The organism is Kouleothrix sp. 19917 (assembly GCF_057073505.1).
On record NZ_CP097099.1, the window covers coordinates 5,938,921 to 6,169,606 of the forward strand.

Genomic DNA, 230,686 nt, shown 5'->3' on the forward strand with positions numbered 1-230,686 from the left:
GGCTGCATGGCGCGCAAATGGATCAGGGCGGCGTTGTTGCTCACCCCATCCCACACCGTGCCCCCGTCCCGCGTCAGGTCGGCGAAGGCGTAATCGTTGGGCTCGGTCTTCAGCAGCCAGTACTGCGTCATTTTTCTCCCTCCTTTAGTGGCAGGGTCACGCGAAAGGTGCTGCCCTGCCCGAGCGTGCTTTCGACATTGATCGTGCCGCCGTGCAGCTCAACCAGTTCTTTGACAATATAAAGGCCCATGCCCAGGCCGCTGATCTGCTCGCCGTTGATGTTGCGGGCGCGGTAGAAGCGCTCGTACACGCGCTCGCGTTCGTCTTCGGGGATGCCCATCCCCTCGTCGGCGATAGTTATGACTGCCTGATCATCCACGGCGCGCAGCCGCATGGTGATCATGCCGCCGGCCGGGCTGTATTTGATCGCGTTCTGAACCAGATTGTAAAACACTTGCTCAAGCGCCTGATCGTCGCCATCGATCATCAGCGGCACGGCCGGCAGCTCGGTGGTAAGTGGATGCTGGTCGGTCAGCAGCTCAAGCTGCGAGGCAACGCGCGCCAGCTCGAAGCGCAGATCGATCGGCTCGCGTTTGAGCTTCAGCGAGTCTTCGGCCAGACGATACATACTAATCATGGTGTTTGTCAGCCGGTTGATCCGCTCGCCCTGCACAAGGATGGCCTGAATAATACGCTGGTCGCGCTCGGGGTTGGCGTGGCCGTGATCGAAATGGCGGCGCATCATCTGGCCGTAGCCCAGCAGCGCGGTAATTGGCGTGCGCAGCTCGTGGGCCACGGCGATCAGAAATTCGTCGCGGCTGCGCAGCGTGGCCTCGATCTGGGTGCGCGCCTCCTGCTCCAGCTCAAGCTGGCGGTTGCGCAGCCGCAGCTGCTCGCGCATGTCTTCGGCGCGGCGGCGCTCGGTGAGGTCGCGCGTAACCTTGCCAAAGCCGCGCAGGTTTCCATCGGTGTCGAACAGGGCGGTGATCAGCACATTGGCCCAGAAGCGCGAGCCATCTTTGCGCAGCCGCCAGCCTTCTTCTTCGTAGCGGCCTTCGCGCGTGGCAATTTCCAGCTCGCGGGCGGGCTTGCCAGCGGCGAGGTCTTCGTCCGGGTAGAAGATCGAGAAGTGCTTGCCAATGATTTCGCTGGCGGAATAACCTTTGAGCAGTTGGGCGCCGAGGTTCCAGCTGCCAATATAACCCTGCTGGTCGAGCATGAAAATGGCGTAATCGCGCACGCCGCCCACCAGCATGCGGAAGCGCTCTTCGCTCAGGCGCAGTGCTTCTTCGGCCGCCACGGCCCGGTCGATCAGGCCGCCAATGTCGTCGAGCGCCTTGCGCAGTTCGTGCAGCCGCACCCGCAGCGATTCCGCATCATCTTGCCCGGGGTTGCCTGTGCTCATGCCGTTTCCTCGCTGGCTTGCGCGCCTTCAACCTGCTCCAGGCGCAGCCGTGTAATGCCCAGGCGCAGCTCGTCGCCGGGCGCAATCGCCCGCTCACGCCGCACGCGCTCTTCAGCGCCGCCGGGTGAAGCAACCCATGTGCCGTTTTTACTGGCGTCGCGCACAAGCACCTGATCGCCGTCGCCAACCGTGAAAATCGCGTGATCGGCCGAGATCAGCTCGTCGCCGCCGAGTGTGAGCCGGCGCTCGTGCTGCTGCGGGGCGCGCCGCCGGCCGATCAGGTTTTCGCCTTCCATAAGCTGCAGCAGCCTGGCCGGGCGCGTGCCATTGCTCAGCACGCGCAGCTGGAAGCGCGGCGCGGCCAGCTCGAAGAGAAAGCGCGTGCCGTCGTGCCAGAGCCGGCCGCCAAACAGCTCGCTGGCGATGGCGCGCATGGCCTCGGGGGCGAGCTGTGTGCCCAGGCGCAGCATGCCCGCCACGGCTGGCAATTCGTCGAGCCCCAGCACCTTCAGCTGGCGGCGGTGCTCGCTGATCGTCAGCGAGATATGCGAGTCGGGGTGGGTGATTGGCGCGCAGATCAGCGCGCCGGCCATGCGCTCGAACGGCTGGGCTTCGGGCATGGTGCCAAGCAGCGCCGGCGCGGCATCGTCGAGGCGCTCGCGCACCGCATTGCGCAGGGCATCCACAAGCTGAATCGGCGTGATCCCACCAGCTTCGGCCAGGGGCACGCCACTGTCGCGCATGGCCCAGCGCCCGCCCGGCTGCGCCGCAATCGGCCCGGTGTAGGCGCGCACCGCGCCAACAATGGCGGCGGCTGGCTGGAGCAGCAGCAGGTCGGCGGGCGCGGCACCGGGCGCGGGCGCAAAGTGCAGCAGCAGCATGCTTGGCGTGTCGGTGCGGGCGGCCCCGAGGCGGGCGCGCAGATCGAGCGCCAGCGCGCGCAAAGCCAGGCGTTCCGCACTGGTGTCTGGAATGGTGCCGAGGTAGATCTGGGGATACACTGCGCCTCTCCACAGCTGAACTCAATGCTGTGAGAGTATAGCGGGATGCGGATCGAACGTCAATAGCGCGGGCTATTGGCCTGGCTATGTCAAAGCCCCAAAACTTATCCACAGATTCCGCAGATTACACAGATATAAGGTCTATTATCTGCGTAATCTGCGCAATCTGTGGATAAATCACTCGTTCCTATTTCAATGTTGAAATGGCTCTGCTGTTTGGGAGTAATGGCTCTTTCTACTGATCAAGCACCACCGATTCCAGGCCAAGCTCGGTGCGCAGCGCGCCGATCAGGTCTTCGCTGCAATGCACTTTGTGGCGCGGCTGAAGCAGCACCGTCGTTTCGCCATTCGGGATGTGCAGGATGACGCTGGCGTCGCCTTCGCTCTGGCGCAGCAGCCGGTCCACGCGGTGCATACGCACCACGTCGGCGTCGAGGTCGCCGGTGCGGGGCAGGAACAGCCGCAGCTGCTGCACAAAGGCAGGCACGGGCGGGGGAGCCGCGCCGTTGCCATTGCCGTTCGCGTGGCCGTTGCCGTTGCCATTGCCATTCGCGCCCACTTTCATGCGCGAGCGGATCACGCTTATCGGGCTTTCGAGCGCGGGTGGCTCGCTTGGCGCAGGTGGCTCAGTTGGCGCAGGAGCGGGCGCAGCGCCAAGCGCGCGCGAATCCAGGCCGGCTGGGTGCGGCGCGTCGTCGTGCGGGGCAGCCATAGCTATAGCCTCCTCGATTGCCGGCGGCAGCGCCTCGGCACGGTTTTCCAGGTCCATCTGCGGAGCGATCTCGGGCGCTTCGGCCGGCGCTGCCGCAAGGTCGAGCGTTTCGGCGCTTTCCAGCAGCAGCTGAATGCTTTCGTTGCGCTTGTCGACTTTGGCCATCAGCCGCAGCAGCGCGTCGTCCTGCAGCAGCTCGCGATACTTCTCGAAGCTCTTGGGGAAGACCACCAGCTCGACCGATGATTCGAGGTCTTCCAGCGTGGCAACAAGCATGCTGTCGCCTTTTTTGGTCGCCAGCCGCTTTGTTGCACTAAGCATGCCAACAAAGGTGTGCACCTTGCCCACCAGCTCGTCGCCAAGCTGGCTCAGCGGCGTGATGCCCGTCAGGTCGCGGCCGTCGAGCGCCTTGGCGATCGGGTGGTCGGAAACGTACATGCCCAGCAGTTCTTTTTCCCAGGCCAGTCGCTCTTTGTCGTGCTGCGGCTCGGGGCGAATGATCGGCAGCGGAATGGATTGCACCGACACGCCACCACTGCTGCCGCCGCCGCCAAACAGGTCGAACATGCTGACCTGGCCGGATTCGCGGGCGCGCTGCGCTTCGACGCCAGCGGAAAGCGCCGCATCGAGGATCTGGAGCTTCTGGTGGCGCGTGCCGGGCATCGCATCCATTGCGCCGCACTTGATCAGGCTTTCCAGCACGCGCTTGTTCAGCGCCACGCGGTCGACCCGGTCGCAGAAGTCTTCCAGCCCTTTGAACATGCCGCCATTCTCGCGCGTGCCAATCACGGCGTGCACCGGGCCGCTGCCCACGTTGCGAATAGCCGAAAGGCCGAAACGAATGCCCTGGCGATTCGCGAAGTCGGCGAGGTGGCCGTCGGGCAAATTCTCGATGGTGAAGCCCTCGCTGCTGCGGTTCACATCGGCCGGCAGCACCGCCACGCCCAGGCGGCCACACTCGGCCACGCTCTTCGCCACTTCGCCAATTTCGCCAGCCGCAGCCGTGAGCACCGCCGCCATATACTCGGTCGGGTGGTTGGTTTTGAGCCAGGCGGTCTGGTAGGAAAGCAGGCCGTACAGCGTTGCGTGCGGGCGGTTGAACGAGTAGCCGGCGAAGGGCAGGATCAGCTCCCACAGCTGCGTGGCGATCTCCTGGCTAATGCCCTTCTTGCCACAGCCTTCCTTGAAGCGGATTTCGTTCTCGCCCATCAGCTCTTTGTTCTTCTTGCTGATGGCCTTGATGACGATGTACGCTTCGCCCAGCGTGTAGCCCGCAATCGTCTGGAGCAGCTGCATGATCTGCTCCTGGTAGACGATCACGCCATAGGTGTCTTCCAGAATAGGCTTGAGAATCGGGTGCAGGTATTTAATCGCGTGCGGGTTGTTTTTGTTCTGAATATAGACTGGGATTTGCTCAAGCGGGCCGGGGCGATACAGCGCAACCATGGCGTACAGGTCGTCGACGCGGGTCGGGCGCAGCTGCATCAGGTAGCGGGTCATGCCCGCGCTTTCAAGCTGGAAGACGTTGGTGGTTTCGCCGCGGCCCAGGCTTTCAAAGGTCGCGCGATCTTCCAGCGGGATGTCGGCCAACTCAAGCTTTTTGCCAGTGGTTTGCTGAACGTATTTCAGCGCCTCGGCCACGATCGAGAGGTTTGCAAGGCCCAGGATGTCCATTTTCAGCAGGCCCATCTTGGCCAGGGTCGGGCCTTCGAACGCCGCCATTACGGCGTTTTCGTCCTTCGAGGTGCGCTGCAGCGGCACCATTTCGTCGAGCGGGTTGCGGCTCACCACCACGCCACATGCGTGCGTGCCAACGCTTTTCATGCGGCCTTCGACCTTGCGCGCCCAGTCGATCAGGTTGTGCAGCTCGGGGTTGCCTTCATAGATCTGTTTCAGCTCAGGCACGCGCTCCAGCGCCTGCGCGATCGTGGTGCCAACCGGCAGCGAGGGGATGAGCTTGGCGACGCGATCGACCTCGCTCAGCGGGATGTCGAGCACGCGCGCCATGTCGCGCAGCGCGGCTTTTGCGCCCAGCGTGCCATAGGTAATGATCTGCGCAACGTTCTCGCGGCCATAGGTGCTGGCGATATAGTCGAGAATTTCGCCGCGCCGCGAGTCGGCAAAGTCCGTGTCGATGTCGGGCATCTCAAGGCGCTCGCGCGACAGGAAGCGCTCGAACAGCAGCTTGTTTTTGATCGGGTCGACGTCGGTGATGTAGAGGCAGTACAGCACCAGCGACGCGCCGGCCGAACCGCGCGGCAGCGCGGGAATGCCGTTGGTGCGGGCGAATTTCACATAGTCCCACACAATCAGCATGTAGTCGGGGAAGCCGGTGGCGTTGATCACATCCAGCTCGTAGTCGAGCCGGCGCACATATTCTTCGGTCGGGCTGCCGCCGGTGCGCTTCATCAGGCCTTCTTCGCACACAAATTTCAGGTACGAAGCGGCGTCGTGTCCTTCGGGAATGAAGTTGAGCTGCGGCAGCTGCACGCGCCCGAAGTCCATTTTCAGGTGGCACATGTCGGCGATGCGGCGGGTATTTTCCAGTGGCGCGGTGCCGTAGCGCTTGAAGAGCTGCCACATTTCCTCGCCCGACGTGATGTGGTAGCTGTCGTCCATCTGGTAGTTTTTGGTGCAGAAGTCTTTCATGGTCAGGTTGAAACCCATGGCCATGACATGCTTCTGCGCCTCGAGGTCTTCGCGCCGCACAAAGTGCGTGTCGTTGGTCGCCACCAGCGGGATGCCCAGCTCCTTGCCGATGCGCATCAGCTCGTCGTTGATCGGCTCCAGCTCGGGCGTGTTGCCGTGGAGCTGCAATTCCAGGTAGTAGTTGTCGGGGCCGAACAGGTCGCGGTACCAGGCCGCCACTTCGCGCGCTTCTTTTTTCTGCTGGATGGTCAGGTGCTGAATGACTTCGCCAGCAATGCACGACGAGGTAGCGATTACGCCTTCGTGGTACTTTTCGAGCATGGCGCGGTCGATGCGCGGGCGGGCGAACACGCCACGGCCCATGCCGTCGAGGTGGGCGCGCGAGGTGAGCTTAACCAGGTTGGCGTAGCCGACTTCGTTCTGCGCCAGCAGCAGCATGTGGAAGTAGTTCTTGCCGCCTTTGACCATCGGGTCTTTTGCCGAGCCAGGCGCCATGTAGGCTTCCACGCCAATGATCGGCTTGATGCCAACCTTTTTCGCGGCGGCGTAGAAGTCCATCGCGCCATACATCACGCCGTGGTCGGTCAGCGCAATGCTGTCCATCCCCAGTTCCGCCGCACGCTCGACAATGCCTTTGGTGGTGGCATAGCCGTCGAGCAGGCTGTATTCCGAATGGACATGGAGATGGGTGAAATCGCTCATGCTGTGCTCCGAACAAAGCAGGCCGCCGCCGTAGCGAGAAATAGTTTACACTTCACAAAAACGCCGGCCAAGGCAAAGAGTCTTACCATGCCGCAAAACCATGCTCGCGCATGGCGGGTGTGTCAGCAAATCTCGCACTTTTCCGCACTGTGTGAACATAATGCAGCAGCGGGGTGTTCCTGATCCAACGGCTGTTTTGCATTATAGCACAGTCATGCGATTTCTTGTGGTGGATAACCAGTGAAGAGTGTAAGCCATTCTTGGGGATAACCTGTGTATAATGTGGATGAAATTTTTGTTCTAACGCAGGAGTCAGGTTTCAGAAGACAGAAATCAGAATAGGAAAACTACCGACTAACAGTTTCTTCACCGCAAAAAGCGCAAAGGGCGCAGAGAGCTGAATGTTTACAGGTTGCTCTGATGCCTCCTGCCTCCTGCCTCCTGCCTCCTGCCTCCTGCCGCCTGCCTCCTGCCGCCTGCCTCCTGCCGCCTGCCTCCTGCCTCCTGCCTCCTGCCGCCTGCCTCCTGCCTCCTGCCTCCTGCCTCCTGCCTCCTGCCTCCTGCCTCCTGCCTCCTGCCTCCTGCCTCCTGACTTCTCCGTCCCCTGGCACAGCGCTTGCTCGCTTTCTTCAACAGTGCGATTTGCGCAAAGGAGGCTACGATGTGTGGTGGTATTCGCTTCAAGTACGACGAAACGCTTGAGCCCGCGCTGGCTGAGATGATCAGCCCGGCGCAGCTCGATCAGGCCCGCACGAGCGGCGTGGTCGAGAGCGTGTTCTGGGGCGCGCGCCCAATCCTGCCCGCGATTGTCGACGACAAGCTCCAGCTCTACGACTGGGGCAACCGCGACGACAGCCTCAAGCTGCCGAAGACCGGCTGGCTGCGCATCGAGAGCCTGGAAGCCGGCAAGTGGAACTACCTGCGCCCGCGCGAGGTCGTTATTCCGGCATTCCAGGGCGTGGAAAAAAAGGTCTGGTTTGGCATCGAGCACGGCATTCGCGGCTTTCTTGTCATGCGCGGCGACCAGGCACGCGTGTATATGCTCACGCTGCCGCCCACGCCCGAGTACCGCGCGCTCACCGGCCACGACCGCATGCCCGCGCTGATTGAGCAGGACGCAGTTGTGCCGCTTGTGGGCGCGGCGCAGCAGAAAAGCTTTGGCGCATAGCATACTCATGCTGGCAGTTTCCAGCCGCATAAAAAGTAAAAATACGGTATAATGCACCTAACTACGGGGCTACATCGTAGTTCAAAACAAAGAAGCCCTTCCTCCACGCCCTCACCACCTTCCCGAGGATTGAAGCCAATGCTGAGTGCAATGGTGCGCAGCCTTGAACTGCGCACTTTGTGTTTTGAAGGGGCAATTTTCCTATGATGTCGCAGCATACGCGCGAACAACTGCGCTTTTCTGGTGCAAGCGTACAAACGTCGCACATCGACGATGTGCTTATCACTGATCTGCGCCATGTTATTGCTGCACTCGGTACCGATGGTGGCATGAACAGCCCTTCGATCTACGACACGGCCCAGGTATTGCGTTTCGCGCCGCCGCAGGGCTTGATCTGGCCGGCCCTGGAATGGCTGGCCGAGCAGCAATACCCCGACGGCGGCTGGGGCGACCCGGCGGTGCCACGCGCGCGCGATGTTTCCACGCTTGCCGCCATTCTGGCCTTGCAGAAATATGGTGCCCGCCTGCAAGAGCGCCGCGCCATCCACGCCGGGCTGTCATTTTTGCGTCACCAGGCACCCTACTGGACGCACCTTTCGGATGATCTGCCGGTTGGCGTGGAGCTATTGCTGCCACAACTGCTGCGAGAAGCGTCGGCAGCTGGTTTGCCCGTTCAGGCCGCGCCGTATACGCAGCTCATCGAGCTGGGCGAAAAGCGCCGGAAGATGATCGAGTCGCGCCGCTGGCCGGCCGGCACGCCGCCAGTGCATTCCTGGGAGGCGTGGGGCACAACGCCCTATGCAGCAGAACTTGATGGCAGCGGCGGCGTGGGCCATAGCTCGGCGGCAACTGCGGCCTGGCTCGATGCGGCTCGCGCGAAACCAGAGCTGGCAGCCGAAAGCAAGCGCGCCGAGCGCTACCTGCAATGCGCCGCATCGATGACGGGCGTTGATCTGCCGGGTGTGGTGCCGGGCGTGTGGCCGCTCACGTGGTTTGAGCTGGTATTCAGCCTGTATATGCTCAGCACCGCGAACCTGCTCGATCACCCGGCCCTGCAGGATGTTATCGAGCCGCAAATCAGGGCGTTAAGCCAGGCATTTACGCCACACGGCATTGGCTTTAGCGATTATTTTATGCCCGATGGCGACGACACCGCCGCCGCGCTCGTGATCCTGCACAGCGCCGGCTTTCCCGTGTCGGCCGCGCCGCTGCGCCGCTTCGAGGCGGGCGATCATTTCTGCGCATTCCCCGGCGAGCTGCAGCCCTCGCTGTCGGTGGTGGCGCACGCGGCCCACGCGCTCCAGGCGCTGGGCGAGCCCGCCGATACGGCCTACGCCTATATCGCCCGCCAACAGGAAAGCGATGGGCGCTGGCTGGGCGATAAGTGGCAGAGCGCGTGGTTCTACACCACCAGCCAGGCAATTATTGCGCTGCCCTACGGGCCTTACGAGGATGCAATCAATCGCGCCGTCGAGCAGCTGATCAGCTACCAGTCGCCCGACGGCGGGCTGGGCGGCTACCACGGCTCAACCACCGAAGAAACTGCCTATATGGTGCTGGGCCTGCGCCATCTGCGGCGTCAGGGCGTGCTGTTCGAGGAAGGCATGCTGGCGCTGGCCGCCGCCGAGCGCTGGATGCTCGACAACTACCGACCGTTCCGCCAGCGCGCGCCACAGCTCTGGCTCGACAAAGATGCCTACCGCCCGCCGCGCCTGGTGCGCATCGTCGAGCTGGCCGCAACCCTGCCCGAGCGTTCGTAGGGCCTGCCTGGCTGGCGCTTGCCGAAGGGTAAAAAGAAAGGACGAAGGGCGTATGATAGCCCTTCGTCCTTTTCGTTGGTTTTGGCTCGCGTTATGCGCCCTGCCGCGCGCCGCAGTTCGGGCAGAACATTGCCGAGTTCGGCATCTGGAAGCGGCAGTTTGGGCAGAACTTGTTGCCCGCCACCGGCCCGGCCGCGCCCATTGGCGGCTGCGCTGGCTCGCTGCTGATCGGCACGTTCTGCGCCACGGGCGGCGCAGCTTGCGCGGGTGGCTCAACAAACACGTCCGCCTGCGCGCGCTTCAGCTCTTCTTCCTTCACGGTGATATTGCCTTGCAGGGCATCAAGCGCCTTCAGCAGCTCGCCCAGCGTCGGCGACTGAATCTGCCCGGCGCGGTACAGCTGAATCGCACGGTCGCCAAACTCGATCCGGTTGGCGTCGATCTGCCGCTTCAGGTCGTTGATCTCGCTTTGCAGCTTGGTCGTTCGCTGAAATTTGTCGGCCTCGAACTTTGCGCGGTCGCCTACCTGCGAAATCGTCTTGCTTAAATTATCGAGCAGCCCCATAGCGCCTCCATATAGCACATTGGCACGCCGCATTTGCGCGGCGTCACTGCTGCTTAGACGAGCGCAGCGCCTCGTTTGATGCAGCTATTGTACCAGAGTGCGCCCGAATTCGTTATGCTGGGAGACCAGCTAGAAAAGTCCTAACCACCAAGACACCAGGGCACCAAGAATTTATGACTCTTGGTGCCCTGGTGTCTTGGTGGTTATCTAAAAAATATTGCTGTTAAGCTGTCGGCACCAGCGGCACGCGCCGCCGCCGCCCTTCGCGCAGAAATGCCACCTGCCACGGGCTGCGTCCGTGCAACTCCTGCACCGCCTGGCGCAGCGCATCGACGCTGTCGGTCGTGCGGTCGCCCAGCGCCAGAATCATGTCGCCGCTTTGCAGGCTGGCGCGCGCCGCCGCCCCGCCCGGCGCAACATCCAGCAGCAGCACGCCGCGCTTCTGCTCAAGTGAAAGCGCCCGCTGCACCTCTTCGTCAATCGGCACATCCAGCCCGCTGATGCCTAGCGTGCCACGCGCAATGCTCTCGCGGTGCGCGGCCGTAATCTGCCCAATCGCGTCGAGCACGGCGCTGGCCGGGATGGCGAAACCAAGCCCCTGCGCAAACGGCAGAATCGCGGTGGTGATGCCAACCACGCGCCCCTGCACATCCACCAGCGGCCCGCCCGAGTTGCCCGGGTTGATCGGCGTGTCGGTCTGGATCAGCTCGCCCAGGTTGGTGTTGCGGTCGAGCGGCAGCGAGCGATTGAGTGCGCTCACCACGCCCGCCGTTACGGTGAAATCAAGCCCATACGGGTTGCCAATTGCCAGCACGAGCTGGCCCACGCGCAATGGCGCCGCCCGCAGCTCGGCCACCGGCAGGCCGCCCTGCCCCACGCGCAGCAGCGCCAGGTCGCGCTCGGGCCGCGAACCGATCACGCCTGCTGGCAGCGAGCGACCGTCGGGCAGCGTTACTTTCACACGCGAGGCGCCAGCGACCACGTGCGCATTCGTCACAATCGCGCCGTCGCTGCCATAGATCACGCCCGAGCCAATGCCCTGGCCGCGCCCGCGCCCGTCGCCGCGCCCCGTTTCCACTTTCACAACTGCCGGCCCGGCGCGCTCGGCTGCGCTGCTTATTGCGTGCGAATAGGCATCCATTGCTTCGCGTTCCTGCGCCACTGTACTCATTGCCTTCGCCTTTCTGCCCTCTGCGCCAGCCCAGCGCTCAGGGGAATGTTCTGTTGCAGTAGTATAGCTGCCTGTAATGTCGAAGTCAACGTAATTTTAGTTACACAATTACATTTCTTACAAAACTCTAGCACAAAAAAAGACGCGCAGCATGGTGCTGCACGCCTTTCGGTTTTGGGGAAAAGAAATGCCTACGGCTCGGCCAGCTTGTACCCAACACCACGCACCGTCACAATAATGCGCGGGCGCGATGCCTCGATCTCAACCTTCTCACGCAGGCGGCGCACGCACACATCGACAAGGTTGGTTTCGCCAACGTAGTCGTAGCCCCACACCTCGCGGAACAGCGTTTCACGGTCGAAGACCTGCCCGTAGTTGGCAGCCAGGAAGTACAGCAGCTCGAACTCCATCGGCGTCAGGTTCACGCTCTGCCCGCGCACGCTCACGCGGTGGCGCGGCTCGTCGATCTCCAGCTCGCCCACGCGCACAATCGGCGGCGCGGCGCGGTGCTTGTAGCCTTCCACGCGCCGCAAAATCGACTCGACGCGCGCGATCAGTTCGGCGGTTTTGAAGGGCTTGATGATATAGTCGTCGGCCCCAAGCTCGAAGCCATGCACCACATCCTCGGTGCCGTCGCGCGACGTCAGGATCACAATCGGCACGTCCGAGCGCTCGCGGATGCGCTGGCAGGCTTCAAAGCCATCGACATAGGGCATCATCACGTCGAGGATCACGACATCGAAGCTGCCGCCCTCGAAGGCTTTCAGCGCCTCCAGGCCGTTCTTCACCGCCACAATCTCGTAGCGTGGGTCTTTCAGGGTCACCTGTATAAGGGTGGCAATCGAGGGGTCGTCGTCGGCCACCAGAATGCGGCGGGTGGCGTTGCCTTCGTCCTGAGTGCGATCAGAGGTTCGTCGGATCAGTCGCATAGTTATTATGATTTACGGTTGACGATTTCGGATTTACGATTGCGAGGTTTTGGGCTTTGCAATCGTAAATCGAAAATCATAAATCGTAAATTGACTAGACGGCTTCTTCCAGCCGGCGGCGGTACTCGGTGCGCTCGGGCGCGCGGGGCACCATAATCGGGTGGCCGCGTTTTTCCACCACCTCGGCGTTGATGATACAGCGCCCGATATGCTCTTGCGATGGCACATCGTACATAATATCGATCAACACTTCTTCCACCACGCTGCGCAGCGCCCGCGCGCCCGTGCGCGAGGCCAGCGCCCGCGCGGCAATCGCGTCCAGCGCGTCGGGCGTGATCTCCAGCTCGACATGATCGAGCGCCAGCATTTTCTGGTATTGCTTGACAATCGCGTTGCGCGGCTCGGTCAGGATGCGGATCATGGCGTCTTTGTCGAGCGGTTGCAGCGCAGCCACCACCGGGATTCGCCCAATGAACTCGGGAATAAAGCCGTAGCGCAGCAGGTCGTCGGCGGTGCACTGTGACAGGAGGTATTCCTGGTCGAGCGTGCCTTCCTCGGCTGCGTGCTGGAAGCCCAGCGTGCGCCGCCCGCCAACCCGCCGGCTGATGATCTGGTCGATCCCTTCAAACGCGCCGCCGCAGATAAACAGGACGTGCGAGGTGTCGAAGGCGATGTATTCCTGCTGGGGGTGCTTGCGGCCCGGCAGCGGCGGCACATGCGCCACGCAGCCTTCGAGAATTTTGAGCAGCGCCTGCTGCACGCCCTCGCCCGAAACGTCGCGCGTGATCGAGGGGTTGTCGGCCTTGCGCGCAATTTTGTCGATCTCGTCGATGTAGATGATGCCGGTTTGCGCCCGCTCGACATCGCCATCGGCGGCCTGGATCAGGCGCAGCAGGATGTTCTCGACATCTTCGCCAACATAGCCCGCCTCGGTTAGGGCGGTGGCGTCGGCGATTGCGAACGGCACGTCGAGCACGCGCGCCAGGGTTTGCGCCAGCAGCGTTTTGCCGCTGCCGGTCGGGCCAAGCAGCAGCACATTGCTTTTGCCCAACTCAACTTCGTCGGGCTGGTGCGCCGAGCGCAGACGCTTGTAGTGGTTGTACACCGCCACCGCCAGCACAATCTTGGCGCGATCCTGCCCGATCACATACTGGTCGAGGCGCTCGCGCATGCGGCGCGGCACGGGCAGGCGGTGCGGCCCGGTGGCAATATGGCGCGTGGCCTGGGGCTGCGCTTCGGCTTCCTCAGCAATAATCGCGCTGCACAGGCCAACACACTCGTCGCAGATACACACAGTGCCGGGGCCAGCGATCAGGCGTTGCACCTCTTCCTGGCCCCGGCCACAGAATGAACAGACATACGCCCCGCGTCCGGTATTGCTGCTGCGAGTGCGGGCCATGGTAGCTCCTACATAAAAGGTAGCAGGCAGCAGGCAGAATCAATGCTTTTCTGCCCGCTGCCTACTGCTTGTCCTGGTGCTGGTTAGCGCTTGTCGGCGAGGTTCGCCATATCTTCACGCGTCAGGATTTCGTCAATAATACCGTAGTCTTTGGCCTGCTCGGGCGTCATAAACAGGTCGCGGTCGAAGTCGCGGGCAATGCGCTCAACCGTCTGCCCCGTGTCGCTGGACATGAGCTGGCGACCAAGCTGCTGCATGCGCAAAAGCTCACGCGCCTGGATCTCAACGTCGGGGCCGGAGCCGCGCGCGCCACCAATGGCTGGGTGCATGTGAATGGTTGAGTGCGGCAGGCTGTAGCGCTTACCCTTTGTGCCACCGGCCAGAACAATCGTTGCCATGCTGGCGGCCATGCCCACGCACACCGTCGAGACGCTCGGGCGAATGGCGCGCATGGTGTCGTAGATCGCCAGGCCGGCGTAGATTGAGCCGCCCGGGCTGTTGATATACAGCGAAATATCGCGTTCGGGGTCGTCGTGCTCAAGGAACAACAGCTGTGCAACAATAAGGTTGGCGATCTGGTCGTCAATCGGTGTGCCCAGCAGAATAATGCGTTCCTTCAGCAGGCGCGAAAAAATGTCGAAGGCGCGCTCGCCACGGTTGGTGCTTTCCACCACCATTGGGATCAGCGACTGAGGTTGCGGGGCGATCCACTCAACTTTGTTATTTGATGTCCAGTCCATTGCTGTCACTCCATCCTAGGAGGCAGTGAATGCAGGCGACGCGCTGTTCGGCAACGCCGCCTGTACTCGCTGCGGGTTCACCTACTCATCGGCCACAACATCGGCGGGTTCGGCTGCGGGCTCGGCGGCGGGTGCGGCTTCTTCGGCGGGCGCGGCGGGCGCGGTGCCCGTGGCGATCTCGAACAGCCGCTCGCGCAGCTTCTTATCAATGACCGTGCTGGCAACCGACGCGCGCAACTGCGTGCTGAGCAGCTCGCGGGCGCGGTCGCGCTCGGCTTCGTCATAGGTTTCGATCATGCGGTCCACCTCGGCGTCGACTTCATCTTCGCCGGCGGTGAGCCCCTCGGCCTTGACGATCTCGCGCAGGGCCAAGGTCGTCTTCAGGCGCTCTTCGGCCTCGGGCTTCAGCTCGTCCACGGCGTCGTCGTGCGTCTGGCCGCGATACTGCAGCATTTGCTCAAGGGTGATGCCATAGCGCTCAAGCTCGTGGCCGCGCTGGTGCAGCAACTGGTCGGCTTCCTGCTCGATCAGCGCGTCGGGAATGTCGTACTCGGTCTGCTCGACAAGCTGCTTGAGGTAGGCGTCGATCGCCTCGCGCTCCTGGTTGCTGCGCAGGGTTTCGGCCAGCTCGCCGCGTGTTTTCTCGCGCAGTTCGTCGAGCGTGCTTTCGCTTTCTTCCAGCACCGGCAGCTCGTCCCACTCGGGCAGGATGCGCTCTTGCAGGCGCTTCATCGTGACCTTGAAGGTCACGTCTTTGTCACGCACGCGCTCGTTTTCGTGATCCTCGGGCATGTGCGCAACGATCTCGCGCGTTTCGTCGGGCTCGATGCCGAGCAGGCCCTCGTACAGGCCTGGGATCAGGCGACCTTCTTCAAGCACGACATTGGTTTCGGGCACCTCGGTGCCTTCTTCGCGCTCTTCCAGCGGCTCGCCATCCAGGAAGCTTTCGAGCTGAACGGTCAGCTGGTCGCTCTGCTTGGCGGCGCGTGGCTCTTCCGGCTCGCGCAGCACCACATGCCGCTCGCGCCGCGAGTCCATCGCCTCGGTGAGCATTTCGTCGGTTACTTCTTTGGCTTCGTAGGGCACGCGAATCGCCCGGTAGTCGGGCAGCGTCAGCGAGGGATCAACCGGCACAGTCACGCGGAAGCTGAACGGCGGTTCGTCGAACTGCACCGTTTCGAGGTTGGCGCGGCCCACCGGCTCGATCTTTTCCTGGTCGAGCGCTTCTTTGAATGCTTTATTGACCAGATCTTCCGAGGCTTCTTCGATCAGGGCCGGGCGGCCGAAATAGTTTTCGACAATAAAGCGCGGGGCCTTGCCTTTGCGGAAGCCGGGGATGTTGTACTTTTGAGAAAGCCGCCGCGCCGCGCGGTCGAGCCCTTTCTCAACCTGCTCTTTGTCGAGCTCGATGTCGAGTGCCAGCAGGCTTTTTGGCAATTTTTCAGAGGAAACCTTCACAGGTGCTGCTCCAATGCTGAGTCACCATTTATAAGCGGTGCAATGATACTTCGGCACATTATAGCATGAAGGGGAAGTGCTGCAAAATATTTTCGGCATGCTGCTGCGGCGGCACCTGTAGCCAAGGGCCAAACGGTAGAGCCACAGAGAACACCGGGATCACGGAGCAGCGCAACCAAACTCTGTGCGCTCTGTTGCGTAACTTATGTACTCTTCGCTATTGGGCGACGCCGGTTTGGCCATGTTCGCATCGTTTCTAACAAATCTTTTACCATTACGGCGCGTGCTTGTCATCAAGCTGTCACGTCATGTTGGTACAGTATTCCTGCGGGCGGGAGAGCTGCTCACCACAAGGCTGGCAACAGCGGCGGGGTGGGCAGCCTCCATTTTATTTGCCCGGAAACGCACAATACAGTATCATAGCGCCAGCATCCACCGGCTTCAATAGTAGTCAGAGGGGAGATGGGCCATGCTCGAGGCGATTTTCGCCCCGCAGTCGGTTGCCATCGTTGGCGCCTCACCCGATCCAAGCAAGCTTGGGCATCGCGTTCTTCGGAATGTTGTCGATAACGGCTTCACTGGTCGCGTCATTCCCATCCACCCCACCGCCGATCAGGTTCTCGATCTTCCCGCTTTTCCTTCTATCTCTGCCGTGCCCGACCCGATCGACCTTGCGGTGATTGTGGTGCCAGCGGCGGCGGTGCTGGCCGTGGTGGAAGAATGCGGGCGCAAGGGCGTGCGCGGCCTGGTGGTCATTTCGGCGGGCTTTAAAGAGGTTGGCGGCGCGGGCAAGGAGCTTGAGCGCAAGCTGATTGCGCTGGTGCGCAGCTACAATATGCATATGGTTGGGCCGAACTGCCTGGGCATTATCGACACCACTACCAAGCTCAACGCCTCGTTCGCCGCGCTCATGCCAAACCCCGGCCAGATCGCGTTTATGTCGCAGTCGGGCGCGCTCTGCACCGCCATTCTCGATTGGAGCAAGAGCGAGGGCATTGGCTTTTCGCGCTTTGTCAGCCTGGGCAATAAAGGCGATGTCGACGAAGTTTCGCTCTTGCAGGAATGGGGCGGCGACGACGACAATCGCGTGATCCTGGCCTACTTGGAAGGCATCAACGACGGCGCGGCCTTCATCAAAACCGCCCGCGAAGTCACCCGCGAAACGCCAGTAATCGCGATCAAGAGCGGCACGACGCAGGCCGGCACGCGCGCGATCTCGTCGCACACCGGCTCGCTGGCCGGATCGGAAAATGCCTACGAGGCCGCCTTCAACCAGAGCGGCATTCTGCGCGCGCGTTCAATGGAAGAATTATTCGATTACGCGCTGGCCTTTGCCTACCAGCCACTGATCCCCGGCAAGCGCGTGGCGATTGTCACCAACGCCGGCGGGCCGGGCATTATCGCCACCGACGCGGCCGAGCGCAGTGGGCTGGCGCTGGCACAATTCACGCCCGAAACGATCACGCTGCTCCAGCGCGACCTGCCACCCGCCGCAAGCGTGTTCAACCCGATTGACGTGATTGGCGATGCGCGTTCAGATCGCTATCGCGTGGCGCTCAAGGCCGCGCTGGCCGACCCGAATGTCGATGCGGTGGTGGTGCTGTTCACGCCGCAGGCCGGCAGCGAGCCCGAAGAAACTGCGCGCGTGGTCGCCGAGCTTTCGGCCAACCAGCCCAAGCCAGTCGTCACCAGCTACATGGGCGCGGCCAGCCTCGGCCCGGCGCTCAAGCTGCTGAACGAACATCGCATCCCGAACTACGCTTTCCCCGAGCGCGCAATCGCCGCCCTGCGCGCCATGGCCCGCCAGCGCGAGTGGAGCGAGCATCCCGCCGGCGAATACGTGCGCTACGATGTCGATGGCGAGCGGGTGCGCGAGGTGTTTGCCCGCGTGCGCGCAGCCGGGCGCGTCGAGCTGGGCGAGATCGAGGCGCGCGAGGTGATCGAAGCCTATGGCATGCGCCTGCCGAAGTCGAAGCTGGCGCGCTCGCCCGACGAAGCCGCCGCAATCGGCACCGAGTTCGGCTTCCCGGTGGTGATGAAAATCTCGTCGCCCGATATTCTGCACAAGAGCGACATTGGCGGCGTGAAGGTGGGCGTGCCCGACGCCAGCACCGCCCGCGATATCTATGAGCTGATCGAGTATCGCGCCCGCAAGTACAACCCCGACGCAACGATCTGGGGCGTGCTGGTGCAGGAACAGGTGCGCAAGGGCCGCGAGGTGCTGGTGGGCGTGAACCGCGACCCGCAGTTCGGCCCGCTGGTGGTGTTTGGTCTGGGCGGCATTTATGTCGAGGTGCTGAAGGACGTGGCATTCCGCCTGGCCCCAATCACACGCGAAGAGGCGCACGAGCAAATCCGCGAGATCCGCACCTTCCCGCTCCTGCGGGGCGTGCGCGGCGAGGCGCCGGCCGATCTGGTGGCCGCCGAGGAAATCATCCTGCGCGTGTCGCAGCTTGTCACCGATTTCCCCGAAATTGTGGAGATGGATATCAACCCGCTGGTGATCCACAATCAGGGCGAGGGCGCGATCGTGCTCGACGCCCGTATTATTCTGCAGGGATAATCTGAGTTTTGAATTTTAAGTGTTGAGTTTTGAATTGTTTAGACGCTATCTCAAAATTCAAAACTCAAAACTCAAAACTTAAAACTGAGCGCTTGTGAAGAAGGAGACCGCGATGGCAACCCTCTACGTCGCCTCGACCGAGACCTTTGTCGGCAAAAGCGCCACCTGCGTCGGCTTGCTCGACCGGGCGCGGCGCGATGGGTTTACCGCCGGCTACATGAAGCCGGTGAGCGTCTCGGTCACCCGCACCGAAGACGCGACCATCGACGAAGATGCCGCGTTTATTCGCAAACACTTCGGCCTGACCGACCCGCTCGACAAAATGGCCCCGGTGCTGGTCACGCAGCGCGTGGTCGAGTCGATCATTCGCGGGCAGGGCGTGGATTTCGCGCGCCGCCTGAACGAAGCCTACCTGAGCGTCTCGCGCGACAAAGACATTATGATCCTCGAAGGCGCGAACCACTGGGCCGAAGGCTCGCTGGTCGAACTCTCAGCCGATCAGGTTTCCGACATGCTGCAGGCTCCTGTGCTGCTGATCTCGCGCTACCGCCCTAAAGTCGCGCTCGACGCGATTCTGGCGGTGCAACGCTACCTGGGCGACCGGCTGCTGGGTGTGCTGATCAACGGCGTCGACGAGCCGCAGCTCGATTTCGTACGCACGCGCGTGGTGCCATTCCTCGAAAAGCGCGCCATCCCGGTGTTCGCCACACTCACGCAAGACGCGCAGCTCGCCGGCGTGACGGTGGCCGACCTGCACGAACATCTTGGCGGCCAGCTCATTGGCAACCCGGCCTGGACAAGCAAGCTGATCGAGCACCTGCTGATCGGCGCGATGGGTGCCGACGCCGCGCTGTCGCACTTCCGCCGCCGCACAAACAAAGCCGTGTTCACCGGCGGCGATCGGGTTGATCTGCAGTTGGCCGCGCTCGAAACATCGACCTCGGCGCTGGTGCTCACAGGCAATATTCGCCCTTCGCCCGCCGTACTCGACCGCGCCGAAGATCGCGAAGTGCCGATCATCCTTGTCACCGACGACACGCTCACCACCGTCGAGCGCGCTGAGGGCATTTTCGGCCAGGTCCGTTTCAAGCAGGATGCGAAGATTGCCCGATTCATCAGCCTGCTCGACGAAAACTTCGATTTCGCCCGCCTGTACGACCAGCTCGGGCTGAGCGTCGCGTAGCGGTTTCATCACTAACACCGACGAAGGCGTTACTGAATAACCCAGACATTTCGGCCATAATAAGGCGGTTTGCCCGGCACCTGGAAAAATAGCTGACCGTCCACGCAGGCACCGCCGCCAGCGCGACGCGCTGGCGGCTGGTGTCGCTGTGGTTTCTATACGGCCTGTCCATACCCTAGCAAGGAGATTTTATGTCAAGCATTATCGAAGAAATTGTCGCGCGCGAAATCCTCGACTCGCGCGGCAACCCGACGGTGGAAGTGGACGTATTGCTGGAAAGTGGCGACCTCGGGCGCGCAATCGTGCCGTCAGGCGCATCCACAGGCGCGCACGAAGCGATTGAGCTGCGCGACGGCGACAAGAAGCGTTTTGGCGGCAAAGGCGTGCTGAAAGCGGTCGAGAACGTCAACTCGACAATTGCCGAAGCGCTGGTGGGCCTGGATGCCGCCGATCAGGTTGGCATCGACGCCGAGCTGATCGAGCTTGACGGCACCGACACCAAAAGCAAGATCGGCGCAAACGCGATTCTGGGCGTCTCGCTGGCCTGCGCCAAGGCGGCGGCCGCTGCTACCGGCCTGCCGCTCTATCGCTACCTGGGCGGCGTCAACGCGCACGTGCTGCCTGTTCCGATGATGAACATCATGAATGGCGGCCAGCACGCCACCAACAGCACCGACTTCCAGGAATTTATGGTCATGCCGGTCGGCGCAGAAACCTTCCGCGAAGGCCTGCGCTGGGGCGCGGAAATCTACCAGAGCCTGAAGAAAGTGCTCCACGACCGCGGCCTCACCACCACCGTTGGCGACGAAGGCGGTTTCGCGCCGAGCCTGCCCAGCAACGAAGCGCCGCTCCAGGTCATCATGGAGGCGATTGAAAAGGCTGGCTACAAGCCCGGCGAGCAGATCATGCTGGCGATGGACCCGGCCTGCACCGAGCTGTACAAGGATGGCAAGTACCACCTGGCACGCGAGAATAAAGTGCTTTCCAGCGCCGAAATGGTGGACTACTGGGCCGACATTGCCGCCCGCTATCCGCTGATCTCGCTCGAAGATGGCCTGGCCGAAGACGACTGGGAAGGCTGGTCGATGCTGCGCGCCAAGATTGGCGATCGCGTGCAGCTGGTGGGCGACGACCTGCTGGTGACCAACGTCAAGCGCCTGAAGCGCGCCATCGACGAGCGCGTCGCCAACTCCATCCTGATCAAGCTCAACCAGATCGGCTCGCTCACCGAAACGATGAACGCGATCAGCATGGCCCAGCGCGCCGGCTGGACGGCAATCGTCTCGCACCGCTCGGGCGAAACCGAGGACGTGACGATCGCGGACCTTGTGGTGGCAACCAACGCCGGCCAGATCAAAACCGGCGCGCCCGCCCGCACCGACCGCGTGGCGAAGTACAACCAGCTGCTGCGCATCGAGGAAGAGCTGGGCGACATTGCGCGCTACGCCGGCCGCCAGGCCTTCAACGTCACGCGCTAAACATCACTCGGCTTCCGAACCTGCCGCGCGCCCATGTTTCAAGCCGAAACATGGGCGCGCACTATTCGTCTATACTTTGCATGAACCAATCTCCATCAAATCGTGTCGGCTCAGCGAGCCGTGGCTTGTGGCGCGAAGCCCTTGTGCTTGGCGCGACGCTGGCCTTGAGCGTGCTGCTGGTCGTTCTGGTCGTCTTTGCGCCCGCTTCCTTCCACAACTACGGCTACAACAACCCCGCCGGCCTGCGCAGCTACACGCAGGCGATTGCTGAGTATGTTGCAAACCTGCTCCAGGGCCAGCTTGCAACTACGCGCGGCAACGCGCAGGCGTGGCGGTTGCTGCTCGAAAGCGCCCGCCGCACGCTGGAGCTGCTTGGCGTCAGCCTGCTGGCCGCCATTCCGCTCGGCCTGGGCTGGGCCGGCCTGATCGCCTCGCCGCGCTGGCCACGCCTGCGCCCGGCACTGCTGGCGCTCAACACCCTGGTGCTCTCGCTGCCAGCCGTCGCCATTCTGCTGCTCTCGGCCGAAATGGTCGCAAACGTCACCTTCCGCACCGGCATTCAGCTCACCTACGTGCAGGGCTACGGCTTTGATCGCCACCTGATCCTGCCTGCCGGCACGCTGGCGCTGCGCGGGGCCGCCGCAATGGCCTATGCGCTCGCAATCGCCCAGGAAGATATTCTGCGCCAGGAATGGATTCGTGCGGCGCGCGCGCGTGGGCTGGGCGGTTTGCAGCTCTGGTGGCGGCATATCATGCCCGCCTTGCGCCTGCCCACGGTTGGCATTCTGCTTAGCATGCTGCGCCAGATGGTCAGCAGTATCATTATTGTGGAATATGTGTATGGCTGGAATGGGATGGGCCGCCGCATGCTCGATTACGACGTCAGCGCGATCAACCGCCCCGAAAACGCCGTCGCCCTCACCTCCGCGCTGATCCTGGTCACGCTCTTCGTTCTGGTCGATTCGCTTGGCCGCATCGCCCTGCGCTACGCCGACCCGCGCCTGCGCGAGCGGGAGAGCCAGCCATGATCGCAGGCCTGCGCCGGCGCGCGCGCATCATTCGTTTCACCCTGAATGGCCCGCTCATCGCTGGCGCGCTGCTGGCGCTATTGATTATTGCCGCGCTTGCCTGCGCGCCCCTGCTCACCAGCAGCGATCCCCTGCGCGTGCGCGTTTCGGGCGCATACGGCGACTCGATTAAATTCCCCGCGCCGCCCGGCACGCCCGGCTACCCGCTTGGCACCGACTCGCAGGGCCGCGATATGCTGGCGCGCTTGCTGTATGGCGGGCGCTATACCCTGATCATCTGCGCGATCACCGCGCTGGCGCGCATTCTGCTCGGCTCGGTGCTTGGGCTGCTGGCGGGCTGGTACCCGCGCGCGCGCTGGCTGCTGAACAGCCTGATCAGCGCGTGGTCGGCCATTCCGCCCTTGTTTCTCGCGCTGTTCATGCTCGAAATATTGCGCCTGGTCATTTTTAATCAGCCGCGCTTTGGCCCGAAAAACACCACGGTGCTCTTCACCGACGCGGTGATTTTCACCATTCTGATGAGCCTGACTGGCTGGCCCGAAATCGCGGTGCGCTGCCAGACAGCCACGCTCGGCCTGAGCCGCCAGCCTTTCGTCGAAGCCGCGCAGGTGATTGGCCTGCGTCGCAGCGCAATACTCTGGCGGCACATTCTGCCCAACCTGCGCGACATCCTGCTGCCCGAGGCGGCGGCCGCGCTGGCCGGGGCGCTCCTGCTTCTTGCCGAGCTTGGTTTCTTCCAGATTTTCATTGGTGGCGGCACCGAAGACCTGAACGGCAGCAAATACCTCGTGCCGCTCTACTCCGAGTGGGGCAGCATGGTTGCGCTCAGCCTGCGCCAGCGCAATAGTGGCTACTGGATCCTGCTTGAGCCGCTGCTGGCCTTCACCGTCTCGATCGTGGCATTCAACCTGCTGGCCGAAGGGCTGCGTCGCCGCAATAGGTAGCCAGGAATCAAACAGGGCGGGCTGTGCGCCCGCCCTGTCTTTCATTATGTAGTGTGGCAAAACGCATCCTGAGCAGGCCGCCGGCCGTATCGAAGGGTGCGCCGTTACAGAGTATCTACAAAGTAATCTGCCGCCCGCGAAAGCTGAACTGCAGGTTCGCCTTGTCGAGCACCGCCCACAGCACCGCCACCAGCAGCAGCCACATCAGCTGCACGCGCACGCGCAGCAGGAAATCAACTGCGTAGCGCGCCTGCGGCAACTTCGCGATCAGGTAGGTCAGGCCCTGCTGCGGCAGCGCCAGCAGCTGGGTCAGAATCGCACCAGGCTCGACCTGCGCCAGCAGCGCGCCAACCACTTGCCAGGCCACCAGCAGCGAAAGCGCAATAATCATCAGCGTCAGCGCGTACACTACGCCCACGAACCATGTTTTCGGGCGTGCGGGCACTGGCTGTGCCATGCGAGGCAGCACCGGCACAACCGGCGCTTCAAGCGCCGCCGCGGGGTTGGCCGCAATCGCCAGCAGCCGCGCAGTCAGCGCGGCCGGGGCCTCCCAGCTTATCTCGGCACGCAGCACCACATCAAGCGACTGGTGCTGGCGGCGGTAGCGCTCGCACTGCGCGCAGCCGTCGAGGTGGGCCTGCACCTGCGGATCTTCGGTCATTGGTTCAAGCGCCAGCGTTTCGCGAATTGTTACACACGAATTCATCACACACCTCCGCGCCCAAGCTGCATCGACAGGCGTGCAAACGGGCTCACGAAGCGCTGCGGCACACGCTCGGCTTTGGCGGGCTGAGCAACTGCCCGTGCTGCTGGTGCTGGCGGCTCCTCGGTGCTTAGCAGCGCAGCCAGGCGCTCCTTGCCGCGCCGGATATGGCTCTTCACCGTGTTCAGCGGCAAATCCATGATTTCGGCAATGTCGGTGTATTTCATGTCATCGAAATAATATAGCGTCAGCACCAGCCGGTGGTGCTCGTCGAGTTGCGCAAGCGCGCGGCGCACGTCGCTGCGCAGCTCCTGCGAATCAAGTGCCTGCGCCGGGTCAGCCCAGCGATCATCGTCGGCCACGCTGGCCATCGGGTCCTGGTCGTCGGCGTCGTCGCTCGGCGGCGCGATTGGCACCTGCCGGCCGCGCCGGCGCAGTTCATCGCGCCCCAGGTTCACTACCAGCCGGTACAGCCAGGTGGTAAACCGGCTTTCGCCTGTATACTGAGGCAAGGCGCGTACCAGGCGAATAAAGGCGTCCTGCGTCAGGTCGGCAGCGTCTTCCGGGTTCTTGAGCACGCTCATCGCAATACTGTAAACGTAATGCTGCTGGCCGATAATGAGCTGCGTAAGCGCCTCGGAATCGCCTGCCTGTGCGCGCTGGATTGTATCAGCAGATGGCTCAGCCACCGTTCAACTCCCTCATCAGGGCGGCGCGGGTTGCACGCCGGCACGTATGATATCTACCATACATACGATCAAGGTGCGCGCAATGTTGCAGCTTTATTGTAGGTCGTCGCGCAATTCCTGTCCACTTTGCGCAAGAAGCAGCAGGCAATGCTCGATCCGCAGTTTCGTTTTGCTCTCTACGAACGCTGATATTAATTACGAAACCATCACATTGCCGAAGAATCGCCCGCACATTATTGACCGATAGAAGCACAGCCCGTATAATCGATCAGCGCCTTCCGTCTCTGCGGAAGGGCACATTTTGCCACTATGCCAGGGGGTTTCATGCGAATCCTTGTGGTTGATGATAACCGCGATATTCTCGACCTTGTTCAGCGCGTCCTGATCACCTATGGCTATGATGTTGTGATCGCGCGCGATGGCATGGAAGCGCTCCAGCAGGAAACAACCAGCCAGCCCGATCTGGTTGTGCTCGATGTCAACCTGCCCATGCTCGATGGCTGGGAAGTGTGCCGCCGCATCAAGGCGCGCCGTGCCGTGCCCGTGCTTCTGCTGACAGTGCGCGCCGAGCGCGCCGACATCGAGCGCAGCCACGAGGCCGGCGCCGACGACCACTTGCCCAAGCCGTTCGATATCACCGAATTTCTCGGCCGCATCAAAAAGCTGCTTGCACAACCATCGCAGGCCCCATCTCCCTCTGCCTGATACGCGCTCACCTGCACCACAAACATACACAGCCGGCCGCCAGGCCGGCTACGGCGTTTTCTTGCAAAAGAAAACCGCCCACGTATGGGCGGCGCGATGTCGTTGCTTACGCTAACCAATTATGGTAAAGTTGTAATACCGGAACAGGGTTAGCGCACGCGCTCCGTTACATGCGCCATTTCCGGCAGGTAATTGTCGTCCCAACCCCTTCTTGTGATCGAATCTCGAACTCATCCATCAGCCGCTTGGCGCCGGGCAGGCCCATACCCATGCCGCGCGACGTGCTGTAGCCATCCTGCATCACAATATCGATATTCGCGATGCCAGGCCCCTGATCTTCGCAGACAATCTCAATCCCCCGCCGCCCGGTGCGCTCGATTTCGCGCACCGTCACCGTGCCGGTGCCAGCGTACAGGAAGATGTTACGAGCTAATTCGCTTACAGCAGTGGCAATGCGCGCCTGATCGATTGCGCCGAAGCCCATGTTTTTCGCGGTATCGCGAGCGAGGGTGCGGGCAATGACGATATCAAGGTCGCTGCGGATCACTGCCGCCTTACCTTGAGGCATCGCCGCTCTCCTCAATTTGCCGCTGCAAAGCCGCCAGGCCCTTCTCGAGGTTCAATGCTGTCAGAACTTGCGGAAGCTCAAGCCCAAGCTCCACCAGGGTAATCGCGACGGCAGGCTGCAAGCCAGTAATCACGACGCGCGTTCCCATCAGGCCCGCCATCGAAGCAATATCGCTAATCAAGCGCGCAATAAAGCTATCGACAACTTCAACCGCCGTCAGGTCGACGATCAGGCCGCGCGCACGTGTTTCAAAAATGCGCTGGAGCAGATCGTCTTTGAATTGCACCGCCGACGAGTCGTGCAGAGTCGTCTGGATCGATGCAATGAGGACTTCGCCGATTTTGAGAATTGGGATTCGGAGGCTTTCCAAACCCGACCTCCTGCCACGTTATGACGATATCAATAAAAACCGCGCCAAGACTCGTGTAGAAATCTTTCACGATTATATGCAGCGCCCGGTGCTTCGTCTATATAACGACAGTACTATTGCACTTATAGGTATAAGCGGGCGAGCACACGACTATGATTTTACGATCATAATATCGTGAAATTGATGCCACGGAGCGCGCTAAAATCCCTTCAGCAAGCGCTTCCTGGCGCAACAAAAACAGTATAGCATATGTCGATGTGCGGGATAATGGTATAATCGAAGCGGCAAAAGAACATTTTCGTTTACTTGCACTATTTGAAGCGCGCTACGATAGTCTATGGCACTTACCCGCGATTTCACCGCCACAACATTTGTCGTCGCCGACGACAAAACGCTCCTGCTGCTCCACCGTAAGCTTGGCAAATGGTTCCCTCCCGGCGGCCATATCGAGCCTGGCGAGTTGCCCGACGAGGCAGCGCTGCGCGAAGTGCGCGAAGAGTCTGGGTTCGATGTTGAGCTGCTCGACGCGGGGCGGCCCATCGGCACGATTCGCATGCTTCCGCAGCCTTTTTGCATCTTGCTCGAAGATATCAGCGCCGATCACCAGCACATTGATCTGATTTACTTCGCACGGGTGCGTGGGGGCTCGCTTGCGCCAGCCGAGCGCGAGGCTTCTGCTGCGCGCTGGTTCAGCTGGGACGACCTGGGCGCGCCCGATATTGCCGAAGATATTCGCGAGCTGGGGCGGCGGGCTATCGAGCGTTGCCGCTAAGCATACAGGGCGAAACCCAGTCTATGGACATACGATGCGCTGCGAAACAGAGGTGGGAAGACAGCCGGGAGAAGGGGTGAAAAAAGGCGCCGCAGAACACCCAGAGGAACTCACCGACCGTTGCTGCCTTTCGGCCCTGGCGGGGTTAAGCAAGTATCTGCCGTTCTTTGGCACCGCAGGGTATTATACTAAATTCGGCACATATGTCAATTTCCCAATTCGCGCTATACAAGGGTTTTTCCCTGTGGGGGGAAAGTTCCTTCATGTTTATTATTTGAATAAGAATTCCGTTGTTTTAGTAGGGCATGTGGATTCGTGGAAAACAGTTTTTCATGGCATATGAGCGCCTTCCGGACACTAGAAAAACATGTGGAGGGATTTGCACAAATTCCACGGGCACGGCGCTTCTCTGCACGCCTGCAGGGGTTGTTCACATGTTTCGCGCTCGTTCTCCCCATGAATTATCCACAAAGCGATCTACTTATCCACATAACATTGCCACTTATCCACATCTTTATGTTGAGCGTGGAAAATAAGGCCGGTATAAGAAAGAGCCGGTGCTTGCACAGCACCGGCTCTTTCTTGTAAGACGAAATCGGAGAAGGGCTACTTTTTATCTTTGCCGCCTTCATCTTCATCGACATCGAGCGTATTAATGAAATCGCGAAAAAGATTGAGTCCTTCGTCGGTGGTTTCTTTTTCGGGCTCCTCGGTTGGGGCCGGTTCTTCTTCAGCAGTTGCGTTTTCTTCTTCGTCGAGGGGAACGCCCGCCTGATCGAGAACGTGCTGCTCGACAAAGATTGGCACTTCGGTGCGCACCGCTAAGGCGATAGCATCGCTGGGGCGCGCATCGATTTCGAGAGTGTGACCGGCTTGTTCGATGATAATGCGAGCATAAAATGTACTATCGTGAATATCGTTCACAATAATATGGCTAATAGCCGCGCCCAGCTCGCCAAAAACCGTTTTGAGCAGATCGTGGGTCATTGGGCGCTGTGGCTCGTGGCCCTGCAGAGCAAGCGCGATAGCGTCGGCCTCGAATGCGCCGATCCAGATGGGAATATATTTCCGGCTATCAGCTTCGCGCAGAACTACTACACGATGTTGTGTCAGCAGGCTCACGCGGATACTGTCAACAGTTACACGAATCATGAAATCGGCCTTTCCGCGGGAAGCGCAGGTAACAGCCGGTGCGTCTCCCTAACTTTTGGGGGATGTAAGGCTGAACAACCGCATTGCACCCGTAATAGTAACACGCCCGGAAAGGGTACGTCAAGAATTATGTAGGCGTGCGGGCCATGTAATTAGCCCAAGCATAGCCCGCGATTACGTGTGCCATATGAATGATTGGTGCCGGAGATAGCGTATGTACATGCAATCGGGCACCGAGGGGTGTAGAGCGAATTTCGTGTATCAGTTGTAGTATCTGTGTCGTTATCTCCATGAAAATTGCTGAGTGAATACGCGATACGTTTGACAAAAGGGGCGCATCGTATTATCTTTGCCGCGGCAAGGAATATACCGTTCATATGGCGCGCGTGCTGACTTCTCAGCTTTATGTCAAGCGCTTTTGTGCCTACAGCATACATGGCCGCGATGCCAGCAGTATGCGGTGTGAGTGAGCGCAGGATATGGCTCAACCAGCGCGGGCGGTGCGGGTGCGGCGATCACGCTCCCAACGTCGCCCGACATCTGGCAAGCGTCCAGACCAACTTCCAAATATACGCGTATTCTCACAGACCGAGTGGTTCTGGAATGCGTGGATTATTCAGTGTGTTTCTGCAATAGCGCCGCGCGCCTCTTCATCGCGGCGGGCAGTTTCCGAAGCCCGGCTGACTCTTTCTGGCGATGCATCTTCCCCGCTTACAAAAACGCCGCGTTTGCCTTTGCGATCACGCCTGGCAGTGCGCCGCCCCAGCCTGGCATCGTTTCGGCTTGCCGCACATCTGGTTACAGCAAGTATTGTGGTGCTTGCCCTTCTAGTCGCCCAAATCGGCCCAGAGCTGGTGTATGGCCAGATCGCGGCGGTTTCGCGCGTACGCAGCGAGGCCAATAGTGATTTTTCGTTTCAGCGCACAGTTGGGCAGGAAGTTGAAGCGGCGTCTGCGGCCGAGCATTTGCCTGAAGCGCGGCAGTTCGATCCTGCTTTCGCGCCGGCCTATTCCGAAAGCCATGTGGTAGCTGAGGGTGAAACGCTTGCGCAGATCGCAGGGCAGTATCATATAAGTGTTGCAACTCTCTTCTGGGCCAACGATTTGGCCAGCGAGAATGTGTTCGCTGTTGGCCAGGAGCTGCGCATTCCGCGCATGGAAGGCGTACCATATACAGTGGCGGAAGGTGATACAGTCCAAACTATTGCCGAGCGTTTTCAGGTACGCCCGCAAGCGATAACACTATTCAAGGCGAATGGCCTCCAGTCGGATGAGTCGTTATTTGCCGGGCAGGAACTATTTGTTCCCAATGGCACCGAAGCGTATCCCGAAGATGTGCTTTCACGCCTGGGGGGCGAGACGGGTATTGGGCAGCTTCAGGCAGTTGCTGCTGGCACGGTACGCGAAAGCGAAACGAACCTGCGCGCTGGCCCCGGCCGCGGCTATGAAAAAATTGGTGTGCTCGACGCCGGCCGCCGCCTGAAGTTGCTTGCTCGCCACGATGTGTGGGTGAAGGTCGAAGACGGTTCGGGGCAGGCTGGCTGGGTGCGCTCCGACTTGCTTGGACTAAGTGCAGCCGCGCTGAACGGTGTGGCAGAAACAAATGATTTCCCGGCGCTCCCACCAGTATGGATCTGGCCAACGCAAGGTCGAATCACCTCGCCGTTTGGCTGGCGGCGCGCGCCATTCCGCAGCTTCCACGATGGCCTTGATATCGCGAATGCAGCATGGACCAAAATCTATGCGGCGCGCAGCGGCGAGGTATACCAAGCGGGATGGTGCAGCGGATTTGGCTACTGTGTCAAAATTGACCACGGCGGCGGTGTTGTAACGATTTACGGCCATTTAATCAAAAAGCCGCCGGTGAAGGTTGGCCAGGTAGTAGATGTTGGCGACCTGATCGGATATATGGGTAGCACGTTTGATCGCAGCGGTGGCGGGTATTCGACCGGTGTGCATTTGCATTTCACGGTCAAAGTAAATGGCAAAGCAGTCAACCCGATGCAATTCCTGCCATAACCGGCATCGTCATCTTACGAACAGATTGGAAATATAGTCAGCGCAGATGAATGTCGGCGCTGATTTTTATTGGCGTGATATTCACCACCATGCTACAATAGAGCCGCCGCCTCGTTGTATTTATAGTATTTTGAGTTGAGTTGCCAGTGTTTGCCCTAATACGCCTTCCTGACAGGCTCTGGCGACAAGTGCTGCGGCACTGTTTCACGTGAAACAGGAATGTTTGGTAAATGTTGTAATTATTTGCTGTGGATGTTTCACGTGAAACACGAGCAGCCGAGCATAAAAAGTTTACAGAGCAGCAGGTGCGGATGTGGCAAAAACTGAGAATCCAGTCGTTATAGCAGTTTCTAATCAGAAAGGCGGTGTGGGTAAAACCACGACGTCGGTGAATGTTGCGGGGATACTCGCGCAGGGCGGGCAGCGGGTTCTATTAGTCGACTGCGACCCGCAGGGAAATGCTACGACAAGTCTGGGCATTGCGAAGAGTGATTTGGAACATACGACGTATGAAGTTCTGATGGGCCTTGCGGAAGCACATGACGCTATTTTGAGCACTGGGCGTGAGCATTATGACATTTTGCCTGCTGGTGAGCACCTTGCTGGCGCGATGATTGAACTGACCAGCGCCGAGAAACGTGAGTGGCGGATGCTTTCGCTGGTTGAGCAACTTGCTGGTAAGTACGATTATGTGCTGATCGATTGCCCGCCATCGCTGGGCCTGCTTACGCTCAATGCCTTATGTGCCGCTGATTATGTGCTCATTCCCTTGCAGTGCGAATATCTGGCGCTTGAAGGGTTAGCGCAGCTCAAAGGGACAATTGACCGTGTGCAGCAGCAATTCAATTCGCGTCTTTCGATACTGGGCGTGGTGATGACGATGTATGATGGGCGAACGAACCTTGCACAGCAGGTCGTTGAAGAAGTTCGCCGATACTTTCCGCAGCGCATTTTCAATACACTCATCCCGCGCAGCGTGCGTGTCAGCGAGGCCCCAAGCTATGGCCAGCTTATCGCGGAGTACGACCCGCAGAGCCGTGCCGGGCTTGCCTATGCCCAGCTTGGCCAGGAAATGCTGCGACGGATTGGGAAGAAGGTGGCGGCATGAACAAGCGTGTACGTGGAGGAATGGGCCGCGGGCTGGATTCCCTGTTTACGCCGGCTGCGCCGAGCACGGGCGTTCGCGAAGTTGCGACCACCAGCATCCAGCAGAACCCGCGCCAGCCACGCACTTATTTCGACGAGCAGGCCCTGGAAGAGCTTGCATCTTCAATCCGCGAGCATGGCATCATCCAGCCCCTGATTGTCAGCAAGCGCGACGAAGATACGTTTGAGCTTATTGCCGGCGAGCGGCGCTGGCGGGCGGCGCAGCGCGCTGGCCTTGAGCGCGTGCCGGTGATTGTGCGCGAAACCACGCCCCAGCAACTTCTTGAGCTGGCCCTGATCGAAAATGTTCAGCGATCTGACCTGAACGCGCTTGAAGAAGCATATGCCTACCAGGCGCTGAAAGACGACTTTGGGTTGAGCGACGAAGCAATTGCGCAGCGCCTGGGCAAGCAAAGCCGCGAAGCAATTGCCAACACCCGCCGTCTGCTCCAGCTTGCGCCCGACGCACAGCAGGCACTGCTGAAAGGCACACTGAGCGCCGGACACGGCCGGGCTTTGCTGAAGCTGAAAGACGCCGGCCAGCAGGCGCGGGCGCTGCAGATGATTGTGGAAAACGAGCTGTCGGTGCGCGAAGTGGAGCGGCTGGGCGACCTGGTGAAAGCAAACGGCGACAATCTGGACCTCGCCCTGGCTGCGTTGCGCGAGCAGCGCACCACGAATAGCACGACGCGCAAAACAGCGCCAAAAGCGCCAACACAAGCAAGCCAACCGCGCGAACAATCACCGGAAGATCTGGATGTGAAGCGCGAAATGGAGCGCGTGCTGGGAACGCCGGTGCAGCTTGCGCGTACCGAGAAAGACCTGCGCATCACAATCGTTTTCCATACTGAAGAAAAACTTCAGGAATTCTTCGACATGCTCCGTTCAGCATCCTAGTGCGTTATTAAGAAAGTAATGCGGAAATCAGGGAAGAGTTTCTGCATTGTAATCACGGAAACCCTATCCCCATGCCCTAAACCCTGCGCTGAAAGCGCACTAAGCATAATCTTCGAGTGATCATACGGGCGGCTATTTTGCTTTAGAATACTGCACCTGTATAATCTGAGGCTGCTTTGCCCGAAAGCACACAGCGCTTGTGATGCGTAGAAAGCTCTTGTATGATCTTTGCGTTTGGCAACCCGGTCTACGACTATATAAAGACACCTGCTATTACGACCGGCGAGCGCGTGCTTTCCGGTTGCTCTACCAATGGATGCCTGGCGCTGGCGCGCCTGGGGCATCGCACCACGTTGGTGGGCCGCATCGGCGCGGATTATGCCGAACGCTTCCAGGCTGATATGGCGCGCTACCAAATTGCTGAACAGGCTGAGCTCTGCGAGCAGACCGGCGGCTTTGGGCTGATCTACGATGCCATGGGTAATCGTACGCTGGATGTGCTTGGGGTGGCCGCACCGATTGAAAATGTACCGCCCACTGTGGCAGCGGCACAGGCCGTGATTATTGGCCCAATTTTGCAGGAAACGTCGTTCGAACTGATCGAGCGTGTGCGCGCTGCCACGCCTGCGCCGCTGCTTCTCGACCCGCAGGGATTGCTGCGACGCATCGGCCCGAACGGTCGCATCGAACATTTCTTCCCACCCGAGCTGGCGCAGATTGCCCCACTATTTCATGTCATCAAGGCGAACGAGCTTGAAACCGAAGTGATTACTGGGGTGAACCCGCGCGAAGATGGCCCGGAAGCCGCCCGCCGCCTGAAGGCGCTTGGCTGCACGATTGCGATTGTCACGCTGGCCGAAGCTGGCTCGCTGATCGACGACGGCTCGCAGCTGCTTTGCATCCCTGCCTACGCCACCGACGCGCGCGACCCAACCGGCGCTGGCGATACCTACATGGCGGGCTTTCTTCATGCCTATTTGAGCGATCCTGCGGATCTCTACCGGGCTGGCTGCTACGGCTCGGCAACATCGTCGATCTGGATCGAGTATACTGGCCCCGATGCGCCGATCTCGCTTGCCGATGTTGAGCGGCGGGCAGCGACGTTGCTTGCTCTGTAACGGAGGGAGTATGAAACCAACGCTCACACGCTTTCGGAAGGGGTATGAGCAGTTTACCATCCCGCTTGGCGTCTTGTGTACACGCGCTGGAATTACTGCCGACATGCTCACGCTGCTGAGCCTGTGCCTCGGCGGCGCGGCGGCGTTTGCGATCTCGCGGCGCGCATTCTTGCTGGGCGTGGCGCTGATCCTGCTGATGACCGCCGCCGACGTGCTCGATGGCGCGACCGCCCGCGCTGGCGGGACATCCAGCCCGGCGGGCATGCTCTTCGACCATGTGGTGGATCGCTATGCCGAGTTCTTTATTCTGCTGGGAATCATGCTGAGCGGGGCGGCCACCCCGGGCTGGGCGATGTTTGCACTGTTTGGCATGGTGATGGCCAGCTATGTGCGGGCGCGCGCCGAAGCCAGCGGCAAAGTCGCGTCGTGCGATGTGGGCTTTGCCGGCCGGCCCGAAAAGATCACTATGCTGTGCATCGGCCTGTTTTTGCAGCCGTTTTTCCCGCAGCTTCGGCTGCTGCAATGGGCCGTCATTGCGGTTGGCGTGTTTTCGCATATTACGGCGGTGCAGCGGCTACTGTACGCGCGGCGGGTTATTCTGGGCGACCAGGGGCGGCCACGCTTTCGCAAGGGGCAGGGCGTGATATAGTGCGCGCGAACGCGCAGGGGATGGGGTGTGGGGAATAGGGGTTGAGGATTGAGAAGCGCAACGAGGCTTTCTCTGCCCTGCAACATCATTTGGAATTGCACTGGCGGCGGCTTAGCAAGTTGAATCGAGCGCACTGGCGTGTGGATGCCAGTGCGCTTTTTTTGCGCGCAGTAACCTGGGTATCAGCGGCGGGGCATGGGGCTGGCAGGTGCTGCGAGTAATGGGAAAACGTTTGGAACATGCATGGTTTATTTGACATAATAATTAGAATGGGCTTTTTACGACCGTGAGTCGGACGCGGAGACGTGACAATCGGCGGCGCATGGTACGTTTATTATCATGGGTTCGGCTGTGTACTGATCGGGCCTCATCACAAAATTGTATACTTCAACGGGGCGCATTGTGATACCATTTCTGGGCAGTCTTTTTTCCAGCATACGCTTCGATTGCTGGCGCCCGTTCTGTGGCATCGATACGCAAAGTCCCACTAATAAGGAATGCCGTTGTGACCCAACAGGACCACACGCGCCTTGCTAATATTGCGCGTCTGCGACCATATATCGCCCCCGAATTCTACCGCCAGCTCCACGAAACCGGCGACCTCCCCGGCGAGCAGATCGCTGCCGAGGTGGCGCGGCTGCGCGGCGAGCTGAGCGCGGTCGCAACATATATTCCTTCGGCGCTGGTGCGCGAGCAGCTGGCCGCGCCGGCACCGGGCCGCGTGCGCGGAACCTACTGGCATGGCTCGGTGCTGTTTGCCGACCTGTCGGGGTTTACGGCGCTTTCGGGCACGCTGAGCGCGCTTGGCAAACAAGGCGCGGAAGAAGTGTCGGCAATCATCAATGCCTTGTTTGGCGCGCTGGTAGACGAAGTGCATCGCTACCGGGGCGGGCTGCTGAAGTTTGGCGGCGATGCGCTGACGGCCTTTTTCGACGCGGCGGTGCTGGAAGAAGATCACGCCCGGCTGGCGAGCCGCGCCGCGCTGGCGATGCAAGCGCGCATGCAGGAGTTTGGCGCACTGCAAACGCGCGCAGGCACCTTCCAGCTGCGGCTGCGCATTGGCGTACACAGCGGGCATGTGTTTGCCGCCGAGGTTGGCGATTCCGAGCATATCGAGCTGGTGGTGACCGGGCGGAACATCAACCAGGTGGCGCTGGCGCAGGAAATTGCCGAGCCGGGCGAAGTGGTGATCTCGCGGCAAACGCGCGCGCTGGTGCCCGATGCCGTGGTCGAGCCCCGCCAATCGAACTTTTCGTTGCTGCGCTCGATGGCGCGGATCGACCCGCCGCCGCCGTTTAGCCGCTGGGGGCGCGGGCTTGGCCGCAGCGACATGCGCGAGCTGATGACGCTGGCCAGTCAGCTCGATGCCTTGCGGCCCTACCTGCCGCGCAACCTCCCTCGGCGCTTTCTCGAACCCGATGATCAGCAGGCCGCCGGCGAGTTCCGGCCGGTGACAGTGCTGTTCGCGCATTTTTACCCCTTCACCAGCGTGCTGGATATGGTCGGCGACGACTGCGACACGGCGGTGGACGTGCTGAACGCCTACTACCGGCGCGCCCAGGAAGTTGTGCACCGCTACGGCGGCATTATCAACAAAGTCGACATGTACACCTATGGCGACAAGCTGATGGCCTTGTTTGGCGCGCCGATGGCGAATGAAGACGACCCGCTGCGGGCGGTGCGGGCGGCATTCGAGCTGAACGATGTGGTTGCCGAAACCAACGCCGAGGTGTTTGCTCTGCTAAATCCCAAGGTTGGCCGGCTGCTGCAAGTGGACCCGCAGCTGTTTAAGCAGCGCATTGGCATCAACACGGGCGTGGTGTTTGCCGGCAAGGTTGGATCCGAGCAGCGCCACGAATACACCGTGATGGGACAGCATGTCAACCTTGCGGCACGCCTGATGTCAACCGCGGAAGAGCGCGCGATTATTGTTTCGCCCTCGACGCGGCGGGCGGTTGAGCGCCATATTGAAGTGCAGGCGCTTGCGCCGGTGCTGCTCAAGGGCGTGACTGAACCCGTGCCGATTGGGCGGGCGCTGCGCGCCTATGGCGTTTCGCAGGGCCAGCAGCGCAGCCTGGCGCGCCCCGAGCTGGTTGGGCGCGACGCCGAAGTGGGCCAGATCATTGCGCAGGCCCGGCGCGCATTTAATGAGCAGCAGGGCGGCGTAGTGGCGCTGGCGGGCGAGGCCGGCGCGGGCAAAACGCGCCTGATCGAAGCGGCGCTGCAGCAGATGGTGCTGCAATCGGGTGTGAACGAGGGGCTGGCGGCGTTTTTTCCGTATAGCGTCGAAGCGCAGAGCTACGACCAGAACAACGCCTACGCGCTGGTGCGCGAGCTGCTGGTGCAATTCTTCAACCTGAACCTGGCGCAAGCGCCCAGCCAGCTCTTTGCCATGGTCGAGCGGCGCGTGCGCGAGCTTGCGCCCGACCTGCTGCGCTTTGCGCCGCTGCTGGGCGACCTGCTTGGCGCGGCGTTTGACGACACCCCGCTCACGGCGGCACTGACCCCACAGCAGCGCTACGAGCGCACACTCGATCTCTTCGAAGCGATGCTGCTGGCCGAGGCGCGCGCCCACCCAATCGCGCTGATCGCCGACGACCTGCACTGGGCCGACGCCTCGTCGCGCGAGCTGCTGGCGCGCCTGGCCGGGCGGGTGGCGCAGGCACCGCTGCTGCTGATCCTGGGCTATCGGCTCGACCCGCCCATTCCTGAGCCGTGGAGTGCGCAGCCGAACTGCCTGCGGCTGGAGCTGCACGAACTTTCGGCTGAAAGCTGCGCCCAATTGCTGCGCGAGCTGCTGCGTGGCGAGCCGCCGCCCGATCTGGCTAACCTGCTTGACAAAACGCAGGGCAACCCATTCTTTATTGAAGAAGTCGTGCGCGGGCTGGTGGAAAGCGGCGCGCTTGTGCGGGTTGGCGAGGAATGGCGGCTCACGCGCCCGCTTGACGACACCAGCGTGCCCGATAGTGTCGAAGGCGTGATCACCGCGCGGCTCGACCGGCTCGACGACCGCAACCGCGATGTGCTGCAAACCGCCGCCGTGGTTGGGCGGCGTTTTCCGTTTGCAGTGCTTTCGGGTGTCGTGCAGCGCAGCCAGGAACTGCCCACCCGCCTGCAAACCCTTACCGACAGCGACCTGATCACCAACGAAGAGGCTGAGCGCGAGCTGGCCTACCTGTTCCGCCACGCGCTCACCCGCGATGTCGCCTACGAGGCGATTCTGTATGCGCGCCGCCGCGACCTGCACCGGCGCGTGGCGCAGCGCATCGAGGCGGTGCACGCCGAGCGGCTGGACGACCACCTGGCGCTGCTGGCGCGGCACTACCTGCTGGCGGAAGAATGGCCGGCTGCGTTTGCGTACCACCTGCGGGCGGGGCGGCGTGCCCAGGCGCGCTACGCCAACCGCGAAGCAATTGCGCTGCTGGAGCGCGCCCTGCAGATTGCCGAAAAGCTCGACCCCGCCACCGTGCCCGACGCACAGCGCGTGGAGCTGAATGAGCGCCTGGGTGTGGTGCATATGCTGATCGGCGAGTACGACGCCGCGCTTGATCGCTATGCACTCGCGCTCGAACGCCTGCAGCAGCTCCCTGACGCCACAATCGACGAGCTGGTGCGGCTGCACCACCATATTGCGCGCGTGCATGGCCTGCGCGCCAACTTCGAAGTGGCGCTGGAATGGGTCGAGCGGGCGCTTACGCTGGCGGGTGGCGTGCCGAGCCTGGAGCTGGCGCGCTGCCTCGACCTGGGCGCAGGGCTGCACCAGCGCCAGGGCCGCAACGCCAAAGCAATCGAGTGGGGCGAGCAATCGCTGGCGATGGCCGAGCAACTGAGCAGCGCGCGCCTGCAGGCGGCGGCGCTGAAACGCCTGGGCGGCACATACCGTAACTTAGGCGAGAACAATCGCGCGCTTGAGCTGCTTGAACGATGCCTCGAACTTTATACACTTGCGAACGACCTCGGCGGTTTGGGCGATGCGCATAACGACACTGCCAATGCCTTTTACCAGCTTGGCAGGCTGGCCGAATCGCGCCGCCACTATGAAGCGGGGGCCAGCATCAAAGAAGCGATTGGCGATATTTACGGCCAGGCAATGATTGCCAACAACCTGGGCGATGTCCTCAAGCTGCAGAATGATATTGATGAAGCGATTGCGCAGTATCAGCGCAGCCTCGAAATTTTCGAGAAGCTTGGCTCGCTGTACGCAACTGGCGTGCTGCATATGAACCTGGGCGCGGCCTACCTGCTGCGCGGCGACATGCAGTCGGCAGAAATGCGCCTGCAGCGCAGCGCGACATTGTTCAATCAGGCCGGGGCCGAAGATTTCCTGCCCGAGCTTGAGCGCTATATGGCCGCGCTGCACCTGCAACGCGGCGAACTGCCCAAAGCGCGGCTGAGCTGTGAACTTTCGCTTGAAACGGCCTTGCGCCTGGAAGCGCGCGCCGAAGAAGGCATGACCCGCCGGCTGATGGCGCATATCCTGGTGCTGGATGGAGATCCAGCCACGGCCTGGGAAGAACTTCAGCACAGCCTGCGCATTCTGCGCGAGGCGACTGGCCCGCACGAAATTGCGCGCACGCTGGTAGCCATTGCTGACCTGGCACCCACGCTTGCGCGGCACGAAGAAGGCAGGGCGGCAATTGCCGAAGCACTACCGGCGCTTCGCGATGTCGGCGCACAGCGCGACTTGAACGAAGCACTGGCGGTTGCGCGCCGCTACAACTATGAGGAGGCACAATGAAGCTCGATCCGCGTTCAATATTATCCCGGCCCATCGTGCTTTTGCTGCTGGCGGCGCTGGCAATTTCCAGCGCGCTGCCTGGAAACCTGCAACATCAGCTGGCGCGCGCGCAGGGCACCGCCCAGACCTGCACTGATTTCACCAAAGAATGTGAATCGAATAACACCATCGAACAAGCAACGATGGTGTTTTTGGATCCGCAAACCCTGACGCGCACCCTCACCGGCACGATCGACTCGGTGAACGACCAGCAGGCCCAGCGCGGCGACTGGTATAAGTTTATTGCCAAAAAAGGCGGCGCGTCGGTTTCGATTGCGCTGAATAACCTGCCCGCCGATTATGATATTGCGCTGCTGAACGACCCAATGGCCTCTACGCTGACCGTCAGCGATGGCCTGGAGCTCGATAATATTGCCGATCTTGGGCAGATCAACTCGCTTGGGCAGATCAACTCGCTTGGGCAGATCAACTCGCTTGGGCAGATCAACTCGCTCGGGCAGATCAACTCGCTTGGGCAGATCAACTCGCTCGGGCAGATCAACTCGCTTTCGACCAACCCAGGCACACAGAGCGAGACGATTGACGCATTTCTGCCGCGCGCGGGCACCTACTACCTTTTCGTGTACAGCCCTGGTGGCGCGTACAGCGACTCGCCCTACCAGCTGAGCGTCAAGCTTACCGAGGGCAGCCTGGCCGAACCGACCGTGCGCGCCATCCCCGTCACGAACTTCTCGGGCCAAACCGGCCCCGATACCGGCGTGCGAACGCTGTACATCTATAACAGCAAGGCAATAGCTGATCGGTACCCGGCCGCTTCAGGCGAAACCGCTGTGATTAGCGCTTTGGAAGCGATTCTCGCTAATCCCAGCAGCCAACTGATGTTGGTTAGCGGCGGCAAGGTGATCGACCTGGGGGGTAATAGCCGCTTTGGCGTGCTGAATCAGACAGGCGACACAGCACTGTTGAATAACATTCAAGCCTTGTACGACCAATGGGATGGCGACTCGGGCCAGCCGCTGCTGGCAAATGAGCTTGCGCGCCAGATCCAGTTTGTGATCAACCGCGCGCTCGACAGCTACTACCCCGCCGTTGAAAATATTGTGCTGATCGGCGGCGATAACCTCATCCCCTTCTTCCGCATACCCGACGAAACCAAGATCGCAAATGAGTCGGAATACTTCACCCAGCTCAACAATCTTGGCGTCCTCAACAAGAATACGGGCGCGGCGAAAACCTACCTGGGCGGCAGCACCTTCTACCGCACCATCCTGACTGACAACTACTATGGCGATCGCTTTCCAACCGCATGGCGCGGGCGTGGCCTGTACCTGCCCGAGCTGGGCATTGGTCGCCTGGTCGAAACGCCAACCGACATCTGGCGCTACCTGCAAGCTTACGAAGCGTATACAGCTGGCGGCGACCCGTATGTGATCGACGCGGCCAAGCTGCCGGGCGGAAATTCGCCTCAGAATCACGCGGGTGCCGCATTTGTGACCGGCTATGACTTCGTGAAGGACGAAGCATCGAACATCGCTAATTTGTATAAGCAGTATGGTTTTTCGCCCAACGGCACGCTGAGCAGCACGCTCACGCTCGATACTCTGATTAGCGACGGCTGGACGCAGAATAACCTGACGAACACCTGGTTCACGGGCCAGCTGCCGCAGCTCACCACGCCCTACAGCACGGTGAACACCTTCTACCACCTGATGTCGATCAATGGGCATTTCGATCATCATCAGGCCATCCCGGCCAATGGCACAGGTGGCTTCTCGGCCCAACGCCTCTACCAGCCGACGGTGGCGAACGGCCTGGAGCGAAACGCCTATTTCATCGACCCGAGTGGCGATACCAGCAATGCGCCATCGACTTCGCTGGCCTACTCGATTGGCTGCCATTCGGGCCTGACGGTGATCAACGGCGACATTGCGACCAGCGCGCCCGCCTACCAGTACGACTTCCCGAGCGCCGTGCTGAAGCAGGGTGGCAACTGGATTGGCAACACCGGCTTTGGCTATGGCGACAGCGACCTGGTGGCATACAGCGAAAAGCTGGCAGTGCTGTTTACCAAAGCAATTGGGCGCAAAATCACGAATGTCGATAACACGTATGAAGGCGCGCCGCTCGGCGAGTCGCTGGCGCGGGCCAAGCGCGAATACCTGCGCCAGGCCGGCCCGGGCAGCTTTGGTGTGTATGATGAAAAGGCGCTGCTGGAAATGACGTTGTACGGCCTGCCGTTCATTCGCGTCTTCGTGCCGAACGCGACGCCGGCACCATACATTGATGGCTCTAACCAAACGTTCGACCCGCCGCCGCAGCCGGTCGACCCGCAGGCGCTGGCGTCGCTCAACTCGGCGCACCCGACCTTTACGCGCATCATCACACTGACCGATGTGGTGTATGGCGAGCAGGTGCTGGGCGGTGATCGGGTGCCCACGGTAAACAGCGCCGCTATTTCCGACAGCTTCCGCAACGGCGAGCAGATCGCGCCAACGATCGACTCGCTCATCGCGGCGGGCAAGCCGGTGGTGCCGCTGCTGAGCTACGATATCACGCTGAACGAAACTGAGAAGAACTCAAACAGCGCCGACACACGCATCCCGCAACCACGCGGTGTGCGCCTGCTCAGCGCGACCATGCTGCCCGAGCAAAACGGCTTCAATCCGCACATCACGACGATCACCACCGACACAACCTTCCCGCAGCAGCAGGACGACCCGAACCTGAACGCGCGCGGGCGCTGGCTGCCTGAGCAGCCCTTCACCTACCAGCGCAGCGCGCAGAATGGCACGTTTACCGACCGGCTGCTGATCACGCCGGCGCAGTTCTGGGGCAACAATACGCGCACGGGCAAGCTGCGCCGCTTCTCGCAAATGGTGTTTGAAGTGAGCTACCTCGACCCGCAGAGCGCAACGCCCGAGACGCTTGACGACACAACCCCGCCGGAGATTAGCGATGTGTCGATTCAGCTGCCGTCGGCGGGTGTGTTCCGCATTGCCAGCGCGGGCAAGGTGACGATCACTGCAAACGTGAACGACTCGTCTGGCTCGCTGGATGTCGATGCAGCGTATAGCAGCGACGGCGTACAGTGGACGCACGTGCCGCTGCAGCCAAACGGCACCGGCACGTTCACCACGCAGCTGGATGCGCCAACTGGTGGCAAGAATATTTCTGTCATCGTGAGCGCAACCGACGAGTCGGGCAATGTGGCGACCTACACAGCGAAAGGCTCGTTGCTGGCCTATGGCTACATCTACCTGCCCGTGACGCGGCGTTAGGCGCACGCCGCTATTCACACCTCTGGCGAAGCTCGGGAGCGGCGATGCTGCCCCCGAGCTTTTTTTGTGCGCGCGGCAGCCAATTTGGTATGATATGGCGGTTAGGCATTGAAGCGTGAAGGAGGCTCGCCATGCTCTGGCCCGCCGATGATGAGCTGAATGCGCTGATCCGCCGCTACTATGCCGGCGAAGCCGGTTTGTGGGGCGCGATCCAGCAGCATGTTGACGACGAACTGCGCCGCCGTGGTGTGCAGGTTGGCGCATACCACCTGCGCCTGCGCGCCCGACCCGATGGCGGCTACGACGTGCAGCTCGATGACGCGGAAGCTTACGCCAAACCCGCTTGACATCTCGCCACCCTTGAGTATTATTCTGTATATATCAAATATGTGAACATTGGAATATTTGTATATTCCAATGTTTGTTCGCAAGGCGGGTTTTATGAATCAGGCGATCCATCGTTTCAAGGCGGAATTCTTCAAGGCGCTCAGCCACCCCATGCGCATTGTGCTTCTCAACGAGCTGCGTGGCGGCGAAAAATCGGTGAACGAACTCCAGGTCGCGCTCGGCATCGACCAGTCGAGTGTGTCGCGGCAGCTGGCGGTGCTGCGCACGCGCAACATCGTGGATGATCGCAAAGAAGGCACGAGCGTATTCTACAGCGTGCGCGACCCAGCCGTGTTTCAGCTGCTCGATGTCGCCCGCGAGATTTTTAACAACCACCTGATCGACACCCACGCTATGCTCCAGCAGCTTGCCGAAGAGGAAACAAACGCATGACACCCACGCGTCGTCGTATCAAGCTTCTTTCGCTTTACCAGCGTGAATTCGCTGATTATAGCTGGCAAGCATTTCAGCGCGATCTGCTGGCCGGGCTGACGGTGGGCGCGGTGGCGCTGCCGCTGGCGCTGGCCTTTGGCGTCGCCAGCGGGGCGACTGCCGCTGCGGGGATGGTTACGGCCATTCTTGCGGGCGTGCTGATCGCCGGGCTGGGCGGCGCGCCGTACCAGATCAGCGGGCCGACCGGCGCAATGTCGGCGGTGCTGGTTGTGCTGGCGCAGCGCTACGGCCTGCCGGGCGTGTGGGTGGCGGGCGTGATGGCGGGCATATTCCTGGTGCTGCTGGGCGTGTTCCGGCTGGGTCGTTACATTGCCTTTATTCCCTCGCCGGTGATTACCGGCTTCACCAGCGGCATTGCGCTGATCATCGCAATCGGCCAGATCGACAACGTTCTGGGCGTGCAGACGCCAAAAGCCGAGAATTCGCTCGCCAAGCTGCTGTTCTACTTCACGCACCTGGTTGTGCCCGACTGGCACGCGCTCGCGCTGGGCGGGCTGGTAATCGCAGTGATGCTGATCGCGCCACGCCTGAGCAAAACGATCCCCGGCTCGCTGCTCGGCTTGATCCTGGCGGCGCTGGTGGCGGCAGTGGCGGGCTGGCAGGTGCCGATCATTGGCGATATTCCGCGCACCATCCTTCTCAGTGATCGCCTGACACTCAGCGCAATTCCGTGGGATTCACTTTCGGGCCTGCTGACGCCGGCGATCTCAATCGCGGCACTGGGCGGAATTGAAAGCCTCCTGTGCGGCGCGGTTGGTTCGACCATGACGGGCAAGCCAATCGACAGCAATCAGGAATTGATCGGCCAGGGCATTGGGAACATCCTGATCCCGTTTTTTGGCGGCGTGCCGGCCACGGCGGCAATTGCGCGCACCAGCGTGGGCGTGAAGAGCGGCGGCCTGACGCGCGTGATGAGCTTTGTGCACGCGGGCGTGCTGCTGCTGAGCGTGCTTGCGCTTGCGCCACTGATTGGGCGCATCCCGATGGCCGCGCTGGCAGGCGTGCTGATGATGACGGCGTGGCGCATGAACGAGTGGGAATCCATTCGCTTCTTCACGCGGGCGCGGCTGAAGCACGCGCTGGTGGGCATGCTGGTGACGATGGTTGCGACTGTCGCGCTCGACCTCACGCAGGCGATTCTGATCGGCATTGCGATTTCGGCGCTAATCTACCTGCGCCAGTCGGCTGGCAGCATGGGCGTGACGCGCGAGCCGGTCGACCCGGCGCGGCTGCGGCAGATCGGCCACCGCCTGCTTACGACCGACGCCTCGGTGCATATTTTCTACCTGACCGGCCCGCTGTTTTTTGGCAGCGTGAACACCGTGCTGGAGGCGTTCAAGAATGCGGGCGACTGGCGCGCGCTGATCATTAGCATGCGCGGCGTGCCGCTGATCGACGCAATGGGCATTCAGGCGCTGGAGCAGATTGTGGAAACCGAGCGGCACCGTGGCGCGCAGGTGTGCTTCAGCAGCTTGCAGCCGGCCGTGCGCGAGATGTTTGCGCGCACGGGGCTGCTGGCGAAGGTGGGCGAAGAAAATATTTTCTGGAGCGCTGACCAGGCGATTGTGGCGGTGCATGGGAATAGCGCGCCGGTGGAGGAAGTGGTGGCAGAGCAGTAGAGCGCAGAACCAAGAACCGAGAACCGAGAACCGCAGAGCGCAGAGCCTGCAACCGCGTGAGGGTTTAGGGTCTGGGGTTTTGGGATTGAGCCAACAACCCGTAACCTGCAACCTGCAACCTGCAAACCTGCAGGCCTCTGCGCTCTTTGCGGTTCAAAATCCTTCGTTTGTCGTCAATCGTCGTTAATACGGTGGCTCGGCTGGCCCGGTGTAGCCGCACATTCCCAGGCGTGGCGAATTCACCAGCTCGACTGGCTCGCCGTAATCTTCGTGCGGGTGATTTTGGGCGTGCTGTTCACATAATGTGCCTGGCGTTTCGTCTTCGATCATGCACTCCATGCAAAAATATTTGGCGGGCTGATCGCATTCGATGCATTGCGCTTCGGGCATGAGATTGCGCGCCATAAGCGCCATTGGCCGTGTGCTCAATGGCACCCCCGCGCGCTGGCCAAGCGCCTTGATTTTTGTCTGCGATGATGTGCCAAAATCGTAGATGTGCGTTATTTCCACAACGCCCTTGAAGAGCGCATCGACGCGGCGCGATTTGCCGATTTCTGAGCCCGACCAGCCGCCAACCGAAAATTGGCTGAGGTGCCCACAGCATTCGAGCCAGATGGCGCGCAAGTAGGAATCGATATCTTTCAGCGTGGCCGAGCCGCGAACTTCAAGGTCGAGCCAGAAGTCTGGGCCGTAGGCATCGTACATGCGCAGGTAGAAGAGTGTTTCGGGCTTGCGCTTCGATTGCGCGGCAGCGGCGATCTGAGCTTGCCGCTGCGGGCAGGACGCCAGGTGCTTGGCCATGCCAGCCTTGGTGGTCTCGAAGCCACAAAACGTACACTGCCCACGCGATTGTTTTTCTCGCGGCATTGTTTGCTCCTTCCCAGAGCAGCTTCCTCGGCCGCTCTGCAATCGTGCAGCATGATACCACTGAAGCGCGGAGCCGACGAAGGGCGTATTGCTATACGCCCAGACCGAGAACCGAGAACGGCATGAGGGTATAGGGTCTGGGGTTTTGGGATTGAGCTTGCAACCTGCAAACCTGCAACCGTCCTACCCGCAAACCCGCCACGCAAACGTGGTATCATGCCGCGGCAGCAAGACGCCAGATACTAGACGATGGGAGGACGCGCTATGACGACGGCGAGCACCCGCAGCATCACCATTCGCACCGAGATCCCTGGCCCGCGCTCGCGCGAGATCGTGGCGCGGCGCGAGGCGGCCGTGCCGAATGGCCTGTACAAAGCCCACCAGATTGCGGTCGAGAGCGGCGCGGGCGCGCTGGTGACCGATGCCGACGGCAACGTTTTTATCGACTTCATTGGCGGCATTGGCGTGCTCAACGCCGGCCACTGCCCGCCCGAGGTTGTGGCAGCGATTCAGGCGCAGGCCGCCAGGCTGCTGCACTTTTCGGCGCTGGTAGGCACCTACGAATCCTATGTCGAGCTGTGCGAGCGCATCAACGCGGCCGTGCCGATCAGCGGGCCGTGCAAGACGATTCTCTCCAACAGCGGGGCCGAAGGCGTCGAGAACGCAATTAAGTTTGCGCGTGCTGCGACGGGGCGTCAGGCGATCATTGCGTTCGAGGGCGGCTACCACGGTCGCACGCTGATGACGCTTTCCCTAACCAGCAAAACCAGCTTCAAAAAGACCTTTGGGCCATTCGCGCCCGAAATCTACCGCGCGCCCTTCCCTTCCGCCTACCGCATGGGCCTGAGCGAAGCCGAGGCGACCGAGCGCTGCTGGGAGGCGTTTGAGCGAATGCTGGTGGCGGGCGTTGGCCCCGAGGCGATTGCGGGCGTGATCATCGAGCCGGTGCAGGGCGAGGGCGGCTTTATTCCGGTGCCGGCCGAGTTCATGCGGCGGCTGCGCGAATTCTGCACAAGCAACGGCAGCGTGCTGATCGCCGACGAAGTGCAGTGTGGCTTTGGCCGCACCGGCACGCTGTTTGCGAGCGAGCAGCTCGGCGTCGAGCCCGACATCCTGGTGAGCGCGAAGTCGATTGCGGCGGGTATGCCGCTGGCCGCCACCACCGGGCGCGCCTCGATTTTGGACAAGGCGCATGTGGGCGGGATTGGCGGCACCTATGGCGGCAACCCGCTGGCCTGTGTGGCCGCGATCGAGGTGCTGAAATGGATGCAGCAGCCCGGCATGCTCGACCGCGCCAACGCGATTGGGCGGGCGGTGCGCGAGCGCGCGGCGGGCTGGCAGCGCGAGATGCCGCGCATTGGCGACGTGCGCGGCGTGGGCGGGATGATCGCGCTGGAGCTGGTGCGCGACGCTGAGTCGCGCGAGCCGACCGCCGACGACGTGCTGGCAGTGGTGAAATACTGCGCCGAGCACGGCGTGCTGACCATGCGCGCCGGCCTGTACGCCAACTGTCTGCGCCTGCTGATGCCGCTGACGATCAGCGACGACCAGCTTCAGGAAGGGCTGGATGTGCTGGAAGATGGCTTGCGCGCGGTGATTGGGTAGGCAGCGATGCCGCGCGTCTGCGCCTGATTCTTACCCGGAGGCACACACGATGAGCACAATCGACACACCATCCCGGCAGCGAATCGATTACCCTGAAAGCGATGGCAAGCCTATGGGCGAAACCGATGTGCATCGTCGCGAGATCGCGCAGATCATCGAGATGCTGACACTGCACTTTCAGGCCGCCGCCAGGGTGTATGTGAGCGGCAACCTGATGTTCTACTACGAAAAAGGCAACCCGGGCGCCGTGATCTCGCCCGATGTGTTTGTGGTGAAAGGCGTGGAAAATATGCTGCGCCGCACCTACAAGCTGTGGGAAGAAAAGCGCGCGCCCTGCGCCGTGTTCGAGATCAGTTCGCGGGCGACCCGCCTGGAAGATAAGGGCAACAAGCGCGCCCTGTATGCCATGCTGGGCGTGCAGGAATATTTTCTGTTCGACCCGCTGGCCGAATATCTCAAACCGCCGCTGCAAGGCTTCCGCCTGCTGGGCGAAGAATACGCCCCGATCGATCAGGACGCCGATGGCGCGCTGATCAGTCAGGAGCTGGGGCTGCGCCTGTGGAGCGAGGGCAGCTACCTGCGCCTTGCCGACAGCGCAAGCGGGCAGGCACTACTGCGCCCGGCCGAGCTAGAGGCTGCACGTCAGGCAGAAGTGCGGGCGCGCCAGGCAGAAGCAACTGCGCGCCAGCGCGCCGAGCGGGAGATCGAGCGGCTGCGGGCTGAAATCGAACGCCTGAAACATGGATTAGAGCACCAATGAGCGACATAACGATCACCAATGCGCGGCCCGAGCACGCCGCCGCGCTGGCCGAGCACCAGAAGATCTGCTTCCCAACGCTCGACCCGGACGCGTGGATGAGCGCCGAGGACTTTCTGGCGCAGATGCGCGTGTTCCCCGAAGGGCAGCATGTGGCGCTTGATGGCGAGCGCGTGGTGGGTCAGAGCAGTACCCTGCGCGTGCGTGAAGATCAGGCTTTTGCCCAGCACAGCTTTCTTGGCATCACCGGCAACGTGACGTTTAGCACGCACGACCCGCAGGGCGAGTGGCTGTATGGCGCCGACATGAGCGTGCATCCCGACTATCGCGGGCGCAAAATCTCGAAGCTGCTGTACAACGCCCGCAAAGACCTGATCCGCCAGCTCGGTTTGCGCGGCATGGTCGCGGGCGGGCAGCTTTCGGGCTACCACGACTACCGCGTGCAAATGGGCATCGAGGAATATATCGACAAGGTCGTGCGCGGCGAGCTGGCCGACCCGACGCTGACGCCGCAGCTGCGCAGCGGCTTTGCGGTGCGCGACATCCTGTGGCACTACCTCGACGACGCCGAGCATGGCGCGGAGGCCAGCCTGATTGTGTGGGAGAACCCCGACCTGTAGCGCCAGATGAGAATGAATAAGTACGAATACACACTACGCACCACAGCGAATTTCGAATCACATGAGCCATACATACTAGCAGGATTGCCCTCGCACTCTGTGGCTCAGGTATTGACAGTCTGCTATAAGTACTCTGGAAAATAACTTTCCCTGTACTCAGCTTCCAGGAAGCTAAAGCCAGTTTTTCTTCAGCCTGATAATCAGATGAGCTTCCTGGAAGCTTGCCCATTGTAGAAAAAATTTCTTTCCAGAATAATAAGGAGCATCGCAATGCCCGAACAGTATCGTAATTTCATTGGCGGCGAGTGGGCCGCAGCCTCAGGCGGCGACTGGATCGACGTGCGCAATCCCGCCGACACCGACGACGTGCTGGGGAGCGTGCCGGCCTCAACGGTGGCGGATGTGCAGGCCGCAATTGCCGCTGCGCGCACCGCCTTCCCGAAATGGGCCGGCCTGACGCCGCCCGAGCGCGGGCGCGTGATGCACCGCGCCGCCAACCTCATGGAAAGCAAAATCGACGAGTGGGCCAGCGCCCTGACGCGCGAAGAAGGCAAAACGCGCCTGGAAGCACAGCGCGAAGTGGTGCGCTCGGTCGAGCTGTTGCGCTATTTCGCGGGCGAGGCCTGGCGCGTGGGCGGCGACATGCTGCCCGCCGACACGCCCAACACGCTGTTGTACAGCACGCGCGTGCCGCTGGGCGTATGCGCGATCATCACGCCGTGGAACTTCCCGCTTTCCATCCCGGTGTGGAAGATCGCGCCGGCCCTGGTGGTGGGCAATACGGTCGTGTTCAAGCCCGCCTCGGCCACGCCAATCATGGCGATCATGCTCACGCAGCTGCTGCACGAGGCGGGCCTGCCCGGCGGTGTGCTGAATGTCGTGACGGGCGCGGGCGGCGCGCTGGGCGATGCGCTGGTGACGGATGCCGGCATCGACGCGGTCTCGTTCACCGGCTCGTACAGCGTGGGCCACGCGCTCTACCAGAAAACCGCGCCGCGCCTGACGCGCACGCACCTTGAGATGGGCGGCAAGAACCCGGTGATCGTCGCCGCCGACGCCGACCTCGACAAGGCCGTGCAGATTGTGGCGGCCAGCGGCTTTGGCCTGACCGGACAGGCGTGTACTGCGGCCAGCCGCGTGATCGTCGAGCGGCCAGTGCTGCGCGAGTTTACCGACCGCCTGGTGGCGGCGGCGCGCAGCCTGAAAGTTGGCCCGGGCCTGAGCGATGGTGTGCAGATGGGGCCGGCGGTGAGCAAGGGCCAGCGCGCCACCGACCTTGAGTATATCGAGATCGCGCGCGGCGAAGGCGCCGAGGTGCTGGCCGGCGGCGGCCCGCCCGACGGCAGCGCGTTTGCGCGTGGCCACTTCGTGCAGCCCACTGTGCTCGCCAAGATCACGCCCGACATGCGTATTGCGCAGGAAGAAGTGTTTGGCCCGGTGGTTGGCCTGCTCGAAGCCGGCGACCTTGAAGAAGCGCTGGCGATTGCCAACAACACCAGCTACGGCCTGTCGGCGGGCATTGTCACCACCGACTTGCGCCGGGCCATCCGCTTTGCCGAGCGCGCCGAAGCTGGCATGGTGAAAGTCAACCAGGGCACGGTTGGCGCGTCGATCCAGGCACCCTTCGGCGGCTTCAAGAACAGCGGCTCGGGCATGTTCCGCGAAATGGGCAAGGGCGCGGTCGAATTCTTTACCAAGGTCAAAACTGTCTATATCGACGGGCAGTAAGCCATTTTTTGCAGGATACAGCGTCGTATTCTGGCATTACTGGGCCGCCTTTCAAACATTTTGGGCATAGGGATGATACAATAGCGTCGTGCTTCTGGGGATCAGGGTATTCTACAATAGCCAGGCAGCTTTACACAGGCTGCCTGGCTTTCTTTCTGGCAATTGGCGGCGGCAAAATCAGGAAGCATGCTGACTGGCCGCCTGTTGCCCAATGTGCCGAAATAAAAACTGCCTGGGCGCATCTGTATAAGTATTTCGCGCCCACTCCCTGGCAATTCAGAATGAGGTTTGTATGCGGAAACGCCTGCGTCGCTGGATCAACGATGCTGCAATTCGCGATCCAATCGAGGTTCGGAAAGCCGAGTTCCTGACGGTTATGATCATCGGCCTGTTCGTGCTTGGTTTGATTGGCACGCCGATTTCGTTTTTTACGCCCTTATCGCCCGTACAAAAATTGCTGACCGTCAGCGCCGATCTCACAATGTCGGCCTTTATGGCGGTGGCGCTGCTGACCCTGCGCCGTGGCCGCCTGAACAACGCAGTATTGCTTACGAACTGCGGCATGCTCGTGCCGCTGGCCATGACATTTTCGGCGCTGGGTGCTGCGCGGGGCGGCTATGTGCTGGTTGCGTTTCTGCTGCCGGTTGTGGTGGCCGGGGTTATGGCGAATGGTGTGGGTCTGGCCTTTATAATCGCGGTAAGTTCCGGAATCGTGTTTTTCACCTTTGCCGACCCGTTCATTCCACAGCCCGAATTGCCCTTGCCGGCCGCCGCAATAATGAGCGTGTACACACTGGTCGCGATTGTGCTGGGCATATTCTTGCACCGCTTTTCGCGTGTGCTCGAACGGACGATTGCTGAAATGCTTATTCGCGAGCGCGAGTTAGAGCATAACCGCGTGGTGCTGGAACACAACATGAGCGCGCTGGAGCGCGAAATCATCGAGCGGCGACGGGTTGAATTTGCGCTGCGCGAAAGCGATGACAAATTCCGCGCGCTGGTGACACATTCGCCAGTGGGGATTTTTCAGGCAACGCAGAGTGGCGATTTCTTGTTTGTCAATAAGCAATGGAGCGATTTGGTTGGCCTGCCGCCCGAAGCCGCGCTTGGCCAGGGCTGGCAGGCTGGGCTGCACCCCGACGACGCCACGCAGGTTATTGAAAATTGGCAGGCCTGTATTGCCAATGGCTGCTCGTTTGCGCAGGAATATCGCTTTCTGCTGCCCAATGGGCAGGTGCGCTGGGTGTTCAGCACCGCCGAGCCATTGCGCGACCGCGCCGATGCCGTGCTGGGCTATTTTGGCATTATCAGCGACATTACAGAAAACAAGCTCACCCGCGAGGCGCTGTACGAAAGCGAAGAGCGCTACCGCCTGATTACCGAAAACACCGACGACCTGATCAATATGTTCCTGCTTGGCCGGCAAGTGACGGCGGTGTACTCAAGCCCTTCGTACCAGCGCGTGCTTGGCTATGTGCCGGGCAGCGGCGGGCGCGGCCTGCCCCCCGACCTGTTTCACCCCGACGACCTGCCGGATGTTATGAAGCATTTTGCGTTTATGCGTATCCATGCAGCAACACAGCTCACCGTGCGCGTGCGGCACGCCGATGGCTCGTGGCGCTGGATCGAAGCCAAGGCCTCGGCGCTGGTGCGCGATGGGCAGCGCTATGTGATTACTGTTGGGCGCGATATTACCGACCGCAAACGCCTGGAAGCGCAGTTTCTTCAGTCGCAGAAAATGGAAGGCGTGGGCCAGCTGGCGGGCGGCATTGCGCACGATTTCAATAACTTGCTCACGGCGATTCTTGGCAACACTGATCTTGCGCTCGACAGCCTGGCACCCAACGACCCAGTGCGCGCCGATGTACGCGAGATCGCCAGTGCCGCCGAGCGCGCCGTGGGGCTGACACAGCAGCTCCTGGCGTTTGCGCGCAAGCAAATTCTCGAGCCACGCGTGATCGATGCGAACCGCCTGATCCTCGAAATGGATACCCTGCTGCGCCGCCTGATCGGCGAAGATATCGAGCTGCGCACGCGTGTGCTCCCACAGCTCTGGCATGTCAAAGGCGACCCGACGCAGCTCGAGCAGGTGATTGTGAACATGGCCGTAAATGCCCGCGACGCTATGCCGCGCGGTGGCCGCCTGGTCATCGATACTGCGAACAGCCAGCTCGACGACCTTGCGCAGGAATATATTGGCGTGGCGCCCGGCTCGTATGTCGCGATCTCGATCACCGACACCGGGATGGGCATGGATGAAGAAACACAGCGCCGCGCCTTTGAGCCGTTTTTTACTACCAAGCCGCCGGGGCGCGGCACCGGCCTGGGGCTGGCCACCAGCTATGGCATCATTAAACAGCACGGCGGGACGATTGTGCTGCACAGCACGCTGGGCGTTGGCACGCGCTTCACGATCTATCTGCCGGGCATCGACGCACCAACCGAAGAACTTGCTGCTGCGCCGCTTTCCGATGAGTTGCCACGCGGCAGCGAAACCATCCTGCTCATCGAGGACGAGGCGGCCGTGCGCTCGCTGGCCGCGCGCGTGCTGCGCAGCCACGGCTACCATGTTTACGATGCGCCGCATGGACGGGCTGCCCTGGAGCTTGTGGACACAACGCCCAGGCTGGAGCCTGGCCTGGTGATCACCGATGTTGTGATGCCGCAAATGAGCGGGCGCGAGGTTGCCGAACAGCTCGAACATCGCTTCCCCCGTGTGAAAGTGTTGTATATTTCCGGCTATACCGATCGGGCGATTGTTCATGAGGGCCAGCTGAACCCGGGTATTGAATTTTTGCACAAGCCCTTTACCCCCAGCGCGCTGCTGCGGAAGGTGCACGATGTGCTGAACAACGGCGGCTGAAGCGGAATCGCGAAGGTGTACCACTATAGCAGGTCGCAGTCGGCATGATGCAGGAGGCAATTGCATTTCCGCTCTGCAATGCGTTTCTCACCAGCACATGAATGGTCAATAGTTCTGCAAACCGCTGTAAGACACGAAGAAGATACCAAGATTTAGGAAAGTTTCTGGCTGTCTTTGTACTCTGGAAAATAAAATTCCTTGTACTCAGCTTCCAGGAAGCTTGCCCGTTGTGAACTTATTTCCCAGAGCATTCAGTGGCCTCTGTGGGCTCTGTGGCTCAACTGTTTTGCGCTTGGGTATGTTGAAATGAAGGAAGGCCATGCACGCTGACACGATTTTCACTGGCGGCACGATTCACACGATGGACCCGGCGCGCCCACAGGCAAGCGCGCTGGCAATTGCGGGCGAGACGATCCTGGCGCTGGGCGATGACGCGGCGATTGAGCGGCTGGCTGGCCCAGGCACCCGCCGCGTGGCGCTGGGCGGGCGCGCGCTGGTGCCGGGCTTCAACGATTGCCACGTGCACCTGTGGAAGGAAGGCATGCTGCTGAGCCAGGTGAACGCCCGCCCGGCCCATGCTCCCTCCATCCCGGCGCTGGTAGAAGCCTTTGCCGCCCGCGCCGCGCAAACCCCCGCCGGCCAGTGGATCGAAGGGCGCGGCTACGACGACACGCGCCTGCCCGAGCTGCGCCACCCCAACCGCTACGACCTCGATCGCGCCTCGGCCACGCACCCGATCCTGCTGGGCCGCACCTGCGGGCATGTCATCGCCGTGAACAGCCGCGCGCTGGAGCTGGCCGGCATCACTGCGAACACGCCCGACCCGGCCGGCGGCGAGATCGACCGCGACGAGCGCGGCGAGCCAACCGGCGTGCTGCGCGAAACGGCTATGGCGCTGGTGCGCTCCATCCAGCCTCCGCCGAGCGAAGACGAGCTGGCGCGCGCGCTGATTGGCGCGGGCCGCAACTGCCTGGCGATGGGCATCACCGCGATTGGCGAGCCGGGTGTGGACCCGCGCACCGTGGCGGTGTACCAGCAGCTCGACGCCGACGGACGCCTGCCGCTGCGCTGCGACATCATGGCAATGACGATCCTGCCCAACGGCACGCGCGCCGCGCCGCCCGCCGCATGGCGTGGCCGGCTCGCCAAGTGCGACACCGTCAAGCTGTTCAGCGATGGCGGCCTGAGCAGCGGCACCGCCGCGCTGAGCATCCCCTACCGCAACCGCCACGACTGCGGCCTGCCGCGCTTCCCCGCCGAGCAGCTCGCCAACGAAGTGCGCCTGGTGTACGATGCTGGCCTGACCGTGGCGGTGCATTCAATCGGCGACCGTGTGATTGGCGAGCTGCTGGAAGCCTTTGCCAGCGCGCGCGCTTCTGGCCAGCCACACGCCGAGCAGCGTTTGCGCATCGAGCATTTTGGCCTGCCGAATGCCGCGCAACTCGCCCGCGCCAGCGAGATCGGCGTGATGGTCGCCACGCAGCCGTCCTTCCTCTACGACATTGGCGACACCATCCTGTATCACCTGCCCGAGGCGCTGGTGCCGCAGTGCTACCCTTTCCGCGCCATGTTCGAAGCCGGCATAACCGTGGCATTCAGCTCGGATGGCCCGGTGATCAGCGACGCCAACCCGGTGCTGGGCATGCAATCAGCCGCGTTGCGCCGCACGCGCGCGGGCCGCGTGATCGCGCCTGAGCAGGCGATTGCCGTGGAGCAGGCGCTGTGGGCATTCACGGCTGGCAGCGCCCTGGTGAGCGGCGAAAGCGCGCGCCTGGGCCAGCTCGCGCCCGGCTTCCATGCCGATATGGTGCTGCTCAGCGGCGACCCGCTGGCGCTGCCGCCTGAGCGCCTGCTGGAGATTACCGCCGAGCAGACCTGGCTGGCCGGCGCGCTGGCCTATGAGGCGTAGCGCCGTTTGGGGTTGCAGGTTGCAGGTTGCAGGTTTGCAGGTTGCAGGTTAAATGCTGAGTTCGCACAAACCTGTCAACCTTTCAACATGCAACTTGCCAACATTACAACGCGCCATGCCATTCTGCTGCGGAACATGGGCGGCATGGCACTTGCTAAAGAAGAAAGCGGGTTCAAGGCAGTGGGCTGCGAACACATGATCTAATTTGTGCAAAATTTCCTTATTGGAGGGTCGTAAACCTGATTGTAATGCGGTATAAACGTGATTTGGCTTTCTGATGCGGTAAAACGCGAGTTGGAAAGCGAAAAACGGCTTCCAGGGCGTCCTAATCAGCTAGGGGGCTTGACACATGGAGTATACTGCATATGCACGCGGTTTTCCGCACAAACGTACATAGTGAGGAGACACAGTAATGCAAAAGACCGACTTCGTTAAATCGGTGGCCGAGCGGGCAGGCGTTTCGCAGAAAGAGGCCAAGATGGTTGTCGACGCAGCGCTCGACATCATCACCGAGACGCTGAAGGACGGCGAGAAGGTTACCCTGACCGGCTTCGGCACCTTTGAAGTGCGCCAGCGCCAGGAGCGCGAGGGTGTGAACCCGCAGACGCGCCAGAAGATCAAGATCGCGGCGACCAAGACCCCTGGCTTCAGCGCCAGCAGCACCCTGAAGGAAGCCGTCAAGGGCAGCTAATTCGCTTCACCTACGGCAACGGCCGCGGCGAGGAACTTCCTCGCTGCGGCTTTTCTTTTACCCAGCGTGTACTGCGCAGCAAATACTCATGTTCAGTATTTACTGATCGAAAATAAACCTTTTGGTGTTGATTATGGTATAATCGCCTAACCCAACCGTTTGCGGACCTTCCGCTCATAGAGGAATGAGGAGGCTGCTTGTGAGAAGCATTGTTGCTCGCACAGTCGCGCTGCTGACGCTCCTCGGCGCCCTGGCTGCCTGTGGTGGCACGCCTGCGGCTGCGCCGACGGCGGCACCGGCTGCTGCTGAGCCCACTGCCGCATCCGCGGCTGCGCCTACCGCCGCAACTGCGGCCGAGCCCACCGCTGCTACAGGTTCCACCGGCGCCACGTCTGGCGACCCGATCCCGATCGGCATTGGCGTTGCGCAAACCAGTAACGTCGCGCTGCTTGGCCAGGAAGAAGTGATTGGCGCGCAGATTGCCGAAGAGTTCTTTAACTCGCGCGGCGGCGTCAATGGCCGCCCGATCAAGCTGGTGTTTCAGGACACTGGCGGCGACGAGCAGGGCGCGATCAATTCCTTCAACACCCTGATCAATAACGACAATGTGGTTGGCATCGTTGGCCCAACGCTTTCGCAGCAGGCCTTCTCGGCCGACCCAATCGCCGACCGCGCCAAGGTGCCGGTGCTTGGCCCTTCGAACACCGCCAAAGGCATCCCGCAGATTGGCGACTACATTGCGCGCGTTTCGGCTCCGGTGGCGGTGGTTGCGCCCAACGCCGTAAAAGCCGCGCTGGCGCAAAACCCGAACATCAAGAAAGTGGCCGTGCTGTTTGCGCAGAACGACGCCTTCAGCAAGTCGGAAACCGCAACCTTCCAGCAGACTGTGACCGACACCTTCAAGCTTGAGCTGGCGACGGTGCAGACTTTCCAGACCACCGACACCGACTTCACCGCCCAGGCAACCAACGTGCTTGGCGTGCAGCCCGATCTGGTGATCATTTCGGGCCTGGCGGCCGATGGCGGCAACCTGGTGAAGCAGCTGCGCGACCTAGGCTACACTGGCCCGATCATCGGCGGCAACGGCCTGAACACCGCCAACATCTTCCCGGTGTGTCAGGCGCAGTGCGATGGCATTCTGATCGCGCAGGCTTACAGCTACGAGGCCGATACCGAGATCAATAAAGCCTTCCGCGACGCCTACAAGGCCAAGCAGAACAAAGAGCCGCCGCAGTTCAGCGCGCAGGCCTTCACTGGCGTGCAGGTGTTTGTCGACGCGCTGAACGCGCTTGATAAGAGCAAGAAGATCGCCGACATGGACCTGGCGACCCTGCGCACCGAGCTGAACACGCAGGTGCTGGCCGGCTCGTACGACACGCCGCTGGGCAAGATCTCGTTCACCCCCGAAGGCGAGATCAAGCAGGAGCAGTTCTATGTCGCGCAGATCAAGATGGACGCCGACGGCAAGAATGGCACGTTTACCTTTGTGAAGTAGCCTTCGCAGCGAACGGTCGCGCGCTTTGATGCTTTGAAGTGCGCGACCGTTCGCGCCAGATACACACTGCATGAATACCACCCTGCTGCTTCAGCAGTTCCTGAATGGCCTGGCGATCGGCGGCGTGTACGCGATTTTCGCGCTTGGTTACACGCTGGTTTTTTCGATCCTGCGGATTATTAACTTCGCGCACGGCGCGGTGTTCACGCTGGGCGCCTACTTCACCTACCTGCTCACTGGCTCGTCGATCAACACGAATGGCGTACTGTACGGCCTGTTCAGCCGCCTGTTTGGCCAGCCGGCCCTGCCAATCAGCATGCCCTTTGCGCTGGCCATGCTGCTGGGCGCGGCGCTGGCCGGCCTGACGAGCGTGCTGATCGAGCGGGTGGCGTTTCGCCCGCTGCGCCGGCGTGGGGCCGACCCGCTGCTGACTCTGGTTTCCAGCCTGGGCGTGGCAATTGCGCTGGTGAACATCATTCAGTACCTGTTTGGCGCCGAGATCTACACCTTTCCTGCCAACCCCTTTGGCGCGATGCCCGCAGCCATCAACTTTGGCGTGCCGGGCCGGCCCATCCCGGTGCGCACGGTGCAGATCATTATTTTTGGCGTCTCGATGGTGATTGTGGCGGTGCTGACCTTTTTGATCAACGCTACGCGCACCGGCAAGGCATTGCTTGCCGTGGCCGAAGATGGCGTGACCGCCAGCCTGCTTGGCATCAACACCGACCGGCTGATTGTGCTGACCTTCTTCCTGAGCGGCTTTCTGGGCGGCATCGCCGGCACGCTGGTGGGCCTGAGCGTGAGCATCGCCGGCCCCTACTTCGGCATTGCCTTTGGCCTGAAAGGGCTGGCCGTGATCGTGCTGGGCGGCCTGGGCGACATTCCCGGCGCGGTGGTGGGCGGCTTTGTAATCGGTCTGGCCGAGGCATTTGTGCCGGCGCAGTATGTTGCCTACAAAGATGCCGTGGCGTTTGCGCTGCTGTTTCTGATGCTGCTGGCCCGCCCGCAGGGTTTGCTGGGCCGCGCGCTTGTGCAGAAAGTGTAGCCGCCCAATGACCGCATTTATCAACACCTACGGCTTTCTGCTTACTTCGATGGTGCTGGCGGCCTCGTTGGCGCTGTCGCTCTACCTGCCGCTTATGGCCGGGCAGCTTTCGCTGGCCAGCCCGGGCTTTTACGCGCTGGGTGGCTACATCGCGGCCGTGATGTCCACCAAGTATTTCGCGCCGTCGGCTGGTCTGTTCCCGCTCTGGCAGCTGCTGGCCGAGATGCTGCTGGCCGCGCTGGCTTCGGGCGCGCTGGCCGTGCTGGTGGGCGTGCCGGCGCTGCGTCTGCGCGGCATCTACCTGGCGCTCGCCACAATCGCGTTTGTGGAAATTCTGCGCGTGCTTTCGCTGAACCTGACGATCACCGGCGGCGCGGTTGGCATTTTCGGCATCCCGCAGCCCTTTGGCACGCAGGTGGGCTATTTATGGGTGGCCGGGCCGCTGCTGCTGCTGAGCATGCTGTTCGCTTACCGGCTGGAGCGCATTCGTGTGGGGCGGGCGTTTGTGGCGCTGCGCGAAGACGAGCTGGCCGCCGATGCAATGGGCATCAGCCCGACGCGCTACAAGGTGCTGGCGTTTACGCTGGGCGCGATGCTGGCGGGCGTGGTTGGCGCGATCAGCGCGCATTTCCTCAATACCTGGAACGCGCGCCAGGGCACCTTCGACGCCAGCATCAGCTACCTGGCCTTTGTGCTGATCGGCGGCTCGCGCACGTTTGTCGGGCCGGTTGTGGGCGGCCTGGTGCTGACCGCGCTGCCCGAGGTGTTGCGCGCGCTGGCCGGCATTGGCGCGCTGCCCGACTGGTTCGGCCAGTTTCTGCGCGATGGCCGCCTGATTATTTTTGGCGCGCTGATCGCAATTGGCGCGGTGTTCTTCCCGCAAGGTCTGATCACGCCCGAGCTGCTGAGCGGGCGGCGGAGGCAGGCGCCATGAGCGAAACACCCGCGCCCGCCGATGTCGTGCTGGAGGTGCGCGGCATGACCCGCCGCTTCGGTGGGCTGGTTGCGGTGAACGACGTTTCGTTTGGCGTGCGGCGCGGCGAGTTGTTTGGCCTGATCGGCCCGAACGGCGCGGGCAAGACCACGCTGTTCAATCTGATCACCGGGCTGACGCCCCCCAGCAGCGGCGCGCTCCTGCATCGCGGCGAAACGATTACCGGCCTGCGCCCGCACCGCATTGCCGCGCGCGGAATCGCCCGTACCTTCCAGAATATTCGCTTGTTTGGCGAGCTTTCGGCGCTGCAAAATGTGATGATTGCGCAGCATGTGCATGGCCGCTCGAATATGCTGGCGAGCCTGCTGGGCCTGCCGCCCGCGCCGCAGGAAGAGCGCGCCATGCGCGAGCGCGCGCTGGAGCTGCTGGAGCTGGTGGGGCTGGCAAATCGCGCGCAGAACAAGGCGCGCAACTTCGCGTATGGCGACCAGCGGCGGCTGGAGATTGCCCGCGCCCTGGCGCTGCGCCCGCAGGTGCTGCTGCTCGACGAGCCCGCCGCCGGCATGAACCCGAACGAGAAGGCTGGCCTGACCGAGTTCATCCGCAGCATCCGCGCGCAGTTCGACCTGACGGTGCTGCTGATCGAGCACCATGTGCCGCTGGTGATGGGCCTGTGCGATCGCGTGGCGGTGCTGGATTTTGGGCAGATGATCGCGCTGGGCGACCCCGCGCATGTCCAGAACGACCCGGCCGTGATCGAGGCGTACCTGGGGGAATAGGAATCGGTTGCAGGTTGCCGCCGGGGCGTATTGCATACGACTGTTTGCAGGTTGCCGCCGGGGCGCATTGCAATACGCCCTTCAATCGGTTTTGAAGAAACGCTCATATGACAGCACTGCTCGAAATCAAAAACCTGAGCGTCAACTACGGCGGCATTCAGGCGCTGCAAGACATCAACCTGACGGTGCAGGCCGGCGAGGTGGTGACGCTGATTGGCGCGAATGGCGCGGGCAAAACCACCACGCTGCGCGCGATTTCGCGGCTGGTGCCGCCGCGCGCGGGCGCGATTGCCTACGACGGGCGCGACATCAGCCGCGCGCGACCCGACGAGGTGGTGCGTCTTGGAATCGCACAAAGCCCCGAGGGCCGGCGCATGCTGGGCCGGCAAAGCGTGCTCGACAACCTGAAGCTGGGCGCATACACGCGCAGTGACCGCGCCGCCATTGCTGAGGATATCGAGCAGCAGTTCCGGCGCTTCCCACGCCTGGCCGAGCGGCGCAACCAGCTGGCGGCCACGCTTTCGGGCGGCGAGCAGCAGATGCTGGCGATTGCGCGCGCGCTGATGAGCCGGCCGCGCCTGCTGCTGCTCGACGAGCCATCGCTCGGGCTGGCGCCACTGGTGGTGCGCGAGATTTTTGCGATCATCAGCGAGCTGCACGCGGCTGGCGTGACGATCCTGCTGGTCGAGCAGAACGCCAACCTGGCATTGCAAAGCGCCGACCGGGGCTATGTGCTGGAGGCGGGGCGGCTGACGATTGAGGGGCCGGCGCAGGAGCTGCTGAACGACGAGCGCGTCAAGCGCGCCTACCTGGGCTGAGATCGAGTCATTTCTATAACCACGAAGACACGAAGACACGAAGGACGAAGAGTGGAATCATTCTTCGTCCTTCGTGTTTTCTGCTTCTGAATAGTGTTGTATCGCTCGCGTGCGATTACGTCTCGTCGTCTTCGCGGCGCTGAAGCTGCTCGGCATTCTGCTGCTGCACCCACAGCGGCGGCACACCATACAGCGCGCGCTGCGCATCGGTGACGCGCGGATCGACTTTGCCGAGCGACCAGCGCCCGCCTTCGCGCACAAACTGCGTGCCAAAGCGCTGCGGCCGGCCGCGCCCAAGCAACGAGCGATCCCACGAGGCCGCGATCACCGACCAGGCGCGCGGCTCGCCAAGCGCGCTTGACCGTTGGGCGAATGTCTTCGCCAGCTCGAAATGTGCAATATCATCGCCATAGAGCATAATAAGCGATGCATAATAATTATCTTGAGCCGAGCGTAACGCACCCTGGCCATACAACGCCAGCACGCGCTCGCGGCGTTCTTTCCCGCGCCGTGAGCGTTCGTCGCCGGTGGTATCGAGATCATTGATCTGTTCTTCTGCCAGCCGTTCAAGCTCGGCGCTGGGCTCTTCGAAGCTGTTCTGCTCCATTCCCCGCACCTCCTGCGCGCCCAGGCGGGCCGCCGGGCAGCGTGTTTCTGTGCCGCCATTATAGCACGCCTGAGTGCATATGCGCCCTGCCGCGGTGATGCTATAATGCGCGCGGAAGGCCCACAGCCGCCACAACGAAGTTCGAACTAGTGGGAGCAACCATGAGTTTGTATACCAGCCGCCACCCGATTGCGCGCATTGGGCTGCCGTCGCGGCTCTTTCTTGCGTTTGTGCGATTTTACTGCCGGCTCGAAATCGACGGGCTGGAGCATGTGCCGTCATCGGGCGCGTTTATTCTGGCGGCGAACCACGCCAGCCACGCCGACACTGCCGTGATCTTTGCGGCGCTGCCGCGTGCCTTGCGCAAGCGCGTGGTGGCCGCCGCTGCGCAGGATTATTTCTTCGACAATGGGCCGCGCCAGTTTGTTTCGCGCGTGCTGTTCAACACTGTGCCAGTGCCGCGCAACATCGCCTCGGCCACCGACCCGCTGCGCCATGTGGTGCGTGCGCTGCGCGAGGGCTATGGCGTGGTGCTGTACCCCGAAGGCACGCGCAGCCGCACGGGCGAGATCGGGCCGTTTCGCAGCGGCATTGGGCGGCTGGCGGCGGAATTCCCCGATGTGCCGATTGTGCCGGTGTGGCTGGAAGGCACCGCCCGCGTGCTGCCGAAAAATGGCCTGCCCATCCCGCGCCCGGTAAAGGTGAAGGTGCATTTCGGTGAGCCGCTGAAAAGCGAGCGTGCCTGGCTGGCCGACAAAGCCTCGTGGAAGGTGATGTCGGCGCGCGTGCGCGATGCGGTGATGCGCCTGCGCAGCCGCTCGGGCGGCGAGCACAAACCCGAATAAGCGCTACTGGCGCAGCTGATCGGGCTCGGCGTTGTCGCCCATGATGTACAAAAAGCCCGCCCACATGCCACGCGACGAGCGGTAGAAGGCGATTGGGAACAGCACCGCGAACGCGCCCAGCCCCACCAGCAGCGGCATGAGCGGCACGCTGGTATTTAGCCCGAATATAAACGAGCAGACTGTGATCACGGTGAGCGTGACGACGGTGTTGATGCCCATGCCGCCAGTCACCTCGCCCACCGCGCGCTCGAACTCCAGCCCGCACACCGGGCAGGTGCGGTACATGGTGAAGCCGCGCTCGAACATATGGCCGCGATGGCAGCGCGGGCAGCGCAGCAGCAAGCCATCGAGCAGGGCACGAATAAGACGAAACATTGTTTCCCTCCCTTTGCGAATGGCCCATTATACTGCGCAGATTTACGATTGACGATTTGCGATTTACGATTGGGGCGACCGACGAAAGATGACAGGGGAGATTTAACCGCAAAGAACGCAAAGGGCGCGGAGGGGTGGGAGGTTTGCAGGTTTGCAGGTTGCAGGTTCGTAAGTTACGGGTTTGCAGGTTGCAGGTTCTTGGTTCTCGGTTCTCGGTTCCGTGGTTCCGTGGTTCCGTGGTTCTCGGTCCGTGGTTCTCGGTTCTGTGGTTCCGTGGTTCTGTGGTTCCGTGGTTCTGTGGTTCCGTGGTTCTTGGTTCCGTGGTTCTTGGTTCTGTGCTGGTGCGTTTGACAGCGCCTGGGCCGCGTGGTATCGTACCGACCGAGCAAAATGAATATTGCTAGGGGAGCCAGGAGAGCCTGGCTGAGAGCGCGGCCCAAGCAATGCCGCTGACCCTTCGAACCTGACCTGGGTTATACCAGCGTAGGGAAGCGCCAGCGCGACATCGATCGCTGACTATTCTCCCAGGTCGGCGGTCTTTTTTGTGCCACGCGGCACGCCAACCGAAAGGGAGAAGCAATGAACCGACGCCTGATTGCCCTGCTGCTGGGCATGCTGCTGGCGGCCTGTGGCGGGCAGGCCAGCACCGGCGCGCCCACGAGCGCGCCCGCAGCTACGAACGCGCCCGTGGCAACCGCCGCTGCCGAGCCAACTGCCGCTCCAGAAGCCACTGCCGCGCCAGCCGCTGGTGAAACCGTGCTGACCGTCATGACCCACGATAGCTTCAGCGTGAGCGAAGATGTTCTGAAAGCGTTCGAGCAGCAATCGGGCGCGACCGTGCAGGTGCTGAAGTCGGGCGATGCCGGCCAGGCGCTGAACAAAGCCGCACTCAGCAAAGATGCCCCGCTGGCAGACGTGTTTTTTGGCGTCGACAATACCTTCCTGACGCGCGCGCTCAAGGCCGGCATTTTCGAGCCATACGCCGCGCCCGCGCTTGGCCAGGTGCCTGCGCAGTACAAGCTCGACCCGAGCAACAGCCTGCTGCCAATCGACTACGGCTACGTCGCGATCAACTACGACCGCGCCTACATGGATCAGAACAAACTCACGCCACCCACCACCTTGGAAGAGCTGACCAAGCCCGAGTGGAAGGGCAAGCTCGTGGTCGAAAACGCGGCCACGTCCTCGCCGGGCCTGACATTTCTGCTTGCCACAATCGGTCATTTCGGCACGGAAGGCAGCTACACCTGGCTGGATTACTGGAAGGATCTGCGCGCGAACGATGTGCTGGTTTCCGACAGCTGGAGCGATGCCTACTACACACAGTTCAGCGGCTCCAGCGGCAAAGGCCCGCGCCCGCTGGTAGTTTCCTACGCCAGCAGCCCGCCCGCCGAGGTTTTCTTCAGCGAGGGCAAGCTCACCGACGCGCCAACCGCTGTGATGAGCGGCGGCAACTTCCTGCAGATCGAGTTTGCCGGCATCCTGAAGGGCACGAAGAATCGCAAGCTGGCCGAGCAGTTCATTGATTTTATGTATAGCAAGGCATTTCAGGAAGACATGCCGCTGCAAATGTTTGTTTACCCGGTGGTGCCCGGCAGCACCCTGCCCGAGGTGTTCACCAAATTCTCGGCGGTGCCAAGCGAACCCGTCAGCGTGCCGCCCGAGCAGATCGACCAGAACCGCGACCAGTGGCTGGATGCATGGACCAAAGCGGTGCTGCGCTAATGCGCTTTCAGCGCAGGGTTTGGGGGATAGGGTTTGGGGATTACAATGAGGAAATTCCTCCAAGATGTCAGTATTGCTTTTTTAATAGGGCGCGAACGAGCCGTGTGGCACGCTACTTGCATGAACAGGCAGTGGAATGAATAACGGCCGGCACAACAGCTTTTGCCTACCGAGGCAAACAACTACTTCATCGGTCGTGTAAGAGGAGGATTTTATGGAAGACAATGGCTACACAAAATACTTTGGCCTAGCCGCTGCGCTGGGTTTGGCCGCATTTGGCATCACCAAGCTCTTGCAGCGCGAGCGCAAGCCGCGCAGCTTCCGCGAAGATCCGATTGGCGCGCTGAAAGACCACAGCGAAATTTTCGCAAACAAGGCGCAGTCCGCTGGCGAAGATGCGCTTGAGCGCTTGCAGACCACGCTGGAAGAGATCCGCGACCGCCTGCCCGAAGTGGACAAGAAGCAGCTTCGCCGCACGCAGAAGGACCTCAACAAGCGCGTGGCCGACCTGAACAGCCAGGCCCAGGATCTGATCAAGGAACTGCGCGCCAACAGCATGTTCAGCCGCTAGGGTATTTACGATTGACGATTTTGGATTTACGCTTGCGCATTACTGCATAGCGGAAACCAAAACGTTTCGTGAGTGGCGCTGGAAAATCGAACGCAAACAAAAGCCGGGGCCTGAAGTGGCTCCGGCTTTTTGTTTCTTTTGCCACGAAGACGCGAAGGTTGAAGATGAAAGGACAAAGGACCACGACCAAGTTGCGCTTCGTCCTTCGTCATTCGTCTTTCGTCATAACCAGGGTAGTATTGCCGCGAAAAGAGAATTACACCGTCTGCCGCCACTCGGCCGGGCGGCCCAGCGAGCCCGCGATGATATGCGCGCCCGAGAGCAGCAGCCCGAGCGTGCCGAGCAGACCAATCGCGCCCGCCCACGATTGCGCCTGCAAGATCAGTGCGGTGTAGAGCGGCGCGCCCAGCAGACCGTGTACCAGCAGGCTCAGCGCAAAGGGGATGGGCATCACAATCCAGAGCAGGCTTGCCAGTGAGTAGCGCCGCGTAAGCAGAATAGCTGCCAGTGTTCCCAGCCCAACCAGCCCATTCATGATTGCCGAAAGCAGCAGCTGCGGCACGCCCAGCGGCAGCAACACACTGTTGTGGTAGAGCAGCCAGCCCTGGCGCTGCACAATCACTTCGACCAGCATGTAATACACGACAAAGAGCGTGAAGGTCAGCACGTTGGTGACATACCCGGGGAACCACCAGCGGTGCCGGTAAAGGTAGAACACCAGCAGCGCGGGCAGAATATTCAGCCAGCCGCCGAGGAACACCGGGCGCGGCAGGGCATACTCCTGCAAGCGCGTGAGCGACTGCAGGCGCTCATCGATGCTCAGGCGGTAGATCGCGGCCATGGTTGGGTCGTAGCTAAAGCCATACAGCGCCTGCCAGAACGGCGAAAGCAGCGTGGCCAGATGCCCACCCAACAGCGCCACCACGTAGTTGGGTGAACCCTCGCGCACCCACAAGAAAATCGCCAGTCCGTAGACGAACACGGTCAGCAGAACGACGCCAACTTCCATACTGCGCCTTACTCCCAGCTATATTCCTTTACAATGCCATTTTCCAGGGTAAACAGCTGCTCGGTCAGGCCATATTGCTGCTGCACAGCATCGGCCTGCACCTGCGCGGCCACGGCGCGCAAAATCTCGGGGTTCACATCGCTGAATGCGATCAGGAAATCGCGGTTCGGGATGCCAATCACGAGCTGGCCGGGCAGATCGCGCGCCCAGCCCGAAAGCACATCGGACAGCAGCAGGCGCGCGGCGTCGTAGCCATCGCCGCTATTATAGATGAACAGGCGCTGCTCGCCCGCGCCGACGGTGGTGTATTTCACATTTGCGTCGGTGCGGCGGCGCAGGTTTGCAACTGCCTGCGCGTGCAGATCGTGCATGCTGACGCCCCAGCGCTCCAGATGCTCCTCGTTGATATAGGCGACACTGCGGTCCTCGTCGATCACATACGCGATCATCAGGTCGCCCAGGAATTCGCGGTAGGCCAGCATGGGCAGCCGCCGCTCGCGCACTTCCAGCAGCATCGCCAGCGGCTTGATCATCGGGTAGATGCGCTCGGACAAGTCGCTGTAGGTGCTGGTGCTGCGGTCGGGCTGGATGCCCAGCACCGTGCGCACAAATGTCTCGAACACCACGTCGAGCTGGCCTGGGTCGCGCATGTAGGCGGCATAGAAGGTGCCGAGGTCGGCGGCCACATCCGCGCCGCTGGCGCGCAGCCGCAGCTCAAAGCCTTCGCGGTCGAGCACCTCAATATCGTCGTAGATGCTAAGGCGCTGTTCTACATAGCTGGCGAACTGCTCGCCGCTCATGGCGTGCGCGTGGCCGTTCCCGTTTCCGTTGGTCATGTCTCCATTCCTTTTGCCCGTATTTATTGTTGGCAAGTCGCAGGTTTGAAAGTTCGCAGGTTATTTCTGAACCTGCAACCTGCAACACAGGCGTATGCAATACGCCCCGGTGGCAATTCGCAACCCCTACTATACCACGGCGGTGCCCTGCCATGCCGCTTTCAGCTCGGCAATTGGCGCGCGCACGATTTCTTCGCCCGCCGTGCCGGTGATGACGAGCTCGGGCGTGGCGCTGGCGGTGCCAACGCGCGCGCAGGGCAGGCCAGCCAGCGCGGCCTCGAAGGCGGGCGCATTGTCAGGGCGCACCTCCACCAGAAAGCGCGTGGCCGATTCGCTGAACAGGAGGGTTGTGTCGTCGTCGAGGCCGGCCGGGCGCGGCAGCGTCGCCAGCTCGAGCTGCAAGCCCAGCGCGCCGGCGAAGGCCATTTCCGCAGCAGCAACTGCCAGCCCGCCTTCGCTCAGGTCGTGGCAGGCGCGCACCAGCCCGCCGGCAATCGCGCCGTGGAGCGCGGCCATGATTTTCGGCGCGCGGGCCAGATCGACCTTGGGAACCGACGAAGGACGAGCGACAAAGGCCGAAGGATCATCGTTGGTCGTTTGCAGCCCGTTGTAGTGGCTTCCGCCCAGCTCGTCGCGGGTTTCGCCCACGATGTAGACGAAATTGCCGGCTTCTTTCAGGTCCATCGTCGCGGAGCGGCGCACGTCGGGCACGTGCGCGAGCGCGGTGATCAGCAGGGTGGGCGGGATGGGCGTGCGCTCGCCATTTGCGTCGCGGTACTCGTTGTTGAGCGAGTCTTTGCCCGAGACGAATGGCGTGCCAAAGGCCAGCGCCGCGTCGTAGCAGCCGGCCGATGCGCGCACCAGTCCAGCCATGCGATCGGGCTGGCGCGGGTCGCCCCAGCAGAAGTTGTCGAGGATCGCGGTGCGGCGCGGATCGCCGCCAACTGCCACTACATTGCGCAGCGCCTCGTCCACACAGGCCAGCGCCATCCAGTAGGGGTCGATCAGGCCGTAGCGCGGGTTGATGCCGCTGCCGAGCGCCAGCCCTTCGAGCGAGCTGCGCAGCGGCTGAAGCACTGCCGCGTCGCCCGGGCCGTCGGCGGACGCGCCCACCAGCGGCTTGACGACCGTGCCGCCGCGCACTTCGTGGTCGTAGGTGCGCACAATTGGCTCTTTCGAGGCGATGTTGGGGTGGGCCAGCAGGCGAAGCAGAGCTTCGCGGGGGGTGGGGGATGGGGTGTGGGGGGTGGAAGGGCGCGTCCCATCGCCCATCTCCAAACCCCCATCCCCCGCCCAGATGGCTTCCAGCACGCGCTGCGGGATGCCTTTATGCAGGAAGTGCATCGACAGATCGACCACGCGCGCGCCGCGATGTGTGACGGTCAGCCGCCCGTCGCCGGTGAACTGGCCGATCACGGTGGCTTCCACATCTTCGCCAGCGCAGAGCGCCAGCAGCGCGGGCAGGTGCGGCTGCGGAACGGCCAGCACCATGCGTTCCTGCGCTTCGGAAAGCCAGATCTCCCAGGGTTGCAGGCCGGCATATTTCAGGGTCACATCGTCGAGCGCGACCGCCGCGCCCGTGTCGGCGCCCATTTCGCCCACCGCCGACGAAAGCCCGCCCGCGCCACAGTCGGTGATCGCGCTGTAGAGCTCGGCGTCGCGCGCTTGCAGCAGCACGTCGAGCACTTTCTTCTCGGTGATCGGGTCGCCAATCTGCACGGCGCTGCCGACATCGGTGGCCGTGGTGTGGGTCAGCTCGGCAGAAGAAAACGTCGCGCCGTGAATGCCGTCGCGGCCGGTACGCCCGCCCAGCACCACAATTGCGTCGCCGGGCTGCGTGTTGTGCGGGTTGCTGCCACGCGGCGCAAGACCGACCGTGCCGCAAAACACCAGCGGGTTGGCGGTGTAGCCGGGGTCGTACAGCACTGCGCCATTGACGGTAGGAATGCCGAGCTTGTTGCCATAATCGCGCACGCCGGCCACCACGCCCGCCGCGACGCGCCGTGGGTGCAGCACACCGGCAGAAACCGCGTCGTCCGGCAGGTCGAGCGGGCCGAAGCACAGCACGTCGGTGTTGGCGATTGGCAGCGCCGAAACGCCCAGGACATCGCGCACGACGCCACCCACGCCCGTGTTTGCGCCGCCGAACGGTTCCAGCGCGGAAGGGTGGTTGTGCGTTTCGACCTTGATCGAAACTTCGTGGTTTTCGCCAAAGGCCAGAATGCCGGCATTGTCGACAAAGGCGGAAAGAACCCAGGGGTTGGGGGTTGGGGGTTGGGAGCTAGATTGATCCAAAATCTTTTGGGTAGCCACCATCAGAAATGTTTTAATGAGACTATCGATATCACAATCGCGCTGGAGCATGTGATAGGCAGTGTAGTGTTCGGCGGAGAGTTGTGCGTCTTCGTCCTTCGTCTTTTGTCCTTCGTCGTGGTAACGTACTCGCGCCTTGAAGGTTTTGTGCGAACAATGCTCGCTCCAGGTTTGCGCCAGCGTTTCCAGCTCGCCATCGGTGGGCAGGCGTTCTTCGCCGCGAAAGTATGCCTGAATGGCGCGCATCTCGTCGAGATCGAGCGAAAGCACACCCTCGCGGCTGATGCGCATGAGCGCGTCGTCGCCCGCGTCGATCAGCGGCACTTCCGCAATATGCGGTGTGGTGTCGGCCGGCGGGCGCAGCAGGTCGGCGTAGAACTCGCCGCGCTCCATGTCGTCGTTGGGCGTATGCAGCAGGATGGTTTCGATCAGCGGGTTGTAGAGCCCGGCTGGCGCTGTTTCGCCCGCGCCGAGCGGGTAGCGGCGCAGGGTTTTCACGCTGCGCAGCCCGCCGATGCCCAGCCGCCGCGCGCCGATCAGAATGCTTTCGGCTTCGTTGTCGGTCACGCCGGGCTTGAAGGCGACCTCGGCGGCTGCGCCGGGCGCGGAATCGAGCTGCGGCAGAGTGTGCCATTCGGCCTGCTGCACCACCGGGTCGTGCAACAACTCGCCCGCAAGCTGGTCAACCTCGGGCGCGGCAAGCTCGCCATCGAGCAGGTATACGTGCTGCGGTGCCGCTGCGTCGTGGCGCGCCTGCACGGTGACGAGATATTGAGGCATTGGTCTCCTGCTTGTGTTAACGACGACGGACGACCGTAAGATTCACCACTGAGGCACGGAGTTTGGGAGTTGCAGGTTTGCAAGTTGCAGGTTGCAAGTCCAGCAGTTCAGCGGTTCCCGGTTCCGTGGTTCAGCGGTTCTCGGTTCCGTGGTTTTGCGGTTCTTGGCTAGGCGTATGCGATACGCCTGTGCGTCTGGGCGTATTGCATACGCCCTTCTACGCCCCCGTTTTACCCGATCAGAATGGCCTCGCCGCTCACGCCATCGCCGGCCGGGCTGGCCAGGCGCAGCGCCTCGGCGGCCACTTCTTCCGGCGCGATCACGCGCTGCTGGCCGGCCAGGGCCAGAATGCCGGCGCGCGCTTCGCCTTCGCTGCGGCCGGTTTTTTCGATAATATTTGCCACTGCGTCGCGCACCATGTCGGTTTCGACCCAGCCGGGGCAGATTGCGTTGGCCGTGATGTTGTAGCGCGCCAGCTCGAGCGCCAGTGAGCGCGTCAGGCCCACCAGCGCGTGCTTCGAGGCGCTATAGGCCGAAGAAAACGGAATGCCGCTCAGGCCAGCGTACGACGCGATGTTGATGATGCGTCCCCACTTGCGGGCGATCATGTTGGGCACGGCGGCGCGGCAGCAGAAGAACGGGCCATTCGCATTCACGCGCATGATCCGCTCCCAGGTTGCGTCGTTGGTGTCGGCAAACTTGATGCTGGCGGTGATGCCGGCGTTGTTCACCAGAATGTCGATTGGGCCGAGCGCGGCGCGGGCCTCGGCAAAGGCGCGATTCACCGCCGCCGAGTCGGACACATCGCCGGGCAGGGCCAGGGCTGCGCGCCCCAGGGCGGTGATTTCGGCCTGCACCGCTGTGAGCCGCTCGGCGTCGCGCCCGGTGATGGCCACCGCCGCGCCCGCGCCGGCCAGCGCCAGCGCAATCGCCCGGCCAATGCCGCGCCCGCCGCCCGTAACAAGCGCAACTTTTCCTTCGAGCACAGTCATACTAGCGCTTCTCCTTCGCATTGCGCAGTCTACCGCAGGCAACCCGCATGGTCAAGCGCAGGGACGACGGCAAGCGCGGCGCGAGCGTGGTACACTGCCCGCGATCCGATTTTGGGCGCAAAGGCGATGCTACACGACGACGTACTGAGCTACATTCTGAACGGCCAGCCGCACCCGCTGGCCGCGCCGCTGGCGGAATGGCTGGCCGCCTCGCGCCGCTTTGCCGCCTTTGCCGACACCTTCCGCGACAAAATTCGCAAGAAACTGCGCGCACCCCAGGACGAAGCGAGCATGCTCGACCTGCGGCTTGAGCTGGAAACGGCGTTTCTGCTGCTGCGCGAGCGGGCGCTGAGCCTGGTGTATGAGCCGCAGCAGCCCGGCGGCGCGCGCACGCCCGATTTTGCCGTGGCCTTCACCACCAGCACGACGTTTATGGCCGAAGTAACGCGTCTGCGCGCCGCTACCGAATCGAGCGCCGCGCCGCCCGCCGAGCGCCTGGCCGATACGATCTTTGGCAAGCTTGGCCAGCTGCTGCCGCAGCGCAGCAATGTGCTGATAGTTGGTGTGGAAGGCGTGGCACCACCCGCCGAACATGTGCGCGCGGCAATGGCGCGGCTGCTCCAGCGCGTCGAAGGGGGCGACGAACTGGTGCTGCGGCGGCACCACGCCCGCGACCGCGCCGAATTCTTCCGGCGCTACCGCCGACTGAGCGAAGTGCTGGTGCGCAGTCTGCCGGGCAGTGGCGCGGCTACATTCGCGTGGGCCAACCCGCAGGCGCAATCCCCGCTGCCGGGTAAGGCACGCGCCGCGCTGTATCGCAGCCACAGCTTGCAGGCGTAGGGGTAGAGAAGCTGCTTCTTTATTTACCACGAAGACACGAAGACACGAAGGGAAGAGAAAGCAAATGATAGTGCTTTTCTCAGTGCTCTCCGTGCGCTCTGTGGCTCAACTATTTTGCCATTGGTAATAGCTGAAAAGTCTCAATCGTTTGCAGCGTGTCGCGCGACATATACCAGTCGTTGAATACCAGTTCAAGCGTGGCAACTTCGGTTCGGCCAAATGGCGTGTTGCGAAACTCGGCCAGCGCCTGCGCGAAACGCTCGGGCGCGCTGAGTGGCGCGGCAAAGCGCACAAGCGTGGAATGTGCCGCCACCAGGCGATAGCGCTGGTCGAGCCCGGCGCCCAGCCCGCGCTTGCGCAGCTCGGCGCGCAAACCATCACGCAGGGTGCCAAGCGCGGGGCCGTGCGGGAAGCCCTGCGCCAGCACCGCGCCCGCCGCCAGCGTGATCCCAACCATGTCGAGGGTGAAGGCTGGCGTGGAGGCAAGCGCCGCCGCTGCATCGCGGTACTCGCCCAGATGCGCGAGGCGCGGCGCGAAATCTTCGGTGGCGGTGAAGAGCGAGAGCACCGTCAGGTGCAGATCGGATTGCGGGTAGTAATATTGCCCCGGCTCCAGCGCGGCCAGCGTGCGCAGCATTTTCTCAATGTTGGCAGCGACGGCGGGCGCGGGCCGAACGATCACCGTCAGGCCGCGCCGGCCATCGCTGGCCTTGTGCGCAAGCAGTGGGTCGGTGGCAACGGCGCCGCGCCGAATGTTGGGCCAGTGTTCTTCCCAAAGCGCATTGTAGTGCGGGCGGAGCGGATGCTGGCTGTGGTGCATAAGGTGTGTGGGCCTTATTTCTGATTGAGATCCTGAATCAGCGCCTTCATCTCGTCGATCTCTTTGCGCTGTGCAGTAATAATACCATCGGCAAGCTGGCGCACGCGTGGGTCGGTGATATTGGCGCGCTCGCTGGTGAGGATGGCGATCGAATGGTGCGGAATCATTGCGCGCATCCAGGCAACATCGCCAACCGTGGCCTGGCTGCGCACCAGCCAGAGCGCCAGCATGAACACCAGCGCGCTGCCCGCAAAAATCCCGGCATTGACGCGCTTATTTTTATACATGCCCTGCATAAACGCAAGCATAATAATCGCCATCGTTGCACCCATTATCAGCGCCATGTACAATCGTGTCTGGCTGAAAAAGACATGATCCAGCTCGTAGGTATTCAGATACATCAGCCCAAACATCACAACAGTTGATGTGGCGATCATTGCGGCGAATTTCTTGTACGAACCCATGAGTTGCGCTCCTTATGCAAGACTTTCTGTTCACATTTTGCGATATGCGCTACCCAACCTTATGCATCCAGCTACCGAGACATACTGTCGCACAACGCTCTATATCACACAGTTATGTCTTGCAACAATTGTTCCACCAGCGGGCTGTTTTTTGGCTATGCAAGGCTTCTTGTATAATGCGGACGATTGCAATTGGCGAATGAGCGCGGGCGGAGCGCGCCGAAAAGGAGGTTCCGATGAACTGCTGGCACTGCGAGCGCCCGGCGCATGGCGCGTGCATCTTCTGCGGGCGGGCGGTTTGCCGCGAGCATGTGCAGGAAATGCCGCATATTGTCGCGCTTTATCGCGACGCGAAGGGTAACCAGAAAGCGGTAGTAACTGCCCGCGCGGTGTTCTGCGGCGTGTGCGAGCCGCGTGAAGACCCAGTGGAGATGCCGGAGCTGAAATAAGCCAATCGAAGGGTCGGTGAGCACTGCTCACCGACCCTTCGATTAGCTGCGTCGTTGCGAAAGGACGCACGCATTATTGTCTGGCGCGGGCTGTTTATTTGCAGCCTGTGCCTGGCAGGTTGTAAAGCTTTTGCTGCTCGCAGCTTAGTGCCGGGAACTGGCGATTTTCCTTCGCCCAGGCAATAATATCGGCAAGTTTCTCAATGCGCCAGACGCGGGTGGTGCCATCAACCGATGCCGACATAAGTTGCTTGTCGTCGGTGCTGAACAGCATCTTGTTCACGCCACGCGTATGGCCCACAAAGCTGCGCACCTTCTGCTGCAACCCTATGTCCCACAGCTCCACTTCGCCTTCGGACGATGCCGCCACAAACTTCCCATCCGACGAGATGCTTACTGAGGTCACCGCCGCCGAGTGCGAAGGCGACGTGTAGATAACCTCGCCAAACTTGCCCTTGCTCAGATCCCACACCATAAAGTTGGTGCCGGTCGTGCCTGCGACCAGGAACTTGCCGTCTGGTGTCATCGCGATCTGTGTTGCGCGGCCGTTTTTCTCCAGCGAAAGCTCGCCCAGGCGCGTACCGCTTTCCAGGTCGTAGATCAGAATGTCCGATCCCGCGCCGGTTGAGGCGTAGATTCGCGTGCTATCGGGCGTGATCAACACCGTGTTCAGCGAGTCGGAGCGCGTTTCATCAACCGCCACATCGGTGATTTGATGAATTGCCTTGCCGCTCGCGAAATCCCAGATCACCATGCTGAGCTTCTTCAGATCCAGGTTGCTGACGCGCCCGTCGCTGTAGTCGTCGTCGCCGGGGATGGCCTGGCCCGTCACCACACGCTTGCCGTCGGGTGTGAACACAATGCTGTTGGTGCCAAATACTGGGTCGACGAACTTCCGCTCGAACGCGCCGGTTTCCAGGTTCGTGACAATGATGGCCGCATCGGCATTGCCGCCGCCGGTGAGCAGGTATTTGCCATCGGGGCTGAGCGCCACCGACGCAACATCGCGCTCGTGGAAGCGGAACTCTTGCGGCGTGCCTTCGACCTGGCCGTCTTTCAGCTTCCACACAAGCGCCGCGCCACTGTCGGTGCCGACGGCAATCGTGCTGCCATCGGCACTGACCGCCGCATCTTTCGCCTCGGCGATGCTGTTCAGGCGCAGGGCCTCGGCGCCATTGGCCAGGTCCCACAGGCGGATGGTACGATCCTGCGAGGCCGAAAGCGCGTGCTTGCCATCTTTGCTGAATACGGCCTGGCGAATGTAGCCGCCGTGGCCGCGCAGCACGATCTGCGGAATGTTCTTTTCGAGATCCCACACGATCACGCTGTTGTCGCCGCCGCCCGAGATCGCGCGCGTGCCGTCACTGCTCATCCCGACATAGTAAACTGTGCCTTTGTGGCCGCGCAGCTGGTCGACTACCTGGCCGGTGGTCAGGTCCCACTTGGCGATCACGCCAGCCGCGCCGCCAGCCAGCACAAAGCGGTCGCCCGGCAGCACGGCCACGCCGCGCAGCTCGGCCTTGTTCGGGTCTTGCATGCGCTGGACAACCTGGCCGGTTTCGGCATCCCACTGGACAAGATACGTGTCTTCTGAGGTTGAAAGCACATACTTGCCATCCGAGGTGAAAGTGAGCAGGTTGGCTTCCTGGGTGTGGCCACCGGAGAAAATACGCTTGGGTGTGTTACAGGTGGTGCAGTCGATATCCCACATCTTGAGCGTAAAGTCGGATGTGGCAACGACGAACTCACTGTGGCCGGGCCGCAGGGCAATACCCTTCACCTCGAAGTTCTTGGCGGCAAAGCCAGCGTCGTCGCTATAGGTGCGCACGGGCGTATCGCACTCGGTGGCGGTGGGCGTGGCGCAGCTGACATCCCAGAGGCGGATGGTTCCGTCTTCAGCAGCGGTGAGCACGCGCTTGCCGTCGGGCAGGAAGGCGACCTCGCGGATGCGGCCTTCGTGGCCGACAAAGCGCTTGATCTCCTTGCCAGTGGCGAGATCCCACAGAATGCCGATTTTGTCGTTGCGACCGCCCGAGAAGGCCATGGTCTCGTCGGGGCTATACACCACGCTGTTGATCACATCGGTGAAGCCGCGCTGCGCGCCGTTTTCGTCGGTATAGCCACGCAGCACCTTGCGCGCGCCGGGGTTATACACAACGCTCGCCAGCACCTGCTCGGACAACGGGCCGGGGTTGGGCTGCTCGGCGGCGGCCAGCGCCAGCGTGCCGGCCAGGTCGATATTGCTCTGGTTATAGGCGGCCTGCGCGCCCTGTGTCAGCGCAAGGTTTTGCGCCTCGGCCTGGGCGGCGAGTGCATCTTTGGCGCTTTGGTCGGCCCGATCGGCGTTGCTTTGTGCTTCCTGGGCGTTTTGCTCGGCGCGGGCAGCATTATCTTTCGCCTCCTGCGCGCTGGTGTTCGCCTGGCTGCGCTGCGAGAAGGCGAACAGCGCCAGCAGAATGCCCGCCACCGCTGCCACACTTGCCACCCCCACCAGCGCCCGCAGGAACGTCTTCGACTGCGCTTCCAGCCGCGCCTCGCGCGCCGCCCGTGCCGTTTCCGCCGCCGTCCGCTCATCGCGCGCTGCCACGCTCGCCGCCAGGTAGGCCTGCTCTTCCGCGTTCAGCGCCAGCGGCGTTTCCGCCGCCCAGCCTGCCAGCTGCTCCAGCCGCGCCCCGCTCGCCAGGAAGCTGCGCTCCTGGCCGCTCGCCGCCCACTCGGTTGCCGCGCTCGCCAGCCGCCGCTGCTGCCGCACATCTTCGCGGCTCGTGTCCAGCCAGCCGCGCAGCCGCGACCAGGTGCGGATCAGCGCCTCGTGCGCCACTTCCACCGTCGGCGCGCGCGTCTGCGGGTCCACATCCAGCGTCAGCAGCCGGAACTGCACATAGGTGTCGATCACCCGGTCGATCGCCGCTGCATCGCCGCCGACTGGCAGCAGCTCGGTGCGCCGCACGCGCCGGCGCGTGTCTTCCACGCCTTCGCCCAGCGTCACCAGTCGCAGGAACAGCTGCTGCGCCACGGCTTGCTCAGCCGGGTTCAGGCTGGTGTAGATTTCTTCTGCGCGCCGCGCCAGCGCGCCAAGCACGCCGCCGCTGCCGTGGTAGGGTGTCAGCGTCAGGGTCCGGCCATTGCGCCGCTCGAACACTTCGGTCAGCGCATACTGCAAGAGCGGCAGCGCGCCGGGCTGTTCGCCCACATCGCTGACAATCGCCTCGACCAGCTCGGGGTCGACGCGCAAGCCCGCGCGCTCGGCCGGCTGAACAATCGCCTGCTTCAGCTCGCTTTCGGTGAGCGGAATGACCACCTCGGTGCGGGCGCGCATCAGCTCGCTCAGGCCGGGGTAGAGCAGCGGGCGGTCGTAGAAGTCGGCACGCAAGGTGGCAATCACGCGCACGCGCGAGTAGGGGTCGGTCACGGCGGTGATCAGGCTGTCGAGGAACAGCGTGCGTGTGGCTTCATCTTCGACCTGGGTGAATAATTCCTCGAACTGGTCGATCACCAGCACGACTTCGGTTTCGTCGCCGCCGGGCACGACCTGATCGACGACGCGCAGCAGGCCGCCACGGTCGAGCGTGAGCGGCTCGACGAGATTGTTGGGCGGGTCGACGGCGATGCGCAAGAGCGCCTGAGCCAGCTCTTCAAATGGGCGCGCGCCGGGGAAGAACTCGAGCACATACCACTTGTCGGAGCCGGGGATGGCGCCGTGCTTGAGGGCAGGAACCACACCAGCGCGCACGACCGAGGACTTGCCCGAGCCGGAGGGACCGACGACGGCGAGAAAGCGCTGGAAAGGGCCGGGCTGGTTGAGGCGGTCGAGCAGCGTGTCGATCAGGGCATCGCGGCCGAAGAAGTCGCTGGCATCGGCTTCCTGAAAGGCGCGCAAGCCTTTGTAGGGGTTGTCGAAGACCAGCTGGTCGCCAATGGGCTCGAAGAAGGTGGGCAGGTAGATGACGTTCGTTTCGTAGGTCGAGCGCCGCCCGCCGGTGGTGGTGCCGCCGGTGGGAGGTGGCGTGGTGGGCGAGGGGCTGCCACCAAAGGCCAGCGCCGCGCCAGAGGAAGGCGCGATGTTCAGGGCCAGCCGCAGCTCGGCGAGCATGGTGGCAACATCGGCATAGCGGTCGGCCGGGTTCTTGGCGGTGGCCTTCTGGATAACGGCGTTGACGCCTGCGGAAAGGGCGGGATGCACGGGCACCGGCTCGTTGATGTGCTTGAACATCAGAGCGATGGGCGTGGGCGCCTGAAAGGGCAGCGCGCCGGTCAGGATCTCATAGAGCATCACGCCGAGCGAGTAGATGTCGGTCTGGGGGGTGATGGTCTCGGCGCGCACCTGCTCGGGGGAGATGTAGGCGGGCGAGCCGACGACGCTGGTCTGGTCGGTCTGGTAGGGCGAGACCTTCTTGCCCAAATCTTTGGCGATGCCGAAATCGGCCAGGTAGGCGTTGCCGTCTTCGTCGAGCAGAATATTGGCGGGCTTGAGGTCGCGGTGGATGACGCTGCGGCGGTGGGCAGCGGAAAGCGCGCCGCCGATCTGGTCGAGCAGGCGGGGCAGGGCGTCGGCGGGGAGCGGGCCGCGCTGCAAGGTTTCGTACAAACTGCCGCCGCGCAGCCAGCGCATGACAAGAAAGGCGCCATCGGGCTCGCGCCAGTAGTCGTAGAGCGGGACGATATAGGGATGTTCGAGGCGGGCGACGAGCTGGGCTTCGCTCTCGAAGCGGCGAATGAACTCGGGGTGGTTGGCGTACTGGGGCAGAATGATCTTGATGGCGACCTCGCGGCCGACCTGCGGCTGGTAAGCGCGATACACCGCGCCATAGCCGCCTTCCCCCAGCTGGGCGCGCAACTCGTAGCCCTTCACAGCCTGCGACAATCGTTCTTCAATCATATACCAGCCCTCCACAGCGCCCAGGTGGCGTCTTTTCAGCTATGGCCGGGCATGCCCAGCCGATGGGATTTGCCTCAGTTGCACTATCATAATACTGATAGCGCATATCGTAGCCTGAAAGCTCTGTATAGTGAACGTAAGAGACTGATCTTTTTGGTAAGATCGAGTCGTCTGAGCACTGATCAAGACATAACTAGTGTGGGAGTTCAGGGGCATCATACACTAAATTGTGCGGAATTTCTACTACCTGGCCTTAACAGAATGGGTTGAGCGTGGTCTTCTGCCAAACGCGGGCTGCGCGCTCAAAGGCTCACATCGTGAAGAGCGATACATGCTTGGCTGAGACTATGCTTGTATAGTAAACGGAGCACACGGCGATTTTGGGAAGCAGATCGGGCAGCAGGCAGAAAATAGTGCGCGTGCCACACAGCTGCAATGCGCGCCTCATATGCTTTTCAGATGCTCGGCAGAGCGCGCGTGCTACAATAAGGTCGGCATTGCCGCCTGCCCAGGCACAAAGAAAGGGTCGCTATGAATGTTCGCCGCACTCTGCTGCTGAGTATGGTGGCCGCGCTGCTGGCTGCGTGCGGCGGCACCCCAGGCCAACCACAAACAGTCAGCCCACAGATCACACTGCCGCCAGCCGCCACGGTTGCGCCAAGCGAAATACCCACCGCCGCGCCCGAGCCGACGGCTGCGCCTGAACCCAGCGCCGTGCCAGCAGAACCAACAGCCGCGCCCAAACCAACCGATGCGCCCGAGCCGACGGCTGCCCCTGCCCCTAGCGCCGCGCCCCAGCCCACCAGCGCGCCCGCAGTGGCTGGCCCTGGCGAGCTGCTGTTCCTGCGCGAAAATGCCCTCGTCGCGCTCGACCTGCGCACGCGCGTCGAGCGCACGATTGCGGCGAATGTGATCGATTTTGCGCCTGCGCCCGGCGGCAACACCATCGCGCTGATCCGCGACCTGGGCAAGGGTTCCGATGCCAGCGGCATCGACCTGTGGCTGGTTGGACGCGATGGCAGTGGGCTGCGCCAGCTTACCAGCGACAGCTATGACCTGATCGAAGCGACGCCGGCGTGGGCGCCCGATGGGCAGGCGCTGGCCTATGCCGCCTCGGGCACCAGCGACCCCTATGCCCGCACGTGGCAGGAATGGTCAACGTGGTGCGCCGCCAGCGAGGTGCATGTGCGCGTGCTGAGCGAATCCGCCGCGCAGAGCTTTGGCCCCGGCTGCGACCCGGCGATCTCGCCGGATGGCAAGCGCATTGCCTACGCCACGCCGCCTTCCACCCGCGCCGAAGGCGAAAACGCGCCCAACGCCAGCAACGCCATTCGCCTGATCAACCGGCAGGGCCAGAATGGCTGGAACTTCGCCGTTAGCAGCCAGCCGAGCGCCCCACCCGAAAAGCAGGGCCTGCTGGTCTACGCGCCGGCATGGTCGCCCGATGGCACCAAACTTACCTACCAGCGTTTTCTTGGCTACCGCACGCTGGTCGATCTGGGCATGACCGAGATCGGCGGCTCGTTCGAGGGCAAGGGCCAGCCGCTGAGCGATGGCGCGGGCTGGCTGCTGCCGGCGCAATTTTCGCCCGACGGCCAGCGGGTGGCGGTGGTGGAAAATAACTATGGCGACGCGCGTGGCTTTGGCGGCTACGACGACTGGTCGGTTCGGGTGTTGCAGCTTGGCGGCACGCACGACGTAGCGCTGCCCGAAGGCATCATCACCGCGCAGGGCCAGCCGGTTGGCGCGGTGCCGCGCGCCCGCGCCGCCGCGTGGTCGCCAGCAGGGGGGGCAATGGCGCTGCTGCTGCCGCCCGGCTGGAAGGCTGGCGTCGCGCCCAGCGAACCCTACGGCCACAACGACGAGCCGGGCGAGATCTGGCGCTGGCAGCCGGGCGGCGAGCCAGCCGAGCAGCTTGCGCAGAATGTCGGCCCGGCGTCGCCGCTGGCGTGGCTGCCGTAGCGCGCAGCAGTGACGAAGGACGAAGGACGGGAGGCGACATAACGACGCTGCCAGGACCGAGAACCTGAAACTGCGAACCAGCCAGTTTCTATCTCCACTACCATTCAGCTCAGAACGCCAAGAACGTTTACCACCAAGCCGCCCACGCGGCTGCACCGCACACCGAGCGATGAAAAGAAACGCGATCTGGTTCTGTGGTTTCTGGTTGTATAGTGGTTTGCAGAATAATTGGCCACGCAAGTGCCACCGGGCAGCGCACTGGGCGCAGAAAATGCAACTGCATCCTGCCAACTGCAGACAGCTATGGTTTTATATCAGGCAGTCCATTCGAGCAGAAGCTGGGTCACTTCTTCATTTAGCCCTGTTTCGCGCACATCTACAAGCCAGGTGCGTCGCCCGGAGCGCAGGCGCTCGGCGGCCCAGGCGTGCACCTCGGCTGTAAAGCCATCTTCCACCCACGCGATTGGCCCGTGCCAATCGGCAAAAGTGCGCCGCGCCGCCAGGGCTTTCCAGCTTGCGTTTCCATCTTCTTCCGGCAGCGGCTCGATCAGCGGGCGTGGCCCCAACCCCCACGCTGCCGCCATGTCGCGGTTCACCAGCGCGCCCCACTGCGAGCACCACACAAGCGTGTACGCCTCGTCGAGCCGGGCCAGCCAGTCGTTCAGGCCGGGCAGCAGCTTCAGCGCGGGCAGGTGGGGCGCGATCTGCGTTTCGCGGGCGAGCGAGCACTGGAAAACGTTGATCACGCCATCGATATCGAGCAGCAGTACCGGGCGCTGCGGCTCCAGCACAAGCGGCGGGCCTGCTGTCATGCTGCCTCCTCCTTCTGCGGCGCGGCGTAGCGCTCCAGCAGGGTGCGGGCGTGGCTGGCGATTGCGTCGCGCAGCGTGGGCGGGGCTTGCACCTCGGCCTCGGCGCCCAGGCTGGCGAAGTAGCGCGCATACCAGGCCAGCTCAGAAGGCGGGCAGCGGAACTGCAAGCGCCCGCTGCCGCCGGGCTGGCGCGCGATCTGCTGGCCGAGCTGCGGCTCGCTTTCCACCAGCGCCACGCCGCGTGGAGTAAGCGTGGCACGCACTTCCGGGTGGTCGGGGTGGGCGTAGGGTTTGGGCGCAAGCGGCGCGGCGGGCGCGAAATCGGGCGCGGGCGCGGCCACGCTGCGGATGCGGTCGACGCGAAACGTGCGCTCTTCGGCTGGCTCGTGGGCAAAGGCGCGGCAGTACCAGAAGCCGCCCTGCGCGCTGACCTGAAGCGGCAGAATATGCAGCGCCGAAGCGCGCGCCGCCGACTGATATTCGATCCGCAGCCACTCGCCCGCCTGCGCCGCAGCCACCACCCGGTCGAGCCAGGGCGCGCGCTGCTCGCGGCGCGGCGTGTCGATCGCCACCGCGCTCAGCAGCTGCTCGACCTCGGCGAGCTGGCCGGGCGGCAGCAGCGCGCGCAGTTTCGCCAGCAGTGTGGCGCGCTCGGCGGCAAACGGCGCGTCGGCCAGGCGCGCAATCGACTCGAGCGCGAGCAGCAGCAGAAAGCTTTCGCGGGCATTGAGCTGCGGCGGCGCGATGGTGTAATCGAGCGGCAGCGAGTAGCCGCCACCCACGCCTTCGCGCGCCACCACCGGCACGCCGATCTCGCAGAGCGCCTGCACATCGCGCAAAATCGTGCGGCGCGAAACCTCGAACTGCTCAGCGATCGAGCTGGCGGTGCGCGGGCGCTCCTGCAAGATCAGCACAATCGCGGTCATGCGGTCGATGCGGTTCATGAATTACCTTCGCGCCACCGGCACAAATAGCGCGTCTTCCGGCGGCCCTGGTGCCGGGGCGGGCGGCAGCGCAAGCGCCACCTTCCCCAAACGAAAGCGCCCCGCCGCCGACCGCGTATTATCGCCGAAAAACAGGAAGTTGGACGTTTTGTAGGGGTTGGGCGTGCCCTGAAAGGCAGTATAGTCGCGTACTGGCCCGCCAAATAGCAGCACACCATCGGCGCGCAGATCATAGGTGTCGCCGTGGATCGTCAGGTCGTAGCGCGTCAGCGCCGCGCCAGTGGCGTAGCTCGCGCCTTCGGCCTGCGTGAACAGCGCGTCGGTGCCGCCTTCCTGCGCCCACACCCTGTTCTGCCAGAAGCCCAGCTCGATGCCGCGCGCATCGCTGCCGAGCGCAATAATGCTGAAGCCGGCGCGGCTGTTGCGGTTGTGTTGTTCGTCGAGCAGTTGCATGGTGAAGGTGAGCGTAAAGCCCGCTGTGCGACTAAGCACTGGAACGGGCGCAGTGCTGCCAAAGAAGCCGGCCTGGCTGGCGAAATAGCCAGCAATGATCGCTGCGGTGCTTCTGGTGTCGAGCAGTGCTGCGCCCGCATCCATTGCCTGCGGTGGCGGCCCTTTTGTGAACAGAAAGACCCAGCCCTGCGCGGACGGCAGCGTATCTTGCGCGCCATCGTAGAGCGTTACTGGGATGGTGGGTTGCGTGGTGCTGGCGTTCACCTGTGCTGCGAACAGGCTGGCCAGCAGGCACAGCGCTGCGCAAACCAGCCGGCGATGAAACATGCTCACCCCTGGGTTGATTGGCTGCGAATATGTGCGGGGTGCAGGTAGTATACCATAGCGGGCCGCGCAAAATCGTCCGAAAGTCCGAGCGCGCACGCCTTGACTCGGGCGTGGCCAGCGGCTATGCTGCGGCTGTATTTTTCCGAACCATAGCAACGCCGATGAAGTCTGCCGAAACAACATTACTAGAGGCGCTGGCGCACGCATTTTCGGCGTGTGTAGCACCTGAGCGCGCGCGCGGTGTTCCGATCTTCTCCGCTGAAGATAGGGATACTGCGCCCAATTTTCGGCGGCTTCTAGCGTTCTAGCACTCAATAGTCTGTGCAAACGGCCGTGGGCGAGTATTGCGCCTGCGGCCGTTTTGCGTTGGCCGCGGGCGGGTGTGGCGCCTGCGGCCGCGTGTTTGTGCGTGTGCGGCAGGCGGGCGGGGAACAACACACGCGGAGGCACACTATGCAACGAGAATATGGCGCGGGGCAGGCGGCGATTTCAAGCCGCAACAACCCGCTGATCAAGGCAATTCGCGCGCTGGCGGGCCGCAAGGAGCGCGAGCGCAGCGAGACATATTTCGTGGATGGGCTGCATCTGGTGGCGGCGGCCGTGCAGCAGGGCGCGCCAATCGAGCGATGCGTGGTCGCGCCGGAATTGCTCGACAGCACGTTTGGCCGCGAGCTGTTGGGGGAAATCGTGGCGCGTGGCGTGGCGCGGCTCGATGTAACTGCGGATGTTTTCGCCAGCCTGGCGGCGCGCGAGCACGCGCAGGGGCTGGGCCTGGTGCTGCGGCAGCGCTGGCACGCGCTCGATCAGCTCGACGCGGCGGCGGGGCGCTGCTGGGTGGCGCTCGACACCGTGCAGTATCCCGGCAACCTGGGCGCGATCCTGCGCACCTGCGACGCCGTGGGCGCGGCCGGGGCGATACTGCTTGGCAACACTGCCGACCCCTACGACCCGGCGGCGGTGCGCGCCAGCGTCGGCGCGATCTTTGCGCAGCGCCTGGGGCGGGCCAGCTTTGACGAATTTCGCGCGTGGGCGGGCCAGCACGGCGCGCAGGTGGTTGGCACCTCGCCGGCCGCGCCGCGCGACTACCGCAGCGTGGCGTACCGCGCGCCGGTGGTGCTGCTGATGGGCAGCGAGCCGCGCGGTTTTGTGGCGGCCCAGCAGGATGGGTGCGACGAGATCGTGAACATTCCCATGGTCGGCCAGGGCGACTCGCTCAACCTGGCGGTGGCGGCGGGCGTGGTGCTGTACGAAATTTTCAACCAGCTTCGGGCGGGCGCGTGACGGCCACGCTGGTGCCGCCAGTGAGCGCAAGCAGGTCGGCGGTGGCGAGCGAGATCAGCACAGCAGGGTTGCCGGTGCCGCCATACACGCGGGGCAGCGCAAGCACCGCCGGGTCGATCAGCGTGGGCAAGGGCGTGCGATGGCCGAAGGAGGGCATGCAGCCCACCACAAAGCCAGAAATCGCGTAGGCCTGGTCGGGGCGTGCCAGCCCGACTTTCTTGCGCCCAACGCCAAAATGCTGGGCCAGTGCCCGGTCGTCGATGCGTGCGGTGCCCGCAGCAATCACCAGCACCGCCGAATCGCCAATCATGCACACGATGTTTTTAGTCATCGCGCTGACCTCAATACCCATGGCTGCGGCGGCATCTTCCACCGTGGGCATGGGGCGGTTGGCCGGGTGCAGGGTGGCGGCGACGCCGTGTGCGGCGGCAATGTCGCGCAGCTCTTCGGGGCTGCGCAGCGATTCGGTCATGGCGGTGCGTCTCCGTGCGAAACAAAAGGAGCGAGATGCCTATGATACCAAACATCGGGCTATGAAATGCACAAGACCGGGCGCGACGCGCCCGGTCTTGTGGGTGTTAAAACCGATTGGAATGCCTAGGGTAGCTTGCCATCCAGCTTATCGCCTTCGGCAGGGTTGTAGTCGGTCGCGGTATCGGTGCCATCGCCACCCTTGAAGGTGTCCTTGCCGGCGTTGCCAGTTAACGTATCGTTGCCTTTGTCACCGTCGAGCTTGTCGTTGCCGGCGCCGCCGATCAACGTATCGTTGCCTTCGTCGCCGTCGAGCTTGTCGTCGTTGTCGCCGCCGATCAGTGTGTCGTTGCCGGCACTGCCCTTGAGATCATCCTTGCCAGCACCGCCATCAAGGTAGTCGTTCCCACTATCGCCGGTGAGCTTGTCGTCGCCGCCCAAGCCGCAGACCGTATCGTCGCCGCTCTTGGCGTCAATCGAATCTTTGCCCTCGGTGCCGACGATCACGTCGTTGCCAGTGGTGCCTTTCAGCGAGCCTTTGTAGGTCTTGCCATTGTCCGGCCCGCCGACGATCTTGCCGTTCAGCACGTAGATCGTTGCCGCAAGGCCGTTGCAGGTGAGTGTGTTGGTGCCGCCGTTGACGGTGTGCGGCGCGCCGGCCGAGGTGCTGCCGTTGTAGCTGCTGTCGCCGCTGTAGGTGGCGGTGAGCGTGCGCGCACCAACCGTGGTCAGCGTAATACTGCATTGGCCCGCCGCAACCGTGCCGGTGCAGCTATTCACCCCGTCGGTCACGGTGACGTTGCCCATGGGCGTGCCGCTGCCACTGGCCGGAACGACGGTGTAGCTTACCGTCACGGCCTGGCCCGCCGTCGATGGGTCGGGCGTGTCGGCGGTGATCGTCGTGGTGGTGTTGATCTTGGCCGCCGTTGTGATTGTGGTCGGGTCGCTGGCGGTGTTGTTGCCGCTGTTGGTTTCGCCGCCGCCCGACACCGTCGCGCTATTCGTCACGCTCGCCGGCGCATTGCTCGCAACATTAACGGTGAGTGTGATGTTCGGGTAGCTGCCGCCCGCTGCCAGCGCGTCGGAGCGCGTGCAGGTGAGCGTGCTGGTGGTGCAGGTCCAGCCGCTGCCGCTGATCGCGGTGGCAGTCAGGCCCGCCGGCAGGGTATCGACGGCGGTTACCGTGCCGCTGGATGCGCCGTTGCCCACATTCGCTACCGTGATGGTGTACTGCGCGCCCGACTGACCCTGAGTAAAGGTGCCGCTGTGGCTCTTGCTTATTGTCAGGTCGGGCGTGAGCACCACCGGCACACTGTAGGTCACGGTGTTGTCGGTGCTGGTGCTGGTGGTGTTGGCGTTGCCAGCTGCATCCGCCGCCTTGTTCGCCCCAACCGTGGCGATCACGGTGCCATCGGCGTTCATGCCGCTCACCGCCACGTCGTAGGTTGTGCCATCGTTGGGCGCGATCTCGGTCACGGTTGCGCTCGTCGCGCCGGCCGTGCCACTCAGGCTCACATCTGCGCCGGTGAAGCCACTCACCGGCTCGTCGAACACAACGGTGAAGTGGATCGGGCTGGCGCTGGTCGGGTCGGCCTGGCCACTGGCCTGGTTGATCGTCACGCCTGGCGCAGTGGTATCGACCACCCAGGTATACGAAGCCGGGGTTGGGTCGGCATTGCCCGCGCCGTCGATCGCGCGCACCTGGAAGGTGTGCTGGCCGTCCGCTAAGCCGCTGTAGCTCTGCGCGCTGGTGCAGGCCGTGAAGCTGCTGCCGTCGAGCTTGCACTCGAACGAGGCCACGCCGGTGCCGCTGTCGCTTCCGCTAAAGGAGAAGCTGGCCGAGCTGCTGTTGCTCGGGTTCGACGGCATGCTGGTGATTGTCGTGTCGGGCGGCGTGTTGTCCGTGTCGATGGTGGTTGGGTCGTTCGATGTGTTGTCGGAAGCGTTGCTGTCGCCACTGATCGACACGGTTGCGCTGTTCGTCACGCTTGCGGGGGCGTTGCTCGCAACATTGACGGTGAGCATGATGTCGGGGTAGCTGCTGCCCGCTGCCAGCGCGTCGGAGCGCGTGCAGGTGAGTGTGCTGGCCGAGCAGCTCCAGCCGCTGCCGCTGATCGCGGTGGCGGTCAGGCCGGCTGGCAGGGTATCGACCACGCTCACGGTATCGTTCGCATCGGCCGTGCCCGTGTTCGACACTTTGATGGTGTACTGCGCGCCGCTCTGGCCCTGGGTGAAGTTGCCGCTGTGGGTCTTCAGCACGGCCAGGTTCAACGCCATCGGGATGTTAACGACGTGCGGCGTTGTGTCCGAGCTGCCGAGGAAGTTGTTATCGCCAGCATAGGTCGCTGTAATGGTGCGATTGCCCGAGGTGGTGAATGTAATGTCGCACTGGCCAGTGGCTACGCTGGCGGTGCAGTTATCGACGCCGTCGCTCACGGTGACGCTGCCGGTGGGCGTGCCTGCGCCCGGCGCTTTCGCCACCACGGTGAACGCCACTGTCACCGGCTGATTGACAGTCGAGGGATCCGGTGTTTCCGACGTGATTGTGGTGATCGTTTCGGCCTTGTTGACCGTGTGCGGCGCGCTGGCCGAGGTGCTGCCGTTGAAGTTGGCATCGCCCGAGTAGGTCGCCGTCAGGGTTTTCGCGCCCGCGCTGGTGAAGACGATGCTGCACGATCCGGCAGCAACCGTGCCAGTACAGGTTTGCGTGCCATCGCTGACGGTGACATCGCCGGTGGGCGTGCCGCTGCTGGCCGTGACGGTGAAGTTAATCGTCACGCTCTGGCCGACGACCGAAGGATCGGGGTTGTCGGACGTGATTGTCGTGGTCGTGTCGGCCTTGGCGGGCGGGTTGACGGTGTGCGCGACACTCGCCGAGGTGCTGCCGTTGAAGTTGCCGTCGCCCTCGTAGGTGGCAGTCAGCGTTTTTGCGCCTGCGCTGCTGAAGGTGATGCTGCACGAGCCAACCGCGACGGAGGCAGTGCAGGTTTGCGTGCCATCGCTCACGGTCACGTTGCCAGTGGGCGTGCCTGCGCCCGGCGCGTTCGCCGCCACCGAGAAGTTAATCGTCACCGCCTCGCCCACGGTTGAGGGATCGGGCGTGTCGGACGTAATTGTGGTGGTGGTGTCGGCCTTATTGACCGTGTGCGCCACACCCGCCGAAGTGCTGCCAGTGAAGGTGCCGTCGCCAGCATACGTTGCGGTGAGCGTTTTGGCCCCGGCGCTGGTGAATGTGATGCTGCACGAGCCGGCCGCCACCGTGCCAGTACACATGTTTGTGCCATCACTCACAGTGACATTGCCGGTCGGCGTACCACCACTTGACGTGACGGTGAAGTTAATCGTCACGCTCTGGCCGACGACCGAAGGATCGGGCGTGTCGCTGATGATGCTTGTGGTCGTTGCCGTCGAGGTGACGGTGTGCGCCACACCGGCCGATGCGCTGCCGTTGAAGTTGGTATCGCCGGCATAGGTGGCAGTCAGCGTGCGCGCGCCAGCGGTGGTCAGCGTGATCGAGCAGGTGCCGGCTGCAACTGCTGCGGTGCAATTATCGACGCCGTCGCTCACGGTGACGGTGCCAGTGGGCGTGCCCGCGCCCGGCGAGCTGACAACCACACTGAAGTTGACGGTCACTGCCTGGCCTGTTGTCGAAGGATCGGGCGTGTCGCTGATGATGCTTGTGGTCGTGCTGGCCTTGCTGACGGTGTGCGCCGCACCCGCCGACGTGCTGCCGTTGAAGTTGGTATCGCCGGCATAGGTAGCGGCCAGGGTTTTTGCGCCCGCGCTGGTAAAGGTGATGCTGCACGAGCCGGCCGCCACCGTGCCAGTGCACATGTTTGTGCCGTCGCTGACGGTGACATTGCCGGTTGGCGTGCCACTGCTTGCCGTCACGGTATAGTTCACGACCACCGGTTGGCCGACGACCGAAGGATCGGGGTTGTCGCTGGTGATGCTTGTGGTCGTGCTGGCCTTGCTGACGGTGTGCGCCACACCCGCCGAGGTGCTGCCGTTGAAGTTGGCATCACCGGCATAGGTAGCGGTCAGGGTTTTCGCGCCCACAGTTGTGGATGTGAGCGAGCACGAGCCAGCCGCCACTGTGCCCGTACACGTGTTTGTGCCATCGCTCACGGTCACGTTGCCGGTTGGCGCGGTTGGCGAATTGCCACTGCTGCCAGCAACCGTGTAGCTGACGGTGTAGGCCTGCCCAACACCACTTGGGTCGGGCGAGTCGCCGGTGATGCTTGTGGTGGTATTCGCCTTAGAAACGGTGAAGCTCACGACGTTCGAGCCGCTGGCCGTGCCGTCGTTGTCGACTTTCGCCGCCGCGCGATTGCTGGCCGCAGCTGCACTCGCCGTATAGGTGGCAGTGGCGGTGCCATTCGACTGGATCGTCGTTTGCGCGCCGGAGATCGTGCCGCCGACCGCACTCCACGTCACCGGCAAGCCCTTCAGCACATCCACATTGGCCGAAACGTCCTGGCCGGCCGAGTTGGTGTTGACGCTGGCCGTCAGGCTGGTGCTCTGGTTGGTGACGAGTGTGGTGCTCGCTGCTGTCAGCAGCACGCGCAGCCAGGGCGTGAAGTTCGCCGTGCCGGTACCATCGACTTTGGCAATATCACAGGGCGCAGCGCTTGGGCCGGTGCTGCAACCCCACCAGTTATTCGTCGCATTGGCCGTGCCGCCGTTGACCGACAGGCCACTGCCGGTGCCAGCCGGGCTGGTGTTGTTCACAATCCGCGAGAAGCTCATGTTGAGCGTGCCCACTTCAAAGCGAATCGCGCCGCCCGCGCCACCCGCAGCGGCGGTGTTGCCCGTAAACGTCACTTTGCTGATCGTTGAGGTTCCGCTGGTATGACTCAGGCGAATACCACCGCCGAAACGCCCGGAGGTGTTATTGTTGATTGCGCTGCTCTGGTCGATCGTCAGCGGCGCGGTCGAGTAGATGCCGCCGCCGTCGCTGCCCGAGGCGTTGCCGGTGATGGTAACACCATGCAACTGGTAATTCTGCGTAGCCGAGCCGCCGCACGAGCCAAAGAAGAACAGGCCGCCGCCCTGGCCGTTGTTCGTCCCGCCGACCGAGCGCGTGCTGTTGCCTTGTATGGTTGAGTTGCTGATCGTCACGTTCGCGGTTTTGCTGCTATTGACGCAGAATACCGACATGCCGCCGCCGTTGCCCCAGTTCGGGCCAGCACGGCTGGCGATGTTGTTCTGAATGGTCGAACCGCTGATATTGACCGTGCCGCCGTTTGATAAGAACAGCGCGAAACCGCCGGCATCGCCGTCAGTCGTTTCGCAGTTGCTGACGGTAACGCTGCTCAGGCTCAGATTGCCCGCGCCGTTTGTGCCACCATCGAAATCGAAGCAGCCCCCATCGCTTTCAAAGGTGGAAAAAGCGTTCGGGTTCTTGCCATTGCGAACGGTCAGGTTGTTCAGCGAAACCGCAAAACCAGCCAAGCTGCCGAGCGGGTTGAACGAGAAAACCCGGTCGATCGCCGCGCTGCTGCTGGCGCCGGCCTGAATGATCGCGCCGTTGCCATTGATGGTGATTGGCCCGGTGACATCCAGGTCGCCATTGGCGGCGTTGTTGTCTACACCGGTGCGGGTGAGCGTGTAGGTCGTGGCGGACAGGCTGATCGAGTCGGCCCCGGAAAGGGCGTTGGCTTCCATAACTGCCGCGCGCAGCGAGCACTGGCCGCCTGCATCAGCGCACACGCCGTTGCCGGGGCTTGCGTCCACCGTATCGGCGGTGGTGGTGACAATTAAGCCGGCTGCCAAGGCGGTGCCGGCAGGTATGGCCGCAAGCATCCCCACAGCCAGCGCCAATGCGAGTGCGAGCCGTCCGCCCCGCAAAGCAAGCGCCATACGTTTAGAAAAATTCCGTACCATTGTATCCATCCTCGTGTATGGCGCCGCCTGCGACGCCGTATGAAAGGGACAAGTGCGGGCGGAAGAACAGGCTATTTGCTGCGAAATAGCGGAAATGGCGCAGATACTATGTGTATCTGCGCCGCGTACGTTCTCTTGTGCTTATGGCCGCGATGGGTAGATCCCCTGGAGCGCGATACAGAAATTGACGGTCAGGTAGGGCGGCATGTTGTTGTGTGGCTGGCTGCCGCCCGCCGGGCCAAAGGCGGCCCCGCTCATTGGCGTGTTTGGCGGGTTCGCAGAATAGGCCGAGGGCCGGCCGCGCCCACCGCTTGCCCACATGCCATTGATTGGCGCGGCAACGCTCCCCGGCCCCGAGTCACACCCGACAGGGTGATTGTGTGCCGCCATTTCGCTCTGGATGAGCGTCACCGTCTGCACACCGCCGACTTCGCCCAGGCTGCGCGGCGTGAGGCCCGGCCCCTGGCCCTGGTGCATGGGCGCGCTGGCCTGCAAATTCGGCAGCGCAAAGGTTGTTGTGCCATTGCCGCCGTAAAACGTGCCCAGCAGCGAGAACAAGGCCGTGTTCTGCGCTATCGACATAATCTGGCCGTTGCAGAATGCCCAGCCCCGTGGGGCGAAGTTGAAACCGAACATCCTGATTTCGGCCAAAAAGGGCTCTGACATGATTTCGGCTCCTTCTTACGTGCGCGATGGGAAAACACCCACAAGAGCAATACAATAGCTAATGGTGAGGTAGGGCGAAAGGTTGGGGTGTGGCTGGCTGCCGCCGGCCGCGCCAGTGGCCGAGGGCAGCATCGTGGTGTTGATCGACGTGCTGTACGGGTTGGCTTCCTGTGCAGCCCAGGTTCCGCCCACGGGCGTGCCCGAACCGGCGGCATTGCCGTCGGCCATGGGCGTGTGGCCGTGTGCCGGCATCTCGGTGATGATGAGCGTATGGTTTTCTTCGCCGGCGCGCTGGCCCTGAACGAAGCCATTGCCCATATGGAGCGCGGTGCGGCTGCGGAAATCGGGCAGCGCAAAGGTCGTGCGGCCATCGCCGCCATACATGGTGCCAAGCAGTGAGAACAGCGCCTGGTTCTGGTTGATCGGCAACAGCTGACCGTTACACAAGGCCCAGCCCTTGGGCGGGAAGCCGAAACTCATAAGTTTGATCTCGCCCAAAAATGGATCCGACATAGGAATGCCTCCTTCGAGTTCGGATGCTCAATCTATTGGCAGCACTAACCCTGGCTTGGGAAGATACCTTCGAGACAAATAATGAAGCTGATGCACTCGAACGGCAGCATGTTCTCGTGCGGCTGGCTGCCACCGCTGAGCGTCATCGCCTGGGGGCTCATGGCGGAGTTCGCGGGGTTGTTGGAAAACTGGCTCAGGTTCGAGCTTGCCCACACGCCGCCACTTGGCGAGGCCTGGCCGCCTTGCCCGCTCTGCGCCTGGGCGCTGTGAGCATGCGAGGGCAGCTGGTTGGTGATCAGCGTGACGGTTTCCGAGCCGCCGTTCTGGCCGATGGTGTAGTTCGACAAACCCGCGCCCTGGCCCTGATGCACCGGCACGCGCCCACGCAGGTCGGGCAGCGCAAAGGTGTTCTGGCCATCGCCGCCGTAGGTTGTGCCAATCAGGGCGAACAGCGCGTCGTACTGCGCGATCGCCAGCAATGAACCATCGCAGAACGACCAACCTACCGGGGCAAAATTACCGCCAAACATGCGGATCTCACCAATGTACGCTTCAGCCATGTGTGCCGTCCTTCCTTTCACAATGCCCAAAACCAAGCACCTGTGCCGCGCACAGCGCACCACAAAGCCGCCGTCTTGCGACAGCTACGAGCGAAAAGAGTGTTGCGGGGCGGGAAAGCTACGCGTGGGCGAAAGCCTGGCCTACTGCTACGGCCGGCATCCATTCCATGAACCAGTAGATGCCGCGATCTTCGAGTTCGGTAAAGCCAAAGCGCTGGTACCAGCGCAACGCCGGGTTGAACTTCTCGACATGAATGCGCACCGGGCGGGTATAGCGTAATGCTTCATCGAGCACGCCGTCCATCAGTTCCGAGCCAATGCCCTGGCCGCGATACTCAGGAAGCAGCGTGATGTCGATCAGGCGTATTTCGTGGGGCCAGCGCGCCACATACAGGCGGCCAACTGGCGTGTTGTTCTGCAAAACCACCTGAAAGCGGGCGTTGGTGTAGAAATTCTGGTAGTGATAGTGCTGCGCGTCGAACTGCTGGCGCAGGAAAATTTCCTGTTGTTGCGCGCTCCAGCCAAGCGGCTCGAGCTCGGCGGCGCGGGTGCTGGCATACACTTTACGCAGGAAAGGAATATCGTTCGGCTGGATGGGGCGGAGTGTGATGCTGCTCATGCGGCTACCTCGGCGTGCAAAATGTTAAAGGCGGCTTCGTAATACAGGCCCTGCTGGTCCTGGCGGATCGGCACAATAAACAGTTCGATATCGCCCAGCGCGTCGTGCTCGAAGCAATAATTCGCCTGTGGAATGTATGTGCCGGCCGGCCCGCGCAGCACGATTGAGAAGCTGTCGAATGGGCCGTTCTCGCGCTGGGCCGAAACTTCGATCAGCTCCAATGCCAGCGGGCCACCCACTGCGGGCAGCCGAAAGACAGTTTCGATGTGCTCAGCAAATACGGCGTGCGAGTATGGGGCGCTCATTCAGTCCTCCGAGCCTTTATCGCCTTCCAGAGCCTTAGGTGTGGCTTTGTTTGTTCTTGTGCGGGGTGCATACACAGTAGCAGATTAGGCCGCCTGGCACATCAGGTAAATTACGTATATTTGCGAGTACGTAGCAGGGCTTAAGTACGTATGTCGTAGCTGCGCGCGGGCGCGGGGCGATATGGGCTATAATGCGGCCAGAATTGTTGCCCTGCCCGTCGCTCGATTGTCTCTGTCTGTCTGTGCCGCTGGCTGCTATACTCTGCGTGTGGCCGCCCTGGGGCAAGGAGCCACCATGTTTTTTACTCGCATTGGCGCGCCAGAATGCCTGATCATTCTGGTAGTGCTGCTGATTGTGGCCGGGCTCGCCTTTCGCGGTGGTTTTTTCCGCGGCCGGCGGCGCCAGTAGCACGGCCCAGCGGAGAACCGTATGACACATGCATCCCCCACCACTACCACCGATCTGTGGGAATCGCACTGGGCCTCGGCTGTTGCGAACGTCAGCAGCTCGGCCATCCGCGAGCTGCTGAAAGTCACCGAAGAACCCGGCGTGATCTCGTTTGCGGGCGGCCTGCCCGCGCCCGATTGCTTCCCAGCTGAAGAAATTGAGCTTGCTGCCGAGCGCGTGCTCTCGCGCGAGGCCGGGCGCGTGCTGCAATATGGCCCCACCGAGGGCTTCCCGCCGCTGCGCGATTTCCTGGTGGAGATGATGGCCGGGCGCAAGCTGCCGATTTCGCGCGACAACCTGCTGGTGACCAATGGCTCGCAGCAGGGCCTCGACATGATCGCCAAGCTGCTGGTCGACCCGGGCGATGTGGTGCTGGTCGAGGAGCCAACCTATGTTGGTGCGCTGCAGGCGTTTCGGCCCTACCAGCCGCGCTTTGTGACGCTGCCAATGGACGACGAGGGCTTGCGGATCGAGGGCGTCGAGCAGGCACTGGCCGGGCTGGCCGCCGAAGGGCGCACGCCCAAGTTTCTCTACACCGTCGCGAGCTTCCAGAACCCGACTGGCGTCACGCTTTCCGCCGAGCGGCGGCACGCCTTGTTAGAACTGGCCGCGCGCTACAACCTGCCGATCGTCGAGGACGACCCGTATGGCGAATTGCGCTATAGTGGCGAAGCGCCGCCGCTGCTGGCCGCGCTCGATATTGCGCGCTTCGGCGCGCCGCGCCATGTTCTCTACCTGAGCACCTTCTCCAAGCTGCTGGTGCCGGGCCTGCGCGTGGGCTGGGCCGTCGCGCCCGAGCCGCTGCTGCGCCGCATGGTGCAGGTCAAGCAGGGCCTCGATCTCCATACCAGCTCGCTGGCGCAGGCAATCGCCTACGAAGCCTGCCGCGATGGCCTGCTCGCCCGCCAGATCCCGCGCATCTGCGGCGTGTACCAGGCGCGGCGCGACGCGATGCTGGGCGCGCTGGAGCAGTATATGCCCGCTGGCACGCGCTGGACCAAGCCCGACGGCGGGATGTTTCTGTGGATCACGCTGCCCGAGGGCTATAACACCACCGAACTGCTGGCGCGCGCACTGGAGCGGCAGGTGGCGTTTGTGCCGGGCGGCGCGTTCCACGCCAATGGCGGCGGCGCGAACACCATGCGCCTGAATTTCTCGTTCTCAACGCCCGAGCAGATCGTCACTGGCGTGCAGCGCCTGGCCGAGGTGTTTCGCGACGCGCTGGCATAAGGCCAGGAAAGGGAAGTATCACCGAGCTTCTGTTTCAAACCGACGCCTACATGCGCGAATTTTCCGCCGAGGTGACGGCTGCCGAAGGCCAGGCGGTCGCGCTTGATCGCACCGCTTTTTATGCCACCGGGGGCGGCCAGCCGCACGACACCGGCACGCTCAGCGCAAGTGATGGGCGCACATGGCGCGTGACCGAAGTGCGCAAGCAGGGCGAGCAGGTCTGGCATACGCTGGAAGGCGAGCCGCCCGCGTCCGGCACCGCCGTGCACGGCACGATCGACTGGGCGCGCCGGCACAAGCTGATGCGCACGCATACGGCGCTGCACCTGCTGTGCGGCGTGATCTGGCGCGACTACCAGGCGCCGGTGACGGGCGGCAACATGGACACCGACGAAGGCCGGCTCGACTTCGAGCTACCCAACTTCTCGAACGAGCTGGCGCAGGAGATCGTGGCGAAGGTGAACGCCGAGATCGCCGCCGCCCGCCCGATTGAGGTGCGCATCCTGCCGCGCGAAGAAGCCTTCGCCATCCCCGACCTGATCCGCACCAAGATCAACCTGCTGCCCGAAGGAATCCGCCAGGTGCGCACGGTGAACATCGTTGGGCTTGATTTACAGGCCGACGGCGGCACACACGTGGCCGACACGGGCGAGGTTGGGCGCGTGGTGCTGCTGAAAACCCGCAGCAAAGGCGCAAACAATAAGCGCATTGTGATTGGGATTGAGGACGCGGGGTGAGCAGTAGGCGGTAGGCAGTTTGCAGTCGGCAGGAGGGAGCGTAGAGCGCAGAGCGATGAAATGCTCACCCAATCGTCAATCGTAAATTCTTGGCTCTTTGCGTCCTTTGCGCCCTTTGCGGTTCAAGATGAGGGTTTTGGGTCTGGGGTTTTGGGATTGGGCCTGCTAACCTGCTAACCTGCAACCTGCCAACCCTCCGCGCCTCTGTGTCTCTGTGGTGAGTCTTCCGGTCGTCATTCGTCGGTGGTCGGTCGTCGAATAGAGGGGGGAAGGAATGCCAACACCAGTTGCATTTGGTGTGTTTCTGTCTGCGGCGATTTTGCTGGCAGTGACGCCCGGCCCAGGCATTTTCTACGTGCTGGCGCGCAGCCTGAAGGGCGGCGCACGCGATGGCATTGCATCCACAGCGGGCACGGCGATTGGCGGGCTGGGGCACGTACTCGCTGCCGCGTTCGGGCTTTCGGCGCTGCTGGCCACCTCGGCGCTGGCGTTTAGCGTGGTGAAATATGCCGGCGCAGCCTACCTGATCTACCTCGGCGTGCGCACGCTGCTGGCGCGCGAGCCAGCCACGCACACAGCCGACGTGCCTGCCGAAAGCACGCGCCGCATTCTGATGCAGGGCATGGCCACCGAGCTGCTGAACCCCAAGACGACGCTGTTTTTTCTGGCCTTCATCCCCCACTTCATCAACCCCGCCGGGTCGGTCGCGCTGCAGTTCATTCTGCTGGGCAGCATTTCCGTGCTGCTCAACAGCAGCGCCGACCTCGTCGTGGCAGCCTTTGCCGGCCCGATTGGTCGCGCATTGCGGGGCAGCGCACGCCTGCGGCGCGGCCAGCGCTGGTTTACAGGCAGCGCGCTGATTGCGCTTGGCGTGTACGCCGCCGTGGCCGACGAGCGCAGCTAGTGCGTGGTATACTATCGCTCCATCTTTTGGAATAAACGAATGCCGTTTGGCGCTGTTGTGAGGCCGGCAATGGGCATTGTGTTTGGCCTTGCGGCTGCGCTGTGCTGGGGCGTTTCCGATTTCGCGGTGACGTGGGTGGCGCGCCGGCTGGGCGTGGTGCAGGCATTTTTCTATGTGCAGCTCTGGGGCCTGCTGCTCACCGCTGCGCTGCTGGCGCTGCAGCCGGGCGCGCCCGCGCCAACTGCGGCGGCGTGGCTGCTGGCAGCAGGAATTGCGCTATTCAACCTCGCCGGCACACTGCTGCTCTACCGCTCGTTTGCGATTGGCACGCTGGCGCTGGTGTCGCCGATTGCGTCGGGCTTTGCGGTGGTAAGCGCGCTGCTGGCCCTGCTGGCGGGCGAGCGACCGGCGGCCCTGACGCTGCTGGGCGCGGCGCTGCTGATCGGCGGCGTGATGGCGGTTTCGCGCGGGCAGGCCGGTGCCGGGCGGGCGACGCTGGCGGGCGTGCCCGAGGCGTTTGGCGTGGCGCTGTGCTTTGGCATTTCGTTCTGGGCGCTCGATTTTGTGACGCCCGCACTGGGCCTGCTCTGGCCGGTGCTGGCGGTGCGAATGCTTGAGTTTCTGTGCGCGCTTGCGCTGCTGGCGGGCCGTCGCACCCGCCCGGCGCGGCTGGGCGGCAGGGGCTGGCTGCTGGTGGCTGCGGCGGCGCTGCTCGACACCCTGGCGTTTGTGGCGTTCAACCTGGGCGTGAGCAGCGCCTACACCACCATCGTCACGGCGCTGGCCTCGCTGTTTAGCGCAGTAACGGTTGTGCTGGCCTGGCTGTTTCTGCGCGAACGGCTGGCGCTGGCGCAGTGGGCTGGCGTGGCGGTTATTTTGCTGGGAGTTCTGCTGGTGAGCCTGTAGCTGTGCCAGCGTGCGATTGGAATCTTGAAAGGCGCAACGATCATGTCCGACATCAAGAATGCCGTCGAGCGGCAGTTCAGCCCGGTAGCCGCGAACTATGCCACCAGCGCCGTGCATGCCGCCGGCCCCGACCTGGTTGCCATGCTGGCGGTTGCCGCGCTGCAAGGGAACGAGCGCGTGCTCGACGCTGGCTCGGGCGCGGGCCACACCGCGCTGGCCTTTGCCGCGCAGGCCGCCGAGGTTGTGGCGCTCGATTTGTCCGATGCCATGCTGGCGCAGGGGCGCAAGCTGGCGCGCGACCGCAAGCTGGAAAATATGTCCTTCAAGCGCGGCGATGTCGAGCAGTTGCCCTTCGCGGATGCCTCATTCGACATCGTGACTTCGCGCTACAGCGCGCACCACTACCCGCACCCGCAGGCCGCGCTGCGCGAGTTTGCGCGCGTGCTGAAGCCCGGTGGCCGGCTGCTGCTGGCCGATGTCGTTTCGCCCGAGCCGCCCGCGCCTGATACCTTCCTGAACGCAATCGAGCTGCTGCGCGACCCTTCGCACGTGCGCGATCATACAATCAACCAGTGGTTAAGAATGTGCGCCGAGGCCGGCCTGCCCGCCGAGACAATGGGCGAGTGGCCGCTGCGGCTGGAGTTTGAGTCGTGGGTGGCGCGCATGAACACGCCCTTTCTGGCGATCACGCAGATCCGCGCGCTGATCGATGGCGCGCCGCGCGAGGTGCGTGCCGCCCTGGCGCTGGAAGAAGGCTATTCGTTCAGCGTGCCCACCGCGCTCATTCGTGGCGTGAAGGGGTGAGCGGGCGAGGTTGCAAGTTGCACGTTTTGAATGTTGCATGTTGGGTTTGCGCGAACCCATAAGCCTGTAGCATTCCAACCTGAAAATGTGCAACCTGCAAACCTGCGAACCTGCAACCCGCAACCTGAACCTCAAAATCTCCGTGCCTCTGTGGTGATCTTTTCGGCCTCATGCGCCCGGCCACTCGCTGCGCAGAATCGCGTAGATGTGCGTGTCGCGGCGCGCGCCGGCCACGTCGAGCGCATCGGCGCGCAGCGTGCCCTCGCGCCGCAGCCCATTCTTTTCGGCCACGCGCGCGCTGGCGATGTTGCGCGTGTCGCAGCGCCATTCGAGCCGCTGCCAGCCCCACTCGGTAAAGCCCCATGTTAGCAGCGCACCCAGCACGCGGGTGCCAAGCCCGCTGCCAGCGCGCGCCCCGCTGATCCACATGCCAACCTCGGCATAGCGCAATTCGAGCGGGCCGCCGCGCAGGTGGAAGCCCGTGCCGCCGGCAAGCTCATCACCAATCCAGATGCCAAGTGTGAAATCCTCGTTCAGCAGGTAGCGTGCGGCCCCGCGCCGGCAAATCACCTCCGACTCTTCCACGCTTTGGTCGGGCCGCGCCCACAGCATCCACGGCCGCAGATGATCGTAGGAGGCGGTGGCGGCGCGCTGAAGGGCTGCGCCGTCGCCGGGGCGGTAGGCGCGCACAATGAACTCGCCGGCATCATAGGCGGCGGGGGCGAAAAAAGGCTCCTTGTTCATAAAAATCTCCTGCGCATGGGCCATACTTGCGGCCCTGATTTCTGCTATCATATGCGCACCCAGCGATTCTTCGCAACTTTGGTGCCTGCCCTTTCTTTGCATTGTTTGCGCGCAATGTCTCGGTGTACTCGCACGCACACATACGAGGCCAACCATGACGACAATTGCCGAGCTGGATAAGAAAATTGCCGAGTTCGAAGCGACCCTGAGCCAGCCGCTCCCTGAGTCGGTGCTTGCGTCGCTGCGGGCGCAAATTGCCGAGCTTCGTGAGGAACGCGCGCGCCTGACGAATGCGGGCGCAGGCGTGCAGGGCACAGTCAATAACAGTGGCACGCTAAACGGCAACGCAGTAGGCGTGAATTACGGCACGACGACGAGCACAACAAACAATCATTATTATGGGCCAGGTTCGCCTGCGCCCACGCGCCCGCCCACGCGCGACGAAGAGATTGCTGAGCAGCAAGAGCTGCTGGCGCGGCATCGCGGCACACTGAGTGCGCACCTGCGGCGGCTGGCGATTGTGGGCAGCGCCTTTGCGCCACCCGAGGTGTTCTTTGGCATTCGCGAGGCGCGCACTGGCATTGCGCGGGCGCGCGCCGCGCTCGATGGCTACGGCGTCGCTACCGAGGCCCACCCCGACGATGTAGAGCGGTAGGGGCGGACACGTAGGTTATGGGGCGGACACGTAGGTCCGCCGGGACACGTAGGTTATGGGGCGGACACATAGGTCCGCCTGGACACGTAGGTTGTGGGGCGGAGACGTAGGTTCGCCGGGACATGCTGGATGGGCAGGGGCATGCGAGGCAGGCGTTCAGCACGCCGACCACATCAAATTTTCATTACAATCCAGCGCACGAGTGCCGCCCGTACAGGCCGGCTGCATGCCGCGCCGAGCGCAGCACAAAGCCCAACCTGGCCCACCGCGCCGCGTATGGTATAATGCGCAACCTGAAAGACGCCGTGAATGGGGGGAAGCGTGACCTATTCGCTGGCGCTGGGGCCATTTCATCCCGCGTGGCGCGGCCCCCAGCGCTTTGACTTGCAGGTTGCCGGCGAGCGCATCGCCGATGTTGAATATCACGATGGCTTCAACGAGCGGGCCTGCGCCGAGCGGCTGCCGCGACTCGACCTACCCCAGGCGCTTCACCTCGTTACCCGTGTGTGCGGCACATGCTCGTTTGCGCACTCGCTGGCCTTCTGCCAGGCGATCGAGCAACTGTGCGGCACGGATGTTTCCGAACGCGCCCAGCTGCTGCGCTGCGTCGTTGCCGAGTTCGAGCGCATCGCGTCGCACACGCGCGCGGCGGCTGGCATTCTGGCCGCGCTGGGAATGGACGCCTACGCCGCCGACCTGGGCAACCTGCGCGAGCAGGCACAGCACGCCCTGCTGGCGATCAGCGGCTCGCGCACCATCCCCGATCTGTGCGTGCCGGGCGGGCTGCGGCGCGACCTGGCCGCGCGCGACCGCGAAGAATTGCTGGTGGCGCTGCCCAAGCTCAATCGCGGCTTGTTCCGCTTTCTCGACCGCCTGATCGATCATCGCCCACTGCTGGCGCGCACCGTGGAAGTGGGCGCGCTGGCGCGCGCCGCCGCCGAGCAGTTTGGCGTGCGCGGCCCGCTGGCGCGTGCTTCGGGCATCGCGCGCGACACGCGCGCCGACGCGCCCTACGCCGCTTATGCGCGCCTGGGCTTCAAGCCGATCACGCAGGAAGGTGGCGATGTGTATGCGCGCCTGATGCTGCTGCTGCTCGAAGCCTTTGAAAGTATCAAGCTCGTCGAGGCGGCGCTGGCCGATCTGCCGAGCGGCGAGTGGCGCGGCGAGCTGCCCGAAACCCTGCCGAAAGGCCGCGCCAGCGCCGCTGTTGAAGGCCCGCGTGGCATGATCCGCTACCAGATCGAAGGCGATGGCCGCCGCCTGGGCAGCGCGCAGATCGACGCGCCGCGCCAGCTCGACCGCCTGCTGACGCGCACGCTGCTGTCAGGGGCGCTGCTTGACAATGTCGTGGCGATTATCGCCTCAACCGACCCGTGCGCGGCCTGTGCCGAGCGCTGACGTATACCTATGCTCGTTCTTATTATCACCCTGCCATTTCTTGTCGCGCTGGCCTGCCTGAGCCTGAACCAGGCCGTGCCCACGCGCCGGCTTGGGCTGCTGGCCGCCGCCACCCTGCTGGCCTATGGCGTCGCCCTGCTGGTTGCGCGCGTGCGTGGCGGGCTGCCGCTCGACCTGGCCTCGCTGACGTGGATGGTGATCGACAACCAGCCGCTGATGCTGGTGCTGCGCTTTGATGCGCTCAGCTGGGCGCTGTCGCTGGCGGCGCTGCTGGGCGGCGGCTTGTCGCTGCTGGTGCTTGCGCTGGCGCTGCCGGCCGGGCTGCGCGGCTTTGGCGGCTTGTTTGCGGCGGCGGAACTGGCGATTGTGGTGGTTGTGGCCGGGCTGGCGAACTTCAACGCCGCGCTGCTGCCGTTTGCCTGGGCGCTGGTGGCGCTGCTGACCTTCCTGGCGCTGCGTGCCAGCGGCGCGCTGACGGGGTCGGACGCGCCGGTGGTGGTGCTGCTGGCCGGCCTGTGCAGCGCGCTGGTGCTGCTTGGCGCGGTGCTGCTTGGGCCGGCGCTGCCCGGCACGCCGGTGGTGCTGGCCGCGCTGATCTGCTGGGCGCTGCTGGGCCTGCTGGCCTTTGGCGCGCCACCATTTCATACCGCCCTGCAACAGCTTGCCGAAGCGCCCGCCGCGCTGGCTGGCGCGCTGCTGACGCTTGGCCTGCCGCTGCTCGGCGGCGCGGCGCTCATCCGCTTTATGGCCGGGCAGGGCGCGGCGGTGCCCGATGGCTGGCGAATAGCTTTTACGCTGCTTGGCTTGCTGACGCTGTTCGCAGGCGCGGCGGGCGCGCTGGGCGCGGGACGCCTGCGGCGCTGGCTGGCCTGGCAGTTTTCCGCGCAGATGGGTGTGCTGCTGCTGGCCGTGGGCCAGGGCGGCGCGTCGCTGACGCTGGCGGCCCCGGCGCTCTTGCTGAATGGCGTGCTGTCGACGCTACTGTGCTTTCTGGCGGTTGCGCTGCTGGAGCGCCGCACCGGCACCGACGTGCTGGCCGAAACCGCGCTTTCCGAGCCGCTGACCGGGCCGGGCGCGCTCTTGCTCGTTGGCGCGGCCTCGGCGGTGGGCCTGCCGGGTGTGTGGGGCTTCTGGGCGCGCTGCTGGCTGTTTGAAGATGTGCTGACGCGCGCGCCGTGGGCGGTGGCTCCGCTGCTGGCGGGCAGCACGCTGCTTGGGCTGGCCTTCCTGCCGCCGCTGGCGGTGTTCTGGCGGCGCGACGCGAGCCGCGAGCTGGCGCAGCCCTTGCCCACGCAGGCGGGCGAACAGCGCCAGGCGCTGCTGGTGGGCGCGCTGGTCGCCCTGCCCTTGCTGGTGCTGGGCATCGCGCCACAGCTTGCGTGGCGCTTCTGGCTGAATGATCTGCAGGCGCTGCTGGGTGGCGCGAACCTGCTGCCGCACCTGCCCGGCCCGCTCGGCCTGGCCGCCTGCGCCGTGGCTGCCCTGATGCTGGCAGTTGGCATCCCGCTGCTGGTGCGCGCGCGCGCGCCGCAAGCGCCGGCCGAATCGCCCGCCGGTGGCGCGCTGGTGCCGCAAGGCCTGGGCGAAAGCCTGGGCGGGCTGGCGCGGCTGGGCGCCCCAGCCGACGCATTTTCGGCGGCGTGGCACGCGCTGCTGCGCGCGAGCGATGTGCTGCGGCGCGGGCTGGCGCTTTTCGAGCAGCGCTACTACCTGGCCGGCCTGCTGCTCGCGGTAATCGTGATTGTGCTGCTGTTTATTCAGTAGAGCTACTCGTTTTCCGAACAGGCGCGCTGGGCCTAGCGATTTGCTATGCTGAACTCAAAACTCAACATTCAGCATTCAAAATTTGATACACAATGAGCACACTTCTTCACAACCTGCCAGTTTTCCTGATCGCGCTTTCGGGTGCGGTGATCCTGCTGCTGCGCGACTGGCGCATTATTGTGCCGGCGCTGCTGCTGAGCTACATCGGCGTGGCGGCGTTTCTTGCCCAGCAGCAATTTATCACGCCCGATTTGCGTGTCGGCGGGCTGGCGATCAGCACGACGGTGCTGGTGAAGCTGATCTCGGGCATTGCTGCGACGGCGATTCTTGCGATTACCGGGGCGACCTTTGGGCGCGACTATAACCTGGAAGAGCTGGACGAATTTTCGCTGGCCGAGCTGCGCCGCGCCGGTCGCCGCGCCCAGCGGCAGCGCGCCGCCGAGCCGTTGCGCTTTTCCGACTATATCATCCCGTTCTGGACGCTGATGCTGGCAATTCTGGCGAGCGTCGCGCTGCCGCGCCTGTACCCGATTGGCAACACCACCACGATTGATTTTGTGTGGTACTGGCTCGGCCTGATCGGCCTGTTCACCATGGTTGTGGCGGGCGATACCCTGAAAGTTGGGCTGGGGCTGCTGCTATGCATTGGCAGCATCGACGTGCTGTACACCGCGATTTCGAGCACGGTGCAGGTATTCCCGCTGGCGCTGCTTGGGTTGGTGGAAATTGTGCTGGCCCTGTCGATCGCCTACCTGAGCGGCCTGTTGTATGGCCGGCTCAAAACGCTTGAGCTGAACGAACTGTATAAGCGATAATTCACGCGGGCAAGGCGCACACGGCCCCGAAAGCCGCTGCCCTGCGCCCAACGCACGAGCATATGATATACCTGCTGCTTATTTTTTTCCCTATAGCCATGGGCGCCGGCTGCTTTGTGCTGCGCAAGCAGACCGAGCTGGTCATTCTCGGCGCGGTGGGCACGCTGCTGATGCAGATTGGGCTGGTGCTCAGCTTGCCGCTCGATCAGCCTGCCCGCCTGCTGGGCCTGACGCTCACGCTCGACCCGCTGGGCCGGCTGTTTCTGCTGACCTTTCTGGCGATTGGCGTGCTGGCGCTGCTGGCCTCGTGGCGCATCCCGCACGGCGAGAATTTCGTGCCGATCGCGCTGTTCATCCTCGGCCTGATCAGCTCGACCCTGCTGCTGCTGCAAGAGCCGTTTGTCGCCTCGCTGCTGCTGATCAGCACTGGCCTGCTCGCTGTGCTGGCGATTGTCGACCTGCCGACCGGCAGTTCGGCGCTGGTGGGCCGCGCCACAATCGCCACCGCGCTGAAATACCTGGTGATGATGCTGATCGCGGGCGTGATGATGTACATGGGCTTTGTGCTCGTCAGCATTGCGCAGCCCGCGACGGTGAACACCAGCATTTCGCCCACGCACCTCGTGCTGGCGCTGATTGTGGTCGGCTTCGGCCTGCGCCTGGCGATTGCGCCTTTCCACTCGTGGCTGCCCGACCTTGCGGAAGACGCCGCGCCGATGGTGTCGGTGCTGGTGGTGGCCGTGATCAATGTCACCTGCCTCTTGTTCCTGATCATGGCGTTTCAGTTTGTGTTCTTCCCGTTTGAAATTGTGGGCGGGCCGGGCAACGAACGCAACATGTGGCTGCTGATGGTGCTGGGCGTGGCCACCGCGCTGCTGGGCGGGCTGCTGGCGCTGGCGCAAACCTCAATGCGGCGCATGGTTGGCTATCTGGTGGTGTACAATGCCGGCATGGTCTTGTTTGGCCTGGCCACGCTCGACAAGGTTGGCGTCACGGGCGCGCTGTTCGAGGCATGGAACCAGACGATTGTGGTGCTGCTGCTGTTTGTGAGCATTGGCATGCTGGAACGGCCCGATGGCCGGCCGGCCAATGTCGTGCGGCGCGACCTGCTGTGGCGCTGGCCGGTAGCCGGGGCTGGCCTGCTGGGTGGCGGAATGGCGCTGCTTGGTTTGCCGCCGTTCAATGGCTTTGCCAGCAAGCTGCTGCTGTACGAAGCGGCGGCGCGGCAGGGCGGCATCTACCTGGTGCTGCTGCTGGCCTCCACCGCGCTGGCGCTGCTGGCCCTTATTCGCCTGGCGCGCGAGCGCTTGTTCGGCCCAAGCGAAGATCAGCCGGTTGAGGCCGCGCCGGTGCTGCTTGGCACCACCGAGCTGGATCAGCCCGCCGACCGGCGGCTGGAACCCGAGCCGCGCGGCATGGCGCTGCTCACTGCGCTGCTGCTGGCGGTATGTCTTGGAATTGGTTTGTATCCGCAGCCGCTGCTTGCCACCATCAACGAGGTGATGCGCGGACTGACCTTTATTCAATCGTTCTGAGTATGGCGACGATCAAAATTTTCCGCGTGAATACTGGCTCGTGCGGCGGCTGCGATGTTGAGATCGCCGCCGCGCTTGAGGAATACGCCGATCTGGCCTGGGCCGAAACGCCCGCGCAGGCCGATCTGTTGCTGCTCACTGGCCCGCTGACGGTGAGCGCGCGGCCGGCCTTCCAGGCGTTCTACGATGCGCTGGGCGGGCGCGTGCCGGTGCTGGCGGTTGGGCGCTGCGCTATCGATGGGCACCCGTTTGGGCGCGGCGGCGTGGCTGAATTGCCGGCGATTCACGCCCGCACACTGGATGGCTGCCCGCCCACGCCCGAAGCAATCGCCGACGCCGTTCGGCAGCTTGTGACGGAAGGCGGCGCGGCGCGCCCCGAAAAGCTATGAATATCACGAATATCCTGCTGACACTTCTGGTTTACCCGGGCCTGCTCTTTACGCTGGCGCTTGGCGTGCTGTTCGCCTGGCTGTTCGAGCGCCGCCTGCCCGCGCTTGCGCCAAGCGCCGCGCCGCTGCGCACGCTCCACGGCGTGGCCGCGCTGGCGAGCCTGCTGCTGGCCGCGCTGGGTCTGGCGCTGCTGCCGTGGCCCTACCACCCGTTTAGCGGCTGGCGGGCGATTGGTGTGCCGGCGACGCTGTGGGTGCTGTTTGAAGGTGCGTTTCTCTTGCCGCTGCTGCCGGGTTTTCTATCATCCGATCCGCTGGCCGCCCGCGCAGCTTCGCGCGAAGCCCAGATCGGCGCGGCCGGGCGCTGCGTGTTCTGGCTGGCTGCCGGCAGCGGTCTGTGGAGCCTCGCCGGGCTTTCGGCCTTCCGCGCGCCGGGGCACCTGCTGCTGGCCTTGGGCGGCCTGCTGGCCCTGCCCGCCGCAATTGGCCTCGGGCCGTTTGGCGCCGAGCGCAGCCTGAGCGCGGCCGGTGCCGAATCCGGGCTTGACGCCCCTACGGTCGCTCTGGTACGCTTTGCACGGCTCACGCGCGGCGCGGCGCTGCTGGCGGCCCTGAGCGTGGCGGTGCTGCCCGATTTCGATGGCTCAAGCGTGCCGCCGGCGCTGACCGGGCGCGCCACCAGCGCGATCATGCCGTGGGCCGGGCTGGCGATTATTGCGGGCCTGTTTGTGGTATTTGCGCTGGTGCTGCGGCAGATCAGCGTGCTGACGCCGCGCATGACGCTGCCGGGCGCGCTGCGCTGGTGCTGGCGCTGGGCGCTGCCGCTGGCGCTGGCCGGGGCGGTTTATCTGGCGGTGATAACGCGATAAACTATATTTGCAGGAAACGCGATGTACGCAATCGAAGCCGAAAACCTGCACAAATCGTACGACGACGTGAGCGTGCTGCGCGGGCTGGATCTGCGCGTGCCGACCGGGCAGGTCTATGGTCTGCTCGGGCCAAACGGCTCGGGTAAATCCACGCTCATTCACCTTATGCTTGGCTTCCTGCGGCCCAGCCAGGGTACGCTGAAACTGTTCGGCGAACGGGATCTTGAGCTGGTGCGCGGGCGGCTCGGCTACCTGCCCGAGCGGCTGCGCTACCACCTGCGCTTCACTGCCCGCGAGTACCTGCGCTACCTCGGGCGCTTCAGCGACCTGCGGGCGAGCGAGCTTGCCGGCCGCGTCGATGAAGCGCTTGCAATCGTTGGGCTGAGCGATGTTGCCGACCGCGTGCTGGCAGCCTATTCCAAGGGCATGTTGCAGCGCTTTGGGATCGCGCAGGCGCTGCTGGCAAACCCCGACATGCTGCTGATCGACGAGCCGACCAGCGGGCTCGACCCGGCCGGCCAGCGCGAAATGCTCAATCTGCTGGGCGAACTGGCCCGCCGCAACCACACGATCTTCCTGGCCACGCACTATCTCGACGAGATCGACCAGCTCTGTGATACGGTGGGCATTTTGTATAATGGCCGGCTGGCCGCCCAGATCGATGTCTCGGCCCTGCGCGTGCCGGGCAGCGCGGCGGTGCTGAAAGTTGGCCCGCTGACGCCCGAAATGCAGGCGCGGCTGGCACAGCTTGGGCCGGGCGTGCGCGCCACTGCCCGCGAGATCGTGCTCAGCCCGAACACGCCCGCGCTGCAAGCCCAGGTGTTGCGCGCCCTGCTCGACGCAGGCGTAGCGATTATTTCGCTGGAGCCGCAAAACCGCCCGCTTGAAGAAATGTATATGCGCGTGGTGCGCGGCGAAACGCTCGACAGCGCGCCCGCCGCTTCGCCATCTGCGCTGCCCGCAGCACGCGAGCCAGACATGCCCACAGATACCACAATGTTCATGCCGCCCGCAACGCCTGCGCCAGATGCACCTGCCGAAAGCGTTGCATCCCCTGGCCGGCCACGTGGCGATACGCTCCTGCGCGAGCTGCTGGGCGGCGCGGGCGAAGCCCCCAAAGCACCGGACGAACGCCGCGACGCATAGCCCTGGCCCGGCAACGGGCCGCTGAATACCAAGAAACTGCATATGATCGCGCGAACCCTGCGCTTCACCCAATTCACACTGATCGAATACGCGCGCTCGGCCCGCATTCTCGTCGAGCTGATCGCCAGCGTGGTTTTCTTTTATATCTTCTTGCGACGCTGGACATCCGCGCTCCAGCCCGAGTACTTCTTCTCGGTCGTGGGCATCTTCTCGCTGGCGCTGGTGTTCTACACTTCCACCTCGATCCTTTCGTTAGGCGACCGACCACAGGGCTATTTGCTGCTCGCGCGGCGGCTTGGCCGCGGTGGCTACCTCGTTGGCCTGTACCTCGCCATTCTTGCGGTCGCGTGGACGATTTACGGCCTGATCAGCATTGCCACAGCACTCTATAACCCGGTGGAGGGCCTGACGATTGGCGGCTGGCTGCTGGGCACAGTGCCGCTGCTGCTGAATGTGGCGCTGCTTGCCGCCATGATGGTATTGATGGCGCCGATGGTGCTGCCCGCTGGCATGCGCCTGGTGCTGCTGGCCCTGGTCGCGATTGCCTTCTCGGGCGGGCTGATCGGCGGCCAGACGCTGTCTGAGCTGCCGAGCGCGCTTACCGCAACCCTGAATGTCCTGCGCACGATTTTCAGCACACCGCTGCTGCCTGCATTCACCGGCTTCGCGCTCTCGGTCAGCCGCGACTACACCGGGCTGGGTTTCGCTATTCCAGTTGCACAGTTCTTCCTCGCGCTTGGCCTGCTGGTGCTGGCCGTCTACGCCTTTAGCCGCCGCGAGCTGATTTTCAGCGGCGCATAAAGCCAGCGCATTGCCTTCCGGTAGCGAAACACTGCTCACCCCTTGACAAGCGCCCCCGCATGCGAGTACAGTTGGTGCACGCAGGAGGCTTGCGATGGTGACAGCGCACTGTGAGCGAGACGACCAACGCCTCTTCCGATTGCTCAAGGCACTCGGCAACCCTGTGCGGCTGCAAATTGTGCGTTTTATACAAAAACATCCGCGCTGTATTGGCAATCAAATCCAACTCCAGCTCCCCAGTGACGTTATCCGCGCACAGTCCACTCTTTCGCAACATTTAAAGATTCTGCGCTCTGCTGGCATAATTCAAGCCTGCGACGACGGTTCGGCAACTTGTTATAATATTAACCCCGAGATTTTTGCATGGTTGCGCGAGCAACTCGACGATATGTAAGGTTTGCACAGTCTTGACCACCGTAAGGCGATTGTGCTACAATGAACAATCAAAGGGGTTAACCTTTTCACAACTATCAAATGAACACAGCGTGCGCCCAGTGCGATCCAGGATGATCGAACGTGCACGAACAACTACATGAGGAGTACGGTTATGGCTCAACAGTTGCGTCTTGTGATCGCCGACGACGAATCGCTCATCCGAATGAACCTCAAGGAAACCCTGGTGGGGTTGGGTTATCTGGTGGTAGGCGAGGCCGGGGATGGCGTCAGTGTGGTGAATCTGGCGCGCGAGCTGCGCCCCGACCTGGTGGTGATGGACATCAAGATGCCCAAGCTCGATGGCATCCAGGCGGCTAAGGTGCTTACGGAAGACAAGATCGCGCCGGTGCTGCTGCTCACTGCCTACTCGGATCGCGAGCTGGTCGAGCGCGCGCGCGAGGCTGGTGTAGTGAACTACATCGTCAAGCCCTTCCGCGACGCCGAGCTGCTGCCCGCCATTGAGATCGCGATGGCGCGCTACGCCGAGTTCCAGGATATGGACAAGAAAATTGGCGACTTGCAGGAAACCCTGGAAACGCGCAAGCTGGTCGAGCGCGCCAAGGGTGTGCTGATGGACACACAGGGCCTGAAGGAACAGGAAGCCTTCCGCAAGATCCAGCAGCTTTCGATGAACACGCGCAAGTCGATGCGCGAAATTGCCCAGGCCATTCTGCTCACCGCCCAAATCGAGAAGTAGGAGCGGCGTTTGGACGCCCCGGCCCCCGAACAAGGCGCGCCTGTCTCTCCACCGAGGGCGGGCGCGCTGTTGCGTTTCCTGCGCGCCGCGCTGCCCTATGCGCTCACGGCGCTGGTTGCGGTTGCGCTGAGCATTGGCGCGCAGCAGCTCTGGCCTGCGCCCCAGCAGCCGGCCATTCGCGTGCCCACCAGCCCGCCACTTCCTTCCCCCGCGCCTTCTCCAACCGCTGCCGCGCGGCCCACTGCCCCACCGCTCTCGGCCGGCATCACCGAGCAGGAAATTGCCGATGTGCGCGCCGAGGGCGATCGCAAGCAGGCGCAAATTTATTTGTTGCTCGCCATAGTGCAGATCGACGATGCTGAAGCCGCACTGCGCGCTAACGAACTCGCCAGTGTCGACCAGTCGCTGGTGGCGATTGATAACTCACTTCAGCTGGCGTATGGGCGCTACGAGCGGGCCGGCGACTCCGCGCGCGACGCGGTGGCCCAGCGGCGCATGGAGGTGGGCAAAATGCACGACGATCTCTACCTTTACCCCGAGAATATGGACCAGCGGCTCAACACCTTGCGCCAGCTTACTCTCGCCCTGATTACCGAGCAGCCGTGAGGCAGTCGGCAGTCGGCAGTCGGCAGGAGGCAGGAGGCAGGAGGCAGGAGGCAGGAGGCAGGAGGCAGGAGGCAGGAGGCAGGAGGCAGGAGGCAGGAGGCAGGAGGTTTTTGCCGCCGAAACTCACTGTTTGCTAGAGCGGATTTCAGAACCATACCATGATCACCAAACCCTATCCCCCATTCCCCAAACCCCGCGCTGAAAGCGCACTAATGTTCCCCCGCCCAACTCGCCGCGTCGGGCAGGCGCACGTCGCGCAGAACGCCGTCGTCGTCGATCTGTAGCGCGCTGTCACTCTCGCTCTGCGGCGTAGCCGCTGGCTCCTCGCTTGGGCGCAGCTCGCACAAACGCTCCACAGCATCGCGCCGGTACAGGCGCTTGCGCCCCACCGCCTGCCGAAATGAGTCGAGCAGCCCACGGCTGACATAGGCGTAGAGCGTCGCCTTTTTCACCCCAAGCAGCGCCACTGCCTCGTCGCCATCCAGATACTCAACGCCGTCGATGATCTGCATGCATCAAATCCTCCTGCCGCGATAGTATACGCGGCCCGATTCGCTTCGTCAATAATCAATATATATCAAGTAATATTGATATATATAGAGCATTGTGCTAGAATGGCCGTACGGCATTTCTGGCGTGGCGCGCCTTGCCCGGGCGTAGCGCCAGTTGAAGCAACAATTTCTACCAGGAGGACATAGCCATGACAAGCGAAGCACCCGTGCGCGGGCTCGACAATGTGGTGGTGGCGAGCACGCGGCTCAGCGCCATTGATGGCACGGCCGGCAAGCTCATCTACACCGGCTACACAATTCACGATTTGGCCGAGCAGGCATCGTTCGAAGAAGTGGCCTACCTGCTGTGGTACGGCGAGCTGCCGAGCGCCGAGCAGCTTGCCGTATTTCGCGGGCGGCTGGCTGCCGAGCGCGCGCTGAGCGCAGCCGAGCTGGCCTTGGTGCGGGGCGTGCCGGCCGGCGGGCATGGCCTGGATGCGCTGCGTACCCTGGTTTCAGGCCTGGGCCAGCTTGACACCGAGGCCGACGCCCTGGACAGCGCAGCAGTCGAGCGGATTGGCGTGCGCGTGCTGGCCAAGGCGCCAACCCTGATTGCGGGGTGGGACCGGGCGCGGCGCGGGCTGGAGCCGGTTGCGCCTGACGCGGCGCTGGGCCACGCGGCCAACTTCCTCTATATGCTGCACGGCGCAGCACCCGCGCCCGAAGCGGCGCGCGCCTTCGACACCTACCTGGTGCTGCTGGCCGAACATGGCCTGAACGCCTCGACCTTTGCGGCGCGGGTGGCGATTGGCGCGGGCGCGGATGTGTACTGCGCGCTGGTGGCGGCAATTGGCACGCTGAAGGGCTTGCTGCACGGCGGCGCAAACCAGAAGGCCATGGAAACCTTTCTGGCGATTGGCGCGCCCGAACATGCTGCCAGCGCCATCGACGCGATGCTGGCGCGCCGCGAGCGCCTGATGGGGGTGGGCCACCGCATTTACAAGGTTGAAGACCCGCGCGTGCGGCACCTGCGGCGCTGCGTAAGCACCCTGGCCGGCCTGAACGCCGATGCCGAGCGCTGGCAGGCGATTGCCGACGCGGTGGGCGGCGTGGTGGCGACGCACCCGCACTTCACGCAGCGCCAGCTCAACCCGAACGTTGAGTTTTATAGCGCGCCGCTGCTGTATAGCCTGGGCTTGCCGCTCGATCTGTTTACGGCGGCGTTTGCGCTGAGCCGCACGGTTGGCTGGATGGGCCACATTCGCGAGCAGCTGGCCGACAACCGGCTGATCCGCCCGAAATCGGAGTACGCCGGGCCAGTGTTGCACGCCTTCACGCCACTGGCCGAGCGAAGTTAAAGTCAAACTCATTGCGGCAGGTGATCGCGCAGTACGGCCCCGACTCGCACGCAGTGCAGCTGCTGGGCCTCAAGCGCAAATCGGAACGCAAGCGCACCACGCGCAAAGCGGCTGCTTCCCCAGAAGAATAGATCGCGAAGCAGATATTCCCCATAGACACAGCCAGCGAGCGCCATTGCAGCGGGCACCCCTGCTGCAGTGGCGCTCGCCGCATTGCTTCCTCGCGAGCTACCTCAGTGAATTCCAGGCCAGTTTGAGCCACAAAACGTCGAAACTGGTCTCATACTCCGTGCTCTCGGTGTCCTCTGTGGCTCAACTCCTGTGCAATCTCCTGGAAGCGCTCGCTCGCATACTTGCACAGGCACATGCTTGCCCGCCAGATGCATGTGCAGCACCGTGTTGGCGCGAAATTGTTCTCGTATTGCGATCTCCTGGCGCGTATCTTCTTGCTATACTCAATCGCAATGTTTGGCGAATCAGCGTCGCGAAGGAGGATGACGTGGGTATTGATTCGCGGCGCTTGCTTCTTGCGCTTGTTTGTGCCGCCATTGCAACGTTTTCGGCCACGCCAGCCCGGGCCGCCGGGCCGCCGCCCCCACCACTCAGCGCCCCTTCATCGCTGCGCTTCCGCCACCTCAACAACGACAACGGCCTGCCAGGCAACAGCGTTGGCCCAATCGTGCAGGATCAGCGCGGCTTTATGTGGTTCGGCACCAGCGATGGTCTGGTGCGCTACGATGGCTACACCGCCACGCCCTATCGCAATGCCCCCGGCGACCGAAGCACCCTGGCCAGCAACAATATCAGTGCGCTGCTGGAAGATGCCAGCGGCACGCTCTGGCTTGGCACGCGCCGCGGCCTTGATCGCTTCGACACGAGCACCGAAACCATTACGCACATCCCCGGCGGCGAGCATGGCATCGCCAGCGTTGCGGCGCTTGCGGGCGGCCAGAACGGCACCATCTGGGCTTTTGGCAGCCGCCAGCTCTTTGCAATCAACGCGGCAACAAACGATGTTGCGCGCTATGCCCTGCCAGCCTGTGGCGCGCTCCGCACCGCCAGCATGCTTGTCAGCGCGTCGGGGCGTGTGTGGGTGGCAAGCGGCGGCCTGCTCGCGTTTGATCCACGCAGCGGGCAGGCACAGTGCTTTCGGCCCGCAGCAGCCACGCCCAGCCCAGCGCCAGCGGCAGCGGGCGCGCAAGCTCCGCTTGCCGAGTTTACCGGCGTAGCCGAAACACCCGACGGCCATCTGTGGCTTTCGGCCAACAATGGCCTGTATGAGTTCGACCCGGGCAGCGCGCGCTTCACCCGCTACCAGCCGCCACGCGACCCAGCACCACTCTCGGCCGCCCCCAACGGCCCAAACTTCTTCGGCGGCCTTGCGCTCGGCGCGGATGGCAGCGGCAATCTGCTGGTCGGCACGGTGATCAATGGCGTGTACACTTTCAACCTGGCACAGCGGCAGTTTACCGCCAGCTACCGGCCCGATCCCGTCAACCCCGACAGCCTGAGCAGTGCGCCAATCAACTCGATCTATCGCAGCCGCGACGGCATCCTCTGGTTTGGCACTGCCTTCGCTGGCGTCGATCGGCTCGACCCTTTGCAGAAACAGTTCACCTTCTACCGGCACGACCCCTCCAACAACAACAATTTGCCCGATGTGCCGATGCGCGCTTTGGCGCAAGCCCCCGATGGCACGCTCTGGCTCGGCGCGGGCGACGGGCTGCTGTATTTCAACCCGGCGCGCAGCGAGTTCACGCGCTATCCCATTCGCCAGGGGCCGCGCCCTTCGATCGATAATGCTGCCGCAATCGACATCAACTTCATCTCGCTCGACGAGCAGGGCAAGGTCTGGTTCGATGGCCTCGATGGCATTGGCCGACTCGACCCGCGCACAGAGGAGATCGCATTTTTTCGCCCTGCCGGTGCCGACCCACAGCGATTCATTATTAACGCAATGGCCGAAGATGCCGATCATGGCCTGTGGGCGCTGGCGCTGGGCGACATGACCCTCTACCGCTTTGATCGTGAGCGCCAGCAGTTCGCAGCGTTTGCCAACACCAGCCAGAGCGCCGAGCAGCTTGCGCGTGCCAACCTGCGCACCCTTGCGCTTGCGCCCGACGGGCGGGTCTGGCTGGGCGGCACAGCTGCGCTCAGCGTTTTTGATCCCCTCACGCAGCGCTTCACCAGCTACAGAAACGACCCGGCGCAGCCGCAGGGCCTTCCCTTTGTGGAAATTCAGGCCATCCACCCCGACGCACACGGCACGATCTGGCTGGCGACGAACAGCGGCCTGCTGGCGTTCGATGCGCAGCGCGCCACCAGCACAAGCTACACCAGAAAGGATGGCCTGGCGAGCGACTCGGTCAGTGGCATTCTTGAAGATGCGCAGGGCGCGCTGTGGCTCAGCACCAGCGGGGGTATTTCGCGCTTCGTGCCAGCGCAGCGCAACTTCCACAGCTACGACAAATCCGATGGCCTGCAGGGCAACGAGTTCACCGTGGCGCGCGCCGGCCGCGATGGCACGCTCTTCTTTGGCGGGCGCGGCGGCCTGACGGCCTTTCAGCCCAACAAGATCGCGCCGCGCCAGTACCAGCCCGCGGTGGTGTTCACCGAGCTGAAAATCGCAAACAAAGCCGTTCCGATCGGGAACGACTCCCCGCTGCACGCATCGATCTGGGCAAGCTCCGCGCTCAGCCTGCCCTACGATCAAGACACGATTTCGCTTGAATTCGCGGCCCTGAGCTACGCCGCGCCCGAGCACAACCAGTATCGCTACAAGCTCGACGGGGTCGATAGCGACTGGATCGCCGCCGATAGCGCGCACCGCTTTGTCATGTACCCGCGCCTGCAACCCGGCAGCTATGTGTTCCATGTGCAAGGCAGCAACGACGACGGCGTGTGGAGCGGGCAGGAAGCGACCTTGCACATCACGATCGCGCCGCCGTGGTGGGAAGCATTGTGGTTTCGCGGGCTGGCGATCATTATGCTGCTCGCGCTGCTGCTTGCCAGCTTGCTCTGGCGCGAGCGGGTGGTCAAGCGTAACAGCCACAAGCTCGAACAGCAAGTTGCCGCGCGCACGCGCGAGCTGGCGATTGCAACGCGCCAGGCCGAAGCCGCCAGCCAGGCCAAGAGCGAATTTCTTGCCACCATGAGCCACGAGCTGCGCACGCCCCTGAATGGCATCCTCGGCTACGCCCAACTGCTCCAGCGCGGGCAGGGCCTGACGGTCGCGCAGCGCGATGGGCTGCACACCATCCACACCAGCGGGCACCACCTGCTGACCCTGATCAACGACGTGCTCGACCTGGCCAAGATCGAAGCGCGCAAGCTCGAACTCGACCCGCAGCCGCTGCAGCTCACGCCATTCCTCGATGGCATCGTGGGCATTATGGTGATGTCCGCCCAGCAGAAGCAGCTCGCCTTTGTGTATAGCGCCTCGCCCACCATGCCTGAATGGATCATTGCCGACGGAAAGCGCCTGCGCCAGGTGCTGCTGAACCTGCTGGGCAACGCGGTGAAGTTCACTGATCGCGGGCAGGTTGCGCTGCGCATCGAGCGCGAGCCGCTGCCGCTTAGGCAGGGCGCGCCCGCATGCGCGCGGCTGCGCTTCACCGTGGCCGATACAGGCATTGGCATTCAGGCAGACGAGCGTGCGCGTATCTTTCAGCCCTTCGAGCAGCTTGGCAGCGCCCGCCGACAGTCAGGCGGCACCGGCCTGGGCCTTGCGATCAGCCAGCAGCTTGTGGAGCAGATGGGCGGGCATATCGAGCTTGAGAGCGCGCCAGGCAGTGGCAGCACCTTCTGGTTCACCGCCGACTTCCAGCTTGCTTCGGCCGAGGTGGCAAGGCCAGCAGCCGCGCAGCCCCCGCCAGTGAGCGGCTACCACGGCCCGCGCCGTCGCGTGCTGGTGGTGGATGATCGCCGCGAGAACCGGATGGTCTTTCTAAGCCTGCTGGAGCCGCTGGGCTTTGAAGTGATGCTGGCGGAAGACGGCGCGGAAGGAGTGGAACAGGCGCAGTTGCACCGGCCCGATATCATCTTCATGGACCTGGTAATGCCGGTGATGATGGGCTTTGAAGCGGTGCCAGCCATTCGGCGCATTCCTGGCCTCGCCAGCGTGCCAATCGTCGCCGTCACAGCCAGCCTGCTGCAGCTCGACCGCGAGCAGGTGCACAGCGCGGGCTTTGAAACATGCGTCGCCAAGCCGATCGACATTGCACAGATCCTTGGCTTGCTCCAGCACTACCTGGCTCTGGAGTGGGACTATGAAGCGGAAGCCGCCGCCATGCCCGAGCCACGGCCAACGCATGTAGCGGCCCGCCGCGCTGCGCCAATGGTGCCGCCGCCCGCCGAAGAGCTGGCTGCGATCTATGAATTAGCGCGCTTTGGCAATATGGCTGGCGTGGTGGAGCATGCGCTGGCGCTCGAACAACTTGCGCCCGAATACCTGCCCTTTGCGCAGCAGATTCATCACCTGGCCCAATCATTCGACGACGAGCAGATTCAAGCCTTTGTTCAGCAGTTCATTCAGCAGCCACAGGGGAAAGAAGCGACGCTGGTGGAGGAAGAAGACTATGCAGCGTGAGCGCGATGCGGCGACAATCCTGATCATCGACGACACCAGCGCCAACCTCAAGGTTGCGGCCGATCACCTGCACGCGCATGGCTTTGTGGTGCTCACCGCCCGCACTGGCGAAACCGGCATCGAGCGCGCGCGGCTGGCCCAGCCCGAAATCATCCTGCTCGATGTGCAAATGCCCGGCATCGACGGCTTCGAAACCTGCCGGCGCATCAAAGCCGACATGCGCACATGCGACATCCCGGTGATCTTTATGACCGTGCTGAACGACGTGCAAGACAAGCTCAGTGGCTTTGCCGCCGGCGGTGTCGATTATGTCGCCAAGCCGTTTCAGGTCGAAGAGCTGCTGGCGCGCGTGGGCACGCATCTGGCGCTTTACCGCCTGCAGCGCGAGTTGCAGCGCGAAATTGGCGAGCGGCGGCAGGCCGAGGCTGCGCTGCGCAAAGCCAACCTGGAGCTCACGCGCCTGGCGGTGCTCGACGGCCTGACCCAGATCGCCAACCGCCGCCGCTTCGATCAGTATCTTCAGCTTCAGTGGGAGCAAACGCAGGGCAAAATGCTCAGCCTGCTGCTGTGCGATATCGACTACTTCAAGCAGTACAACGACACCTACGGGCACCCGGCTGGCGACAGCTGCCTGCGGCACGTTGCGCACGCGATTGGGCGGGCGGTGGGGCATGTGAAGGATTTGGCGGCGCGCTATGGCGGCGAGGAGTTTGCGATCATTCTGCCCGAAACCGACCTGCCGGGCGCGCTGCGTGTGGCCGAAGCCGTGCAGGACGAAGTGCGCCGAATCGCATTGCCACACACAAGCTCACGCGCAAATGCGCTGGTGACGCTGAGCATTGGTGCGGCCAGCACGGTTCCCAAGCCCGGCAACAGCATCCCCGCGCTGGTCGCCGCCGCCGACGGCGCGCTCTACGCCGCGAAAGCGCAGGGGCGCAATCGCGTCGTTGCGTCGATTGGGTGAGGACCGACGAAGGACGAAGGACGACCCAATAACTAACCACAGAGACACAGAGGCACGGAGATTTAAGGATTTACGATTGACGATTTGCGATTTACGATTGGGGGCGACCGACGAACGATGAATAAACCGCAAAGAACGCAAAGGGCGCAGAGGTTTTGAAAGACGATTTGCGATTTACGATTGGGGCAACCGACGAACGATGAATAAACCGCAAAGAACGCAAAGGGCGCAGAGGTTTTGAAGGTTGCAGGTTTGCAAGGTGGAAGTTTGCGCGTTGCAGGCTGTTGGCCCAATCCCAAAACCCCAGACCCTAAACCCTCATGCAGTTGCAGCTTCGTACAAACTCAAAACTCAACATTCAACATTCAAAACGTGCAACCTGCAACCCAAAGGCTGCTACAGCGCCGGGCAGGTATCGGCGAAGCCACGCACCGCTGCGGCTGGCGCATCGGGTGTGGGGAAGATGTGCGTGAAGGAAAAGGCGCGCGGCGTGTCGCCATTGGTGCGCAACTCCTCTAGCCGCGCCGTTGCCTCCTGAACGGAAGGCTCGTGGCCGGCCGGCACCCACCACAGCGCGTAATACATCCCCGCAAAGCGCTCAAACCACTCGCGGCGCTGGCGCATCACGCTGGCATGCGCGCTGCGATAGACATAATTGCGCAGCGCCTCGGGCGTTTCCCACACCGACAGGTTCACAATAATCAGGTCGTCGTCGTAGGGGCGCAGCTCGGTGGCATTGCCAACCGGCGTCTGCAAGCGCCAGACGTAGCCGGGGCTGCCCTCGGCCAGCGCGTTGATCTCATCGAGCCGCGCCACAAAGCCAGCGATCTGCGGATCGTCGATGGGCGCGCGCAGGCGGCCAATGTTGATCTGCGCAAGATGGTAGCTGTTTGCCATAGCGATACCTCTTTTTGGTTGCAAGTTACAGGTTGGAAGGTTGACAGGTTCGTGCAAACTCAACATTCAACCTGCAACTTTTAACCTGCGAACATTTAACCTGCAACGTGCGAACATTCAACTTGCAAACCTGCAAACCCGCGAACCTGCAACCCAATCACATCTTCACAATCAGCTCGAACAGGCGGCGGCGGTAGGTTCCGCTGTCGACGCGATCCCACAGGCGCGGCAGCTCGGCGAGCTTGGGGGCGCGCTCGGTGGTGCGCGTGGCGAGGTAGGCTTGCGCGCCCGTGTCGTCGGTGAGGCCGAGGGCGGCCAGGTGCTCGCGCGCTGTCACGCCATCCTGCAAATCGCCCAGGCACTCCTGCAGGGCGATCAGCGGGTCGAGCACGGTGTCGGTGCGGTCGCCCAGCACCTCGGCGAAGAACTCCAGCGTGTAGCGGAAGCGCTTGCCGGCGATGCGCGCCTGATGCAGGGTGGCGTCGTCGCCGTTGGCGAGAACCGTTTCGTAGGCGCGCCACAGCTCGTAGCGCCGCCAGACAGCCGAGCCGGCAAAATCGCGCACGCGCTGCGTGACACCCGGCTCGGGCGGGGGCAGCGCGCCAGCGCCAGGCGTGCTGAGGAACTCGCCAAACTCGCGCTTGAATGCGCGGTAGCGCCTGGAGGCCAGATCGTCGAGCAGGGCGCGGCGCGCGCTGGTGCGCTCTGCCGTCACTGCCGCGAGCAGCGTGTCGAGCGCGGGGCGCTCGTCTTCGGGCAGGGCGTCGCGGTGGTCGTGCAAGTGTTCGAGGAAGACATCGCCGTCGCGCACCGCGCCAAGCGATTGCGCGATGCGGCGCAGGCCCTTGCGATAACGGCGGATAACCTCGGGCTCGAACACGCCTTCAACCGTTTGTAAAGCCGCGCGCAGCCTGCGGGTCGCCACGCGCATCTGGTGCACATCCTCGATGTCTTCGTCTTTGCTGACGGCTTCTTCGCGGGCCAGCATTTTGTCGAAGAAGCGGCGCAGCGTGCGGCGGGCCAGCTCGGCAATCGGCTCGCTGCCCAGGTCGGCGGCGAGCGGCTGGAGCTGCGACTGCGCCGGCAGCGGCCCGGGCTCGGCGGCAGGAACGAGCAGATCAGTTTCGTCGCTGGCGGGGGCGCGCACCGCCAGCGGGCCAAGCGCCTCGCGCCAGGCCGTGGCAGCTTCGTTGGCGGCAGGGACGTTGCCGGCCACCAGCGTGGGCGGCTCGTCGCCCAGCGCAGGGAGCAGGCGGGCCGGCGCACCATCGAGCGCGCGCGCCAGCCGCAGGATCGCTGCCAGCGCCAGGGCAGTGCGCTGATCGCGCTCGCGCAGCCACACAAACGACGACTCGCGGCGCGGGCGCAGCTTTTCGCGCTGCAATGCCACGGCGCACGCAACGATCGATTGCTGGGCGGCGCTCAGCCCTTCAAGCGGCGCGGCCAGCACAATATCGCGCCCGACGCGGTCGCCGCGCTCTGCGCCAGCATCGGCGGCCAGCGTGTAGGCGTGCGCAGCCACCTGGAGCAGCTTGCGTGCCTTGCCGGGCAGGGCCTGGGCTTCAGCGGCGGCGTCGAACAAGGCCAGCGCGTTTGCCACCAGCGACGAGGCCTGGCCCAGATTCAGGCGTTCATTTGATTCACTCATGATGATCCGTCCTTCTCTTACCACATACGCAGCGCGCTGAAGCTTTTGAGGCTTTACAAAGCCACAGAACTAACTCGTCGCCCCGCCGCCACCCGCTTCTGCTGCGTCGAGCAGTGCCAGGCCGCGCGCCAGCTTGCTTTGCGATTCGGGTTGCAGCGCAAAGCGCGCGCGCAGCAGCTCAACCAGTTCGTCGAAGGCGGCGCGGCTTGCGCCCGCCAGCAGCTCGATTTCAAGCTCGCGAAACATCTGCGCAAGGCCGCCCGCGTTCATGCTGCCGGTGTCGAGGCTGATCTCGGCCACACGCGCGCCATCGCGCTCGGCGTAGATATGCCGGCGGCGCGTGCGCATTGCCAGGGTTGGGGCCAGTGGCGCGCCGCCCGCAAGCGCCAGCGTGCGCTCGCGCACCTCGCCAGCCGGCCAGGTCTGCGGGTCGTCGCTTGGGCCAACATCAACCTCCCACTCGTCGCGCTCGTAGGTGCCGTCGCTTACTTTCGCCTCGCCTTTGAGCGTTGCAATGCGGCGCGCGCCGATGGTGCGCACGCGCAGGCCATAGCGCGCCTGGCGCAGCCGCCGGTCGGCCGTGTCGAAATACACATTGCGCTGATCTTCTTCACCGGGTTCGGCAGCCAGCTGAAAAGGGCCAATCGCTGCCAGGGCCAGCAGATCGCTGAAAACCTGCTCGCTGTCGACGCGGAACTTTGCTTCGATTTCCATACTGGGCCTCGCGCTAAGAAGGGATTTGCAGGCGTAAGTATAGCACAACGGTGTGTTTAAGCGTTTGCAAAGCGGTTTCATTAAGCGAATGTTAAGCGATCGAGGCGGTTTTCCGAAATCGCAAAAATCGTGTAAGATACACGCGCTCTTGTTGCACGATTTCACTACTCTCGCAGGCGCGTACTGCCCCGTTGCCCGGCCCCTGGCCGCAGGCGCAACACGGGAGTCGGCGCCACACGGACTCGCTCTGGTTATAGAGGCTGTGCATGAACGACCGATTTGTACAGCGTTTGGCGCTGCCCTTGCTGCTGCTGGTGATGCTGGCTGCGCTGCCGGCTGGCGCAGGCGCAGCCACGCCGGCCAGCCCCGCGCCATCGCTGCCGGCCGGGCGCGCCGCCCGCGAAACAACGCTGCGCGTGCTCCAGGCGCATACCGCCGCGCCATTGAACATCCATACTGACGCTGCCACGGGCGCGGCGGATTTTCTGGCCGCCGCCGATGCGCATGTTCCGCTGGCCTACACGCCAGGCCCTGCCGAGGCTGGCAACCCCGAGGCAACGGCGCGCGGCTTTCTGAACGCCTACCGCGCACTATTTGGCCTGCGCAGCGCCCAGAGCGAGCTCGCGCTTGTTCGCATTGAAGCCGACAAGCAGCTTGGCTACAGCCATGTGCGGCTTGGGCAGGTCTACCAGGGCATCCCGGTTTTTGGCAAGCAGCTGATTGTGCATGTCGATCCGCAGGGCCGGGTCGCCAGCGTCAATGGGCAGTTCTTCCCCGGCATCGAGCTCAAGACGCGGCCTGTGGTTGGCGTGGACGCAGCCGAGCAGGCGGCGCTGCGCTACATCCCCGGCGAGCTGGATGAGAATGAGCGCGCGACGGTGCAGCTAAACCTGCGCCACGACCGCACCCGCCTGATGATTTATGTCGAGCCAAACGGCACGCCACGCCTGACGTGGAGTGTTTCGGTGGCGACGGCGCGACCGCTCGGGCAGTGGCAGGTCTTTGTAAACGCGAATCGGGCGCGCGTGGTGCATGGCATCGACAGCCTGGCGAACGCCAAGCGCCGCGTGACCTTCAGCGCCGACAACACCACCGAGCTGCCCGGCCGCCAGCTGATCGACGAAGGCGAGCGCTCGCGCGACCCGGTGGCGCAGGCCGCGCACGATGGCGCGGGCACAGTGTACGACTACTACGCCAACACCTTCAAGCGCGATAGTATCGACGACCGCGGCAGCCCAATCGTCTCGACCGTGCACTTCGGCAGCGACCCTTCCGAGCAGGAAAATGCCGCCTGGATCGGCGAAGCGCAGCAGATGGTGTATGGCGACGGCGGGCAAATCTTCGAGCCGCTGGCCTATGGCCTGGATGTGATTGGCCACGAGCTGACCCACGGCATCACCGACAACACCGCCCAGCTCATCTACGAAAGCCAGTCGGGCGCGCTGAACGAATCGTACTCCGACATTTTTGGCGCGATGATTGACCGCGACAACTGGACGATCGGCGAAACGGTGGTGAAATCGCCGCCCTTCCCCGCGCCATTCATGCGCAGCCTGGAAGACCCGAACATGGGCGGCCTGTACCGCCCCAGCAACCCGCTGCGCGGCGTGGGCCAGCCCGCCAGCGTCAGCGAGTATGCCGACCTGCCGGTGAGCCGCCGCGCCGACAATGGCGGCGTGCATATCAACAGCGGCATCACCAATCACGCGGCCTATCTGGTGGCGCAGGCGATCAGCAAAGAAAAAATGGAGCAGATCTACTACCGAACGCTGACGCAATACCTGTCGCCGGAATCTGATTTTTACGACGCCGCCCGCGCCACCGTGCGTTCCGCCCAGGAGCTGTATGGCCAGGCCGAGGTTACGGCGGTACAGAACGCCTTCGGCCAGGTTGGCATCGACGTGGGCGGCAGCGACAATGTGCCCGAGCCGCAGCAGCAGCCCGCGCCCTCGGGTGGCACCACGCCGCCGCCAAGCAGCCCGCAGCTGCCCACCGGCTGCACCGATGTGATCATCAACGGCACGTTTGAGCAGAACGGCGGCTGGACCGAAGAAGCCCAGGGCGCGTCGATCATCGACCCCGAGCTGCCGCACACCGGCAAGCGCAGCGCCTGGCTTGGCGGCACCGACCAGGAAACCGTGCAGTACATCTACCAGGATGTGCGCCTGCCCGCCAACGCCACCAGCGTGCAGCTCAGCTACTACCGCCTCATCCACAAAGAACTGTCCGGCCTGCTGGGCATCCTGGCAGAAGATGCGAAATTCAGCGTGCTGATCGCCAACACCAGCGGCGACGTTCAGGCCACGGTTGAGGAGCTAAGCTCGGCGCAGGGCGACGACGCCTGGAAGCAGGCGCGCTTCAACATCAACAAGTTCGCCGGCAAGAGCGTGCGCCTGGTGTTTGCGGCCGAAAACCCGCGCGGCAACATCAGCAGCCTGTTTGTCGACGACGTGAGCATGGCGGTGTGTACGAGCAACGCCACGCCGAACACGCCCGCGCCGGCCCCCGCGCCCTCGCAGGCCACGGGCATCAGCATCGAAGGCACGATCAGCGATGTGAACACCGGGCGCGGCATCGAGGGCGCCGAGGTCTACTTCATAAAAGCCGGCCTGAGCGCCAGCGACGCCGCCGCCGACGACTCGCTCACCCGCGACGAAGTGCTGACCAGCGGCGTGACCGACGGCGACGGCTACTACCAGCTCGACGATCCGGTGCCCGCCAGCCAGACCTATAGCGTGATTGTGGTAGCCTCGGGCTACCGCCCGATCATCGCCGACGACGGCGTCGATGTCTCGTCGGACGCGACCAGCCCGTTTGTGGTCGACGCTACCATGCGGCGCGGCAACTAAGCGCGCGCGTGGAACCTGCAACCCGGTACGGAGTTTTCGATGGACGAACAAGTCAGGTGCTGCATCTGCGGCGACCCGGTATCGCCGCCCTACCATATCGTTGGGCAGCGCGCCTACTGCGACCGGCACTTTGCCACGCTGAGCAAGCCCAACCGCGGCTTCTGGCGGGCCGGCGTTATGCAGCTGGCGCTGATCGCCATTTTCAGCGCGGTGGTGGCCCTGCTGGCGAACTACGTAGGGCCGCTCGACCATACTGCGCTGCTGCTGTTTGGCGTTTTTCTGGCGATTGTGCCGTCGGCGCTCTGGCTGGCCTTTTTCTACGACCAGGACCGGCTTGAGCCCGAGCCAAAAAGCCAGATCGCCAAAGTGTTCCTGCTGGCCCTGCTGCTCACCGACGTGCTGGCGCTGCGCCTGTTCAACGATTGGTTTGCGCTGGCAAGCTGGGCACCCGCCGAAACGCTCAACTCGCTGCTTGCGAATGTGCTGATTGTTGGCTTTACCATCGCCGGAATCGTTTATGCCTCGGTGCGCCTGATCGTCTATGCCACGCCCGAGTTCGACGAGCGGATGGACGGCATTGTCTACGGCACGGTGGCCGGGCTGGGCGTGGCAACGCTGCTGAACCTGCACTATGTGATCGACAACGGCGGCGTGGCGCTTGGCCCCGGCGTCATCCATGTCGTCACCACTGCGCTGGCGCAGGCCTCGTTTGGCGGCTTGCTGGGCTACTTCATGGCGCAGGCCAAGTTCGAGCACAAGCCCGGCTGGTGGGTGCCGATCGGCGTGGTGGTTTCAGCGGTGCTGAATGGCGTGTTTAGCTGGCTGATGAGCGAGATCAGCGCCGCAGGCCTGGGTGTGCAGCCGTGGCGCTCGCTGGTGCTGGGCCTGGTGCTCGCGCTGGCAGTGTTCGGTATTTTGCTGGCGCTGATGCGCCGCGCCATCCAGGCCACACTGGCGCAAGCCGCCCCCTGAGTTTCGCGGCGTATTTTCGAGAACGAGAAGCGAATGATACAAACAACCGATCAGGGCGCGCTCTACCGAATGCGCCTGGCGCGCAAGGACATTGGCGTGGCGGTGGTGGTGCTGCTGGCGCTGGCGCTTGGCTGGCTGCTGCGCATGCAGGTCGAAAGTCGCACGCGCCAGTTTGCCGAAGAAGGCGCGACGTTCAGCATGACCTACCCGGCAACCTGGAATGCCACCGACACGCTGCAAGACGCGCTGCTGAAAATTTCCGATCCGCTGACCGCTTCGGCCTTCAAAACCAGCCTGACAATCGAGCGCCGCGACGCCGACCCGGCCAGCCCGCTCGATCTGCAAACCCTGCTCGACCGGCGGGTGGAGCAGCACGGCGCGCTCACCGGCTACCATTTCCTGGACAACAGCGACACAACCGTTGGCGGCGTGAATAGCAGCGCAATCGACTATGCCTACGTCGTGCAGCCGATCGACCAGCCGCGCCGCCCTTCTTTGCCGGTGGTCGTGCAGGCGCGCGAGTATATTGTCGCCGCAGCCGGCCGCACCTACTACATCACGCTGGCAGCCCCGGCCGAAGAGTTCGACGCGGCCCGCGCGCAGTTCGAGCGCATGATACAAACGGTGAAAATACAATGAGCGACACACCCGAAACCCCAGACACACCGCCCGAGCGCCCCGCCGACGAAGTGGCGCATCTCGACCATAGCGCGGCCGATACGGGCCTGCACGCGCCGCACACCGACACCAGCCACCACAAAAAAGCGCCAGCGCCTGCCGCCCCCGCCGACTCCATGGCGCGGCCACGCGGTGCGCTGGTAGCCATGCGCAAAAGCGGCGGTCTGGTCTTCACGTGGCGGCTGCTGGTGGTGCACCAGGATGGACGGCTGATCTACAAGAGCAACGAGATCGGCGCGCCCGAAAAGGCCCGCGTGATTGGCGCGCTCGACGCCGCGCAGAAAGCCGCGCTCGAAGCCGCGCTCGCCGCCACCGATTTCGGGGCGCGGGCGTATGGCGCGCGCCAGAACCCCGACGCCTTTGCCTACGAGATTATTGCGCGGGTGGGCGACGACAACCACTATGCTGAGGCGTTCCAGGGCAGCATCCCGGCCGCGCTCCAGCCGCTGATCACGCAGCTCAACGCGCTGCTTCCCGGCGCTGCGCCCGCTGCCCCCACCACCAGCGGCGACTAGCAAATCCGCCCATGGGCGGATGGTTCGGCGCGGCGCGGCATGGTATGCTGTGCGCGTCTGAAATCGCTACCAAAACTACTGAGGCACAGAACGACATGATGCTGCAGGCACACAACCGGAAGAACTAAGGATCGTCGTCTGACGATTCGGGGGCGTGGGGCATGCCACGGGCATAGCTCAGCGCCGCACTTCTGGCTGGTCGCACTGCGCTCATCTCGACGCTATTGCTTCAGTTTCTTCTGAACATAGCCGTGAGCGTTTGCGAACGCCCACGGCTCTTTTGTGCCCACGGCGCGCACACACCCCTACCGGTAGATCGGCACAGCCGCGCGGCGCAATCGGCACGTATTTATCCACAATTGGGCGGGGTTATCCACATCGATTGTGCGCGAACGAACGCGAATCTAAACTGAATCGAAAACATGATGGATCGCATCCCTATGGCTCAAACCATGATACAGGTTTCGCCCAAATGTTGCACGGAATCACGCGCTGGCGCAAAAAATCGCCCAGGTTATCCACACTCGAAATTCTGCCGAGCCTAACACACAAAGGAGGCGCGCTATGCATTCTTTACACAATTCTGTAACACTCCGAGCCGGCACGCTGGGCGATCTGCCCGCCGTGGTTGAGATTGCCAACGCCTGCTCACGCGAAACCGGCGACGGCGAAATGCTCACCGCTGAAGCCTACGCCGAAGAATGGAACGACCCGTCGATCAACCTCGACACGAATACGCGTGTGGCGGTTTTGCCCGACGGCACGGTTGGCGGCTGCGTGGAAGTGTGGAGCGGCAGCCCATATGTGAGCCACTGGGTGTGGGGGCGCGTGCACCCCGAATTGCGCGGCCAGGGCATTGGCAGCGCGCTGATGGAATGGGCCGAATCCCGCACCCGCGAAACCATTGCGCAGGCACCCGCAGGTGCGCGCGTCGTGATCGACACCGCCAGCCCGAGCGGGCACCAGCCCACCATCGACCTGATGCTTGATCGCGGCTTTGCGCAGGTGCGCGACTCGCTGCGCATGGCTCGCCCGCTCGATGGCGCGCTGCCTGCGCCACGCTGGCCGGCCGGCATCACGCTGCGCCCCATGCGCGACGAGCACCACCGCGCGCTCTACCGCGCCATCGACGAGGCGTGGCGCGACCACTGGGGCTATGTCGCCAAGCCGGAAGAAGAAGGTTTCACCACCTGGATGTATCGCCTGACCCAGCGCGCCGAGTACGACCCCGCACTCTGGATGGTGGCATGGGATGGCGACCAGATCGCCGGCGCGGCGCTATGCTACCCGTCCTACAGCGGCGACCCGACCTACGGCTGGGTGAGCCGGCTGGCGGTGCGGCGCGCGTGGCGCAAGCGCGGCCTGGGCGAGGCGCTGCTCTATGCAGGCTTTGCCGCTTTACAAAGCCACGGATGCACCCAGGTCGGGCTGGGCGTCGATGCGCAAAGCCTCACTGGCGCAACCCGCCTGTACGAAAAAGTTGGCCTGCGTACCGTTCACAGCATGATCGCGTTTGAGAAAGAAATTCGCCCCGGCCACGACCTCTCGACGCAGGATCTCAGCGCGAGCGACGAAGAATAAATCGCCACTCGCCAGCTATCGCCGCAAAGGAACGACAATGAACGCTTCGCTTGGTAATCAGCAGAATCTGCTCGCGACCTACCTGCGGCCCTTGCGCGGGCATGTTGCCCTGCTGGCCGCGCTGCTGCTTGGCGGCATTGGCCTGGAGCTGCTCAACCCACAAATCCTGCGCTCGTTTATCGACACCGCCGCGCAGGGCGGCGCCACCAGCCAGCTTTTCCGCGCCGCGCTGCTCTTTATTGGCGTGGCGCTGTTCCAGCAGCTTGTCACAGTGGCCGCAACGTATATGAGCCAGAGCGTGGGCTGGAGCGCCACCAACGCCCTGCGCGCCGACCTGATCGCGCACTGCCTGGGGCTGGATATGACCTTCCACAAGGCGCACACCCCCGGCGAGCTGATCGAGCGCGTCGATGGCGACGTGACCGCGCTGGCAACCTTCTTCTCGCAGTTCGTCATTCTGGTGCTGGGCAACGGCCTCTTGCTGATCGGCGTGCTGGCCTTGCTGTTCCGTGAAGATTGGCGCGTCGGCACGGTGATGGCGATCTTCTTCCTGGTGGCAATTGCTGTGCTCACGCGCCTGCGTGGCCTGGCCGTGCCGCAAATGACGGCCGAGCGCGAAGCCAGCGCCGAGGTGTTTGGCTTTCTGGAAGAGCGTTTGGCCGGCCTCGACGACATTCGCGCAAATGGGGCAGGCGCGCATGTGCTGCGCCAGTTCGCGTATGTTGGCGAGAAGCTGTTTCGGAAAGGGCGACGCGCCGGCATTCAGGGTACGTTTGTGTGGGGCGCAAGCATGGGCCTGTTCACGCTGGGCTACACGCTGGCGCTGGGCATGGGCGCGTACCTTTACAGCGCCGGCGCAATTACCATCGGCACGGTGTATCTGTTCTTTCAGTACACCGAGTTGCTGCGCCGCCCGCTTGAGCAAATTGCCGACCAGTTGCGCGAGTTTCAGCGCGCCGCCGCCGGCGCGGCCCGCATTGGCCAGCTTGCGCGCACTGCCCCCACGCTCCACGACGGCGCGGGCGCTGCGCTGCCACCCGGTGCGCTGGGCGTCGGCTTCGAGCGCGTGATGTTTGCGTACCAGGACGAAGGGCCAATGACGAAAGACGAAAGCAATGCCGATGCGCCTTCCGTCCTCAGTCCTTCACCGAGCGCCGTTCTCACCGATATTTCGTTTGCGCTTGAGCCCGGGCGAGTGCTGGGCCTGCTGGGCCGCACTGGCAGCGGAAAAACCACCCTGACGCGCCTGCTGTTCCGCCTGTACGACCCCAGCGGGGGCACCATTCGCCTGGGCGGCGCGGATTTGCGCGAGCTGCCGCTGGCCGACCTGCGGGCGCGCGTGGGCATTGTGACGCAGGATGTCCAGCTGTTTGGCGCAAGCATTCGCGACAACCTGACCTTGTTCGACCGCACAATCGACGATGCGCGGATCATGGCGGCGCTGGGCGAGCTTGGCCTGCACCCCTGGCTTGGCGCGCTGCCGCGTGGCCTTGACACCGAGCTGGGCGCGGGCGGCACCGGCCTTTCGGCTGGCGAATCGCAGCTGCTGGCCTTTGCGCGTGTGTTCCTGCGCGACCCCGGGCTGGTCATTCTGGATGAAGCGTCGTCGCGGCTCGACCCGGCCACCGAGCGCCTGATCGAGCAGGCCGTCAGCCGATTGCTGCGCGGGCGCACGGGCATTATCATCGCGCACCGGCTGGCAACCGTGCAGCGCGCCGACGAGATTATGATCCTTGATGCCGGGCGGATTGTGGAGCACGGCCCGCGCGCCGCGCTGGCAGCAACCCCCGATTCGCGCTTTGCCACGCTGCTGCGCGTGGGAATGGCGGAGGTGCTGGTATGAACAAGTGGCAAACCGCGCTGCGCCTGGCGCGCACGCGCCCGTGGCTGTTCGCTATTTCGTTTATTTTGTGGGTGCTGTTCGCGTTCATGCCGCTGGCGGTGGGTCTGGTAATGCGCGCCTTTTTCGACGCGCTCACCAACCCGGCGGCGGCGCAGCTTTCGCCGCTGGAGCTGCTCGGCGTGCTGCTTGGCTCCGAAAGCATGCGCATCGTAGTTCTGCTGCTGTGCCTGGCCTGCTGGACGACCTTTTGGAACGCGAGCGAGTGGCTGCTGCGCACCAACATGCTGCGCTGGCTGGTCGAAGGCCCGGGCGCGCGCGTGCTGCCCGAAAACCCCGGCGCGATCGTCAGCCGCTTCCGCGAGGATGTGCACGAGCTGATGCTGTTCCTCGACACATGGCTCGATCTGACCGGCGAGCTGGTGTTTTCGGCCGTGGCGCTGGCGATTATGATGCAAATCAACGCGCTGATCACCGTGGTGGTGTTCCTGCCCATGGTCGGCATCGTCGCGGTGACGCATATCGCCGGCACGCGCATCAGCAGCTACCGCAAATCCAGCCGCGCCAGCACCAGCCGCGTCACCGGCTTTATTGGCGAGGTCTTTGGCGCGGCGCAGGCGATCAAGGTAGCCGCCGCCGAAGGGCAGGTGGTGGCGCACTTCCGCGAGCTAAGCGAAACGCGGCGGCAGGCGGCACTGAAAGACCAGCTGCTCAGCTCGCTGCTCGATTCATTCAATGTGAATACGGTGAACCTGGGCATCGGCCTGATCCTGGTGCTTTCGGCCGGGGCGATGCGCGACGGCAGCTTTGGCCTGGGCGATTTTGCGCTGTTCGCAAGCTATATTGGCTGGGTGGCGGGGCTGCCGCGCTGGGCCGGGCGCTTGCTGACACGCGCGCGCCAGGTGGCGGTGTCGCTGCGGCGCATGGAAGAATTGCTGGCGGGCGCACCAGCCGGCGCGCTGGTGGAACCCATGGCCGGCACGCCGCGCCTGGAACTGCCCGCTCCTGCGCCGCTGGAAACGCTCGAAGCGCGCGGGCTGCGCTTCTATTTCCCCGACAGCGGGCGCGGCGTCGGCCCGGTCGATCTGACAATTGCGCGCGGCTCGTTCACGGTGATCACCGGGCGGGTGGGCGCGGGCAAAACCACGCTGCTGCGCGCGCTGCTGGGCTTGCTGCCCGCCAATGCCGGCGTGCTGCGCTGGAACGGCGTGCCCGTCGCCGACCCGGCCAGCTTTCTGACCCCGCCGCGCTGCGCCTACACGCCGCAGGTGCCGCACCTGTTTAGCGAAAGCCTGCGCGCAAATCTCGATCTGGGCCAGCAGCTCGCGCCGGACGCGTTGGGCGGCGCTATTCACACAGCCGTGCTCGACCGCGACATCGCCGCCATGCCGCAGGGCCTCGAGTCGCTGGTTGGCTCGCGGGGCGTGCGCCTTTCGGGTGGGCAGGTGCAGCGCAGCGCCGCCGCGCGCATGTTCGCGCGCAACGCCGACCTGCTGGTGTTCGACGACCTGTCGAGCGCGCTGGATGTGGAAACCGAGCAGGCGCTGTGGGAGCGACTGGCGCGGGGAGCTAGGGAATGGGGTTTAGGGATTAGGGCTAACGATGGACTCCAGACCCCAGACCCTAATCCCCAGACCCCGACTATTCTTGCGGTGTCGCACCGCCGGGCCGCGCTGCGCCGCGCCGACCAGATTATAGTGCTCAAGAATGGCCGAATCGAGGCGCAGGGAACGCTCGAAGAACTGCTGGCAAGCTGTGCCGAAATGCGCTACCTGTGGGATGGCGAGGCAACCGAGGAGGCCGAGGCTGAGGAAATCGCCGAAGCGGTTCTATAAAATCTATCGTGTTGCGTGACAGAGTAACGCCGTTTCCATGTTTATGCGGAAACTGCGTTACTCTGTTTCGATAGTCGATTTACACGCTGAACTACCAAATAAGCGAAATAAAGCCAATCATACCATAGCAAAAGGTCGCGAAAGATCAAAATTGTATTTTCTCCGATCTTCATATATTATTCGCAAGCATATTGAAGATCAAGGAGAATTATATGCCTGTAAATTATCTACGAACGCAACTCGAAAATCAGCTAAAACACGTACTTTTGCGTATAACAAGCTCACCATTACTCGGATACCTGCCACCATTCGTTCCATACGCAGGCAGCCGGAACACATATATGATTCCAGTTCCGGTGTATCAGGATGGAAGACGTGCATCCAGCGACTTTCCTGTGCCGCCAAAAGAGCTATGGCTTGGTTATGGATCGACGGCCGATGTTTATCTGGAGGCGGGGCAACACCACACCAACCGCATGCTGCACGTACTAGAGGAAACTGGGTGGTCGCTGGCTGCTGATGCGCGCGTTCTTGATTTCGGCTGTGGGGCTGGCCGAATGGCGCGCTGGCTGTTGGAGAAAGTGCCCAGTGGGGAGATTTGGGGCACCGATATTAGCGCATCGCACATTACCTGGTGTCAACAGAACCTGACGCCACCAATGCATTTTGTCACCACCACGACGATTCCGCACCTGCCATTTGAAGATAATTCGTTTGATCTGATTTATGCTGGTTCGGTCTTTTCGCATCTCGACGACCTCGCCGATGCGTGGCTGCTTGAACTGCGCCGCATTTCCCGGCCTGGCGGCAGGATCTTCATCACAATTATGGATCAAACGAGCATTTCATCGTTTTCACAAGAAAAATGGAAAGATTTCTGGCTTCGCTGGTATCTTCTGGCTCATCGTGAATATCGGGCATATATCACTTCGCAATTCAGCAAATTCACGATAGGCCGCGCTTTGCAGGCGCAGGTATTTTATAATCGCGATGAGCTTGCCCGCAAACTTGCCCGCTGGTTTACCGTCCACAGCGTTGTGCCAGAAGCATATGCCTTCCAAACAGCGCTTGTTCTTGAGAAATTTTCCGCCACACCGCTTACAAATCAAGCCGCCGAAGCAAACGCTACTCAACTGTCGGCATAAAGCCCAGACGCGCGAAACTACATGGCGCCCAACGCCTACAACCCGGCCGGGCGGACCTATGTGTCCGCCCGAACTACCTGCGAGCCCGCCCGAACGCCCTACAAACTCGCCGCGTAGCGCACCGCATTGCGGAAAATCACCAGCCCATCACCTTCGGCGCGGGCGGGCTCGCGCGTCCAGCGCGGGTGCTGGTGTGGCAGGATGGCATCCTCGGGGTGCGGCATCAGGCCGAGCACATTGCCCTGCGGGTTGCACACCCCGGCAATCGCGTCGTCGGAGCCGTTGGGGTTGGCAGGATAGCTGGCCGCGCCGCCGTCTGGGGCGGCATAGCGCAATGCCACCTGGCCGTTCGCGCGCAGCGCCGCCAGCACAGCCGCATCGCGCGCCACAAAGCGCCCTTCTCCATGCGCCACTGGCACCTCAATCGGCTGCTCGATGCCCTGCGTGAAGATGCAGCGGCTGGCTGGCTCGGCGGCGAGGTGCACCCAGCGGCACTCGAACTGACCCGAGGCGTTGTCGGTGAGCGTGGCAGCCGCGCCCTGCTCAGTTTCTACACCCGGCAGAATGCCCGACTTCACCAGCACCTGAAAGCCATTGCACACGCCAATCACCGGGCGGGCGTCGGCCACAAAGGCGGCGAGCTGCTCGGCCAGGCGGTGCAGCAGGTCGACGGCGAGCAGCTTGCCCGCGCCGAGATGATCGCCATAGGAAAAGCCGCCGGGGATGATCAGCAGCGCATAGTCGGCCAGGCGCACCGCCCCATCGACAACACGATTGACATGGACGCGCTCGGCCTGCCCGCCGGCAAGCTCGATTGCGGCGGCGGCGTCTTCGTCGCGGTTGATGCCGGGCGCGCGCAGAACCAGGGCTTTCGGGGTCATATGCTTCCTTCACAGGTGGGCGGCACACAAACGCGACGGCCAGCACAGCAGCCATCGCGTCGTCGCGACGCATGTTCGCAAAAAAACCGGCCGATGTGGGAAAACTCAAGGTTTCTTGTTCGGCCTTCGAGTCTTTGAGTCTTTGTGGAAATAGGCAAGCCCGGCTAGCTGCCGCGAAATTCCATCTCAACCTCGCCAATCTTGATCCGATCGCCGGGGCGCAGGCGCTGCGGCTGGCGCGGCACGACCTGCTTGCCATTCAGCAGCGTGCCATTGGTCGAACCCAGGTCGGTGAGCGTGTAATAATCGCCATTGCGCTCCAGCAGCGCGTGGTTGCGCGACGCAATGCCGCGATCGTGCTCGGCCAGGTCGATCTCGGGGTAGTGATTCTGGCGCGGGTCGCGCCGGCCAATCCGCACGGGCGAGCGGTCGAGCTTCTGCTCCCAGGCGGCGCGTGGCGAGGTGATCAGCATGCGCGCCACTGGCGGCGCGCCCAGCGGTGCGCCACAGCCCGCGCAGAACCGCGCACCGGCCTTGTTCACGCGCCCACAGCGGCTGCATGTCACGCCGTCGGCTGGGAGGGCGGGCATGGGCACCGGCACCGGCTGCACCGACGGCTGGGCGCTGGGCAGGGTTGCGGGCTGCGTTGGCACCGGCGACGAGCTGAGGGTCGAGGGCGAGGGGCGCACCGGCGGCGGCGGCGGCGCCCGATCGATCGGGTTGACGAACGGCGCATCGAGGCAGCCGGCCATTGCCTGCTCGAACTCATGCATGTTCTGAAAGCGCACATTCGGGTCGAGCGCCATGGCGCGAATGATCACGCCTTCGGTGCGATCATCGACCGAAGGGTTCATTTTGCGGATGGAGCCAACCGCCGGGGTTTGCAGCGGAATGGGCGGCATGTTTGTCAGCAGGTGCAGCAGCGTTGCGCCAAGCGCATAGACATCCGAGCGCGCGTCGGTCTGGCCTTTGCCATACTGCTCGGGCGGCGCGTAGCCAGCCGAGCCCATCGCCACGGTGTCTTTCGATTTGCCGCGCTTGTGGGTACGCGCCACGCCAAAGTCGATCAGCTTCAGCACGCCGTCGGGCGTGAGCATAATGTTGGAAGGCTTGAGATCGCGATAGATAATTGGCTCGGGGCGGCTGTGCAGGTAGTTCAGCACCCGCGCAACCTGGATGCCATAGCCCAGCACCTGCTGCTCCAGCAGCGGCGCATTGGCTTCGTGCATGCGGTCTTCGAGCGTTTTGCCGGGCACGAACTCCATGACCATGGCGGGCCGGCCCTGGAAGGAGAAAAGCTCGGCGACGACGGGCAGGTTAGGGTAGTGCAGCGATTCAAGCAAGCGCGCTTCCTGCTCAAACAGGCGGCGGTTTTCCTCGACCTCGGGCACGGGCGCGTCGGGCTGCGAGCGCATTTCTTTCAGCGCCCAGACGGTGCCGTCGGAAAGCCGTTGGGCGCGATACACCGCACCCATACCACCGCGGCCAATCAGGGCCAAAATTTTGTATTGGTCGCGCTGGCCGGGCACAACTGTTTCAGGGGTGAGCAAATCGTTCAAAGCGATCATAAGAGCCACCAACTCTATCGCATGCATCGCGGATGCGGCGCGTACCTGATTGTACCATACTGCGCGCGTCTGTGGTGCACTGGCATGCGCTCACGCAAGCGCGGGGGTAGTGAGGGGCAGCCAGAGAGTGAAGGTGCTGCCTTCGCCGGGCGCGCTGCGCACGTTTACGCCGCCGCCGTGCGCTTCTGCCACCCACTTGACGATTGCCAGGCCCAGGCCCGCGCCGCCCGCCGCCCGCGAGCGTGCCCGGTCGGCGCGAAAAAAACGCTCGAACACATACGGCAGCGCGTCGGCGTCGATGCCCACGCCCGTGTCGCGCACTTCGAGCGCGGCGTGGCCGCCCGCGCGCGCGACCGCCAGGGTTACGCTGCCGCCGGGCGGGGTGTGCTGCAAGGCGTTGGCAGCCATATTCAGCAGGGCCTGCTTGAGGCGATCGCGGTCGCCAATCACCTCAACCTGCTCGGTAATCGCGGGCCGGAGCGTAAGCCCCTGCGCCAGCGGCGCCAGGTCGCGCACCACTTCCAGCACCAGCTCGTCCAGCGCCACCGGCTCGTTCCGCAGATGCACGCCCGACTCGGCCTGCGCCAGCAGCAGCAGGTCGCTCGACATGCGCACCAGCCGGTTGACCTCGCGCTCCATCGCCGCCAGCGAGGGGCCGATCTCGGCGGGGGCGTGCTGGCTGGTGCGGCGCAGCAGCTCGAGGTTGCCACGCATGGCGGTGAGCGGTGTGCGCAGCTCGTGCGACACGTCGGCAACAAAGCGGCGCTGCGAGCTAAACAGCACTTCCAGGCGCTCGAGCATCTCGTTCACAGTGGCGGTAAGCTGGGCCAGCTCGTCGCTGCCCTGGGCGGCTGGCACGCGCTGCCCGAGGTCTTCGGCGCGCACGATCTGGCGGGCGGTTGCCGCCACCTGCCCCACCGGCACCAGCGCGCGCTCGGCCAGCCATGTGCCGCCGCGCAAGGCCGCCAGCAAGGCAATCAGGCTGATCAGGACGAGGCTAATGCTCAGCAGTTGAATGGTGCGATTGATCTCGCGCAGCGGCTGCGCCACCAGCAGCACGCCAACCACCGCGGTGTCGTCGCGCAGCGGGCTGGCCAGCATGAGCACTGGCGAGTCGCCCAGCATTGTTTCGGCCGCTTGTTCCCGGCCAGCAATGACAGCCGAGCGAAGCGTAAAATCAAGGGGAAGCTGCTGCTGCTTCAGGCTGGCCGAGGTGACCACCATGCGCCCGGCAATATTGACAGCCTGAACATACAGCGAAGGCGTTTCCAGGCCTTCGACGCTGAGCGGGCGTGTGCGATCAAGAAAGGAAGGGTTATTGAAATAATCGTCAAGCTTGATGCCGGTATTATCGAAGTCACGTTGAATCAGATCGCTGCTCGACTGCAGCTCGCGCACCATCTCGGCGCGCAGTTCCGAGCGCACTGTCAGCACCACGCCGATGCCCAGCAGAACGAGCACCGCGCCAAAAAACGCAGTGTAGCCCAGCGCCAGGCGCGCGCGGAGCGAAAATCGCGACGTTCGGGGCACGGCGCTCAGGTGTCGTCGCGCAGAACGTAGCCCACGCCGCGAATGGTGTGAATCAAGCGTGGCGTGCCGGCGGCTTCGAGCTTCTGGCGCAGCGCGCGCACATAGACTTCGATCACATTGCTTTCGCCACCAAAGTCGTAGCCCCAGATCCGCTCGTACAGCAGATCGCGGGTGAGCACCTGGCGCGGGTGGCGCATAAACAGCTCGAGCAGCTCGAACTCCTTGGCAGTGAAGGACACGCGGGCGGCCCCGGCGCGTACTTCGTGCGCCACCAGATCGAGCGTTACCGGGCCAAACTGCAGCACCTCGCCGCTGGCCTGCGCCTGGTGGCGGCGCAGCTGCACCCGCACGCGCGCCAGCAATTCTTCAAAGGCGAAGGGTTTGACGAGGTAGTCGTCGGCGCCGCACTCCAGGCCCGCCACCCGATCGGCAACAGACTCGCGGGCGGTTAACATAATGATTGGAACATTCGAGCCAGCGCGCAGGCGGCGGGCCACTTCCATGCCATCCAGCCCTGGCAGCATCAGGTCGAGCACAACGACATCGGGCGGGCGCTCGCGGGCAGCGCCGAGCGCCGACAGCCCATCCTCGCAGATCTCGGTTGCAAAGCCTTCGAATGCCAGCCCGCGGCGCAGGTAGTCGGCGATCTCGGCTTCATCTTCGACAATAAGAATGCGCTGGCCCATACGCTTTCCTCACATTGGCTGCCTGCCCGCATCCTAGCACAAAGGCACGGGCGGCACAACTAAAGCGCAGATGAGCGAGAGTTGCGCATTCGCCCAAGCTGCCGTACACTGCCGCGTATCTGTTACATTGTGTAGCTGAATATTTGAGATCGTATGATCTATCGCTCGCGAATCAATGGCCTGCCAGTCTGCACTGGCGATATTATCTGCACCACCGACGGCTCGGCGGCCACAACCATGGGCAAGATCTGGCAGGCGCTGGGCTTGCTGGTGCCGGGCGAAGTTGATCACGCTGCGCTGTATCTGGGGCCGGGCGGGCGCTGCGTGGAAGCGGGCGCGCGTGGCGTGGTGCTGTTCGATGTGCCGGAAGAGCGCTGGGAGGCCGAGCGCATGGCCAGCGAGCGCTGGCTGGTCGATACGCTGGTTGGCGTGGCCTACCCGCTGGCCGATCGCGACGCGCCCGGCCTGAACGACGAGCATCTGCGCGCAGCAGTGGCCGACTACTGCATGCTGCAGGCCGCCGAAGATAAGCCGTATAATGTGAACTTCTTCGATCCGAACACCGACGCGGCATTCTATTGCAGCCAGCTGATCTACAAGGCCTATCTTGAATTCGGGCTGGATGTCAGCGTTCCACCCGGCACAGCTTCAGGCACCCCACCGCGCATTGTGGTGCCGCAAATGCTCTGGCAGAGCAACCAGCAGCTGCGCGCCGGGAATGCAGCACTGGAGCAGGATCGTTAGCCCGGCGCCTCAGAAATGCGGTTTGGCGCCTGGGCAGGGCATCGCAGCCTGCGTACATTCTTGCTTGGCTGGCAAACAGCGCGCATTTTTACGTAATTTATACGATGTTCAGGGGCGGAAAGCTGGCTATACTCAGCGCATACTTATGTGGAAGCAAGTAGAAGCGCTTCCAGCCTATGCGAGCCAACCATGCTTCATTCTCTCCGCCTCGCCGGTTCTGTTCATTACCCAGCCGCCCCAATGATGGAGCAGCACACCTTGCCCGATTTTGAGCAAGCCCGAACCTATGCAATCGCGCGCCTTACCCACGAACTGCCGCCCGCGCTGACCTACCACTCGATTGCACATACCTGCGACGAGGTTGTGCCTGCTGCCGAGCGCATTGCGGCGCTTGCGGGCATCGGCGATGACGACCTGCTCCTGCTGCGTACCGCCGCCTACTACCACGATCTAGGCTTTATTACGCTCTACGCCGGCCACGAAGAAGCGAGTGTGGCGATTGCGCGCGCGGCGCTGCCGAGGTTTGGCTACCAGCCCCAGCAGATCGAGCGCATCGCCGGCATGATTCGCGCCACCAAGCTCCCGCAATCGCCAACAACCCTGCTAGAGCAAATTCTGGCCGATGCCGACCTCGACGTGCTGGGCAGCGACGATTTCTTCGAGCGCAATAGCGCGCTGCGCACCGAGATGGCGAATTTTGGCGGCGCGATGACCGACGAAGGCTGGTATGCCAACCAGCTGAAGTTTGTGCAAACTCACAGCTACTGGACGCCCGCCGCCGCGCAGCTGCGCGACACCGGCAAGCTGCGCAGCATCGCCACCCTGAACGACAAGCTGGCACACACCAAGCGCACGCCCTGGCGCGTCAGAACCTAGCCACGGCGCGGGCGCAGCGTGGCAAACAGGCGCTCGCCTGGCAGCACCTGCCGATGCTGGCGGCGCGCCGCAGCCTGTGTGGGCCAGAACGAAAGCACACCCTGCCCGGCGTAGGCTACGCGCAGCGCCGCCAGCACATGCTTGCAGTTAATGCCGCCGTGCTGCGCCCAGCGGCACGTGCAGTGCCCCGCCAGCTCGCCCGGGTAGAGCGCAACCTCATAGTGCTGCCCAGAATCCCGCGCGCTTTCCACAAGGTAGCGCCCATGCGCCGCATCGCGCTCAATAACCTGCAGCTGGCGGCTGGCATCCTGCAAGGCCTTTATATGAACAACATTTCGTGTCGTAACCGTCGTCTGCTCAATCGTCATCGTACCCTCTCGTATTTATTTACACTTTTGCCGCTCGAAACGCCACCGAATAAAGCCCATTCACACGCCTGATTGGAGCCAGTATAGTGCCTTTGCAAAGCGCAATTCTCGTCTTCTATAGTATACCAGAATTTTGCTTTTATGTAAATAAAAAATATGTTAGATTCGTAATTCTTTTATGCAAAAAATCCTAACGACGAGGCAGCGCGCCGCACAGCTGAGGGGGGGCACGGCGCGCAGGAATGCGAAAAATTACCACGGGATCACGCCCATGGTTGCGTGCGTAAACGTGCCGGTTGGGCCATCCGGGCCAAGCAGCGCCACGCGCACTGCCTCGCGCGCGCCTTCTTCAACGGTTTCGGTGCCTGCGTAGTTGTTGAGGTTGGTTTTGGTGAAGCCCGGCGAGACGGCATTGACCTTGATGCCCTCGGGCTCCAGCTCGATCGCCATTGCAAGCGTGAGCGCGTTGAGCGCCGTTTTGGAGGCCGGGTAGACCGGGCCGAAGATTGCGCGATGCGGGTTCGTGGGATCTGAATTTCGCGTCAGCGAGCCAGCCCCGCTCGACACGTTGACGATGCGGGCGGCAGGTGCGGCGCGCAGCAGCGGCAGCATAGCCTGATACACCGCCAGCACCCCAAAGACGTTGGTTTCCCACACGGCGCGCATTTCGTCGAACGACACATTGCTCGGGCGGGTTTGCTGCGCATATTCCTCGACCGACATACCCGGCTTCATGCCCGTGGTTGAGATCGCCGCGTTGTTGATCAGCACGTCGAGGCGGCCAAACTCGTTGCGAATACGCTCCGCCGCAGCGGCAATCGAGGCGTGGTCGGTCACGTCAAGCTGGATCGCAATGGCATTGGGCCCAACTTCTTTGGCTGCCGCCTCGCCGCGACCGAAATTGCGCGACCCAAGCAGCACCGTGAAGCCGTGCGCCACAAGGTCTTTTGCTATTTGCAGGCCGATGCCCTGGTTCGCCCCGGTGACGAGAGCGATGGATTTGGTAGTCATACGAGATCCTCTCTTGTTTCTCTTTGTATGCAGTTTTCCGCGCGTAGCGCGGAAAACTGCATACAAAAAGATCATTTCTACCTTGCTGCCGTAGGCAAAACGAACCCTACGCCATCGGCATGCCCGCTTCGGCAGGCTCGTTGATCGCAGCCTCGACGATGTTGCGCGCCACATCTTCGGCCGTGTCGGGCGCGCGCCGGGGCTGGCCGGGCGCATGGCGCGGGCCGTCGCTGGGGTGCTCAATCAGCGCGTTCTTCCCAAAGTCAGTGCTGGTCTGGCCGGGGTGAAACAGCACCACGCGAATATTATCGGGGGCCAGCTCGTTGCGGGCGGTCAGGCTCAGGCCGTTGAGCGCGTATTTTGTCGAAGCGTATGCGCCGATCATAGGAATGGCCATCTTGCTCACATTCGAGCTGATGTTGATGATCACGCCGCCACCCTGCTCGCGCATCTTCGGCACAATCGCCTGCATGGCGTGGAGCGGGCCAAACAGGTTCAGTTCGATGATCTGGTGGTAGTGATCGGGATTGATCGTCGCCACGCTGCCCGCCGCTGCCTGCCCGGCGTTGTTGATCAGAAGATCGACGCGGCCAAAGCGCTCGTAGGCGGCATTGATCAGCGCCTGCACCTGCGTCCGGTCGGTCATGTCGGTTGGCACGATCAGTGGCTCGGCGCTGGCGGGCAGGCTTTGCGCCACCGCTTCGAGCTTATCGGCCGATCGCGCCGCCAGCACCAGCTTCGCGCCCGCATCGGCGAAGGCGCGGGCAGTTGCCGCGCCAATACCCATCGATGCGCCGGTAATCACCACAACTGCACCCTTGATATCCATAATGGGAACCTCCTGTTTCTGCGTTGGTGCTTGCCAAGTTGGCATGGTTTCGGTAAAATGGAGCAATGTTCCGTATCGTGATTGATTATACGGAACATTGTTCCGTTTGTCAACTGCTTACGTTTGAATGAGCGTGGAGTCAGCGTTTTTAGCCTTCGGCAGAGTGGTACTTTACGATTAAGGTGTGCCGATTTTGGCGCAGAGCGCCAAAATCGGCACACAAAGCTGCCGCAGGCTAACGGCTAGGCCACGTGGGACACCGCGTAAATCCTATAAAATCATGAACAAAGGCAAGATGGTAGCTGAAGAAAACAATGAACCTGAGCGCGAGGAAACCGTAGCGCGGCCGTTGCGCGCCGACGCGCAGCGCAGTGCCGACGCAATTGTGGATGCGGCGCTGGAAGTGTTTGCGCGCTCGGGGGTGGAAGCGCCAGTGCGCGAAATCGCGGCGCGGGCGGGCGTGGGGATTGGCACGCTGTACCGGCGTTTCCCGCAACGCTCCGACCTAATCGTCGCCGTGTTTCGCCAGCAGGTCGATGCCTGCGCCGATGCCGCAACACTGCTTGCAGCCGAGCACGCGCCCGCCCAGGCCCTGGCGCTGTGGTTGCAGCGCTATGTCGATTTCATCGCGACCAAGCGCGGGCTTGCAAGTGCCCTGCACTCCGGCGACCCGGCATATGCCAGCTTGCCCGCCTACTTCGATGCGCGCCTGCGACCGGCGCTGCGCACACTGCTCGATGCGGCGGTGAATGCCGGCGAAGTGCGCGGCGATGCCGAATCCGACGACCTGCTGCGTGCGGTGAATAGCCTGTGCTTCTCAGCGCAGGGCGACCTTGCCTACGCGCGGCGTATGATTGCGCTGCTTGTGGATGGGTTGCGATACACCAGGGGGAGCTAAACGCACGGGGAAGCGAGCGGGAAGCTCGTACAGATCGATTGCAGTTCGCTTCTCGTTGCTAGACGAAGGACGAAGGACGAATGACCAATGTGTCTTCGTCATTCGTCCTTCGTTTTTCGTCACAAGCAGCACCGATTTCCGATGCGCTATATGAGAATGGCAAGCATGTCGCAATGCCTGCCATTCTCGCTTTTCAGAAACCCTGCGTTGTTTTCCTCTGCGTCGCGCCGTGCAATGCTGAATTATTCCTCCGCCCACAGAAAGCTCTCCAGCCCGCGATGCTGCGCCTGAAGTGATGCCAGGTGGGCGCGCTCCAGGCGCACAGCCCGGCGAAACCCCATGTATGCCAGCACAACCGCCGCCAGACACGGCGGCACTGGCAATGTCCAGCCCGCAATCGTCAGCAGCAGGCCCAGGTAGATCGGGTGCTCGAAGCGATACACGCCATCGCGCGAAAGCTTTGTTGCGGCAGTCGGATGAATGCCAAACGATTGCTTCCGCGCAAGCTGTGCCATCCCGGCGATCTCAAGCGACCAGCCGAGCACTTGCAGCAGCAAGGCCACCCGTTCCAGCCAGCGCGGCACAAAGCTCTTCAGCACCAGCGGCGCAAGCAGCGACACGCCGAACACAGCGGGCGCGGGCGGCAGGGGCGCATTGGCGCGCTCTTCCGGGCTGGCTCGCAGAAATACGATCCCTTCCTGAACCAGAAACGCCACAAACAGCAAGCGCTGAGTCGTGCGGATGCGCATCCCACTCTCCTTCTTCTCTTCTCCTTTACGATGGGTGGCGCAATCTTACCACGGTTGATAGCAACTTCGTTTGATCTCTTTTTTCTGATGCTGTGCCCCGGCGAAGCCGGGGCGCAGCATCAGAAAATAAAAGTTTGGGGGCGACTTTGTCGCCCCCCATCCCCTACGCCGAAAGCGCGTCACTCGTGCGCGGCCCAACTGTAGGGGTAGCGCGCGTCTTCGATGCTTGTGGCGGCGCGGGCGACGCGCAGCGGGTGGAACGTATCAACCATCACGGCCAGCTCTTCGGTGCCTTCCTTGCCGATGCTCGCCTCGGCCGCGCCGGGATGCGGGCCGTGCGGCAAGCCGCTCGGGTGCAGCGAGATGCTGCCCGGCTCGATGCCACGCCGCGACATAAAATTCCCCTCGACATAAAACAGCACTTCGTCGCTATCGACATTCGAGTGGTTGTAGGGCGCGGGGATCGCCAGCGGGTGGTAGTCGTACTTGCGCGGCACGAATGAACAGACCACGAAATTCGGGCCTTTGAAGGTCTGATGTACCGGTGGCGGCTGGTGTACGCGCCCAGTAATTGGCTCGAAGTCTTCGATGTTGAGCGCCCACGGGTACAGGCAGCCATCCCAGCCCACCGCGTCGAGCGGGTGGTGGGCGAGTGTGTGCATGGTGTAGCGGTCGCGGGCGCGCACGAGCACCGGGAACTCGCCGCGCTCGTCGTGGGCGGGCAGCTCGTGCGGCACGCGGATGTCGCGCTCGCAGAAGGGCGAATGTTCGAGCAGCTGGCCATACTCATTGCGGTAGCGGCGCGGCGTGTCGATGTTGCCGCGCATGTCGAGCACCAGCAGCGTGCACGGGCCGTTTGCGACCAGCCGGTAGGTCGTGCCAATCGGGATGACGATGTAGTCGCCACGGCGAAAATCGAGTGTGCCAAACAAACTCTCGATGCGGCCCTCGCCCGCATTCACAAACAGCAGCTCGTCGCCCTGGCCGTTGCGGTAGTGGTAGTCCATTGGCGCGGTCGGCTGGGCAATGCTCAGCGTCACATCGGCATTGTGCAGCAGCACGCGCCGCCCGCTGATCGGGTCGCCGCCGGGGGCAAGCTGTGCGGTGCGGAAGTGGCGGTGGCGCAGCGCGCCGGGCTCTTCCAACTCGATCTGCACCGGCCCGCGATCTTCGGCCTTGAGGATGGCAGTGGGCGGGCGGCGGTGGTAGACGATCGACTGAATTCCCTCGAAGCCGCGCGTGCCCATCACCTGCTCGGCATAGAGCGCGCCGTCGGGCTGGCGGAATTGCGTGTGGCGCTTGTGGGGCAGCTCGCCCAGGCGGTGGTAGAAGGGCATCGTTGACCTCCTGTTGATTTACGATTTTGGATTGACGATTGACGATTGCTGTGCCTTTCGTCCATCCAAAAAATCGTCAGTTGATTTGCGATTCTGGATTGACGATTGACGCTTGTTGTATCTGTCGTAAATCCAAAATCGTCAATCGTAAATCGCTACGGAATGATCTGGTTTTTCAGCACGCCCAGGCCGGCGATCTCCAGCTCGATCAGGTCGTCGGGCAGGAGCCACGGCCCCTGGCCAGCGGTGAGCTCCAGCAGACAGCCCGTGCCAACCGTGCCGCTGCCAATCACGTCGCCGGGGTAGAGCGTGGCGTCGCGCGAGGCGCGGGCGATCATCTGGGCGAAGGTGTAGTAGATGTCGCGGAAGTTGCCGCGCGAGCGTTCTTCGCCATTCACGCGCGCGACCATCGGCATGTTGTAGCGACCATCGCCCAGCGCGAAATCCGCCAGCTCGTCGGGCGTCACCAGCCACGGCCCGAGCGAGGTGGCAAAGTCCTTGCCCTTGGCCGGGCCGAGGCCCACGCTCATCTCTTCGCGCTGCACATCGCGCGCGCTCCAGTCGTTCATAATCGTGAAGCCAGCGATGTACTCTTCGGCGTCTTCCTCAAGAATGTCGCGGCCAGCGCGCCCGATCACACAGGCGATCTCCAGCTCGTAGTCGAGCGCCTCGGTGCGCGGCAGCGGGATGTCGGCGCCGGGGCCATAGATCGCCATGTGGTTGCCGAAGTAGAAGACCGGCATTTCATACCAGGCGTAAGGCACATCGCGGCCACGGTTGCGGTTGGCGGTGGCGACGTGATCTTCAAAGGCGTAGAAGTCGCGCAGGCTGTTTGGGCGCGGCAGCGGCGCGACCAGGCGCACCTCGTCGAGCGGTAGCACCATATCCACCCCGCCAATCGTGATCGCGCCCGACATGCCATAGCTCGACGCGACCAGCTCGCCAAATTCGTCCACGTCGCTGACGCCGAGCTGGTCGAACACGGCGGTGGCGATCTCGACCGCGCCTTCCAGGCCCATGCCCTCGGGCGCGCCGCGCAGGATGTCGAGCAGCTCCCAGCGCTGGGCGTCGGTCTGCTCGAACATCAGCGGCGCGGCGGCGGCAAGATCGATCACCGCGCCGCCCAGCAGCACGCCCGCGCGCGGAAACTGGTCGATATAGTTGAAGCTGACAAAGCGCATCTTGACTCCATTTACGATTTCAGATTTACGATTGACGATTGACGAGCATATCGTAAATCCAAAATCGTAAATCGTAAATCTAGAGATTTCCCCGCCGTTCCTGCTCGCGCTCGATCGCTTCAAACAGCGCCTTGAAATTGCCCTTGCCGAAGCCACGGCTGCCCTTGCGCTGAATGATCTCGACAAACAGCGTCGGGCGGTCCTGCAGCGGCTGGCTGAAGATTTGCAGCAGGTAGCCTTCCTCGTCGCGGTCGACCAGCACGCCGCGCCGGGCCAGTTCGTGCACGTCTTCGGGGATGGAGCCAACGCGCGCGGGCAGCTCGTCGTAGTACGATTGCGGCACGCGCAGGAAGGGGATGCCCGCCGCGCGCAGCGCATCCACGCTCTTCATGATGTCGCCGGTCGCCAGCGCGATATGCTGCACGCCCGGCCCGCCGTAATATTCCAGATATTCTTCGATCTGGCTTTTGCGGCGACCGTCGGCCGGCTCGTTGATCGGGAACTTGATGCGCCCGCTGCCGTTCTGCATCACCTTGCTCATCAGCGCCGAGTATTCGGTCGAAATATCCTGATCGTCGAAGTGGATCATCTGCCTGAAGCCCAGAATGTCGCGGTAGTAGCCAACCCATTCGTCCATGCGGCCCAGCTCGACATTGCCAACAATATGATCGATCGCGGCCAGGCCAGTGTCGGGCGTGGGCAGCTGTGTGTCGAATGGGCGGAAGCCGGGCATAAACGCGCCCTCGTAGCCGTCGCGCTGAATGAAGCTGTGGATCGTGTCGCCATACGCGGCGATGCTGGCCTTCACGACCGTGCCGTGCTCGTCGGTGGCGGGGGTGGGCGGCTGCACGCTCTGCGCGCCACGGCGCAGCGCCTCGTTGTAGGCGGCTGTGGCGTCGGCCACGCGCAGCGCGATGTCGCGCACGCCGTCGCCGTGGCGCGCAACATGCATTGCAATCGGGTCGGCGGGGTTGGGGCGCAGGGGCGCGCTCAGCACGAAGCGAATGTTGCGGCGCTGCAGCACCCACGCGGCGCGGTCTCGCACTCCCGTTTCGAGCCCGGCGTAGGCAACTGGCTGCAAGCCCAGCGCAGTGCGGTAGAAGTGGGCCGCCTGGCGCGCGTTCGAGACGTAAAACTCGATGTGGTCGATGCCCTGCAGGTCGAGTGGATCAGACGTCATTGTCTTCCTCCTTGTATGTTTTTGGGTTGCAGGTTGGCGGGTTAGAAGGTTGCAGGTTTGCGAGTTGAAAGTTAGAAGGTTGCAGGTTTACAGGTTGCAGGTTATGCGGTTCTGTGGTTCCGCGGTTCTCGGTTCTTGGTTCTTGGTTCTGCGCTCGCCCGCTGCTTTGAGTATAAAAGATCGGCCCGCAAATCGACAGGGCATGGCGAAAAGATTGTGCCAGCTGGTGCAATGAATTTAAGGTAAAATGCCCGCATGAGTTTGCATTCTGAAGCGCTGCTCGACGACATCAACTGGAAGCTGCTGCGCCTGCTGCAGCAGAATGCCCGCAGCTCGTTCAGCGAGCTCGGGCGCGCAGTTGGCCTTTCGCCGCCCGCCGTGGCCGAGCGTGTGCGCCGTTTGGAAGAAGCTGGCGTGATCAGCGGCTACCACGCGCAGGTCGATCCAGCCAGGGCGGGCCTGCCGCTGCTGGCATTCATGCGCCTGGCCGAAGTTGGCGAGCGCGGCGAGCGCGTGGCCGCGCTGGTGCAGGGCATGCCCGAGGTGCTGGAATGCCATCGCGTCACCGGCAGCGACAGCTTTATTCTGAAAATCCTTGCCACGTCGATTGCGCACCTCGAAGCGCTGATCGACCGCTTCACGCCTTACGGACAGGTGACGACCTCGCTGGTGCTGTCGTCGGCGGTGTCGCGCCACACGATTGAACGGCCTGAGTAGCGTAACGCTGAACAGGGCTTTAGAGCAGTCGGCAGTCAGCAGAAGCCAGTCGGCAGCAGCACTAAGGCATCAGAAAGCTATCGCGTACAATATTGACGGCTCATCCATTGTGACGAATACTAGAGATTATCACGATTTAAGTATAAAATGGCATCAGGGAGCCTTAAACTGCTTGCCTGGCAAACGTCTGTGCTAATGCCTTTTCTGGCGTCCTAAAGAGCCAGATGGTATTTGCGAATTTAAATCGTGATAATCTCTACTGTACTATCAGTCGCGCATCCTGAGTAGCGCGAAGCGCGTATCGAAGGGTGCGCGTACTATTTCGCCCAACGCAGCGGCGGCCGGAGCTTGCGCCCCGGCCGCCGTGTTGTATGTTTTCAAGTAGCGAAACTACTCGACGGTATACTCGCCCTCGACCACGCCCTCGTCGCCGCCCTTGCCGCCCGAAGGCTGGCCCTGCGGGTCGGAATAGCTGCTCTGGCCGATCTGCATCATCAGCTGCTGCAGCTCGCCCGAGAGCGAACGCATGCGATCCTCGTCCTCTTGCGAAACGGCCTCGCGCAGATCCTTGATCAGTGTCTCAGCGCGCTCCTTCTGCACCGAGTCGACCTTGTCGCCCAGGTCGCTGAGCGTTTTCTCGCTCTGGTAGGCCAGGCTGTCGCTCTGGTTCTTCAGCTCCACCGTCTCGCGGCGGCGCTGATCCTCGGCGGCGTGCGCCTCGGCATCGCGCACCATGCGGTCAACCTCGTCCTTGTTCAGGTTCGTGCTGGCCGTGATGGTGATGCGCTGCTCCTTGCCGGTGGCCTTGTCCTTGGCGTGCACGTTCAGAATGCCGTTGGCGTCGATGTCGAACGTAACCTCGACCTGCGGCACGCCGCGCGGCGCGGGCGGGATGCCCTCGAGCCGGAACTTGCCCAGCGTCATGTTGTCGCCGGCCATCTCGCGCTCGCCCTGCAGGATGTGGATGTCCACCGCCGTCTGGCTATCGGCCGCCGTCGAGAAAATCTCGCTCTTGCGGGTCGGGATGGTTGTGTTGCGGTCGATCAGCTTGGTCATCACGCCGCCCAGCGTCTCAACGCCCAGCGACAGCGGCGTCACATCCAGCAGCACCACGTCCTTGACGTCGCCGCCGAGCACGCCGGCCTGGATGGCCGCGCCAATCGCCACCACCTCGTCGGGGTTGACGCTCTTGTTCGGCTCCTTGTTGGTGATCTTGCGCACCAGCTCCTGCACCACCGGCATGCGGGTGCTACCACCCACCAGCACCACCTCGTCGAGCTGGCTGGCCTGCATGCCCGCGTCCTTCAGCGCCTTGGTGAACGGGCCGCGCAGCCGCTCGGTCAGGTCGGCGGTGAGCTGCTCGAACTTGCTGCGGTTCAGCTTGATCTGCAGGTGCTTCGGGCCACTCGCGTCGGCGGTGATGAACGGCAGGTTCACTTCCGTTTCGCTCATGCTCGACAGCTCGATCTTGGCCTTCTCAGCGGCTTCCTTCAAGCGCTGCAGCGCCTGGCGATCCTTGCCCAGGTCGATACCCTGGTCCTTGCGGAACTCTTCGATCAGCCAGTTCACAACCTTCTGGTCGTAGTCGTCGCCGCCGAGGTGGGTGTCGCCGTTGGTGGCTTTCACCTCAACCACGCCGTCGCCAACCTCCAGCACCGACACGTCGAACGTGCCGCCGCCCAGGTCGAACACCAGAATGGTCTCGTCCTTCTTCTTGTCGAGGCCATAGGCCAGCGCGGCGGCGGTCGGCTCGTTGATGATGCGCAGCACTTCCAGGCCGGCGATCTTGCCCGCGTCCTTGGTGGCCTGGCGCTGGCTGTCGTTGAAGTAGGCCGGAACCGTGATCACAGCCTGCGTGACCGTCTCGCCCAGGTAGGCTTCGGCGTCGGCCTTGAGCTTCTGCAGCACCATGGCCGAAATTTCCTGCGGCGCGTATTCCTTGCCGGTCTGGTTCGAGTGGATGCGAACATCGGCGCGCGAACCTTTGGTTACCTGGAAAGGCACCATGGCGCGCTCGACGTCGGTTTCGTCGTAGTTGCGGCCAATAAAGCGCTTGATCGAGAAAAATGTATTTTCAGGGTTGATCGTGGCCTGGCGCTTGGCCGTCTGGCCAACCAGCCGCTCGCCATTCTTGGTGAAAGCCACCACCGACGGCGTGGTGCGATTGCCCTCGGCGTTCGGGATGACCACGGCGTCGCCGGCTTCCATCACCGCCACACACGAGTTCGTCGTACCCAGGTCGATACCAACTATTTTAGCCATGCTAGTTCCTCACTTCTATGAACTACGAGTTGCGCTTCGGGCGCGAGCGGCGTGTATATTCACTCGCTCCACTGCAACTCGCGCTGTGAATAGTGTACCCCAATCGCGCTAGCAGGCTATAAGATTGGCGTTAGAAGAATGTTAGATTTTGGCATGGCGCAGCCCTTTGCCGACACCGAGCGCATAGATGCCGTAAATCGCGCCCGGCCACAGTGTTGGTATAATATCCGTCCATCACTGCAATCTTGCCATAGGCAATCTTCTTGCGCTCGCGCCACGCCGGGGGATGAGCGAGTGGCGCGCCGCCCTGTTCGCAGCAGAAAGGCGGGTATGGACGACCTCGAACGACAACATTCAGAAGATCAGGAAATTGTGGCGCTGCGCGCGCGTATCGCTGCGCTTGAGCAAGCGCTTGCAGCCGAGCACCAGAATCGCGTATACCACGAGCATCTTCTGGCAAACGTCAACGATTCAGTTATTGTGCTTAACCCCGAATTTCGCATTCAGGAATGGAATGCCGGTGCCGAGCGAATGTATGGCTGGGCTGCGGATGAAGTGCGCGGCAAGCAGCTCAGCGCAGTGGTGCGCCAGCGCTACCTGGATTCATCAATCACCAGCGCGAGCGCGTTTAGCACACTGCTTGCGCAGGGCAGCTGGACGGGCATGGTGGCGCAGCTGCACCGCGACGGCCGTGAGCTGATCGTCGACTCGGCGGTGCGGGCGCTGCACGACGCGCAAGGCACGCTGACTGGCCTGATCGGCATCAACCGCGATGTAACCGACCGCTACCAGGCGCTGGCCGCGCTGGAGCGCAGCGATGCCACGCTGCGCGCGTTTTTCGACAGCTCGCCGCAGCAGCTTTATCTGCTCGATCAGGACTACAGTATTCTTGCCTTCAACCGCGTGGCGGCCCACGAGATCAGGCAGGCCCTGGAAAGCGATATTGCAGTGGGTGAGTCGGTTCTTCGCTACCTCACGCCAGCCAGCCAGGAACGCTTTGTGGCCTACTTCCACCGCTGCCTCCAGGGCGAGCAAATTTACTACGAAAGCCAGGTTGAGCACCCCAGCGGCATACCCAAATGGTATGGCCTTTCGTACATCCCGATCTACCAATCTGAAAAAACCATCACCGGCGTTGCCTTTGGCAGCCTGGACATCACCAGGCAAAAGCTTTCCGAGCTGGCGCTGCGCGAGGCCGAAACCAAGTATCGCACGCTGGTCGAGCAGATCCCGGCGGTGACGTATATTGTTGAATTTGGCGACGGCGATAATCGTACAACCTACATGAACCCGCAGCTTGAGGCCATGCTTGGCTACACCACCGAAGAATGGCTGAGCGATCCATCGCTCTGGTTTGGCAGAATTCACCTCGCCGACTACGCCGCGATCAAGCCCTTCTTCCGCGAAAACAGCGACGACCCGCGCCCGCTGGATATTGAGTATCGCATGCTGGCGCGCGATGGCCGCACGGTGTGGGTGCACAACACGGCCTCGCCGATCATCACGGTGCCGGGGCAAACGCCTTTTTCCATTGGCATCATGTTCGACATCACGGCGCGGAAACAGGCGGAAGAAGAAAAAACGCAGTTCGATGCCAAGCTCCAGCAGACGCAGAAGCTCGAAAGCCTGGGTATGCTGGCCGGCGGCATTGCCCACGATTTCAACAACCTGCTCACCAGCATCCTGGGCTACGCCGACCTTGCACTGCTCGAGCTGCCGCCGCGCTCGCCGGCCCTGCCCCTGATTGGCGAGGCGGTGAATGGCGCGCGGCGCGCCGCCGAGCTTACGGCGCAGATGCTGGCATACTCGGGCAAAGGGCGCTTTGTGGTCGAACAGCTCGACATTTCGCGGCTGATCGACGATATCACACGCCTGCTTGAGATCTCGATCTCGAAAAAATGTGTGCTCAAATATAATTTACTGCCCAACCTGCCCAGCATCTCGGCCGACGCGACGCAGATTCGCCAGGTGATTATGAACCTGGTGATCAACGCGTCCGAGGCGATTGGCGACCGCAGTGGCGTGATCATGCTCACCACCGGCGCGATGTACTGCGACAGCGCGTATTTGTCGGAAACCTACCTGGACGAGAACCTGCCCGAAGGCTTGTATGTCTACCTCGAAGTTGCCGACAATGGCGCGGGCATGAGCGAAGAAACGCGCGCCCGCGTCTTCGAGCCGTTTTTCACCACCAAGTTCACCGGGCGCGGCCTGGGCCTGGCGGCGGTGCTGGGTATCGTGCGCGGGCACCACGGCGCGCTTAAGATCTACAGCGAGCAGGGCGTTGGCTCCACCTTCAAAGCGCTGTTCCCCGCCACCGATCTGCCCGCCAGCATGGCCGAAAGTCCTGAGGCGCAGGCTTTGGAATGGCGCGGCGGCGGCGTGGTGCTGGTGGTCGATGATGAAGAAACGGCGCGCGGCCTGGCAGTTCATATGCTTGAACGTATGGGCTTTGAGGTTCTGGCCGCGGCCGACGGGCGCGAGGGTGTCGAGATTTTCCGCGCCAGCAAGGCGAATATTCGCCTGGTGCTGCTCGACATGACCATGCCGCACATGGACGGCGAAGAAACGTTCCGCGAGCTGCGCCGCATCCGCATCGATGTGCGCGTGGTGCTGACCAGCGGCTACAACGAGCAGACCGCGACAAGCCGCTTTGCTGGCAAGGGCCTGGCCGCCTTCATCCAGAAGCCCTATCGCTTTGAAGAGCTGCGCGCCGTTGTGCGCAATGTGCTGGGCTAGTGTATTTGCGATTTGCGATTTGCGATATATGCATCCTGATATGCTGCCATCACCTGATCGCAAAAACAACACACCGCCGACATTATGTCGGCGGTGTGTTGCTGAAAAGCGCCGCAGCAAACCGTGCATACGTTATAGCACGCGCTGGGCGAGCTGTGGTATGCGAAACATAGGCGAAAGAGTTTCATATATTGCCTCGCTGCAGCGTGCTTAAAAATCGATAGTCATGCTGTGATATTCTGCGAAAGATCTAGAAAGCCGATAATACTGAAACCTGAAATCCTACTTCTGAATACTGGAAAGCGACGCAACTATCAGCCTTTTGTAATCGAAATATCAGATTTGGAATCGGGCCTGCGGTGTATGATAGCAGGGCTTACAACGTTCTTTTCATCGCTTAACTATGCGGAGATTGCTACCATGCTCTGGTTGATCTGGATCGCGATTATGCTGGTGACGCCGATTCTTGCGGGCTTGAATGTATGGTGGGAGACGCGTTCCACCGCTGAGGCCCTGGCTTCAGATATTCCTGGCGAGCAGATCCAGGCATAGCCGGTACGCCCGGCACAACACGTGATGCAACAGCCCGCAGGCGCGCGCCTGCGGGTTTGGTGTGCTATAGTGGCACATTGCAAGGCCGGGTGAAGGAGAAACGATTGGCTGGAACAAGCTCGATCATTGGCATGGCGCTTGGCGCATATGAAGTAGAGGCATTGCTGGGCAGCGGCGGCATGGCTTCGGTCTACCGCGCGCTCGACCGGCGTTTGCAGCGCCAGGTGGCGGTAAAGGTGCTGTCGCCAGCGGCGGCGCACACGCCCGGCCTGCCCGAGCGATTCTTGCAGGAAGCGCGCCTGGTGGCCAGCCTGCGCCACCCGAATATTGTGACGGTGTACGACTACGGCGAGCAGGGCGATCTCACCTACATGGTGCAGGAGCTACTCGCCGGGCCGACGCTGGCTGACCAGCTGAAGACGCTGGCCGGGCAGGGGCAGGTGTTCAGCCGCGAGCAGGTGCTGGCGATTGTGCGCCAGCTGGCCGCCGCGCTCGATGCCGCGCACGCCGCCGGTATCATCCACCGCGATGTCAAGCCCAGCAACGCGATCTGGAACCAGCGCGGCGAGCTTGTGCTCACTGATTTCGGCATTGCAAAAAATACCCAGCTGCCCACGGAATATACGCAGGCGGGCATGGTGATCGGCACGCCCGACTACCTTTCGCCCGAGCAGGCGCGCAACCTGCCGCTCACGCCCAGCAGCGACCTGTACTCGCTTGGCGTGGTGCTGTTCGAGCTGCTGGCCGGCCAGACACCTTTTCACAACGACACGCCCATGGCGGCGATGCTGGGCCATATGCAGGAAGCCCCGCCGCCACTGCGCCCGCGCCGCCCCGATCTGCCGCCCACCGTCGAGCGCGTGGTGCTGCAGGCGCTGGCGAAAGATCCGGCGCAGCGCTTTCGCAGCGGCGGCGCGCTGGTGCGCGCGCTTGAGCAGGCGTGGAACATGGTGCCCGCAGCTGGTGCCGCCGCGCCTGCGCTGCACGACCAGACGACGCATGTGTGGGCCAGCCCGGCGCGCCCGGCAACGCCAATTCCTGTTGCGCTGCCGCCCGCCCCGCCGCAGCCACAAGCCACAGCGCCGCGCCCGCAGCCCACAATGCCGCCCCCCCGCGCCGCCGCGCCCGCTCCTGCAGCTCCGGCCCGCTCCGGCCATGCTGGCGGGCGCTGCATGCTGATCGCACTGCTGCTGCTGGGCCTGCTTGGCCTGGGTGCGGTTGGCGCGGCCTTGTTTTTCAATGGTGGGCTGGGCAGCCAAACGGGCGATAATGGCGGCCTGCCGGTGGTGGCGACCCAGGCGCCCGCCGAGCAGCCGACCGAAGTGCCGACCGAGCAACCCACTGCTGCGCCAGCGGAACAGCCAACCGAAGTGCCGCCTGAGGTTCCTACCGAAACACCCGCGCCGATCCCAACCGAGCCGCCGCCACCGACTGAGACGCCCGCGCCGATCCCCACTGAGCCGCCGCCTGCGCCCACCGAAGCACCGCCCACGCAGCTCGATCCGTCGGTCGATCAGCTGCGCGAGCTGGTGCTGGCCGGGCAGGCAAACGGCCAGGCCGGCAAACACGCCGACGAGCTGGTTTCGCGCGCCGACGACGTGGCCCAGGCGCTTGCCGACGGCAACAAGGGCCGCGCCACCAGCCAGCTGCGCAACATGCAGCGCCGCATCGCCGAAGATGCCCGCGACAAAGACATCGATCTCGACTTCGCGCAGCGCCTGCTTGACGCGATTGATGCGGTGGCGCGCGCCTACGACCTGAAACTGCCCGACGTGAAGCTCAAGAATTGACGGAAGGCCGAGAACCAAGAACCGCAGAACCCTGTGAGTGTTTAGGGTCTGGGGTTTTGGGATTGGGCAACAACCTGTAACTTTCAAACCTTCCAACTCGCAAACCTCCAAACCTGCAACCTCGCGTTTCCCGCCCAGCTTTGCGTGCCGGTGCGCTCGTGCTATACTAACCCGCGTTCGCTGGCAGCCGCGATGGCGCGCCGCCGTGGGGTTTCCACGCGCGCGCTCGTTGCAAAGGAGCGTTCGTGCGCATCCTGCGCTGGGCTGGTCGCATCTGGACGGGATTGCTGGTGGTTACTGTTGCGCTTGCCGGCGTGCTGCTGGCCTTGCGCGCCGTGCTGCCGATCTTCGCCGCGCCACCCGCGCTGCGTTCGGCTGTGCCCGCCAATGGCGCCGCCGATGTTGCCACCCGCGCCGCGATCCAGCTTCATTTCGATCAGGCGATGAACGCGCCCAGCGTCGAGGCGGCGCTTGCGATTAGCCCGCCGCTGGCGTGGAAATCAACCTGGGATGCCAGCCGAACCACGCTCACGATTTCGCCCACCGAGCCGCTGCGCCCCGCCACCGACTACCAGATCACACTCAGCCGCGATGCGCTGAACCAGCGGTTTCGCGCCTTGCCCGAGCCGCTCGAACTGCGCTTTCGTACCGCCCAGGCCCCCGCCGTTGTCGCGGCGCTGCCCGCCAATGGCACTGCCAACGTGCCGCTCGACAGCCCGATCAGCCTGAGCTTCAGCCGCGAAATTGTGCGCCCCGACGCGCTTCAGCAACCCGGCGCGCTGCCGGCGCTGCGCTTCGAGCCGCCGCTGGCCGGGCAGGCCACCTGGCTCGATACCACCACCGTGCTGTTTCGCCCATCCTCGCCGCTGCACGCTGGCACGCGCTACCGCGCCACGCTGGAAGCGACCCTGGCCGACATCAATGGCGGGCAGCTTGGCAGCGCGTATAGCTGGGAATTCAGCACAGCCGCGCCACGCGTGCTGGTGCTCGATCCCGCCAATGGCGCGCGCCTGGTGCCGCCCGATGCAACGCTCGCCATCACGCTTTCGCAGCCGCTCGAACTCGACTCCCTGCGCGCCACGCTCCAAATTTCGCCGACGATCAGTGGCGCGTTTGCTACTACCACGCTGCCCAATGGGCGGCAGCGCGTCACATTCACGCCCGACACACCGCTGCGCGCCGACACGACCTACACTGGCACACTGCGCGCCGATTCAGCCGAAAGCGCGCCGCTGATTGAGCCAGCGCAGTGGCGCTTCCGCACCGCGCCACGCCCGACACTGACGGCGCGCTTCCCGGGCGAAGGCCAAACGCTGCCCAACGGCCAGGAAGTGCGCCTGGTCTTCACCACGCCGATGGACAGCGACGCCGTGCAAGCGGCGCTCGTGCTCGACCCGCCCGCGCCAAATGTGCGTGTGAGCGCCAGCGCCGCCGAGGTGCGTATGAGCGCCGACCTGCGCGCCGCCACGGTCTACACGCTCACCCTGCCCGCCGACCTGACCGACCGCAACGGAATCGCGCTGGGCCAGCCGTACCAGATGCGCTTTGTCACCGCGCCAGCCGGCCCGGCGCTGGAGCTTCCCGAGCTGCAAGGCAACCTCGCCCAGGTGCCGCCCGATGCGACCGATGGCGTGCTGCTGCGGCGCACCAATCTTTCATCGATCCAGTTCGATCTCTACCAGCTCGACGAGCCGACGCTGGTGCGCCTGCTTGATTTCCGCGCCGAAGACTGGCCGAGCTTCCAGCCCGAGCGCTACGGCCAGCAGCAGCTTCGCACCTGGCGCACCGCCCTGAGCGACCCGCTGAATACGCCGGTTGAAGAGCGCCTGCCGCTGAAGAATGAGGGCGGCGAGCCACTGGCCCCAGGCATCTACTACCTGCGCCTGCGCACGCTGGAAGGGCCACACGCCGACCTTGTGCTGCTGGTGTCGCGCGCGCGGCTGAGCGCCGTGGCCGGGCAGCAAGCCAGCGGCGCTGGCGCGGCGCAGGTGTGGGCCACCGACATCACCACTGGCGAGGCGCTGGCCGGCCTGCCGATTGCGCTCTACCAGGGCGGCGCGCTGGTGCAGCAGGCAACAACCAACGCGCAGGGGTTGGCTGCATTTACTGGGCTGGCTGGCGCGGAAGGCTATACGGCAATTGCTGGCGGCCAGCAGCCGGGCGCAGCTTCTCTGCCGCCCGGGCGGCCCCGCCCGCAGCCGCGCCTGTTCCTCGCCGCCGACCGTGCCGCCTACGCGCCCGGCGAAACCGTGCAGCTGGCTGGCTTTGTGCGCGACGCGCAGGTGGGCGCTTTCCCCGGTATCAACGTGGTAGCGACCGGCCCGGATGGCAGCCGCGCCTACCAGCAAACTGCGCAGCCCGCCGCAACTGGCATTTTTACTGCAAGCGTGGTGCTGCCCGCCGATGCGGTTGCTGGAACGTACACCATCAGCGCCCGCGCCGGCACGGGCAGCGCGATTGTGCGCGTGGCTGTGCAGCCGCCGCCCGCTGCGCCCCTGCGTGTCGATGTGCAAACTCCCGGCGCGCTCGTCGGCGGAGATGACATAACGGCGCAGGTAGAAGTATCAACGCCCGAGGGCTTGCCGCTGGCCGGCGCGCCGATCACATGGACGCTGCTGGCCGAGCGCGAACCTTTTGCCGGCGCGGGCGAATTTGTGTTTGGCGATGGCGAGCGCAGCACTGCGCCAATTGAGGCGCGCAGCGGCGTGGCCCAGAGCGACGCCGATGGTCGGTTCACCCTCTCGATTTCCGACGCCGACCTGGCCGATGTGCCGCTGCGCTACCGACTCGTGGCCGAGGCCAGCGGGCCAGGCGGCGCAACCGGCATCGGCGCAGGCGAGTTTAGCGTCGCCCCGGCCGAGCGCTCGGCTGGCGTGGCCTTGCCCAGCCAGATCTTCGCGGTTGGCCGGCCCAGCCCGATTGAGTTGCTGGCGCTCGACGCTGCCGGCCAGCCCGCGCCGCGCACTCCCATCCGCCTCGAGGTGTACACACGCAGCTGGGAAGCAGCCGAGCCGGGCAGCGCCGCCTGGGTGCCGCGCGACCGCATTGCCTTCACGCGCAGCGCCGTTTCGGGCGCGGATGGCCGGGCGCGCGTGCAGCTCACACTGCCGCGCGGCGGTGCCTACCGCCTGCGCGTCAGTACGCCCGAAAGCGCGGACAATGCTGCCTACAGCGCCGCTTCGGCCTGGGCCAGCGCGCCGGGTTTTGCCGCCTGGGGCGCGCTGCCAAACGAGCAGCCGCTGCTGGTGGCCGGCCGCGCCAGCTACCGCCCCGGCGAAACCGCCACGCTCTTGCTGGCCGGCTTGCAGAATGATGCAACCGTGCTGCTGACCTGGGGCAGCACTGCCGGCCCGCGCGCCGAAACCCGCACCATTCGCGCTGGCCAGCCTTTCACGCTCACGCTGCCCACCGATGCCAGCGCGTCGGTTGCGGTGCGCGCCCTGATCGCCACGGGCGCTGCGAATGCGCCAGCGGCAGCCACGCCTGCGCCGCTGCCCAGCGCCGCCACCGACCTGCCGATCAGCAACGAGCGCGCAACACTGCAGCTTGCCATTGCCGCCGACCGCGCCGCCTACTTGCCCGGCGGCACCGCCACGCTCACCATCACCACCACCGACTCGAATGGCGAGGGCGTGCCCGCCGACATAATTCTGGCGCTGGGCGGCGCCCGCCCGCCAGCTTCCGCGCCAATTGAGGCGGCGCTGCGCGTGCTCCCTGCCGCATTGCAAAGCGGTGCGCCGCCGAGTCTCGCAGCGGCAGCGCTGCCCGGCGCGGCCCGTGCCATCGCCACCCCGCCCGAGCCGCCGGGCGCATGGCGCGCTGGCCTGCGCACGGATGCCAGCGGCGTGCTGACGGTCACGCTCAAATTACCCGATGAGCCGGCGCTTGCCATCGCACAGGTGTGGGCTGCCAGCGCCGACCGCGCCGGGCAAGCGCGCGCGACCCTGCCGATCTCGCAGCCGGTCGACCTTGCGCTGCTTGCGCCGCCCGCTGCCCGCCCCGGCGACGAGGTGCTGCTGCTGGCGCGCGCCCGCAACACCGACGCCGTCACGCATACCGTCGGCGCGCAGCTCAGCGTCGCCGGCCTGGAGCTGAGCAACCCAAGCGAAACCAGCCAGCAGGCCACGCTTGCGCCCGGCGCGCAGCACCTCTTCATCTGGCGTACCCGTGCGATCGACGCCGCTGGCATTCGGGGCACAGTTACCGTAAGGGTTGAAGGAGCACTGTTTCAAACCGAACCAATCGAGCTTCCGATTATCGCCAACGCCGTGCCAGCGCCCGCCAATCGCGGCCTCGCCATCGCGCGCGACTACCACGACGCCCAGACTGGCCGCCCGCTCGACCTGGCCGCGCTGCGCCCCGGCCAGCTTGTGCGCGCCCGCATCACGGTCGTTGCGCCCGCCGCCGTGCCCGCCCTGAGCATCACCGAATCGCTGCCCGCCAGCGCCACGCTGCTCGGCGCCCCGCCTGGCGCACTTGGCGCACTTGGCGCGCCCGCCAGCCTGATTTTCACCGTCGCGCAGCTTGGCCCGGGCATCGCCCAGTACGAATATACCTTCCGGCTTGGCGCGGCTGGACGTTACCACGCGCCCGCCACAATCGCCCGCAGCGCCGCTGGCGCGCAGGCCGCTACCCCCGCCGCCGACTTTGTGGTTGCCACCCCGTAGCGGGAGTTTGACCCGCAAAGGATGCAGAGGTGAGATACAAGCGATGACACGATGACAAGATGAAGGGGTGAACTAGCGACACCCTTCGATACGGCCTCCGGCCTACTCAGGATGCCGCAAGTCGTCAATCGTCAATCGTCAATCGTAAATTCTAAAACCTCCGTGCCTCTGTGTCTCTGTGGTAAAATTTCCGTTCGTCCTTCGTCCTTCGTCCTTTGAGGAGCTTATGGAAACCGAAGACCCCGATATTCTCCACCTGCGCGCGGCCATCGTCGCCGCCGCCAGCGCCCGCGCGCGTGGCAACCACCCCTTTGGCGCGGTGCTGGTCGGCCCGCAGGGGCAGCAGCTCTTCGCCGCCGAGAACACCGTCGTCACCGAGCGCGACGTCACTGGCCATGCCGAATCGAACCTTGTGCGCATTGCCGCGCAGCAGATGAACGCCGAAGATCTGGCCGCATGCACGCTCTACACCAGCACCGAGCCATGCCCCATGTGCGCGGGCGCGATCTACTGGGCCGGCATCGGGCGGGTGGTCTACGCCTGCTCGGAAGAGCAGCTGCTGGCGCTCACCGCCCATAACCCCGACAACGACTCGCTCATGCTGGGCTGCCGCGAGGTCTTTGCGCATGGGCGGCGCACTGTTGCCGTGCGTGGCCCGCTGCTCGAAGAAGAGGCGCGTGCCGTACACGAAGGCTTCTGGTAGGCGCAGCGCGGTTCAGCCAAATGTGACGATATCGTCACCCGCCCGCGCTCGACACGCGCCTGCCGCTGAACTATAATCCCGCTACGTGCACCCTCCCGCAAGTAACGGAAGCCCAGTGCCTCATCGCCCAACGAACATCCTGCTCATCATTCTGATCCTGATCGGCTGGATTGTGGTGCCCCGCCCCGCACCAGCCGAGGGCGAGCCGCTGCCCACCGAGCTGGCCGAAACGCCCTTTGGCCTGAACACCCACCTCGCCAGCCGCTACACCAGCACCGATATGAGCATCCCTGCCGACCTGGTGGCGCAGTCTGGCGCGGCGTGGGCGCGCGAAGACATCCAGTGGCAGCGCGTGCAGCCCACGCCCGACACCTGGGACTGGAGCTACACCGACGCAGCATTTCGCGCCCTGCTCCAGCGCGACATCAAGATCGTCGCGGTGCTGGGCCACCCGCCCGGCTGGGCCACACCCGACCCAAACGACACGCCCTATGACCTGTCGTTCGCCGCGCCCGACCCGGCGGCATTTGCGGCCTTTGCGGCGGCGGCGGCGCAGCGCTACGGGCGCTACATCCACCACTGGGAAATCTGGAACGAGCCCGATAATCCTCTGTTCTGGAAGCCCGCGCCCGACCCGGCTGCCTACGCGCTGCTGCTGAATCGCGCCAGCAGCGCCATTCGCGCCGCTGCGCCCGACGCGAAGATCCTGCTCGGCGGCATCAACCCCTTCAGTACGACATTTCTGCGGCAGCTTGCGCAGGCTGGCGCGTGGGGCAGCTTCGACATCCTCGCCATCCACCCCTATGTCGACCCGGCCACGCCCGAAAGCGGCAACCTCGCCGCCGCCGCCGATGGCGTGCGCGCGCTTGCGGCGCAGTGGGGGCCGCGCCCGATCTGGGTGACCGAAGTGGGCTGGGCCAGCGGGCGGAGCGACCACGACGACGTTGGCACGCTCGACGAGCCGGGGCAGGCCAACATGCTGGTGCGCGCCATGCTGCTGCTGTGGCGCTCAGGCGTCGAGCGGATCTTCTGGTACACCTTGAAAGACGATGTCAACAACCCCTACGGGCTGGTTGCGCTGGGCAGCGGTCGCGCCGACTACAGCCGCCTGAAGCCGGCCTACTACGCATTCCAAACACTCGCGCGCCAAACCGCCGGCACCGAGTTTGTGGCCTTGCGCGACCTGTTCGAGCGCACGGGCGTGCTGGATTTCGAAACGCTTGGCACCTGGCGGCGCGGCGACCAGCCCAACGGCACGCTTGCGCCAACCTATGTCAGCACGCACAGCGGGCAGGCGGGGGCGCGCCTGAGCTACAACTTCCCCACCCCCGTCAATGATTATGTGGTGTTTCGGCGCGAACGGCCGGCCGCGATCCCTGGCGAACCATACGCGCTCGGCCTGTGGGTGAATGGCGACGGCTCGGGCCATGCGCTCAAAATATGGCTGCAGGATGCGGAGGGCGAGCTGCTCCAGTTCACACTTGGCACGGTTGGCCCGCCCGGCTGGCGCCTGCTCGAAGCGCCGATTGGCGGCACGGTTGCGCCCTGGAACCGCATCAGCAGCGGCGGCAACAGCCGGGTCGATTTCCCCGCGCGCCTGGCAGCAATCGTGCTCGATGACGGCGACGACACCTTTACTGGCAGCGGCTCGATTGTGCTGGACGACATGATCGCGCTGAGCGGGCCCGAAGCCTTCGACATGCAACTGCGCCAGGGCAGCACCTACGTCGACGTGCTGTGGTCGCCCACGGGGCTGCGCGCCGCCATCCGCACCCGCGCCGCCAGTGGCGTCGTTACCAGCATCGCGGGCGCGGCCAGCAGCGCCGCCGCCGCCGATGGCAAGCTCTCGTTTGCGCTTGGCCCCGCGCCAATTTTTGTTCGCCACAGCGAATAGCTTCGGCGCGCGGCAGACATCGCTCGTTCATCTTTCTTCACGAACCGCACCGCATCAGAATGCGGCAAAATCCTCGCTTCGCGCCAAAGGGCGAATGTAACGCATCCGTTAACTCAGGCGCGCCCATCGCTTGGCACTACGTGCTATAATTTTCGGAAGGGAAGAACGCTCGCACGCGCTGTGCCACCCACTATTCCCGCTGGAAAAGGCGATGTTTGATCAAGCCACCTGGCGACGGCAGATTGCCGACCAACTGAATGGTTTTGCGCGCAACCCCCGGCAGGAAATGCAGCTTGCCGGCGCGCCGACCTTGCTTGCCTACCTGGTGGCCCGCACGCTCGCGCCTTTTCTCGAAGCCTTCCAGCACGAGCCCATCGCCGCAGTGCTCACGCTCGCCGCGATCAGCCACACCCCCGGCGCCGACCAGATTGTGCAGCGCGCCACCCGCCTGCGCTACCAGTCGGCTGCGCAGGTCGACCGCGAGCTGCGCGCCAGCCGCGAGCTGCGCATCACCGTCGAGCAACTGCTGCTGGAGCTGCAAACCATTGCGCTGGTGCGGCAGCGCCTGAACGGCAGCCGCGAAGAATGGGTGCGCATCACGCTCGACCGCGACCTTGAGTTTTTCGCCAGCGAGTTTGCCCAGCTGCGCCGCGCCCTGAGCGACCCAGGCTGGCAAACGCGCTCGGATGCACTGCGCGCACTGCGCAGCCGCAAAGGGCGCTACACCCCCGCCGACCTGGTGCTCATCCACGATGGCCTGACCGACAGTGCCGCGCATGTGCGCGCCGCCGCCGCCCGCATGCTTGGCCTGATCGCCGAGCCGCCCGGCGCGCTGCTGCAAAAAACGCTGGTGCGCGTGGCCCTGAACGACTCCGATGCCGAAACACGCGTTGCGGCTGCCCGCGCAACCGGCATGCTGCGCGAACACCTGACCTCGCCGCAACTGCTCGACCAGATTTCGGGCTGTATGTTTAGCGACGACAGTTTTGTGCGCTCGGCGGCTGCCCTGGTGCTGGGCGAACTGGGCGACATGGTCAGCGCGCCGATGCTGATCAAAAATCTTGCCTGCCTGCTTGGCGACTCCGACGCCTATGCGCGCGAAGCCGCCGCCCGGGCGCTTGGGCGCATTGGCCTTGCCGCCGCCACGCCCGACGTGCTTGAGGCGCTCACCCGCGCCGTTGAGGACGACGAGGTGACGGTGCACGAGGCCGCCAGCGATGCGCTCAACCGATTGCGCGAAGTGCGGCCTGTGCAGGTGCTGGCGGTGGGCGCGCAGCGTTAGCGCACCCAAACAGAAAACAAAAAGGACGAAGGCACGCGCCTTCGTCCTTCCGTTTTGGCCAGTATGCCGCTACTCGGCCTCTGCACGCCGTTTCGGCTCACGCGGGCGGCGCGGCCCTTCGGGCGTTGGGCGCAGCATCCGCATCGTCAGCAGCACCAGCACTGTGCTGCACAGCAGCGCCAGCAAAATGTAGACGATCCACGGGCTGGGCACCAGAATGCCGCCCGCTGCATCGGGGCCAAGCGGCACGCGTGTGTAGAATGCGCTTTCGCCGCCGCTGATCTGTAACTCGGTCATTTGCAGCGCGATAAACGGGTGTACATACAGAAACGCGCCTGCTGCGAACTTAAACACGAGTGAGTTGATCCATTCGGGCGAAAGCTCGCGCCCAAAGATTAGCGTGAACATCAGCGCAATAAAGGGAATGCCAAGCAGCATCAGGATGACGCTGCCGAGCGCAAGGCTGTTTGCGCCAAGCGTGGTGCGCAGCGCCGCCGACCAGAACACGCCAATCGAGGCATAGAAGAATGCCGTTGTGACCAGGCCGGCCAGCGCGATCAGCACTTCCGTCAGGCTCACGCCACCAAACAGAAAGGCCAGGCTCATCATTGGCACGATTGCGAGGATGAGCAGCAGCGCGAACGACAGCGCCGCCGCGAGCTTGCCCCACACAATCTGCCAGGGCGAAAGCAGCGAGGCGATCAGCAGATCGTACGATTGGCGCTCGCGCTCGCCGGCGATGCTGCCCGCAGTGAGCGCCGGGGTGATGATGCAGACCTCAATCAGCGCGACTGCGGCGATGAGCAGAAACAGGCTTTTGCCAATTGTGCGCCCACTGTTCAGGTCGGAAGCCGACACATCGGCAATGGCGGCGTAAAACAGCAGCGACACGCCGCTCAGGATCAGCAGGTAGATGGTGAGCAGCACAAAGGCGCGTGCCCCGCGCATGCGGCCACGCAGCTCTTTCACAAGCACCGGGTTGAACTCGGCCATGGCTTGAACTTTCGTGTGCGGCTAGCGGGACGAATGCCCGGCAGCGCGAGCGGCGCGTGATGGGTGTGCACCCATTATAGCAGAGGCCGCAATCTGCTACTGGCGCGCTCATTTGCCGGTATCGCACAGGTAAAAAGAGCGATTCACAGGGCCACGGGCCTGCTGGCGCCTGAACCACACGTTTTGAATAGGGCTATAATAGGCACCAGAACACAGGCATAGACTTTGCTTGCTGTAATAGAGTCGTAAGCCGTGTGGCGAGCATTGCCCTGGCTTCGCGCTACAATATGCGGAGCGGGCCGCGTTGCAGCGGCGTTGGGAGTAATCGGGCGCGCTGCCCTATCGGTATGTCGGCCAGCACCTGCGCCGGCCTTCCCGGAAGCGAGGACCAATGTGGACTTTGGCATAATTACGATCATTGCACAGCTCGTGTTTCTTGAGTGTATTCTTTCTATCGATAATGCTGCGGTGATTGGCGCCATGGTGACGCGCCTGCCGAAAGATCTGCCTACCCCCTGGCCGGCTGCCCTCAAGCCCGTCATGAGCCGTTTCGACCGTATTCTCGGCTCGCAGCGCGAGGCGGCGCTGAAAGTGGGGTTGTTTGGTGCCTATGCCGGGCGCATCCTGATGCTGGCGCTGGCAAGCATTATCATTCGCAACCCGTGGATGCAAATTCTCGGCGCGCTCTACCTGATCTACCTCGCGGTGAAGCATTTCATCGACCGGCTGCAGCACCACCAGCAGCAGCGCGCCAACCCCGAAAACCCGCCCGCGCCCAAGGCCAGCAAGGGCTTCTGGAGTGTTGTGCTCACCATCGAGCTGGCCGATCTGGCGTTTAGCCTCGACAATGTGGTGGCGGCGGTGTCACTTTCCGAGCGCCTGTGGGTCGTAATCGCTGGCGTGGCAATTGGCATTGTCGTTATTCGCTTTGCAGCAACGCTCTTCACCCGCCTGATTTCCTGGGAGCCGGCGCTTGAGCATGCCGCCTACCTGCTGCTGGTGGCAATTGGCGGCGAGCTGATCTTGCAGGAAGTCACCGGCGTCGAGATCAACGACCTGGTGAAGTTTGCCATTTCAGTGTCCATTCTGGTGCTCACGGTGGTGGTGGCGCGGCTGTATGCCTGGGCCACTGCGGCGCGCTCGGCCGAAATGAAGGGTGACGCCAGCTAGGCTTTTTGCTGCGAACGGAACATACAGCCCGGGGTGCGTGCATCCCGGGCTTTCTGCTGCCCGGAATATTTGTGGCAAGCAATTTGCTTTGACACTCGGTAGTAAAGCTGTGGTCGTTCGTCACACTCGCTCGGTGCCCCGTTCTGGCCCGCGCAGCATTCTCGCCCACGGCCTGAAAAACGAGTACGGCTATGCAAACACAAGAGTATAACGAGCAGGGCTGCCCGCTGCGCAACCAGCAAGGCAGCGACGGTGTGAAGGATTTTGCCGCCATTCTGGCCCGCCTGGCCCCCGAGCAGTACGCCGCCTTCCAGGCCGAGCGCACCGCCCGCCAGAACGAGCTGAACCAGTATGTTGCGCGTTACGGCTACCGAACATAGCGCGAAACCATCCACAGATTTCACAGATTGTCGTATTACTTTTCAAACCCTCATCTGTGCAATCTGCGTAATCTGTGGATTGTCCAGGTTCCCTATGTTTATTAAGGTCACAGGAATAAAGCAATATTTCCGGGCAATGGCGCCATCACGCGGTGGCGTCTTTATTTTCCCAGTCTGCGCGTTCTTTCTTGGTGCGCCAACGGCACATTCCGTGCTAGGAGTTGCGCGAGAAGAGAGGAGAAATTCCATGCAACTGGAGAATAAAGTCGCCCTTATTACTGGCGCGGGCTCGGGCATTGGCAAGGCCGCCGCGCTTGCCCTGGCCAAGGCTGGCGCGCGTGTCGCCGCGCTGGGCCGCACCCCCGACGAGCTGCAAAAAACCGTCGATGCGATCAAGCGGGCTGGCGGCGAGGCAATGGTCGTGCAAGCCGATGTTTCCAGGCCCGCCGATATGGAGCGCGCGGCGGCCGAAGTAATCGAAGCGTGGGATCGCATTGACATCGTGTTTGCGAACGCCGGCATCAATGGCGTGTGGGCACCGATCGAGGAGCTGACGCCTGAAGAATGGCAGAAAACCATTGACATCAACCTGACCGGCACCTTTCTGACGATCAAATATACTGCGCCCTATCTGAAGCGGCGTGGCGGCTCAGTGATCGTGACTGCGTCGGTGAACGGCACGCGCATTTTCAGCAACACCGGCGCGACTGCCTATTCTTCCACCAAGGCCGCGCAGGTGGCGATGACCAAAATGCTCGCGCTTGAGCTGGCCCCGCAAAAAGTGCGCGTGAATGTGATCTGCCCGGGCGCGATCGAAACTGAGATCGACGACAACACCGAGCAGCGCGATCTCGACAAAGTCCGCATCCCGGCCGAGTTTCCCGAAGGCTCGCAGCCGCTCACCGGTGGCAAGCCCGGCACCGCCGCGCAAGTGGCCGACCTGGTGCTGTTCCTGGCCTCCGACGCGGCCAGCCATATCACCGGCACCGAAATCTGGATCGACGGCGCGGAGTCGCTGCTGCGCGGCTAGAAAGGAGCGATTGCTATGAAACGACCATATTATGCAACCTCAAACGCTGTGCGCAATGTTGGCTTTTACGAGCGGCTGGCGGGCGTGATCGCCGGCCCCTGGCTGCTGCTGGGCGGCATGCGCAACCGCTCGTTTGGCGGGCTGGGCATGGTGCTGCTGGGCGGCACGCTGCTGTATCGCGGCGCCACTGCCCACTGCCCGGTTTACTACCAGCTGGGCCTGAGCAGCGCCAACCCGCAGCGCGGCCCGATCCGCGTGCAGAAGAGCATCGGCATCGCGCGCCCGCCCGCAGAGGTGTATGCCTTCTTCCGCAACTTCGAAAACCTGCCGCGCTTCATGAAGCACCTGCAGGAAGTGCGCGAAAACGACAAGCGCTTTTCGCACTGGGTGGCGAATGGCCCGGCTGGCACACACGTTGAGTGGGATGCCGAGCTGACGCAGGACCAGCCGGCCCAACTGCTGAGCTGGCGCTCGCTGCCGGGCGCGCAGGTGACGAACAGCGGCACGGTGCGCTTCGAGGAAGCGCCCGCCGAGCGCGGCACGATTGTGCATGTCGAGCTGAGCTACGACCCGCCGGCTGGCCCACTCGGCGCGGCAGTGGCGGCGCTGTTTGGCGAGGCACCCGGCCAGCAGATCGAAGGCGACCTGCGGCGGCTGCGCAATATTGTGGAAGCGGGCGAGATCCCGACTACGGCCGGCCAGCCGAACGGCCAGCGCTCGCTGCTTGGCGCGCTGCTGGAGCCTTCACCCGCGCCCGGCCAGCCCGCCCCAGCCGAGGCCAGCAGCGCCACGCAATCCATCGTCGACGAAGCCTTGGACGAGTCGTTCCCGGCGAGCGACGCGCCCGGCTGGATCGGCGGCACGACCGAAGACGAAAACGAGATCGGCGCGAAGGAGCAGGTATGAAAGCCTTATGCTGGCACGGCAAGTATGATGTGCGCGTCGAAACCGTGCCCGATCCCATCATCCTGAACCCGCGCGACGCGATTATCAAAGTCACCAGCACTGCGATCTGCGGCTCGGATCTGCACCTGTACGACGGCTATATTCCGACCATGGAGTCTGGCGATATCCTCGGCCACGAGTTTATGGGCGAGGTGGTTGAGCTGGGCAGCGAGGTGCGCAACCTTGCGATTGGCGATCGCGTGGTAGTGCCATTTACCATCGCCTGTGGCAACTGCTTCTTCTGCAAGAACCAGATGTGGTCGCTGTGCGACAACTCAAACCCGAACGCCTGGATGCTCGAAAAGCTGTATGGCGCGTCGGCCTCGGGCTTGTTTGGCTACTCGCACATGATGGGCGGCTACGCTGGCGGGCAGGCCGAGTATGTGCGCGTGCCCTATGCCGACGTTGGGCCGATCAAAATACCCGAAGGTCTGGACGACGAGCGGGTGCTGTTTCTTTCCGACATCTTCCCAACGGGCTATATGGCTGCCGAAAACTGCAACATCCAGCGCGGCGACACCGTAGCCGTGTGGGGTTGCGGGCCGGTCGGCCAGTTCGCTATTCGTAGCGCATTGCTGCTTGGTGCCGAGCGCGTGATTGCCATCGACGAAGTGCCCGAGCGCCTGGCGCTGGCGCAAAAAGGCGGCGAGGTCGAAACAATTGATTTCGCGAAAGAATCGACGCTTGAGCGCCTGAAGGAAATGACCGGCGGGCGCGGCCCCGACGCCGTGATCGACGCGGTCGGGCTGGAAGCGCACGGCACCAGCATCGACGCCATGTATGATCGCGTGAAGGCGGCGGCGTGGATGGCGACCGACCGGCCGCACGCGCTGCGCGAGGCGATCATGGCCTGCCGCAAGGGCGGCACCGTCTCGATCCCGGGCGTGTATGGCGGCTTTCTCGACAAAGTGCCGCTCGGCGCGGCCTTCAGCAAAGGGCTGACCTTCAAGATGGGCCAGACCCATGTGCATAAATACCTGCCCAAACTGCTCGATCACATCCAGCGCGGCGATATCGACCCATCGTTTGTGATCACGCACCGCCTGCGGCTCGACGACGCGGCCAAGGGCTATGATGTGTTCAGCCACAAGGACGACGGCTGCATCAAGGTTGTGCTGAAGCCATAGCATGGCCCAATACTTGCTTTCTCGCCTGCATATTGTAAGGAGAAACGCAATGAAATTCCTGACGAAACTTGCACTGTTGGCCGCCGCCGGGGCGGGCGTGGCGGTTGTGCGCCGGCGCCTGAACCCGCCGCTGCCATACGATTTTCGCGGCAAGTCGGTGCTGATCACCGGCGGATCGCGTGGGCTGGGCCTGGTGCTGGCGCGCGAATTTGCCGCCGAGGGCGCGCTGCTCACCCTGGTGGCGCGCGACAGCGAGGAGCTTGAGCAGGCCCGCCAGGAGCTGGCTGCCAGCGGCGCAGACGTGCTGGCCTTCACCTGCGATGTGCGCGACGAGCGCGAAGCCGCGAACGCGATCGAGCGGGCGGTGGCGCGCTATGGCGGCATCGACGTGCTGGTAAACAACGCTGGCGTGATTCAGGCCGGCCCGGTCGAGCATATGCAGACCACCGACTTCGAGGATGCGCTGGCGACGCATATGTGGGGGCCGCTCTACACCATGCGCGCCGCCGCACCGCACATGCGCCGGCAGGGCCAGGGCCGCATCGTGAACATTTCGTCGATTGGCGGCAAGGTAGCGGTGCCGCACCTGGTGCCCTACACCACCAGCAAGTTTGCGCTGGCCGGCCTTTCCGACGGCATGCGCGCCGAGCTGGCGAAGGACGGCATTAGCGTCACCACGGTGTTCCCCGGCCTGATGCGCACCGGCTCGCATTTCAATGCGATGTTCAAGGGCCAGCATGGCAAGGAGTTCACATGGTTCTCGATTATCGACGCGCTGCCCGTTAGCTCAACCGATGCGCAGACGGCCGCGCGCCAGATTGTTGAGGCCGCGCGTGCAGGTTCGCCGCAGCTGGTGATTTCGTTCCAGGCCAAGGCGCTGGCGGCCTTGCAGGCGCTGTTCCCGCACGCAATGTCGGGCGCGCTCAAGGCAATCAACTGGTTCCTGCCCGCGCCCACCGACGACTTCAGCGGCGATTTTAATCGCACCGGCTGGGAAAGCCAGACGCCGCTCGCGCCTTCGGTGCTGACGCAACTGGCCGACCGGGCGACCGAGGACAATAATGGCATGCACGGCCAGCCGGCTGTGAGCTAATCGACCCTTTTCACTGCGCGGGCGTGGCAGGTGCTGCGCCCGCGTTTTTGCTTTGCTGTAAAATTCACCACGGAGGCACGGAGGGTTGAGTTGCAGGTTTGAATGTTGCAAGTTTGCAAGTTCGCAGATTGTTGGCCCAATCCCAAAACCCCAGACCCCAAACCCTTGTGCGGTTCCTGGCCCTGCCCACACAAAAGGCGGGCGCCGCGCAGGCACCCGCCTTTTTATAATGACGCGCGGGAAAACCGGGTGGATGGAGGCCCCAACCCGGTGCCGCGTCGATTCTCACGCCTATGCAGCGCGCTCCAGCGTTTGCAGCACACCTAAGGATTCGAGCATCGCCTCGGTGACATGGTCAATCGGGCGCAGGCCGTCGAGTTCGACCAGCTTGCCCAGGCTGCGGTAGTAGCTGATCAGCGGGCGAGTCTGCGCAAAATACACTTCCAGGCGGTGGCGCGCAGTTTCCAGATTGTCGTCGCTGCGCTGATACAGCGCGTCGCCGCAGGCGTCGCAAATGCCATTGCGCTTGGAAGGAAAGAAGTAAATATTGTGGATCGCGCCGCAGGTGGCGCACATCTGGCGGCCAGCCATGCGCTTCAGCAGCACGTCGCCGGGCACATTCAGAAACAGCACCGTGTCGATCTGGCGGCCATGTTCGCGCAGCGCGGTGTCGAGGGCGGCCGCCTGCGCCTCAGTGCGCGGGAAACCGTCGAACAGCACGCCATCGGCGCAATCGTCGCACGTCACCCGCTCGATGATCATGCGGATCACCAGCTCGTCGGGCACCAGTTCGCCGCGGCTCATATAGCCCTGCGCCTGCTTGCCGAGCGGTGTGCCTTCCTTGATCGCCGCACGAAACAGGTCGCCGCTGGCGATATGCTTTACCCCAACGTGATGCTCAATGGCGAGTGCTTGCGTCCCTTTGCCGGCTCCGGGTGGTCCGAGAAGAATAATATCCATCGCTTCACCTCATGAGTCGCCGTCGACGCAAAATGCGCCGCCTGGCTAACCGTAAACGCCCTTGTTCCGATCAGCGCGAATAACACAAACCAATAGCGTGCCTGTGATGGCTCTAGTGTCGCTGCAAATAGTTACAAATCAGTTATTGGCTTTGTGGTGGCCTGGTTTCCTAGACGCGCCACCTGCTGCAAGAAGCGGGCCATTAAATGCGGGGCAGCAGAAAGAGGAAAAGAAGGGTGCGGCAGGCGCAACCTGAAAGTGTTTTCGCCCAGTGGGGTGATGAGAGGATGAACCACTAAGGCACTGAGGACACTGGGGAAGGAAAGCAACTCTAAAAATCTCTGTGCCCTCTGTGTCTCTGTGGTGCCATTTTCTGGCCGGTTTCAACCTCCGTGCCTCCGTGTCTCCCCGGTTCAAACTCCTGTCAGCGCAACGACGGATGGCGCAGGAAGTCGAAATCCGCGCCCAGATTCGCCTGCTGTGTGTGCTGCTGATATAGCAGCTCGTATCCGCGCGCGGGCGGCGCAGGTCGCGGCGGCAGTTCGGCGCGGCGGCGCTCCAGTTCGCGGTCATCGACCAGCAGATTCAGTTCGCGCCGGTCGACGCTCAACTCGATCTGGTCGCCGTCGCGCACCAGCGCCAGGTTTCCGCCCGCTGCCGCTTCCGGCGTGACGTGGAGCACAATCGTGCCGAAGGCGGTGCCGCTCATGCGCGCGTCGGAAATGCGCACCATGTCCTTGACGCCGGCCAGCTTTTTCGGGATGGGGAGATAGCCCGCTTCGGGCATGCCGGGCGCGCCAAGCGGGCCAGCGTTTTGCAGCACCAGAAAGTCGTCAGGCGTCACGTCGAGTTCGGGGCTGTCGATGCGCGCCGCGAGGTCGTCGAGCGAGGTGAACACCACCGCGCGCCCGGTGCGATTGAGCAGCGCGGGCGTCGCCGCCGAGCGCTTGATCACCGCGCCGTCGGGACACAGGTTGCCCCGTAGCGCCAGCAGCGCGCCCTGCGGCTGCAACGGCTCGGCGAAGGGCCGCACGACGCGCTGCCAGTGCGGAAACGTGTGCGGCACGTCCAAGACCTCGCGCCACCTCTGGCCCGTCACGGTGCGCTCGTCGAGGTTCAGCACACCCTTCAGTTCCTGCATCAGCACGGGCATGCCGCCAGCGCGGTAGAAATCTTCCATGTAGCCTTCGCCGGTCGGTTTGAGGTCGATCAGCACCGGCGTGGTTTCGGCCAGCTCGTTCAGGCGCTCTAGATCGAGCTTGATGCCGACGCGCCCGGCAATCGCCGTCAGGTGAATTACGGCGTTGGTCGAGCCGCCGACTGCCTGAAGGACGCGCAGGGCGTTGTCGAACGCGCCGGGTGTGAGAATCTGATCGGGCGTCAGCCGCGACTCGGCCAGGCGGCAGGCATGCTTGCCCGCCTCCTCGGCGTGGCGCATCCGGTCGGCGTACACGGCGGGGATCGCCGCGCCGCCGGGCAGCGTCATCCCCAGCGCCTCGGTGATGCACGCCATGGTGCTGGCGGTGCCCATCACGCCGCAGGTGCCCGGCGTCGGGGCGAGGCGACCCTCGACATCGCCGATCTGCGCGCGGTCGATCTCGCTGCGTCGGTACATCGCCCAGTAGCGTCGGCAGTCGGTGCACGCGCCGATGCGCTCACCCTGGTACTGGTTCGCCAGCATCGGCCCCGCGATTACGGCGATGGCAGGCACGCCCGCGCTGGCCGCGCCCATCAGCAGCGCGGGGAGCGTTTTGTCGCAGCCGCCGGTCAGCACCACCGCGTCGAGCGGCTGGGCGCGCAGCATCGTTTCGACGTCCAGCGCCATCAGGTTGCGATAGAGCATACTGGTGGGCGACAGGAATACTTCGCCAAGCGAAATCGTCGGGAACTCCAGCGGCAGCCCGCCAGCCTGCCACACGCCGCGTTTCACCGCATCGACGACCTGCGGAAGCTGGCGGTGGCAGTTGTTCAGCTCGCTGTAGGTGTTCAGAATGCCGATCACCGGCTTGCCGAGCGCCTCGTCGCTGAAGCCCATCGCCTTGGCGAAGGAGCGCCGCAGGTACAGCGCGAACTCGCTGTCGCCGTATTCGGTCAGGCTGTTGGCTAGTCCTTTGGGGCTCATTGTGCTGCTTTCTGTTGCGGCTCAGGTCGTGTGGTATACTTCAGTTGCACTGACTCTCGTATGGTCAGAAATAGCGGAATGGAGCGGGATATGGCTGTATCGACGCTCGAACGAATTGAGACTGATATCGCGCAATTGTCCTTCGCCGATCAGCTTTTGCTGATGGAGCGACTGGCCCAGCGCATTCGTAAGCAGGCTTCGCCTTTGCCAATATCTGATCTCGATCTCGCCGAAATGGCTGTGGATCCAGCGATTCAGCAGGAAATTCAGCAGATCGAAGCGGAGTTTGCTGTCGCCGATATGGATGGACTTGAGCGTGAGCAATGACGTTCCACAGCGCGGCGACATTTTCTTTGTCGATCTGAATCCCGTTCAAGGCCACGAGCAAGCTGGTCAGCGCCCTGTACTCGTGCTCTCGATTGACGCGATTAACCGCCTCCCGCTCGTGGTCACGGTCGTTGTCGGCACCAAGGGCGCAAATGTTCCGCGCGATTATCCCACCAATGTTCGTGTATCTCCAGCGGAAAGTGGTCTGACGCTCGAAAGCGTCTTTTTGTGCTTCCAGATTCGCTCAATCGATGCCAAACGTTTCCCTGCCCGACGAGCAGGAGCGCTTAACGCGCCAGCAATGGAGCGAGTCGAGGCAGCGGTGCGCTACTGCCTCGGCCTCTAAAAAGCCTCAAATCCCGATCGACACGAACTTCGTCTCCAGGTATTCCGCCAGCCCTTCCTGCGAGTTTTCGCGCCCAAAGCCACTCTGTTTCATACCGCCGAACGGCCCCTCCGCAGTCGCCGGCGTCAGGTCGTTCACGCCGACGATGCCGAAGCGCAAGCCCTCGGCGGCGCGGATGAGCGCGGACATGTCGCGGCCCAGCACGTAGCCAGCCAGGCCATAGGGCGTGCCGTTGGCTTGCTCCAGCGCGTCTTCCAGCGATTCCACGTTCGCGCACGAGCATGACCGGGCCGAACACTTCTTCGCGCATTGCACGCATATCGTCGTGCAGATTGTACAGCAGTGTGGGCTGAAGGAAAAAGCCTGCCCGATCCACGCGCCCGCCGCCGCACACCACCCGTGCGCCCTGCGCCGTCGCGTCAGCCACAAATTCCTCGACACGCTCGCGTCCGGCGCCCGTGATCATCGGGCCAGTCGTCACGCCGGATTCGCGCCGGTCGATATACATGCGAGTGTTCATACCGTTTCCTCGATTGCAGTGAATGTCAGCAGCGAAATGCCATGCACCGGGATGGTGAATGTGAGCCGCAGCGTACCGTCGGCGGTTTCGACTGCGCGCGGCGCTTCCAGCAACTCCAGCCCGTCGCGCGCTTTGATCGCGGCGCGCTGGCCGGGCGCAGGGTAGTTCGGTTTGTCCTGGCGCACCCACTCGGCGTAGGCGTTGCTGTGCTCGGCGTCCACGCGCTGGTGCGTGACTTTCACAGTCTTGCCCGCGAACGGCAGCCCGGCGACTTCCAGTTCGACCGTGTATTCCTCGCGCATGTCCCAGTCGTCGTGGTGGTTGTAGACGAGCACGTCGAGTTTTTTACTGCCGTTTAGCGCCGCAAATCCGGCGATGTCGGGCTTCTCGCCGCGCCCGTTGTGGTCGGCGTAGTCGAGCGGGTTTTTCGCCTCGGAACTTTCGAACGCGACCTGCTGCGTGCCAATCTGCGCGTACATGCGGAACAGGTTCATGATCGCCTTGTCGATGCCCTGCGTCGAGAACACGCGCGTACCCTCGAAGCACCGCTCGCCGACGAACATAAACGCCCATGTCAGCAGCCGCAGATCCCAATTGTTCTGCTTGGCGAAGCGGTTCACCTTGTCGAACGCGGCGGCGGTGAAGCTGGCGTAATACTCGGTGTTGCGGAAATTCAGGTTGGCGTTGTCGTGCGCGCCGCCCGCTGCCCAGCCGTCGGGGTCGATCTCCGACAGAATGCATTCCAGCCCCTGAAACTGCGGGTATTTGCTGATGATCTCGTAGCCGTTTTTGGTGTCGCGCAGCACCTGCTTGACCGACGGCGGATTTTGTTTGCGGTGGCGCGGGTCGGCGCGGTATCCTCCCCCCTTGACGTGAAAGGTGATGAAGTCGAGCGGCGCGCCGGTTTCGCCGGTGTACTCGTTCGTGCCGTTCGCGCAGTGCTCCAAGAAGCCTTCGAGGTAGGCGGCGGCGTGGCTGTCGGGGCGCGGGTTGGTGGTGGCCGGGCCGCCCACGCGCGCGGTTGGGCTGGCGGCGCGCACGGCGGCGGCGGTGTAGTCGTACAGTTTGTTGAACTCTTCCGGCGTGCCGCGCCAGTAGCTGATGTCCGGCTCGTTCCACAGCTCCCAGTACCACGAATTAATCTCGTCCTCGCCGTAGCGCTCTTTGGAATGCTGCACCAGCGCGTACACCAGGTTGTACCACTTCTGGTAATCCTTCGGCGGCACGGCCCAGCCGGTCGCGCGATACTGCGCCCCGTTCCAGGCATCTGCGCCGATGTCGTAATGCGCGGGGTCGGCCAGATCCTGCGGCATGAAGCCCAGTTCGACGAAGGGCTTGCACTTATACTTCAGAATCGTGTCGAACACCTGATCGACGATCGTCCAGTCGTAGATCGGCGTGCCGTCGTCGTCCTCAAGATAGGCGTTGGTCGAACCCCACTTGTAGAAGCCGTGGCCGTTGCCGGTGCAGAACAGGTGGTGCGGGCGCACAAAATACGGCTTTTCCTGCATCGCCATAAACTTCGCCAGCAGCTCCTCGCCTTCGGGCGTGGTGGTGTAGTTGATCTCGTCGTAGCCGATGTAGTTCCAGCTGTGGGCCAGTTCGCCCTGCCATGCGCTTGCGTCGACACGCACCTGCGCGGTTCGTGGGGAAGACATACATTTGCTCCTTTTGGGATGACGAACGACGACCGAATATTTCACCACAGAGACACGGAGGCACGGAGGATTTACGATTGCCGATTTACGATTTACGATTGGCGATTGGGATAAACGCTCATCTTGTCATCTTGTCGCCCTTCACCCCTTCACCTTGCCACCCTTCACCCTTTGCGTTCTTCGCGCGCTTTGCGGTTTAAGCTGCCAACTGCCGCCTGCTCAACTCACCCTTTCACCCTTTGCGGTTCAAGCTCCCGCCGCCCGCACCATAGAAGATGTTCGCGGAATTGTCAAAAGGCGCTATTCGATCTATGCTACTTTTAATTGTGCCAGACGGAGAGCGCCATGACTACCGAACCGATCACGCTTGTGCGCGGGGCCTGCCCGCACGACTGCCCCGATACCTGCGCGACAATCACCGAAGTGCAAGCCGGCCGCGCCGTGCGCTTTCGCGCCGACCCGGCCCACCCGGTGACGCAGGGCTGGCTGTGCGCCAAGGTGCGCCCCTACCTCGGCCGCGTTTATGCGCCCGACCGGCTGCTCTACCCGCTGCGGCGCGCTGGCCCCAAGGGCAGCGACCAGTGGGAGCGCATCGGCTGGGATGCGGCGATTGCCGAAATTGCGGCGCGCTGGCAGGGCATCGTTGCCGAATATGGCGCGGCCGCGATTCTGCCCTATTCCTACAGCGGCACGCTCGGCCTGCTCCAGCTTGGCATCTGCAATGCGCGCCTGTGGAACCGCATGGGCGCGAGCGACCTCGACCGGGCGATCTGCGGGGCCGCTGCCGAGCTGGCGGTGGAATCGACGCTTGGCGCGCGCATGGCGCCCGACCCGGCCGACGTGCTGGCGAGCGAATTGGTGCTGATCTGGGGCCACAACCCGGCCAGCACCGGCCCGCACTTCATGCCGCTGCTGCGCCAGGCCCAGAAGCGCGGCGCGCATGTGGTGGTGATCGACCCGCGCCGCACGCTGACGGCCCGCAGCGCCGACGAGCATATTCGCCCGCGTCCCGCCACCGATGGCGCGCTTGCGCTCGGCCTGATCCACGTCATTTTTGCCGAAAACCTGCACGCCGAAGCCTGGCTCGAAGCGCATAGCCTCGGCTGGCGCGAGCTGCGCGAGCGCGCCGCCGAGTTCCCGCCCGAGCGCGTGGCCGCGATCACGGGCGTGCCGGCCGAAACAATTGTCGCGCTGGCGCGGCGCTACGCCACGGCGCGGCCGGCGCTGCTGAAAACTGCCGACGGCATCCAGCGCCACGGCAATGGCGGGCAAACCTTCCGCGCCCTGTGCTGCCTGCCCGCCGTTGCCGGCCACTACGGCGTGCGCGGCGGCGGGCTGGCTTACAGCACCAGCGGCTATGTGCGCTGGGATGCCGAGGCGGTGGGCCACGCGAGCGAGTGCCCGCCCGTTCCGCGCACGATCAACATGAACCGCCTGGGCGCGGCGCTGGCGGGCGAGGCCGCTGACCCGCCAATCAAGGCGCTGTATGTCTTCGCCGCCAACCCGGTCACGTCCTCGCCCAACGCCGGCCTGATCGTGCAGGGCTTGCAGCGCGACGACCTGTTTACCGTGGTGCACGAGCAGTTCATGACCGACACGGCGCGCTATGCCGACATTGTGCTGCCCGCCACCACCCAGCTTGAGCATATCGACCTGCACAAGGCCTACGGCCATCGCAACCTGCAGTTCAACCAGCCCGCGATTGCGCCGCTGGGCGAAGCCCGCAGCAACTGGGATGTTATGCGCGCGCTGGCCCGCGCAATGGGCTACGCCGAGCCGTGGCTGCACGAATCGGCCGAGGACGCGCTTCGCGGCGTGATCGACGCCACGCGGGCGACGAACCCGCGCCTGGCGGGCGTGACGCTGGAGCGCCTGCAGGCCGAGGGAACCGTGCCGCTCAGCTTTGCCGAGCACGAGCGCGTGCCCTTCGCCGATGGGCACTTCCCCACGCCCTCCGGCAAGGTCGAGCTGCGCTGCGACGCCATGCGCGCCCACGGCCTCGACCCGCTGCCCGATTTCGCGCTGCCGGAGGAGCTGGCTAGTAAGGGCGAAGCATCGCCCACGACTACAAGCCGGCTACCGCTCGCCGCAGGCGATGCTTCGCCTTTGTTGACGCTGATATCCGGCGCGTCGCACCACTACGTTTCCAGCAGCTTCGCCAACCAGCCCGGCCTGATGGCCAAAGAAGGCACGCCCTTTGTCGAGATCAACCCGGCCGACGCGGACGCGCGCGGCATTGCCGACGGCGACACGGTGCGCGTTGCCAGCGCGCGCGGCTGGTGCGATCTGCGCGCCGTTGTCACCGACGACGTGCCGCCCGGCGTGGCGGTTGCGCCGAAGGGGCCGTGGGCTAGTCGCTCGCCCGGTGGCCGCAACATCAACTGGACCACGCCCGACGCGCTGGGCGATATGGCCGGGCAAAGCACTTTCCACAGCAACATGGTGGAGATTCGGCGCGCGGATTATAGCCAGGAGCAAAACGCTTGAGCCACAGAGCGTACAGAGGCGACTGAGGATGAGAGTCAAAAACTCGGAGTTCTCGGTGTCCTCTGTGGCCCAACACTGGCGGTTGAAGGAGGGCGTATGGACATAACCACCTGGCTGCTGGTCATTGCGGGTGCGCTGCTCGTGCTGGCGTTTGCCGTGCTGATGCTGCGGCGCGCCTGGGGCAATTCCGACGACGTTGGGCGGCTGCGGCTCGACATTCCGCCGCCCGCCGTGGTGCGCAGCGTGCGCCCGCTGCCCGAAAGTGAGCGCCCGGCAATCGTGGCGCTGCTGGCGCGTGGCAGCAAGCTCGAAGCGATCAAGCGGGTGCGTGAGCTGACCGGGCTGGGCCTGAAAGAAGCCAAAGACATGGTCGAAGCGTGGGATGTTGGCGGCGCAATGCCTGCCCAGCCCGCCGCCACGCCAGCCACCCCGCGTGGCGACATGGCCGAGGCGCGCGCGCTGGCGCAGGCCGGCAATAAGATCGCGGCGATCAAGCGGGTGCGTGAGCTGACTGGGCTGGGCCTGAAAGAAGCCAAAGACATGGTCGAAGCCTGGGATGTTGGCGGCGCAATGCCTGCCCAGCCCGCCGCCACGCCAGCCACCCCGCGTGGCGACATGGCCGAGGTGCGCGCAATCTTGTTCGGCGGCAACAAAATCGCCGCGATCAAGCGCTATCGCGAGATCACCGGCGCAGGGTTAAAAGAAGCCAAAGATGCAGTCGAGCGCATGGAGCAGGGCAATTAACCCTGCCGCAATCATTCGCCCCGCCGCCGATGCCGACGCGCCTGCCCTGAGCGTGCTGGCTCTGCGCTCCAAGGCGTTCTGGGGCTACGACCACGCCTTCATGCGCGCCTGCATTCCCGAAATGGCGATCACCCCGGCCGACCTGGCGCGCTGCCCGACTTTTGTGCTGGCTGCGGGCGCGGTGCTGCTGGGCTTCGCCACATTAGCCCATCACAGCGGCGCGCGCATCACCCTCGACGCGCTGTTTGTCGCGCCCGAGGCGATTGGCAGCGGCGCGGGCCGGCGCTTGTTCGAGCACGCCGCCGCGCAGGCGCGGGCGCTGGGCGCGCACACCATGCACATCCCCGCCGACCCCAACGCCGAGCCGTTCTACCTGCATATGGGCGCGCGGCGCACTGGCGCAACGCCGTCGGGGAGCATCGCCGGGCGCATGCTGCCGCTGCTGGAATATGATCTTGCAGCATCAGAATGATGAATAATCCACAGATTACGCAGATTTCGCAGAGAGCCTGAATATCATTTCGTTTCAAACAATAATCAAGGTTTTATTCATCCTGATGACCTTGGTGTCTTGGTGCCTTGGTGGTAAACGTTCTCAAATGCCTGAAAGTAAGGAAATTCTATGACGATACAATTTGCCCGCGCCGACAACGACACCTGCGGCGACGCAACCGGCGCGGTGGTCGTGATCGACGTGATTCGCGCGTTTACCACGGCGGCATTTGCCTTTGCCGCTGGCGCATCCGAGATCCTGCTGGTCAGCACAGTGGAAGAAGCGCTGGCGCTGCGCGATCGTTTCCCCGGCAGCTATGTGATGGGCGAAGTCGATGGCCTGCCCGTCAGGGGCTTTGATTTCAGCAACTCGCCCGGCGATCTGTTTGGGCGCGATTTCAGGGGCGCGCGCTTTATCCAGCGCACCAGCGCGGGCACGCAGGGCGTGGTGCGCAGCATTGGCGCGGCCCCGCTGCTAGCCAGCAGCTTTGTGGTGGCTGGCGCGACGGCGCGCTATGTGCGGCAGCTCGCGCCCGAGTGCGTGACTTTTGTGGTCACTGGCATCTACCCGCCCGAGCGCGACGGCGACGAGGATGCCGCCTGCGCAGATTACCTGGCCGCGCTGCTGGCCGGCGACGCGCCCGACCCGACGCCCTTTCTCCAGCGCGTGCGCAACTCCGCGCCCGGCCTGATTTTCGCCGACCCGGCCCACCCCGAGTTCCCCGCCATCGACCTCGGCTACGCCACCGACCTCGACCGCTTCGATTTTGCGATGCTGGTCGAGCGGCGCGATGGCTTGCTGGTGATGCGCCCGGTGCATGTTTGAACCGCAAAGAGCGCAAAGGACGCAAATGGGTGAGCGGGCGAGTTTGCAGGTTGCAAGTTTCGAAAGTTGAATGTTGAGTGTTGAGTTACGAAGGCATTATTACTCTGGAAAATACGTTATTTCATACAACGGGCAAGCTTCCAGGAAGCTCATCTGGTTATCAGGTTGAAAGAAAACTGGCTTGAGCTTCCTGGAAGCTGAGAGCAGGGAAATTTATTTTCCAGAGTACTCAACACGCAGCCCAATCGCAAATCGTAAATTCGTAATCCTCTGCGCCCTTAGCGCTCTTTGCGGTAAATTATTCGTCCGTCGTCCGTCAGTCGTTGTAACCTGCAACCTTCAAACTTTCAAACCTGCAATGGCATCGGGCAGCTCGGCCAGCGTCTCGATGCGAAGGTGCGCCCGCGCCGCCCCCGGCAGATTGGCGTGGAGCACGCCCCACGGCCCGCGCCGCAGGAACACCGCCGTCATGCCCGCGTCGGCGGCTGGCACAATGTCATTGTCCACCCGGTCGCCCACATAGGCGATGGCTGCGGGGGACACCCCGGCCAGCGCCACCACGCGCGCAAAAAACTCCGCCGCGGGCTTTTCCACGCCCCACCCCGCCGACGACGCGATGAACTCGACCGGCAGCGCCATTGCCCGCAGCGCAGCTTCGGCGGCCTCGGGCTGATTGCCGGCCAGGCCAATGCGGTAGCCGCGCCGCCGCAGCTCGTGGAGGCATGGCAGCGCGTCGGGGTAGAAATCGCGCGCATCGAAGACATCGGCCTGGCCGGCGGCGGTGCGTGCTGCCCGCTCGCGCTCCATGTCGATGCCCAGGCGCAGCAGCTCAAACACGCGGCGGTGATGCTCGCCACGCGCGATCACGCCGCCAAGCGCGCCAAAGAAGGTCAACCGCGGAATGGCTAACCAGTCGGCCCAGCCGCCCCACTGGCGCGTCTCGTCCACCAGCGTCTCGCCCACGTCGAAGAAAATTGTGTTGATATGCATGGCGGAATTATACGAGCTTCCCCGATTACCGACTACTGACCACCGACGACAGGAAATTCACCACGGAGACACAGAGGCACGGAGAATTTGAGTTGCAGGTTGAATGTTCGCAAGTTGCAGGTTATCCCCACGACGGACGAATGCCGATTTTATTCACCGCGAAGGGCGCGGAGGACGCTGAGAAGGTTTGCGTGTTTGAAGGTTGCGAGTTCCACGCTCCCACGCTGAAGACTACTGCTGACTGCCTACTGGCTACTGTCACCTTGTCATCTTGTCATCTTGTCACCCGCTGCCGATTGTTTGATTTTGGTTCTCGGTTCTGCGGTTCTGCGGTTCTCGGTTCTCGGTTCTGCGGTTCTCGGTTCTCGGTTCTGCGGTTCTGCGGTTCTGCGGTTCTCGGTTCTGCGCCCGCTTTGTCCCAATTGGCCCGCTACAAGCAGCAGTATTGTCACTGTATGCACCTGCTTGTTCATGCTATACTCGCGCCCATTGTTCTTGCACCATGCGTCGCATCACGCGCAAGCCCACTCGAAATTTGGCATCGCAATACGGTAAAGGCACTATGGCAAGCGAATCTCCTGCGATCCCGGCCAGCGCCGCGCCCGGCGGCGACACCTTTCGCGCCGGCTTTCTGGCTACCCTCCCGCTCTGGCTTGGCGTTGCGCCCTTTGGCGCGATCTATGCGGTAAGCGCGCTCGCTGCTGGTCTTTCGCCCGCCCAAACGCTGGCGATGTCGCTCTTTGTGTTTGCGGGCGCGTCGCAGTTCACGGCCGCGGGCCTGTTTGCAGCCGGCGTCGCCCCGCTGACGATTGTGATCACCACGCTGGTCATTAATGCGCGCCACCTGCTGCTGGCCGCCGCGCTTGCGCCACACGTGCGCCGCGCCAGCCCGCTTGCGCGCGCGGGCATTGCCGCACAGCTCACCGACGAAACCTTTGCCGTGGGCATGCGCCGCTTTCTGGCGGGCAAGGGCAGCCCAGCATACCAGTTCGGCGCGAACATCAGCCTGTATTTGATCTGGCAGCTCAGCACCATCGGCGGCATGCTGCTGGGCGCGCTCATCCCCGACCCGGCCACGTACGGCCTCGATCTTGTCTTCCCACTGACCTTTATTGGCCTGCTGGTGCCGCTGCTGCGCGACCGCGTGAGCGGGCTGGTGGCCGCGCTGGCGGCCGCGCTGACGCTGGCTGGCGCGATGCTGCTGCCGGGTAGCTGGTACATTCTGATCGCCGGCATTCTCGCCAGCGGTGTAGGCGCGTGGCTCACGCGTGGGCGTGGTATGCGGAAGGAAAAAGAATGAATCTGCCAGCCCTGCAGACACAGCGGCACGGAGGGTTTCAGGTTTGAAGGTTGCAGGTTGGCAGGTTCTTGCGCCTGATGACTGGGTTTAGGGATTGTGGCCGTCATCTTATCACCCTTTCACCCTTTCACTCGCTGCCTTCTTCAACCTGCGAACGTGCAACTTGCCAACCTGCTAACAATATATTTCGCACTCAACACTCCCAACGAGGCGTTATGACGATCTGGCTGACAATTCTGGGGATGGCGCTGGCAACCTACGCCACGCGCGTCACGGCCATGCTGGCGCTGCGCGGCGAGCTTGCGCCCTGGCTGCAACGCTGGCTGGGCTACGTGCCGGCTGCCGTGTTTGTCGCGCTGATTCTGCCGCCGCTGCTGCTGCATGAGCAGAACGGCGCGCGTCTGCTGGCGCTTGGCCCGGCCCTGCCCGCCGGCATCGTCGGGGCGCTGGTGGCCTGGCGCACGGAAAATGTCCTGCTCACGATCATCGCCGGGTTGCTGGCCTTCTGGGCGCTGCGCTGGCTCGGCATGTAAGATTCATGCGGGTTTTGCACACCTCATGTGGATAAGTTCTGGAAATGTGGAGAACGACCGTGCAGAAACTGTTTGGCTCGCGGCTGCACTACGGCTGGGTGGTGGTTGCCATCACCGCGCTGACCCTGATCATCTCGGCGGGCGTGCGCTCGGCGCCCGGCGTGATGGTGGTGCCGCTGGAACACGATATGGGCTGGAGCCGCGGGGCGATCTCGCTGGCGGTGTCGATTGGCCTGCTCTGCTACGGGCTTACCGCGCCGCTGAGCGGCTGGGTGATCGACCGGATCGGGCCGCGCCTGGTGATCCTGCTGGGCCTGGTAGTGATTGCGGCCAGCATGCTCGCCAGCGCGTGGATGACGAGCATGTGGCAGCTGAACTTCTTCTGGGGCGCGCTCAGCGGCGTGGGCACAGGCATTGTGGCGCTGGTGCTGGGCGCAGCGGTGGCGAACCGCTGGTTTGTGGCGCGGCGCGGCCTGATCACCGGTATTTTTGGCGCGTCGACTTCGGCCGGCCAGCTGATTTTTTACCCGCTGCTGGTCTGGATGATCGAGGTGTATGGCTGGCGCACCAGCACGCTGGTGATGGCGGCCGCCGCTGCCGTGCTGATCGTCCCGGTGCTTCTGCTGATGCGCAACAGCCCGGCCGATGTGGGCCTGCAACCCTATGGCGCAACCGCCCTCCAGCCTGGCGCGTCGGCCGCGCCCGCCGCAGAAGCGGAGCGGGGCGTTATGCGCCGGGCGCTGGTGACGCCGGCCTTCTGGCTGCTGACGATCACCTTTTTCATCTGCGGCGCAACCTCGAACGGCCTGATTGGCACGCATTTCATTCCGCACGTTGGCGACCACGGTATTTCGCCGGGAATTGCGGCTGGCCTGCTGGCGATCATGGGCGCAATGAACTTTGTTGGCACGATCCTTTCGGGCTGGCTGACCGACCGCTTCAACCCGCGCAAGCTGCTGGCGTGGTATTATAGCTTCCGCGGCCTGTCGCTCCTGCTGCTTCCGTTCGTCACCAGCTACGCCGGGCTGACGGTTTTTGCCGTGCTGTTCGGGCTCGATTATATTGCCACGGTGCCGCCAACCACTGCGCTGGTGGCCGATACGTTCGGGCGCAAGCACGTCGGCACGGTGTTCGGCTGGATCTTCTGCGCGCACCAGATCGGCGCGGCTTCGGCGGCGTGGCTGGGTGGCCTCGCGCACGACCGGCTGGGCCACTACGGCACGGCCTTTCTGGTGGCGGGCGTGCTGGCAATTCTGGCGGGCGGGCTGGCGCTGCGCATTGGCTCGGCGCGCACGGCCCCGCAGCTTGATCCGTCGGCAGCATAAGAGGTTGCAGGTTGAATGTTGGAAAGTTCGCAAGTTGCTGCCGGGGCGTATACAATACGCCCCGGCATACTGCACACTGCCAACTGCCGACTGCACACTGCCGACTGCACACTGCCGACTGCACACTGCACACTGCCAACTGCCGGCTGCACACTGCCGACTGCACACTGCCGACTGCATACTGCCGACTGCACACTGCCAACTGCCGACTGCCGACTGCCGACTGCCTGCTGCTAACCGAGGAACTATGGAACTCGACCCCACCGCCATGAAGCGCATTGTGCAGGGTACGCTGGCCGAGCTGCTGGGCATTACGCTCACGCACGCCAGCCCTGAGCGCGTGGCCGGCTTCATGCCCATGCGGCCCGACCTGACGCAGCCGTTTGGTTTCATCCACGGCGGCGCGGTGATGACGCTGCTCGACACGCTGGCCGGGATTGGCTCGGCGCTGAATGTGCCGCCCGCCGAGAGCTTCACCACCGTCGAGTTCAAGGTCAACTTCCTGCGCAGCATTCGCGAAGGCAGCGTGACGGGCGAGGCGACGATTGTGCACCTCGGGCGGCGCACGCATGTGTGGCAGGTGGTCGCGCACGATGGGCAGGGCCGCCAGATGGCGCTGGCGACGCTGACGCAGATGATTATTGAGCGGCGAGCGAGTTAAGAGTTGTCCACAGATTACGCAGATTACGCAGATGAGAATTGCGAAAGTTAATCTGTGGTATCTGCGAAATCTGTGGATAAAACCGAGCTGCTTATAGCGTGCAATAGGAACGAAAGCAATCGCATGGAAATCCGAACCATCACAGCCGGTGCGAATGAGGCCGATATCGAGCGGGCGGCGCAGGCCGCCCTGGCTGCGCGTGAACGGCTCATCGCGGCTGGCTACGCGGTGCAGACGCTGCGGCTGGCGCTTTCGGCCACGGGCGCGAACCGCTGCGGCGATTTTGCCACCATTGCGCAGGGCGTTGAGGAGCAGGCGCTGGCCGCTGGCTTCGATTATGTTGCGATCAGCGTGGGCGATGCCGAGCGGCTGGCCGCCCTGCCCGACGCGATTGTCGCCACCGAGGCGCTGTTCGCCTCCGCGCCGCTCACCGGGCCGGACGGGCAGGTGCGCCCCGAGATGATCGAGGGCGCGGCGGCGGCAATCGCGGCGATTGGCGCGCGCACGGAAAACGGCTTCGGCAACCTGCGCTTCGCAGCAGCGGCGATGGTCGCGCCCGGCTCGCCATTCTTCCCCGCCGCCGCGCACGATGGCGGCGCGCCCTGGCTGGCGGTCGGGCCTGAGGCGGCCGCGCTGGCGGTTGAGGCAGGAAGCGATGCCAGCGCGCTCACGGCGCTGATCGAGCAGCACGACGCCCGTATCGGCGCGGCGCTTGCCGACGTGAAAACCGAAGGCGTGCAATTCGCCGGCTGCGACTGGTCGCTTGCGCCGCACCCCGACCCGGCGCGCAGCGTTGGCGCGGCGGTCGAGGCGCTGGCGGGCGTACCGTTTGGCGCGTGGGGCACGCTGGCGGGCGTGCGCGCGCTCACCGCCGCAATTCGCGCCGCCCACGTGACCCAGCTTGGCTTCAGCGGCGTGATGCTGCCGGTGCTGGAAGATGCCATCCTTGCGCAGCGCAATGCCGAAGGGCGCTACACGCTGCGCGACCTGCTGGCATTCAGCGCGGTCTGCGGCACTGGGCTCGATACCATTCCGCTGGCGGGGGATGTTGCGCCTGCTCGTATCGCGGGCGTGCTGCGCGAGGTCGCCACGCTTGCCGCCACGCTGCGCAAGCCGCTCACCGCGCGCTTGCTGCCCATCCCCGGCATGGTCGCTGGCGATATGACCACCTTCGACTTCCCGTATTTCGTGAACACGCGCGTGATGGACGTGTAAGCCCGATTTATCAGGACGCCGGGAATTTGTACCACGAAGGCACGAAGACACGAAGGCTTTCAGAATACGCTAAAATCCTGATATCCTGGTATTTATTTGAACGCCATTGCCGCAGATTTTTCCTTGCTTTATTGGGATTGCAGAACAGATTGATTGTTCATATATTAGCGCGAAACGCCTTGTATTGCGCAAAACGCATCGGCCTTCTGCGCCCTGCCAACTGCAAACTGCTATCGTGCTCCTGACTCCTGAAAACTGAAACATGAGGCCCGCAATGCCCAAGCCCCAGGCTTACATCACCCGCCGCATCCCGCAGGCCGCAATCGATATTGTTGCGGCGGCGTGCGACTACCGCGTCTGGGAATCGGACGACCAGCCGGTGCCGCGCGACGTGCTGCTGCGCGAAGCCGCCAGCGCCGATGGCGTGCTGGCCATGCTGTCGGACAGGATCGACGGCGAGTTTGTGGCGGCCGCGCCGCGCTGCCGCGCCGTGGCAAATATGGCGGTGGGCTACGACAATGTGGATGTGCCGGCGCTCACGGCCGGTGGCGTGCTGCTGACCAACACGCCCGGCGTGCTTACCGACACCACCGCCGACCTGGCGTGGGCGCTGCTCATGGCGGCTGCGCGCCGCATCGTCGAGGGTCACAAACTGATCGAAGCCGGCGAGTGGAAAAGCTGGTCGCCCATGTTTATGGTCGGGCAGGATATCAGCGGCGCGACGCTGGGGATTGTGGGCGCGGGCCGAATTGGCTCGGCGGTGGCGCGGCGCGCGCGTGGCTTCGACATGCGCCTGCTGTACCACAACCGCCGCCCCGCGCCCGAGCTGGAAGCTGAAACCGGCGCGCAGTACCGCCCGCTCGACGCGCTGCTGCGCGAGGCCGATTTCGTGGTGGTGCTGGTGCCGCTCACCGCCGAAACGCGCGGCATGTTTGGCGCGCGCGAGTTCGCGCTGATGAAGCCCAGCGCCGTGTTCGTCAATGCCGCGCGCGGGCCGATTGTGCAAGAGCTGGAGCTGGCCGAGGCGCTGAAGCGCGGGCAGCCCGCCGCCGCCGGGCTGGATGTGTTCGAGCGCGAGCCGATTGGTGCCGACCACCCACTACTTGCGCTGCCGAACGTTGTGGCTGTGCCGCATATTGGCAGCGCGACCGTGGCCACCCGCGTGCGCATGGCCACCACGGCGGCGCGCAATCTGGTGGCGGCGCTCACGGGCCAGCCCGTGCCCAACCCCGTCAATCCGGAGGTGCTTGGGAATGGCGAATGAACTGCGCGCCCTGCTGCCCGCCGATGTCGAGGCGGCCGACGGTGTGCTGCGCGCTGCCTATGGCGGTGGCAGCCGCCGCGATCGGCTGGAACGCTACATGGCGCTGCAGCCCGACGGCTGGATGCTGGCCGAGGCCGACGGCGAGGTGGCGGGCGTGGCTGGCGCGATGCACTACGGCCCACTCGCCTATATCGGCCTGGTTGGTGTTAGCCCGGCCTTCCGGCGGCGCGGCATTGCCCTGTCGCTGATGCAGTACCTGCTGGCATGGCTGGCCGAGCGTGGCGATCCGGTGGTGGTGCTGGAAGCCAGCCCCTCCGGCGCGCCGCTGTACGAAAAGCTTGGCTTCATCGACGACGGCCACACCATCTCGTTCGAGTTCGAAGGGCCGCCGCGCCAGCACCCGCCCGCGCCGGGCGTGCAGCCGCTCACCCCCGCCGACCTGCCCGACATCGCCGCCTTTGACGCGCCAATTTTCGGGGCCGCGCGCCAGCCCGTGTTCGAGCTGCTGCTGCGCGAAGAGCCGGCCCGCGCCTTTGTGCTGCGCGATGGCGAAGGCCAGGTCGCCGGCTTTCTGTTCGCCCAGAGCGATAAGCTTGGCCCCTGGGCCGCCACAAGCCCCGCCGCCGCCGAAGCGCTGCTTGCTGCTGCGCTCGCGCTGCGCTACTCCGCAGGCCCCTACGTGCTCGCGCCCGGCAACAACCCCAACATTGCGCCGCTGCTTGTGCGCCACGGCTTTGTGGCCGTGCGCGCGCTTCGGCACATGCACCTCGGCGGCGACCGCTCGCCCGGCCAGGCCGAATTGCTGTATGGCCGCGCCAGCTTTGCCATCGGCTAAACGCGCCTGCCAAACCACCACCTCGCCGCACACGAACAAGAACCAAGAACCAGGAACTATAGCAGTTTGCAGTCGGCAGGATGCAGAAGGCAGCTGTATTTTCCGCACTCTACCACGCTTCTTTCCAGTGCATCTGTGGTCAATTGTTCTGCAAACGGCTATAAAAACCCAGACATCAGGAGCCGCAGACGCTCTTTTCATTCGTCAGAGTGCGGCGCAGCCGCATGGACATCTGGTATGGAGAGCAGATCGACTTCACAGCGGCCTGCCGAGCCTCGATTCGCCCTCTGCGATCTCGGTGTCTCTGTAGCCCTTCCTTTCCTGCTCGCTAAACAGTCGCAGCGCTGCGCCACCAACCCAGGCATGGTATACTGGTGTCCGCCCGAATGGAACCACACTGCCGCTACCTGGCCCCGAAAGGATCGTACGTGAGCCAACCCGACGAAGTAGCGCCCAACGCTGTGCAGCCCCTGGTGCGGCTGCCCAGTGGAGTGCCGGGCCTCGACCGAGTGCTGAATGGCGGGCTGTTCCGTGGTGGTATGTATATGATTATGGGGGCGCCAGGCACTGGAAAAACCGTTCTTGCGAACCAGATCTGCTTTAGCCACATCGCCGAGGGCGGCCGCGCCGTCTATGTCACCCTGCTGACCGAATCGCATACGCGCCTGCTGGCACACCTGCACGCCTTTAGCTTCTTCGATCAGGCGGTGGTGGGCGAAGACATTTTGTTCTTCAGCGGCTACAGCGTGTTTGTGCAGGAAGGGATGGATGGGCTGTACACTATGCTGCGGCAGACCATGCGCAGCCACCACGCCACGCTGCTGGTGCTCGACGGCCTGGATACCGTGCTGATGGGCGGTGCCACCGAGCTATCTTTCAAAACGTTTCTGCAGCGCGTCCAAACGCTTGGCGAACTTCAGCAATGCACCACGCTGCTGATCTCGCACCAGCCCACGCGCAACTCGTCTTCCGAGCAGATGATGGCCGACGGCCTGCTGGAGCTAACGCACTTCCATGTTGGCCTGCGCATGGCCCGCAAGCTCGAAATCTGGAAGCTGCGCGGCAGCGCCTATATCGAAGGCCGGCACCCGTGTGCTATCACCGACGATGGCATAATCATCTATCCGCGCACCGAATCGCTGCTGGAACAAAACGATGTGCCCGACAGCGTGCCGATGGGCGTGGTGGAATTCGATGTCTCGAAGCTCGATGCCATGCTCGGCGGTGGCCTGCCTGCCGCGTCGATCAGCATGGTGTTTGGCGGGCCGGGCACTGGCAAAACCGTTCTCGGCCTGCATTTTTTGTCCGCAGGCCTGGCGAAAGGTGAGCCCTGCCTGTATTTCGGCTTTCAGGAAACACCCTCGCGGCTTGTCAATAAGGCCGCCCGCCTGGGCATGAATCTCAGCAGCGACGAAGCGCATCGTCTGCTCACCTTGCGCTGGCACTCGCCGGCTGAAAATATCCCCGAGGCGCTGGTGAGCGAAATGCTGGACATCATCGACACTCAGCAGATCAAGCGCCTGTTTATCGACGGGCTCGACGACATTCTGACCATGCTGTTCGATCCCGACCGTGTGCATGGCTTTTTTGCTGTGCTGGCAAATGTGCTGCGCCAGCGCGGCGTTACCACGGTGTTTGCCATGGAAATGCGCAATGCCACGACTGGGCAAGTGGCAGCTCCGCGCATTGGCGTTTCGGAAACAACCGACAATATCATCTGCCTGCGCTCGCAAGAAGAAGGCGCCCAACTGGTGCGCTCGCTCTCGATCGTAAAAATGCGCGACGTGGGCTACGACCCAATAGCTCGCCCATTTGAAATAGCTACCAATCAGGGCATTATTATTGCTAATATGCCATTACGCATTGGAGCAACCTCAAATGCTTCTACAATGGTAGCCGATACACAGGCAGAGACACATGACCCCTAAGCTCGAGCAGGCCACGATTCTTGTTGTTGATGATGAACAAGCTATCGTGACATTGCTTGTTGATATTCTTACAGATGCAGGCTACCGAGTGATCACGGCGCGCAATGGCCGGGAAGCGCTTGCCTGCCTGGATCGCGAACGCGCCGATCTCATCCTTTCCGACGTTATGATGCCGGTGATGGATGGCCTTGCCCTTTATCAGACGGTGCAGGTATCCCCAGCCCTGCAATCGATCCCCATCATTCTTATGAGCGCAGTTGCATCATTCAACTCGCAAATTCGCGGTAACAGCAACACGCAGCTGATCACAAAGCCATTTGATCTCGATATGCTGCTTGCAACAATTGACCGCTACCTGGCCCAGCAGTAGAAAAGCGAATACTGCGCTTCCCTAAGCGGCACACACTTACCCATAAGCACTACTATGCGGAAGCGTCCACCGAATCCTAAGCTTCGCTCTCGCCGGCTGCTACAGCTGGCGCGCGCACAGGAGGCGCAAATCTTCCGTGCCAGCTGGGAGCATTGCGCCGACGCCATGGTTCTTTCCAACCAGCATGGCACGGTGCTGGCTGCCAACCCGGCCTATCTTGCGCTGCACGGCTTCCCAGCCGAAGAAGTGATCGGCAAGCATTTCAGCGTTATCTACCCGCCCGAGCGCCGGGCCGCTGCCAGGGAACGCTATGCCGAGATTTTCCGCACGGGCACGCTGCAGCCCATCTATGAAGCGCAGGTGCTGCACAACGATGGCCACATCCGTAATGTGGCGTCGCATGTCACCTTTATCTACGAACACGGCCAGCCGGTTGCGCTGCTCTCGATCACTCGTGACATCACCGAACAAAAAGCGCTTGAGCTTGCCTACACCGATATGCTGGCGCGCGAGCAGCACGCGCTGGCCGAGGCGCAGCGCGCGGTCAGTGTGCGCGATAATTTCCTCTCGATCGCGTCGCACGAGCTGCGCGGGCAGCTGACGATCCTGAGCGGGAATGCCCAGTTGCTCCACCGGCGGCTGAGCGCGCGCGAGCTTGCGCCCGCCGAAGCACAACTGCTGAAAATGGTGATCGACCAGACGAGCTACCTGACTGAGGCGCTCGACGGTTTGTTCGATCTTTCGCTGATTGAGCAGGGGCGCATTTCGCTGAATCGCATGGAGATCGATCTGGGCATTCTGGTGCGCCAGATCGTCGCCCGCGTATCGCCCACGCTCACCAAGCACACCCTGATCTGCGAAGCGCCACAAGAAACGCTCACCATTGAGGGCGACCCGATGCGGCTTGAGCAGGTATTCCAAAACCTTATTCAGAACGCTGTAAAATACAGCCCGCAGGGCGGGCGCATTCTTGTCGGTCTTGAGAAACATGGCCAGCGTGCGCACATTAGTATCGCTGACGAGGGCATTGGCATCCCAGCTTCAGCCCTTCCTCATTTGTTCAATCAGTTTTACCGCGCAGTAAACACACGCCAGCAGAATATCAGCGGTACCGGCATCGGCCTGTATGTGGCCAAGGAGATTGTCGCCTCGCATAACGGCTCGATTCGGGCGGCGAGCGTGGAAGGGCAGGGCAGCACCTTCACAATTGAGCTGCCGCTGGTTGCCAGTAACAGCGTGGCAGAATAGCGCCTCCTCACCCATATTTCACCGGTTTGTCCTGGCAAATTGTCCAGCATTGTCCCTCGGCTCGCCACGGGCCGGGTGATACAATGCGCTTTTCAGCCGGGAGAACATATATGCGCAATCTGGGTGTGTTGCTGCTGCTGGGCGCGGTGTGGGGCGCGTCGTTTCTGTTCATCAAGATCGGCGTGAGCGAGCTGGCGCCGGTTTCGCTGGTGGCCTTGCGCGTTGGCACGGCGGCGCTGCTGTTGCTGGGCCTTCTGTTTGCGCGTGGCCTGCGCCTGCCGCGCAGCTGGCGGCTGTGGGGCCATTTTGTTTTCACCGGCTTTGTTGGCCTGGTCGTGCCCTATATGCTGATCACCTGGGGCGAACAGTCCATCCCCAGTGGGATGGCCGCCATCCTCAACGCCACCACACCGCTGTTCACGCTGCTGCTGGCCTATGTCTGGACGCGCGAAGAAGCGCTTTCGGGGCTGCGGCTGCTGGGCGTGGCGATTGGCTTTGCAGGGGTGGTGGTGGCGGTGGGCGTGGAAGATCTCAATCTGTCGAACGCCAGCACGCAGGGCCAGCTGGCCGTGCTGGTGGCAGCCGCCGCCTATGGCGTGAACGGCGTGTATAGCCGGCGCGCATTTCGTGGCCTGCCGCCGCTGCTGCCCGCCACTGGCCAGATGACCACCGCCGCGCTGATGATCACGCCATTTGCGCTGGCCTCGCATGGCTTCCCTATGCCCTCGGCGCATGTCTGGGCTGCCGTGCTGGCGCTGGCGGTGCTGGGCACCGCGCTGGCGTATGTGCTGCTCTACTGGCTGATCGAGCGCGTGGGCGCGACGCGCAGCTCAATGGTGACCTACCTGCTGCCGCCGTTTGCGCTGGTGTATGGCGCGCTGTTTCTGGGCGAGCCAATCGCGCTGAGCGCGCTGGCGGGGCTGGCGCTGGTGGTGCTGGGCATCCTGCTGGCCAATGGCGTGATTCGCTGGCCAGCTGCGCGGCCGGCGGTGGCGCGCTCGGCGGCGAGCAAACAGTAAGGCGCTCGGGCCGCGCGGCCGCTGGGTGCGCTTGGGCCGCTGGGTTGCGCTATAAACTCGTAACACTCGAACGTGGTTTTGCTCGGGCCGCAAGGCCGCTGAGTTGCGCTTGGGCCGCGAGGCCGCCGCGATATCTGGGCTTCGAAGCAGTACCAGCTTGAACGCTTGTTGCTCGGGCCGCAAGGCCGCTGGGGCTGCCCGCCCCAGCACCCCGGCCGGGGCTATCGCCCCTGGACCCCAAAAAGAACGTGGCCGGCAAGCGAGATACCTTTTGTCATGCCTCCGTTGTGCTAAAAAGCTGGCAGTTGACGAGTAAACTGGTACTCGCTTCCGCCGTTGCCGCAAGGCATGATAACCTGAATATCAATCGATACCAGCGCTCTTTGCCGGAAGGGTTTCCCTAATCGGGGGTACGGGGGCGAAGCGCCCCGCAAAAAGCCAAAAGCGAATGTACTGGGGCACGAGCAAAGCGCCCACAAAATAAACAATGCAAGCTGATGCACTCGATACCTTTCGCTGGCTGCTGAGCGCCGAAGGGCAGCTGCTGCTCGCGGCGGCGCAGGGCGGCGACCTGAGCGACGCGGGGCGGCTCCGTGCGCTGGAATCGCTGCGCCGCCAGGCCGCGCCCGTGCGCGCCGCCGCCGCCTATGAGATCGCGTGGTTGCGCGCGCGCGCGGCTGCCAAGTTCGGCGGCGCGGCGGGCATGTACTTCACGCGCGAGGCGCTGGAGCAAGCCTCGGGCGAGCTGATCGCGGGCTACCGTGCCCGGCGCTACACGCCCTACGCGCGCGTTGCCGATCTGTGCTGCGGCGCGGGCGGCGATACGCTGGCGCTGGCGCGCGTGGCCGATGTGACGGCGGTGGATCGCGACCCGCTGCGCCTGGCGATGGCAGAAGCCAATGCCCGCGCCGCTAGCCTGGCTGGGCGCGTGACGACAACCCTGGCCGACCTTGAGCGCGAGCCGCCGCCTGCCGCTGATGCGATCTTCTTCGACCCGGCGCGGCGCAGCGCGGGCCGGCGCGTGTTTGCGCTGGCCGAGTACCAGCCGCCGGTGGCATTGCTGGCGCAGTGGCAGCAGCACACGCCCGCCATTGGCATGAAAGCCGCGCCGGGCGTGGCCGACGACGACCTGGATGCGCTCGTTCAACAGTTGGGCGGTGCGCCATTCGAGGCCGAGTTTATTTCGGTGGGCGGCGAGCTGAAAGAAGCGGCGATCTGGCTTGGCCCGCTCGGGCAGCCTGGCCGCCGCGCAACGCTGCTGGCGGCTGGCGCGCCGCCCCACACGATGTTCCGCGCCCACGGCGCTGCGCCGCCCGTGCCGCCGCTGACCGAACCGCAGGGTTATTTATACGAGCCCGACCCGGCCGTGATCCGCGCGCACCTCGTGGCCGAGCTTGCGGCGCAGCTTGGCGCGGCCCAGCTCGACCGCGAGATTGCCTACCTGACGGGCGCGCAGCCGCTGCCAACGCCCTTTGCGCGCTGCTGGCAGATCCACGAATGGCTGCCCTTCAGCCTCAAGCGGCTGCGCGCCCGCCTGCGCGCACTGGGCGCGGGCGCGGTGACGGTGAAAAAGCGTGGATCGCCGCTCGACACCGATGCGCTGGCGCGGCAGCTTTCGGGCGCGGGCGCGCAGCCGCTGGTAGTGGTGCTGACGCAGGTGGCGGGCCGCCCCGCCGCGCTGATCTGCAGCGGGCCAATCGCACAGTAACCCCACCTGCAGCCAGCCACCTCGGCACATGCGCCTGCGCCAGGCATGCAGCTGGCGCCGCCACTGCGTATGCTTTTCATGCTGGCAAGACTCTCATTAAAACCACATAAAAAGGTCTTGCATGGCGCGGCATAGTGTGCTAGAGTATGCACAACTAATGTTCACCCCTTGCACAGCATCCCCGCCACAACATTATCTCCATAGATGGCCGCGCGCTCGCCGGCTTGCAACACGACTGGACCACAGGAAAGGAACCACGTCGATGATGAATCATGGAGCACAATCCCCGAACGGGCAGCGCCCGTCCACCCCTGCGCTTTCGAGCAGTTTGCCAAATGTTCCTGGCCTTGGCGGCGCGATTGCTGGCCTGGGCGGCGGGGCCGCAATGATGGTTGTGGCCGCGATGCTTTCGATCGCCACCGGGCAGGATATGTGGCGCGAGCCGCGTGAGATCGCCGCGCCCTTCCTGGGCGGCGTGGCGAATGGCGCTGCCGCCGTGCTGCTTGGCACCATCCTGCACTTCCTGACGTCGGGTTTGCTCGGCGCGGCGTTTGGCATTCTGTCGCGGCGCGTGCTGCGTTTGCCCTCCGATTACGGGGTGCCGGTGCTGGGCGGCATGCTGTATGGCCTGCTGATCTGGGCGCTGGCCTATTTCGTAGTGGTACCAGTGCTGAACCCGGCGCTGCTCGACAGCTACGGGCCCTCGTTTGTCATTCAGCACCTGGTGTATGGCATGGTGACGGGCCTGCTTTACTCGCAGCTGCGGCCCGCGCCGTACAACCCCACCAGCGCCGATCCGGCCTGGGAAGCGGTGCCAAATCGGGTCTAGGCAGCTTCGGCGGATTGTGTGATCCACAGATTACGCAGATTACACAGATAGGCTCATAACGAACGAGCACCTGTGAGATATTCTGCAGGTGTAACAACGCCCCGGTGTGCATATGCGCGCCGGGGCGTTGCTGTGCCTGTTTCGTTATTGTGCCGGCTATCGGGCAGATTCTAAGCAACCAGCGCTAGAACTTGCCGTTATCGTTTTTCCACTCGCTGCGCGTGGGAATAGGCTCGATCGTATCCCAGTGCTCGGCAATAGCCCCATTTTCGACGCGGAACAGATCGTAGAACGATGTATGCTGCCCGCCAAAGCTGCCTTCGCTGACAACCAGCACAAAATTGCCCTCACCGAACACGCGATGAATGTGGTCGTACTGCATCGCAATGCCCTGTGCTGCCAGCGCCTGCAAGGCGGCGCTCAGCCCCGACAGCCCGTCGCCAATCTGTGGGTTATGCTGGGTGTAGCTGTCGCCGTCATAGTAGCTTGCCAGCTTTTCCAGCCGGCCATTCACCAGAATATCGCTGACAAACTGGCGCACCAGCGCCTTGTTCTGCTCAGTTTTATCACGATCGCTCGCAACCTCAGGCCCATCGATCATGGTGTGCCCGCTCGGGTTGGGGCCAGCCGTTTCCTGCAGGTTGTCCCAGTGCTCGACGATCTGGCCGTTTTCAAAGCGAAAAATGTCGAAGCCAATCTTTGGGCCAAAGAAGTTGTAGTCGGTATGCGCGAAAACAAAGTCGCCATCTTCAAATACACGTACCGTGTGAACTTTCGCAGAGCCAGCCGGGAGCAAGCTCATCAGCTCGCCAAAGCCTTGCAAACCATCGGCCGCCCCAAGATTGTGCTGTATATATTTTTGTGGGTTGATCACGCTGACGGCTGCGGCGTCGCCGGTTTCGATACTCTTGAGCAAGGCAAGAACGCGCTGCTTGTTCCCGGAATTGGTGGTCATGGAATGCCTCCTACTGTTGATGTCTCCCGTCGAGACAGTTGACAGTATAGAGCGAGAGTATATAATTGCAAGTATGCACTTTTTTGTAACGTAGTAACCTGAAAGTAACACTGGTATCAAATGGAAACTAATTCACTAGCACGCTGGAATGTGTACGACGATACCTGCCCCACGCGCCTGGTGCTCGACCGCATTGCCGATAAGTGGACGGTGCTGATCATCGGGCGGCTGGCCAGCAAGAAGCGGCGCTTTGGCGAGCTGCGGCGGGAGATCGCAAATATTTCGCCCAAGGTGCTGACGCAAAAGCTGCGCGAACTCGAACGCGACGGCATTATCACCCGCCGCGTGTATGCAAGCGTTCCGCCAAAAGTCGAATACAGCCTGACACCGCTTGGCAGCACGCTGATCGGCCTGCTCGACGCTATTCGCGTCTGGTCGGAAACACACATCGAAGCCGTGCTGGAAGCGCAGCAGACATTTGATCATCAGGTGCGCGATGACGAGGCGAGCTAAGCGCGTGGAACCGGATGCCTGGCGATTGACAAGCCCGCACCGGCGGGTATAATCGTGGCCGCGTGCATCGCGCCAACACCCCTGTAACTCATCTGAGTCGGCTGCACATATACTTACCCTGGCACCCCTGATCTTCAGCATAGCAAAGGAGCTCGTGCGCATGAGCAAGCACCAGTATTCCGCCGGGATCGAGATCCTGGGCGCTGTCAGCGATGATTTTGCGACCGTGCTGACGCCCGAGGCCGTGGATTTTGTCGCCAGGCTTCAGCGCGCCTTTAACGCCCGCCGCGAAGCGCTGCTCGAAGCGCGCGAAGCCCGCCAGGCCGCGATTGACGCCGGCACCCTGCCCGACTTCCTGCCCGAAACCGCCGACATCCGCGCTGGCGACTGGGTGGCCGCGCCCATCCCCGCTGATTTGCAGGATCGCCGCGTGGAGATCACCGGGCCGGTCGATCGCAAGATGGTGATCAACGCGCTGAACTCGGGTGCGAAAGTGTTTATGGCCGACTTCGAGGATGCCAACTCGCCCACCTGGGACAACAACATCCAGGGGCATATCAACCTGCGCGACGCAATCAACCGCCGGATTGAGTTCACCAACCCCGATGGCCGCGAGTACCGCCTGAACAGCACGGTAGCGACGCTGCTGGTGCGCCCGCGCGGCTGGCACCTGCTGGAAAAGCACATGCGCGTGGATGGCAAGCCCATGTCGGGCAGCCTGTTTGATTTTGGCATGTACTTCTTTCACAACGCCAAAACCCTGCTGGCGAACGGCAGCGGGCCGTACTTCTACCTGCCCAAGATGGAAAGCCACCTTGAGGCGCGGCTGTGGAACGACGTGTTTGTAATGGCGCAGAACGAGCTGGGCGTGCCGCAGGGCTCGGTGCGCGCCACCGTGCTGATCGAAACGATCCTGGCCGCGTTCGAGATGGACGAAATTCTGTACGAGTTGCGCGAGCACTCGGCCGGGCTGAACTGCGGGCGCTGGGACTATATTTTCAGCTGCATCAAGAAGTTCCGCAACCACGAGCATGTCTTCCCCGACCGCGCGCTGGTGACGATGACCACGCACTTCATGCGCTCCTACTCGCTGCTGGCGATCAAAACCTGCCATCGCCGTAACATCCACGCAATCGGCGGCATGTCGGCCTTTATCCCGGTGAAGAACGACCCCGCCGCTAACGATCGCGCCTTTGCGCAGGTGCGCGCCGACAAGGAGCGCGAGGCCAACGACGGGCACGACGGCACGTGGGTGGCGCACCCCGGCATGGTCGCGCTGGCGCTGGAGGTGTTCGACGCGGCGATGCCACAGCCAAATCAGATCGATCGCAAGCGCGAGGACGTGCAGGTGAGCGCGGCCGACCTGCTCCAGTTCGCCGACGGGCCGATCACCGAGGCCGGGCTGCGCACGAATGTGAGCGTGGGCGTGCAGTATGTCGAGGCGTGGCTGGGCGGCCAGGGCGCGGTGCCGATCAACAACCTGATGGAAGACGCCGCCACGGCTGAGATCTCGCGTGCGCAGGTGTGGCAGTGGGTGCGGCGCGAGCGCGGCGTGCTGGACGATGGGCGCACGATCGACCTGGCGCTGTTCCGCACAGTGCTGGCCGAGGAGCTGGACAAGCTCAAGGGGCGCTATGGCGATGCGACCTACAACGGGCGCAACTTCGCCAAGGCCGGCGTGCTGTTCGACCAACTGATCTCCGACGACTCGTTTGTTGAGTTCCTGACGCTGCCGGGCTACGAGTATCTCGACTAGCCTGCGCGGTTTTGCTCACCACAAAGGCACAGAGCGCACAAAGTTTGCTTTCTCGCTCAATGATCTCTGTGCTCTCCGTGGCTACAATACCCCAGCCGGCCCTGGCAGCATTCGCACCAGGGCCGGTGTGATTCTGTCGCCGCATTCTGTGCTACCATAGCCGCAGCGCAATTTCCGGCATAATAAAAATCCACAGATTACGCAGATTACGCAGACAGTGATAATCTCTCGAGCGCATTATTCATTTAAGCCCAATTTCTTGCTTGCGAAAGCTTTGTAAAGCCAAAGATGCGCTAATTTTCATATCAAACTCAATCTGTGCAATCTGTGTAATCTGTGGATGATTTTGCTTGAGCACCGTTTCGATCACCACCAGGAGACCCCAATGACCAGATCGTCCGCCCGGCGCGTGGCCGGCTTCGGCACCACGATTTTCACTGAAATGAGCGCGCTGGCGCTGCAGCACAATGCCGTCAATCTTGGCCAGGGCTTTCCCGACTTCGCCGGCCCCGCCTTTGTGAAAGAAGCCGCCGCCGCCGCAATCGCGGCCGACCTGAACCAGTACGCGCCCATGCCTGGCACGCCGCGCCTGCGCCGCGCAGTGGCCGCGCAATGGGAGCGCGAGCACGGCCGCGCAGTTGACTGGCAGAGCGAAGTGAGCGTGACCAGCGGCGCGACCGAGGCGCTGTGCGATGCCGCCTTTGCGCTGCTCGACCCGGGCGACCGCGCAATCGTGTTCGAGCCGGCCTACGACGCCTATGTGCCCGACATCACCATGGCTGGCGCGACGCCGCTGGTGGTGCCGCTGCGCCCGCCCGCGGAAGGGCATGCGAGCTGGTGGTTCGATGCCGACGAACTGCGCGCCGCATTTCAGCAAGGCCCGAAAGCGATCTTCATCAACACGCCGCACAACCCGACCGGCAAGGTCTACACGCGCGCCGAGCTGGCGCAGATCGCCGAGCTGTGTCAGGAGTTCGATGTGCTGGCGATCACCGACGAAGTGTACGACCGGCTGCTCTACGACGCCGCCGAGCATGTGCCACTGGCGACGCTGCCGGGCATGTGGGAGCGCACGCTGACGCTCAATAGTGTCGGCAAGACGTTTAGCGTCACGGGGTGGAAGATTGGCTGGTCGGTGGGGCCGGCATGGCTGAACACCGCCCTGCGTCAGGCGCACCAGTGGGTGACGTTTGCGACCTCGACGCCAATGCAGGAGGCGGCTGGCGCGGCGATCGAGCATGCCGCCGCGAGCGATTATTATGCCGAATTGCGCACAGAATATGCCGAGCGGCGCGCGCTGCTGCGCGACATTCTCGAAGGGGTGGGCTTGCCGACGCTGCCCGCCGAGGGTTCGTACTTCATCAGCGCCGACATCAGCGCGCTCGGGTATAACGACGACCGGGCATTCTGCCGCTGGCTGACGACCGAGCTGGGCGTGGCGGCGATCCCGACCTCGGCCTTCTATTCCGATGCGGCCAGCGCGCCGCGCTTTGCGCGCTTCTGCTTCGCCAAAAAGCTCGAAACACTGCGCGCCGCTGGCGAGCGCTTGCAGAAGCTGAAAAAATAGGAGAGCAAAGGATGCTGGCATTGCGCACCCTTCGATATGCGCTTTGCGCTACTCAGGATGCGGCTGGTGCAGTTCTACGCTCGAACTATACGCACTACGCACTACGTTCCAAAGAGCGTAGTGCGTAGTGCGTAGACCGGCGATTCATCTATTCCCTAACCCTCGGCGTCAGCGCCGCGCGATTGGCACAAACACCCGCCCGTCGCGCGCGACCACCAGCGTGAACGATTGCGTCGCTGCGGGATTTTGCCCGTTGCTGGCCGAAACGACCAGCCCGCTATAGGTACCCGCGCGCGTAGGTACGCCGCTGAGCAGGCCGCTCGCACTAAGCGTGAGGCCGGGCGGCAGCGTGCCGGCTGTCAGGCTGAATGTGGGTTTTGGCACACCAGTGGCGGTGAACTGGTGGCTGTAGAACGTGCCGACCTTGGCTGCTGCCGGCGCGGCACTGGTGATCGCCAGGGGCAGCGCGTTGCACCAGCTGGTGGCCTTTTGCAGCACATTTTTCCGCCCGCTCGCGCTGGTGATCGCCTCCAACGAGAAGCCCATGTACACGCTGCGGAAGCGCCCGCCATCGTGCGCGACGCCGGCGTTGCCCTTGCTGCCGCTGAAAGCCAGCTCGGCGGGCAGCGTTGGCGTGATGATGTCGCTGTCGGTGGCGGCATAGCCCACGTCGATCTGCGTTGGGTCGAGCGTATATGGCCCGAGGCCGCCAAATACCGCGCCCGCACCCGTAACTTTGGCATGGCCAACGTCGCCGGTAGCGTTTGCTACGCCAAGGTATTGCTGCATGAACGGCGTCAGCCCGTTGTTATAAAAATACTCCTGGCTGCTGATCACCAGGCAGCCGCCGCCGTTGAGGAAGCTCGCCAGCGCTGGCTCGGTTGCTGCGGCTGGGGAGCCGTAGTGCCCGCCCGCCCACAGCACCGTCGCGTAGTTCGCCAGAGTTGCGGCGTCGGGCTCGCCAGCCTGCGTGGTGTCCCACACGTCGTAGCTGATATTGAGCGAGTCGAGCGCGGTGGTGAAGTAGGTGCGCACATCCGGGTTGTTGGCGTCGTCGTCCACCAGCAGCGTGCGCGCCACCGCGCCCACCGTGAAGCTCTGCGTCGCTGAGGTTGCGGTGCCGCAGCCGTTGAGCGCGCGCACGCGCCAGAAGTAGGTCGCGCCCGCGCTCAGGCCGCGGGGCAGGGCAAGCTGGGTGCTTTGCAGGGTCGTGCTGTACACAACAGTGCTGAACTGCGCGTCGGCGGCCAGCTCGAACTCGTAGCTAAAGGCGTTCGCCGCCGCCGACCAGCTAAAGTCGGGGCGCAGTGGCTGGCCATTTGCGCCGCTCGCGGGCGACTGGAGCGCAGCAGTAACTGGCTCGGCCTGGGCAACCGTCAGATCGACTTTGGTGCTGTAATTCTGTGTGCCGCTGCCCTGCACCTGAAAGGAATAGCTTCCCGGCAGCACGGCTGCGCTGTTTGCGAGCGTGAGGGTGGTGGCCGAGGGGCGCGCGATGCTGGCGCTGCCGAAGGAGGCGTTCAGGCCGGCGGGCAGATTGCTTGCGCTCAGGTTCACCGCGCCGTCGAAGAGCGGACCAAGCGCGACATCCAATTGCGCGCTGTTTGGCGCGCACAGCTCGGCGCGCGGCGGGTCGATCTTGACGCCACAGGCGGGCGGTACATCAAAGGCCTCGGTGCCGTCGGTCACGTCGTCGTTTGAGCCCGCCACGGCACTGTAGCCCAGGCCGCGCCTGGCGAATGCCTGCCAGATGCGGCACTCGTCGGCGCCGGCATAGTCGGCGCGGTCGGCGGCGAGGATGGCATCGCGCGATTCGGCAAAGCTGGGCTGGCAGGGCTGCATTTTCATGCCGTCGATCACGAGCTGGATGGCGCGATTGTTGCCGGCCGTGCCTGCGCGCAGATCGGCGCTGAAGCCGTGGTCGTCGACCATGTTCCAGTACATTTCCCACAGCATTGCCGCCCACACCTCGCCCACATCGTGCACCTCGCCGATCTGGCCGCCCGTCCCTGGCTGCGCCAGCGCGCCATAGGTGAGCGGGTTGGTGGCCAGGCTGGTCGAGTAGGGGTAGCGGCGCAGGTTGCCAAGCGCGGCGACGGCATACGCGCCCAGCGCGCGGTCGGTGCTGCGCGTGTCGCCTGGGCTGGGCGTGAGCGCCAGCGCCAGGAAATCGCTCCAGCCCTCGCTGCCGGTTTCCTTGTTGCCCATGCAGCTGCTATTCTGCGGCCCGCCGGTCAGGCGGTTTGAAATGCCGTGGGCGTACTCGTGGATCACAATCTCGCTGTCGAGCGAGCCGTCGAGATCGGGCGCGGTGCTGCGCTGAAGCGTGGCCGTCACTGTGCCGCTACCTAACGCAGTTTTGATTGTGGTGCCGTCGCTTTGCGTCATCGAGAGCACCGGAATGGTGACGCTGACGCTGGCGCCGCCCAGGCCCGGCGCGCTGCCGGGCTGGTTGTTCAGAATAATCGCGCCAACCGCGCCATTGTTCTGCGCATTGGTCACTTTCTGCACAAAGGTGCAGGTGCCGCGGTCGATCACGGCAATATGGCCCGCCACAGCCCCGGCATTGCTGAATGACGCCTCGCAACCATCGCTGGTGATGCCTACGCCATCGTCCACCAGCACCAGCGTGTCGGTGATCGCGAAATTGTTTGGGCCGAACGAGGCCGTGCCGTTCGCGTAGTCGGTGGGCGAGCCGGCCGGGGGCAGCACACGCAGCAAGCTGCTGGCCGGGCCATTCCACAGGTACATTTGCATACGCGGCTGCATGCCATCGGGCGGGGTGAAGAAGTTGGCGTTGTTGCGCCCGCCGCTGTCCTGCGCTTCGGCTCGCACGCTGTCGCCGCCCGCGCCGCCGCGCCCGTAGGTGTTTTGCTGGAAATTGCCGGCCGCCTCGTCGAAGCCGTAGTGGTACATCACGTCGTGGATGGTGTTGGTCCAGTAGAACAGGTTGGTCGTGGCGGCGGCGCGGTAGCTGCTCGGGGCCTGGCTGAGATCGAGCGCGGCGGTGAACACGCGACTCGCGCCGCCGTCGGGCAGGAAGTCGCCGCCGCTGAAGCCATCAATTCCATCAATGTCGGCGTAGGCCTGGGCATTGTTGCCCCAGGTGTTGGTGAACTCTGCGCCGGCCGCGCCATTCACGTCGTGCCAGCCAAATGGCGAGGCCAGCGCGTCGGCGGGGGCGCTTATGTTTGTGCGCGGGCCGCCGAGCGGGTTGCGCTGCGGTGCGGCAAATACGGCGTAGGTGTCGGGCTGGGCGGTGGCGCTGGGCGCGGGCTGTGCTGCAATAGTGCGCGGGCTGCTGGCTGCCGCGCCATTGCTCGCCGCGCCCTGCTGCTCGGAAAGCGTCCAGTTTTCGCGCGCCAGCACCTGCCCGTTCAGAGCGTCGGCGCTCATGTGCCAGTAGTCGGCGCTGCCGGCCGGCTGAATTTCCATGTCCCACGCCAGCCGCACCTGCCCGTCGGGGCGCGGCACGTAGATCGGGCGCACAGGAATGTCGTGCTGGGCAAAGCCCGCGCCGCCGACGACGTAGCTGCCCGGCGCGGCCCCGGCGCTCTGCACGAGCTTGCCGGCCACGCTTAGGCCCAGCGCGGCGGCGGCGCTGCGCACGGCATCGGCGGGCGCAAGTTTGGCGGCGCTGGCGTTCACGCGGGCGGCTAGGCCGGGCAGGAAGCGCGAGCCAAACGAGAGAATGCGACCGTCGGGCATGACGTTGATATTCAGGTCGCCGCCCGCGACGGGGATGCCATTGGCGCGCTGCCGCAGGTAGAGGTGTGTGACGCCATTGTGCTGGCTGGTGTAGCGGTCGGTCACAATGAAATCGCGCAGGTCATCACTTTCCAGCCCATAGGCGGCGGCGTGGCTGCGCGCAAAGCCAAGCGCGATATCGAGCGCATCGCCGGGGGTGGCGGGGCTGAGAAAGCCGCCGGGCGCGGGCGGTTCGTGGGCCGGGCGCGCAGCCGCGGGGAAGGCCGGCAGCAAGGCAAGCAGCAAGGCGCAGAAGCGCGCCATGCGCCCAAGACGTTGGGCGGAAAGGGCATGCGGCAAACCGAGTCGCATTGTGAGTCCTTTATTTTCTTACAGAAGCGCCAGCCGGCTCATCGGGCAGGCGCGCACAAGGGACAATGCTTTCACAATACGAGAGCGGCGCGCAGCCTTGAAGATACGTTCGGTAGCGAAAATGCAGCAAATTGCCAGCAGGCGCGGCGGTGGGGAAGGTGCCGCCGCGCCAGGGAGTAGGACCTTAGCCGCGCGCCAGCGCAGCGTGCGCTTCGTGCAGAATCCGCTCGGTCTGCTCCCAGCCGATGCAGCCATCGGTGAGCGAGACGCCATAGCGCAGCGCCGAATGGTCGGCGGTGAGCTGCTGCTTGCCCTCGAATATATTGCTTTCGACCATCAGCCCAACGATTGGCTCGTGCTGGCCGATCACCTGGGCGAGTACGTTGTTCCACACGCCTTCCTGCAAACGGTAATCGCTGCCGGTGTTGGCGTGGCTGCAATCGATCATCACGGCGGGGCGCAGGTTGGCCTTCTGCATCAGGTCGGCTGCCTCGGCCACGTAGTCGGCGGCGTAGTTCGGGCCGCCGCGCCCGCCGCGCAGGATCACAAATGCGTCGGGGTTGCCGGTTGTTTTCACCACCGCGCTGTGGCCCTGCTCGTCGATGCCCAGGAAGCTGTGCGAGCCGGCCGCCGTCAGGCAGCCGTTCACCGCCACCTGGATGCCGCCGTCGGTGCCATTCTTGAAGCCCACCGGCATCGACACGCCACTGGCCAGCGCGCGGTGCGTCTGCGCCTCGGTGGTGCGCGCGCCAATCGTCGCCAGGCTGATCTGGTCGTCGAGATACTGCGGGCTGATCGGGTCGAGCATTTCGGTGGCGACGGGCAGGCCCAGCGCGTTCATGTCGATTAGCAGGCGGCGGGCGACTTTCAGGCCCGCGCTCATGTCGAATGAGCCGTCGAGGTAGGGGTCGTTGATCAGGCCGCGCCAGCCAACCGTGGTGCGCGGCTTTTCGAGGTAGGCGCGCATGAGGATGAACAGATGATCTTCGACATCGCTGGCGAGCGCGCGCAGGCGGCGGGCGTAGTCCATGGCGGCCTCGGTGTCGTGGATCGAGCACGGGCCGATCACGACCATCAGGCGCTGGTCTTCGCCGCGCAGAATGCGCCGGATGGTGGCGCGCGCGCCCGCGACGGTGCGCGCAGCGGCTTCGGGCATGGGCAACTGAGTTTTCAGCTCGTATGGGGAAAGAAGCGGGGTGAGCTCCCGGACGTGTAGGTTGTCGAGCTGGTCCGGGTGATGCGCCGTGGTTGTCATGGGTCCTGCACTGCCTCGTGGACTGGGCTCCGCGCCGCGTGGGGCGGAAACCGCGTCATGAAGATGAATACGCATTCGTGCGGGCGCGAGCCGGGCGAACCGCGCGCAGCACGCGCCATTCCCCTGGCGTCGCAGCACTGCGCACAGGCGCCTATTATACCCCAGGAAACGCAACGAGCCGCCGCGCTGCTCTTGCCCTAACAGCGTGGCGGCTCGCCAGGAGGAACCGTGAACACGCGGCCCTGCGCCCGGCCCGAGCTTGCGCTCTCCAGCCCGGGCCCGCATTGAGCCGCATGGAGAGTATAGCCCGAACCTACCCGCCCGCGCGTGAACACACCGCTACGCGCAATAACGGTTGGGCAACCGAAGGGCCAACGAAGGGCGTATTGCTATACGCCCAGACCAAGAACCGCTAAGCGGGTGACAAGATGACAGCCGGCAGTCGGCAGTCGGCAGTAGCCTTTAACGTGCGAACGTGGAACCTGTAAACCTGCAACCTGCGAACCGCGTGAGGGTTTAGGGTCTGGGGTTTTGGGATTGGGCCTGCAACTCCAACACCTCCGTGCCTCCGTGGTGAATTTCTCATTCGTCATTCGTCGTTCGTCATTCGTCGGTCGCTAGAAGCGTGCCGGGCGGCCGCCGTATGTTTCCACCAGCACGCCATTATGGTAGGCGTCGATCAGCTTTTGCAGGTCTTCGAGCTGGCCGCGCAGCAGCTGGCCGGTGTCGGTTTCCGCGATCAGAATGCGCTGCGGGAATGTTTCGATGCGCTCGGTGTGCGGCGTCAGGTCTTCGCCCTTGCGGATCATGTCGTCGGCGGAGGTGAATGGCTCGTGCGCGGCCAGCACCAGCTCGTGCGAGTTGCCGATCAGCGTGTAGCCCGCGATGCCCGTCACCGGCTGGTAGGGCTCGCTCATCCCGCCGTCGATCACGATCATCTTGCCGTTCGCCAGCAGTGGGCGCTCGCCTTTCTTCAGGCGCACTGGCGTGTGTCCGTTGATAATGTGCCCGCGCTCGACATCGCCGCCAAAGGCCGCCAGCACCTTGCGACAGAACGCTTCGCTGGTGCGCAGTTCGTAGTAGGGGCCTTTTGGCTCGTCGTGGGTGGCAGCGTCGGCAATGAAATAGCGCTCAAAGGTGGTCATGCGCTCGCGCCCGAACAGCGGCGAAAGCGGGCCGCACCACAGGTACCACATCGCGTCCTGCCCGGCAGTGCGCGCCTGGCGGTCGTGGCTGAAAAATGCTTCGCGCGCGACCTGCTCGTAGCGCGCCAGCAGCGCCGGGCCGGCCAGCCGCTCGTCGCCAATCGGCACGTCGATGAAATCGCCCTGCTCGTCGACCGGCAGGCAGCCGTGGAAGCGCAGGTTGCCATCCTGCACCTGGAACATATTGCCGTAGCTGTACAGGAAGCGAATATGCTCCTGCAAGCGCTCGCTGTGCTGAAACGAAAAGCGCAGGTCGTCGATCACCTCGGCTTCTTCGGGCGTGAGCGCCGCGCGGTCGGCGGGGTTGAGCGTGGGCCAGCCCGTGTCGCGCAGCGGGTGGGTTTTGCCGTAGAGCGTGCATGTCCCGGCGTCGAGGTCGATGCCATTCAGCAGCAGCCGGTCGTCCATCGCATACTCGGGGTGGCGCTCAATGATCTGCGCTTCGAGCTTGAGCTGGATGATCGTCATGGCCTTGTGCATGCGCGCAATCGACTCGCGGGTGTAGTTTTCAACCGGCGCGCTTTCTTTTGGCAGGAATAGCGTGCAGGGGTCGTCGGCGTACTCGGTGTCGGCAAAATGCTGCAGCCGGCGCAGGCTGATCGAGTAGCCGTCGGTGAGGGTTTCGAGGTTGGCGTAGCGCAGCGACATGCGTATGACATTCGCGATTAGCGCCAGGCAGCCGCTGGCCGCGCCCATCCACGAAATGTCGTGATTGCCCCACTGGATGGCGACATAATGATATTCCATCAGCCGGTCCATCACGCGGTCGGCGGAAGGCCCGCGGTCGAAAATATCGCCCAGCACATACAGCCGGTCGACCACCAGGCTCTGCACCACATAGGCCAGCGTGGTGATGAAGTTCTCGCCCTCGCCCAGCTCGACAATCTGGTGCACAATGCTGGCGTAGTAGGTTTCTTTCTGCTGATGTTCCGATTTGCTTTCGGTGAGCAGCTCTTCGAGAATATAGGCCAGCTGCGGCGCGAGGCGCTTGCGCACCTTGCTGCGCGTATACTTGTGCGAGGCAGTGCGCGCCACCCGCACCAGGCGCGCAATCGTCGCGGCCATCCAGTCGCGCGGGTCGTCGAGCGTGGCCAGCACCTGGCGCAGCTTTTTCTCGGGGTAGTAGATCAGCATGGCCAGCTCGGTCTGCTGCTGCTGCGACATCTCGATGCCAAAGGTTTGCTTGATCTTGCGGCGAATCGCGCCCGAGGCGTGGCGCAGAATATGGTCGAACTGCTCGTAGGCGCCGTGAATGTCGGAGATGTAGTGGTCGGTGCCTTTGGGCAGCGCCAGAATCGCGTGGAGGTTGATCATTTCGATATGCGCGGCGGTGATGGTTGGGTAGCGGTTGCTGAGCAGCTGCAAGAGGCGCAGTTCCTGGTCGTTGTAGGGAGCCAGCGTCGTCATGGGTACTCCTTACGGCATGAATGCTGTGCAACGTCGCACAGCCGGGCGCTATGCCAAGTGTATCCCAAGATCGGGCGCGCGTAAACACTGGGGATTTACAATTTGCGATTTACGATTTACGATTTCGACAACCGACGAATAAGTATTACCACAGAGGCACGGAGGATGGCAGGTTGGAAGGTTGTACGTTGCAGCTTGCTGAAACGACCACCGGCTACTGACGAACATGCATCCTGAGAGGCCGAAGGCCGTATCGAAGGGTACAACCTGCAACCTGTGAACATTCAACCCGCAACCGGCAAACCTGCCCACTGCTGCGAGGGAGCGTATGCCCGACCTGCCCGCCGCCCGGTATGATCCGCACCGCCGCCGACGCACCGTGCTGGTGGCAGTTATTGGGGTTGCGCTGCTGCTTGTGCTGGCGTCGTGCCCGGTCGGCGCGTTTGCCATCCAGCAGCGCATGATCGCGCCGCCGGCCTTTGCCTTCTCGGTCGCTGGCGTGGAGTTTGCTGCGCCCTGCCCGCGCCACAAGTTCATCTGCGATGACACTATGGGCTGGTATGCAATCTGGCGCGGCGACCGCGAGCCCGACGGGACGATGACCTACCGGCAGCTTTTTTTCCTTTAGACATGGTTTGTAGGTACTTTACAGTTTGTGATTAGGCGGCCAGCGTCCACTCAGGCATCAGATGCGCTGGTGAATGCTCCGTGCTGGCTGGTGGATAGCCTAATGCCACCAGCCAGTCAGTCGGCGCATCGCGCATCCCGCTCAGATGCAGCGGGCTCTGACCTTTATGCTTCCCACGAGTAAACACACGATGGTTGTGCCAAACTGCCAGCAACGCCAGCATACCGTTTGTCAGCCTTCGCCGCACCGCCAGATGTGGGCGCAGGATGCTATGCCACCGCTCCACCGCGCTCGAAACCTGCACCGCCTCCTGCCAGGCTGTCAGCAGCACTCGCGCCGCCGCACGCCAGTCCACTGGCACCGCCGCTATCACCTCCGCATCGGTCCACGCCAATTCCTTCCGCCTCAGCCAAGCCCATCCCAGCAGCGCTTGCCGCTCGGCTGCCAGCACTCCACTCAGCTCCTGCTGCACCTGCTGCACCTGGGCACCAAAACTCAGCAGCTTTGGCATTTGCCTCCGAATGCGGCGCGCCAGGCGCCCCAGTTCGGCCTGCTGCTCTCCCGCGCTGCTTTCTGCCAATTCGTCCAACAAGCTCAGCAGCGCGTCCAGTTCGTCTTGCCGCTCGGCCAAGCTCAGCAACCGCTTGCGCCCGACCACCACCACCGCCAGCAATCGATGCAACTCGTCGGTCAAATAGGCCAGCGCAGCGACACCATCGGTCGCTGCCGCCAATTCCTGGCTGTGGCTCTCAAGCGTGCGCTTGGTCGGCCGACCGCGCTGACGTGTCCCAAGCTCGAGGCAGGCAGCTTGGCGCTCAACTGCCGCTGTACGCGCGTGCATCTGGCTCAGGCGGCGCTGCAGGCGAGCCTGCACCAGCGAGCAGGCTTGGAACAGATGCCAGTGGTCGAGTTGCACCAGCACATCGGGCGTGACGTGCTGGCAGGCACTGTGCATGGGTGCGCCATCGTCCATCACAACCCGCTCCCATCGCAGGCCACGCTCCTGCAAGCTCCACAACAGCAAGGTCCAACTCTCGGTATCGACCGCCAGCGGTCCTTCAGAGGCCCAAACTGCGCCGCTGTGCACATCGACCACGTTCAGATAGGCGGCTCGACCGTGAGCGGGAAAGATTTCGTCGAGCGCCAAGGCGCGAGTGGAAGAAGGAAGGTGCGTGTGCATCCAGGTCAGAGCGCGCTGCTGAGCCTGGTGCAGGACTGCGACGATGGTGGGCAAACTGAGGCCCTGTCCGAGCAATTCCTGGGTCGCGGCTTGAATGCCACGCTGAGAGGCATGCGCGATCCACAGCGTCAGAATGTGGCGAGCGCTGGAGCGGGCAGGCGCGTGAGCAGACGGCGGCGAAAAAGGCAGCCGTGATGGCGCGTCGGGCGTGCTCGCGCCAAGCATACAAGGTCGGGCGCGAGACGTGATGTATGCGGCTGAGGCGTGTCACGATACCATACTCGCCTTGATGTGCCAGCAGCAGCGCTGCGGATTGTGCACGCATCTCGGGCGTGCTAGGATGTGTGCGACCCATTGGGTTCTCCCTAGTGATTGGTTGTGGTTGGCCCTTCAACCATACCACTAGGGAGTTTGTCTGTCAGCAGGCAGGGAAAGACTGTAAAGCTGGCTTGGTCTGCCTGAAACCATGTCTTACCTGAAAAAGCCGCGCCAGTGAGCGAAGGAATAACGAACGACGCAGGGCCAGGGGTTTGCCTCCCTGGCCCTGCGTCGTTTGTCGTTCGTCCTTCGTCGCTACGCAATCGCCCAAACGCTGCCCTGCGGGGTTTTGGTGATCTCGATCTGCACCGGGAACATGTCTTTCAGCTCCTGAATGTGCGTAATCACCAGAATGTGCTTGAACTCGCCCTGCACCGAGGTAATCGCCTCGACCAGCCGCTCGCGGCCTTTGGCGTCCTGCGAGCCAAAGCCTTCGTCGATCACCAGGGTTTCGAGGCGGGCGCCAGCGCGGCGGGCCAGCAATTTCGCCAGCGCCACGCGAATCGCGAAGTTAAGGCGAAAGGCCTCGCCGCCCGAGAATGCATCGTAGTCGCGCGTGCCCAGCCCGTCGGCAATTTTGATGTCGAGCGTTTCGGCAACATCGCCCTTTTTGGTGTCGCGCTGGGTCTCAAAGGTCAGGTGCATCTGGTTGTCGGTCATGCGCGCCAGCATGGTATTCGCCTCGCGCTCGATCTCGGGAATGGCGGTTTCGATCAGCATGGCCTGCACGCCTTTTTTGCCAAACGCCACCGTCAGCTCGTCGAACAGGCCCTTGCGCTCAACCACCGCTTTGCGGCGCGCTTCGGCTGCCATCAGGTCGGCGGCGGCTTCTTCGGCGCGGCGCAAAAGCGTGTGCTTCTCGCCCAGGTCGCGCTCGGCCACCGAGAGCTCGCGGCGGCGCGCGCCCAGCGCAGCCTGCGCATTGTCGCGCTCGCGCAGCGCCTGCGCCAGGCCGCGCAACTCGTCGTCGAGCGCGGCGCGCTGCGCCTCGGCGGACTCGACGGCGGCGGCGCTGCGGCCAAGCGCCTGGGTGGCGCGCTCAAGGTCGCGCTGGTCGCGGGCTTCGCGCTCTTCGGCGCGCAGCAGCTTTTGTTCTTCTTCGGCCCAGTGCGCCAGTTGGCGCGTTGCGGCCAGCGCGGCGGCGGCCAGCTCGGGTGTGTAGCCCAGCGCGTTCAGCTCGGCATCCACGCGCTGCAGGGCCACGCGGTCGCTTCCCGCGAAATCGCCCATTTCCAGCGTGGTGGTAATTTCGCCAATGCGCTCTTCCTGCTCGTGCAGCGCGGGCGTCTCGGCGTCGATCTCTTGCAGCGTGCGGCGCTTCATCTCGATCTCGGCGCGCACACGGGCCTGCTCGCCGGTCTGCTCTTCGAGCGCGAGAATGCGCCCTTCCAGGCGGCTCAGCTCGCGGTTGAGCGTGGCCGGCTCGCCAATCGCCGCCAGCGAAGCCTCGACACGGGCCAGCTCGCTGCGCACGCCGCGCTCGTAGTCGCCCTTCATGAGTTGCAGCTGGATGTCGTCAAGGGTGCGCTGCTCTTCGGCTTGCTTGCGGCGCAGCTCATCGGCGCCGTGCAGCTCGCGCTCCAGGCGCGCAATCCGGCCTGCCAGCTCGGGCAGGCCGGCGGTGCGGCGCTCGGTGGTTTTGATCGTGCCGCGCAATTCGCCCAGGCGCGCGTCGGCACCATCGGCCTCGCGCTTGGCGCTGGTGAACTGGCCGCGCAGCTCGGCGCGCTCGCGGGCATATTCGGCCTGAATATGCGCCACGCCATCTTCGCCCAGCTCGCTTTTGCACAGCGGGCAGGTGTGCGCGTCTTCGCCGATAAGCGCCAGCTTGCGGTTGATGTCATCGCCGCGATTCTTGATCGCTTCACACTCCGAGCGGCGCGTGGCGCTGAGTTCCACCAGCTCGTGCTCCTCGACGCGCAGGTGCTCAAGCTCGGCGGCGTCGGCGTCGAGGCGGGCGCGGTCCTGCGTGGCCTGCGCCAGGTCGTTGCGCCAGCCACCTTCTTCGCGCAGGCGGTCGGCGGCGTCTTTGATCTTGCGCTTGAGTTCTTCGCGTGTGCCCACCAGCGAGTCGTGCTTGAGCTTGATCTGGCCGTCGAGCCTGGTGCGCTGCAGTTCAAGCTCGTGGGCGCTGCGCTGGCGTTCGCGCAGGTCGTCGCGCTTGATGCGGGCGTCGGCAAGCTCGCGCGCCACTGGGGCAAGCGTGTCGAGCTGGGCTTGCAGGCGGGCGATCTCGCCTTCGGTTTTGGGGCGGCGGCCGGCACGTTCGCGCAGGCCGCGCAATTCGCCTTCGGCAATTTTCAGGTCGGCCCGCAGCTGGCGCTCGGCCTCGCGCACGGCGTCGGCGTGGGTGCGGCGGCGCGCCTGCAATGTGTCGTAGGTGTTGCGCAGGCCATCCAGCCGCTCGCGATCGTGCTGGGCGGCCTGAAGCTGCGCCACGCCAGCGCGAATTTCGTCGCGGCGTGCCAGCATCTTCTGCGCCTCGGCCAGGGCGGCCTGCAAGCGGGTGACGTCGCCGGTCAGCTCGTTCTGCTCGGCGTGCAGGCTGCGCAGCTGCGTTTCGAGCGCGGCGCGCTGGGCTTTGACGCCTTCCAGCGCCTGGACGCGCCCGCCCGCGTCGGCGTAGGCGGCCTCGGCGGCAGCAACCGCCACCTGAATATATTCGACCTGCTGCTCCTGCGCGGCGACAAGTTGGGCGTAGGTTTGCTGTTTTTCGGCCTGACGCTGCAATTCGCCAATCTGCCCGTCGATGCCCTTGAGCTGCCCGTCGAGCCCGCGCGCGCGTTCTTTCGCGCCGCCTTCGAGCTTTTCGTAGGTGTTCAGGCCAAGAATGTCGGCCAGCACCTGCTTGCGGCGGCCCGGCTCCTTTTTGGTGAATTCGTCGGCATGGCCCTGGCGCAGGTAGGCGGAATTAGCGAAGATATCGTAGTCCATCCGCAGCGTCGAGATGATCGACTGCTGGGTTTCGCGGATAGTCGCGCCGCTGAGCGCCTTCCACGAGCCATTGCTGCGCACCTGGAAGTCGAGCCAGCTTTGCCCGGTTTTGCGCGCCTTGCTGCGCTTGCGGATCACGCGGTAGTCGTGCCCGTCGAGCATGAAGGTGAAGTCGACTTCCATCTCCTGCGTGCCAAGCGCGATCAGGTCGTCGTCGCTTTTCATGCGCGCCGCGCCCCAGAGCGCCCAGGTCATGGCGTCGAGAATGGCCGATTTGCCCGCGCCATTTTCGCCCGAAAGGCAGGCGATCTGGATGCCCTGGAAATCGAGCGGCGGCAGCTCGTCGCGGTAGCACATAAAGTTGCGCAGCATCAGTGAGCGTGGGATCACGAAGGGCCTCCGATATGGCAGCAGCTGCCGCGCATCGCCGGCAAACTAGAACATTCTTGCGAGAATCTGACGCGGGTATTATACGCGGTTCATACGCCATCGGCAAGGGATTCGGCAGTTTTGAAGGTTGAATGTTGAATGTTGAGTTTGCAGGTTCCAGGTTAGAAGGTTACAGGTTGGGAGCGAGGAGCGCAGAAACCAGAACCTGTAAACCTGCAACCTGCGACCTCTAAATTCTCCGCGCCTCTGTGTCTCTGTGGTGAATCGTCCAGTTGTCAGTCGTCATTCGTCATTCGTCGTCGGCCGTTCGCCCTTCGTCATTTCTCGCCCGCCTTCGGCATCGCCTGTGCCCACAAGCAGCAGCACAATCACTGTGAAGAGCGCGCTCAGCAAAGCCACGCCCAGGCTGCCCAGCCCCGCCGCAACGCCGACCGCTGCCGTCATCCACACGCCCGCAGCGGTGGTCAGGCCCTGAATGTCGCGCTGCTCGTTCAGCTTGAGGATCGAGCCAGCGCCAAGAAAGCCAATGCCCGTCACAATGCCCTGAATCACCCGTGATAATGCGTCGCTCGACATGCCGACGCTGGAGCAGGCCACCACAAACACGGCGGTGCCAAGCGCCACAAGGGTGTGTGTGCGCAGGCCGGCTGGCTTGCCCGCGCGCTCGCGCTCGAAGCCCACCACCGCGCCCAGCACCGCCGCCGACAGCAGGCGAATCAGGACATGGACAAGCTGGCGGAAGTCGGGCAGGCCAACGGTCAGCTCTTCCCAGATAATATCCATGGAGCACTCCTTTTCTTGTGAACACATCAGCCAGAGAGCAAGCTATATGCCATATTCGCAAAGATAAAGATCAGATTGGAAAACCGCTGCTTTCTGCGCATTTTAGCCTATTCTGGCATTCGGTATGCTACATCTTTGCCATAAGCGCCCGCCGTTTTGGGCATCACAAGCAGCAGGGCGCAGCCAGCGATTACGTGCGCCGGCATCACCATCCATATCTCGCGCGGCCCGATTGCATAACAAGCCGTGCGTAAACATTTTTTCGAAAATGATGCATATTCAGGAAGGAAGCCGATATGAAACTCACATGGCCGCGCCACAGTTCGGCGCGATCTGCTGGCGCGGCGCTGATGCTCGCAGCGTCGCTGGTATTTGCCGCTGGCTGCCAGTTCAACAGCAGCGCCAACACCGCCACCGCCGCGCCCGACACGGCGCAAACGCTCGCGACGAGCGCGCCTGCCGCTGCTGCTGCGGCGCCCGAACCCACCGCTGCGATTGCGGCAACTGAAGCTCCCGATCAAGCAGCCAGCATCAACCCCGCCGCCTTCACCACCGTGATTCGCGATGTCGCCAGGAACGTGCGGCCCGGCGTGGTGCAGATCACCAACCAGCAGGTGCAGCTCGACCAGTTCAATCAGGCGTTCACCGTGCCGGCTGGCGTGGGCTCGGGCGTGATCTACGACGACCAGGGGCATATTCTGACCAACAACCATGTGGTCGAGGGCGCGCAGAAGCTGCTGGTGTCGCTGCCCGATGGGCGTTCCTTCCCGGGCACGCTGGTTGGGCAAGACCCGCAGACCGACCTGGCAGTGGTGCAGATCAAAGCCGATAATCTGCCGATCGTGCCGCTGGGCAATTCGCACAACCTGCAGATTGGCGACTGGGTGGTGGCAATTGGCAATGCGTTGGCGCTGCAAGGCGGCCCAACCGTCAGCCAGGGCGTGGTAAGCGCGCTGGGCCGCACCGTGCAGGAGCCGGGCACCGACCAGAACACCGCCGGCCCGTTCCTGTTCGACGCCATCCAGACCGACGCGCCGATCAACCCGGGCAACTCGGGCGGCCCGCTGGTGAACCTGAATGGACAGGTCGTTGGCATCAACACACTGGTCGCCGGCCAGGCCGAGCCGGGCGTGCCGGCGCAGGGGATTGGCTTTGCCATCGCGATCGACACCGCCAAGCCCATCGCCGACGAGCTTGTTTCAACGGGGCATGTAGCGCACGCCTACCTGGGCATTCGCTACATCCCGCTCAACCCGGCAATCGCATCGCAGCTTGGCGTCAACACTGCCAACGGCGTCGTGATCAGCAATGTGGTGAATGGCTCGCCAGCGGCGCAGGCCGGCTTGCAGCCGCGCGATGTGATCACCGAAGTGGATGGGCAGAAGCTGAATGGCGATTCGGGCCTCGCCGATGCGACCAACGGCAAGCAGCCCGGCGATACGATCACGCTGACGGTGCTGCGCCAGGGGCAGACGGCACAGATCAAAGTGACATTGGGCACGCTGCCGTCGTAGCTGCGGGCATCCAGAATTGCGCCGTTGCGTATTTCCTGTAGAAATTATGGCTGCATTGTGCGCTCGCCTGCCCGGTTCTCAGCTCTGGCATATCATGTGCAATGCTGTTTCCCAATGAGCATAGCCGCCTGTGGCGCGGCACAGTTTGAGGAAGTTGATCATGACAACAAATATGGATGCGGGGCGCTTGCGCGCCACCGAAACGGATGAGCCGCGCGGTGGGCGCATTGGCGTGGCGTTCGACTGGGGCTTTGGCGTGCAGATGGCGGCGGTGGGCCTGCTGACGCTGGCGGGTGTGCCGAACAACGGCGTGGCTGTGCCGCGCCTGGCTGGCCTGCTGCCACTGGCGGGCGCTGCCGTGGCCTTTGCGCAGGGCGAGGCGCTCCGGCGCGGCAATGGCACGGCCTGGTGGGTGCAGGTGCTGGGCAATGGCGCGCTCACGCTTGGCGGCATCGGCGCGCTTGCCATGCTGCCGCGCATGCTTGAGCAGGGGCGCTATGGCTTTCTGTACACCACCGCGCTGCTGCTGGTGGTTTCGCCGCTGGAAGTGTGGCTGCTGACGCGCCCGGGCTCGCGGCGCTGGTTTGGCTCGGTCAATCCCGACGAGGCACGCGCGCGCCACAGCGGCCAGTGGATGACCGGCACGGTTGCGTGGGCAGTAGTGTGTGGCCTGCTGCAAACGGCGGCTGGCCTGGGCTGGATCTAGCGGCGCAAAACAGGACAAGTACTCGGCCACAGAGCGCACCGAGAGCACTGAGGAGTTGTGCCAATCCTGTCTTTGTGGCCCACTACTTCTGTTCCTGGCTGTAAACAAGCCGCCAAAACGCGCAGGCGCGAAGGATTTTGTGCTCCTTCGCGCCTGCTGATTTTTATGTTATGCCTTGAATGCCCAATCTGCGCAATCTGCGTAATCTGCGGATATGTTCTTACGCGTCGGAGTTCGCTGCCGGCAGCCGCACTGTCAGCAGCGCCAGAATCACGGCCGTGAGCGCAACCGGCCCAACATCGCTCAGCCAGACGCTCGCCGGTACGCCGCCAACGATCGCGTCGTAGGCGTGGTTAAGCGCGTGTACAACATTGCCCGCCGCTACGGCGATGAGCAGCAGCCGGTGGCGTGCCGGGTCGCGCGCGGCCAGCGCCAGCCCCACGCCCAGCCCAACCTGAAACGCGCCCAGGTCGCCGGCGTAGTGGCGGTTGAACGGCGGGAAGGTGCCAATGTTATCGAAAAACCAGCGCGGCGCAAACAGCAGCGCGGCGCCCGTCGCCAGGTGAACCAGCGCGAAGAAACCAACCAGCACCCGCGCCCACGGCAGGTTTGCGCGTGCGCGGGCCGTGCTCACGGTCGTCATTGCACTCCTCCTTCGTGGATGCTTGCAGCCGCCGGCCGCGCCGACGTGCCATAGGTTCGTTCCAGCCACTCCGCCCAGGTGATCCGCCCGCTGCGCTGCTCGGGGCAGGTGTTACGGCCAGCGCGCAGCGCCCGCAGCCGGCCTTCCAGCGCGGGCACCGGCACGATCAGCTTGCGGCGACCCTGCGCGGCCAGCCAGGCCCGCGCCATCTCGCCCAGGCGCAGCACCTCTGGCCCGCCAATGTCAGGCGCGCGCCCGCTCGGCCCGGCCAGCGCCCAGCGCGCAATCTGCTGCGCCGCCTCGCCCGTATCAATGGTTTGGAACTGCGCGCTGGCCGGCACAAGCATGAGCGGCCCGGCCACAAAGCGGCGCAGCATGCCGTCGATCAGCGTGTGGAACTGCGTGGCGCGCGCGATTGTCCAGGGCAGGCCGCCCGCCTCGATCAGGCGCTCGGCGGCGAGCTTGCTGCGGTAATACGCCATTGGGATGTGCTCAATCCCCACAATCGAAACGTACAGCAGGTGGCCCAAGCCAGCCGCACGTGCCGCTTCAATCAGCCGCTGCGTGCCGTCGACATCAACATCGTGGGTTTGGGTAGAAGGGGAGCTGGCGGCGTGCACAACCGTGTCGGCACCAGCCAGCGCCGCCGCCAGGCCCGCGCCGGTGCGCAGGTCGGCTTGCGCCCACTCGTATGGCGTGGCAGCAGACGGGGCTGGCTGCCGGCTCATCACCCGCACCGTGTGCCCCTGCGCCACGAGCTGCTGCACCAGCTCGCGCCCCAGCCCGCCGTTTCCGCCCGTCACAACTATCCGCTGCATCATTTATATCCTCCGATGCGCACAATTGCGCGCTCGGAAAGGAGACGAGCACCCTCGCGCGGCTGTGACAGCTTTTTCCAGGAGTCAGAAGTCAGGATTCAGAAGTCAGGAGTGGGCAGGTTGCAGGTTGCAGGTTTGAATGTTTGCAGGTTGCACTTTGAGTGGGCCGAAGGCCGTATCGAAAGGTGCAGGTTCGCTGAGTGGTGTTGGTGGCTCGTCCTTCGTCATTCGTCCTTCGTCAGTAGTCGCTTCAACAACGTGCAACCTTCTGATCCAAAACTCCGTGCCTCTGTGTCTCTGTGGTGAATTATTTATTGTCTTTGCCGGCCGCCGTACCTGTCCTTGCGGTCTGTTCCAACATCCGCCAAAAGTTGTACGGCATGCCCGAAACCACGGTGCTATACTGTCGGAGCTTCACCGCGCCACGAAAGATCCTGGCGCGCTTCTTGCCGTCTCCCCCTGTCCCTCACACACCCTACCGAAGGAGGTGCCTCGCTGTGGAACATTTGCGCCATCTTCTACCGTTCGTAGCGCGCTACCGCTATCGGCTGCTGTTTGGGCTTCTGTGCGCGGCCGGCTCCGCGCTGCTGACGGCGATCATCCCGCAGATCCTGCGCACGACGGTGGATAACCTGAACACGCGCGGCGTCGTTGCGGGCGACTTGCTGCGCGCTGGTGGGATCATGCTCGCGCTGGCCTTTGCCGATAGCCTGTGCCGCTATGGGCAGCGCCAGCTGGTGGCCGGCTCGGCCTACCGGGTGGAATATGACATGCGCGGCGCATTGTTTCGCCGCCTGCTCACGCTCGACCAGGGTTTCTACGGTCACGCCCACACCGGCGACCTGATGACCCGCGTGACGAACGACCTGTCGGCGGTGCGCCAGTTTCTTGGCCCGGGCGTCAACTCGCTGATGACGGCGACGCTGTTTATTGGCATCGCTGGCTCGCTGCTGTTCCTCACCAACGGCACGCTGGCGCTGATTGTGCTGGCGCTGCTGCCGATCATCACCATCCTGTTTGTGGCGATTGGCGGGCGCATGCAGCGCATCTTCCGTGGCGTGCAAGACCAGTTTGGCGATCTTTCGACGCGCGCGCAGGAAAATTTTAGCGGCATCCGCACGATCAAAGCCTACGCGCAGGAAGACGACGAGATCCGCACTTTCCTGGCCGAAAACGAACGCTACCGCGCCCAGAACGTGCGCTATGTCCTTCTGAGCGGCCTGCTGTGGCCCGCGCTCGCCGTGGTGATGGGCCTGATCGGCGCGATTGTGCTGCTGGTGGGCGGGCGCTTCGTCGCCAGTGGCACGATGTCGCTTGGCGATCTGGTGCTGTTCAACACCTACCTGGCGCTCCTCTCGTGGCCGATGGTCAACCTGGGCTGGACGGTCAACCTCTACCAGCAGGCCAGCGCCTCGATGGGGCGCATTGCCGAGGTGCTGAACCGCCGCGCCGCCATTCGCACGCCCGACGAGGCGCCAGCCGACGCAACGATTGGCGGCTCAATCGAGTTCCGCGATGTCGGCATTCGTTTCGACCACACGCTCACAGCCGAGCACCAGCTTGCGGCGGGCGGCAAAACCACGCCCGCGCCAGCCGCCAGCCCGCACTCGCAGAACTGGGTGCTGCGCCACATCTCCTTCACCGTGCCGGCCGGCTCGTCGCTGGCGATTGTTGGCGCGACGGGCGTAGGCAAAACCACGCTGGTCAACCTGCTGGCGCGCGTGCGCGACCCCGACGAAGGCCAGGTGCTGATCGACGGGCGCGACATTCGCACGCTGCCGCTGGACGATCTGCGCCGCGCGATTGGCTACGTGCCGCAGGATACCTTCCTGTTCAGCGTGCCGCTGCGCGAAAACGTCACCTTCGGGCGGCCCGACGCCACGCAGGAAGAGGTCGACCGCGCTGCCGAGGTTGCGCGCCTGAGCAACGACCTCAGCCAGTTCCCGAATGGCCTCGACACGATGATTGGCGAGCGCGGTGTGACGCTTTCGGGCGGGCAGAAACAGCGCACCGCAATTGCGCGGGCCGTGCTGCGCGACCCGGCCATTCTGGTGCTCGACGACGCGCTTTCCAGCGTCGACACGCACACCGCCGCCCAGATCCTGGCCGGCCTGCGCGATGTGATGCAGAATCGCACCAGCATCATCATCGCCCAGCGCATCGCAACGGTGAAGGATGCCGACCAGGTGGTGGTGCTGCACGAGGGCCATATCGAGGAACAGGGCGCGCACCGCGCGCTGGTGCAAGCTGGTGGGCGCTACGCAGCCATGTACCGCCGCGAGCTGCTTGAGGCCGAGCTGAGGGAAGAATAAACAGATTTGCGATTTCAGATTTACGATTTCGGATTGGCCGGGCTAATCGCAAATCGTCAATCGTCAATCGTAAATTGGAGGGAATATGGCTGGCACCAATTTCGAGGATGATGAGATCCTTGGCAAGGCCTACGACGGCCGGCTGATGCGCCGGCTGCTGGTGTTTGTGCGCCCCTACTGGAAGCGCCTGCTTGTCGCGCTGGTGCTGCTGTTCAGCGCCGCCGCCGCCGAGCTTGCGCCGCCCTACCTTGTCAGCCGCGCAATCGACGGGCCGATTGCCGCGCGCGACGCTGCGGGCCTGATCCCCCTGTTCGCCTTCTACCTGCTCGCGCTGGTGACGGCCTTTGCCTGCCGCTACGGGCAAACCTACATCATGCAATCGACCGGCCAGCAGGTGATGGTCGACATTCGCATGCGCATCTTCAGCCACATCCAGCGCATGAGCCTGTCGTTCTTCGACCGCAACCCGGTTGGGCGGCTGCTGACCCGCCTGACCAACGACGTCGACGCGCTGAACGAATTCCTGGCGCAGGGCATGGTCGCGCTGCTGGGCGATAGCGCGCGCCTGGTGTTTGTTGTCATCGCCATGCTTGTGCTGAACTGGCGGCTGGCGCTGATCAGCTTCCTGATGCTGCCGCTGATGGTGGTGGCAACCTTCTTCTTCCAGCGCTTCATGCGCGCCTCGTTTCGGGCGGTGCGCCAGCGGCTGGCGCGCATCAACGCCTACCTGAACGAGCAGATCACTGGCGTGCTGGTGACGCAGCTGTTCAACCGCGAAGGGCGCAGCCGCGATCGCTTCAACGAGCTGAGCGACGACTACCGCTCGGCGCAGTTTGGCGTGCTGCTGGCGTTCTCGCTGTTCTTCCCGGCGGTGAGCTTTCTGGGCGTGGTGGCAACCGTGCTGCTGCTGAACCTCGGCGGCGGGCTGGTGCTGGGCGGGCTGGCGACGATTGGCGTGCTGGTGGCTTTCATCCAGTACACCGACCAGATGTTTGGCCCGATCCGCCAGATTGCCGAAAACTACAACACCCTGCAAAGCGCCATGGCCTCGTCGGAGCGCATTTTCCGCATTCTCGACACCAAGGCCGACATCACCGACCCGGCCGAGCCTGTGGAACTGCCCGCCCCCGTGCGCGGCGAGATCGAGCTGAAGAACGTCTGGTTCAGCTACAACGCCGAGGCCGGGCAGCAGGCGATTGCGGAAAATGCCGCCACGCCGCCCGAGGCCGACTGGGTGCTGCGCGGCATTTCGCTTAAAATCCCGGCCGGGCAGTCGGTGGCGGTGGTGGGCGCGACCGGCGCGGGCAAAACCTCGCTGATCAGCCTGCTGGCGCGCTTCTACGACGTCCAGGGCGGCGCGATCACGCTCGACGGCATGGATATTCGCGCCCTGCGCCAGGCCGACGTGCGCCGCCATATCGCCGCCGTGCCGCAGGACCCAGTCTGCTTCAGCGGCACGATCACCTCGAACATCCGCCTGCACAACGAGCAGATCAGCGACGAGCAGGTGCGCCACGCCGCCGAAATCGCCAACGCCGCGCCCTTCATCGAGCGACTGCCGGGCGGCTACGACTACGTCGTGCGCGAGCGCGGCTCGAACCTGTCGGTTGGCCAGCGCCAGCTGCTGGCCTTCTCGCGCGCCATCGCCTTCAACCCCGAGGTGCTGCTCATTCTCGACGAGGCGACCAGCAGCGTCGATACCGAGACCGAGGCGCTCATCCAGGCCGCGCTGACGCGCCTGCTGCACGGCCGCACCAGCATTGTGATCGCGCATCGCCTGAGCACCATCCGCGATGTGGATCGCATCATTGTGCTGCACAAGGGCCGTGTCGTGGAGGATGGCAGCCACGAAGAGCTGCTGGCGCAGCGCGGTTTCTACCACCGGCTTTACCAGCTCCAGTTCGCCGAGCAGATTGGCGCGGCGGATATTTAGGATAATCGGAACTGACGAAAGACGAACGACGAACGACGAAGGGAGTGTTCCTTCGTCGTTCGTCGTTCGTCTTTTGTCGGCCTCGCGCTACGGCGTATCGTTCAGCGCCTGTTCGCCGTCGTGGCGGGCAAGGTCGCGCAGCGAAAGGTAGCCCACCAGCCGGCCATCCTGCATCACCGGCAGGCGGCGAAACTGGCGCGTCAGCATCAGCTGCGCGGCCTGCTCAAGCGTCCAGTCTGGCGCGGCGACCATCGGGTTGCGCGTCATGTGGAAATCGGCGCGCTCCATATGCGGGTCGAGCCCCTCGGCCACGACGCGCACCACAATGTCGCGGTCGGTAATAATGCCCAGCAGCTGGTCCTGATCCATCACCGGCAGCGAGCTAATGCCAAGCTGGCGCATGATCGCGGCCACGTCGGCAATCGAGAACGAAGGCGCCAGGGCGGTCACATCCTGCGTCATAATGTCGCGCACCAGCATAGCTTGCTCCTGTCACGAAAACGCCTGGCAGCGCGCTAGCGCTTCGCGCTTGAGGTGCGCAGCGTGGCCGGCACCAGCAGCCCCGCCGCAGCGATCAGGTTCAGCACAATCACAACCGCTAGAATACCATAGAACCAGACATATGATCGCCCGATCCAGTCGGCTGAGTGTTCGTCCATGCCGCTGATCCACAATGTCACCAGATTAAAGCCGAACCACAGCGCCACGAGCGCGTAAAACCCCCGCAGGGCATTGGTAATGTCAATCGCGCTTAAATGAATCGAGCTGCCGATTGAAAAGGCCAGGTAGAGAAAGATATAAAAACGCCAGTCGAGCCAGTGTGCAGGCTGGAAAATAAACGCCACCAGCGCGATGCAGTCGGTGAGCACCTGGCTGGCGAAATTGCCCGCCCCTGGCACGGTTGCGCCATTCAGCAGGTTCAGCTGGTTCACAAACTGCGCGAGCTCGCGGTCGAACAGGATCATCAGCGCCGCAAACAGAATCAGGGTGCCAAACAGCACTGGCGCAATGCCAATAAAAAACATGCCAATCGTTTTCCACAGCGTTATTTTTGTGGTGCCGGAAATAACATAGCCTAGTTCGCGGTCGCGCGGGCTGCTGGGGAAGCCCTTGAATCCCAGAATGGTGAAGCCAAACAGCAGCGACACAATTGCGTGGCCAAGCTCGTGCACCAGGGTGCCAATGCCGCCGAAGATCAGCAGATACGGCCCCATGCCAAGCGCCCGCGCGGCCAGGCGCGCCACATGCGCCGACAGCTGGCTGAGCAGCAGCACCAGCACCAGGCCCGGGCCAAACAGGGTAAAAAGCTGAACAAATGTCACTGCCGCGACGCGAACCATGTATGCAATAAATAATGTGAACGTCGAGCCCATACGCTCCTCGTTGCTGCCTGGCCCCTGCCGATTCCCCGCTTCGCACAGCCCCGCTAAGTAAACGCTAAAGCGGCCGATTTTGCAACACGGAATTGCCAGACATGCGTTTTTGTTGATTTCAACAAAAAATCATCAAAAAATAATGCACACCGCCCTGAAAAATTTGCACTATTGACAAACGCGCGCGGCATCTTTATAATCCGCGTAACTTCTCCGCAACCAATGCAACCATAACGAACAGTGAACCCGCCCGGCGCGTGCCGTCGGCTGCGTGTGTGTAGCGCGTGCCGCTCACGCTTTGAGCAATCGCAGGTGATTGTTTGAAGGCTTCTGATCGCCGTCAGCAACTGCTGGGCCTGATTCAGCGCGACCCAACGCTGCGCGTGCCCGACCTTGCCGCGCAGCTCGATGTGTCGCAGGGCACCATTCGCAACGACCTGAACGCGCTGGCTGGCGCAAAGCAGCTGGTGCGCGTGCACGGCGGCGGCGTGGCGCTGAATAATCACACATTGCCGCGCAGCCCGGCCTTTGCCGCACGCGCGCTGACGCAGGAAGACGCCAAGCAGCGCATTGGCGCGCGCGCCGCCGCGCTGGTTGTGGATGGCGATGCCCTGCTGCTCGACGCCAGCTCAACTGTCTACCATCTCGCTCACTTCCTGCTCGACCGGCGCGGCCTGCGGATTGTCACCAATGGCATCGAGGTGGCCTGCCTGCTTGCCCAAAATCCGACCAACACCGTCAACCTTGTGGGCGGCATTGTGCGCGCCGGCATCGACTCGGTAATTGGCCCGTGGAGCGAGCGCTTTCTGCACGATGTTCGCATCAGGACGGCGTTTGTCTCGTGCAGCGGCTTCACGCCCGAAGTCGGCATGACCGAGGTCGATGTCTACGAGGCGCAGTTCCGCATCAAGGCCATCGAGTCGGCCGCGCAGGTGGTGGCGCTGATCGACGCCAGCAAGTTCGGCAAGCTCGATATGACGCCCTCGGTGCGCATGGACCAGATTTCGATGCTGCTGACCGATGGCGCGCTCACCGCCGACTGGGCCGAGCGCATGCGCGCCGCAGGCATTCCATTCGAGATATGCACGTAGATTCGGTCGAATAAATAACCACAGAGATATTACGTTGAAGAACGGGTCGGGCCAAGGACTTTGTTTGGGTCAAAGGGCGTTTTATGCTTGAGTACACCATAGACCACGTGCAACAACTTGCGCATCACCGCACCGATGATCACACCCTTGGCTTTGCCGCGCGCTGCCAGCCGTTCCGCAAACGCCTTGAACCCTTCGCATCGTCGCATCGCCACAATTGCCGGCCAGTACAGCGCCGCTCGCACGCTCGCCTTGCCCACTTTCGAGAGGTGTGTTCGCCGCCGCACACTCGTTCCCGATTCTGTGCTGCGCCGGTGTTACTCCCGCGTCTGCCGCCAGCGCCTTGGCCGATGTATACGCGTCGATATCGCAGAACTCCCCCAGCAACTTAGCGGCAGTGATTGTACCTATTCCGACAATCGCCGTGAGAAGCGCAGCTTGCTCGCCCAGGTCACGCTCGTCTTTGAGATGCTGTTTGAGTTGTGCCTCGACGCTTGTGATCTGCTCCTCTACGCTTGCCAGAACCGTTTCAAGCGACGTGCGCACCACCGTGTCGCTGGTATCGCCCAAGCGATTGGACAGTTGCGTGCGCGTTTGGAGCAAGTCGTCGCGATGGCGTGTGAGCGCACGCAAGCGGCGCTGGGCGGCAGAGGGTGGTGTCCAGGCTTCGGGCTGGCATTGCAAGCAGAACAACGCAATGATGCGGCTATCCTGTTTGTCGGTCTTGGTGCGCATCATCTGGCTTTGGGCAAAACCCTTGATACGGGCAGGGTTAACCACACTGACGATGTGCTGAGCATCGGCGAGGAAGGCAGCCAGCGCTTCCCAATAGACATTGGTTGCCTCCATACAGGCATGCACGTGCTCAATGTGCTGGGAGCGAAGCCACTGCTGGAGCTGCTCAAAACCAGCGGAGGTGTTCGGAAACTGCTTGTGGCGACGGTCGCCACCCTCACGCAGCAGGGTGACATCGAAGGTGAGTTTGGCGAGGTCAATGCCGAGAATGTGCATGATAGCTCTCCAAAGGACAAGAAAAGGAGCTTGTTTCGGACCAGTCTTGAGGCTACGTGCTCGTGGGCACTGGGATCTTACACGGTCTTGTGAAACAAGCGATACGATGCATCGAAAGCCATTCTCTGTGACAGCGTCGAGCGCATCGGTCTTTTGCGGCCTTGAGATGCATCAAGGCATAGGATAGCAGAGCCAAGCCACTTCTGCGAGCCTTCATTGGTCTTTTGTTGACCCGCCCCACTTGGCGGCTTTTTAGACAAGACACAGCGGCACGAAGATTTATAGCAGTTTGCAGTCGGCAGGACGCAGTAGGCAGTTGAATTTTTCGCGCTACAACGCCTTCTCGCCAGCAGGTGAGTGTTCAATTATTCTGCAAACTGCTATAGGATTTACGATTTACGATTGGGAGCAATCGACGAACAACGACAGGATATTTCACCGCAAAGAGCGCGAAGGGCGCAGAGGGTTGCAGGTTCGCAGATTCGCAGGTTGCAGGTTCGCAGGTTTGCGAGTTGTAGATCACAGCCCGCTGCCTACTGCCTACTGCCAGCTGCTCGGCTCTGCAACCTGCTGACTCCTGACTTCTGACTTCTGACTCCTGGGTCGCAACACAACGAGGTGTTCCCGATGAGCGAATCGATCATCGATATCAGCCATGCGTTTTTCGACGAGGTGGTGCAGCCCACCCTGCTGCGCGAGTTCCCTGCCGAAGCGGGCGCGATGGTGGCGGGCGTATTCGGCTACGGCTCCGAGGTGCTGCGCCTCGACGACGCCTACTCGCGCGACCACCACTGGGGCCTGCGCATCAACGCGCTCTTGCCCGAAAGCATTTTCCGCGAGCGCGCCGAGCCGCTGATGGCGGCGCTCAGCGCGCACATGCCAGCCAGCTTTCGCGGCCACTCGCTGCGCGAAGGCTACACGCGCTGGGGCGGCATCGAGCTGAGCAGCCTGGAGCAGCATCTCCGCCAGACCATCGGCCTCGACCACCCGCCGCAGACCGCCGCCGAGTGGCTGAGCATCCCCGAAGAAGATATTACCCACATTGTCGCTGGCGAGGTCTGGCACGACCCAGCCGGGCACTTTTCGGCTATTCGCGCAACCTTGCAGGGCTACTACCCCGAGCCGGTGCGGCTGCGGCGCATCGCCCACTGGTGCCGCTACTTCTCGGGCATGGGCGCGTATGCGCTGAACCGCGCCGTGCTGCGCGACAACGAACTGTACGCCACCATCACCTTTGCGCGCGCGATTCGGCTGGGCGTGCAATTGGCCTTTCTGCTCGACCGGCGCTACTTCCCCTACGACAAGTGGCTGCTGGCCTATTTCGACCAGCTGCCGCGCATGGGCGCGCGCCTGCGCCCGCTGGTGGATGAAGCGGTGCGCCTGAACACGCCCTGGGAGCGCAAGCTGGCGCTGCTCGACCAGTTCTCGGATGTGATCGACGCCGCGCTGGTGGAAGACGGCACGATCGCGCCGCACCCGCCGCTGGCCGGCTCGTCCTCGTCGGGCTATCGCCTGCTCGAGCGCGCCTACGCCGAGATCATCCAAAAACTCCCCGCCGAGATCGTGCCGATTGTGCCGGTGTGGGATCAGGTGCACTGGGAAAGCTTCCACAGCCAGTATGTCGCCGGAATCGACATGGAAACGTGGCAGGGGTTGCTGAATTTACGGCCAGTCGGCAGTGAGCAATAGGCAGCCGGCAGGAGACGTGAGGTACTGATGAATTCTAAAGAACGCATTCTCGCGACTGTCGCACACCAGCCGACCGACCGCACCGCAATCGACTGCTGGCTCTACCAGAAGCAGTTTGTCGAGAAGCTGGCGGCCGAGTATGGCCCGCGCGAGCAGTTCCTCGACGAGTTTAATATCGACGTTTTCCTGGGCTTTGTGCCGTGGCCGAATCAGCACGGCCACCGCTTCGACATCACCGAGCTGGCGGATGCCGACCTGGGCAACCCACGCGACGCGCGCTGGCTCAACCACAGCGAGTGGAACTACGACTTCGCCGGCCTGAACGTGCAGCAGGCGCTCGACCAGCAGGGCAGCAAGCGCGCCATCGTCGCACATATGTGGGGCATGGTCGAAGGCACCAGCTCGTTTCTGGGCATTGAAAACTGCTGGATGAACCTGGGCGCCGAGCCCGAGCGCATGAACGCCTTTTTCGACCGCTACGCCGACTGGATGTGCGGCCTGGTGGATAACGTCGCCGACGCGGGCGTGGACATGATCACGCTTTCTGACGACTGGGGCAGCAACGGGCGCATGCTGTTTTCGCCGCGCATGTGGCGCCGCATGATCGCGCCCTACGCCCGCCGCATCGTGCAGCACGCCCGCTCGCGCGGCCTGCCCGTGAACCTCCACAGCGACGGCTACATCATGGACATTATGGACGACCTGATTGAGATGGGCTATACCTCGCTGCACCCATTGCAGGAAAGCGCCGGCATGGACCCGCAGACGATCAAGAATACCTATGGCGACAAGATCGCGATCTATGGCTCGCTCGACGTGATCGACGGGCTGCTGGCCTACGACGGCGAGGAGCTGGACGAATACATCACGCGGCGCTTTGCGATCTACGCGCCGGGCGGCGGCTTTATCTACAACGGCGGGCATTTCATCCAGCCCGACATCCCGCCCATGCGTCTGGTGCGCGCCTACCGCCTGGTCAACCAGCTCGCGCCGCAGTACGGGACGCTGCGAACCGAGAACTGAGAACCGCAGAACTACAGAACCGAAGGCCACGTAAGGGTTTAGGGTCTGGGGTTTTGGGATTGAACCTGCAACCTGCAAACCTGCAACCTTCTAACCCTTCGCGCCCTTTGCGTTCTTTGCGGTGAATCATCTCGTTGTCGATCGTCGCACAACCTGCAACCTGCAAACCTGCAACTTGCAACTCAAAAATCTCTGTGTCTCTGTGGTAAACCTTTCTGGTTCGTTCGTCGCACAACCTGCAACTTGCAAACCTGCAACCTTCTAACCCTTCGCGCCCTTTGCGTTCTTTGCGGTGAAATATTCCGTCGCCGCCCTTCGATACGCGGCTAACGCCGCGGGGTACCCTTAGGGTCCAGGACGGAGTCGTCAATCGCAAATCGTAAATCGTAAATCGTAAATCTCCGTGCCTCTGTGTCTCTGTGGTAAACCTTTCTGGTTCGTTCGTCGCACAACCTGCAACCTGCAAACCTGCAACCTGCAAACCTAAAGGAGCTTCCTATGGCCCGCGTTGGCTTTCTGCTCAAAGTGAAACCCGACAAAATCGACGAATACAAAGCGCACCACCAGGCCGTCTGGCCCGAGATGCTCGACGCGCTGCGCCGCACCGGCTGGCACAATTACTCGCTGTTTATGCGCCCCGACGGCATGCTGTTCGGCTATTTCGAGACGCCCGAATCTTTTGACGCGGCGCGGGCCGGCATGGCGCAGGAAGCGATCAACGACAAATGGCAGGAATTCATGGCGCCCTACTTCGAAAGCGTGGGCGGCACGCACGCCGACGAAATGATGGAAGAGCTGGTCGAGGTTTTTCATCTCGATTAGCGAAAACTCCTTGTGAAGGCGCAGCGCTGTTTTAGTTGTCAGGCAGTTTGGGCGCAGCGCGCTGCGCCCGGCCGGCACCTTGGAGAACGGCGCGCTGCGCCCGCGTTATCTTGTGAGGGCGTAGTGCTGCGCCCCGCGACTAGCGAGCAACGAATGTCAGAAACACCAAAGCTAACGCCAGTGCTCGAAATGCGCGCCATCTCCAAGCGCTTCGGCGCCACCCAGGCGCTCGACGACGTCGCGCTCGCGCTCTACCCCGGCGAGATTCACGCGCTGCTGGGCGAGAACGGCGCGGGCAAAAGCACGCTGATCAAAATCATGACCGGCATTCACCAGCCCGAACGCGGCGAATTGCTGCTCGACGGCCAGCCGCTGAGCGTGAGCAGCCCGCGCGACGCCCAGGCGCACGGCATTGCGGCCATCTACCAGGAGCCAATGGTCTTCCCCGACCTGAATGTGGCCGAAAATATCTTCATCACGCATCGCGGCAACGGCTTGTTTATGAACTGGAAGCAACTGTACCGCGACGCCGAGGCAATTCTGGCCACGCTCGATGTCAGGCTCGACGTGCGGGCGCAGGCGCGCGGCCTGACGCTGGCCGCCCAGCAAACGGTTGAGATCGCCAAGGCAATTTCGCTCAAGGTGCGCGTGCTGATTATGGACGAGCCAACCGCCTCGCTGTCGGCGCACGAGTCGGCGCAACTGTTCAAGCTGATGCGCACGCTGCGCGAACAGGGCGTGGCAATCCTCTACATCAGCCATCGCATGGAAGAAGTGTTCGCGCTGGCCGACCGCATCACCGTGTTTCGCGACGGCAAGCTGGTGTCGTCGCAGCCCGCGCCCGAGGTCACGCCCGAGGCGGCCATTCGCGCAATGGTCGGCCGCAAAGTCGAGGATTTCTTTGCGCGGCGCGAGGCGGCGCGTGGCGAGCAGCTTCTGGCCGTGCGCGACCTCGGGAAATCTGGCGCGTTTTCGGGCGTAAGCTTCGAGCTGCATCGCGGCGAGGTGCTGGGCTTCGCCGGCCTGATTGGCGCGCGCCGCACCGACGTGGGTCTGGCGCTGTTTGGCATCGCCCCGGCCGACACCGGCACAATCGAGCTGGATGGCCGCGCCGTGCAGATTCGCACGCCCGAGCAGGCGCTGCGCCTGGGCATTGCCTACGTCACCGAAGATCGCCGCCAGCTTGGCCTGGCGCTGCCGCTTTCGATCACCGCCAACATCTCGCTGCCGACACTGCGCAACTACCTTTCCGCGCTGGGCCTGATCAAGCGCAGCGAAGAAGACGCCGTGGCCGAGCAGTATCGCCAGCGGCTCGCCATTCGCACGCCTTCGGTCGAGCTGGAAGCTGGCAAGCTTTCGGGCGGCAACCAGCAGAAGGTCATGCTCAGCAAGTGGCTGAACACGCGCCCGCAGCTGCTCATTCTCGACGAGCCGACCCGCGGCATCGACGTGGGCGCGAAGGCCGAAGTACACCAGATCATTGGCGAGCTTGCCGCGCAGGGCCTGGGCATCATTCTGATCTCGTCGGACCTGCCCGAGGTATTGGCGATGAGCGACCGCATTCTGGTGATGCGCGAGGGCCGCCAGATGGGCATTTTCGACGGCGCGCAGGCCAGCCAGGAAACCGTGATGACGGCGGCAATGGGCCAGGCGGCGGGGGTGAATGGGTAAGCGCAGAGCGTAGAGCAGTAGGCAGGCACAGAACCGCAGAACCGCAGAACCGCAGAACCAAGAACTAAGAACCAAGAACCGCAGAACCTGCAACTCTACAAAATCTTCGCGTTCTTTGCGCCCTTTGCGGTTTACCATCCCGTCGGTCGTCGTTCGTTCCAATCGTAAATCGTCAATCATAAATCCAAAATCTCCGTGCCTCTGTGTCTCTGTGGTGAATTCCCGGTCGTCGTTCCAGCAACCTGCAACGTTCAAACGTGAAAACATGTAACTCATTAAGGTACAGCTATGACCGCAATCCGGCGCATGTTTCGCCCCGAGCAAGTTCGCGAGCTCAGCCTGGTGCTGATCATCCTCGCGGCGGTGCTGTTTTTCGGCTCGCAGATCGACAACTACTACAGCGGGCGCACCTTCACGCGCATCTCCACCGGCGCGGCAATCATGGCGGTGGTGGCCGTGGGCGAAACGCTGATTGTGCTGACGCGCAACATCGACCTGTCGGTTGGCTCGATTGTTGGCTTCACAGCCTACTTTGTGGGCACGCAGCTCGCCGCCCATAACGACATGGCCCCGCTTGTCGCGGTGCTGATGGCGGTGGGCGTTGGCGCGCTGATGGGCGTGCTGAATGGCCTGCTGGTGGCCTATGGCAAAGTGCCCGCGATCATCGTCACGCTTGGCACGCTGGCGATCTACCGCTCGATTCTGGTCGATTATTCGGGCGCAAAAACCGTCACCACCGAGTCGCTGCCGA

186 protein-coding genes, 1 other RNA gene, 4 pseudogenes and 1 riboswitch (2 of these 192 running past the window's edge) are annotated in these 230,686 nt (G+C 63.4%); of the genes and pseudogenes, 118 read left to right on the forward strand and 73 right to left on the reverse strand.

The window, feature by feature from the left end:
* From M1P90_RS23955 to dnaE, 4 genes are all read right to left on the reverse strand, one after another.
* A protein-coding gene (locus tag M1P90_RS23955) for an EVE domain-containing protein (protein WP_483698009.1) crosses the window boundary here: on the reverse strand, window positions 1-131 show its beginning. 283 nt of this gene lie to the left of the window's left edge; 131 of the gene's 414 nt are visible here — the first part of the coding sequence; its start codon is at window positions 129-131; its stop codon lies off the left edge, out of view.
* Complete coding sequence (locus M1P90_RS23960) at window positions 128-1,405, reverse strand: PAS domain-containing sensor histidine kinase (RefSeq protein ID WP_483698011.1); 1,278 nt, start codon at window positions 1,403-1,405, stop codon at window positions 128-130. The genes M1P90_RS23955 and M1P90_RS23960 overlap by 4 nt, the downstream gene beginning before the upstream one ends.
* Window positions 1,402-2,406 carry an FHA domain-containing protein gene (locus tag M1P90_RS23965; RefSeq protein WP_483698013.1) on the reverse strand — a complete coding sequence of 335 codons (1,005 nt, stop codon included), beginning with the start codon at window positions 2,404-2,406 and terminating at the stop codon, window positions 1,402-1,404. Before M1P90_RS23965 ends, M1P90_RS23960 begins: the two co-directional genes overlap by 4 nt.
* Before the next feature lie 235 nt (window positions 2,407-2,641).
* Window positions 2,642-6,469, reverse strand: coding sequence for a DNA polymerase III subunit alpha (gene dnaE, locus M1P90_RS23970; RefSeq protein ID WP_483698014.1), 3,828 nt, complete (start codon window positions 6,467-6,469; stop codon window positions 2,642-2,644).
* Between the two features lie 661 nt (window positions 6,470-7,130).
* Between dnaE and M1P90_RS23975 the strand changes: the two genes are divergently transcribed.
* Complete coding sequence (locus M1P90_RS23975; protein WP_483698016.1) at window positions 7,131-7,637, forward strand: hypothetical protein; 507 nt, start codon at window positions 7,131-7,133, stop codon at window positions 7,635-7,637.
* Between the two features lie 203 nt (window positions 7,638-7,840).
* Window positions 7,841-9,397: a hypothetical protein gene (locus M1P90_RS23980; RefSeq protein ID WP_483698018.1), complete on the forward strand. Its 1,557-nt coding sequence runs from the start codon at window positions 7,841-7,843 to the stop codon at window positions 9,395-9,397.
* 91 nt (window positions 9,398-9,488) lie between these two features.
* Here M1P90_RS23980 and M1P90_RS23985 read toward each other — a convergent pair whose 3' ends face one another.
* The 6 genes from M1P90_RS23985 to tig all read right to left on the reverse strand — a co-directional run bounded on the left by M1P90_RS23985 (window position 9,489) and on the right by tig (window position 15,659).
* Entirely contained in the window at window positions 9,489-9,962 is a 474-nt protein-coding gene (locus M1P90_RS23985) for a zinc ribbon domain-containing protein (protein ID WP_483698020.1), read from the reverse strand.
* A gap of 223 nt (window positions 9,963-10,185) precedes the next feature.
* Window positions 10,186-11,133, reverse strand: a complete 948-nt coding sequence (locus M1P90_RS23990) for a S1C family serine protease (RefSeq protein ID WP_483698022.1) — start codon at window positions 11,131-11,133, stop codon at window positions 10,186-10,188.
* Window positions 11,134-11,324: 191 nt separating this feature from the next.
* A complete protein-coding gene (locus M1P90_RS23995) occupies window positions 11,325-12,062 on the reverse strand; it encodes a response regulator (protein WP_483698023.1) in 738 nt (245 codons plus the stop codon).
* A gap of 94 nt (window positions 12,063-12,156) precedes the next feature.
* The gene (gene clpX / locus M1P90_RS24000) at window positions 12,157-13,461 is read right to left on the reverse strand and encodes an ATP-dependent Clp protease ATP-binding subunit ClpX (RefSeq protein ID WP_483698025.1); all 1,305 of its coding nucleotides are present in this window, start codon (window positions 13,459-13,461) and stop codon (window positions 12,157-12,159) included.
* Window positions 13,462-13,544: 83 nt separating this feature from the next.
* Window positions 13,545-14,201, reverse strand: coding sequence for an ATP-dependent Clp protease proteolytic subunit (locus M1P90_RS24005; RefSeq protein WP_483698026.1), 657 nt, complete (start codon window positions 14,199-14,201; stop codon window positions 13,545-13,547).
* An 81-nt stretch (window positions 14,202-14,282) separates the two neighbouring features.
* Complete coding sequence (tig, locus tag M1P90_RS24010; RefSeq protein WP_483698028.1) at window positions 14,283-15,659, reverse strand: trigger factor; 1,377 nt, start codon at window positions 15,657-15,659, stop codon at window positions 14,283-14,285.
* 469 nt (window positions 15,660-16,128) lie between these two features.
* Between tig and acs the strand changes: the two genes are divergently transcribed.
* The 5 genes from acs to M1P90_RS24035 all read left to right on the forward strand — a co-directional run bounded on the left by acs (window position 16,129) and on the right by M1P90_RS24035 (window position 22,855).
* Window positions 16,129-18,222 carry an acetate--CoA ligase alpha subunit gene (acs, locus tag M1P90_RS24015; RefSeq protein WP_483698029.1) on the forward strand — a complete coding sequence of 698 codons (2,094 nt, stop codon included), beginning with the start codon at window positions 16,129-16,131 and terminating at the stop codon, window positions 18,220-18,222.
* Between the two features lie 112 nt (window positions 18,223-18,334).
* Window positions 18,335-19,405 carry a phosphotransacetylase family protein gene (locus tag M1P90_RS24020; RefSeq protein WP_483698031.1) on the forward strand — a complete coding sequence of 357 codons (1,071 nt, stop codon included), beginning with the start codon at window positions 18,335-18,337 and terminating at the stop codon, window positions 19,403-19,405.
* Window positions 19,406-19,596: 191 nt separating this feature from the next.
* Window positions 19,597-20,883 (forward strand): phosphopyruvate hydratase, encoded by a 1,287-nt coding sequence (gene eno, locus M1P90_RS24025; protein ID WP_483698032.1) that lies wholly within the window; start codon window positions 19,597-19,599, stop codon window positions 20,881-20,883.
* A 125-nt stretch (window positions 20,884-21,008) separates the two neighbouring features.
* Window positions 21,009-21,911, forward strand: a complete 903-nt coding sequence (locus M1P90_RS24030) for an ABC transporter permease subunit (RefSeq protein ID WP_483698034.1) — start codon at window positions 21,009-21,011, stop codon at window positions 21,909-21,911.
* A complete protein-coding gene (locus M1P90_RS24035; RefSeq protein WP_483698035.1) occupies window positions 21,908-22,855 on the forward strand; it encodes an ABC transporter permease in 948 nt (315 codons plus the stop codon). The genes M1P90_RS24030 and M1P90_RS24035 overlap by 4 nt, the downstream gene beginning before the upstream one ends.
* A gap of 115 nt (window positions 22,856-22,970) precedes the next feature.
* On the opposite strand, the gene M1P90_RS24040 is transcribed toward M1P90_RS24035, so the two are convergent.
* On the reverse strand, window positions 22,971-23,561 hold the full coding sequence (locus tag M1P90_RS24040) for a hypothetical protein (RefSeq protein WP_483698036.1): 591 nt from the start codon (window positions 23,559-23,561) through the stop codon (window positions 22,971-22,973).
* Complete coding sequence (locus M1P90_RS24045) at window positions 23,561-24,247, reverse strand: RNA polymerase sigma factor (protein ID WP_483698038.1); 687 nt, start codon at window positions 24,245-24,247, stop codon at window positions 23,561-23,563. The genes M1P90_RS24040 and M1P90_RS24045 overlap by 1 nt, the downstream gene beginning before the upstream one ends.
* A 324-nt stretch (window positions 24,248-24,571) precedes the next feature.
* On the opposite strand from M1P90_RS24045, the gene M1P90_RS24050 reads away from it, so the two are divergent.
* Entirely contained in the window at window positions 24,572-24,952 is a 381-nt protein-coding gene (locus M1P90_RS24050; RefSeq protein WP_483698040.1) for a response regulator transcription factor, read from the forward strand.
* A 166-nt stretch (window positions 24,953-25,118) separates the two neighbouring features.
* On the opposite strand, the gene M1P90_RS24055 is transcribed toward M1P90_RS24050, so the two are convergent.
* Together M1P90_RS24055 and M1P90_RS24060 are read right to left on the reverse strand one after the other, a co-directional pair.
* The gene (locus M1P90_RS24055; RefSeq protein WP_483698041.1) at window positions 25,119-25,520 is read right to left on the reverse strand and encodes an anti-sigma regulatory factor; all 402 of its coding nucleotides are present in this window, start codon (window positions 25,518-25,520) and stop codon (window positions 25,119-25,121) included.
* Complete coding sequence (locus M1P90_RS24060; RefSeq protein ID WP_483698043.1) at window positions 25,507-25,890, reverse strand: STAS domain-containing protein; 384 nt, start codon at window positions 25,888-25,890, stop codon at window positions 25,507-25,509. The genes M1P90_RS24055 and M1P90_RS24060 overlap by 14 nt, the downstream gene beginning before the upstream one ends.
* 337 nt (window positions 25,891-26,227) lie before the next feature.
* Between M1P90_RS24060 and M1P90_RS24065 the strand changes: the two genes are divergently transcribed.
* A complete protein-coding gene (locus tag M1P90_RS24065) occupies window positions 26,228-26,662 on the forward strand; it encodes an NUDIX hydrolase (protein ID WP_483698045.1) in 435 nt (144 codons plus the stop codon).
* Between the two features lie 80 nt (window positions 26,663-26,742).
* Here M1P90_RS24065 and ffs read toward each other — a convergent pair.
* Both ffs and M1P90_RS24075 read right to left on the reverse strand, forming a co-directional pair.
* Window positions 26,743-26,839: signal recognition particle sRNA small type (ffs, locus tag M1P90_RS24070), an RNA gene on the reverse strand.
* Between the two features lie 429 nt (window positions 26,840-27,268).
* Entirely contained in the window at window positions 27,269-27,814 is a 546-nt protein-coding gene (locus M1P90_RS24075; protein WP_483698047.1) for a bifunctional nuclease family protein, read from the reverse strand.
* 812 nt (window positions 27,815-28,626) lie between these two features.
* Between M1P90_RS24075 and M1P90_RS24080 the strand changes: the two genes are divergently transcribed.
* The 10 genes from M1P90_RS24080 (at window position 28,627) to M1P90_RS24125 (ending at window position 44,117) form a co-directional block, all read left to right on the forward strand.
* A complete protein-coding gene (locus tag M1P90_RS24080) occupies window positions 28,627-29,832 on the forward strand; it encodes a peptidoglycan DD-metalloendopeptidase family protein (RefSeq protein WP_483698048.1) in 1,206 nt (401 codons plus the stop codon).
* A 313-nt stretch (window positions 29,833-30,145) separates the two neighbouring features.
* Window positions 30,146-30,940, forward strand: a complete 795-nt coding sequence (locus tag M1P90_RS24085; protein WP_483698049.1) for a ParA family protein — start codon at window positions 30,146-30,148, stop codon at window positions 30,938-30,940.
* On the forward strand, window positions 30,937-31,875 hold the full coding sequence (locus M1P90_RS24090) for a ParB/RepB/Spo0J family partition protein (protein WP_483698050.1): 939 nt from the start codon (window positions 30,937-30,939) through the stop codon (window positions 31,873-31,875). The genes M1P90_RS24085 and M1P90_RS24090 overlap by 4 nt, the downstream gene beginning before the upstream one ends.
* Before the next feature lie 221 nt (window positions 31,876-32,096).
* The gene (locus tag M1P90_RS24095; protein ID WP_483698052.1) at window positions 32,097-32,993 is read left to right on the forward strand and encodes a PfkB family carbohydrate kinase; all 897 of its coding nucleotides are present in this window, start codon (window positions 32,097-32,099) and stop codon (window positions 32,991-32,993) included.
* Between the two features lie 10 nt (window positions 32,994-33,003).
* A complete protein-coding gene (locus M1P90_RS24100; protein WP_483698054.1) occupies window positions 33,004-33,642 on the forward strand; it encodes a CDP-alcohol phosphatidyltransferase family protein in 639 nt (212 codons plus the stop codon).
* A gap of 505 nt (window positions 33,643-34,147) precedes the next feature.
* Entirely contained in the window at window positions 34,148-38,380 is a 4,233-nt protein-coding gene (locus M1P90_RS24105; protein ID WP_483698055.1) for a tetratricopeptide repeat protein, read from the forward strand.
* Complete coding sequence (locus M1P90_RS24110; RefSeq protein WP_483698057.1) at window positions 38,377-41,658, forward strand: hypothetical protein; 3,282 nt, start codon at window positions 38,377-38,379, stop codon at window positions 41,656-41,658. The genes M1P90_RS24105 and M1P90_RS24110 overlap by 4 nt, the downstream gene beginning before the upstream one ends.
* 131 nt (window positions 41,659-41,789) lie before the next feature.
* Window positions 41,790-42,005 (forward strand): hypothetical protein, encoded by a 216-nt coding sequence (locus M1P90_RS24115; RefSeq protein WP_483698058.1) that lies wholly within the window; start codon window positions 41,790-41,792, stop codon window positions 42,003-42,005.
* Between the two features lie 94 nt (window positions 42,006-42,099).
* Window positions 42,100-42,438, forward strand: a complete 339-nt coding sequence (locus M1P90_RS24120) for an ArsR/SmtB family transcription factor (RefSeq protein ID WP_483698059.1) — start codon at window positions 42,100-42,102, stop codon at window positions 42,436-42,438.
* Window positions 42,435-44,117 (forward strand): SulP family inorganic anion transporter, encoded by a 1,683-nt coding sequence (locus M1P90_RS24125; RefSeq protein ID WP_483698060.1) that lies wholly within the window; start codon window positions 42,435-42,437, stop codon window positions 44,115-44,117. Before M1P90_RS24120 ends, M1P90_RS24125 begins: the two co-directional genes overlap by 4 nt.
* A 183-nt stretch (window positions 44,118-44,300) precedes the next feature.
* Here the strand turns inward: M1P90_RS24125 and M1P90_RS24130 are convergent, their stop codons facing one another.
* Window positions 44,301-44,984: a hypothetical protein gene (locus M1P90_RS24130; RefSeq protein ID WP_483698061.1), complete on the reverse strand. Its 684-nt coding sequence runs from the start codon at window positions 44,982-44,984 to the stop codon at window positions 44,301-44,303.
* 264 nt (window positions 44,985-45,248) lie between these two features.
* Between M1P90_RS24130 and M1P90_RS24135 the strand changes: the two genes are divergently transcribed.
* The 12 genes from M1P90_RS24135 to M1P90_RS24190 all read left to right on the forward strand — a co-directional run bounded on the left by M1P90_RS24135 (window position 45,249) and on the right by M1P90_RS24190 (window position 60,228).
* The gene (locus M1P90_RS24135) at window positions 45,249-46,589 is read left to right on the forward strand and encodes an aspartate aminotransferase family protein (RefSeq protein ID WP_483698062.1); all 1,341 of its coding nucleotides are present in this window, start codon (window positions 45,249-45,251) and stop codon (window positions 46,587-46,589) included.
* Between the two features lie 49 nt (window positions 46,590-46,638).
* Entirely contained in the window at window positions 46,639-47,349 is a 711-nt protein-coding gene (locus M1P90_RS24140; protein WP_483698063.1) for a Uma2 family endonuclease, read from the forward strand.
* Window positions 47,346-47,966, forward strand: a complete 621-nt coding sequence (locus tag M1P90_RS24145) for a GNAT family N-acetyltransferase (protein WP_483698064.1) — start codon at window positions 47,346-47,348, stop codon at window positions 47,964-47,966. Before M1P90_RS24140 ends, M1P90_RS24145 begins: the two co-directional genes overlap by 4 nt.
* 270 nt (window positions 47,967-48,236) lie before the next feature.
* Window positions 48,237-49,694: an aldehyde dehydrogenase family protein gene (locus tag M1P90_RS24150; protein WP_483698065.1), complete on the forward strand. Its 1,458-nt coding sequence runs from the start codon at window positions 48,237-48,239 to the stop codon at window positions 49,692-49,694.
* Window positions 49,695-49,986: 292 nt separating this feature from the next.
* Window positions 49,987-52,557 carry a PAS domain S-box protein gene (locus M1P90_RS24155; protein ID WP_483698066.1) on the forward strand — a complete coding sequence of 857 codons (2,571 nt, stop codon included), beginning with the start codon at window positions 49,987-49,989 and terminating at the stop codon, window positions 52,555-52,557.
* Window positions 52,558-52,876: 319 nt separating this feature from the next.
* Window positions 52,877-54,466, forward strand: a complete 1,590-nt coding sequence (locus M1P90_RS24160) for an amidohydrolase (RefSeq protein WP_483698068.1) — start codon at window positions 52,877-52,879, stop codon at window positions 54,464-54,466.
* A gap of 412 nt (window positions 54,467-54,878) precedes the next feature.
* Window positions 54,879-55,157 (forward strand): HU family DNA-binding protein, encoded by a 279-nt coding sequence (locus M1P90_RS24165; protein WP_483698069.1) that lies wholly within the window; start codon window positions 54,879-54,881, stop codon window positions 55,155-55,157.
* Window positions 55,158-55,356: 199 nt separating this feature from the next.
* Window positions 55,357-56,652 (forward strand): ABC transporter substrate-binding protein, encoded by a 1,296-nt coding sequence (locus tag M1P90_RS24170; RefSeq protein ID WP_483698070.1) that lies wholly within the window; start codon window positions 55,357-55,359, stop codon window positions 56,650-56,652.
* 70 nt (window positions 56,653-56,722) lie between these two features.
* The gene (locus M1P90_RS24175) at window positions 56,723-57,697 is read left to right on the forward strand and encodes a branched-chain amino acid ABC transporter permease (protein WP_483698071.1); all 975 of its coding nucleotides are present in this window, start codon (window positions 56,723-56,725) and stop codon (window positions 57,695-57,697) included.
* Between the two features lie 7 nt (window positions 57,698-57,704).
* The gene (locus M1P90_RS24180) at window positions 57,705-58,631 is read left to right on the forward strand and encodes a branched-chain amino acid ABC transporter permease (RefSeq protein ID WP_483698072.1); all 927 of its coding nucleotides are present in this window, start codon (window positions 57,705-57,707) and stop codon (window positions 58,629-58,631) included.
* Entirely contained in the window at window positions 58,628-59,410 is a 783-nt protein-coding gene (locus tag M1P90_RS24185; protein ID WP_483698073.1) for an ABC transporter ATP-binding protein, read from the forward strand. Before M1P90_RS24180 ends, M1P90_RS24185 begins: the two co-directional genes overlap by 4 nt.
* A 107-nt stretch (window positions 59,411-59,517) precedes the next feature.
* Complete coding sequence (locus tag M1P90_RS24190) at window positions 59,518-60,228, forward strand: ABC transporter ATP-binding protein (protein ID WP_483698074.1); 711 nt, start codon at window positions 59,518-59,520, stop codon at window positions 60,226-60,228.
* A gap of 115 nt (window positions 60,229-60,343) precedes the next feature.
* On the opposite strand, the gene M1P90_RS24195 is transcribed toward M1P90_RS24190, so the two are convergent.
* Window positions 60,344-60,835: a hypothetical protein gene (locus M1P90_RS24195; RefSeq protein WP_483698075.1), complete on the reverse strand. Its 492-nt coding sequence runs from the start codon at window positions 60,833-60,835 to the stop codon at window positions 60,344-60,346.
* Between the two features lie 161 nt (window positions 60,836-60,996).
* Here M1P90_RS24195 and M1P90_RS24200 point away from each other — a divergent pair, with 161 nt between their 5' ends.
* Complete coding sequence (locus tag M1P90_RS24200; protein ID WP_483698076.1) at window positions 60,997-61,680, forward strand: lysophospholipid acyltransferase family protein; 684 nt, start codon at window positions 60,997-60,999, stop codon at window positions 61,678-61,680.
* Between the two features lie 3 nt (window positions 61,681-61,683).
* Here the strand turns inward: M1P90_RS24200 and M1P90_RS24205 are convergent, their stop codons facing one another.
* A complete protein-coding gene (locus M1P90_RS24205) occupies window positions 61,684-62,055 on the reverse strand; it encodes a DUF983 domain-containing protein (RefSeq protein ID WP_483698077.1) in 372 nt (123 codons plus the stop codon).
* A gap of 392 nt (window positions 62,056-62,447) precedes the next feature.
* Window positions 62,448-62,562: riboswitch (TPP riboswitch) on the forward strand.
* A 72-nt stretch (window positions 62,563-62,634) separates the two neighbouring features.
* On the opposite strand from M1P90_RS24205, the gene M1P90_RS24210 reads away from it, so the two are divergent.
* Together M1P90_RS24210 and M1P90_RS24215 are read left to right on the forward strand one after the other, a co-directional pair.
* Window positions 62,635-63,780 (forward strand): thiamine ABC transporter substrate-binding protein, encoded by a 1,146-nt coding sequence (locus M1P90_RS24210; protein WP_483698078.1) that lies wholly within the window; start codon window positions 62,635-62,637, stop codon window positions 63,778-63,780.
* 214 nt (window positions 63,781-63,994) lie between these two features.
* Window positions 63,995-64,351 (forward strand): hypothetical protein, encoded by a 357-nt coding sequence (locus M1P90_RS24215; protein WP_483698079.1) that lies wholly within the window; start codon window positions 63,995-63,997, stop codon window positions 64,349-64,351.
* 256 nt (window positions 64,352-64,607) lie between these two features.
* Here the strand turns inward: M1P90_RS24215 and M1P90_RS24220 are convergent, their stop codons facing one another.
* The 4 genes from M1P90_RS24220 to M1P90_RS24235 form a co-directional block, all read right to left on the reverse strand.
* Window positions 64,608-65,360 (reverse strand): hypothetical protein, encoded by a 753-nt coding sequence (locus M1P90_RS24220; protein WP_483698080.1) that lies wholly within the window; start codon window positions 65,358-65,360, stop codon window positions 64,608-64,610.
* An 8-nt stretch (window positions 65,361-65,368) separates the two neighbouring features.
* Window positions 65,369-66,196: a DUF1444 family protein gene (locus M1P90_RS24225; RefSeq protein WP_483698081.1), complete on the reverse strand. Its 828-nt coding sequence runs from the start codon at window positions 66,194-66,196 to the stop codon at window positions 65,369-65,371.
* Between the two features lie 129 nt (window positions 66,197-66,325).
* Entirely contained in the window at window positions 66,326-69,289 is a 2,964-nt protein-coding gene (gene purL, locus M1P90_RS24230; RefSeq protein WP_483698082.1) for a phosphoribosylformylglycinamidine synthase subunit PurL, read from the reverse strand.
* Between the two features lie 230 nt (window positions 69,290-69,519).
* Window positions 69,520-70,281 (reverse strand): SDR family NAD(P)-dependent oxidoreductase, encoded by a 762-nt coding sequence (locus tag M1P90_RS24235; RefSeq protein ID WP_483698083.1) that lies wholly within the window; start codon window positions 70,279-70,281, stop codon window positions 69,520-69,522.
* 126 nt (window positions 70,282-70,407) lie between these two features.
* On the opposite strand from M1P90_RS24235, the gene M1P90_RS24240 reads away from it, so the two are divergent.
* Window positions 70,408-71,121 carry a hypothetical protein gene (locus M1P90_RS24240; protein ID WP_483698084.1) on the forward strand — a complete coding sequence of 238 codons (714 nt, stop codon included), beginning with the start codon at window positions 70,408-70,410 and terminating at the stop codon, window positions 71,119-71,121.
* A gap of 109 nt (window positions 71,122-71,230) precedes the next feature.
* Here M1P90_RS24240 and M1P90_RS24245 read toward each other — a convergent pair whose 3' ends face one another.
* Together M1P90_RS24245 and M1P90_RS24250 are read right to left on the reverse strand one after the other, a co-directional pair.
* Complete coding sequence (locus M1P90_RS24245) at window positions 71,231-71,941, reverse strand: 2'-5' RNA ligase family protein (protein ID WP_483698086.1); 711 nt, start codon at window positions 71,939-71,941, stop codon at window positions 71,231-71,233.
* A gap of 14 nt (window positions 71,942-71,955) precedes the next feature.
* Window positions 71,956-72,405, reverse strand: a complete 450-nt coding sequence (locus tag M1P90_RS24250; protein WP_483698087.1) for a DUF305 domain-containing protein — start codon at window positions 72,403-72,405, stop codon at window positions 71,956-71,958.
* Between the two features lie 236 nt (window positions 72,406-72,641).
* Between M1P90_RS24250 and M1P90_RS24255 the strand changes: the two genes are divergently transcribed.
* Window positions 72,642-72,854, forward strand: a complete 213-nt coding sequence (locus M1P90_RS24255; protein WP_483698088.1) for a hypothetical protein — start codon at window positions 72,642-72,644, stop codon at window positions 72,852-72,854.
* A gap of 94 nt (window positions 72,855-72,948) precedes the next feature.
* Here M1P90_RS24255 and M1P90_RS24260 read toward each other — a convergent pair whose 3' ends face one another.
* Window positions 72,949-77,733, reverse strand: a complete 4,785-nt coding sequence (locus M1P90_RS24260; protein ID WP_483698089.1) for an nSTAND1 domain-containing NTPase — start codon at window positions 77,731-77,733, stop codon at window positions 72,949-72,951.
* Window positions 77,734-78,264: 531 nt separating this feature from the next.
* On the opposite strand from M1P90_RS24260, the gene M1P90_RS24265 reads away from it, so the two are divergent.
* Entirely contained in the window at window positions 78,265-79,695 is a 1,431-nt protein-coding gene (locus M1P90_RS24265) for a hypothetical protein (protein WP_483698090.1), read from the forward strand.
* A gap of 314 nt (window positions 79,696-80,009) precedes the next feature.
* Here M1P90_RS24265 and M1P90_RS24270 read toward each other — a convergent pair whose 3' ends face one another.
* Genes M1P90_RS24270 through M1P90_RS24280 form a run of 3 tightly spaced genes read right to left on the reverse strand, consistent with a single transcriptional unit; the run spans window position 80,010 to window position 82,231 of the window.
* Window positions 80,010-80,507: a hypothetical protein gene (locus M1P90_RS24270; protein WP_483698091.1), complete on the reverse strand. Its 498-nt coding sequence runs from the start codon at window positions 80,505-80,507 to the stop codon at window positions 80,010-80,012.
* Window positions 80,504-81,451: a helix-turn-helix transcriptional regulator gene (locus tag M1P90_RS24275; RefSeq protein ID WP_483698093.1), complete on the reverse strand. Its 948-nt coding sequence runs from the start codon at window positions 81,449-81,451 to the stop codon at window positions 80,504-80,506. The genes M1P90_RS24270 and M1P90_RS24275 overlap by 4 nt, the downstream gene beginning before the upstream one ends.
* Window positions 81,452-81,454: 3 nt before the next feature.
* The gene (locus M1P90_RS24280) at window positions 81,455-82,231 is read right to left on the reverse strand and encodes a choice-of-anchor Y domain-containing protein (protein ID WP_483698094.1); all 777 of its coding nucleotides are present in this window, start codon (window positions 82,229-82,231) and stop codon (window positions 81,455-81,457) included.
* A gap of 453 nt (window positions 82,232-82,684) precedes the next feature.
* Here M1P90_RS24280 and M1P90_RS24285 point away from each other — a divergent pair, with 453 nt between their 5' ends.
* On the forward strand, window positions 82,685-83,512 hold the full coding sequence (locus M1P90_RS24285) for a TrmH family RNA methyltransferase (protein WP_483698095.1): 828 nt from the start codon (window positions 82,685-82,687) through the stop codon (window positions 83,510-83,512).
* Here the strand turns inward: M1P90_RS24285 and M1P90_RS24290 are convergent.
* From M1P90_RS24290 to M1P90_RS24320, 7 genes are all read right to left on the reverse strand, one after another.
* Window positions 83,487-83,984: an aminoacyl-tRNA deacylase gene (locus tag M1P90_RS24290; protein WP_483698096.1), complete on the reverse strand. Its 498-nt coding sequence runs from the start codon at window positions 83,982-83,984 to the stop codon at window positions 83,487-83,489. The two genes, M1P90_RS24285 and M1P90_RS24290, sit on opposite strands and share 26 nt — an antisense overlap.
* Before the next feature lie 125 nt (window positions 83,985-84,109).
* The gene (locus M1P90_RS24295) at window positions 84,110-89,845 is read right to left on the reverse strand and encodes an Ig-like domain repeat protein (protein ID WP_483698097.1); all 5,736 of its coding nucleotides are present in this window, start codon (window positions 89,843-89,845) and stop codon (window positions 84,110-84,112) included.
* Window positions 89,846-90,010: 165 nt separating this feature from the next.
* Window positions 90,011-90,535, reverse strand: coding sequence for a phage tail protein (locus tag M1P90_RS24300; protein WP_483698098.1), 525 nt, complete (start codon window positions 90,533-90,535; stop codon window positions 90,011-90,013).
* 15 nt (window positions 90,536-90,550) lie between these two features.
* Complete coding sequence (locus tag M1P90_RS24305; protein WP_483698099.1) at window positions 90,551-91,048, reverse strand: phage tail protein; 498 nt, start codon at window positions 91,046-91,048, stop codon at window positions 90,551-90,553.
* 44 nt (window positions 91,049-91,092) lie between these two features.
* A complete protein-coding gene (locus M1P90_RS24310; RefSeq protein ID WP_483698100.1) occupies window positions 91,093-91,608 on the reverse strand; it encodes a phage tail protein in 516 nt (171 codons plus the stop codon).
* 118 nt (window positions 91,609-91,726) lie between these two features.
* The gene (locus M1P90_RS24315; protein ID WP_483698102.1) at window positions 91,727-92,227 is read right to left on the reverse strand and encodes a GNAT family N-acetyltransferase; all 501 of its coding nucleotides are present in this window, start codon (window positions 92,225-92,227) and stop codon (window positions 91,727-91,729) included.
* The gene (locus tag M1P90_RS24320; RefSeq protein WP_483698104.1) at window positions 92,224-92,532 is read right to left on the reverse strand and encodes a DUF6916 family protein; all 309 of its coding nucleotides are present in this window, start codon (window positions 92,530-92,532) and stop codon (window positions 92,224-92,226) included. The genes M1P90_RS24315 and M1P90_RS24320 overlap by 4 nt, the downstream gene beginning before the upstream one ends.
* Window positions 92,533-92,962: 430 nt before the next feature.
* Between M1P90_RS24320 and M1P90_RS24325 the strand changes: the two genes are divergently transcribed.
* The 5 genes from M1P90_RS24325 to M1P90_RS24345 all read left to right on the forward strand — a co-directional run bounded on the left by M1P90_RS24325 (window position 92,963) and on the right by M1P90_RS24345 (window position 97,561).
* Window positions 92,963-94,210, forward strand: coding sequence for an aminotransferase-like domain-containing protein (locus M1P90_RS24325; RefSeq protein ID WP_483698105.1), 1,248 nt, complete (start codon window positions 92,963-92,965; stop codon window positions 94,208-94,210).
* A gap of 50 nt (window positions 94,211-94,260) precedes the next feature.
* On the forward strand, window positions 94,261-94,947 hold the full coding sequence (locus tag M1P90_RS24330) for an alanyl-tRNA editing protein (RefSeq protein WP_483698106.1): 687 nt from the start codon (window positions 94,261-94,263) through the stop codon (window positions 94,945-94,947).
* A gap of 274 nt (window positions 94,948-95,221) precedes the next feature.
* A complete protein-coding gene (locus tag M1P90_RS24335) occupies window positions 95,222-95,851 on the forward strand; it encodes a LysE family translocator (RefSeq protein ID WP_483698107.1) in 630 nt (209 codons plus the stop codon).
* Between the two features lie 39 nt (window positions 95,852-95,890).
* Window positions 95,891-96,757 carry an EamA family transporter gene (locus tag M1P90_RS24340; RefSeq protein WP_483698108.1) on the forward strand — a complete coding sequence of 289 codons (867 nt, stop codon included), beginning with the start codon at window positions 95,891-95,893 and terminating at the stop codon, window positions 96,755-96,757.
* A gap of 42 nt (window positions 96,758-96,799) precedes the next feature.
* Window positions 96,800-97,561 carry a class I SAM-dependent methyltransferase gene (locus M1P90_RS24345; protein WP_483698110.1) on the forward strand — a complete coding sequence of 254 codons (762 nt, stop codon included), beginning with the start codon at window positions 96,800-96,802 and terminating at the stop codon, window positions 97,559-97,561.
* Between the two features lie 168 nt (window positions 97,562-97,729).
* On the opposite strand, the gene M1P90_RS24350 is transcribed toward M1P90_RS24345, so the two are convergent.
* Window positions 97,730-98,305 (reverse strand): GNAT family N-acetyltransferase, encoded by a 576-nt coding sequence (locus tag M1P90_RS24350; RefSeq protein WP_483698111.1) that lies wholly within the window; start codon window positions 98,303-98,305, stop codon window positions 97,730-97,732.
* Window positions 98,306-98,459: 154 nt separating this feature from the next.
* Here M1P90_RS24350 and M1P90_RS24355 point away from each other — a divergent pair, with 154 nt between their 5' ends.
* The 12 genes from M1P90_RS24355 to M1P90_RS24410 all read left to right on the forward strand — a co-directional run bounded on the left by M1P90_RS24355 (window position 98,460) and on the right by M1P90_RS24410 (window position 109,415).
* Window positions 98,460-98,960: a hypothetical protein gene (locus tag M1P90_RS24355; protein WP_483698112.1), complete on the forward strand. Its 501-nt coding sequence runs from the start codon at window positions 98,460-98,462 to the stop codon at window positions 98,958-98,960.
* 321 nt (window positions 98,961-99,281) lie between these two features.
* A complete protein-coding gene (locus tag M1P90_RS24360; RefSeq protein WP_483698113.1) occupies window positions 99,282-100,358 on the forward strand; it encodes a hydrogenase large subunit in 1,077 nt (358 codons plus the stop codon).
* Window positions 100,359-100,367: 9 nt separating this feature from the next.
* Window positions 100,368-102,122: a proton-conducting transporter transmembrane domain-containing protein gene (locus M1P90_RS24365; protein ID WP_483698114.1), complete on the forward strand. Its 1,755-nt coding sequence runs from the start codon at window positions 100,368-100,370 to the stop codon at window positions 102,120-102,122.
* 92 nt (window positions 102,123-102,214) lie between these two features.
* Window positions 102,215-102,937: a hypothetical protein gene (locus M1P90_RS24370; RefSeq protein WP_483698115.1), complete on the forward strand. Its 723-nt coding sequence runs from the start codon at window positions 102,215-102,217 to the stop codon at window positions 102,935-102,937.
* A 62-nt stretch (window positions 102,938-102,999) separates the two neighbouring features.
* Entirely contained in the window at window positions 103,000-104,472 is a 1,473-nt protein-coding gene (locus M1P90_RS24375; protein ID WP_483698116.1) for a proton-conducting transporter transmembrane domain-containing protein, read from the forward strand.
* 2 nt (window positions 104,473-104,474) lie between these two features.
* Window positions 104,475-104,861 (forward strand): NADH-quinone oxidoreductase subunit B family protein, encoded by a 387-nt coding sequence (locus M1P90_RS24380; protein WP_483698117.1) that lies wholly within the window; start codon window positions 104,475-104,477, stop codon window positions 104,859-104,861.
* Window positions 104,858-105,730, forward strand: a complete 873-nt coding sequence (locus M1P90_RS24385; protein ID WP_483698118.1) for a hypothetical protein — start codon at window positions 104,858-104,860, stop codon at window positions 105,728-105,730. The genes M1P90_RS24380 and M1P90_RS24385 overlap by 4 nt, the downstream gene beginning before the upstream one ends.
* A gap of 21 nt (window positions 105,731-105,751) precedes the next feature.
* Window positions 105,752-106,876: an ABC transporter ATP-binding protein gene (locus M1P90_RS24390; protein ID WP_483698119.1), complete on the forward strand. Its 1,125-nt coding sequence runs from the start codon at window positions 105,752-105,754 to the stop codon at window positions 106,874-106,876.
* Between the two features lie 42 nt (window positions 106,877-106,918).
* Window positions 106,919-107,677 (forward strand): hypothetical protein, encoded by a 759-nt coding sequence (locus M1P90_RS24395; protein ID WP_483698120.1) that lies wholly within the window; start codon window positions 106,919-106,921, stop codon window positions 107,675-107,677.
* A 94-nt stretch (window positions 107,678-107,771) separates the two neighbouring features.
* Complete coding sequence (locus M1P90_RS24400; protein WP_483698121.1) at window positions 107,772-108,071, forward strand: ArsR/SmtB family transcription factor; 300 nt, start codon at window positions 107,772-107,774, stop codon at window positions 108,069-108,071.
* Between the two features lie 153 nt (window positions 108,072-108,224).
* Window positions 108,225-108,809, forward strand: coding sequence for an ANTAR domain-containing response regulator (locus M1P90_RS24405; protein ID WP_483698122.1), 585 nt, complete (start codon window positions 108,225-108,227; stop codon window positions 108,807-108,809).
* Between the two features lie 9 nt (window positions 108,810-108,818).
* Window positions 108,819-109,415: a hypothetical protein gene (locus M1P90_RS24410; protein WP_483698123.1), complete on the forward strand. Its 597-nt coding sequence runs from the start codon at window positions 108,819-108,821 to the stop codon at window positions 109,413-109,415.
* Between the two features lie 209 nt (window positions 109,416-109,624).
* On the opposite strand, the gene M1P90_RS24415 is transcribed toward M1P90_RS24410, so the two are convergent.
* Complete coding sequence (locus M1P90_RS24415) at window positions 109,625-109,927, reverse strand: helix-turn-helix domain-containing protein (protein WP_483698124.1); 303 nt, start codon at window positions 109,925-109,927, stop codon at window positions 109,625-109,627.
* A gap of 188 nt (window positions 109,928-110,115) precedes the next feature.
* Here M1P90_RS24415 and M1P90_RS24420 point away from each other — a divergent pair, with 188 nt between their 5' ends.
* From M1P90_RS24420 to M1P90_RS24430, 3 genes are all read left to right on the forward strand, one after another.
* Window positions 110,116-111,264, forward strand: a complete 1,149-nt coding sequence (locus M1P90_RS24420; protein ID WP_483698125.1) for a citrate/2-methylcitrate synthase — start codon at window positions 110,116-110,118, stop codon at window positions 111,262-111,264.
* Window positions 111,265-111,763: 499 nt separating this feature from the next.
* Window positions 111,764-115,852, forward strand: coding sequence for a hybrid sensor histidine kinase/response regulator (locus M1P90_RS24425; protein WP_483698126.1), 4,089 nt, complete (start codon window positions 111,764-111,766; stop codon window positions 115,850-115,852).
* Entirely contained in the window at window positions 115,842-116,816 is a 975-nt protein-coding gene (locus tag M1P90_RS24430; RefSeq protein WP_483698128.1) for a diguanylate cyclase domain-containing protein, read from the forward strand. The genes M1P90_RS24425 and M1P90_RS24430 overlap by 11 nt, the downstream gene beginning before the upstream one ends.
* Before the next feature lie 396 nt (window positions 116,817-117,212).
* On the opposite strand, the gene M1P90_RS24435 is transcribed toward M1P90_RS24430, so the two are convergent.
* The 3 genes from M1P90_RS24435 to M1P90_RS24445 form a co-directional block, all read right to left on the reverse strand.
* Window positions 117,213-117,713 carry a DUF3291 domain-containing protein gene (locus tag M1P90_RS24435; protein ID WP_483698130.1) on the reverse strand — a complete coding sequence of 167 codons (501 nt, stop codon included), beginning with the start codon at window positions 117,711-117,713 and terminating at the stop codon, window positions 117,213-117,215.
* A 157-nt stretch (window positions 117,714-117,870) separates the two neighbouring features.
* Entirely contained in the window at window positions 117,871-119,361 is a 1,491-nt protein-coding gene (locus M1P90_RS24440; protein ID WP_483698131.1) for a CHAD domain-containing protein, read from the reverse strand.
* A gap of 69 nt (window positions 119,362-119,430) precedes the next feature.
* Window positions 119,431-120,075, reverse strand: coding sequence for a CYTH domain-containing protein (locus M1P90_RS24445; RefSeq protein ID WP_483698132.1), 645 nt, complete (start codon window positions 120,073-120,075; stop codon window positions 119,431-119,433).
* A gap of 266 nt (window positions 120,076-120,341) precedes the next feature.
* On the opposite strand from M1P90_RS24445, the gene M1P90_RS24450 reads away from it, so the two are divergent.
* The 8 genes from M1P90_RS24450 to M1P90_RS24485 all read left to right on the forward strand — a co-directional run bounded on the left by M1P90_RS24450 (window position 120,342) and on the right by M1P90_RS24485 (window position 131,490).
* A complete protein-coding gene (locus M1P90_RS24450; RefSeq protein ID WP_483698133.1) occupies window positions 120,342-122,924 on the forward strand; it encodes a M4 family metallopeptidase in 2,583 nt (860 codons plus the stop codon).
* Between the two features lie 39 nt (window positions 122,925-122,963).
* Entirely contained in the window at window positions 122,964-123,896 is a 933-nt protein-coding gene (locus M1P90_RS24455; protein WP_483698134.1) for a PrsW family intramembrane metalloprotease, read from the forward strand.
* A 33-nt stretch (window positions 123,897-123,929) separates the two neighbouring features.
* Window positions 123,930-124,535 carry a DcrB/PsbP domain-containing protein gene (locus M1P90_RS24460; protein ID WP_483698135.1) on the forward strand — a complete coding sequence of 202 codons (606 nt, stop codon included), beginning with the start codon at window positions 123,930-123,932 and terminating at the stop codon, window positions 124,533-124,535.
* A complete protein-coding gene (locus M1P90_RS24465) occupies window positions 124,532-125,089 on the forward strand; it encodes a hypothetical protein (RefSeq protein WP_483698136.1) in 558 nt (185 codons plus the stop codon). The genes M1P90_RS24460 and M1P90_RS24465 overlap by 4 nt, the downstream gene beginning before the upstream one ends.
* A gap of 564 nt (window positions 125,090-125,653) precedes the next feature.
* Window positions 125,654-126,670, forward strand: coding sequence for a GNAT family N-acetyltransferase (locus tag M1P90_RS24470; RefSeq protein WP_483698138.1), 1,017 nt, complete (start codon window positions 125,654-125,656; stop codon window positions 126,668-126,670).
* Window positions 126,671-126,707: 37 nt separating this feature from the next.
* The gene (locus M1P90_RS24475; RefSeq protein ID WP_483698140.1) at window positions 126,708-128,513 is read left to right on the forward strand and encodes an ABC transporter ATP-binding protein; all 1,806 of its coding nucleotides are present in this window, start codon (window positions 126,708-126,710) and stop codon (window positions 128,511-128,513) included.
* On the forward strand, window positions 128,510-130,345 hold the full coding sequence (locus tag M1P90_RS24480) for an ATP-binding cassette domain-containing protein (RefSeq protein ID WP_483698142.1): 1,836 nt from the start codon (window positions 128,510-128,512) through the stop codon (window positions 130,343-130,345). The genes M1P90_RS24475 and M1P90_RS24480 overlap by 4 nt, the downstream gene beginning before the upstream one ends.
* A 341-nt stretch (window positions 130,346-130,686) precedes the next feature.
* A complete protein-coding gene (locus M1P90_RS24485) occupies window positions 130,687-131,490 on the forward strand; it encodes a class I SAM-dependent methyltransferase (protein WP_483698143.1) in 804 nt (267 codons plus the stop codon).
* Between the two features lie 98 nt (window positions 131,491-131,588).
* Here the strand turns inward: M1P90_RS24485 and purQ are convergent, their stop codons facing one another.
* The 4 genes from purQ to M1P90_RS24505 all read right to left on the reverse strand — a co-directional run bounded on the left by purQ (window position 131,589) and on the right by M1P90_RS24505 (window position 136,155).
* Window positions 131,589-132,371, reverse strand: a complete 783-nt coding sequence (purQ, locus tag M1P90_RS24490) for a phosphoribosylformylglycinamidine synthase I (RefSeq protein WP_483698144.1) — start codon at window positions 132,369-132,371, stop codon at window positions 131,589-131,591.
* Window positions 132,372-132,535: 164 nt separating this feature from the next.
* Window positions 132,536-133,939 carry a protein kinase domain-containing protein gene (locus tag M1P90_RS24495; protein WP_483698146.1) on the reverse strand — a complete coding sequence of 468 codons (1,404 nt, stop codon included), beginning with the start codon at window positions 133,937-133,939 and terminating at the stop codon, window positions 132,536-132,538.
* A 90-nt stretch (window positions 133,940-134,029) separates the two neighbouring features.
* A complete protein-coding gene (locus M1P90_RS24500; protein WP_483698147.1) occupies window positions 134,030-135,469 on the reverse strand; it encodes a sensor histidine kinase in 1,440 nt (479 codons plus the stop codon).
* Window positions 135,470-135,474: 5 nt separating this feature from the next.
* Window positions 135,475-136,155 carry a response regulator transcription factor gene (locus M1P90_RS24505; protein ID WP_483698148.1) on the reverse strand — a complete coding sequence of 227 codons (681 nt, stop codon included), beginning with the start codon at window positions 136,153-136,155 and terminating at the stop codon, window positions 135,475-135,477.
* Between the two features lie 153 nt (window positions 136,156-136,308).
* Between M1P90_RS24505 and M1P90_RS24510 the strand changes: the two genes are divergently transcribed.
* Both M1P90_RS24510 and M1P90_RS24515 read left to right on the forward strand, forming a co-directional pair.
* Window positions 136,309-136,899, forward strand: a complete 591-nt coding sequence (locus M1P90_RS24510; protein WP_483698149.1) for a hypothetical protein — start codon at window positions 136,309-136,311, stop codon at window positions 136,897-136,899.
* Window positions 136,900-137,139: 240 nt separating this feature from the next.
* Window positions 137,140-137,775, forward strand: a complete 636-nt coding sequence (locus tag M1P90_RS24515) for an HD domain-containing protein (RefSeq protein WP_483698151.1) — start codon at window positions 137,140-137,142, stop codon at window positions 137,773-137,775.
* On the opposite strand, the gene M1P90_RS24520 is transcribed toward M1P90_RS24515, so the two are convergent.
* The 3 genes from M1P90_RS24520 to M1P90_RS24530 all read right to left on the reverse strand — a co-directional run bounded on the left by M1P90_RS24520 (window position 137,772) and on the right by M1P90_RS24530 (window position 139,983).
* Window positions 137,772-138,143 carry an SWIM zinc finger family protein gene (locus tag M1P90_RS24520; protein ID WP_483698153.1) on the reverse strand — a complete coding sequence of 124 codons (372 nt, stop codon included), beginning with the start codon at window positions 138,141-138,143 and terminating at the stop codon, window positions 137,772-137,774. The genes M1P90_RS24515 and M1P90_RS24520 overlap by 4 nt on opposite strands.
* A gap of 252 nt (window positions 138,144-138,395) precedes the next feature.
* The gene (locus tag M1P90_RS24525; RefSeq protein WP_483698155.1) at window positions 138,396-139,154 is read right to left on the reverse strand and encodes an SDR family oxidoreductase; all 759 of its coding nucleotides are present in this window, start codon (window positions 139,152-139,154) and stop codon (window positions 138,396-138,398) included.
* A 106-nt stretch (window positions 139,155-139,260) separates the two neighbouring features.
* Entirely contained in the window at window positions 139,261-139,983 is a 723-nt protein-coding gene (locus tag M1P90_RS24530; protein WP_483698156.1) for an SDR family NAD(P)-dependent oxidoreductase, read from the reverse strand.
* A 295-nt stretch (window positions 139,984-140,278) separates the two neighbouring features.
* On the opposite strand from M1P90_RS24530, the gene M1P90_RS24535 reads away from it, so the two are divergent.
* The gene (locus tag M1P90_RS24535) at window positions 140,279-140,881 is read left to right on the forward strand and encodes a TetR/AcrR family transcriptional regulator (RefSeq protein ID WP_483698157.1); all 603 of its coding nucleotides are present in this window, start codon (window positions 140,279-140,281) and stop codon (window positions 140,879-140,881) included.
* Between the two features lie 242 nt (window positions 140,882-141,123).
* On the opposite strand, the gene M1P90_RS24540 is transcribed toward M1P90_RS24535, so the two are convergent.
* The 4 genes from M1P90_RS24540 to hppD form a co-directional block, all read right to left on the reverse strand.
* Window positions 141,124-141,630 carry a methyltransferase family protein gene (locus tag M1P90_RS24540; protein WP_483698158.1) on the reverse strand — a complete coding sequence of 169 codons (507 nt, stop codon included), beginning with the start codon at window positions 141,628-141,630 and terminating at the stop codon, window positions 141,124-141,126.
* A gap of 179 nt (window positions 141,631-141,809) precedes the next feature.
* Window positions 141,810-142,967 carry a homogentisate 1,2-dioxygenase gene (locus M1P90_RS24545; protein WP_483698159.1) on the reverse strand — a complete coding sequence of 386 codons (1,158 nt, stop codon included), beginning with the start codon at window positions 142,965-142,967 and terminating at the stop codon, window positions 141,810-141,812.
* A gap of 155 nt (window positions 142,968-143,122) precedes the next feature.
* Entirely contained in the window at window positions 143,123-144,148 is a 1,026-nt protein-coding gene (locus M1P90_RS24550) for a fumarylacetoacetate hydrolase family protein (protein ID WP_483698160.1), read from the reverse strand.
* Between the two features lie 79 nt (window positions 144,149-144,227).
* A complete protein-coding gene (gene hppD / locus M1P90_RS24555; protein ID WP_483698161.1) occupies window positions 144,228-145,328 on the reverse strand; it encodes a 4-hydroxyphenylpyruvate dioxygenase in 1,101 nt (366 codons plus the stop codon).
* Between the two features lie 255 nt (window positions 145,329-145,583).
* On the opposite strand from hppD, the gene M1P90_RS24560 reads away from it, so the two are divergent.
* On the forward strand, window positions 145,584-146,045 hold the full coding sequence (locus tag M1P90_RS24560) for an Lrp/AsnC family transcriptional regulator (protein WP_483698162.1): 462 nt from the start codon (window positions 145,584-145,586) through the stop codon (window positions 146,043-146,045).
* A 390-nt stretch (window positions 146,046-146,435) separates the two neighbouring features.
* Here the strand turns inward: M1P90_RS24560 and dnaK are convergent, their stop codons facing one another.
* Complete coding sequence (gene dnaK, locus M1P90_RS24565) at window positions 146,436-148,307, reverse strand: molecular chaperone DnaK (RefSeq protein WP_483698163.1); 1,872 nt, start codon at window positions 148,305-148,307, stop codon at window positions 146,436-146,438.
* Window positions 148,308-148,637: 330 nt separating this feature from the next.
* Here dnaK and M1P90_RS24570 point away from each other — a divergent pair, with 330 nt between their 5' ends.
* From M1P90_RS24570 to M1P90_RS24600, 7 genes are all read left to right on the forward strand, one after another.
* Window positions 148,638-151,046, forward strand: a complete 2,409-nt coding sequence (locus M1P90_RS24570) for a PAS domain-containing hybrid sensor histidine kinase/response regulator (protein WP_483698164.1) — start codon at window positions 148,638-148,640, stop codon at window positions 151,044-151,046.
* Window positions 151,047-151,466: 420 nt separating this feature from the next.
* Entirely contained in the window at window positions 151,467-151,598 is a 132-nt protein-coding gene (locus M1P90_RS24575; RefSeq protein WP_483698165.1) for a hypothetical protein, read from the forward strand.
* 104 nt (window positions 151,599-151,702) lie between these two features.
* Window positions 151,703-153,388: a protein kinase domain-containing protein gene (locus tag M1P90_RS24580; RefSeq protein ID WP_483698166.1), complete on the forward strand. Its 1,686-nt coding sequence runs from the start codon at window positions 151,703-151,705 to the stop codon at window positions 153,386-153,388.
* A gap of 245 nt (window positions 153,389-153,633) precedes the next feature.
* Window positions 153,634-158,055, forward strand: a complete 4,422-nt coding sequence (locus M1P90_RS24585; protein WP_483698167.1) for an Ig-like domain-containing protein — start codon at window positions 153,634-153,636, stop codon at window positions 158,053-158,055.
* A 226-nt stretch (window positions 158,056-158,281) separates the two neighbouring features.
* Complete coding sequence (locus M1P90_RS24590) at window positions 158,282-158,758, forward strand: nucleoside deaminase (RefSeq protein WP_483698168.1); 477 nt, start codon at window positions 158,282-158,284, stop codon at window positions 158,756-158,758.
* Window positions 158,759-158,873: 115 nt separating this feature from the next.
* On the forward strand, window positions 158,874-160,652 hold the full coding sequence (locus M1P90_RS24595) for a glycosyl hydrolase (RefSeq protein WP_483698170.1): 1,779 nt from the start codon (window positions 158,874-158,876) through the stop codon (window positions 160,650-160,652).
* Between the two features lie 211 nt (window positions 160,653-160,863).
* Window positions 160,864-161,934 carry a HEAT repeat domain-containing protein gene (locus M1P90_RS24600; RefSeq protein WP_483698171.1) on the forward strand — a complete coding sequence of 357 codons (1,071 nt, stop codon included), beginning with the start codon at window positions 160,864-160,866 and terminating at the stop codon, window positions 161,932-161,934.
* A gap of 69 nt (window positions 161,935-162,003) precedes the next feature.
* Here the strand turns inward: M1P90_RS24600 and M1P90_RS24605 are convergent, their stop codons facing one another.
* Window positions 162,004-162,927, reverse strand: coding sequence for an ABC transporter permease (locus M1P90_RS24605; RefSeq protein WP_483698173.1), 924 nt, complete (start codon window positions 162,925-162,927; stop codon window positions 162,004-162,006).
* A gap of 393 nt (window positions 162,928-163,320) precedes the next feature.
* Between M1P90_RS24605 and M1P90_RS24610 the strand changes: the two genes are divergently transcribed.
* From M1P90_RS24610 to M1P90_RS24635, 6 genes are all read left to right on the forward strand, one after another.
* Complete coding sequence (locus M1P90_RS24610; RefSeq protein WP_483698174.1) at window positions 163,321-164,097, forward strand: TerC family protein; 777 nt, start codon at window positions 163,321-163,323, stop codon at window positions 164,095-164,097.
* Between the two features lie 191 nt (window positions 164,098-164,288).
* Window positions 164,289-164,477 (forward strand): hypothetical protein, encoded by a 189-nt coding sequence (locus tag M1P90_RS24615; RefSeq protein WP_483698175.1) that lies wholly within the window; start codon window positions 164,289-164,291, stop codon window positions 164,475-164,477.
* A gap of 247 nt (window positions 164,478-164,724) precedes the next feature.
* Complete coding sequence (locus tag M1P90_RS24620; RefSeq protein WP_483698176.1) at window positions 164,725-165,507, forward strand: SDR family oxidoreductase; 783 nt, start codon at window positions 164,725-164,727, stop codon at window positions 165,505-165,507.
* 15 nt (window positions 165,508-165,522) lie between these two features.
* A complete protein-coding gene (locus M1P90_RS24625; protein WP_483698177.1) occupies window positions 165,523-166,413 on the forward strand; it encodes an SRPBCC family protein in 891 nt (296 codons plus the stop codon).
* Entirely contained in the window at window positions 166,410-167,579 is a 1,170-nt protein-coding gene (locus M1P90_RS24630; protein WP_483698179.1) for a zinc-dependent alcohol dehydrogenase, read from the forward strand. The genes M1P90_RS24625 and M1P90_RS24630 overlap by 4 nt, the downstream gene beginning before the upstream one ends.
* 49 nt (window positions 167,580-167,628) lie before the next feature.
* The gene (locus M1P90_RS24635) at window positions 167,629-168,672 is read left to right on the forward strand and encodes an SDR family NAD(P)-dependent oxidoreductase (protein WP_483698180.1); all 1,044 of its coding nucleotides are present in this window, start codon (window positions 167,629-167,631) and stop codon (window positions 168,670-168,672) included.
* A gap of 291 nt (window positions 168,673-168,963) precedes the next feature.
* Here M1P90_RS24635 and M1P90_RS24640 read toward each other — a convergent pair whose 3' ends face one another.
* Together M1P90_RS24640 and M1P90_RS24645 are read right to left on the reverse strand one after the other, a co-directional pair.
* Window positions 168,964-169,632 (reverse strand): adenylate kinase, encoded by a 669-nt coding sequence (locus tag M1P90_RS24640; protein ID WP_483698181.1) that lies wholly within the window; start codon window positions 169,630-169,632, stop codon window positions 168,964-168,966.
* A gap of 424 nt (window positions 169,633-170,056) precedes the next feature.
* Window positions 170,057-171,754: an IlvD/Edd family dehydratase gene (locus M1P90_RS24645; RefSeq protein ID WP_483698182.1), complete on the reverse strand. Its 1,698-nt coding sequence runs from the start codon at window positions 171,752-171,754 to the stop codon at window positions 170,057-170,059.
* A gap of 90 nt (window positions 171,755-171,844) precedes the next feature.
* Between M1P90_RS24645 and M1P90_RS24650 the strand changes: the two genes are divergently transcribed.
* Entirely contained in the window at window positions 171,845-172,081 is a 237-nt protein-coding gene (locus tag M1P90_RS24650; RefSeq protein ID WP_483698183.1) for a hypothetical protein, read from the forward strand.
* On the forward strand, window positions 172,071-172,427 hold the full coding sequence (locus M1P90_RS24655) for a type II toxin-antitoxin system PemK/MazF family toxin (protein ID WP_483698184.1): 357 nt from the start codon (window positions 172,071-172,073) through the stop codon (window positions 172,425-172,427). The genes M1P90_RS24650 and M1P90_RS24655 overlap by 11 nt, the downstream gene beginning before the upstream one ends.
* Before the next feature lie 6 nt (window positions 172,428-172,433).
* On the opposite strand, the gene M1P90_RS24660 is transcribed toward M1P90_RS24655, so the two are convergent.
* From M1P90_RS24660 to M1P90_RS24670, 3 genes and pseudogenes are all read right to left on the reverse strand, one after another.
* Complete coding sequence (locus M1P90_RS24660) at window positions 172,434-172,694, reverse strand: aldehyde dehydrogenase family protein (protein WP_483698185.1); 261 nt, start codon at window positions 172,692-172,694, stop codon at window positions 172,434-172,436.
* A gap of 19 nt (window positions 172,695-172,713) precedes the next feature.
* Window positions 172,714-172,947, reverse strand: a pseudogene (locus tag M1P90_RS24665) (aldehyde dehydrogenase family protein); the annotation flags it as partial.
* The gene (locus M1P90_RS24670; protein ID WP_483698186.1) at window positions 172,944-174,605 is read right to left on the reverse strand and encodes a GH39 family glycosyl hydrolase; all 1,662 of its coding nucleotides are present in this window, start codon (window positions 174,603-174,605) and stop codon (window positions 172,944-172,946) included. The pseudogene M1P90_RS24665 and the gene M1P90_RS24670, both read right to left, overlap by 4 nt.
* A 345-nt stretch (window positions 174,606-174,950) precedes the next feature.
* Between M1P90_RS24670 and M1P90_RS24675 the strand changes: the two genes are divergently transcribed.
* The 6 genes and pseudogenes from M1P90_RS24675 to M1P90_RS24700 all read left to right on the forward strand — a co-directional run bounded on the left by M1P90_RS24675 (window position 174,951) and on the right by M1P90_RS24700 (window position 179,154).
* Window positions 174,951-177,092, forward strand: a complete 2,142-nt coding sequence (locus M1P90_RS24675) for a molybdopterin-containing oxidoreductase family protein (protein WP_483698187.1) — start codon at window positions 174,951-174,953, stop codon at window positions 177,090-177,092.
* Window positions 177,093-177,254: 162 nt separating this feature from the next.
* Window positions 177,255-177,458: pseudogene (locus M1P90_RS24680) on the forward strand (ribosomal protein L7/L12); the annotation flags it as partial.
* A 12-nt stretch (window positions 177,459-177,470) separates the two neighbouring features.
* Window positions 177,471-177,641: pseudogene (locus M1P90_RS24685) on the forward strand (ribosomal protein L7/L12); the annotation flags it as partial.
* A gap of 66 nt (window positions 177,642-177,707) precedes the next feature.
* Window positions 177,708-177,836, forward strand: coding sequence for a ribosomal protein L7/L12 (locus M1P90_RS24690; protein WP_483704686.1), 129 nt, complete (start codon window positions 177,708-177,710; stop codon window positions 177,834-177,836).
* Window positions 177,805-178,308 carry a GNAT family N-acetyltransferase gene (locus tag M1P90_RS24695; RefSeq protein ID WP_483698188.1) on the forward strand — a complete coding sequence of 168 codons (504 nt, stop codon included), beginning with the start codon at window positions 177,805-177,807 and terminating at the stop codon, window positions 178,306-178,308. Before M1P90_RS24690 ends, M1P90_RS24695 begins: the two co-directional genes overlap by 32 nt.
* 150 nt (window positions 178,309-178,458) lie before the next feature.
* A complete protein-coding gene (locus M1P90_RS24700) occupies window positions 178,459-179,154 on the forward strand; it encodes a 2-phosphosulfolactate phosphatase (protein WP_483698189.1) in 696 nt (231 codons plus the stop codon).
* A gap of 339 nt (window positions 179,155-179,493) precedes the next feature.
* Here the strand turns inward: M1P90_RS24700 and M1P90_RS24705 are convergent, their stop codons facing one another.
* Window positions 179,494-180,144, reverse strand: coding sequence for an HAD family hydrolase (locus tag M1P90_RS24705; protein WP_483698191.1), 651 nt, complete (start codon window positions 180,142-180,144; stop codon window positions 179,494-179,496).
* 562 nt (window positions 180,145-180,706) lie between these two features.
* On the opposite strand from M1P90_RS24705, the gene M1P90_RS24710 reads away from it, so the two are divergent.
* The 13 genes from M1P90_RS24710 (at window position 180,707) to M1P90_RS24770 (ending at window position 194,379) form a co-directional block, all read left to right on the forward strand.
* Complete coding sequence (locus M1P90_RS24710) at window positions 180,707-181,444, forward strand: AzlC family ABC transporter permease (RefSeq protein WP_483698193.1); 738 nt, start codon at window positions 180,707-180,709, stop codon at window positions 181,442-181,444.
* 215 nt (window positions 181,445-181,659) lie between these two features.
* Window positions 181,660-181,977: an AzlD domain-containing protein gene (locus tag M1P90_RS24715; protein ID WP_483698194.1), complete on the forward strand. Its 318-nt coding sequence runs from the start codon at window positions 181,660-181,662 to the stop codon at window positions 181,975-181,977.
* A gap of 59 nt (window positions 181,978-182,036) precedes the next feature.
* Window positions 182,037-183,302, forward strand: a complete 1,266-nt coding sequence (locus M1P90_RS24720) for an MFS transporter (RefSeq protein ID WP_483698195.1) — start codon at window positions 182,037-182,039, stop codon at window positions 183,300-183,302.
* A gap of 247 nt (window positions 183,303-183,549) precedes the next feature.
* Window positions 183,550-183,963 (forward strand): PaaI family thioesterase, encoded by a 414-nt coding sequence (locus M1P90_RS24725; RefSeq protein ID WP_483698196.1) that lies wholly within the window; start codon window positions 183,550-183,552, stop codon window positions 183,961-183,963.
* A gap of 123 nt (window positions 183,964-184,086) precedes the next feature.
* Window positions 184,087-185,178 (forward strand): DUF711 family protein, encoded by a 1,092-nt coding sequence (locus M1P90_RS24730; protein WP_483698197.1) that lies wholly within the window; start codon window positions 184,087-184,089, stop codon window positions 185,176-185,178.
* 274 nt (window positions 185,179-185,452) lie between these two features.
* Window positions 185,453-186,442, forward strand: coding sequence for a 2-hydroxyacid dehydrogenase (locus M1P90_RS24735; RefSeq protein WP_483698198.1), 990 nt, complete (start codon window positions 185,453-185,455; stop codon window positions 186,440-186,442).
* Window positions 186,432-187,277, forward strand: coding sequence for a GNAT family N-acetyltransferase (locus tag M1P90_RS24740; protein WP_483698199.1), 846 nt, complete (start codon window positions 186,432-186,434; stop codon window positions 187,275-187,277). Before M1P90_RS24735 ends, M1P90_RS24740 begins: the two co-directional genes overlap by 11 nt.
* 428 nt (window positions 187,278-187,705) lie before the next feature.
* A complete protein-coding gene (locus M1P90_RS24745; RefSeq protein ID WP_483698201.1) occupies window positions 187,706-189,205 on the forward strand; it encodes an ATPase domain-containing protein in 1,500 nt (499 codons plus the stop codon).
* Complete coding sequence (locus tag M1P90_RS24750; protein WP_483698202.1) at window positions 189,195-189,575, forward strand: response regulator; 381 nt, start codon at window positions 189,195-189,197, stop codon at window positions 189,573-189,575. Before M1P90_RS24745 ends, M1P90_RS24750 begins: the two co-directional genes overlap by 11 nt.
* A gap of 54 nt (window positions 189,576-189,629) precedes the next feature.
* A complete protein-coding gene (locus tag M1P90_RS24755; protein ID WP_483698203.1) occupies window positions 189,630-190,823 on the forward strand; it encodes a PAS domain-containing sensor histidine kinase in 1,194 nt (397 codons plus the stop codon).
* A 110-nt stretch (window positions 190,824-190,933) separates the two neighbouring features.
* Window positions 190,934-191,842 (forward strand): DMT family transporter, encoded by a 909-nt coding sequence (locus M1P90_RS24760; RefSeq protein ID WP_483698205.1) that lies wholly within the window; start codon window positions 190,934-190,936, stop codon window positions 191,840-191,842.
* A 487-nt stretch (window positions 191,843-192,329) separates the two neighbouring features.
* Complete coding sequence (locus M1P90_RS24765) at window positions 192,330-193,550, forward strand: class I SAM-dependent methyltransferase (protein ID WP_483698206.1); 1,221 nt, start codon at window positions 192,330-192,332, stop codon at window positions 193,548-193,550.
* A 262-nt stretch (window positions 193,551-193,812) separates the two neighbouring features.
* Window positions 193,813-194,379, forward strand: a complete 567-nt coding sequence (locus tag M1P90_RS24770) for a DUF6789 family protein (RefSeq protein ID WP_483698208.1) — start codon at window positions 193,813-193,815, stop codon at window positions 194,377-194,379.
* A gap of 184 nt (window positions 194,380-194,563) precedes the next feature.
* On the opposite strand, the gene M1P90_RS24775 is transcribed toward M1P90_RS24770, so the two are convergent.
* Complete coding sequence (locus tag M1P90_RS24775) at window positions 194,564-195,334, reverse strand: nuclear transport factor 2 family protein (protein WP_483698209.1); 771 nt, start codon at window positions 195,332-195,334, stop codon at window positions 194,564-194,566.
* A gap of 120 nt (window positions 195,335-195,454) precedes the next feature.
* Between M1P90_RS24775 and M1P90_RS24780 the strand changes: the two genes are divergently transcribed.
* The 3 genes from M1P90_RS24780 to M1P90_RS24790 all read left to right on the forward strand — a co-directional run bounded on the left by M1P90_RS24780 (window position 195,455) and on the right by M1P90_RS24790 (window position 199,170).
* Window positions 195,455-195,847, forward strand: coding sequence for a winged helix-turn-helix transcriptional regulator (locus M1P90_RS24780; protein WP_483698210.1), 393 nt, complete (start codon window positions 195,455-195,457; stop codon window positions 195,845-195,847).
* A gap of 160 nt (window positions 195,848-196,007) precedes the next feature.
* Complete coding sequence (gene aceB / locus M1P90_RS24785) at window positions 196,008-197,603, forward strand: malate synthase A (protein WP_483698211.1); 1,596 nt, start codon at window positions 196,008-196,010, stop codon at window positions 197,601-197,603.
* Between the two features lie 385 nt (window positions 197,604-197,988).
* The gene (locus tag M1P90_RS24790; RefSeq protein WP_483698212.1) at window positions 197,989-199,170 is read left to right on the forward strand and encodes an aminotransferase class I/II-fold pyridoxal phosphate-dependent enzyme; all 1,182 of its coding nucleotides are present in this window, start codon (window positions 197,989-197,991) and stop codon (window positions 199,168-199,170) included.
* A 168-nt stretch (window positions 199,171-199,338) separates the two neighbouring features.
* Here M1P90_RS24790 and M1P90_RS24795 read toward each other — a convergent pair whose 3' ends face one another.
* The 3 genes from M1P90_RS24795 to M1P90_RS24805 all read right to left on the reverse strand — a co-directional run bounded on the left by M1P90_RS24795 (window position 199,339) and on the right by M1P90_RS24805 (window position 207,096).
* Window positions 199,339-203,229, reverse strand: coding sequence for a M36 family metallopeptidase (locus M1P90_RS24795; protein WP_483698213.1), 3,891 nt, complete (start codon window positions 203,227-203,229; stop codon window positions 199,339-199,341).
* Window positions 203,230-203,413: 184 nt separating this feature from the next.
* Window positions 203,414-204,484 (reverse strand): 3-deoxy-7-phosphoheptulonate synthase, encoded by a 1,071-nt coding sequence (locus tag M1P90_RS24800; protein WP_483698214.1) that lies wholly within the window; start codon window positions 204,482-204,484, stop codon window positions 203,414-203,416.
* A 617-nt stretch (window positions 204,485-205,101) separates the two neighbouring features.
* On the reverse strand, window positions 205,102-207,096 hold the full coding sequence (locus M1P90_RS24805) for a fructose-1,6-bisphosphatase (RefSeq protein WP_483698215.1): 1,995 nt from the start codon (window positions 207,094-207,096) through the stop codon (window positions 205,102-205,104).
* A gap of 328 nt (window positions 207,097-207,424) precedes the next feature.
* On the opposite strand from M1P90_RS24805, the gene M1P90_RS24810 reads away from it, so the two are divergent.
* On the forward strand, window positions 207,425-207,724 hold the full coding sequence (locus M1P90_RS24810; protein WP_483698217.1) for a hypothetical protein: 300 nt from the start codon (window positions 207,425-207,427) through the stop codon (window positions 207,722-207,724).
* Window positions 207,725-207,755: 31 nt separating this feature from the next.
* Here the strand turns inward: M1P90_RS24810 and M1P90_RS24815 are convergent, their stop codons facing one another.
* From M1P90_RS24815 to M1P90_RS24825, 3 genes are all read right to left on the reverse strand, one after another.
* Entirely contained in the window at window positions 207,756-209,129 is a 1,374-nt protein-coding gene (locus M1P90_RS24815) for a hypothetical protein (protein ID WP_483698218.1), read from the reverse strand.
* Between the two features lie 348 nt (window positions 209,130-209,477).
* Window positions 209,478-212,546, reverse strand: coding sequence for an AAA family ATPase (locus M1P90_RS24820; protein ID WP_483698219.1), 3,069 nt, complete (start codon window positions 212,544-212,546; stop codon window positions 209,478-209,480).
* 282 nt (window positions 212,547-212,828) lie between these two features.
* Window positions 212,829-213,329, reverse strand: a complete 501-nt coding sequence (locus M1P90_RS24825) for an MgtC/SapB family protein (protein ID WP_483698221.1) — start codon at window positions 213,327-213,329, stop codon at window positions 212,829-212,831.
* A 296-nt stretch (window positions 213,330-213,625) separates the two neighbouring features.
* On the opposite strand from M1P90_RS24825, the gene M1P90_RS24830 reads away from it, so the two are divergent.
* Both M1P90_RS24830 and M1P90_RS24835 read left to right on the forward strand, forming a co-directional pair.
* Window positions 213,626-214,843 carry a S1C family serine protease gene (locus M1P90_RS24830; RefSeq protein WP_483698222.1) on the forward strand — a complete coding sequence of 406 codons (1,218 nt, stop codon included), beginning with the start codon at window positions 213,626-213,628 and terminating at the stop codon, window positions 214,841-214,843.
* Window positions 214,844-215,003: 160 nt separating this feature from the next.
* Entirely contained in the window at window positions 215,004-215,549 is a 546-nt protein-coding gene (locus M1P90_RS24835) for a hypothetical protein (protein ID WP_483698223.1), read from the forward strand.
* A 220-nt stretch (window positions 215,550-215,769) separates the two neighbouring features.
* Here M1P90_RS24835 and M1P90_RS24840 read toward each other — a convergent pair whose 3' ends face one another.
* Together M1P90_RS24840 and M1P90_RS24845 are read right to left on the reverse strand one after the other, a co-directional pair.
* Entirely contained in the window at window positions 215,770-216,192 is a 423-nt protein-coding gene (locus M1P90_RS24840) for a hypothetical protein (RefSeq protein WP_483698224.1), read from the reverse strand.
* Complete coding sequence (locus tag M1P90_RS24845) at window positions 216,189-217,013, reverse strand: SDR family oxidoreductase (protein ID WP_483698225.1); 825 nt, start codon at window positions 217,011-217,013, stop codon at window positions 216,189-216,191. The genes M1P90_RS24840 and M1P90_RS24845 overlap by 4 nt, the downstream gene beginning before the upstream one ends.
* Window positions 217,014-217,507: 494 nt before the next feature.
* Here M1P90_RS24845 and M1P90_RS24850 point away from each other — a divergent pair, with 494 nt between their 5' ends.
* Together M1P90_RS24850 and M1P90_RS24855 are read left to right on the forward strand one after the other, a co-directional pair.
* Window positions 217,508-219,322 (forward strand): ABC transporter ATP-binding protein, encoded by a 1,815-nt coding sequence (locus tag M1P90_RS24850; RefSeq protein WP_483698227.1) that lies wholly within the window; start codon window positions 217,508-217,510, stop codon window positions 219,320-219,322.
* A gap of 85 nt (window positions 219,323-219,407) precedes the next feature.
* On the forward strand, window positions 219,408-221,255 hold the full coding sequence (locus M1P90_RS24855) for an ABC transporter ATP-binding protein (protein ID WP_483698229.1): 1,848 nt from the start codon (window positions 219,408-219,410) through the stop codon (window positions 221,253-221,255).
* 87 nt (window positions 221,256-221,342) lie between these two features.
* Here the strand turns inward: M1P90_RS24855 and M1P90_RS24860 are convergent, their stop codons facing one another.
* Window positions 221,343-221,735, reverse strand: coding sequence for a CBS domain-containing protein (locus M1P90_RS24860; RefSeq protein ID WP_483698230.1), 393 nt, complete (start codon window positions 221,733-221,735; stop codon window positions 221,343-221,345).
* A gap of 35 nt (window positions 221,736-221,770) precedes the next feature.
* Window positions 221,771-222,628 carry a hypothetical protein gene (locus tag M1P90_RS24865; RefSeq protein ID WP_483698231.1) on the reverse strand — a complete coding sequence of 286 codons (858 nt, stop codon included), beginning with the start codon at window positions 222,626-222,628 and terminating at the stop codon, window positions 221,771-221,773.
* Between the two features lie 320 nt (window positions 222,629-222,948).
* Here M1P90_RS24865 and M1P90_RS24870 point away from each other — a divergent pair, with 320 nt between their 5' ends.
* Window positions 222,949-223,719, forward strand: coding sequence for a DeoR/GlpR family DNA-binding transcription regulator (locus M1P90_RS24870; protein ID WP_483698232.1), 771 nt, complete (start codon window positions 222,949-222,951; stop codon window positions 223,717-223,719).
* 29 nt (window positions 223,720-223,748) lie between these two features.
* Here the strand turns inward: M1P90_RS24870 and M1P90_RS24875 are convergent, their stop codons facing one another.
* Window positions 223,749-224,006 (reverse strand): hypothetical protein, encoded by a 258-nt coding sequence (locus tag M1P90_RS24875; protein ID WP_483698233.1) that lies wholly within the window; start codon window positions 224,004-224,006, stop codon window positions 223,749-223,751.
* A gap of 16 nt (window positions 224,007-224,022) precedes the next feature.
* Window positions 224,023-224,730: pseudogene (locus M1P90_RS24880) on the reverse strand (IS110 family RNA-guided transposase); the annotation flags it as partial.
* A gap of 627 nt (window positions 224,731-225,357) precedes the next feature.
* Here M1P90_RS24880 and M1P90_RS24885 point away from each other — a divergent pair.
* From M1P90_RS24885 to M1P90_RS24905, 5 genes are all read left to right on the forward strand, one after another.
* Entirely contained in the window at window positions 225,358-226,419 is a 1,062-nt protein-coding gene (locus tag M1P90_RS24885) for a DUF4037 domain-containing protein (RefSeq protein ID WP_483698234.1), read from the forward strand.
* A 27-nt stretch (window positions 226,420-226,446) separates the two neighbouring features.
* On the forward strand, window positions 226,447-227,442 hold the full coding sequence (locus M1P90_RS24890; protein ID WP_483698236.1) for a uroporphyrinogen decarboxylase family protein: 996 nt from the start codon (window positions 226,447-226,449) through the stop codon (window positions 227,440-227,442).
* Window positions 227,443-227,940: 498 nt separating this feature from the next.
* Window positions 227,941-228,264, forward strand: a complete 324-nt coding sequence (locus tag M1P90_RS24895) for an L-rhamnose mutarotase (protein ID WP_483698238.1) — start codon at window positions 227,941-227,943, stop codon at window positions 228,262-228,264.
* Between the two features lie 153 nt (window positions 228,265-228,417).
* Window positions 228,418-229,935 (forward strand): sugar ABC transporter ATP-binding protein, encoded by a 1,518-nt coding sequence (locus M1P90_RS24900; protein WP_483698239.1) that lies wholly within the window; start codon window positions 228,418-228,420, stop codon window positions 229,933-229,935.
* A 288-nt stretch (window positions 229,936-230,223) separates the two neighbouring features.
* Window positions 230,224-230,686 carry the start of an ABC transporter permease gene (locus M1P90_RS24905; protein ID WP_483698240.1) on the forward strand. It continues 587 nt past the right edge of the window, so 463 of the gene's 1,050 nt are visible here — the first part of the coding sequence; its start codon is at window positions 230,224-230,226; its stop codon lies off the right edge, out of view.

Bases quoted from the DNA above. Each gene is read 5' to 3' on its own strand.
- M1P90_RS24615 (WP_483698175.1), top strand. From the start codon at position 164,289: ATGCAAACACAAGAGTATAACGAGCAGGGCTGCCCGCTGCGCAACCAG.
- M1P90_RS24305 (WP_483698099.1), bottom strand. From the start codon at position 91,048: ATGTCGGATCCATTTTTGGGCGAGATCAAACTTATGAGTTTCGGCTTC.
- M1P90_RS24695 (WP_483698188.1), top strand. From the start codon at position 177,805: ATGCAGTCGAGCGCATGGAGCAGGGCAATTAACCCTGCCGCAATCATT.
- M1P90_RS24725 (WP_483698196.1), top strand. From the start codon at position 183,550: ATGGAACTCGACCCCACCGCCATGAAGCGCATTGTGCAGGGTACGCTG.
- M1P90_RS24760 (WP_483698205.1), top strand. From the start codon at position 190,934: ATGCGCAATCTGGGTGTGTTGCTGCTGCTGGGCGCGGTGTGGGGCGCG.
- M1P90_RS24315 (WP_483698102.1), bottom strand. From the start codon at position 92,227: ATGAGCAGCATCACACTCCGCCCCATCCAGCCGAACGATATTCCTTTC.
- M1P90_RS24130 (WP_483698061.1), bottom strand. From the start codon at position 44,984: ATGCCGCGAGAAAAACAATCGCGTGGGCAGTGTACGTTTTGTGGCTTC.
- M1P90_RS24065 (WP_483698045.1), top strand. From the start codon at position 26,228: ATGGCACTTACCCGCGATTTCACCGCCACAACATTTGTCGTCGCCGAC.
- M1P90_RS24110 (WP_483698057.1), top strand. From the start codon at position 38,377: ATGAAGCTCGATCCGCGTTCAATATTATCCCGGCCCATCGTGCTTTTG.
- M1P90_RS24385 (WP_483698118.1), top strand. From the start codon at position 104,858: ATGAATATCACGAATATCCTGCTGACACTTCTGGTTTACCCGGGCCTG.
- M1P90_RS24185 (WP_483698073.1), top strand. From the start codon at position 58,628: ATGAGCGAAACACCCGCGCCCGCCGATGTCGTGCTGGAGGTGCGCGGC.
- M1P90_RS24545 (WP_483698159.1), bottom strand. From the start codon at position 142,967: ATGCCCTTCTACCACCGCCTGGGCGAGCTGCCCCACAAGCGCCACACG.
- aceB (WP_483698211.1), top strand. From the start codon at position 196,008: ATGAGCAAGCACCAGTATTCCGCCGGGATCGAGATCCTGGGCGCTGTC.
- M1P90_RS24560 (WP_483698162.1), top strand. From the start codon at position 145,584: ATGAGTTTGCATTCTGAAGCGCTGCTCGACGACATCAACTGGAAGCTG.
- M1P90_RS24020 (WP_483698031.1), top strand. From the start codon at position 18,335: ATGGCAACCCTCTACGTCGCCTCGACCGAGACCTTTGTCGGCAAAAGC.
- M1P90_RS24600 (WP_483698171.1), top strand. From the start codon at position 160,864: ATGTTTGATCAAGCCACCTGGCGACGGCAGATTGCCGACCAACTGAAT.
- M1P90_RS24275 (WP_483698093.1), bottom strand. From the start codon at position 81,451: ATGAACCGCATCGACCGCATGACCGCGATTGTGCTGATCTTGCAGGAG.
- M1P90_RS24840 (WP_483698224.1), bottom strand. From the start codon at position 216,192: ATGACGACCGTGAGCACGGCCCGCGCACGCGCAAACCTGCCGTGGGCG.
- M1P90_RS24575 (WP_483698165.1), top strand. From the start codon at position 151,467: ATGCTCTGGTTGATCTGGATCGCGATTATGCTGGTGACGCCGATTCTT.
- M1P90_RS24730 (WP_483698197.1), top strand. From the start codon at position 184,087: ATGGAAATCCGAACCATCACAGCCGGTGCGAATGAGGCCGATATCGAG.
- dnaE (WP_483698014.1), bottom strand. From the start codon at position 6,469: ATGAGCGATTTCACCCATCTCCATGTCCATTCGGAATACAGCCTGCTC.
- M1P90_RS24845 (WP_483698225.1), bottom strand. From the start codon at position 217,013: ATGATGCAGCGGATAGTTGTGACGGGCGGAAACGGCGGGCTGGGGCGC.
- M1P90_RS24375 (WP_483698116.1), top strand. From the start codon at position 103,000: ATGATATACCTGCTGCTTATTTTTTTCCCTATAGCCATGGGCGCCGGC.
- M1P90_RS24345 (WP_483698110.1), top strand. From the start codon at position 96,800: ATGTCCGACATCAAGAATGCCGTCGAGCGGCAGTTCAGCCCGGTAGCC.
- M1P90_RS24465 (WP_483698136.1), top strand. From the start codon at position 124,532: ATGAGCGACACACCCGAAACCCCAGACACACCGCCCGAGCGCCCCGCC.
- M1P90_RS24455 (WP_483698134.1), top strand. From the start codon at position 122,964: ATGGACGAACAAGTCAGGTGCTGCATCTGCGGCGACCCGGTATCGCCG.
- M1P90_RS24780 (WP_483698210.1), top strand. From the start codon at position 195,455: ATGGAAACTAATTCACTAGCACGCTGGAATGTGTACGACGATACCTGC.
- clpX (WP_483698025.1), bottom strand. From the start codon at position 13,461: ATGGCCCGCACTCGCAGCAGCAATACCGGACGCGGGGCGTATGTCTGT.
- M1P90_RS24485 (WP_483698143.1), top strand. From the start codon at position 130,687: ATGATTCCAGTTCCGGTGTATCAGGATGGAAGACGTGCATCCAGCGAC.
- acs (WP_483698029.1), top strand. From the start codon at position 16,129: ATGCTCGAGGCGATTTTCGCCCCGCAGTCGGTTGCCATCGTTGGCGCC.
- M1P90_RS24255 (WP_483698088.1), top strand. From the start codon at position 72,642: ATGAACTGCTGGCACTGCGAGCGCCCGGCGCATGGCGCGTGCATCTTC.
- M1P90_RS23990 (WP_483698022.1), bottom strand. From the start codon at position 11,133: ATGAGTACAGTGGCGCAGGAACGCGAAGCAATGGATGCCTATTCGCAC.
- M1P90_RS24240 (WP_483698084.1), top strand. From the start codon at position 70,408: ATGCTACACGACGACGTACTGAGCTACATTCTGAACGGCCAGCCGCAC.
- M1P90_RS24310 (WP_483698100.1), bottom strand. From the start codon at position 91,608: ATGGCTGAAGCGTACATTGGTGAGATCCGCATGTTTGGCGGTAATTTT.
- M1P90_RS24570 (WP_483698164.1), top strand. From the start codon at position 148,638: ATGGACGACCTCGAACGACAACATTCAGAAGATCAGGAAATTGTGGCG.
- M1P90_RS24340 (WP_483698108.1), top strand. From the start codon at position 95,891: ATGCCGTTTGGCGCTGTTGTGAGGCCGGCAATGGGCATTGTGTTTGGC.
- M1P90_RS24140 (WP_483698063.1), top strand. From the start codon at position 46,639: ATGAGCACAATCGACACACCATCCCGGCAGCGAATCGATTACCCTGAA.
- M1P90_RS24215 (WP_483698079.1), top strand. From the start codon at position 63,995: ATGGAAGACAATGGCTACACAAAATACTTTGGCCTAGCCGCTGCGCTG.
- M1P90_RS24620 (WP_483698176.1), top strand. From the start codon at position 164,725: ATGCAACTGGAGAATAAAGTCGCCCTTATTACTGGCGCGGGCTCGGGC.
- M1P90_RS24690 (WP_483704686.1), top strand. From the start codon at position 177,708: ATGGCCGAGGTGCGCGCAATCTTGTTCGGCGGCAACAAAATCGCCGCG.
- purQ (WP_483698144.1), bottom strand. From the start codon at position 132,371: ATGACCCCGAAAGCCCTGGTTCTGCGCGCGCCCGGCATCAACCGCGAC.
- M1P90_RS24860 (WP_483698230.1), bottom strand. From the start codon at position 221,735: ATGCTGGTGCGCGACATTATGACGCAGGATGTGACCGCCCTGGCGCCT.
- M1P90_RS24770 (WP_483698208.1), top strand. From the start codon at position 193,813: ATGATGAATCATGGAGCACAATCCCCGAACGGGCAGCGCCCGTCCACC.
- M1P90_RS24370 (WP_483698115.1), top strand. From the start codon at position 102,215: ATGAGCACACTTCTTCACAACCTGCCAGTTTTCCTGATCGCGCTTTCG.
- M1P90_RS24800 (WP_483698214.1), bottom strand. From the start codon at position 204,484: ATGACAACCACGGCGCATCACCCGGACCAGCTCGACAACCTACACGTC.
- M1P90_RS24220 (WP_483698080.1), bottom strand. From the start codon at position 65,360: ATGGAAGTTGGCGTCGTTCTGCTGACCGTGTTCGTCTACGGACTGGCG.
- M1P90_RS24290 (WP_483698096.1), bottom strand. From the start codon at position 83,984: ATGACCGAATCGCTGCGCAGCCCCGAAGAGCTGCGCGACATTGCCGCC.
- M1P90_RS24235 (WP_483698083.1), bottom strand. From the start codon at position 70,281: ATGACTGTGCTCGAAGGAAAAGTTGCGCTTGTTACGGGCGGCGGGCGC.
- M1P90_RS24510 (WP_483698149.1), top strand. From the start codon at position 136,309: ATGATCTATCGCTCGCGAATCAATGGCCTGCCAGTCTGCACTGGCGAT.
- M1P90_RS24550 (WP_483698160.1), bottom strand. From the start codon at position 144,148: ATGCGCTTTGTCAGCTTCAACTATATCGACCAGTTTCCGCGCGCGGGC.
- M1P90_RS24480 (WP_483698142.1), top strand. From the start codon at position 128,510: ATGAACAAGTGGCAAACCGCGCTGCGCCTGGCGCGCACGCGCCCGTGG.
- M1P90_RS24525 (WP_483698155.1), bottom strand. From the start codon at position 139,154: ATGACTACCAAATCCATCGCTCTCGTCACCGGGGCGAACCAGGGCATC.
- M1P90_RS24135 (WP_483698062.1), top strand. From the start codon at position 45,249: ATGACGACGGCGAGCACCCGCAGCATCACCATTCGCACCGAGATCCCT.
- M1P90_RS24260 (WP_483698089.1), bottom strand. From the start codon at position 77,733: ATGATTGAAGAACGATTGTCGCAGGCTGTGAAGGGCTACGAGTTGCGC.
- M1P90_RS24900 (WP_483698239.1), top strand. From the start codon at position 228,418: ATGTCAGAAACACCAAAGCTAACGCCAGTGCTCGAAATGCGCGCCATC.
- M1P90_RS24150 (WP_483698065.1), top strand. From the start codon at position 48,237: ATGCCCGAACAGTATCGTAATTTCATTGGCGGCGAGTGGGCCGCAGCC.
- M1P90_RS24335 (WP_483698107.1), top strand. From the start codon at position 95,222: ATGCCAACACCAGTTGCATTTGGTGTGTTTCTGTCTGCGGCGATTTTG.
- M1P90_RS24530 (WP_483698156.1), bottom strand. From the start codon at position 139,983: ATGGATATCAAGGGTGCAGTTGTGGTGATTACCGGCGCATCGATGGGT.
- M1P90_RS24295 (WP_483698097.1), bottom strand. From the start codon at position 89,845: ATGGCGCTTGCTTTGCGGGGCGGACGGCTCGCACTCGCATTGGCGCTG.
- M1P90_RS24120 (WP_483698059.1), top strand. From the start codon at position 42,100: ATGAATCAGGCGATCCATCGTTTCAAGGCGGAATTCTTCAAGGCGCTC.
- M1P90_RS24280 (WP_483698094.1), bottom strand. From the start codon at position 82,231: ATGTTTCATCGCCGGCTGGTTTGCGCAGCGCTGTGCCTGCTGGCCAGC.
- M1P90_RS24075 (WP_483698047.1), bottom strand. From the start codon at position 27,814: ATGATTCGTGTAACTGTTGACAGTATCCGCGTGAGCCTGCTGACACAA.
- M1P90_RS24605 (WP_483698173.1), bottom strand. From the start codon at position 162,927: ATGGCCGAGTTCAACCCGGTGCTTGTGAAAGAGCTGCGTGGCCGCATG.
- M1P90_RS24650 (WP_483698183.1), top strand. From the start codon at position 171,845: ATGGCTGTATCGACGCTCGAACGAATTGAGACTGATATCGCGCAATTG.
- M1P90_RS24090 (WP_483698050.1), top strand. From the start codon at position 30,937: ATGAACAAGCGTGTACGTGGAGGAATGGGCCGCGGGCTGGATTCCCTG.
- M1P90_RS24495 (WP_483698146.1), bottom strand. From the start codon at position 133,939: ATGATCGCTTTGAACGATTTGCTCACCCCTGAAACAGTTGTGCCCGGC.
- M1P90_RS24325 (WP_483698105.1), top strand. From the start codon at position 92,963: ATGACACATGCATCCCCCACCACTACCACCGATCTGTGGGAATCGCAC.
- M1P90_RS24205 (WP_483698077.1), bottom strand. From the start codon at position 62,055: ATGTTTCGTCTTATTCGTGCCCTGCTCGATGGCTTGCTGCTGCGCTGC.
- M1P90_RS24200 (WP_483698076.1), top strand. From the start codon at position 60,997: ATGAGTTTGTATACCAGCCGCCACCCGATTGCGCGCATTGGGCTGCCG.
- M1P90_RS24190 (WP_483698074.1), top strand. From the start codon at position 59,518: ATGACAGCACTGCTCGAAATCAAAAACCTGAGCGTCAACTACGGCGGC.
- M1P90_RS23960 (WP_483698011.1), bottom strand. From the start codon at position 1,405: ATGAGCACAGGCAACCCCGGGCAAGATGATGCGGAATCGCTGCGGGTG.
- M1P90_RS24670 (WP_483698186.1), bottom strand. From the start codon at position 174,605: ATGTCTTCCCCACGAACCGCGCAGGTGCGTGTCGACGCAAGCGCATGG.
- M1P90_RS24830 (WP_483698222.1), top strand. From the start codon at position 213,626: ATGAAACTCACATGGCCGCGCCACAGTTCGGCGCGATCTGCTGGCGCG.
- M1P90_RS24175 (WP_483698071.1), top strand. From the start codon at position 56,723: ATGAATACCACCCTGCTGCTTCAGCAGTTCCTGAATGGCCTGGCGATC.
- M1P90_RS23975 (WP_483698016.1), top strand. From the start codon at position 7,131: ATGTGTGGTGGTATTCGCTTCAAGTACGACGAAACGCTTGAGCCCGCG.
- M1P90_RS24630 (WP_483698179.1), top strand. From the start codon at position 166,410: ATGAAAGCCTTATGCTGGCACGGCAAGTATGATGTGCGCGTCGAAACC.
- M1P90_RS24395 (WP_483698120.1), top strand. From the start codon at position 106,919: ATGATCGCGCGAACCCTGCGCTTCACCCAATTCACACTGATCGAATAC.
- M1P90_RS24740 (WP_483698199.1), top strand. From the start codon at position 186,432: ATGGCGAATGAACTGCGCGCCCTGCTGCCCGCCGATGTCGAGGCGGCC.
- M1P90_RS24535 (WP_483698157.1), top strand. From the start codon at position 140,279: ATGGTAGCTGAAGAAAACAATGAACCTGAGCGCGAGGAAACCGTAGCG.
- M1P90_RS24270 (WP_483698091.1), bottom strand. From the start codon at position 80,507: ATGACAGCAGGCCCGCCGCTTGTGCTGGAGCCGCAGCGCCCGGTACTG.
- M1P90_RS24210 (WP_483698078.1), top strand. From the start codon at position 62,635: ATGAACCGACGCCTGATTGCCCTGCTGCTGGGCATGCTGCTGGCGGCC.
- M1P90_RS24705 (WP_483698191.1), bottom strand. From the start codon at position 180,144: ATGCATATCAACACAATTTTCTTCGACGTGGGCGAGACGCTGGTGGAC.
- M1P90_RS24445 (WP_483698132.1), bottom strand. From the start codon at position 120,075: ATGGAAATCGAAGCAAAGTTCCGCGTCGACAGCGAGCAGGTTTTCAGC.
- M1P90_RS24420 (WP_483698125.1), top strand. From the start codon at position 110,116: ATGACAAGCGAAGCACCCGTGCGCGGGCTCGACAATGTGGTGGTGGCG.
- M1P90_RS24320 (WP_483698104.1), bottom strand. From the start codon at position 92,532: ATGAGCGCCCCATACTCGCACGCCGTATTTGCTGAGCACATCGAAACT.
- M1P90_RS24885 (WP_483698234.1), top strand. From the start codon at position 225,358: ATGAGCGAATCGATCATCGATATCAGCCATGCGTTTTTCGACGAGGTG.
- M1P90_RS24625 (WP_483698177.1), top strand. From the start codon at position 165,523: ATGAAACGACCATATTATGCAACCTCAAACGCTGTGCGCAATGTTGGC.
- M1P90_RS24415 (WP_483698124.1), bottom strand. From the start codon at position 109,927: ATGCAGATCATCGACGGCGTTGAGTATCTGGATGGCGACGAGGCAGTG.
- dnaK (WP_483698163.1), bottom strand. From the start codon at position 148,307: ATGGCTAAAATAGTTGGTATCGACCTGGGTACGACGAACTCGTGTGTG.
- M1P90_RS24050 (WP_483698040.1), top strand. From the start codon at position 24,572: ATGCGAATCCTTGTGGTTGATGATAACCGCGATATTCTCGACCTTGTT.
- M1P90_RS24865 (WP_483698231.1), bottom strand. From the start codon at position 222,628: ATGGGCTCGACGTTCACATTATTTATTGCATACATGGTTCGCGTCGCG.
- M1P90_RS24515 (WP_483698151.1), top strand. From the start codon at position 137,140: ATGATGGAGCAGCACACCTTGCCCGATTTTGAGCAAGCCCGAACCTAT.
- M1P90_RS24810 (WP_483698217.1), top strand. From the start codon at position 207,425: ATGCCCGACCTGCCCGCCGCCCGGTATGATCCGCACCGCCGCCGACGC.
- M1P90_RS24125 (WP_483698060.1), top strand. From the start codon at position 42,435: ATGACACCCACGCGTCGTCGTATCAAGCTTCTTTCGCTTTACCAGCGT.
- M1P90_RS24180 (WP_483698072.1), top strand. From the start codon at position 57,705: ATGACCGCATTTATCAACACCTACGGCTTTCTGCTTACTTCGATGGTG.
- M1P90_RS24805 (WP_483698215.1), bottom strand. From the start codon at position 207,096: ATGACGACGCTGGCTCCCTACAACGACCAGGAACTGCGCCTCTTGCAG.
- hppD (WP_483698161.1), bottom strand. From the start codon at position 145,328: ATGACGTCTGATCCACTCGACCTGCAGGGCATCGACCACATCGAGTTT.
- M1P90_RS24855 (WP_483698229.1), top strand. From the start codon at position 219,408: ATGGCTGGCACCAATTTCGAGGATGATGAGATCCTTGGCAAGGCCTAC.
- M1P90_RS24675 (WP_483698187.1), top strand. From the start codon at position 174,951: ATGACTACCGAACCGATCACGCTTGTGCGCGGGGCCTGCCCGCACGAC.
- M1P90_RS24035 (WP_483698035.1), top strand. From the start codon at position 21,908: ATGATCGCAGGCCTGCGCCGGCGCGCGCGCATCATTCGTTTCACCCTG.
- M1P90_RS24735 (WP_483698198.1), top strand. From the start codon at position 185,453: ATGCCCAAGCCCCAGGCTTACATCACCCGCCGCATCCCGCAGGCCGCA.
- M1P90_RS24435 (WP_483698130.1), bottom strand. From the start codon at position 117,713: ATGGCAAACAGCTACCATCTTGCGCAGATCAACATTGGCCGCCTGCGC.
- M1P90_RS23985 (WP_483698020.1), bottom strand. From the start codon at position 9,962: ATGGGGCTGCTCGATAATTTAAGCAAGACGATTTCGCAGGTAGGCGAC.
- M1P90_RS24815 (WP_483698218.1), bottom strand. From the start codon at position 209,129: ATGCTTGGCGCGAGCACGCCCGACGCGCCATCACGGCTGCCTTTTTCG.
- M1P90_RS24450 (WP_483698133.1), top strand. From the start codon at position 120,342: ATGAACGACCGATTTGTACAGCGTTTGGCGCTGCCCTTGCTGCTGCTG.
- M1P90_RS24520 (WP_483698153.1), bottom strand. From the start codon at position 138,143: ATGACGATTGAGCAGACGACGGTTACGACACGAAATGTTGTTCATATA.
- M1P90_RS24195 (WP_483698075.1), bottom strand. From the start codon at position 60,835: ATGGAGCAGAACAGCTTCGAAGAGCCCAGCGCCGAGCTTGAACGGCTG.
- M1P90_RS24895 (WP_483698238.1), top strand. From the start codon at position 227,941: ATGGCCCGCGTTGGCTTTCTGCTCAAAGTGAAACCCGACAAAATCGAC.
- M1P90_RS24225 (WP_483698081.1), bottom strand. From the start codon at position 66,196: ATGACCAACGGAAACGGGAACGGCCACGCGCACGCCATGAGCGGCGAG.
- M1P90_RS24160 (WP_483698068.1), top strand. From the start codon at position 52,877: ATGCACGCTGACACGATTTTCACTGGCGGCACGATTCACACGATGGAC.
- M1P90_RS24765 (WP_483698206.1), top strand. From the start codon at position 192,330: ATGCAAGCTGATGCACTCGATACCTTTCGCTGGCTGCTGAGCGCCGAA.
- M1P90_RS24700 (WP_483698189.1), top strand. From the start codon at position 178,459: ATGACGATACAATTTGCCCGCGCCGACAACGACACCTGCGGCGACGCA.
- M1P90_RS24300 (WP_483698098.1), bottom strand. From the start codon at position 90,535: ATGTCAGAGCCCTTTTTGGCCGAAATCAGGATGTTCGGTTTCAACTTC.
- M1P90_RS24285 (WP_483698095.1), top strand. From the start codon at position 82,685: ATGCAACGAGAATATGGCGCGGGGCAGGCGGCGATTTCAAGCCGCAAC.
- M1P90_RS24430 (WP_483698128.1), top strand. From the start codon at position 115,842: ATGCAGCGTGAGCGCGATGCGGCGACAATCCTGATCATCGACGACACC.
- M1P90_RS24365 (WP_483698114.1), top strand. From the start codon at position 100,368: ATGCTCGTTCTTATTATCACCCTGCCATTTCTTGTCGCGCTGGCCTGC.
- M1P90_RS24405 (WP_483698122.1), top strand. From the start codon at position 108,225: ATGGCTCAACAGTTGCGTCTTGTGATCGCCGACGACGAATCGCTCATC.
- M1P90_RS24505 (WP_483698148.1), bottom strand. From the start codon at position 136,155: ATGGGCCAGCGCATTCTTATTGTCGAAGATGAAGCCGAGATCGCCGAC.
- M1P90_RS24540 (WP_483698158.1), bottom strand. From the start codon at position 141,630: ATGCGCATCCGCACGACTCAGCGCTTGCTGTTTGTGGCGTTTCTGGTT.
- M1P90_RS24055 (WP_483698041.1), bottom strand. From the start codon at position 25,520: ATGCCTCAAGGTAAGGCGGCAGTGATCCGCAGCGACCTTGATATCGTC.
- M1P90_RS24265 (WP_483698090.1), top strand. From the start codon at position 78,265: ATGAATGTTCGCCGCACTCTGCTGCTGAGTATGGTGGCCGCGCTGCTG.
- M1P90_RS23980 (WP_483698018.1), top strand. From the start codon at position 7,841: ATGATGTCGCAGCATACGCGCGAACAACTGCGCTTTTCTGGTGCAAGC.
- M1P90_RS24100 (WP_483698054.1), top strand. From the start codon at position 33,004: ATGAAACCAACGCTCACACGCTTTCGGAAGGGGTATGAGCAGTTTACC.
- M1P90_RS24245 (WP_483698086.1), bottom strand. From the start codon at position 71,941: ATGCACCACAGCCAGCATCCGCTCCGCCCGCACTACAATGCGCTTTGG.
- M1P90_RS24640 (WP_483698181.1), bottom strand. From the start codon at position 169,632: ATGGATATTATTCTTCTCGGACCACCCGGAGCCGGCAAAGGGACGCAA.
- M1P90_RS24710 (WP_483698193.1), top strand. From the start codon at position 180,707: ATGGCAAGCGAATCTCCTGCGATCCCGGCCAGCGCCGCGCCCGGCGGC.
- M1P90_RS24890 (WP_483698236.1), top strand. From the start codon at position 226,447: ATGAATTCTAAAGAACGCATTCTCGCGACTGTCGCACACCAGCCGACC.
- M1P90_RS24095 (WP_483698052.1), top strand. From the start codon at position 32,097: ATGATCTTTGCGTTTGGCAACCCGGTCTACGACTATATAAAGACACCT.
- M1P90_RS24475 (WP_483698140.1), top strand. From the start codon at position 126,708: ATGAACGCTTCGCTTGGTAATCAGCAGAATCTGCTCGCGACCTACCTG.
- M1P90_RS24115 (WP_483698058.1), top strand. From the start codon at position 41,790: ATGCTCTGGCCCGCCGATGATGAGCTGAATGCGCTGATCCGCCGCTAC.
- M1P90_RS24750 (WP_483698202.1), top strand. From the start codon at position 189,195: ATGACCCCTAAGCTCGAGCAGGCCACGATTCTTGTTGTTGATGATGAA.
- M1P90_RS24835 (WP_483698223.1), top strand. From the start codon at position 215,004: ATGACAACAAATATGGATGCGGGGCGCTTGCGCGCCACCGAAACGGAT.
- M1P90_RS24040 (WP_483698036.1), bottom strand. From the start codon at position 23,561: ATGAATTCGTGTGTAACAATTCGCGAAACGCTGGCGCTTGAACCAATG.
- M1P90_RS24755 (WP_483698203.1), top strand. From the start codon at position 189,630: ATGCGGAAGCGTCCACCGAATCCTAAGCTTCGCTCTCGCCGGCTGCTA.
- M1P90_RS24795 (WP_483698213.1), bottom strand. From the start codon at position 203,229: ATGCGACTCGGTTTGCCGCATGCCCTTTCCGCCCAACGTCTTGGGCGC.
- M1P90_RS23995 (WP_483698023.1), bottom strand. From the start codon at position 12,062: ATGCGACTGATCCGACGAACCTCTGATCGCACTCAGGACGAAGGCAAC.
- M1P90_RS24460 (WP_483698135.1), top strand. From the start codon at position 123,930: ATGATACAAACAACCGATCAGGGCGCGCTCTACCGAATGCGCCTGGCG.
- M1P90_RS24155 (WP_483698066.1), top strand. From the start codon at position 49,987: ATGCGGAAACGCCTGCGTCGCTGGATCAACGATGCTGCAATTCGCGAT.
- purL (WP_483698082.1), bottom strand. From the start codon at position 69,289: ATGCCTCAATATCTCGTCACCGTGCAGGCGCGCCACGACGCAGCGGCA.
- M1P90_RS24250 (WP_483698087.1), bottom strand. From the start codon at position 72,405: ATGGGTTCGTACAAGAAATTCGCCGCAATGATCGCCACATCAACTGTT.
- M1P90_RS24775 (WP_483698209.1), bottom strand. From the start codon at position 195,334: ATGACCACCAATTCCGGGAACAAGCAGCGCGTTCTTGCCTTGCTCAAG.
- M1P90_RS24380 (WP_483698117.1), top strand. From the start codon at position 104,475: ATGGCGACGATCAAAATTTTCCGCGTGAATACTGGCTCGTGCGGCGGC.
- M1P90_RS24330 (WP_483698106.1), top strand. From the start codon at position 94,261: ATGCGCGAATTTTCCGCCGAGGTGACGGCTGCCGAAGGCCAGGCGGTC.
- M1P90_RS24440 (WP_483698131.1), bottom strand. From the start codon at position 119,361: ATGAGTGAATCAAATGAACGCCTGAATCTGGGCCAGGCCTCGTCGCTG.
- M1P90_RS24400 (WP_483698121.1), top strand. From the start codon at position 107,772: ATGGTGACAGCGCACTGTGAGCGAGACGACCAACGCCTCTTCCGATTG.
- M1P90_RS24355 (WP_483698112.1), top strand. From the start codon at position 98,460: ATGACGACAATTGCCGAGCTGGATAAGAAAATTGCCGAGTTCGAAGCG.
- M1P90_RS24645 (WP_483698182.1), bottom strand. From the start codon at position 171,754: ATGAGCCCCAAAGGACTAGCCAACAGCCTGACCGAATACGGCGACAGC.
- eno (WP_483698032.1), top strand. From the start codon at position 19,597: ATGTCAAGCATTATCGAAGAAATTGTCGCGCGCGAAATCCTCGACTCG.
- M1P90_RS24145 (WP_483698064.1), top strand. From the start codon at position 47,346: ATGAGCGACATAACGATCACCAATGCGCGGCCCGAGCACGCCGCCGCG.
- M1P90_RS24825 (WP_483698221.1), bottom strand. From the start codon at position 213,329: ATGGATATTATCTGGGAAGAGCTGACCGTTGGCCTGCCCGACTTCCGC.
- M1P90_RS24635 (WP_483698180.1), top strand. From the start codon at position 167,629: ATGAAATTCCTGACGAAACTTGCACTGTTGGCCGCCGCCGGGGCGGGC.
- M1P90_RS24470 (WP_483698138.1), top strand. From the start codon at position 125,654: ATGCATTCTTTACACAATTCTGTAACACTCCGAGCCGGCACGCTGGGC.
- M1P90_RS24350 (WP_483698111.1), bottom strand. From the start codon at position 98,305: ATGAACAAGGAGCCTTTTTTCGCCCCCGCCGCCTATGATGCCGGCGAG.
- M1P90_RS24165 (WP_483698069.1), top strand. From the start codon at position 54,879: ATGCAAAAGACCGACTTCGTTAAATCGGTGGCCGAGCGGGCAGGCGTT.
- M1P90_RS24790 (WP_483698212.1), top strand. From the start codon at position 197,989: ATGACCAGATCGTCCGCCCGGCGCGTGGCCGGCTTCGGCACCACGATT.
- M1P90_RS24590 (WP_483698168.1), top strand. From the start codon at position 158,282: ATGGAAACCGAAGACCCCGATATTCTCCACCTGCGCGCGGCCATCGTC.
- M1P90_RS24715 (WP_483698194.1), top strand. From the start codon at position 181,660: ATGACGATCTGGCTGACAATTCTGGGGATGGCGCTGGCAACCTACGCC.
- M1P90_RS24005 (WP_483698026.1), bottom strand. From the start codon at position 14,201: ATGGACTGGACATCAAATAACAAAGTTGAGTGGATCGCCCCGCAACCT.
- M1P90_RS24390 (WP_483698119.1), top strand. From the start codon at position 105,752: ATGTACGCAATCGAAGCCGAAAACCTGCACAAATCGTACGACGACGTG.